At 62.0% G+C, this 223,874-nt stretch carries 208 protein-coding genes, 1 other RNA gene and 1 pseudogene (1 of these 210 only partly in view); 113 read left to right on the top strand and 97 right to left on the bottom strand.

Annotated features, from left to right (window positions below; translation table 11 throughout):
* Positions 1-16 precede the first annotated feature (16 nt).
* Together ubiA and AC3ISR_RS27950 are read right to left on the bottom strand one after the other, a co-directional pair.
* On the bottom strand, positions 17-907 hold the full coding sequence (gene ubiA / locus AC3ISR_RS27955) for a 4-hydroxybenzoate octaprenyltransferase (RefSeq protein ID WP_192298045.1): 891 nt from the start codon (positions 905-907) through the stop codon (positions 17-19).
* Positions 907-1,470 carry a chorismate--pyruvate lyase family protein gene (locus AC3ISR_RS27950; RefSeq protein WP_192298044.1) on the bottom strand — a complete coding sequence of 188 codons (564 nt, stop codon included), beginning with the start codon at positions 1,468-1,470 and terminating at the stop codon, positions 907-909. Before AC3ISR_RS27950 ends, ubiA begins: the two co-directional genes overlap by 1 nt.
* Before the next feature lie 196 nt (positions 1,471-1,666).
* On the opposite strand from AC3ISR_RS27950, the gene AC3ISR_RS27945 reads away from it, so the two are divergent.
* From AC3ISR_RS27945 to AC3ISR_RS27920, 6 genes are all read left to right on the top strand, one after another.
* Positions 1,667-1,834: a rubredoxin gene (locus tag AC3ISR_RS27945; RefSeq protein ID WP_003213373.1), complete on the top strand. Its 168-nt coding sequence runs from the start codon at positions 1,667-1,669 to the stop codon at positions 1,832-1,834.
* Positions 1,835-1,870: 36 nt separating this feature from the next.
* Complete coding sequence (locus tag AC3ISR_RS27940) at positions 1,871-3,019, top strand: NAD(P)/FAD-dependent oxidoreductase (RefSeq protein ID WP_463983699.1); 1,149 nt, start codon at positions 1,871-1,873, stop codon at positions 3,017-3,019.
* A gap of 191 nt (positions 3,020-3,210) precedes the next feature.
* A complete protein-coding gene (locus tag AC3ISR_RS27935; protein ID WP_003213368.1) occupies positions 3,211-3,486 on the top strand; it encodes an HU family DNA-binding protein in 276 nt (91 codons plus the stop codon).
* Positions 3,487-3,663: 177 nt separating this feature from the next.
* A complete protein-coding gene (locus AC3ISR_RS27930) occupies positions 3,664-4,098 on the top strand; it encodes a DUF1795 domain-containing protein (protein WP_192298042.1) in 435 nt (144 codons plus the stop codon).
* A gap of 43 nt (positions 4,099-4,141) precedes the next feature.
* A complete protein-coding gene (locus AC3ISR_RS27925) occupies positions 4,142-5,428 on the top strand; it encodes a PAAR domain-containing protein (protein WP_192298041.1) in 1,287 nt (428 codons plus the stop codon).
* A complete protein-coding gene (locus AC3ISR_RS27920; RefSeq protein ID WP_192298040.1) occupies positions 5,425-5,958 on the top strand; it encodes a hypothetical protein in 534 nt (177 codons plus the stop codon). The genes AC3ISR_RS27925 and AC3ISR_RS27920 overlap by 4 nt, the downstream gene beginning before the upstream one ends.
* Before the next feature lie 80 nt (positions 5,959-6,038).
* On the opposite strand, the gene AC3ISR_RS27915 is transcribed toward AC3ISR_RS27920, so the two are convergent.
* From AC3ISR_RS27915 to tssA, 12 genes are all read right to left on the bottom strand, one after another.
* A complete protein-coding gene (locus tag AC3ISR_RS27915; RefSeq protein ID WP_463983698.1) occupies positions 6,039-6,638 on the bottom strand; it encodes a hypothetical protein in 600 nt (199 codons plus the stop codon).
* A gap of 19 nt (positions 6,639-6,657) precedes the next feature.
* On the bottom strand, positions 6,658-11,106 hold the full coding sequence (locus AC3ISR_RS27910) for an RHS repeat-associated core domain-containing protein (protein ID WP_463983697.1): 4,449 nt from the start codon (positions 11,104-11,106) through the stop codon (positions 6,658-6,660).
* Between the two features lie 12 nt (positions 11,107-11,118).
* Complete coding sequence (locus AC3ISR_RS27905) at positions 11,119-11,550, bottom strand: DcrB-related protein (protein ID WP_192298038.1); 432 nt, start codon at positions 11,548-11,550, stop codon at positions 11,119-11,121.
* Between the two features lie 15 nt (positions 11,551-11,565).
* Positions 11,566-13,506: a type VI secretion system Vgr family protein gene (locus AC3ISR_RS27900; RefSeq protein ID WP_192298037.1), complete on the bottom strand. Its 1,941-nt coding sequence runs from the start codon at positions 13,504-13,506 to the stop codon at positions 11,566-11,568.
* A gap of 158 nt (positions 13,507-13,664) precedes the next feature.
* The gene (gene tssH, locus AC3ISR_RS27895; protein ID WP_192298036.1) at positions 13,665-16,319 is read right to left on the bottom strand and encodes a type VI secretion system ATPase TssH; all 2,655 of its coding nucleotides are present in this window, start codon (positions 16,317-16,319) and stop codon (positions 13,665-13,667) included.
* The gene (gene tssG / locus AC3ISR_RS27890) at positions 16,312-17,355 is read right to left on the bottom strand and encodes a type VI secretion system baseplate subunit TssG (RefSeq protein ID WP_192298246.1); all 1,044 of its coding nucleotides are present in this window, start codon (positions 17,353-17,355) and stop codon (positions 16,312-16,314) included. Before tssG ends, tssH begins: the two co-directional genes overlap by 8 nt.
* Complete coding sequence (gene tssF / locus AC3ISR_RS27885) at positions 17,319-19,178, bottom strand: type VI secretion system baseplate subunit TssF (protein WP_463983695.1); 1,860 nt, start codon at positions 19,176-19,178, stop codon at positions 17,319-17,321. The genes tssG and tssF overlap by 37 nt, the downstream gene beginning before the upstream one ends.
* Positions 19,175-19,690 (bottom strand): type VI secretion system baseplate subunit TssE, encoded by a 516-nt coding sequence (tssE, locus tag AC3ISR_RS27880; RefSeq protein ID WP_192298034.1) that lies wholly within the window; start codon positions 19,688-19,690, stop codon positions 19,175-19,177. The genes tssF and tssE overlap by 4 nt, the downstream gene beginning before the upstream one ends.
* A 78-nt stretch (positions 19,691-19,768) precedes the next feature.
* Entirely contained in the window at positions 19,769-20,257 is a 489-nt protein-coding gene (locus tag AC3ISR_RS27875; RefSeq protein ID WP_017735732.1) for an Hcp family type VI secretion system effector, read from the bottom strand.
* A 176-nt stretch (positions 20,258-20,433) separates the two neighbouring features.
* Positions 20,434-21,930 (bottom strand): type VI secretion system contractile sheath large subunit, encoded by a 1,497-nt coding sequence (gene tssC / locus AC3ISR_RS27870; RefSeq protein ID WP_122485224.1) that lies wholly within the window; start codon positions 21,928-21,930, stop codon positions 20,434-20,436.
* Between the two features lie 2 nt (positions 21,931-21,932).
* Positions 21,933-22,439: a type VI secretion system contractile sheath small subunit gene (tssB, locus tag AC3ISR_RS27865; RefSeq protein ID WP_010207547.1), complete on the bottom strand. Its 507-nt coding sequence runs from the start codon at positions 22,437-22,439 to the stop codon at positions 21,933-21,935.
* A gap of 54 nt (positions 22,440-22,493) precedes the next feature.
* Entirely contained in the window at positions 22,494-23,510 is a 1,017-nt protein-coding gene (tssA, locus tag AC3ISR_RS27860; protein WP_192298033.1) for a type VI secretion system protein TssA, read from the bottom strand.
* 394 nt (positions 23,511-23,904) lie between these two features.
* Between tssA and tagH the strand changes: the two genes are divergently transcribed.
* From tagH to tagQ, 12 genes are all read left to right on the top strand, one after another.
* Entirely contained in the window at positions 23,905-25,239 is a 1,335-nt protein-coding gene (tagH, locus tag AC3ISR_RS27855) for a type VI secretion system-associated FHA domain protein TagH (RefSeq protein WP_463983694.1), read from the top strand.
* Positions 25,240-25,292: 53 nt separating this feature from the next.
* Positions 25,293-25,802 (top strand): type VI secretion system lipoprotein TssJ, encoded by a 510-nt coding sequence (gene tssJ, locus AC3ISR_RS27850; RefSeq protein ID WP_192298031.1) that lies wholly within the window; start codon positions 25,293-25,295, stop codon positions 25,800-25,802.
* An 18-nt stretch (positions 25,803-25,820) separates the two neighbouring features.
* Positions 25,821-27,155, top strand: coding sequence for a type VI secretion system baseplate subunit TssK (gene tssK, locus AC3ISR_RS27845; protein ID WP_489324527.1), 1,335 nt, complete (start codon positions 25,821-25,823; stop codon positions 27,153-27,155).
* 6 nt (positions 27,156-27,161) lie between these two features.
* The gene (locus AC3ISR_RS27840) at positions 27,162-28,451 is read left to right on the top strand and encodes a DotU family type VI secretion system protein (protein ID WP_226454692.1); all 1,290 of its coding nucleotides are present in this window, start codon (positions 27,162-27,164) and stop codon (positions 28,449-28,451) included.
* Positions 28,448-31,948, top strand: a complete 3,501-nt coding sequence (gene tssM, locus AC3ISR_RS27835) for a type VI secretion system membrane subunit TssM (protein ID WP_463983693.1) — start codon at positions 28,448-28,450, stop codon at positions 31,946-31,948. Before AC3ISR_RS27840 ends, tssM begins: the two co-directional genes overlap by 4 nt.
* Positions 31,945-32,598, top strand: a complete 654-nt coding sequence (tagF, locus tag AC3ISR_RS27830) for a type VI secretion system-associated protein TagF (RefSeq protein ID WP_226454690.1) — start codon at positions 31,945-31,947, stop codon at positions 32,596-32,598. The genes tssM and tagF overlap by 4 nt, the downstream gene beginning before the upstream one ends.
* Complete coding sequence (locus AC3ISR_RS27825) at positions 32,599-33,318, top strand: PP2C family protein-serine/threonine phosphatase (RefSeq protein WP_226454689.1); 720 nt, start codon at positions 32,599-32,601, stop codon at positions 33,316-33,318.
* The gene (locus AC3ISR_RS27820; RefSeq protein ID WP_192298025.1) at positions 33,315-36,281 is read left to right on the top strand and encodes a serine/threonine-protein kinase; all 2,967 of its coding nucleotides are present in this window, start codon (positions 33,315-33,317) and stop codon (positions 36,279-36,281) included. The genes AC3ISR_RS27825 and AC3ISR_RS27820 overlap by 4 nt, the downstream gene beginning before the upstream one ends.
* Complete coding sequence (locus AC3ISR_RS27815) at positions 36,281-36,985, top strand: ABC transporter ATP-binding protein (protein WP_192298245.1); 705 nt, start codon at positions 36,281-36,283, stop codon at positions 36,983-36,985. The genes AC3ISR_RS27820 and AC3ISR_RS27815 overlap by 1 nt, the downstream gene beginning before the upstream one ends.
* Positions 36,985-38,169: an ABC transporter permease family protein gene (locus tag AC3ISR_RS27810; protein ID WP_192298024.1), complete on the top strand. Its 1,185-nt coding sequence runs from the start codon at positions 36,985-36,987 to the stop codon at positions 38,167-38,169. The genes AC3ISR_RS27815 and AC3ISR_RS27810 overlap by 1 nt, the downstream gene beginning before the upstream one ends.
* Positions 38,162-39,871, top strand: coding sequence for a formylglycine-generating enzyme family protein (locus tag AC3ISR_RS27805; protein WP_192298023.1), 1,710 nt, complete (start codon positions 38,162-38,164; stop codon positions 39,869-39,871). Before AC3ISR_RS27810 ends, AC3ISR_RS27805 begins: the two co-directional genes overlap by 8 nt.
* A gap of 83 nt (positions 39,872-39,954) precedes the next feature.
* On the top strand, positions 39,955-40,884 hold the full coding sequence (gene tagQ / locus AC3ISR_RS27800) for a type VI secretion system-associated lipoprotein TagQ (protein WP_192298022.1): 930 nt from the start codon (positions 39,955-39,957) through the stop codon (positions 40,882-40,884).
* A 71-nt stretch (positions 40,885-40,955) separates the two neighbouring features.
* On the opposite strand, the gene AC3ISR_RS27795 is transcribed toward tagQ, so the two are convergent.
* Complete coding sequence (locus AC3ISR_RS27795; protein ID WP_192298021.1) at positions 40,956-41,408, bottom strand: hypothetical protein; 453 nt, start codon at positions 41,406-41,408, stop codon at positions 40,956-40,958.
* Positions 41,409-41,724: 316 nt separating this feature from the next.
* Between AC3ISR_RS27795 and AC3ISR_RS27790 the strand changes: the two genes are divergently transcribed.
* On the top strand, positions 41,725-42,099 hold the full coding sequence (locus AC3ISR_RS27790) for a hypothetical protein (RefSeq protein WP_058424462.1): 375 nt from the start codon (positions 41,725-41,727) through the stop codon (positions 42,097-42,099).
* Positions 42,100-42,230: 131 nt separating this feature from the next.
* On the opposite strand, the gene AC3ISR_RS27785 is transcribed toward AC3ISR_RS27790, so the two are convergent.
* From AC3ISR_RS27785 to exbB, 6 genes are all read right to left on the bottom strand, one after another.
* Positions 42,231-43,631, bottom strand: coding sequence for an aminoacyl-tRNA deacylase and HDOD domain-containing protein (locus AC3ISR_RS27785; RefSeq protein WP_192298020.1), 1,401 nt, complete (start codon positions 43,629-43,631; stop codon positions 42,231-42,233).
* 77 nt (positions 43,632-43,708) lie between these two features.
* Complete coding sequence (gene recG / locus AC3ISR_RS27780; protein WP_463983692.1) at positions 43,709-45,784, bottom strand: ATP-dependent DNA helicase RecG; 2,076 nt, start codon at positions 45,782-45,784, stop codon at positions 43,709-43,711.
* Between the two features lie 8 nt (positions 45,785-45,792).
* Positions 45,793-46,713, bottom strand: a complete 921-nt coding sequence (locus AC3ISR_RS27775; RefSeq protein ID WP_226454684.1) for a hydrogen peroxide-inducible genes activator — start codon at positions 46,711-46,713, stop codon at positions 45,793-45,795.
* A gap of 250 nt (positions 46,714-46,963) precedes the next feature.
* Positions 46,964-47,710 carry a TonB family protein gene (locus tag AC3ISR_RS27770; RefSeq protein ID WP_192298017.1) on the bottom strand — a complete coding sequence of 249 codons (747 nt, stop codon included), beginning with the start codon at positions 47,708-47,710 and terminating at the stop codon, positions 46,964-46,966.
* Positions 47,707-48,132 (bottom strand): TonB system transport protein ExbD, encoded by a 426-nt coding sequence (gene exbD / locus AC3ISR_RS27765; protein WP_017735752.1) that lies wholly within the window; start codon positions 48,130-48,132, stop codon positions 47,707-47,709. Before exbD ends, AC3ISR_RS27770 begins: the two co-directional genes overlap by 4 nt.
* A 6-nt stretch (positions 48,133-48,138) precedes the next feature.
* Positions 48,139-49,104, bottom strand: a complete 966-nt coding sequence (gene exbB / locus AC3ISR_RS27760; RefSeq protein ID WP_192298016.1) for a tonB-system energizer ExbB — start codon at positions 49,102-49,104, stop codon at positions 48,139-48,141.
* Between the two features lie 189 nt (positions 49,105-49,293).
* Between exbB and AC3ISR_RS27755 the strand changes: the two genes are divergently transcribed.
* Positions 49,294-50,145, top strand: a complete 852-nt coding sequence (locus AC3ISR_RS27755; protein WP_192298015.1) for an SDR family oxidoreductase — start codon at positions 49,294-49,296, stop codon at positions 50,143-50,145.
* A gap of 124 nt (positions 50,146-50,269) precedes the next feature.
* Here the strand turns inward: AC3ISR_RS27755 and AC3ISR_RS27750 are convergent, their stop codons facing one another.
* The 6 genes from AC3ISR_RS27750 to AC3ISR_RS27725 all read right to left on the bottom strand — a co-directional run bounded on the left by AC3ISR_RS27750 (position 50,270) and on the right by AC3ISR_RS27725 (position 55,565).
* On the bottom strand, positions 50,270-51,013 hold the full coding sequence (locus tag AC3ISR_RS27750) for a hypothetical protein (protein WP_192298014.1): 744 nt from the start codon (positions 51,011-51,013) through the stop codon (positions 50,270-50,272).
* A 55-nt stretch (positions 51,014-51,068) separates the two neighbouring features.
* Positions 51,069-51,449, bottom strand: coding sequence for a RidA family protein (locus AC3ISR_RS27745; RefSeq protein WP_003176922.1), 381 nt, complete (start codon positions 51,447-51,449; stop codon positions 51,069-51,071).
* A gap of 24 nt (positions 51,450-51,473) precedes the next feature.
* A complete protein-coding gene (spoT, locus tag AC3ISR_RS27740) occupies positions 51,474-53,579 on the bottom strand; it encodes a bifunctional GTP diphosphokinase/guanosine-3',5'-bis pyrophosphate 3'-pyrophosphohydrolase (protein WP_056860838.1) in 2,106 nt (701 codons plus the stop codon).
* A gap of 60 nt (positions 53,580-53,639) precedes the next feature.
* The gene (gene rpoZ / locus AC3ISR_RS27735; protein WP_003176920.1) at positions 53,640-53,903 is read right to left on the bottom strand and encodes a DNA-directed RNA polymerase subunit omega; all 264 of its coding nucleotides are present in this window, start codon (positions 53,901-53,903) and stop codon (positions 53,640-53,642) included.
* Positions 53,904-54,070: 167 nt separating this feature from the next.
* On the bottom strand, positions 54,071-54,691 hold the full coding sequence (gmk, locus tag AC3ISR_RS27730; RefSeq protein ID WP_192298013.1) for a guanylate kinase: 621 nt from the start codon (positions 54,689-54,691) through the stop codon (positions 54,071-54,073).
* Positions 54,692-54,701: 10 nt separating this feature from the next.
* On the bottom strand, positions 54,702-55,565 hold the full coding sequence (locus AC3ISR_RS27725) for a YicC/YloC family endoribonuclease (protein ID WP_192298012.1): 864 nt from the start codon (positions 55,563-55,565) through the stop codon (positions 54,702-54,704).
* 197 nt (positions 55,566-55,762) lie between these two features.
* Here AC3ISR_RS27725 and rph point away from each other — a divergent pair, with 197 nt between their 5' ends.
* Both rph and AC3ISR_RS27715 read left to right on the top strand, forming a co-directional pair.
* Positions 55,763-56,485 (top strand): ribonuclease PH, encoded by a 723-nt coding sequence (gene rph, locus AC3ISR_RS27720; protein ID WP_017735760.1) that lies wholly within the window; start codon positions 55,763-55,765, stop codon positions 56,483-56,485.
* 22 nt (positions 56,486-56,507) lie between these two features.
* Positions 56,508-56,876 (top strand): DUF4870 domain-containing protein, encoded by a 369-nt coding sequence (locus tag AC3ISR_RS27715; protein WP_192298011.1) that lies wholly within the window; start codon positions 56,508-56,510, stop codon positions 56,874-56,876.
* 58 nt (positions 56,877-56,934) lie between these two features.
* On the opposite strand, the gene crc is transcribed toward AC3ISR_RS27715, so the two are convergent.
* Positions 56,935-57,714 carry a catabolite repression control protein Crc gene (crc, locus tag AC3ISR_RS27710; protein ID WP_003195493.1) on the bottom strand — a complete coding sequence of 260 codons (780 nt, stop codon included), beginning with the start codon at positions 57,712-57,714 and terminating at the stop codon, positions 56,935-56,937.
* 82 nt (positions 57,715-57,796) lie between these two features.
* Between crc and pyrE the strand changes: the two genes are divergently transcribed.
* Positions 57,797-58,441 carry an orotate phosphoribosyltransferase gene (gene pyrE, locus AC3ISR_RS27705; RefSeq protein WP_028618476.1) on the top strand — a complete coding sequence of 215 codons (645 nt, stop codon included), beginning with the start codon at positions 57,797-57,799 and terminating at the stop codon, positions 58,439-58,441.
* A 186-nt stretch (positions 58,442-58,627) separates the two neighbouring features.
* Here the strand turns inward: pyrE and argB are convergent, their stop codons facing one another.
* From argB to coaBC, 4 genes and pseudogenes are all read right to left on the bottom strand, one after another.
* Positions 58,628-59,533, bottom strand: coding sequence for an acetylglutamate kinase (gene argB, locus AC3ISR_RS27700; protein WP_017735763.1), 906 nt, complete (start codon positions 59,531-59,533; stop codon positions 58,628-58,630).
* 21 nt (positions 59,534-59,554) lie between these two features.
* Positions 59,555-60,970 (bottom strand): annotated as a pseudogene (locus tag AC3ISR_RS27695) (phosphomannomutase/phosphoglucomutase); the annotation flags it as partial.
* A gap of 246 nt (positions 60,971-61,216) precedes the next feature.
* The gene (dut, locus tag AC3ISR_RS27690) at positions 61,217-61,672 is read right to left on the bottom strand and encodes a dUTP diphosphatase (RefSeq protein WP_192298009.1); all 456 of its coding nucleotides are present in this window, start codon (positions 61,670-61,672) and stop codon (positions 61,217-61,219) included.
* A 5-nt stretch (positions 61,673-61,677) separates the two neighbouring features.
* Positions 61,678-62,886 carry a bifunctional phosphopantothenoylcysteine decarboxylase/phosphopantothenate--cysteine ligase CoaBC gene (coaBC, locus tag AC3ISR_RS27685; protein ID WP_192298008.1) on the bottom strand — a complete coding sequence of 403 codons (1,209 nt, stop codon included), beginning with the start codon at positions 62,884-62,886 and terminating at the stop codon, positions 61,678-61,680.
* 157 nt (positions 62,887-63,043) lie between these two features.
* Between coaBC and radC the strand changes: the two genes are divergently transcribed.
* The gene (gene radC, locus AC3ISR_RS27680) at positions 63,044-63,718 is read left to right on the top strand and encodes a RadC family protein (RefSeq protein WP_463983691.1); all 675 of its coding nucleotides are present in this window, start codon (positions 63,044-63,046) and stop codon (positions 63,716-63,718) included.
* A 29-nt stretch (positions 63,719-63,747) separates the two neighbouring features.
* Here radC and AC3ISR_RS27675 read toward each other — a convergent pair whose 3' ends face one another.
* Positions 63,748-65,340 (bottom strand): ABC transporter substrate-binding protein, encoded by a 1,593-nt coding sequence (locus AC3ISR_RS27675; RefSeq protein ID WP_463983690.1) that lies wholly within the window; start codon positions 65,338-65,340, stop codon positions 63,748-63,750.
* A gap of 458 nt (positions 65,341-65,798) precedes the next feature.
* Between AC3ISR_RS27675 and rpmB the strand changes: the two genes are divergently transcribed.
* On the top strand, positions 65,799-66,032 hold the full coding sequence (gene rpmB, locus AC3ISR_RS27670; RefSeq protein ID WP_003176907.1) for a 50S ribosomal protein L28: 234 nt from the start codon (positions 65,799-65,801) through the stop codon (positions 66,030-66,032).
* Positions 66,033-66,043: 11 nt separating this feature from the next.
* Positions 66,044-66,199: a 50S ribosomal protein L33 gene (gene rpmG, locus AC3ISR_RS27665; protein WP_003176906.1), complete on the top strand. Its 156-nt coding sequence runs from the start codon at positions 66,044-66,046 to the stop codon at positions 66,197-66,199.
* Between the two features lie 71 nt (positions 66,200-66,270).
* Here the strand turns inward: rpmG and AC3ISR_RS27660 are convergent, their stop codons facing one another.
* The gene (locus AC3ISR_RS27660) at positions 66,271-66,633 is read right to left on the bottom strand and encodes a cupin domain-containing protein (RefSeq protein ID WP_192298005.1); all 363 of its coding nucleotides are present in this window, start codon (positions 66,631-66,633) and stop codon (positions 66,271-66,273) included.
* Between the two features lie 230 nt (positions 66,634-66,863).
* Here AC3ISR_RS27660 and AC3ISR_RS27655 point away from each other — a divergent pair, with 230 nt between their 5' ends.
* Both AC3ISR_RS27655 and AC3ISR_RS27650 read left to right on the top strand, forming a co-directional pair.
* Positions 66,864-68,357: an aldehyde dehydrogenase gene (locus AC3ISR_RS27655; RefSeq protein WP_192298004.1), complete on the top strand. Its 1,494-nt coding sequence runs from the start codon at positions 66,864-66,866 to the stop codon at positions 68,355-68,357.
* 157 nt (positions 68,358-68,514) lie between these two features.
* Positions 68,515-69,657, top strand: a complete 1,143-nt coding sequence (locus AC3ISR_RS27650; RefSeq protein ID WP_192298003.1) for an MFS transporter — start codon at positions 68,515-68,517, stop codon at positions 69,655-69,657.
* A gap of 42 nt (positions 69,658-69,699) precedes the next feature.
* On the opposite strand, the gene AC3ISR_RS27645 is transcribed toward AC3ISR_RS27650, so the two are convergent.
* Entirely contained in the window at positions 69,700-71,265 is a 1,566-nt protein-coding gene (locus AC3ISR_RS27645; RefSeq protein ID WP_192298002.1) for a phospholipase D family protein, read from the bottom strand.
* 62 nt (positions 71,266-71,327) lie between these two features.
* Positions 71,328-72,752: an aminotransferase-like domain-containing protein gene (locus tag AC3ISR_RS27640; protein WP_463983689.1), complete on the bottom strand. Its 1,425-nt coding sequence runs from the start codon at positions 72,750-72,752 to the stop codon at positions 71,328-71,330.
* 166 nt (positions 72,753-72,918) lie between these two features.
* Between AC3ISR_RS27640 and AC3ISR_RS27635 the strand changes: the two genes are divergently transcribed.
* The gene (locus AC3ISR_RS27635; RefSeq protein WP_192298000.1) at positions 72,919-73,143 is read left to right on the top strand and encodes a DUF1127 domain-containing protein; all 225 of its coding nucleotides are present in this window, start codon (positions 72,919-72,921) and stop codon (positions 73,141-73,143) included.
* Here AC3ISR_RS27635 and AC3ISR_RS27630 read toward each other — a convergent pair whose 3' ends face one another.
* Positions 73,144-74,436 (bottom strand): NAD(P)/FAD-dependent oxidoreductase, encoded by a 1,293-nt coding sequence (locus tag AC3ISR_RS27630; protein WP_192297999.1) that lies wholly within the window; start codon positions 74,434-74,436, stop codon positions 73,144-73,146.
* A gap of 114 nt (positions 74,437-74,550) precedes the next feature.
* Here AC3ISR_RS27630 and AC3ISR_RS27625 point away from each other — a divergent pair, with 114 nt between their 5' ends.
* Positions 74,551-74,904, top strand: a complete 354-nt coding sequence (locus AC3ISR_RS27625; RefSeq protein WP_177005603.1) for a YkgJ family cysteine cluster protein — start codon at positions 74,551-74,553, stop codon at positions 74,902-74,904.
* A gap of 38 nt (positions 74,905-74,942) precedes the next feature.
* Here the strand turns inward: AC3ISR_RS27625 and AC3ISR_RS27620 are convergent, their stop codons facing one another.
* The gene (locus AC3ISR_RS27620) at positions 74,943-75,431 is read right to left on the bottom strand and encodes an Lrp/AsnC ligand binding domain-containing protein (RefSeq protein WP_003176896.1); all 489 of its coding nucleotides are present in this window, start codon (positions 75,429-75,431) and stop codon (positions 74,943-74,945) included.
* A gap of 156 nt (positions 75,432-75,587) precedes the next feature.
* Between AC3ISR_RS27620 and dadA the strand changes: the two genes are divergently transcribed.
* The 6 genes from dadA to AC3ISR_RS27590 all read left to right on the top strand — a co-directional run bounded on the left by dadA (position 75,588) and on the right by AC3ISR_RS27590 (position 81,682).
* Positions 75,588-76,889, top strand: a complete 1,302-nt coding sequence (gene dadA / locus AC3ISR_RS27615; protein ID WP_192297998.1) for a D-amino acid dehydrogenase — start codon at positions 75,588-75,590, stop codon at positions 76,887-76,889.
* The gene (locus AC3ISR_RS27610) at positions 76,861-77,214 is read left to right on the top strand and encodes a RidA family protein (RefSeq protein WP_034110260.1); all 354 of its coding nucleotides are present in this window, start codon (positions 76,861-76,863) and stop codon (positions 77,212-77,214) included. Before dadA ends, AC3ISR_RS27610 begins: the two co-directional genes overlap by 29 nt.
* Before the next feature lie 78 nt (positions 77,215-77,292).
* Positions 77,293-78,366 (top strand): alanine racemase, encoded by a 1,074-nt coding sequence (gene alr / locus AC3ISR_RS27605; protein WP_463983688.1) that lies wholly within the window; start codon positions 77,293-77,295, stop codon positions 78,364-78,366.
* Positions 78,367-78,482: 116 nt separating this feature from the next.
* Positions 78,483-79,031 carry a cupin domain-containing protein gene (locus AC3ISR_RS27600; RefSeq protein WP_003176893.1) on the top strand — a complete coding sequence of 183 codons (549 nt, stop codon included), beginning with the start codon at positions 78,483-78,485 and terminating at the stop codon, positions 79,029-79,031.
* Between the two features lie 181 nt (positions 79,032-79,212).
* Positions 79,213-79,623: a c-type cytochrome gene (locus AC3ISR_RS27595; protein ID WP_042945469.1), complete on the top strand. Its 411-nt coding sequence runs from the start codon at positions 79,213-79,215 to the stop codon at positions 79,621-79,623.
* Positions 79,624-79,759: 136 nt separating this feature from the next.
* A complete protein-coding gene (locus tag AC3ISR_RS27590; protein ID WP_463983687.1) occupies positions 79,760-81,682 on the top strand; it encodes an acetyl-CoA hydrolase/transferase C-terminal domain-containing protein in 1,923 nt (640 codons plus the stop codon).
* Between the two features lie 138 nt (positions 81,683-81,820).
* Here the strand turns inward: AC3ISR_RS27590 and AC3ISR_RS27585 are convergent, their stop codons facing one another.
* Both AC3ISR_RS27585 and rep read right to left on the bottom strand, forming a co-directional pair.
* Positions 81,821-82,393: a xanthine phosphoribosyltransferase gene (locus AC3ISR_RS27585; RefSeq protein ID WP_025856334.1), complete on the bottom strand. Its 573-nt coding sequence runs from the start codon at positions 82,391-82,393 to the stop codon at positions 81,821-81,823.
* Positions 82,394-82,450: 57 nt separating this feature from the next.
* Positions 82,451-84,460, bottom strand: coding sequence for a DNA helicase Rep (rep, locus tag AC3ISR_RS27580; RefSeq protein WP_192297995.1), 2,010 nt, complete (start codon positions 84,458-84,460; stop codon positions 82,451-82,453).
* 256 nt (positions 84,461-84,716) lie between these two features.
* Here rep and AC3ISR_RS27575 point away from each other — a divergent pair, with 256 nt between their 5' ends.
* Positions 84,717-86,381, top strand: coding sequence for a putative bifunctional diguanylate cyclase/phosphodiesterase (locus AC3ISR_RS27575; protein ID WP_192297994.1), 1,665 nt, complete (start codon positions 84,717-84,719; stop codon positions 86,379-86,381).
* A gap of 144 nt (positions 86,382-86,525) precedes the next feature.
* On the opposite strand, the gene AC3ISR_RS27570 is transcribed toward AC3ISR_RS27575, so the two are convergent.
* The gene (locus AC3ISR_RS27570) at positions 86,526-87,929 is read right to left on the bottom strand and encodes a NorM family multidrug efflux MATE transporter (RefSeq protein WP_192298244.1); all 1,404 of its coding nucleotides are present in this window, start codon (positions 87,927-87,929) and stop codon (positions 86,526-86,528) included.
* A 152-nt stretch (positions 87,930-88,081) separates the two neighbouring features.
* Here AC3ISR_RS27570 and AC3ISR_RS27565 point away from each other — a divergent pair, with 152 nt between their 5' ends.
* Both AC3ISR_RS27565 and AC3ISR_RS27560 read left to right on the top strand, forming a co-directional pair.
* Positions 88,082-89,002 carry a LysR substrate-binding domain-containing protein gene (locus tag AC3ISR_RS27565; RefSeq protein WP_192297993.1) on the top strand — a complete coding sequence of 307 codons (921 nt, stop codon included), beginning with the start codon at positions 88,082-88,084 and terminating at the stop codon, positions 89,000-89,002.
* A gap of 177 nt (positions 89,003-89,179) precedes the next feature.
* A complete protein-coding gene (locus AC3ISR_RS27560) occupies positions 89,180-91,156 on the top strand; it encodes a methyl-accepting chemotaxis protein (protein WP_305391737.1) in 1,977 nt (658 codons plus the stop codon).
* Between the two features lie 75 nt (positions 91,157-91,231).
* On the opposite strand, the gene AC3ISR_RS27555 is transcribed toward AC3ISR_RS27560, so the two are convergent.
* The 5 genes from AC3ISR_RS27555 to AC3ISR_RS27535 all read right to left on the bottom strand — a co-directional run bounded on the left by AC3ISR_RS27555 (position 91,232) and on the right by AC3ISR_RS27535 (position 95,760).
* On the bottom strand, positions 91,232-91,594 hold the full coding sequence (locus AC3ISR_RS27555) for an antibiotic biosynthesis monooxygenase family protein (RefSeq protein ID WP_192297991.1): 363 nt from the start codon (positions 91,592-91,594) through the stop codon (positions 91,232-91,234).
* 69 nt (positions 91,595-91,663) lie between these two features.
* The gene (locus AC3ISR_RS27550) at positions 91,664-92,374 is read right to left on the bottom strand and encodes a glutamine amidotransferase (RefSeq protein WP_463983686.1); all 711 of its coding nucleotides are present in this window, start codon (positions 92,372-92,374) and stop codon (positions 91,664-91,666) included.
* Positions 92,375-92,411: 37 nt separating this feature from the next.
* Positions 92,412-93,458 (bottom strand): 2Fe-2S iron-sulfur cluster-binding protein, encoded by a 1,047-nt coding sequence (locus AC3ISR_RS27545; RefSeq protein WP_192297989.1) that lies wholly within the window; start codon positions 93,456-93,458, stop codon positions 92,412-92,414.
* Positions 93,455-94,375: an AurF N-oxygenase family protein gene (locus AC3ISR_RS27540; protein WP_489324524.1), complete on the bottom strand. Its 921-nt coding sequence runs from the start codon at positions 94,373-94,375 to the stop codon at positions 93,455-93,457. Before AC3ISR_RS27540 ends, AC3ISR_RS27545 begins: the two co-directional genes overlap by 4 nt.
* Before the next feature lie 164 nt (positions 94,376-94,539).
* Entirely contained in the window at positions 94,540-95,760 is a 1,221-nt protein-coding gene (locus tag AC3ISR_RS27535; protein WP_192297987.1) for an MFS transporter, read from the bottom strand.
* A gap of 324 nt (positions 95,761-96,084) precedes the next feature.
* Between AC3ISR_RS27535 and AC3ISR_RS27530 the strand changes: the two genes are divergently transcribed.
* Positions 96,085-97,383, top strand: a complete 1,299-nt coding sequence (locus AC3ISR_RS27530; RefSeq protein ID WP_463983685.1) for a serine hydroxymethyltransferase — start codon at positions 96,085-96,087, stop codon at positions 97,381-97,383.
* Between the two features lie 34 nt (positions 97,384-97,417).
* Positions 97,418-97,564, top strand: coding sequence for a hypothetical protein (locus AC3ISR_RS27525; protein WP_192297985.1), 147 nt, complete (start codon positions 97,418-97,420; stop codon positions 97,562-97,564).
* Here AC3ISR_RS27525 and pdxR read toward each other — a convergent pair.
* Entirely contained in the window at positions 97,561-99,060 is a 1,500-nt protein-coding gene (gene pdxR, locus AC3ISR_RS27520; protein ID WP_192297984.1) for a MocR-like pyridoxine biosynthesis transcription factor PdxR, read from the bottom strand. The two genes, AC3ISR_RS27525 and pdxR, sit on opposite strands and share 4 nt — an antisense overlap.
* 133 nt (positions 99,061-99,193) lie before the next feature.
* Here pdxR and serC point away from each other — a divergent pair, with 133 nt between their 5' ends.
* The 5 genes from serC to glyA all read left to right on the top strand — a co-directional run bounded on the left by serC (position 99,194) and on the right by glyA (position 104,972).
* Positions 99,194-100,276, top strand: coding sequence for a 3-phosphoserine/phosphohydroxythreonine transaminase (serC, locus tag AC3ISR_RS27515; RefSeq protein ID WP_192297983.1), 1,083 nt, complete (start codon positions 99,194-99,196; stop codon positions 100,274-100,276).
* Between the two features lie 128 nt (positions 100,277-100,404).
* Complete coding sequence (locus AC3ISR_RS27510) at positions 100,405-101,646, top strand: benzoate/H(+) symporter BenE family transporter (protein ID WP_463983684.1); 1,242 nt, start codon at positions 100,405-100,407, stop codon at positions 101,644-101,646.
* Positions 101,643-102,446 carry a YggS family pyridoxal phosphate-dependent enzyme gene (locus tag AC3ISR_RS27505; protein WP_463983683.1) on the top strand — a complete coding sequence of 268 codons (804 nt, stop codon included), beginning with the start codon at positions 101,643-101,645 and terminating at the stop codon, positions 102,444-102,446. Before AC3ISR_RS27510 ends, AC3ISR_RS27505 begins: the two co-directional genes overlap by 4 nt.
* A 53-nt stretch (positions 102,447-102,499) precedes the next feature.
* Entirely contained in the window at positions 102,500-103,681 is a 1,182-nt protein-coding gene (locus tag AC3ISR_RS27500; RefSeq protein WP_489324523.1) for an aspartate aminotransferase family protein, read from the top strand.
* 25 nt (positions 103,682-103,706) lie between these two features.
* Positions 103,707-104,972, top strand: a complete 1,266-nt coding sequence (glyA, locus tag AC3ISR_RS27495) for a serine hydroxymethyltransferase (RefSeq protein ID WP_226454657.1) — start codon at positions 103,707-103,709, stop codon at positions 104,970-104,972.
* Here the strand turns inward: glyA and AC3ISR_RS27490 are convergent.
* Together AC3ISR_RS27490 and AC3ISR_RS27485 are read right to left on the bottom strand one after the other, a co-directional pair.
* A complete protein-coding gene (locus tag AC3ISR_RS27490) occupies positions 104,963-106,474 on the bottom strand; it encodes a YifB family Mg chelatase-like AAA ATPase (protein ID WP_192297979.1) in 1,512 nt (503 codons plus the stop codon). The two genes, glyA and AC3ISR_RS27490, sit on opposite strands and share 10 nt — an antisense overlap.
* Before the next feature lie 216 nt (positions 106,475-106,690).
* A complete protein-coding gene (locus AC3ISR_RS27485) occupies positions 106,691-106,954 on the bottom strand; it encodes an accessory factor UbiK family protein (RefSeq protein ID WP_071488052.1) in 264 nt (87 codons plus the stop codon).
* A 423-nt stretch (positions 106,955-107,377) separates the two neighbouring features.
* Between AC3ISR_RS27485 and glnK the strand changes: the two genes are divergently transcribed.
* The 3 genes from glnK (at position 107,378) to sutA (ending at position 109,811) form a co-directional block, all read left to right on the top strand.
* A complete protein-coding gene (glnK, locus tag AC3ISR_RS27480) occupies positions 107,378-107,716 on the top strand; it encodes a P-II family nitrogen regulator (protein ID WP_002555808.1) in 339 nt (112 codons plus the stop codon).
* A 34-nt stretch (positions 107,717-107,750) separates the two neighbouring features.
* Positions 107,751-109,088: an ammonium transporter gene (locus tag AC3ISR_RS27475; protein WP_489324522.1), complete on the top strand. Its 1,338-nt coding sequence runs from the start codon at positions 107,751-107,753 to the stop codon at positions 109,086-109,088.
* 387 nt (positions 109,089-109,475) lie between these two features.
* Positions 109,476-109,811: a transcriptional regulator SutA gene (gene sutA, locus AC3ISR_RS27470; protein ID WP_192297977.1), complete on the top strand. Its 336-nt coding sequence runs from the start codon at positions 109,476-109,478 to the stop codon at positions 109,809-109,811.
* A gap of 194 nt (positions 109,812-110,005) precedes the next feature.
* Here the strand turns inward: sutA and AC3ISR_RS27465 are convergent, their stop codons facing one another.
* From AC3ISR_RS27465 to lptM, 6 genes are read right to left on the bottom strand one after another with little or no spacing between them, the layout of a single operon-like run.
* Complete coding sequence (locus AC3ISR_RS27465) at positions 110,006-110,701, bottom strand: HAD family hydrolase (RefSeq protein WP_226454654.1); 696 nt, start codon at positions 110,699-110,701, stop codon at positions 110,006-110,008.
* Positions 110,698-111,597 (bottom strand): tyrosine recombinase XerC, encoded by a 900-nt coding sequence (gene xerC, locus AC3ISR_RS27460; RefSeq protein ID WP_489324521.1) that lies wholly within the window; start codon positions 111,595-111,597, stop codon positions 110,698-110,700. Before xerC ends, AC3ISR_RS27465 begins: the two co-directional genes overlap by 4 nt.
* 2 nt (positions 111,598-111,599) lie before the next feature.
* Positions 111,600-112,316 carry a DUF484 family protein gene (locus AC3ISR_RS27455; RefSeq protein ID WP_192297974.1) on the bottom strand — a complete coding sequence of 239 codons (717 nt, stop codon included), beginning with the start codon at positions 112,314-112,316 and terminating at the stop codon, positions 111,600-111,602.
* A gap of 13 nt (positions 112,317-112,329) precedes the next feature.
* Entirely contained in the window at positions 112,330-113,160 is an 831-nt protein-coding gene (gene dapF / locus AC3ISR_RS27450; RefSeq protein ID WP_192297973.1) for a diaminopimelate epimerase, read from the bottom strand.
* A gap of 3 nt (positions 113,161-113,163) precedes the next feature.
* Complete coding sequence (lysA, locus tag AC3ISR_RS27445; RefSeq protein ID WP_192297972.1) at positions 113,164-114,411, bottom strand: diaminopimelate decarboxylase; 1,248 nt, start codon at positions 114,409-114,411, stop codon at positions 113,164-113,166.
* A 9-nt stretch (positions 114,412-114,420) separates the two neighbouring features.
* Complete coding sequence (gene lptM, locus AC3ISR_RS27440) at positions 114,421-114,588, bottom strand: LPS translocon maturation chaperone LptM (RefSeq protein WP_192297971.1); 168 nt, start codon at positions 114,586-114,588, stop codon at positions 114,421-114,423.
* A 238-nt stretch (positions 114,589-114,826) separates the two neighbouring features.
* Here lptM and cyaY point away from each other — a divergent pair, with 238 nt between their 5' ends.
* The 3 genes from cyaY (at position 114,827) to rnk (ending at position 115,925) form a co-directional block, all read left to right on the top strand.
* Entirely contained in the window at positions 114,827-115,159 is a 333-nt protein-coding gene (gene cyaY, locus AC3ISR_RS27435) for an iron donor protein CyaY (protein ID WP_027608321.1), read from the top strand.
* A 2-nt stretch (positions 115,160-115,161) separates the two neighbouring features.
* Positions 115,162-115,380, top strand: a complete 219-nt coding sequence (locus tag AC3ISR_RS27430; RefSeq protein ID WP_192298242.1) for a DUF1289 domain-containing protein — start codon at positions 115,162-115,164, stop codon at positions 115,378-115,380.
* 131 nt (positions 115,381-115,511) lie between these two features.
* Positions 115,512-115,925 (top strand): nucleoside diphosphate kinase regulator, encoded by a 414-nt coding sequence (gene rnk, locus AC3ISR_RS27425; RefSeq protein ID WP_192297970.1) that lies wholly within the window; start codon positions 115,512-115,514, stop codon positions 115,923-115,925.
* Here rnk and AC3ISR_RS27420 read toward each other — a convergent pair.
* The 3 genes from AC3ISR_RS27420 to AC3ISR_RS27410 all read right to left on the bottom strand — a co-directional run bounded on the left by AC3ISR_RS27420 (position 115,922) and on the right by AC3ISR_RS27410 (position 119,568).
* Positions 115,922-118,762, bottom strand: coding sequence for a class I adenylate cyclase (locus AC3ISR_RS27420; RefSeq protein ID WP_192297969.1), 2,841 nt, complete (start codon positions 118,760-118,762; stop codon positions 115,922-115,924). The two genes, rnk and AC3ISR_RS27420, sit on opposite strands and share 4 nt — an antisense overlap.
* A 170-nt stretch (positions 118,763-118,932) precedes the next feature.
* Entirely contained in the window at positions 118,933-119,187 is a 255-nt protein-coding gene (locus AC3ISR_RS27415; RefSeq protein ID WP_003195403.1) for a TIGR02647 family protein, read from the bottom strand.
* 96 nt (positions 119,188-119,283) lie between these two features.
* Positions 119,284-119,568 (bottom strand): hypothetical protein, encoded by a 285-nt coding sequence (locus AC3ISR_RS27410; protein WP_192297968.1) that lies wholly within the window; start codon positions 119,566-119,568, stop codon positions 119,284-119,286.
* A gap of 127 nt (positions 119,569-119,695) precedes the next feature.
* Between AC3ISR_RS27410 and AC3ISR_RS27405 the strand changes: the two genes are divergently transcribed.
* Positions 119,696-120,355, top strand: coding sequence for a glutathione S-transferase family protein (locus tag AC3ISR_RS27405; protein WP_463983680.1), 660 nt, complete (start codon positions 119,696-119,698; stop codon positions 120,353-120,355).
* Positions 120,356-120,529: 174 nt separating this feature from the next.
* Here AC3ISR_RS27405 and argH read toward each other — a convergent pair whose 3' ends face one another.
* Complete coding sequence (argH, locus tag AC3ISR_RS27400; protein ID WP_192297966.1) at positions 120,530-121,924, bottom strand: argininosuccinate lyase; 1,395 nt, start codon at positions 121,922-121,924, stop codon at positions 120,530-120,532.
* Between the two features lie 503 nt (positions 121,925-122,427).
* Here argH and AC3ISR_RS27395 point away from each other — a divergent pair.
* The 7 genes from AC3ISR_RS27395 to rsd all read left to right on the top strand — a co-directional run bounded on the left by AC3ISR_RS27395 (position 122,428) and on the right by rsd (position 128,816).
* Positions 122,428-123,174, top strand: coding sequence for a LytR/AlgR family response regulator transcription factor (locus AC3ISR_RS27395; protein ID WP_192297965.1), 747 nt, complete (start codon positions 122,428-122,430; stop codon positions 123,172-123,174).
* A gap of 138 nt (positions 123,175-123,312) precedes the next feature.
* The gene (gene hemC / locus AC3ISR_RS27390) at positions 123,313-124,254 is read left to right on the top strand and encodes a hydroxymethylbilane synthase (RefSeq protein WP_192297964.1); all 942 of its coding nucleotides are present in this window, start codon (positions 123,313-123,315) and stop codon (positions 124,252-124,254) included.
* Positions 124,251-125,009, top strand: a complete 759-nt coding sequence (locus AC3ISR_RS27385; RefSeq protein ID WP_305391729.1) for a uroporphyrinogen-III synthase — start codon at positions 124,251-124,253, stop codon at positions 125,007-125,009. Before hemC ends, AC3ISR_RS27385 begins: the two co-directional genes overlap by 4 nt.
* Before the next feature lie 18 nt (positions 125,010-125,027).
* Positions 125,028-126,143 (top strand): uroporphyrinogen-III C-methyltransferase, encoded by a 1,116-nt coding sequence (locus AC3ISR_RS27380; RefSeq protein WP_226454650.1) that lies wholly within the window; start codon positions 125,028-125,030, stop codon positions 126,141-126,143.
* A gap of 5 nt (positions 126,144-126,148) precedes the next feature.
* Complete coding sequence (locus tag AC3ISR_RS27375; RefSeq protein ID WP_463983679.1) at positions 126,149-127,390, top strand: heme biosynthesis protein HemY; 1,242 nt, start codon at positions 126,149-126,151, stop codon at positions 127,388-127,390.
* A 236-nt stretch (positions 127,391-127,626) separates the two neighbouring features.
* Positions 127,627-128,142 (top strand): disulfide bond formation protein B, encoded by a 516-nt coding sequence (locus AC3ISR_RS27370; RefSeq protein ID WP_463983678.1) that lies wholly within the window; start codon positions 127,627-127,629, stop codon positions 128,140-128,142.
* A gap of 215 nt (positions 128,143-128,357) precedes the next feature.
* A complete protein-coding gene (rsd, locus tag AC3ISR_RS27365; RefSeq protein WP_192297961.1) occupies positions 128,358-128,816 on the top strand; it encodes a sigma D regulator in 459 nt (152 codons plus the stop codon).
* Between the two features lie 53 nt (positions 128,817-128,869).
* Here the strand turns inward: rsd and AC3ISR_RS27360 are convergent, their stop codons facing one another.
* Entirely contained in the window at positions 128,870-129,547 is a 678-nt protein-coding gene (locus AC3ISR_RS27360) for an FKBP-type peptidyl-prolyl cis-trans isomerase (RefSeq protein ID WP_192297960.1), read from the bottom strand.
* Between the two features lie 192 nt (positions 129,548-129,739).
* Here AC3ISR_RS27360 and AC3ISR_RS27355 point away from each other — a divergent pair, with 192 nt between their 5' ends.
* On the top strand, positions 129,740-130,846 hold the full coding sequence (locus AC3ISR_RS27355; RefSeq protein ID WP_192297959.1) for an AlgP family protein: 1,107 nt from the start codon (positions 129,740-129,742) through the stop codon (positions 130,844-130,846).
* Here the strand turns inward: AC3ISR_RS27355 and AC3ISR_RS27350 are convergent.
* A complete protein-coding gene (locus AC3ISR_RS27350; protein WP_463983676.1) occupies positions 130,843-131,307 on the bottom strand; it encodes a TIGR02444 family protein in 465 nt (154 codons plus the stop codon). The two genes, AC3ISR_RS27355 and AC3ISR_RS27350, sit on opposite strands and share 4 nt — an antisense overlap.
* A gap of 50 nt (positions 131,308-131,357) precedes the next feature.
* Here AC3ISR_RS27350 and AC3ISR_RS27345 point away from each other — a divergent pair, with 50 nt between their 5' ends.
* From AC3ISR_RS27345 to AC3ISR_RS27335, 3 genes are all read left to right on the top strand, one after another.
* Positions 131,358-133,268, top strand: a complete 1,911-nt coding sequence (locus AC3ISR_RS27345; protein WP_192297957.1) for an ATP-binding cassette domain-containing protein — start codon at positions 131,358-131,360, stop codon at positions 133,266-133,268.
* Positions 133,268-133,822, top strand: a complete 555-nt coding sequence (locus AC3ISR_RS27340; RefSeq protein WP_192297956.1) for a mechanosensitive ion channel family protein — start codon at positions 133,268-133,270, stop codon at positions 133,820-133,822. Before AC3ISR_RS27345 ends, AC3ISR_RS27340 begins: the two co-directional genes overlap by 1 nt.
* A gap of 72 nt (positions 133,823-133,894) precedes the next feature.
* Entirely contained in the window at positions 133,895-134,527 is a 633-nt protein-coding gene (locus AC3ISR_RS27335) for a LysE family transporter (protein WP_192297955.1), read from the top strand.
* A gap of 141 nt (positions 134,528-134,668) precedes the next feature.
* Here the strand turns inward: AC3ISR_RS27335 and AC3ISR_RS27330 are convergent, their stop codons facing one another.
* From AC3ISR_RS27330 to AC3ISR_RS27315, 4 genes are read right to left on the bottom strand one after another with little or no spacing between them, the layout of a single operon-like run.
* The gene (locus AC3ISR_RS27330; protein WP_192297954.1) at positions 134,669-135,409 is read right to left on the bottom strand and encodes a penicillin-binding protein activator LpoB; all 741 of its coding nucleotides are present in this window, start codon (positions 135,407-135,409) and stop codon (positions 134,669-134,671) included.
* Positions 135,410-135,412: 3 nt separating this feature from the next.
* Complete coding sequence (lpoB, locus tag AC3ISR_RS27325; RefSeq protein WP_049710984.1) at positions 135,413-136,000, bottom strand: penicillin-binding protein activator LpoB; 588 nt, start codon at positions 135,998-136,000, stop codon at positions 135,413-135,415.
* A 35-nt stretch (positions 136,001-136,035) separates the two neighbouring features.
* Entirely contained in the window at positions 136,036-136,407 is a 372-nt protein-coding gene (locus AC3ISR_RS27320; protein WP_192297953.1) for a YcfL family putative periplasmic lipoprotein, read from the bottom strand.
* Between the two features lie 10 nt (positions 136,408-136,417).
* On the bottom strand, positions 136,418-137,812 hold the full coding sequence (locus AC3ISR_RS27315; protein ID WP_192297952.1) for a COG3014 family protein: 1,395 nt from the start codon (positions 137,810-137,812) through the stop codon (positions 136,418-136,420).
* A gap of 257 nt (positions 137,813-138,069) precedes the next feature.
* On the opposite strand from AC3ISR_RS27315, the gene AC3ISR_RS27310 reads away from it, so the two are divergent.
* The gene (locus AC3ISR_RS27310) at positions 138,070-139,965 is read left to right on the top strand and encodes an FTR1 family protein (RefSeq protein ID WP_463983675.1); all 1,896 of its coding nucleotides are present in this window, start codon (positions 138,070-138,072) and stop codon (positions 139,963-139,965) included.
* Between the two features lie 152 nt (positions 139,966-140,117).
* Positions 140,118-140,573, top strand: coding sequence for a YaiI/YqxD family protein (locus AC3ISR_RS27305; protein WP_192297950.1), 456 nt, complete (start codon positions 140,118-140,120; stop codon positions 140,571-140,573).
* Positions 140,574-140,709: 136 nt separating this feature from the next.
* Here AC3ISR_RS27305 and elbB read toward each other — a convergent pair whose 3' ends face one another.
* Positions 140,710-141,375 (bottom strand): isoprenoid biosynthesis glyoxalase ElbB, encoded by a 666-nt coding sequence (elbB, locus tag AC3ISR_RS27300; RefSeq protein ID WP_463983674.1) that lies wholly within the window; start codon positions 141,373-141,375, stop codon positions 140,710-140,712.
* A gap of 116 nt (positions 141,376-141,491) precedes the next feature.
* Here elbB and AC3ISR_RS27295 point away from each other — a divergent pair, with 116 nt between their 5' ends.
* Positions 141,492-142,727: a sterol desaturase family protein gene (locus tag AC3ISR_RS27295; protein ID WP_463983673.1), complete on the top strand. Its 1,236-nt coding sequence runs from the start codon at positions 141,492-141,494 to the stop codon at positions 142,725-142,727.
* Here AC3ISR_RS27295 and AC3ISR_RS27290 read toward each other — a convergent pair.
* Entirely contained in the window at positions 142,708-143,343 is a 636-nt protein-coding gene (locus tag AC3ISR_RS27290) for a DedA family protein (protein ID WP_192298241.1), read from the bottom strand. The two genes, AC3ISR_RS27295 and AC3ISR_RS27290, sit on opposite strands and share 20 nt — an antisense overlap.
* A 208-nt stretch (positions 143,344-143,551) precedes the next feature.
* On the opposite strand from AC3ISR_RS27290, the gene hemB reads away from it, so the two are divergent.
* Together hemB and ppk1 are read left to right on the top strand one after the other, a co-directional pair.
* Positions 143,552-144,565 (top strand): porphobilinogen synthase, encoded by a 1,014-nt coding sequence (gene hemB, locus AC3ISR_RS27285; protein WP_192297947.1) that lies wholly within the window; start codon positions 143,552-143,554, stop codon positions 144,563-144,565.
* Positions 144,566-144,583: 18 nt separating this feature from the next.
* Positions 144,584-146,806 (top strand): polyphosphate kinase 1, encoded by a 2,223-nt coding sequence (gene ppk1, locus AC3ISR_RS27280; protein WP_192297946.1) that lies wholly within the window; start codon positions 144,584-144,586, stop codon positions 146,804-146,806.
* A 136-nt stretch (positions 146,807-146,942) separates the two neighbouring features.
* Here the strand turns inward: ppk1 and ppx are convergent, their stop codons facing one another.
* On the bottom strand, positions 146,943-148,445 hold the full coding sequence (gene ppx, locus AC3ISR_RS27275) for an exopolyphosphatase (protein WP_192297945.1): 1,503 nt from the start codon (positions 148,443-148,445) through the stop codon (positions 146,943-146,945).
* 449 nt (positions 148,446-148,894) lie between these two features.
* On the opposite strand from ppx, the gene AC3ISR_RS27270 reads away from it, so the two are divergent.
* The 4 genes from AC3ISR_RS27270 to AC3ISR_RS27255 all read left to right on the top strand — a co-directional run bounded on the left by AC3ISR_RS27270 (position 148,895) and on the right by AC3ISR_RS27255 (position 153,390).
* The gene (locus AC3ISR_RS27270; RefSeq protein ID WP_192297944.1) at positions 148,895-149,542 is read left to right on the top strand and encodes a DUF1120 domain-containing protein; all 648 of its coding nucleotides are present in this window, start codon (positions 148,895-148,897) and stop codon (positions 149,540-149,542) included.
* Positions 149,543-149,626: 84 nt separating this feature from the next.
* Complete coding sequence (locus AC3ISR_RS27265; RefSeq protein WP_192298240.1) at positions 149,627-150,364, top strand: fimbria/pilus chaperone family protein; 738 nt, start codon at positions 149,627-149,629, stop codon at positions 150,362-150,364.
* Positions 150,365-150,371: 7 nt separating this feature from the next.
* Positions 150,372-152,861, top strand: coding sequence for a fimbria/pilus outer membrane usher protein (locus AC3ISR_RS27260; RefSeq protein ID WP_463983672.1), 2,490 nt, complete (start codon positions 150,372-150,374; stop codon positions 152,859-152,861).
* Positions 152,851-153,390: a DUF1120 domain-containing protein gene (locus AC3ISR_RS27255; protein ID WP_192297942.1), complete on the top strand. Its 540-nt coding sequence runs from the start codon at positions 152,851-152,853 to the stop codon at positions 153,388-153,390. Before AC3ISR_RS27260 ends, AC3ISR_RS27255 begins: the two co-directional genes overlap by 11 nt.
* On the opposite strand, the gene AC3ISR_RS27250 is transcribed toward AC3ISR_RS27255, so the two are convergent.
* Genes AC3ISR_RS27250 through AC3ISR_RS27235 form a run of 4 tightly spaced genes read right to left on the bottom strand, consistent with a single transcriptional unit; the run spans position 153,362 to position 156,202 of the window.
* Positions 153,362-154,099, bottom strand: a complete 738-nt coding sequence (locus tag AC3ISR_RS27250) for an amino acid ABC transporter ATP-binding protein (RefSeq protein WP_192297941.1) — start codon at positions 154,097-154,099, stop codon at positions 153,362-153,364. The two genes, AC3ISR_RS27255 and AC3ISR_RS27250, sit on opposite strands and share 29 nt — an antisense overlap.
* Positions 154,086-154,736: an amino acid ABC transporter permease gene (locus AC3ISR_RS27245; RefSeq protein WP_192297940.1), complete on the bottom strand. Its 651-nt coding sequence runs from the start codon at positions 154,734-154,736 to the stop codon at positions 154,086-154,088. Before AC3ISR_RS27245 ends, AC3ISR_RS27250 begins: the two co-directional genes overlap by 14 nt.
* Positions 154,733-155,401 (bottom strand): amino acid ABC transporter permease, encoded by a 669-nt coding sequence (locus AC3ISR_RS27240; RefSeq protein ID WP_192297939.1) that lies wholly within the window; start codon positions 155,399-155,401, stop codon positions 154,733-154,735. The genes AC3ISR_RS27245 and AC3ISR_RS27240 overlap by 4 nt, the downstream gene beginning before the upstream one ends.
* Before the next feature lie 15 nt (positions 155,402-155,416).
* Complete coding sequence (locus AC3ISR_RS27235) at positions 155,417-156,202, bottom strand: transporter substrate-binding domain-containing protein (protein ID WP_192297938.1); 786 nt, start codon at positions 156,200-156,202, stop codon at positions 155,417-155,419.
* Positions 156,203-156,466: 264 nt separating this feature from the next.
* Here AC3ISR_RS27235 and AC3ISR_RS27230 point away from each other — a divergent pair, with 264 nt between their 5' ends.
* The 5 genes from AC3ISR_RS27230 (at position 156,467) to AC3ISR_RS27210 (ending at position 161,677) form a co-directional block, all read left to right on the top strand.
* Entirely contained in the window at positions 156,467-157,162 is a 696-nt protein-coding gene (locus tag AC3ISR_RS27230) for a FadR/GntR family transcriptional regulator (RefSeq protein ID WP_192297937.1), read from the top strand.
* Between the two features lie 121 nt (positions 157,163-157,283).
* Complete coding sequence (gene trxA, locus AC3ISR_RS27225) at positions 157,284-157,613, top strand: thioredoxin TrxA (protein WP_003213989.1); 330 nt, start codon at positions 157,284-157,286, stop codon at positions 157,611-157,613.
* Between the two features lie 234 nt (positions 157,614-157,847).
* Positions 157,848-159,107, top strand: a complete 1,260-nt coding sequence (gene rho / locus AC3ISR_RS27220) for a transcription termination factor Rho (RefSeq protein WP_016973082.1) — start codon at positions 157,848-157,850, stop codon at positions 159,105-159,107.
* A 135-nt stretch (positions 159,108-159,242) separates the two neighbouring features.
* Entirely contained in the window at positions 159,243-160,709 is a 1,467-nt protein-coding gene (gene ubiD, locus AC3ISR_RS27215) for a 4-hydroxy-3-polyprenylbenzoate decarboxylase (RefSeq protein WP_305391716.1), read from the top strand.
* Positions 160,709-161,677, top strand: a complete 969-nt coding sequence (locus AC3ISR_RS27210; protein ID WP_192297935.1) for a CDP-6-deoxy-delta-3,4-glucoseen reductase — start codon at positions 160,709-160,711, stop codon at positions 161,675-161,677. The genes ubiD and AC3ISR_RS27210 overlap by 1 nt, the downstream gene beginning before the upstream one ends.
* Before the next feature lie 150 nt (positions 161,678-161,827).
* On the opposite strand, the gene AC3ISR_RS27205 is transcribed toward AC3ISR_RS27210, so the two are convergent.
* Complete coding sequence (locus AC3ISR_RS27205) at positions 161,828-162,304, bottom strand: sn-glycerol-3-phosphate transporter (RefSeq protein ID WP_192297934.1); 477 nt, start codon at positions 162,302-162,304, stop codon at positions 161,828-161,830.
* A gap of 285 nt (positions 162,305-162,589) precedes the next feature.
* Between AC3ISR_RS27205 and AC3ISR_RS27200 the strand changes: the two genes are divergently transcribed.
* Together AC3ISR_RS27200 and AC3ISR_RS27195 are read left to right on the top strand one after the other, a co-directional pair.
* Positions 162,590-164,977, top strand: a complete 2,388-nt coding sequence (locus AC3ISR_RS27200; protein ID WP_192297933.1) for a TonB-dependent receptor plug domain-containing protein — start codon at positions 162,590-162,592, stop codon at positions 164,975-164,977.
* Positions 164,978-165,003: 26 nt separating this feature from the next.
* Entirely contained in the window at positions 165,004-165,657 is a 654-nt protein-coding gene (locus tag AC3ISR_RS27195) for a gamma-glutamylcyclotransferase (protein WP_226454623.1), read from the top strand.
* Here the strand turns inward: AC3ISR_RS27195 and glpT are convergent.
* The gene (glpT, locus tag AC3ISR_RS27190; RefSeq protein WP_463983671.1) at positions 165,654-166,991 is read right to left on the bottom strand and encodes a glycerol-3-phosphate transporter; all 1,338 of its coding nucleotides are present in this window, start codon (positions 166,989-166,991) and stop codon (positions 165,654-165,656) included. The two genes, AC3ISR_RS27195 and glpT, sit on opposite strands and share 4 nt — an antisense overlap.
* A gap of 311 nt (positions 166,992-167,302) precedes the next feature.
* Complete coding sequence (locus AC3ISR_RS27185; RefSeq protein WP_463983670.1) at positions 167,303-168,280, bottom strand: NADPH:quinone oxidoreductase family protein; 978 nt, start codon at positions 168,278-168,280, stop codon at positions 167,303-167,305.
* Positions 168,281-168,430: 150 nt separating this feature from the next.
* Between AC3ISR_RS27185 and AC3ISR_RS27180 the strand changes: the two genes are divergently transcribed.
* The gene (locus AC3ISR_RS27180) at positions 168,431-168,838 is read left to right on the top strand and encodes a flagellar basal body-associated protein FliL (RefSeq protein WP_463983669.1); all 408 of its coding nucleotides are present in this window, start codon (positions 168,431-168,433) and stop codon (positions 168,836-168,838) included.
* Positions 168,839-168,956: 118 nt separating this feature from the next.
* On the opposite strand, the gene AC3ISR_RS27175 is transcribed toward AC3ISR_RS27180, so the two are convergent.
* The 4 genes from AC3ISR_RS27175 to AC3ISR_RS27160 form a co-directional block, all read right to left on the bottom strand.
* Positions 168,957-170,075, bottom strand: a complete 1,119-nt coding sequence (locus AC3ISR_RS27175; RefSeq protein ID WP_463983668.1) for an ABC transporter permease — start codon at positions 170,073-170,075, stop codon at positions 168,957-168,959.
* On the bottom strand, positions 170,075-172,792 hold the full coding sequence (gene rbbA / locus AC3ISR_RS27170) for a ribosome-associated ATPase/putative transporter RbbA (RefSeq protein ID WP_463983667.1): 2,718 nt from the start codon (positions 172,790-172,792) through the stop codon (positions 170,075-170,077). The genes AC3ISR_RS27175 and rbbA overlap by 1 nt, the downstream gene beginning before the upstream one ends.
* Positions 172,789-173,754, bottom strand: coding sequence for an HlyD family secretion protein (locus tag AC3ISR_RS27165; RefSeq protein WP_192297926.1), 966 nt, complete (start codon positions 173,752-173,754; stop codon positions 172,789-172,791). The genes rbbA and AC3ISR_RS27165 overlap by 4 nt, the downstream gene beginning before the upstream one ends.
* Before the next feature lie 141 nt (positions 173,755-173,895).
* Entirely contained in the window at positions 173,896-174,345 is a 450-nt protein-coding gene (locus tag AC3ISR_RS27160) for an EVE domain-containing protein (RefSeq protein ID WP_192297925.1), read from the bottom strand.
* Positions 174,346-174,539: 194 nt separating this feature from the next.
* Between AC3ISR_RS27160 and AC3ISR_RS27155 the strand changes: the two genes are divergently transcribed.
* Positions 174,540-174,689, top strand: a complete 150-nt coding sequence (locus AC3ISR_RS27155; RefSeq protein ID WP_092355790.1) for a hypothetical protein — start codon at positions 174,540-174,542, stop codon at positions 174,687-174,689.
* A 24-nt stretch (positions 174,690-174,713) separates the two neighbouring features.
* Here the strand turns inward: AC3ISR_RS27155 and AC3ISR_RS27150 are convergent, their stop codons facing one another.
* From AC3ISR_RS27150 to AC3ISR_RS27135, 4 genes are all read right to left on the bottom strand, one after another.
* Entirely contained in the window at positions 174,714-175,328 is a 615-nt protein-coding gene (locus AC3ISR_RS27150) for a 5-formyltetrahydrofolate cyclo-ligase (RefSeq protein WP_463983666.1), read from the bottom strand.
* A gap of 57 nt (positions 175,329-175,385) precedes the next feature.
* A non-coding RNA gene (gene ssrS, locus AC3ISR_RS27145) (6S RNA) lies at positions 175,386-175,564 on the bottom strand.
* A 30-nt stretch (positions 175,565-175,594) separates the two neighbouring features.
* A complete protein-coding gene (locus AC3ISR_RS27140; RefSeq protein ID WP_159937738.1) occupies positions 175,595-175,912 on the bottom strand; it encodes a cell division protein ZapA in 318 nt (105 codons plus the stop codon).
* Positions 175,909-176,118 (bottom strand): TIGR02449 family protein, encoded by a 210-nt coding sequence (locus tag AC3ISR_RS27135; RefSeq protein WP_003177365.1) that lies wholly within the window; start codon positions 176,116-176,118, stop codon positions 175,909-175,911. The genes AC3ISR_RS27140 and AC3ISR_RS27135 overlap by 4 nt, the downstream gene beginning before the upstream one ends.
* Positions 176,119-176,256: 138 nt before the next feature.
* On the opposite strand from AC3ISR_RS27135, the gene AC3ISR_RS27130 reads away from it, so the two are divergent.
* From AC3ISR_RS27130 to gcvH, 9 genes are all read left to right on the top strand, one after another.
* On the top strand, positions 176,257-176,814 hold the full coding sequence (locus AC3ISR_RS27130; protein ID WP_058426458.1) for a YecA/YgfB family protein: 558 nt from the start codon (positions 176,257-176,259) through the stop codon (positions 176,812-176,814).
* Positions 176,815-176,834: 20 nt separating this feature from the next.
* Entirely contained in the window at positions 176,835-178,157 is a 1,323-nt protein-coding gene (gene pepP, locus AC3ISR_RS27125; RefSeq protein ID WP_192297923.1) for a Xaa-Pro aminopeptidase, read from the top strand.
* Positions 178,154-179,341, top strand: coding sequence for a 2-octaprenyl-6-methoxyphenyl hydroxylase (ubiH, locus tag AC3ISR_RS27120; protein ID WP_192297922.1), 1,188 nt, complete (start codon positions 178,154-178,156; stop codon positions 179,339-179,341). The genes pepP and ubiH overlap by 4 nt, the downstream gene beginning before the upstream one ends.
* The gene (locus tag AC3ISR_RS27115) at positions 179,334-179,819 is read left to right on the top strand and encodes a DUF4442 domain-containing protein (RefSeq protein WP_192297921.1); all 486 of its coding nucleotides are present in this window, start codon (positions 179,334-179,336) and stop codon (positions 179,817-179,819) included. The genes ubiH and AC3ISR_RS27115 overlap by 8 nt, the downstream gene beginning before the upstream one ends.
* 9 nt (positions 179,820-179,828) lie before the next feature.
* A complete protein-coding gene (locus AC3ISR_RS27110) occupies positions 179,829-181,046 on the top strand; it encodes a 2-octaprenyl-3-methyl-6-methoxy-1,4-benzoquinol hydroxylase (RefSeq protein ID WP_226454824.1) in 1,218 nt (405 codons plus the stop codon).
* 161 nt (positions 181,047-181,207) lie between these two features.
* Positions 181,208-182,212 (top strand): extracellular solute-binding protein, encoded by a 1,005-nt coding sequence (locus AC3ISR_RS27105; RefSeq protein WP_017739066.1) that lies wholly within the window; start codon positions 181,208-181,210, stop codon positions 182,210-182,212.
* Between the two features lie 164 nt (positions 182,213-182,376).
* Entirely contained in the window at positions 182,377-183,993 is a 1,617-nt protein-coding gene (locus AC3ISR_RS27100; protein WP_463983665.1) for an ABC transporter permease, read from the top strand.
* Positions 183,994-184,149: 156 nt separating this feature from the next.
* Complete coding sequence (gene gcvT / locus AC3ISR_RS27095) at positions 184,150-185,232, top strand: glycine cleavage system aminomethyltransferase GcvT (protein WP_192297918.1); 1,083 nt, start codon at positions 184,150-184,152, stop codon at positions 185,230-185,232.
* A gap of 53 nt (positions 185,233-185,285) precedes the next feature.
* Positions 185,286-185,669: a glycine cleavage system protein GcvH gene (gene gcvH, locus AC3ISR_RS27090; protein ID WP_463983664.1), complete on the top strand. Its 384-nt coding sequence runs from the start codon at positions 185,286-185,288 to the stop codon at positions 185,667-185,669.
* A gap of 51 nt (positions 185,670-185,720) precedes the next feature.
* On the opposite strand, the gene AC3ISR_RS27085 is transcribed toward gcvH, so the two are convergent.
* The 7 genes from AC3ISR_RS27085 to AC3ISR_RS27055 all read right to left on the bottom strand — a co-directional run bounded on the left by AC3ISR_RS27085 (position 185,721) and on the right by AC3ISR_RS27055 (position 191,802).
* On the bottom strand, positions 185,721-186,860 hold the full coding sequence (locus AC3ISR_RS27085) for a DegT/DnrJ/EryC1/StrS family aminotransferase (protein ID WP_192297916.1): 1,140 nt from the start codon (positions 186,858-186,860) through the stop codon (positions 185,721-185,723).
* A gap of 156 nt (positions 186,861-187,016) precedes the next feature.
* Complete coding sequence (locus tag AC3ISR_RS27080) at positions 187,017-187,682, bottom strand: outer membrane protein (RefSeq protein ID WP_192297915.1); 666 nt, start codon at positions 187,680-187,682, stop codon at positions 187,017-187,019.
* Between the two features lie 190 nt (positions 187,683-187,872).
* Positions 187,873-188,187 (bottom strand): DUF2388 domain-containing protein, encoded by a 315-nt coding sequence (locus AC3ISR_RS27075; protein ID WP_003176799.1) that lies wholly within the window; start codon positions 188,185-188,187, stop codon positions 187,873-187,875.
* Positions 188,188-188,256: 69 nt separating this feature from the next.
* Positions 188,257-188,703, bottom strand: coding sequence for an NfeD family protein (locus AC3ISR_RS27070; protein ID WP_463983663.1), 447 nt, complete (start codon positions 188,701-188,703; stop codon positions 188,257-188,259).
* Positions 188,704-188,713: 10 nt separating this feature from the next.
* Positions 188,714-189,634, bottom strand: coding sequence for an SPFH domain-containing protein (locus AC3ISR_RS27065; RefSeq protein ID WP_010207363.1), 921 nt, complete (start codon positions 189,632-189,634; stop codon positions 188,714-188,716).
* Between the two features lie 66 nt (positions 189,635-189,700).
* On the bottom strand, positions 189,701-191,380 hold the full coding sequence (locus AC3ISR_RS27060; RefSeq protein ID WP_463983662.1) for a GspE/PulE family protein: 1,680 nt from the start codon (positions 191,378-191,380) through the stop codon (positions 189,701-189,703).
* Positions 191,381-191,463: 83 nt separating this feature from the next.
* Positions 191,464-191,802: a hypothetical protein gene (locus AC3ISR_RS27055; protein ID WP_463983661.1), complete on the bottom strand. Its 339-nt coding sequence runs from the start codon at positions 191,800-191,802 to the stop codon at positions 191,464-191,466.
* Positions 191,803-191,928: 126 nt separating this feature from the next.
* Here AC3ISR_RS27055 and AC3ISR_RS27050 point away from each other — a divergent pair, with 126 nt between their 5' ends.
* Entirely contained in the window at positions 191,929-192,399 is a 471-nt protein-coding gene (locus AC3ISR_RS27050) for an Lrp/AsnC family transcriptional regulator (RefSeq protein ID WP_192297911.1), read from the top strand.
* Between the two features lie 114 nt (positions 192,400-192,513).
* Here AC3ISR_RS27050 and AC3ISR_RS27045 read toward each other — a convergent pair whose 3' ends face one another.
* On the bottom strand, positions 192,514-193,881 hold the full coding sequence (locus tag AC3ISR_RS27045) for a CYTH domain-containing protein (RefSeq protein WP_192297910.1): 1,368 nt from the start codon (positions 193,879-193,881) through the stop codon (positions 192,514-192,516).
* 158 nt (positions 193,882-194,039) lie between these two features.
* Here AC3ISR_RS27045 and argE point away from each other — a divergent pair, with 158 nt between their 5' ends.
* The 10 genes from argE to AC3ISR_RS26995 all read left to right on the top strand — a co-directional run bounded on the left by argE (position 194,040) and on the right by AC3ISR_RS26995 (position 204,675).
* Complete coding sequence (argE, locus tag AC3ISR_RS27040) at positions 194,040-195,188, top strand: acetylornithine deacetylase (RefSeq protein ID WP_226454608.1); 1,149 nt, start codon at positions 194,040-194,042, stop codon at positions 195,186-195,188.
* 135 nt (positions 195,189-195,323) lie between these two features.
* Positions 195,324-196,625 carry an amino-acid N-acetyltransferase gene (gene argA, locus AC3ISR_RS27035; protein WP_192297908.1) on the top strand — a complete coding sequence of 434 codons (1,302 nt, stop codon included), beginning with the start codon at positions 195,324-195,326 and terminating at the stop codon, positions 196,623-196,625.
* 720 nt (positions 196,626-197,345) lie between these two features.
* A complete protein-coding gene (locus tag AC3ISR_RS27030; protein WP_463983660.1) occupies positions 197,346-198,710 on the top strand; it encodes an OprD family porin in 1,365 nt (454 codons plus the stop codon).
* Positions 198,711-199,006: 296 nt separating this feature from the next.
* A complete protein-coding gene (locus tag AC3ISR_RS27025; protein ID WP_192297906.1) occupies positions 199,007-199,645 on the top strand; it encodes a peroxiredoxin in 639 nt (212 codons plus the stop codon).
* Positions 199,646-199,997: 352 nt separating this feature from the next.
* The gene (ssuE, locus tag AC3ISR_RS27020) at positions 199,998-200,591 is read left to right on the top strand and encodes an NADPH-dependent FMN reductase (protein ID WP_159960795.1); all 594 of its coding nucleotides are present in this window, start codon (positions 199,998-200,000) and stop codon (positions 200,589-200,591) included.
* Between the two features lie 97 nt (positions 200,592-200,688).
* On the top strand, positions 200,689-201,657 hold the full coding sequence (locus AC3ISR_RS27015; RefSeq protein WP_192297905.1) for a sulfonate ABC transporter substrate-binding protein: 969 nt from the start codon (positions 200,689-200,691) through the stop codon (positions 201,655-201,657).
* Between the two features lie 25 nt (positions 201,658-201,682).
* On the top strand, positions 201,683-202,831 hold the full coding sequence (gene ssuD / locus AC3ISR_RS27010; protein ID WP_489324519.1) for an FMNH2-dependent alkanesulfonate monooxygenase: 1,149 nt from the start codon (positions 201,683-201,685) through the stop codon (positions 202,829-202,831).
* Between the two features lie 8 nt (positions 202,832-202,839).
* The gene (gene ssuC, locus AC3ISR_RS27005; protein ID WP_192297903.1) at positions 202,840-203,628 is read left to right on the top strand and encodes an aliphatic sulfonate ABC transporter permease SsuC; all 789 of its coding nucleotides are present in this window, start codon (positions 202,840-202,842) and stop codon (positions 203,626-203,628) included.
* Positions 203,625-204,431: an aliphatic sulfonates ABC transporter ATP-binding protein gene (ssuB, locus tag AC3ISR_RS27000; protein ID WP_192297902.1), complete on the top strand. Its 807-nt coding sequence runs from the start codon at positions 203,625-203,627 to the stop codon at positions 204,429-204,431. The genes ssuC and ssuB overlap by 4 nt, the downstream gene beginning before the upstream one ends.
* Positions 204,432-204,459: 28 nt before the next feature.
* Complete coding sequence (locus AC3ISR_RS26995; protein WP_003176783.1) at positions 204,460-204,675, top strand: TOBE domain-containing protein; 216 nt, start codon at positions 204,460-204,462, stop codon at positions 204,673-204,675.
* 120 nt (positions 204,676-204,795) lie between these two features.
* On the opposite strand, the gene AC3ISR_RS26990 is transcribed toward AC3ISR_RS26995, so the two are convergent.
* Positions 204,796-205,425, bottom strand: a complete 630-nt coding sequence (locus AC3ISR_RS26990) for a TetR/AcrR family transcriptional regulator (protein ID WP_192297901.1) — start codon at positions 205,423-205,425, stop codon at positions 204,796-204,798.
* A gap of 231 nt (positions 205,426-205,656) precedes the next feature.
* Positions 205,657-207,033 carry a glutamine synthetase family protein gene (locus tag AC3ISR_RS26985; RefSeq protein WP_003213894.1) on the bottom strand — a complete coding sequence of 459 codons (1,377 nt, stop codon included), beginning with the start codon at positions 207,031-207,033 and terminating at the stop codon, positions 205,657-205,659.
* A 608-nt stretch (positions 207,034-207,641) separates the two neighbouring features.
* Here AC3ISR_RS26985 and AC3ISR_RS26980 point away from each other — a divergent pair.
* The 7 genes from AC3ISR_RS26980 to AC3ISR_RS26950 all read left to right on the top strand — a co-directional run bounded on the left by AC3ISR_RS26980 (position 207,642) and on the right by AC3ISR_RS26950 (position 215,970).
* Positions 207,642-209,000 (top strand): glutamine synthetase family protein, encoded by a 1,359-nt coding sequence (locus AC3ISR_RS26980; RefSeq protein ID WP_226454605.1) that lies wholly within the window; start codon positions 207,642-207,644, stop codon positions 208,998-209,000.
* Between the two features lie 58 nt (positions 209,001-209,058).
* A complete protein-coding gene (locus AC3ISR_RS26975) occupies positions 209,059-210,423 on the top strand; it encodes an aspartate aminotransferase family protein (RefSeq protein ID WP_192297899.1) in 1,365 nt (454 codons plus the stop codon).
* 193 nt (positions 210,424-210,616) lie between these two features.
* Complete coding sequence (locus AC3ISR_RS26970) at positions 210,617-211,711, top strand: polyamine ABC transporter substrate-binding protein (RefSeq protein ID WP_192298238.1); 1,095 nt, start codon at positions 210,617-210,619, stop codon at positions 211,709-211,711.
* Positions 211,712-211,867: 156 nt separating this feature from the next.
* Positions 211,868-212,962, top strand: coding sequence for a polyamine ABC transporter substrate-binding protein (locus AC3ISR_RS26965; protein ID WP_192297898.1), 1,095 nt, complete (start codon positions 211,868-211,870; stop codon positions 212,960-212,962).
* Between the two features lie 67 nt (positions 212,963-213,029).
* Positions 213,030-214,172 (top strand): ABC transporter ATP-binding protein, encoded by a 1,143-nt coding sequence (locus AC3ISR_RS26960; RefSeq protein ID WP_192297897.1) that lies wholly within the window; start codon positions 213,030-213,032, stop codon positions 214,170-214,172.
* A complete protein-coding gene (locus tag AC3ISR_RS26955) occupies positions 214,169-215,089 on the top strand; it encodes an ABC transporter permease subunit (protein ID WP_065902286.1) in 921 nt (306 codons plus the stop codon). The genes AC3ISR_RS26960 and AC3ISR_RS26955 overlap by 4 nt, the downstream gene beginning before the upstream one ends.
* Positions 215,086-215,970 carry an ABC transporter permease subunit gene (locus tag AC3ISR_RS26950; RefSeq protein ID WP_056860728.1) on the top strand — a complete coding sequence of 295 codons (885 nt, stop codon included), beginning with the start codon at positions 215,086-215,088 and terminating at the stop codon, positions 215,968-215,970. Before AC3ISR_RS26955 ends, AC3ISR_RS26950 begins: the two co-directional genes overlap by 4 nt.
* Before the next feature lie 134 nt (positions 215,971-216,104).
* Here AC3ISR_RS26950 and AC3ISR_RS26945 read toward each other — a convergent pair whose 3' ends face one another.
* On the bottom strand, positions 216,105-216,743 hold the full coding sequence (locus tag AC3ISR_RS26945) for an HD domain-containing protein (protein ID WP_192297896.1): 639 nt from the start codon (positions 216,741-216,743) through the stop codon (positions 216,105-216,107).
* Positions 216,744-216,991: 248 nt separating this feature from the next.
* Here AC3ISR_RS26945 and AC3ISR_RS26940 point away from each other — a divergent pair, with 248 nt between their 5' ends.
* On the top strand, positions 216,992-217,957 hold the full coding sequence (locus AC3ISR_RS26940; RefSeq protein WP_192297895.1) for a GlxA family transcriptional regulator: 966 nt from the start codon (positions 216,992-216,994) through the stop codon (positions 217,955-217,957).
* 144 nt (positions 217,958-218,101) lie between these two features.
* Here AC3ISR_RS26940 and AC3ISR_RS26935 read toward each other — a convergent pair whose 3' ends face one another.
* Both AC3ISR_RS26935 and AC3ISR_RS26930 read right to left on the bottom strand, forming a co-directional pair.
* The gene (locus tag AC3ISR_RS26935) at positions 218,102-220,456 is read right to left on the bottom strand and encodes a penicillin acylase family protein (protein ID WP_489324518.1); all 2,355 of its coding nucleotides are present in this window, start codon (positions 220,454-220,456) and stop codon (positions 218,102-218,104) included.
* A gap of 30 nt (positions 220,457-220,486) precedes the next feature.
* Complete coding sequence (locus tag AC3ISR_RS26930; protein WP_192297893.1) at positions 220,487-221,062, bottom strand: DUF6436 domain-containing protein; 576 nt, start codon at positions 221,060-221,062, stop codon at positions 220,487-220,489.
* 99 nt (positions 221,063-221,161) lie between these two features.
* On the opposite strand from AC3ISR_RS26930, the gene bipL reads away from it, so the two are divergent.
* Positions 221,162-222,085: a phospholipase BipL gene (bipL, locus tag AC3ISR_RS26925; RefSeq protein WP_463983657.1), complete on the top strand. Its 924-nt coding sequence runs from the start codon at positions 221,162-221,164 to the stop codon at positions 222,083-222,085.
* Between the two features lie 120 nt (positions 222,086-222,205).
* Here bipL and AC3ISR_RS26920 read toward each other — a convergent pair whose 3' ends face one another.
* On the bottom strand, positions 222,206-222,958 hold the full coding sequence (locus AC3ISR_RS26920) for a DUF2059 domain-containing protein (protein ID WP_192297892.1): 753 nt from the start codon (positions 222,956-222,958) through the stop codon (positions 222,206-222,208).
* A gap of 132 nt (positions 222,959-223,090) precedes the next feature.
* Here AC3ISR_RS26920 and AC3ISR_RS26915 point away from each other — a divergent pair, with 132 nt between their 5' ends.
* Together AC3ISR_RS26915 and AC3ISR_RS26910 are read left to right on the top strand one after the other, a co-directional pair.
* Positions 223,091-223,723: a 2OG-Fe(II) oxygenase gene (locus tag AC3ISR_RS26915; protein WP_463983710.1), complete on the top strand. Its 633-nt coding sequence runs from the start codon at positions 223,091-223,093 to the stop codon at positions 223,721-223,723.
* Positions 223,724-223,725: 2 nt separating this feature from the next.
* A protein-coding gene (locus tag AC3ISR_RS26910; protein ID WP_192297891.1) for a 2-thiouracil desulfurase family protein crosses the window boundary here: on the top strand, positions 223,726-223,874 show its start. It continues 346 nt past the right edge of the window; 149 of the gene's 495 nt are visible here — the first part of the coding sequence; the start codon lies at positions 223,726-223,728; its stop codon lies off the right edge, out of view.

The raw sequence follows: 223,874 nt of genomic DNA, 5'->3' as shown, positions 1-223,874 counted from the left end.
CTACAAAAAATGGCACTTAGCGAAACCCGTAATCCAACACAATCCCGACAAAAATCGCCAACCCCGCCCAGTGGTTGTGCAAAAACGCCTTGAAGCACTTCATCCGATCCCTGTCCCGCGTGTACCAGAACTCCCACGCAAAACAGCCCGCCGCGGCCAGCAGCCCCAGGTGGAACCAGCCCCCCAGCTCAAACCGCGCCCCGGCCAGCAACAGGCACGCCAGCGCCAGCCCTTGCAGGGTCAGGATAATCACGCGATCGGCATCGCCGAACAGAATGGCGGTGGATTTCACGCCGATCTTCAAGTCGTCATCGCGGTCGGTCATTGCGTAATACGTGTCGTAACCCACCGTCCACAGCAGGTTCGCGATGTAGAGCAGCCAGGCAGTGGCAGGCAGGCTGCCGGTCTCGGCGGTGAACGCCATCGGCATGCCCCAGGAAAACGCCGCGCCCAGCACCACCTGCGGGTAATAGGTATAGCGCTTCATGAACGGGTAGCTCGCCGCCAGGGCCAGGCCGCCCAGGGACAGCAGGATGGTGGTGGCGTTGGTCAGCAACACCAGCAGGAAACTGATGCCCATCAGCACCGCGAAAAACACCAGCGCCTCTTTCGAACTGATCTTGCCGCTCACCAGCGGGCGTTGCTCGGTGCGTTTCACATGGCCGTCGACCTTGCGGTCGGCCCAGTCATTGATCACGCAACCGCCGGCGCGGGTCAGCACCACGCCGAGTACGAAAATCACGATATTGATGAAGGACGGCGAACCCTTGCCGGCAATCCACAACGCCCACAGCGTCGGCCACAGCAGCAGGTAGATGCCGATGGGCTTGTCCATGCGGGTCAGTTGAATGAAATCCCAGGCCCTGGGGTTCAAGCGGTTCAGGGACTTGAGCAGGCGTTGATACATCAGCAGTTCTCCGGATGGGCGTGCAACGCGTGCCAGAAGTTCGGCAGGAAGATTTCCGCGACCAGAATGCTCAGCGCGCCGCGATCGAAGCGCGAGCGACGGCCCCACAGCCCGTCGGCCTGATCCGCGGTGGGCAGCCATTGGCGCGGGTAGTGGCACACCTCGATGGCTTGGCGGGTGAACGCCTGGTCGCAAAACAGCAATTCGCCCAGCGAGCGGCTGCCCAGTTCATCCATGTGCAAGCCATCGCCCTGCAATGCGCTGCGCGACGCCACGCTGCGGGCAAACACCCACGGCTGGCCGTGCCCGCGTAAATACACTTCGCGCACCCAACCGACGCTGGCAGGGGCCAGTTCAAGGGCGGCGCATTCGTCGTCACGCAGCGGCTGCCAGCCCTCGAACAGCGGTGTCACGCTGAAACCGTCGTTGGACAGCCACGTCAGCCGGCGCGTCAGCGAGTCTTCGTTGAACAGCCAGTTGACGGTCAGGGGCGCAGGCATGGGGGACAGAAGGCTCTGGGTCAGCCATTGGCAAGCATCGGGCAGGGCGATTGAGTGCGGCACGGTGAGTCAGTATTGGCAGCCAAAGAGGCGGCGAGCTTACCATGGCATCCCGGGATTTTGCCGGGCCGGCCCTGCCGTTTGCGTCGATCATGCTTGCATCTGCACGCCCCGATCAGTACAAAACGCCCTGAGCCGTGCGGCAATGCTGGATCTATCGACCGTCGGCCAAGATGCCTGGACCCTGAGGAAGCAAGTAATGAAGAAGTGGCAATGTGTAGTCTGCGGCCTGATCTACGACGAAAAGGACGGCTGGCCGGATGACGGCATCGCGCCGGGCACCCTGTGGCAAGACGTCCCGGAAGACTGGCTGTGCCCTGACTGCGGCGTGGGCAAGATGGATTTCGAAATGATCGAAATCGGTTAATTTTTAAGCAAAGAAACGTACTACAAGGAGAACGGAATGAACGCACCTGTCGTGATCATCGGCACAGGGTTGGCCGGTTACAACCTGGCCCGGGAGTTTCGCAAGCTCGACAGCGAGACCCCATTGCTGCTGATCACCGCCGATGACGGGCGTTCCTACTCCAAGCCCATGCTCTCCACCGGCTTTGGCAAGAACAAGGAAGCCGATGGCCTGAGCATGGCCGAACCCGGCGCCATGGCCGAGCAACTCAAGGCTGAAGTGCGCACCCACACCCGCGTCAGCGGTATAGACCCGGGCCACAAGCGCCTGTGGATCGGCGAGGAAGCGGTGGCCTATCGCGACCTGATCCTGGCCTGGGGCGCCGAGACCGTGCGTGTGCCGGTGGAAGGCGACGCCGCCGAGCTGATATTCCCGATCAACGACCTTGAAGACTACGCACGCTTTCGTGCCGCCGCTGCCGGCAAGCACCGGGTGTTGCTGCTTGGCGCAGGTCTGATTGGCTGTGAGTTTGCCAACGACCTGATCCTTGGCGGCTACGAAGTCGAACTGGTGGCCCCGTGCGAGCAAGTCATGCCGACCCTGCTGCACCCGGCTGCGGCCGCTGCGGTACAGGCCGGGCTGGAAGGGCTCGGTGCGCGTTTCCACCTGGGCCCGGTGCTCAACCGCCTGCAGCGCGGTGCTGAAGGGCTGGAGGCGCACCTGTCGGACGGTGAAGTGATCCACTGCGACCTGGTGGTCTCTGCCATCGGCCTGCGCCCACGGGTAGACCTGGCCGCTGCCGCCGGTTTGCAGACCAATCGTGGCGTCACGGTGGACCGCCACCTCAAGACCTCCCACGCCAATATCTATGCCCTGGGCGACTGCGCCGAGGTCGATGGCCTGAACCTGCTGTACGTGATGCCACTGATGAGCTGCGCCCGCGCCCTGGCCCAGACCCTGGTCGGCAATGCCACGGCGGTCAGCTACGGGCCGATGCCGATCACCGTGAAAACCCCGATCTGCCCGCTGGTGGTCTCGCCGCCGCCACGGGGCAGCGAAGGCGTATGGAGTGTCGAAGGCCAGGGCGCCGACATCAAGGCGCTGTGCCGCGACGCCAGCGGTCGCCTGCTGGGTTACGCGCTGACCGGTGGCGCCGTGATGGAAAAACTGGCGCTCAACAAAGAACTCCCGCCATTGTTGGCGTAAATACCAGTCGTTCTGTCGGAATCAGCACGTTCCTATCCCCAGAAAGGTCGCCGCGAGACTGGCGCGGCGTCCTAGGGCATGCCATCCTCACTCCCGTCTGCCGCAGAGTAGAGCCTGCGGCGCTTTGGGCGCTGCTCCGTTAGAGAGCAGCACGGACATAACAACAAAAAACCGTCAAAGAGGCTTCATTTATGCGTAAACCAGAACTCGCAGCCGCCATCGCTGAAAAAGCGGATCTCACCAAAGAACAGGCCAACCGCGTCCTCAACGCCGTTCTCGAAGAAATCACCGGCGCCCTGCACCGCAAGGACAGCGTCACCCTGGTTGGCTTCGGCACCTTCCTGCAACGCCACCGCGGCGCCCGCACCGGCAAGAACCCACAGACCGGCGAGCCAGTGAAGATCAAGGCGAGCAACACCGTTGCGTTCAAGCCGGGCAAGTCGCTCAAAGACAGCGTCAACCCGTAACAGCGGTAGCGCCTCGAAGGGAGGTGGGGTGGTAGAAAAGATGGGCACGCCGACTGGGTTGGGTGCCCATTTTTTGTGGGACCGGGTCAGGGTATCGCCCTCGGCTTGATTGTTGTGAAGCATTACTCGACTATTTGCGCCTTCTCGAGTCACTCATGTCCATGGAAAGCGATCACTGTGACCCTCTACAGAATTCAAGAAGCAGACCTCGAAATCCCTGATACCTGGCAGGACCAGAGTATCAATATCTTCAAGCTGCCAGCTGTTGGCAGCGCCAAGGAAGCCAGCTTTGTCATCAGTCGTGATGCCTCCCAAGGTGATGCGACCTTCGCGGATTACATCGACAAGCAAGTGCAAAGCGCCGAGCAGCAATTGCCGGAGTTCAAGTTGATCCAGCGCTGGGACACGGTGCTGCATGGACATGCCGCCACACTGGTGGATTACACCTGGAAGCGGGAAGGGCGCGAGCTGATGTTGCGCCAGATGTTTATTGAGCGAAAACCGGCCGTGCTGATTACCACACTGACGACCACGCCGGGTGACCTGGCGTCTCACGAGACGGCCTGGAAAATCGCCATGAGCAGCCTGAAGCCCCTTGTGTCTGGCGCCTGATTCGCACACGGCAGCGGTTTAACCCATACGGTAGATACACGCAATGGATGCGCAAGCAGCAGCCCGCTTGGGTGATGAAATAGCCCACGGATTCGGCGTCGCTGCAATGCTGGCGGGCGCAGTCGCAGGTGCATTGATCGGTGCCGCGGTGATCGCAGCGACAGTTGCCACGGGTGGACTGGCAGTGGCAATCATGGCCGGCTCCGTCGCGGCGGGTGGGCTGTCGATGTTCCAGGTCGTCAAGGGCTTGAGTACCATTTTCAACCTGCCCGAGCCCACGACAGGGGCACTGGTGGCGGGCAGTTTCAACGTCTATATCAACGGCCTCAATGCGATGCGCGCCGGTGAGGATATTGCCTCCTCCTGCACTGGGCTGCCGATGAATCACCCGGTTTGGCCCTTCCCGGTTTTGATCGCCGAAGGCAGTGCCACCGTGTTTATCAACGGCAAGCCGGCAGCACGCCTGCACAGCAAAATGGTGTGCGGTGCCCATATCAAGAGTGGCAGCCCCAATACCTTTATCGGTGGGCCAACCGTCTCGGTCGCCTTTGTGCTGGATATCGAGGGCTGGATGCATACCGGGTTTGAAGCCTTGGGCATCCTGGCCATGGGTGGCGCTGCGATCCTGGCGGCGATGGCCGGGCTGGCTGCCCTGGCCGGGTTCGTGGTAATCGGCGGCGCGGTGATGGGCGGTATGGCGTTGCTGGGCGACCTGGGGGATCGTTTGGGCCCAGGCTATCGGGACTTGCTGCAAGGGGTTGCCGGCATGGCGCTTCTGGGGCTTGGGCCGAAAATGGCAAAAATCGGCACGACCCCCAAGGTGCGGTTCAAGCCGGGTTATACCCAAGACGACATCATGGCGATTCCCCAGTACAGTCGACCGAATCCTGCCGACTATCTTGAGGGTTCTTATATCTCCAAGCACCTCAAGGTGTTTCAGGATGAAGGGGGGGCGTTCCTCTTCACGCCGGATGATATCGCCAACCCGATGTACACAACATTCAGTCCGTCCAAGTACGTCATGGCGAAGTCGGACCTGCACGGCGTTGTCGGCGAATTCAAAAAGACCGGCGACCTTGCGGTCCTGGAAAAGGCCCTGGGTTATGACCCTGGCACCTTTACCGGCAAAGAAATTTATATGATGGACCTGAACAATCCCAAGGTCGTCATGCCAACCGGTAATGAACGCGGAGCCAACTCACTCTGGCGCCCCGGTGGCGTGACCCATCCTGGCGGGATGCGTGAGGCGGTGCTGGACAATGTGGGCATTCCACACGGCAACGACATCAATTTCCTGCTCGCGAACCCCGATGTAGTGAGAATCCAATGAGTGCCAATTTAGATAATGTGCTGCTGCTTGCCCTGGCGAATAACGACCTGGATAAGTTCCTGGTGGGCGAACCGTTCTACTTTCAAGAAGCCAAGAGCGACAACGACGAGCCACAGAATGTGGTCGCAGCGTTCGATCTGTTGGTGGTGCGCTATTGGCAAGAGACCCGCGACCCGCAATTCCCAGGCGGTTTCGTCGCGGCCTTGCTTAAAATCCTCGCGACTTACCCTGATCGAAATCGGGCGATTTACGCGGCGGCAGTGTGGGTGTGGTACTACCGTTTTTGCCTGAGCAAAAAACGCACGAACCCCGATGGTCTGTATGCCGACCTGTTCGAGGTCGACATGGGTGCCGTGGCAGTGGCCCTGCAGAAGCAGCTGGAACGCAACAAGGCTGCCCTTGTCGGCGATACCCGCTGGGCGGGCGCTGGCTGGAATAGCCAGAACGGCCTGTGGGGGCCGTTGATGCGTACTGCGCTGGTGGTTCGGGACAAACTGGGTGGGCCCGACTTCGTCCCCGCCAACATCTGATGTCGCGAATGACCATGGACGGTCAGGACGCTTGTCCCACGCCGACTGGGCTGTGCCTTTTTTGTGGGGTCTGACCTGACTCAGCCGTAGAAGTAGTCAAAAAAGCGTTGGTAATTTTCCTCGCCCAGTAACGGGCCGACTTCCTTGTTGAGTAGCTTAACGAATTTGCTGGAGAGCTCATCGTCGTCGTCGTAGATATCAAAAATGTCGAATTTTCCATGGACGATCTCGACAGTCTTGGCGAAGGCCAGCAGAAAATCCGCAAGAGAGTCGGCAATCTTGAAAGGCGCTATGGCATCGTAGCTCGCCAATACGGGTGTGCCTGGAATATCGGTAACTGCGATAACCGGCTTGCCACCACCGATGTCATCCATGAAAACCAGATGTTGTGCCGGCCAATTTCCATTCAACTCAGTCTTGCTGGATTCGCCTGCCCACTTGTAACCGACCTGACCATCTTCCAATGCGTCCAAGCTGAAAAAGCGGATGGGGGTCAAACCTGTTTCGATTTCTACATCGACAGGCTCGCAAAAGTCGTAAAAGTAGTCCGTCTCAGAGGAGCGAGGCAGGGTTTGTGGCCATTTGGCGTTTGCCTGGCCGTTTTTTTCGAAGCTCCCTTCGATGTCAAATTTCTTGTGGATGCGGCGCAATTCTTTAAAGGCGTTATCGAGGGCGCTCATGTTCTTCTCCAATGGAAACCTATTTACCGCAGCCGGGTTTTGTAGCGGGTGTTCTGGCTCGGTCGATCAATCGGCCTTTGCCTGCGTTGGCGTAATTCTTCCTGTGCCCTTGCGGGCTGTTCAAGTGTTCGTCAATGCCACTTGGATGGTTCGCGTTCTGCAAGAACACAATGTTCCTTGGGTCACCTTTCCAGGCTTTGCCCAATGCACCGTTACCTTCGACGCTGTTGATGTGGTGGCCGGTGTAGCCTGCTTTGGACATCAAAGAATTCAAGCGTGCGTTGCTCTTGGTATTTTTGATCAACTCACGCTCATGGTCCGCCCAGTCTCTTGAGCCGCCACCGCGGGTCACAAGCTCCCGCTCTTCTCCCCAGGCCCGATTGATGGCTGTGCCACGACCACCAGCCTTGGGTGTCACGGAATCTTTGGGCTTGTACCGTACCAAATCCTTCGGGTTCAGGCCGTAGGGGTCGATCCACGTCAGCGGATTCGTTGAATACAGATAAAGATTCAGCCCCCCGGCGAGGCCAATGGGGTCAGGCGTAGTGAAGCGGCCGATATCCGGATCGTAGAAGCGGAAAATGTTGTGATGCAGGCCAGTTTCCCGATCCAGATACTGCCCCTGGAACCGCAGGTTCTGCTCTTCAATGTAGTAAGGCTCACGCGTTTCTCGAACGGTGTTTCCCCAGACCTGATAGCTGGCTTGCCAGACTGTCTGGCCTTCTGCTTCCGAAAGCAACTCGGGCAGCCCGTTCATGTCATTGTGGTAATAGCGCACTTTTTGCTGGGCGCCTGTCCCGTCAACCCTGGCCAGGGGTTCGTGACCTTCGTCACCGTAGATATAAAGACTGGTCTGCGCATGTTTGTGCTCTTGCACCAACCGCAGCCCATCCCATGTGAAGCGAGTTTCACTCAGTAAATGGCCATTTGCGTCGTGGGTTGTTTTGGATGTTCGTCGGCCAAGAGGGTCGTAGGACATGCGGACGACTGATCGCTGCGTGCCCTGTTCATTTCGTACCTCAATCAAGCGATGTTCAGCGTCATAGGCGAATCGCTGGACGCCGCGTTGGGCACTTCGCTTCTCGACCATGCGGCCGAAACCGTCGTAGCGATAGCGTTTGTCTTGGTATGTCAGGAGCTTGTTGTGTACAACCAGTCCGGCACCAGCCTGTGGGCCATCGAGCAGGTTGGCAGCGGCGTCATAGGAATAGGTTTCGTGTCGTGCTGCAAAATTGTCCTGGCTGGCGATTATTCGGTCGGTTGCATCGTAATGCAGCAACTGGCTGTGCTGACCGCCGGGCCGTTGCTCAAGCTTGCCCACCAAGTTATCGGCGGGGTCATACTCGAACTGTTTGAGTACTGCGCCAGGGAGTACCGATGCCCGGCTGATAGGGCCGCGTTCGCGCGAGCGCAATCGGCCGCAGCGATCATAACGCTGGCGTGTACTCAGGTGCCCCTGAGTACGCAGGACTTCGCGGTGTAAGCGGTCGCGCTCAAAGTCGCTGATAACCCGTCCATCGAGGTTTATCTGATGGAGGTGACCGCTGCCGTAGTACAACCGATTGAGCCAGCGCCCGTCGGGTAAGCGAGTCTGGTTGAGGTTTCCCAACTCGTCGTAGCAATGTTGTAAAACACCTGCCCTGGTTTTTTCTTCGACGGTCTGCCCAAGGGCGTCATAAGTGAAGCTGACGGTGTGTTGTTGGCCTGTCTTATGGGTAAACGTGACAGCTTTGAGCTGGTCCAGTAAGTCGTAACTGTATTCCGTACGCCCGTCATCGGTGACTTTGACCACCATTCGTCCCGCCGCGTCGCGCTCAAAGTCATGCACGATGGATGGTTCGGGCACCGCCGTTACTACTGCCAGGCCACTGCCGACTGGTGCTGCAACCGCCTCCATGCGTGAAATGTTGTTCAGCGCGTCGTAGTCATAGCGGCGGATACTGCCATCCAGATCCTGTTGCTCGGAGACACGATCATTGGCGTCCCATTCGAAACGGTATTGTTCACCGTTTTCGTTGGTCAACGTACGCAGGCGGCCATAGCTGTCATAGGCAAAACTGACCTGTCGGCCGTGCGCATCGACGCGCTCGCGGACCTGCCCCTTACGGTTGCGCTGATAGCGTGTGGAGTGGCCGGCAAAGTCGGTATGTGCAACCAGTTGGCCGCTGCCGTCGCGTTGGAAATATTCAGTACGCCCATCTGGAAGTTGAGTACTCAGCACTCGGCCTTGGGCGTCGTGTACAAACGAGGTGCGCTCACCCAGTGCATCAATGATGACCTGTAAATAACCTCTCTCGTCGTAGCTGAAGCGCGTCGGGTAACCGGAGCAGTCAATGTGTTCAATGAGCTGGCCGAACGGATTCCAGCGTAGCCGTTTGCTTTTGCCGGTGGCGTCGATGATCTCTACCGGTTGCCCGTGACTATCGTAGCGATACCTCGTGACATGCCCTAGCGGGTCGGTCTCGACGGTACAGTTACCCCGTGCGTCGTAACGTGAACGCCAGGTGTTGCCCTCGCAGTCAGTCACCGATACCGGCAAGGCCCAATGCTCCAGCCACACCGTCGAATCGCTGCGCCCCAACGGATCACTCTCGCCGATCAGATTACCGGCCTCGTCATAGCTGTACTCATAACGCCCGCCCTGCGGGTCGGTGGCGCTGAGCAATTGGCGTTCGTCGTTCCACTCGAACAGCCAGGTCTGGCCGAGGTTGTCGCTGTACTGGATGATCTGGTGCTGCGTGTTCCACAGGCGGGTGCTGACGCGCTGCAAACCGTCGGTGATGCGCGTGAGGCCGGCCTGCAAGTCATAGTCGAACTGGTAAGTGTCGCCTTCATCGGTCCAATGCCGGACCACACGCCATTCCAGGTTTTCAACCAACGCCCATTCGTAAAAACACCGTAACCCGGTCGGCAGTTGATGCTCGATCATCCGGCGGCCGTTGTCGTAGGCAAAACGCCGTTGCACCTGGCCGGTCGCGTCGCTTACTTGCGCCAGGCTCCCGGCCATGTCATAGCCGTAGCTGACCAGCACTTCACGACGCTGATCGGGATACAAGCGCTCGATGCGCGCCAATTGGCCCTGCTCGCGAACCAGCTCAACCTGCACCAGATCGAACGTATCGCGCAGTCGTACTAGATGTCCGGCTTCGTCGTAGTCGATGTAGATACGGTTGTCATTGCGGTCGCCGAGCTGGCTCAGGCGCAGCCGCGACGGGTTGGCCGTAGGCTCGAACAAGCGGTACAAACCATCGTCGCTTTCAATCAGCAACTGCCCATTGAGGTGGCGGCGCACCGCGAGCCCTTCACCGGCGCTGAATACCGCGCCGCCCAAAGCAATCGAGCCCATGTCGATTGCTCGGCCCTGCTCGTCGGTGTAGATCAGCGTTTCGCCACCCTCAGGATGGGGGCGAATGTCGACGCACACTTCGTAAGCCACGCTCCAGCCAGCACCCAACAAGCTGCCCGAGCGTTCATCGCGGCTGTTGTAGACCCGTTGCCAGGCAATCGGCAGGATGCCGGGCAGGACAAAATCCAGCTCCTCGACATCGCCCAACACTTTCGCGCCGGTCGCCGCATGCACCGGGTTCGACGAGCCCATCGCCGCATTCGCCATCGCCCCCATCGCACTGCTGACGGCCATCGACGTCGCGCCGCTGATCAGCATGCACGGCAGCTTGCTGAAGAACTTGCCCTTGCCACCTTTGAGCATCAACAACGCCGTCACCGCCAGCCCGACGCCCGGCGTCTTGCCGCTGCGAATCTCACGCACCACCACCGAACCGCCGCCGATGGTCACATTGGAGGAAATCAGCCCCGAACCCACCACCGTCGCATCGCACGTACTGCGATCACCGCTGCGCACCGCCGGCTGACCGTTGACCGTGACCTTGTCCGAGCCCTCGGCCAGAAACTGCGGCGGCATTGGCGGGTGCTTCATGCACACCACCAGGTCCAGCGGCTTGGGCACCGCGCCTGGCGCCGGCGTAGCGACCGTCGGGCGCCACATCTGTGAGAAGAAACTCTCGGCCATGTCCAGGTAACCGGGCTCTGGCGCGGGCTCTTCCAGCTCGGTGCCGGCCGGCGCGACGTGGGAGCTGATCGCCCCGGCAGCGCGGGCGGCGGGGATGTTATTGGTCAGGGTGTTGGTGGAACCGGTGAGAATGTTCGCCTGCACCGTGGGCGGAAACAGGGCGTTGCTAAAGCTCTCGCATAAATTCGACAGGCCTTTGTCCGCCCCCGTCTTGCTCATGGCCAGCCCGACAATCGTGCCCACCACCGCGCCCAGCAGGAAGCAGCCAAGCCCGCCAGTGGCCACGGTGATGCCGGTGGCGGCCACCACCGCTGCGGTCGCCACGGCGGTGATCGCAATATTGGCCGCCACCTCCAGCACACCGCCGAGGATGTCGGCCATCATCGACGTGTGGGCAAGCGCGTCGCCCATGCGGGCCGCCCATAGCGCGTCAGCCATGCAGGCGGCTCATCAATGGGCCTCGAACGACAGCGATTGCTTGATCAAGGCCCAATGCGCGGCCTCGGCATCGCCGAGCTTTTCGGCTTTCACATAGCTCAACGCGAGCATCTTGCGCGTGCCCGGCAACACCAGCGCCAATTGGTACTGGAACACCTTGTCATTGCCCTTGTTGAACTGGCTGCGCAACTCGATGCCTTCGATCTCTTGAGCCGCGCCCAAACGCACGACTGTGCTCGGCTGGCAGCGCAAATCCTGCACCTGTTGTTCCAGGCGCTTGAGCTGGTCGGCGAAGTTGCTGTGCAGGGTTTCGTCCTCGGCCAAGAGGCTGCGACTGATGATCAGGGAAGTGCCCAGTTCAGGGAACTTGAGGATATTGATCGTGGCGTCCTGCAACTCGGCGGCCGGTAGTTGGAACTGGAATTCGTTGATTCGGTACGTCATCGCAAACAGGCCTCGTCAGGAGCTTTTGGGCGTTGGGAACGCGGCTTTGATATTGGCGTCGATGCTGGCTTTCACGCCCTGGCCATCGGGTGTTGCGCCGGGGCCGCCGCCGTTGTTCAGGTGCAGCACGCCGCCGGTGTTGAACTCGGCATCGCCGCTGGCGTAGAAGCTGATCTGCACGCCCGTGAGGTTGATCTGCCCGCTGGCGTTCAACTCCAGGATGCTTTCACCGCACACCAGGCGCAGGTTTTCGCCCACTTCAATGACGTAGCTCTGGCTGATGCTGTCGGTCTTGCGCTGGCCCACCGAGAGGATGTCTTCCTGCTTGACGATACGCAGGCGGTTGTTGCCGATGGTCACCGTCTCGTTGTGGCCGATGCTCTTGTTGCGGTCATGCCCCACCGAGTGGCTCTCATCCACCTCCACCACGATGTCCTGATTGCGCTCGGCGTGGATGTACAACTGCTCCAGCCCCTTCTTGTCCTCCATGCGGATTTCATTGAAGTTGGCCGGCGTGCCACCCTTGCTGGAGCGGCTTTTCATGCCGCTTTGCGTGGCGTTCTGCGGCAAGTCGTAAGGCACCGTCTGCTCAGCGTTGTACACCCGCCCGGTGATGATCGGCCGGTCGGGATCACCTTCCAGAAAACTCACAATCACTTCCTGGCCGATCCGCGGGATCTGCATCGAACCCCAGTTCTTGCCGGCCCAGGATTGCGACACGCGAATCCAGCACGAGCTGTTCTCGTTGGATTGGTCGTGACGGTCCCAGTAGAAGTGCACCTTCACCCGGCCGTACTGGTCGGTCCAGATTTCTTCGCCCTTGGGCCCGACCACCAACGCGGTCTGCGGGCCTTTGACGATGGGCCGGTAGGTGCTCGCCAGTGGGCGGAAGCTTTGCTGGGCATCGATGCAGGTCAGGCTGCTGCTGAACTGCGCCTCGCCCGAGCCGCCGCCACTTTCCAGGCTCTCCTGGGTGATGTGGTAGCGGACGCCGACGATCAGGTATTCGCGGTTCTGGTCCTGGCGGCTGAAGCCGGTGAGGCTGAACAAATGCCCGGAGCCCAGGCCCCGCGCATTGCCGCTGAACTCGATCTGCTCGTGCAGGGTTTGCAGGGCTTCGATACGGGTGCGCGCATAGTGTTCGCCGTCCTGGCTTTGCACGTAGGTGCCGGGGTAGTCGTACAGCGGGTAATCGCCGGCAGTGTGCGGACGCGGCATCGCCGAGCGCACCTCGATGCTCGCGCTGGGGCGCTGGAAGTCGTAGTCGTTGAGCTCCAGCGAACCGGGCTGCACCTCCTGCGCCAGGTGCCAGTTGTACATATGGTCGCGTTCGCGCTGCTGCTCGTCCTTGGGGTAATACGGAATCGACGCGTAGCCCGGCACCGTGGTGTGCGCGCCATAGGCGTCGGCCAGCACGAGCACGTGACGGTCCTGCTCGTGGCGGAAGAAGTAGTAGATGCCTTCCTGTTCCATCAGGCGGCTGACGAAATCGAAGCTGGTCTCGCGGTACTGCACGCAGTATTCCCACTCGCGATACGGCCGGCTCAGGGCGTCTTCGAAATCGGAAAAACCCAGGTCGCGAAACACCTGCTTGATGATCTGCGGGATGCTCAGGTTCTGGAAAATCCGGCAGTCCGAGGTGCGGGTCAGCAGCCAGAACCATGGGCGCAACACCACTTGGTAACTGGCGAACTGGCCCTGGTCGATGTCCTGGCTGCACCGCGCAACGATGCCGTGGAAATGCCGCTCACCGCCGTCCGCCAATTGCACGCCCACGCTCATGGGCTTGCCGAGCAGTTGGTTGAGGTCGATGTTGGCGTCCAGGGACGTCAGTTGCAGCTCATAGTTGAACAGCCGGCCCAACTCCTCACCGCCGCCCATTCCGTTGAGCAGCAGCACATCCGGCCCGAGGGGGCTGGTGATTTTGGCCAGGCGTGAGGCTTGGTTAAAAAGCATCGGTTAACCCGTAAATGTCGTTATGTCTGACGAAACCGCATCAAAATGTGGGAGCGGGCTTGCTCGCGAAGGCAGTGAATCAGTCGCCGGTTGTGTCAACTGACACACCGCTTTCGCGAGCAAGCCCGCTCCCACAGTTTTTCCCGCATTTCTTCAGGTCAATCGTTGAACTGGTAGTGCAATTCGTTATCCCGGCTGCTGATCCGCACACCCGCCAACGCCTTGCCTTCGAGCATGCGCGTGAGGAATTCACGGCTCATGTCCGGCAGCAGGCTGTTGGTCAGGATCGTATCGATCATGCGCCCGCCGCTTTCGGTCTCGGTGCAACGCGAGACGATCAGATCGACCACCGCGTCGTCGTAATCGAACGCCACCTTGTGCGTACTCTCCACACGCTTCTTGATGCGGCCCAGTTGCAGGCGGGTGATCGCCTTGAGCATCTCGTCGCTGAGCGGGTAGTACGGAATCGTCACCAGGCGCCCCAGCAGCGCCGGCGGGAAAATCTCCAGCAGCGGCTGGCGCAGGGCCTTGGCGATCTCTTCCGGCTCCGGCAGGTTCGCCGGGTCTTTGCACACGTGGGAAATCAGCTCGGTGCCGGCGTTGGTGGTGAGCAGGATCAGGGTGTTCTTGAAGTCGATCACGCGGCCTTCGCCGTCTTCCATCACGCCCTTGTCGAACACCTGGAAGAAGATTTCATGCACGTCCGGGTGGGCTTTTTCCACCTCGTCCAGCAGCACCACGCTGTAGGGCTTGCGCCGCACGGCTTCGGTCAGCACGCCGCCTTCGCCATAGCCGATGTAACCCGGCGGTGCGCCCTTGAGGGTCGAGACCGTGTGGGCTTCCTGGAACTCGCTCATGTTGATGGTGATCACGTTCTGCTCGCCGCCGTACATGGCTTCGGCCAGGGCCAGGGCGGTTTCGGTCTTGCCCACGCCGGAGGTGCCGGCCAGCATGAACACGCCAATCGGCTTGCTCGGGTTGTCGAGGCCGGCGCGGGAGGTCTGGATGCGCTTGGCGATCATCTGCAAGGCATGGTCCTGACCGATGATGCGTTTTTTCAGGTGCTGGTCGAGGTTGAGCACCGTCTCCAGTTCGTTGCGTGCCATGCGGCCCACCGGGATGCCGGTCCAGTCGGCGACCACCGAGGCCACGGCCTGGTAATCCACGGTCGGCAGGATCAGCGGGGTTTCGCCTTGCAGGGCGCTGAGGCGCTGTTGCAGGTCGACCAGTTGAGCACGCAATGCATCGTTGCCGCTGTCCACCGCGCCGACGGTCTCGCGCAGGGTCGCGCGGGTGGCGAGCAGTTCGTCCACCAGGGCCTTTTCTTCGGCCCAGCGGCTTTCCAGGGTGGCGAGACGCTCACGCTCGGCGCTCAACAGGGCTTCGGTATTGCTCTGGCGCGCGCCAATCGCAATGCCGATGGCATGCTCGCGGGCGATGATCTGCAGCTCGGTTTCCAGCGCTTCGATACGCCGGCGGCTGTCGTCCACTTCCGCTGGCACCGCATGCAGGCTGATGGCGACGCGGGCGCAGGCGGTGTCCAGCAGGCTGACGGATTTGTCCGGCAGTTGGCGCGCGGGGATGTAGCGGTGGGACAGCTTCACCGAAGCTTCCAACGCCTCGTCGAGGATCTGCACCTGATGGTGCTTCTCCATGGTCGAGGCCACGCCGCGCATCATCAGCAGGGCCTTGTCTTCCGAAGGTTCGGCAACTTGCACCACCTGGAAGCGACGGGTCAGGGCCGGGTCTTTCTCGATGTGTTTTTTGTACTCGGCCCAGGTGGTCGCGGCCACGGTGCGCAAGGTGCCACGGGCCAGCGCTGGCTTGAGCAAGTTGGCCGCGTCACCCGTGCCGGCGGCGCCACCGGCACCCACCAGGGTGTGGGCTTCGTCGATAAACAGGATGATCGGCTTGGGCGACGCCTGCACATCTTCGATGACTTGGCGCAGGCGCTGTTCGAACTCACCTTTCATGCTCGCACCGGCTTGCAACAGGCCGACGTCGAGGCTGCGCAGTTCCACGTCTTTCAGCGCTGGCGGCACGTCACCGGCGACGATGCGCAGGGCGAAGCCTTCGACCACGGCGGTCTTGCCCACGCCCGCTTCGCCGGTGAGGATCGGGTTGTTCTGGCGGCGGCGCATGAGGATGTCCACCAGTTGGCGGATCTCTTCATCGCGACCCACGATCGGGTCGAGCTTGCCGCTGCGCGCCTGTTCGGTGAGGTCGACGGTGAAGCGCTTGAGGGCTTCCTGCTTGCCCATGGCGCTCGGCGCCATGGCGCCGCTGGCTTCGCCCGGAACCCCGGCGTTGAAACCGTCGCTGGCGCTCAAGGCATTTTCCGGCGAGTCGCCGACGTATTCGTCAAAACGTTCGCTCAGGGCTTCGGCCTTGATCTTGTCGAATTCCGACGACAGGCCCAGCAGCGCATGGCGCAGGCTCGGCGTCTTCAAGATGCCCAGCACCAGGTAGCCGGTGCGCACCTGGCTTTCGCCGAACATCAGGCTGCCGTAGACCCAGCCGCGCTCAACGGCTTCCTCCACATGGGACGACAGGTCGGTGATCGACGTCGAGCCACGGGGCAGGCGGTCCAGCGCTTCGGTGAGGTCACGGGCCAGGCGCGCCGGCTCGACGTTGAATTGGCGGATGATGCGGTGCAGGTCCGAGTCCTGCAGTTGCAGCAACTGGTGGAACCAGTGAGCCAGCTCCACATACGGGTTACCGCGTAATTTGCAGAACACCGTGGCGGCTTCGATGGCCTTGTAGGCCACGCTGTTGAGTTTGCCGAACAGTGCGGCGCGACTGATTTCACCCATGCTCTGGATTCCTTGAGGTGGTGGCGTGATCGGCGTAATGCCGGGCCAGGATTAGGTCGTTGGCGTCTTGCTCGGGTTTGCCGAGCCAGGTGTTGAAGCCCAGGCGGAACCGGCCATTGAGTTGCAGCGCCGGGACTTCGGGTTGTTGCAGGACCAGGTTCAAGTCCCAGTCCAATTCATGCCCCAGGTACTCGGCCACCCACGCCACCAGCTCGTTGAACGGCTGTTGGCCGGGCAGCATGCCCATGTAGTCGTCGAGGCTGAGCGGGCCGAGGCGGATGCGGAATTTATGCTGGCGGTCCCACACGTGGCTGCCCAGGCAAAAATCCACGCCCAGGCGGTTGGCGCTGACCCCGACGCGGCTGCGTTCGGGCAGTTCCAGCCATTGGCCGACGTACTCTTCGATCGTCACCGGCAGGCCGAAATACTCGCCGAGGATCGCCTTCAAACCGTCCGGGTAGCGGGTTTGCGCCGACAGGTGGCCGCTGTAGTGCAGCTTCGCCGTGTCGGGGATCAGGCCCTGATCGAGCAGGCTCGGCATGCCGCGACCGCTCAGGGCGGCGAGGCGGGCGGACCAGTAATCGTCGTGCGGGCGGTCGTGGCTGACCGTCGGCCGCGCCTCGGCCCAGGCCCGGTAAAACAGGCTGAGCAGGCGGTGGTGGAACACGTCCAGAAACTGTTTGCTGGTGCTGTCGGCGTTGTTGCGCTGGCGCTCGCGCACGTACTCGGTGATGTGCAGCGGCAGCGGGCCGTTGGGGCCGCCAAGGCCAAAGAAGAACTGCTCCAGGCGCGCCGGTTTGCCGTCGCCACCCGGATCGACCGAGGCCAGGGTGGCCGGGGCGAAGGTGCAATCGGCCCGTTGGCCAAGGCGCAGCGGGTCGTCCGCCAGGCGCAGGGAATGGCCCAGGCGCGGCAACTCTGGCGATTCGCACTCGATACGCCGCAGCGCCTGGAAAAAATCGTATTCCCAGGGTTCCTGATGCATCGCATCCAGGGTCTTCACAGGGTTGGCCGCCGCCCGGGCTTGGCTTTCCAGCGCATGATCTCGCCGCGCTCCGTGGTGCGGATCACCGTCTCGGTAAAGCTGTTGATCGACACGTAGCGCGCCAGGAAGCGTTCCAGCACCGCACCAAGCAGGAACACGCCGGTGCCGCGAAACGCGTTTTCGTCGAACTCCAGGGTGATCTCCAGGCCGCGGCCAAACACAATCGGGCCGGGCATCGGCAGGCGCCGGGTCACGGCTTTGCTGCTGACCTCGCGCAGGCCTTCGATCTGCAATTGCAGCGCGGCGTCGTTGCTGTCGCCGTACAGGCGCAGCAGTTCGCGCAAGGCGCCAGCCCCTTGGCCCTGTTCGCTCAGGGAAAGGTAATTGAGCGAGAGCTGGCTGATCAGGCGCCAGGCCTTGGCATCATGCGCATGGCTGGCCCGTGGGCGGCTCGGGCCGGCGACGCAGCGCACGGCCAGCACCGGGGCGCTGTCGGCCAGGGTGAAGTCGGTCTTGCCGTTGCCCACGCTCATGAACAACGGCAGGTCGCGGTTGGTGCACAGGGCGGTCACGCCGAGTTGGCGCAGGTCGTGGCCGTACGGCGCTTGGCGGCTGTCGACCAGGCTGACAAAGGTTTCGCTGCCCACATAGGTCGAGCGCGGCCCGTTGCGACGCTGGTCGCTGGACAGCACCCGTGGCTCGCGGCGCACGGTGTAATACGCCTGGTCGCGGCCGTAACGCGACGGATCGCGCACCGCGTAGAACGGCAAGAACGGCTGTTCCGGCCCGGTGCCATGGCCCGTCAGGCCGCTGAGCGAGTGAATCTCGAAATCCATCGGCCGCGTACGGTCGGCGATCACATGGTGTTCGTTGACGCGGTCGGACAAGTGGATACGGTCCACGCGCTTGGGAAACAGGTTAATTGCCGGCGTGCAGAACGGCAGGAACTGCGCCGCGCCGACGCTGCCTTCCAGGCTCGGCTCGTGGCGGTCGAACAGCACGATCAACTCCAGCTCCTGGCCGTCGCAGCGTTTGATCGCACGGCCCAGCTCGGCGAATTCGACGAACAGGAAACGGTGGGGCAGGGCGAAGTATTCCTGCAACAGGCGATAGCCCTGGAACGCGCGCGCCACCACCGGCATGGCGGCGTCGGCGTCGTCAAAGCCCCGGGAGCGCAACGCGTCCTGCGGCAGGCGTTCGACCCAATCGCCGCCGGGCTTGCGCGCAAATACCGCGCAGGCGTTGCCCAGCAGTTGCTCGTAAAGGCGGAACGGTTGCTCATCGGCGCCACTGAGGTACAGCGGCAAGGTGTCGAGGTCGAGGCTGTTGAACGGCAATTCGGCGCCGGTGCGCAAGGTCAGGCGCAGGCCGGCCTTGGCTTTCGGCTCGCTGGCCGCCAGGCGCCCGAGCACGGCGGCGGGGTTGCCGAAGTATTCGGCATTGGCCACCTGCAACGGCCACAACGTCACCGGGTGCGCGGTGCGGTACTCGCAGCAGGTCTGGGTTTCGCGGCCCAATGCGGCGCGCAGGACGGTGTCGCGCGGCAGCGGGAAGCCGCTGGCCAGCGAGCCTTCGTCCGGGTCGGTCTGCAATTGCACCACGGTCATCGACGGCGTCGGCGCCAGGTAGTGCGGGTAGGCGATTTCCAGCAGGTTGTGGGTGAAGGTCGGGTACTCGGCGTCGAGCTTGAGCTGCACGCGGGCAGTCAGGTAGGCAAAGCCTTCGAGCAAGCGTTCGACGTACGGGTCGGCGCAGTCCATGCCGGACAGGGTCAGCCGACTGGCGATCTTCGGGTATTCCTTGGCGAACTCGGCGGCGCTTTCGCGCACGTGGTGCAGTTCCTGGTTGTACAGCTCCAGCAGGCGCGGGTTCATGGGCGTCTCCGCTGGTCGGCATTCACCACGCGCACGTGGCCGGATTCCAGGTCGAGGTCGGTTTGCAGCAACAGGCGCAACGGCACCGGCTGCGCCCACAGGTCGCCTTCGATCTCGAAACTCAGGGCGTTGTGGTTCATCTCGCCGTGGCCGACACGGGCTTTGACGCGCAGGGTGTGACGCAGAATGCGTGGCTCGAAGGTGGCGATCGCCTGGTAGATCAAGGCTTCCAGGGCCTTGATGTCGACGCCGGAAACACTGTTGCCAGCCAATGCCGGCAGGCCGTAGTTGACCACCGACGTACCGGCCGGGGTGTGCAGCGTGGCATCGGCATCGAGCAACGACGTGGTGTTGAGCAGCCACGCCAGGTCACGCAAAACCGAGGCTTTCAATTGGGTCAGGGACAGCACGCGTTTGTCGGCGCTTTCCTTGGGGTTGGTTGGGTCGTCGTCGGTCAACCTGTCCAGCAGGGACGGTTGCAGACGGTCGCGGGAAGCGATTTCAGTTACCACCAAAGCAGCTCCACGGACGGGTTGCGAGAGGAACAAAAATGCTGGGGCCGTGGCGGCAAGCCACGGCCACCAGAACTATCAGCGCTTGGTGTTGGAACGGATGTTCCAGCCAAACTTGATCGCGCCGCCGTCTTTGGTGCCGTCGGCTTTCTGCGGCTGGTAGTCGACCATCACTTGGGCGAAGTTCAGGGTGACGTTCTCGGTCAGGCGATCATCGGAGCCCGAACCGCCAGTGCTCAGGGACGTGACCAGCACTTCTTCCAGATTGATCACCATGTACTCGACCTGGCTTTCACCACCGGCCTTGCGCACGGTCAGCTTGACCTTGTCGATGTGCTTGCCGCTGGCGCAGTGCATCATCAGGTTCGGCGAAGCCTTGTCGACGTACTTGGTCAGCGACAGGTCCTGGATATTCACCTTGCCCGCGCCGCCGCCACCGCCAACGTGCATGTTGCCGGACTGGGCCATGCCCCAGCTCCAGTTCAGCACGTCGATTTCGTCCTTGTGGGCCTTGTCCATGGACTCGCCCTTGATGTCGCCGATCTTGATGAAAATATCAACAGCCATGTTTTCTCCCTGTGTGGCCCAAGGCCACTCAATTTGTTTTGTTTGGAAGTGGCTTTGTGTGGGAGCGGGCTTGCTCGCGAAAGCGGTGTATCAGCCAAAGATATTTCGACTGACCCACCGTCTTCGCGAGCAAGCCCGCTCCCACATAAGCCCGCTCCCACAGACGAGCGAATTACTTAGGCGGATTTTGCCGACGGCAGCTTCGAAACCAGGCGCAACGACACGGTCAGCCCTTCCAGCTGATAGTGCGGGCGCAGGTAAAACTTCGAGTTGTAGTAACCCGGGTTGCCTTCGACTTCTTCCACGATCACTTCCGCAGCCGCCAACGGATGCTGGGCCTTGGTGGTTTCGGTGGAGTGCGCCGGGTCGCCGTCCACGTAGTTGAGGATCCAGTCCTGCAACCAACGCTGCATCTCGTCCTTCTCTTTGAAGGAGCCGATCTTGTCGCGCACGATGCACTTCAAGTAATGGGCGAAACGGCAGGTGGCGAACAGGTACGGCAGGCGCGCGGCCAGGTTGGCGTTGGCGGTGGCGTCCGGGTCGTCGTATTCGGCCGGTTTCTGCAACGATTGCGCGCCGATGAAGGCGGCAAAGTCGGTGTTTTTCTTGTGCAGCAGCGGCATGAAACCGTTCTTCGCCAGTTCCGCTTCGCGGCGGTCGCTGATGGCGATTTCGGTCGGGCATTTCATGTCCACGCCACCGTCATCGGTCGGGAACGTGTGGGCTGGCAGGTTTTCCACTTCACCGCCGGATTCCACGCCACGGATGCGCGAGCACCAGCCGTAGTGCTTGAACGAACGGTTGATGTTCACCGCCATCGCGTAGGCGGCGTTGGCCCAGGTGTACTTGGAGCTGTCGGCGCCGTCGGTGTTTTCTTCGAAGGCGAAGGCTTCCACCGGGTCGGTCTTGGCGCCGTATGGCAGGCGCGCCAGGAAGCGCGGCATGGTCAGGCCGATGTAGCGCGCATCTTCCGATTCACGCAGGGAGCGCCAGCCGGCGTATTCCGGGGTGGTGAAGATCTTGGTCAGGTCGCGCGGGTTCGACAGTTCCTGCCACGAGCCCATGCCCATCACGGTCGGCGAAGCCGCAGCGATGAACGGCGAGTGCATGGCGGCGCAGACTTTCGACAGCTCGCCCAGCAGCTCGACATCCGGCGGCGACTGGTCGAAGTAGTAGTCGCCCACCAGGCAGCCGTACGGTTCGCCGCCGAACTGGCCGTATTCTTCTTCGTACATCTTCTTGAAGATCGGGCTCTGGTCCCACGCGGTGCCCTTGAATTTCTTCAGGGTCTTGTGCAGGTCCGGCTTGGAGATGTTGAGCACGCGGATCTTGAGCTGCTCATCGCTCTCGGTGTTGTTGACCAGATAGTGCAGGCCACGCCAGGCGCTTTCCAACTGCTGGAAATCCTGGTGGTGGATGATCTGGTTGACCTGGGCGGTGAGCTTGGCGTCGATGGCGGCGATGATCGATTCAATCGACTTGATCGCGTCGTTGGACACCAGGTCAGTCTGCGCCAGGGCCTGTTCGGCCAGGGTACGCACGGCGGTTTCCACGGCTTCGCGGGCACGCTCGGTCTTGGGTTTGAACTCTTGCAGCAGCAGGTTCGCGAACTCGCTGGCTTCTTCGGTGGCGCCCAGGATCTGGGAGCCTTCGCGGGCGGTATTGTCAGTCATGATTACTGGTCCCCTGCAGGCTTGGGCGCACTGGCAAGTGCTTGCAGCAGTGCCGGGTCCTTGATCGCCTTCATGATGATTTCTTCAGCGCCGGTCTTGCCGTCCATGTAGGTCAGCAGGTTGGCCAGCTGGGTGCGGGCTTCGAGCAGTTGGTTCAGCGAGTCGACCTTGCGGGCCACGGCGGCCGGGCTGAAGTCGTCCATGCTTTCGAAGGTGATGTCCAGGCTCAGGTTGCCTTCGCCGGTCAGCTCGTTCGGCACGTGGAAGGCCACGCGCGGTTGCATGGCCTTGAGGCGCGAGTCGAAGTTGTCGACGTCCACTTCAAGGAACTTGCGGTCGGCCACGGGCGCCAGAGGCTCGGCGGGCTTGCCGGCGAGGTCGGCCATCACGCCCATCACGAAGGGCAGCTGGACCTTTTTCTCGGCGCCGTAGAGCTCGACGTCGTACTCGATCTGCACTCGAGGCGCGCGGTTGCGCGCGATGAATTTCTGAGAACTTTGCTTCGCCACGTTGCTGCTCCTGGTCGCTTGAGCGACGGTGTTGTTACTGCACAGCCGGGCGGTTTACTCGCCGTCCGGGCCACGCAGGTTTTCAAATTGGGACATGCCGTCGGGAATCAGATTGCGCACGATGGCCGCGAAGTCGGCGTGCACCAGATTCTTCGCCCGGTTCAACAGCACCGGCAGCGGGCTCGAAGGCTCGTGCCGGGTGTAGTACGCAAGGATCTTGTCGAGGCTGCGCAGCACATCATCGCGGCTGGCGATGTCGCCCACCGGGCGCGGTGCTGCGGGGGCGGCGTATTCGACCGAGGGGGCACTGTCGTCACTGACGGCCTCGGGCTCGCTGCTGCCTTCGGTGCCGGGCACCGCTTGATTGAGTATTTGCAGCGCCTGCTTGAGCGGCTGCTTCAAGGCGCTGAGGTCCACGCCCTGGGCGGAACCGACCTGCTCGTTGACCTGCTGCTCGATGGCTTCGCAGGCCGCCCGCGCTGCACTCAGGGCGTCGCGGGTGGCTTGCAGGTGCTCGGGGTCGCTGTCGAGGAAGGCGGCGTTGAGCTGCTGGGTGCCGAGGGTTTCATCGGCGAAGTTTTGCAGGCCGCTGGCGTTGAGCGCTGCGCGCAGGCTCACCGGGCCGAAGGTGCGCGAGCGCGTGAGGATGCTTTCGCGCAGCAGGCGAATGTTGGTGTCGCAGGTCAGGCCGGTGAGGGCGTTGATGCGCACGGTGGGGTCGTTGTCGTCGTCGGCATCCAGGCGCGGGTGCAGGTCGGCCCAGTAGTCACGCAGCAGTGCGTTGATCAGCGACAGGGCTTCGGCAAGCCCGGCCACACCCTGGAGGGCGAGGCTGCTTTGCACCAGGAAATGGGTGATGCGCAGGTCTTTGCTGCGCTGCAGCAAGTCCAGGCTTTGCTGCTGGATGCTGCGCCATTCCGGCGGTTCAGCGGGCAGGATGGAGTCGCCCATGCTGCGCTCGGGTTGGCCCTTGGCGGCACGCTCAAGTTGAAGAAAGTCTGCGTCATATTCCATGTCTTCACCACACGGCGAAGTCGCGGAAACGGCGGTGAGCAGCAACGGCACATCCACTGAATTCGATCTCCCTATCAGCCCGTTAGATGGCGGGCAATTCATGCATTAGTTGCGCGGGGAACTTTGCATGTTTTCTCGGTCATATAAGCAAGATGCCACTACTGTGCCATCACTGGTATTCGAGAAGTTGTGCATTTTTGGTGTAGTACTTATGCCTTGTCAAGGTAAGCTATTCGCCCTCTGTGACAGATGTGCGGTGTTTAACAACCTGCGCGACTGATGGGTCGAACGGCGCACCGGGATAGGATTTTTGTCATGGAGCCCAGTTAAGATCAGCGATCATGCTGGCATTGGCTGGTTTTGATGGTCGATTGCACGACCTGAAGGGGATTTCTCGGGAACCGCTGCCCCGGGAATCGACCGCGCGCGGAAGTATCAGCAAGGAGGCAAGATGGCGCTGTGTTTGACTATCACTAGTTATCACAAGATTACCCCTGGGCAATGCCCCGAAAAGTCCATGCATCAGGGCGTGATGGCTATTGGCCGCAGCGCGGATAATGACTGGGTATTGCCTGACCCCGAGCGCCTGGTGTCTTCCCAGCATTGCGTTATTCAATACAAAGATGGCCGTTATTATTTAACCGATAACAGTACAAATGGTGTGGAGTTGGTTAACGCCGGCATCCGTCTGCGCAGAGGTAATAGCGAGCCGCTGCAAGATGGTGAGTTGATCCGTATCGGCGATTACGAGATCCAGGCCCGCATCGACTTCAATGTGCAGGCCGTCGACAGTCAGCCGTTTGTCGGCGATTCCTCGAACAGTTTCGAAGCGCTGATGGGCGCGGTGGCGAGCAAGCCTGCGCCGATGCCCGCGCCTGTGATCGCGCCGCAGTTCCAGGGCGCCTCGTCGATGGACACCCTGCCGGACCTGTTCGATTTCCTCAGCCCCACCGCCGTGCCGCCGCCGACCGTCGCCGATCATGTGCCGTCCGAGCAGCATGATTTCCGTCCGCCGACGCCGGTTGTCGTGGAGAAGCCCGTGGTATCCGGTGCGGTGATTCCCGAAGACTGGGACCTGTTTGGCGACGCCCCCGCCCCGGTCGCGCCCGCGCCACCACCGCCGCCGCCGCCGTCACCAGCGCCTGCGCCAGTCGTGCAGCCGCCACCCGTGATCGAAGCGCCGGTCGCCAACCCGGCACAACCCGACCTGCTGCAAGCCTTCCTGCGCGGCGCCGGCCTTGAGCAGTTGAACCTCGACAAGGCCCAGGCTGAAGCGCAGATGGAAAACATCGGCCGCAGCTACCGCCTGATGGTCGACGGCCTGATCGACGTGTTGCGTGCCCGCGCCAGCCTCAAGGGCGAGTTCCGCATGCAGCAGACGATGATCCAGCCTGCCGAAAACAATCCGTTGAAATTCGCGCCGAACGCCGACGAAGCGTTACTGCTTCTGCTGCGCCACGGCAACCAGGCGTTTATGGCACCGGATGCCGCCGTGCGCGACAGTTTCAACGACCTGCGTGCCCACCAACTGGCGGTGATGGCTGGCGTAGAAGCAGCGATCAAACACCTGCTCACGCGCTTTGAGCCGGCGCAGCTGGAAGAGCGCATGGGCAAGCCCGGCGGGCTCTCGAGTATTTTCAACGGTTCACGCCAGGCCCAGTACTGGCAGCAGTTCACCGAGCTCTACAGCAATATTTCCCGCGAGGCCCAGGAAGATTTCCAGGACCTGTTCGGCCGCGAATTCAGCCGCGCCTACGAAGAGCACAGCGCACGACAGCGTCGCTAAACATCGCAGTACATGGATTAACGGAAAGCTAAGTACGTCATTGAGGACGCAGGATGATTCCCAGGTTTTTACTCGCAGTCGCCACGATGCTGCTGCTGACGGCGTGTGCCAAAGATGCCGCCGCACCCGCAGCGCCCGTCGAGGATGAGGCAAACACGGCGGCCATCGAGCTGCATTTCCACGCCATCGAAGGCCTCAACCCCGGCGCCAACGGCCAGGCCGCCCCGGTGCGGGTGCGCATCTTCGAACTGAAAAACGCCGCTACCTTCGCCCGTTCCGATTACTTCGCACTGGCTGACCGCGCCCAGTCCACCCTCGGCCTCGACCTGCTGGACCAGGACGAAGTGGTGGTGCAGCCCGGCCAGCAATTGAGCATCCAGCGCGACCTCGACCCGTCCACGCGCCAGATCGGCCTGCTGGTGGGTTACCGCGAGTTGGACCGCGCGCAATGGCGCACGGTGATCAACGTGCCGGCGCGCCAATACACCGAATACCAGATCAGCCTCGATGTGCGTGCCGTGCGCGCCGACATCGCGGTCACCCCATCCAGCCCTGCCCAATAAAAAGCAATCGGAGCCCCCATGTCCTGGAACAATCGCGTGGTCTGGTCGGAAGGCATGTTCATCGGAACGCAGCACTTCCAGCAGCATGACCGTTACCTGGAAAACCTGATCGACGCCCGCAGCCGCCCACTGTCCGCAGGGGCCTGGGGCTTTTCCGAACTGCTGATCGACCAGGGCCTGCTGGCCCAGGGCAAGCTGGCAATCATCTCGGCACGCGGCCTGTTGCCCGACGGCACGCCGTTCAACATCCCCCAGGATGACCTGGCGCCGAGCCCGCTGAACATCGACGACCACCTGCGCGACGGCCTGGTGTACCTGGCCTTGCCGCTCAAGCGTGCCGGTGCCCGCGACACCGTGGACGAAGGCGAAGCCCTGGAAGCCGCCCGCTACGTAAGCCAGGTGCGCGAAGTGCGTGACGACAACGCGCCGTTCGAAAACCGTGCGCCGGTGGCGGTGGGCTCCCGCGCCCTGCGCCTGCTGACCGCGCAGGACGGCATCAGCGATTACGCTGCCATCGGCCTGGTGCGCATCAAGGAAAAACTCGCCGACCGCGCCTTGGTCCTCGATGACACCTACATCCCGCCGGTTCTCGATGTAGCTGCGAGCAAACCGCTGGCGGCCTTTCGCAGCGAACTGCTGGGCCTGCTGCACCAGCGCGGTGAAGCCCTGGCCGGGCGCGTGGTTGCATCGGGCGCCGGTGGCGCGTCGGAGATTGCCGACTTCATGCTGCTGCAACTGGTCAACCGCGCCCAGCCGCTGATCCAGCATTTCAGCCAACTCAGCCCGCTGCACCCGGAGCGGTTTTTCAGCGAGCTGGTGAGCCTGGCCGGTGAGTTTTCGACCTTCTCCACCTCAGGCCGTCGTCCCCAGGAATACCCGCAATACCAGCACGACGACCTGGCCGTGAGCTTCGCCCCGGTCATGGCCGCACTGCGTGAAGCGCTGTCGATGCTGATCGACAGCAAGGCCACGCCGATCCCGATTGTCGAGAAAGCCTACGGCATCCACGTGGCGATGCTGGCCGACAAGACCCTGCTCGACAGTGCCAATTTCATCCTCGTGGTGCGTGCCGATGTGCCCGGCGAAACCCTGCGCGCGCGCTTCGGCCAGCAAAGCAAGGTCGGCTCGGTGGAACACATCCGCGACATGGTCAACCTGCAACTGCCGGGCATCGGCCTGCTGCCGCTGCCGGTGGCGCCGCGTCAACTGCCGTACCACGCGGGCAGTACCTATTACGAGCTGGACCGTGGCAGCGAGCACTGGCAGCAGCTGCAGAATTCCGGCGGTTTTGCCTTCCACATCGCCGGGCAGTTCCCGGGCTTGAACCTGGCCTTCTGGGCGATCCGAGGATAATCCGCGATGCACCCCAATGATGACGACCGCACCCAGTTCATGCCGCGCCCCGGTGGCCGTGCGCCGGAGCCTGCGCGTGCCGAACCCTCGCCCCTGGCGATGCCGGCCGCGCCGATGCTCACTGGCAAGAGCCAGGGCCTCAACCCGTTGGAAAGCGCCGCCGGCCCGCTGCTGGCGCTGTTGACGCGCCTGCGCAACACCATCGCTCACCCGGCACCGGCCAGCCTGCGTGCGCAGTTGCTGGCGTACCTGCGCCAGTTCGAAGAGCGCGCCGAGGCCGCCGGCATTGCCCGCAACGAGGTGCTGCTGGCGCGTTACGCGCTGTGCACCGCCCTCGATGAAGCCGTGTTGAGCACGCCGTGGGGCAGCGCCAGCGACTGGGGCAAGCAAAGCCTGCTGATCACCGTGCACAACGAAGCCTGGGGCGGCGAGAAAGTCTTCCAGTTGCTCGACCATTGCCTGCAAAGCCCACGGGAACGCCTGTACCTGCTGGAGCTGTTGTACCTGTGCATGTGCCTGGGTTTCGAAGGCCGCTACCGCGTGATGAACGACGGGCGCAGCCAGTTGGAAGCCTTGCGCGAACGCACCGCAGCGGCCATTCGCAGTGCCCGCGGCGAACACGAGCGCGAGCTGTCGCCGCACTGGCGTGGCGTGACCGTGGCGCGTGATCGCCTGGCGCAATTCATGCCGCCGTGGATCGCCGTGGCCATCGGCGTGGCGCTGCTGCTGGCGTTGCTGTTTGGTCTGCGGCTCAAGCTGGCGGCGGATGCCGAGCCGGTGTTCAAGAATATTCATGCCCTGGGCGAGATCCCGGTGCAGGCCATCGACCGCCCGGTGGCGCAGCCGAAAGTGATCGAGCGGCCGCGTCTGGCCGGCTTCCTGGTCGAGGACATCAAGGCCGGGCGCGTCGCCGTCGAGGATGCGGTGGACCGTTCGGTGGTGACCATTCGCGGCGATGAGTTGTTCGCGTCGGCCAGCTCCAGCATTGTCGATGACTACCAGCCACTGATGCTGCGCATCGCCGATGCGATCCGCAAAGTGAAGGGCCAGGTGCGTGTCACCGGGCACAGCGACAACCGTCCGATCGCCACGCTGCGTTTCCCGTCCAACTGGGCGTTGTCCGAGGCGCGGGCCAAGTCGGTGCTGGAGATCCTGGCGGCCAAGACCGGCCAGGCCGAACGCTTCAGCGCCGAAGGGCGCAGCGACACCGAGCCGGTGGCTACCAACAGCACAGCCGAAGGCCGTGCCCGCAATCGTCGGGTTGAAATCACCGTATTGGCGGAGGGCGTCGAGTGAAGGCGTTTTTCAGTTTCATGATTCGCTGGGTGATCCCAGTGCTCGGGCTGATTGCCCTGAGTTTGATCATCTGGTTTGTCGGGCCATTGCTCGATGTGTTGGTCCCGCAAGGCCGTCGTTGGGCGCTGATCATCCTGGTGTTCGGCGTGTGGCTGGCCTACCGCGTGTGGCGCATCATCCAGGCACGCCGTCAGGCCGCCGAAGTGATGCGCAGCCTCGCCGCTGAAACCCCGGTCGATCCAAACTCGGTCGCCACCGCCGAGGAACTCAGCACCCTGCGCCAGCGCATGGACGAAGCCCTGGCGCTGCTGAAGAAAGCCAAGCTCGGCGGCGATGAGCGACGCAATCTCTACGAACTGCCGTGGTACGTGATCATCGGCCCGCCGGGTTCGGGCAAGACCACCGCGCTGGTCAATTCCGGCCTGCATTTCCCGTTGGCCGCCCAACTGGGCGCCGGTGCGGTACGTGGCGTCGGCGGTACGCGCAACTGCGACTGGTGGTTCACCGACCAAGCGGTATTGCTCGACACCGCTGGCCGCTACACCACCCAGGACAGCAACTCCACAGTGGATAAAGCCGCGTGGCTGGGCTTCCTCGGCCTGCTGAAGAAGCAGCGCTCGCGCCGTCCCATCGATGGCGCCTTTATCGCCATCAGCCTGTCGGACCTGCTGCTCGGCACCGACGCCGAGCGCGCCGCCCACGCTGCGGCGATCCGCCTGCGCATCCAGGAGCTGTACACCCAGCTGGGCGTGCGTTTCCCGATCTACCTGATGCTCACCAAGCTCGACCTGGTGCCGGGCTTCATGGAGTACTTCGACAACCTGAGCAAGGAAGAACGCGCCCAGGTGTGGGGCATGACCTTTGCCCTGGACGACGGCAAGAACAGCGACAGCCCGCTGGCGCACCTGCAAAGCGAATTCGCCGGTCTCGAACAGCGCCTCAACGAACGCCTGGTGGAACGTCTGCAACAGGAACGCGACCCGGCGCGGCGCGACCTGATCTACGGCTTCCCGCAGCAGTTCGGTGCGTTGAAGGATTGCCTGCAAAGCTTCCTTGAAGGTGTGTTCAAACCCAACGCCTTTGAAGAGCGCGTATTGCTGCGCGGCGTGTACTTCACCAGCGGCACCCAGGAAGGCAGCCCGATTGACCGCCTGATCGGCGCGATGGCCCAGAGCATGAACCTGGACCGCCAGCACCTGGCGCGCCAGAGCGGCACCGGGCGCAGTTACTTCATCGAAAAACTCTTCACCGCTGTGGCGTTTGCCGAACGCGGCCTGGTGGGGGTGAATCCCAAGGTCGAGCGGCGGCGCAAGTGGGTTGCCCGTGGTGTACTGGCGGCCACCGTGGCGTTGGTGCTGGTGGTCAGCAGCCTGTGGTGGGTGAGCTATCGCGCCAACCAGGCGTATATCGCCCAGGTCGACCAGAAGGTCGCGCCGCTGGGCCAGACCGTGCAGAACCTGAGCCCGGCACAACGCGAAGTGCTCGCTGTACTGCCGTTGCTCAATGCGGTGAAGAACCTTGCCGGGGATTCGCCGAGCTGGTCAGAAGGGTTGGGCTTGTACCAGGGCGACATGCTTGAAGCCGAGTCCGCCAGCGTCTACCGCAAGCTGTTGATCGCCGTGCTCGCGCCGCGCCTGGTGACGCGCATCGAAGAACAACTGCACGCGGGCGGCAATTCCGACTTCCTCTACGAAGGCCTCAAGGCCTACCTGATGCTGGCTGACAGCGAGCATTACGATCCAGATTTCATCAAGGCCTGGATTGCCCTGGACTGGGACCGCAACCTGCCGCGTGATCTGCCGGCCGAGCAGCGCCAGGCGTTGAGCGGGCATTTGCAGGCACTGTTCGATCGTCATCCGCCGAGTGCGCGTCTTGATCCACGCTTGATCGACGACCTGCGTCGGCAACTGCAACAGCTGCCGGTGGCGCAGCGCGTCTACGACCGGGTCAAGCGCCAGAAACTGCCGGAAGGCATCGCGGATTTCCGCCTCAACGAAGCCGCCGGCCGCGATGCCGCGCTGGTGTTCAGCCGCAAGAGCGGCAAGCCGCTGGGCGAGCCGTTGAGTGGCTTCTTCACGGCCAAGGGGTATCGCCAGGCGTTCCTGCTGAGCAGCCTGAACCAGACCGGCACCCTCGCCGAAGAGCAATGGGTGTTGGGCCATGAACAGGCCGACCAGCAAAACGTGGTGAGCCTGGCTGCCGACGTGCGCCGCCTGTACTTCCAGGACTACCAGCGCCAGTGGGACGCACTGCTCGCCGACATCGACTTTGTGCCAATCACCAGCGTGGCCCAGGCCGCCGACGTACTGCGGGTGATTTCCGGCCCGACCTCGCCGCTGAAAAAACTGCTGGTGGCGGTGGCCAAGGAAACCGATCTGCAAGCCGAGGAGCGTCAACTGGCGGCCAAAGGCGTGCCGGTGGAAGGTGGCGTCGACAAGCTCAAGGAGCGCCTGGGCAGCCTGCTCGGCCAGGAACAACCGAGCGCCAACGCTGCGCAAGCCACGGATGATCCGGTGACGGCGCACTTTGCCGAACTCAACAGCATCGTCAGCAAAAACGAAGGCGAACCGGCGGCCATCGACGCTTTGCTCGCGGACATGAACGCGCTGTACGTGCAGGTCAGCGCCATGGTCGGCGCCAGCGGCGATGCGTTGCTCGGCGAGGCGAAGAACCAGGCGGCGGCTGCGGCCACGCGGGTCAGCCTGAATGCCGAACGCCAGCCGCCGTTGGTGCAGGGCATGGTCAAGTCAGTGGTCAACTCCACCACCAACAGCATGATGGGCGGGGTGCGCAACCAACTGAACGCGGCCTGGATGAGCGAAGTGGTCAACGTCTACCGCCAGTCCCTGGCCGGGCGTTATCCCCTGGCGCCGGGGAGTGCGCGGGATGCGACCCTGGACGACTTCGGCATGTTCTTCGGCGTGGGCGGGGTGATGGATAACTACTTCCGCAAATACCTGCAGCCTTACGTGGACACTTCCACCCAGACCTGGCGCTGGCAGCCGGGCGCGGCGCAGAAGCTCGGGATTGCGCCGGGCGTGCTGCAAACCTTCCAGCGCGCCGCGACGATCCGTGATGCGTTCTTCCGCGCAGGCGGTACGCAGCCGATTGTGCGTTTCGAACTCAAGCCGGTGTCGATGGACCCGACCATCACCCAGTTCCTGCTCGACCTCGACGGCCAGCAACTGAGCTACGACCACGGCCCGAGCCGTCCGGTGGCCATGCAGTGGCCGAACCCCGGCAGCATCGGCGTGGTGCGCATCTCGATCATGCCCCCTGCCGCCAGTGGCCGCTCCGGCGTGACCCTTGATGGGCCATGGGCCTGGTTCCGTCTGCTGGAGCAATCGGACCTGACCCCGGGCAACTCGCCAGACCGCTTCAACCTGCGTCTGCGTGTGGATGGCGCGAGCATCGCCTACGAATTGCGCGCCAACAGCGCCTTCAACCCGTTCAAGAGCCGCGTACTCAGTGGCTTCAGCCTGCCGGAGCGGCTATGACGACGCTGGGTTTCTACGGCAAGTTGGCCAGCCGTGGCGACTTTGTCAGCCGCGCCTTGCCCCAGAGCTTTGTCGGCCCGTGGGACAGCTGGCTGGCGGCCGGTTTGCTCGCCAGTCAGAACAGCCTCGGCGCCGATTGGCTCAACGTGTATCTGGTCAGCCCGCTGTGGCGCTTCGTCCTGGCGCCAGGTGTGTGCGGGCCGGATGCAGCGGCAGGGGTGGTGATGCCGAGCATTGATCGGGTCGGACGCTATTTCCCGTTGGCGGTGGTTGCGCTGCTGGATCACGACACCAATCCGGCGTCCCTGGTGGGCGGGCCGGACACTTGGTTCGAGCAGGCCGAAGAGCTGCTGCTGAGCACACTGGACAGCGGTGCAAGCTTTGAAAGCTTCAACGCTGGCCTCGACCAACTGGGCGTCCCGACCCTTGAGCTGCGTGCGGTAGACAGCCGCTTCGCCGGCCTGCAACGGGTGTCCGCCACTGAGCCCCATAGCCGCATGACCGCGCTCGCCGAACAGGCCTGCGAAGGTGCGAGCCTGTGGTGGGGCCGAGGTTCGCAACGTATTTCACCCGGTTTATTGCGGTGTCAGGGCCTGCCTGCCGCCGGCGATTTTGCGCAGTTTTTGCTCGGACAAGAAGGTGTGGTGTAGATGGGGGCGACGTACAAATCCGCGAGCAAAAGCCATGTGGGCATGGTGCGCCAAGTCAACGAAGACGCCTGCCTGGATCTGCCGGAAAACCGCCTGTGGGTGGTGGCCGACGGTATGGGCGGGCATGCGGCGGGGGACTATGTCAGCAGCCTGATCGTCGACAGCCTGCGCAGTGTGGCGCCGGGCCGTTCCCTTGAGGAGTATTCGGCGGCGCTGCGCAACGACCTGGTACGCATCAACGCCGCTGTGCGCGAAGAAACCGTCAACCGTGGCGTGACCTTGATGGGCAGCACCGTGGTGTTGCTCGCCGCACGCGGTTTGCGCGGCGTGTGCGTGTGGGCCGGCGACAGCCGCTTGTACCGCCTGCGTGACGGCGTGCTGGAGCGCATTTCCCGCGACCACAGCTACGTGCAAGACCTGCAAGACAGCGGCCTGCTCAGCGAAGCCGACGCCCGCGTGCACCCGCGCGCAAACATTGTCACCCGCGCCATCGGCGTCGAAGCGCAGCTGGAGCTGGCGGTGGTCGACCTGCTGATCGCCCCCGGCGACAGCTATCTGCTGTGCAGCGACGGCCTCAACAAGACCGTCGAAGACCACGAAATCCGCGAAGTCCTCAGCCACGACGCGCCGGACGAAATCGTCCGCAGCCTGGTGCACCTGGGTCTCAACCGGGGTGCGCCGGACAACATCACCACCATCGTCGTGAAGGTCTCGGCATGAATATCCTGATCCCCGGCTACGACATCGACGGCGAAATCGGCGAAGGCGCCATGGCCAGTGTGTACCTGGCGACCCAACGTTCGCTGGAGCGCAAGGTGGCGTTGAAGGTGATGGCGGCGGCGCTGGCGGCCGACCCGACCTTCTGCGAGCGATTCCTGCGCGAGGGCAAGACCCTGGCGCGCCTGTCGCATCCGCACACGGTGACCATCCATGACATCGGCAACGTCGGTGAGCTGTATTACATGGCCATGGAATACCTGCCCAACGGCACGCTCAAGGAGCGCATCGCCGCCGGCATGACGCCGGAGCAGGGGGTGACGCTGATCCGCCAGATCGCCTCGGCGCTGGGCTATGCCCACGCCCAGGGCCTGGTGCACCGCGACGTGAAGCCGGCGAACATTTTGTTTCGCGCCGACGGCACGGCGGTGTTGTCGGATTTTGGCATCGCCAAATCCCTGGACGACCGCACCCAGTTCACCCAGGCCGGTTTTGCCGTGGGCACACCGAGCTACATGAGCCCGGAACAGGCGCGGGGCCAGGAGATCGATGGCCGCGCCGACCTGTATGCGCTGGGCGTGGTGTTGTATGAAATCCTCGTCGGCAAGCTGCCCTACAGCGGCACCGACGCGCTGTCGACGGCGCTGGCGCACCTGACCGAACCGCTGCCAGAATTGCCGGTGCATCACGGCCGTTATCAGGACGTGCTGCGCAAACTGTTGGCCAAGGACCCGGCTGAGCGTTTCCCGGACGCGGCGGCGCTGTTGCGGGCCTTGGACAACCTGCCGGCGGACTCCCCGGAAGCCACGCTGGTGCGGCCGTTGCCGATCCCGATGAGTTTTGACCTGGGGGGCATTACCCCAGAGTCGATCGAGATCCCCACCGAGAAACCCCAGCCCGTGCGCCAACCCGTGGTGCCACCGACCCAGCACAGCGAGCAGCGCCGTGGGCCGGTGTTGGCGTTGGCGGCGGTGGCAGTGGCGGTTGCACTGGCGATGGGTGGCGCAAGTTACTGGTGGTTGAGCGGCAGCGACGAGCCGGTGGCCAAGCCACCTGCCGCCGAGGTGCCGAAAGTCACGCCACCGCCGCCAGCGGTCGCCGAAGTCGATGGTGGCCAACGCCCGCTGTTGATGGCGGGCAAGAAGACCCTGTTCCAGCGCGTGCTCAGCAAGCCGGGCGCGAAACTGTCAACGGATGCCGGCGGCGCGCCAGGCAAGGCCCTGCCGGCGTTCTCCGTGCTCTACGTTTACCAACGCAAAGACGTCGACGGCAGCCCGTGGGTACGTGTCGGCGCGGCCACCGATGGGCGCAGCGACGGCTGGTTGCCGGCGGCACAGGTCAGCGACTGGAAACAAAGCCTGGTGCTGAAATTCACCGAGCGCTCGGGCCGGGCACCGGTGATGTTCCTGCGCCAATCCGGCGAAGTGGAAAAACTGCTGGCTGATCCTTCCGCAGCCAAAGGCGTGCTGGCCAAGGCGCAGAAAAACAGCGAAGACAACAGTCAGATCCTGGCGTTGGAGCCCGCAGCCAGTGCCGTGCCGCAGAACCAGTTCTACCTGTTGCCGATCTTCGACTCCAAAGAGAGCTTCGACGAAAACGGCCAGCCGGTGCAGTTGCTGAATGTGGCGTCCATCGATCCCGGCAGCAGCGCGGTGGCAAAACCCGCAACGCCGGTGATCAGCGCCAACGCCGACGCCTTTCGCACCGCCGTGGTGTTGGTGGTCGACACCACGGTGTCGATGCAGCCCTATATCGACCAGATCCGCGACGTGGTGCACGAGCTGCAAACCCGCATCGCCGAACGTGGCGAGTTGGACAGCGTCAGCTTTGGCATGGTGGGTTTTCGCAGCAGCGTGAAGAAGACGCCGGGCCTGGAATACGTGGCCAAGACCCTGATCAGCCTGGATCAAGGCCGCGACCCGCAGCGCTTCCTCGACATGGCGCGGCAGGTCAAGGCGTCCACGGTGTCCAGCCATTCCTTCAACGAAGACGCGTTCGCCGGGGTGATGCAGGCGGTGGACGGCATGGACTGGTCCGGCTATGGCGGGCGCATCATCCTGCTGGTCACCGACGCCGGTGCGCTGCGCAAGAACGACCCGTTCGCCGCCACCCAGATGAACGAAGCCGAAGTGCGCCAGGCCGCGCTGGGCAAGCAGATCAAGATCTACGCCCTGCACCTGCGCACCGACGTTGGCAAAAAAACCCACGCCGGTGCCGAGAGCCAATACCGCATCCTTACCGCCGACGCCAACCCGCAGATCGGCGACCTGTACACGCCGGTGCCCGGTGGCGATGTGCGCAAGCTCGGCGAGCGGGTGGATGAGATCGGCACGGTGTTCGCCAACCTTGTGCATCAGGTGCGCAGCAACACGCCGCAGCCGGTGCCGTTGCTGAGCAGCGCGCCGAGCCTGGCGGACAAATCCGCCGCCGTCGGCTACGCCATGCACATGGATTTCCTTGGGCGCAAAACCGCGAGCCAGGCGCCGCAACTGGTCAGCGCCTGGACCGCCGACCGCGACCTGACCAACCCGGCGCTGCCGGCGTTCCAGGTGTGCGTGATGCTGACCAAGTTGCAGCTCAACGACTTGCAGCAGTCGCTGAAACTGATCGTCGATGCGGCGCGCAAGACCCAGACCTCGCCGAAGGATTTCTTCCAGGAAATCGCCAGCGCCTCGGCCTACATGAGCCGCGACCCGCAAGCCCTGCGCAAGGGCGGCAACCTGGCCGACGGCGGCATTCTCGGCGAATACCTGGAGGGCCTGCCGTACCGCAGCAAGTCGCTGAACATGACCCAGGATTTGTGGTTGTCGTTGAGCGTGGCCGAGCAGGAAGATTTTATCGACGAGCTGGATTCGAAAATCCGCCTCTACGAAACCTTCCACAACGACCTGGCCAACTGGGTCCGTTTCGGTGATGCCGAGCCGGGCGACGCGTTGTACCGCGTGCCGTTGTCGACGTTGCCGTGATGCTGAACCTGAGCGCGGTGCACAAGAGCCGGGGCGTCGGCAGCCAGCGCTACAGCCTGGTGATTCCGGCGCTGGCGCTGCGTGCCGGCGAGCAAGTGGCGATTGTCGGGCCCAGCGGTTGCGGCAAAAGCACTTTGCTGGACCTGCTGGCGCTGGTATTGGCGCCGGATCAGGTCGGGCAGTTTGAGTTTTATCAGCAGGACATTGCCGGGCTGTGGCGCGCTGATCGGCAATCCGCGTTGGCCGCGCTGCGTAGCCAGCACTTGGGCTATGTGCTGCAAACCGGCGGCCTGCTGGGCTTTCTCGATGTGCGTGGGAATATCGCCTTGTCCCGGCAACTGCTGGGCTTGAAGGACGATGGCAGCGTGACGCGCCTGGCCGAGCAATTGGAGATCGGCGACCAGTTGGCCAAGAAGCCGGCGGCGTTGTCGGTAGGCCAGCGCCAGCGCGTCAGCTGTGCCCGCGCCCTGGCCCATGCGCCGCAACTGGTGCTGGCGGACGAACCCACGGCGTCCCTCGACCCCCTGAACGCCGAGCGCGTGATGCAGGCGCTGCTCGCGCAGGCTCGCCAGCACCAGGCAGCCTGTGTGATCGCCACCCATGACGAGCCCCTGGCCCGCGCCAGCGGCTTGCAGGTGCGGCGCATCAGTTGTCGTCGCGACACCGACGGCGGCGTCACCGCGACCCTCGGGGAGGCGTGCTGATGCGCATCGGCTTGGTGGCGTCGCTGGCCTGGCAGGATTACCGCAACGATGCGTGGCTGTCGGCCTGTTCGGTGCTGGCGTTGGTCGCGGTTATCGCGCCGTTGTTGGTGTTATTCGGCCTGAAATTTGGACTGGTTAGCAGTTTGACCGAACGTTTGGAGACCGACCCCGCTACCCGTGAAATTATTCCGCTGGGCGGTGGTCGATTCAGCAGTGCGTTTATCGAGCAACTGGGCGAGCGCAGTGAGGTAGCCTTCGCCATCCCGCGTACGCGGCAGATTGCGGCGACGGTGCAGGTGGGCAGCCTGGCGTTGGAAATGCTGCCGAGCGCCTCGGGTGATCCGCTGCTGGCCGGCTTGCCGGTGCCCCGGGGCCTGGACCAGGTCGTGCTGAGCCACACCGCTGCCGAAAAGCTTGCGGCGCGGCCTGGCGATTGGCTGGAAACCAGCTTTGCGCGGCAGGTGGCCGGGCGTGTCGAAGCCCAGCGCACGCGCGTACAGGTGCTGGCGGTGTTGCCGCTGGAGGCCTTTGCCCGTGACGGTCTGTTTGCCGACCTGGGTTTGCTGGAAGCGGCGGAAGACTACCGTGATGGCCGCGCAGTGCCGGCGTTGGGTTGGGCCGGTGAAGCGGTGGGTGTGAGTGAGCAGCGTGTGTACCCGGCATTCCGCCTGTACGCCCGCAACCTCACCGATGTGGAACCGCTGCGCGTGTACTTCGCCGGGCAGAACCTGTTGGTGTCGACCCAGGCGCAGACCATCGCCCAGGTGCAGTCGTTGAGCCGCAACCTGTCTATCGTGTTCTGGGTGATCTGCGGGTTGGCGTTGGCAGGGGCGTTTGCGGCGATCTTCGCCGGGGCCTTGGCCGCCGTGGCGCGCAAGCGCCGGGAGTTGTCGGTGTTGCGCCTGCTGGGGTTTTCCACGGGTGGGCTGCTGGTGTTCGTGGTGGTGCAGGCGCTGTACAGCGCGGGTTTTGCCGCCGTACTCAGTGCCAGTCTGTATGGCCTGGCCGAGGCGGGTTTGAATGAATTATTCGTGCAGGTGCCGGGCGAGTACGCCAGCCACCTGCTGGCGCGCCATTACGGCCTGGCCCTGGTTGCAGTCCTCGGCGTCAGCGCCGTGGCGGCGGCTTGTGGTGGTTGGCGAGTGGCGCGTATCCAGGCTTCTGAAGGAATCAGAGATGTATAAGTTACTGGGCGCCTGTGTGGCGCTGACCCTGGCCTCGATGGCCTGGGCCGATGAGGCGAGTGACAAGCTCGACAACCCCAAGCCATTGGAAGGGGATGTCAGCCTGCCGCTGCCCTGCGAAGGCAACATGGTGTTCCGCTACGCCTACGTGTTGGCCCAGGGCACCCTGGATGACCGCGAGATCAGCCTCGGCTACCCCTTTGCCGAAGGCGAGGCGGGTTACCAGCAATCGTTTATTTCCGGTTACCGCCGCGACTTCATCAACGGCCAGTTCACCCTCAAGGACCTGCCCAAGGACTGGAACAAAGTCATCGCGCCCTTGATGCCCAAGACCGACGCCAAGACCCCGCTCAAGCCCATGCTGTACTTCATCGGCAAGTACGAAGTGACTGCGCGTCAGTACGCCCAGGTCATGTCCCAGGCGCAGTCCCTGGCCAGTGGCGAGCCTGCGCCGGCGTGCGATGCGCCGACCGGGATGGCCGGGCGTTTGCCCAAGGTGAAACTGTCGCGCTTTGAGGCCGAACGCTTTTCGGCGGTGTACAGCGCGTGGCTGATGAAGTACCACCGCGACCTGCTGCCGGTGAGCGGGCGTGGTTCGTCGGCGGAGGATGGCGGCGTCGGTTTTGTGCGTTTGCCTACCGAAGTCGAATGGGAATTCGCTGCACGCGGTGGCCAGGCGGTGAGCCGTCAGGACCTGGAAGGGCGCCTGTTCCCGCGCCGCGCCGAAGGCAGTGACAGCGACGGCCCGCTGGGCGACTACGCAGTGTTCAACCAGGTCGCCGGCGGCACCGGCCAGGCTGCACGCCTGATGCCCATCGGCACCAAGCTGCCCAATCCCATTGGGATGTTCGACGTGATCGGCAACGCCGCCGAGATGGTCCAGGAATCCTTCCAACTGGTGCACGCCGGACGTCGCCAGGGCACCTATGGCGGTTTTGTGGTCAAGGGCGGCAACTACCTGGAAGGTGAGGGCACGCTGTTCACCGGCATGCGCCGTGAATACCCGCTGTTTGGCGCCGATGGCACCGAGCAGAGCAACGAGACCACCGGTTTCCGCGTGGCGATCGGCGCGCTGTCGGCACCGCGTTCGCGCTACAAGGAGCTGTTCGCCCAGTGGCAGAAAGAGGGCCGCCTGGCCTCGCTGACCGACGCCATCGACGACGCCCAGGACCCGACCAAGCGCCTGGACAGCATCATCGCCGCCAGCGTCGACCCCAAGCTGCAAGCCGAGTTGGGGCTGGTCAACGAAGAGCTCAAGCGCAACGTCTCGCTGATCGCCCAGCAACGCGAGGAAGCGGCGGGCAACCTGATTCAGTCGGCCGCGCTGGTGGCCGAGACCATCGCCAACTACAACATCCGCCTGGCGAACCTGCAGAAGAGCCGCCAGCAGGCGCTCGACAAAAAGGACGAGGCCAGCGCGCAACTGTTCGACATGGCCATCGCCAATGGCCGCAGTGCCCTCGACGGCGCAGTGGCGATCTATATCGACAACCTGGCCACCGGCACGCGTTATACCGATGCGGTGATCCAGGCGCAGTTTCAACGGATCAAGGAAGAGTTGGATCGCAAGCCGGTGCTCGGCAAGAGCCTGGTGACGCGCGCGACACTGTTCGTTCGCCATGTCGGCAACTACCGCAAGCAACAGCGGGCCGACCCGGCAACGATCTTGAAGGAATTGCTCGCAGCGAGCGGTCAGCGATGAGCGCTGGCTGTAGAGCGAGCTTGGAAGGGACTCAGGCGGCCGTGGCCGTGCTGGGCAAGTCAAACTTAAAAGAGAACACACCTATGCTTTTTTCCCGTAAGGCGGTTTCCAAGCGTCACTTGCTGCTGATCGCAGCCGGCTTCAGCACCGTGCTGACCGGTTGCGCCACGTCGCCGGCCTCCAAGGTCGCGTCGAGCACCAAGGTCGAGTACTACCCCAACTGCTACGAGCCGGTGCAGCACTTGCGCGCCACCGACTCGAACATGACCAAGTCGGTTGTCACCGGCGCGGCCATCGGCGCTGCCGGCGGTGCCCTGCTCGGCGTCCTGACCGGCGACAAGGAAAAACGTGGCCGTAACGCCGCCATCGGTGCTGCGGGCGGTGCCCTGGCGGGCGGCGCAGCGGGTTACTACACCGAGCGCCAGAAGCAGATCGCCGATGACAACCAGCGTATTGCCTCATATGCGGCTGATGTGAACAAAAGCGCCTCCGACATCGACCGCAGCACCGCGTACGCCAAGGCGTCCCAGCAGTGCTACCAGAGCGCGTTCACCAAGCTGGTGGCTGATCGCAAAGCCAAGACCGTCAACGACACCGAAGGCCGCAAGCGCCTGGCGGAAATCGTCGCGGGCCTGAAGGAATCCAATGACCTGATCGTTGCGGTCAACGGTAAAGCGGCCGAAGACCTGAACAACTACACCCAGGCCTACGAGAAAGACCTGCAACAGGTTGGCGTACAGCGTACCGACGTGGTCACCGTGGCCAAGGCCGATACAACGACACCTGTGGTAGCCGCGGGCAAGAAGAAAGGCACAGGCTCCAAACCGCCGAAAAAGCCGCCGCTCCCAACCGTACCAACAGAAGCGGTGAGCACCGAGAAGACCTTCCAGACCGCCCAGACCAAGCAGGATGAAAGCAAGAAGGTCGCCAGCGCCGGTAAAGCTCAGCTCGAAGGCAGCTGCCGCGATCCGAACCTGGCCGACTGGGCGCCGGTTCCTTGCCCCAACGTTTAATCCAGTGACTGGTTAATACAAGGGACACCCGTCAATTGAAATGACGGGTGTCCCTTGTGCCTCAGAGATAGTTACTTCACCGGAGGGTTCAGGCCTTTGATATGGAGTTGGCCACAGGTAAACCGGTAAGGCGGGGCTAAAAACTCTAGCGTGGCGGTGAGGGTTTCCGATTTTTCATCAAAAGAGAACTCAAGTTGCCCTGTAGTTCCCGCGTATGTTTTATCGGCGAAGAATGCCGCATAAGCTGAACCGGGGTCGCCCGTTGGCTCTATCGGTAGTATTGATGGGGTGTACAGGTCATCAAAATGTATATAAACCCAAAAAATCAAATGCGGGTAATTGTCGACGCGTGCAATAACTTCAAGATGCTCGCCGTTGAATCTCATCATCACTTCTTTCGTGGCTCGGAATTCGTCAAAAGGAGGAAGCGGATCCATAGCAATCTTTATGGTTAGTTCGCCCTCGCTGTGTGCAGCCCGACGTGGCTTGCGTAACCACGAAGGTGTCGTTTGGTTTTTTAACATCGTTAAGCCCTCATTCATGGGTTATGGCGTAAACCAGAAATTGATTCAGCCAAGGTCCGTGTAATTAGTTTGAGGGGTGTGTACTGCGCTCATAACTGTCAAAGTTGACAGTTATCAATTCTTTTTTGGAATAAGCCTTGGGCAGGGTAGGCGTGCTGGGTGGTTATCCTTCGGGCAAACCATTATTTGAGCGTGACTCATTAGTCATTAAATCTGCAAGTAACGTTTGGTTCTTGCGTGTAGCAAACCTTGTTGGTGTTCTATATAGGAATGGCTAAACTGCGCCAGCTGTTTAATTCAACGAGGCTGCGTCGTTATGAAATTCCGTCTTCTCCTGTGGGTGCTGGGCCTGATGATGGGCAAAGCCAGCCGCACCAACCCTGCCTTCCAGCAACAACTGGGTGATAAAGACCTGGCCTTCCAGTTGCAGACCCTCGACGGCAAAGTCGCCCGTCACTTCATCGTCAAAGACCAACGCATCACCAGCCGTTCGGGCGTCCACCCGACGCCGGCGTTTGCCATCGCGTTCAAGGACGCTGCCTACGGCTTCGCCACGATGCAGGCGAAGAACAAGCAATTGGCGTTCATGACGGGGATTCAGGACAAGTCGATCCAGATCAAGGGCAACCCGGCGCTGGTGATCTGGTTCCAGGGGTTGACCAAGTATCTGAAGCCGAAGAAAAAGAAGTAGGGTTTTCAGGTAGACCGAGGTGGATTCTTCGCGAGCAAGCCCGCTCCCACATTCGACCGCATTCTCATGTTGGAACTCGGTCAACTGTGGGAGCGGGCTTGCTCGCGAAAGCGGTCTGACAGGCTACAGAGTCAGGGCTGGCTGAACTGTGAGGCCAGTTCGCGCAACAGCACCTCGGCATCCAACACCTTGCCCACCACTTCCTCCGCCTTGTCCCGGGTCAGTCCCAGGCGCTCAAGCAGTTCGTCGGGAATGGCCTCGTCCGGCCCGGAACCGATGCCTCGGCTGCGCAGCAAGCGCACGGCCAGGCACACCAGGTTCGGATACTCGGCGTACTGACCGTCATAGGTCGGGTCGTGCTGGAAGCGCAGGGCGGTGGACAGTTCGTCCGGCATGTCCCAGTAGCGCATCAGCCAGGCGCCGATCTGCTCGCGGCTGATGCCCAGCAGGTGCTGTTCCACGTAGCTGTGGCATAGGTGCGGGTTGACCTCCAGGTGCCGGCAGATCAACGAGAAGTGCGGCGGGAACACGTGGGCCAGCAGCAGGTAACCGAAGTTGTGCAGCAAGCCGGCCAGGTAGGTCAGGCCGGCTTCCGGGCGCTGGGCGCGCGGCATGGCGCGGGTCAGGCCTTCGATCACGGCGGCGGTGTAGATCGACTGGTGCCAGTACGGCGTGGCCTGGTGCGGGTGGTCCTTGGGCAGGCTCAGGGTCTTGCCCAGGGCCAGGCCCAGTGCCAGGTTGATCACCAGGTCGAAGCCCAGCACGCGCACGATGGCGTCTTCCACCGAGCGGATCTTGCCCGGCGAAGCGTAGTACGGCGACGCGGCCCAGCTCACCACCTGGGCGGCCAGGGCCGGGTCGGTTTCCACTACGCCCGTGATGTCATCGATGGTGGCGTTGGGGTCGACGCGCAGCTTGATGATCTTTTGCGCGGTGTCGGCCAGCGGCGGGATCTCAAGGGTCGCTTCCAGGCGCTGCTGGATACGGCGGGCGGTGAACGCCTGCATCGCCTGGGTGATTTCCTCACGGTCATCATTGGGGCGGTCGAGGTTCGGCCGGATGTTGCTCAGGGGTTCGCCGAACTGCGCGGCGCTGGCCTTGGTGAGCATGCTCTTGAAGTGTTCGCTGGCGATCTCCAGCAGCAACCCGGCTTCACCCGAATGCACCAGCAGGTTCGGCTCGTTGAGCAGGCTGCCTTCGTACAGGCACGGCGAGCTGGTCAGTGCCGGCAGGCCGGGCAACAGGCTCAGGTCGTGCTTGCCGAGCATGCGCGCGACGCGATCCGGCGCCACGGCCGTGAGGCGGCGGCCGGTGAGTTCGGCGAGGCGGTTGAGGTCGAGCAGTTGGTTCTGCGGGAACAGCACCATCAGAGCGCCCACGGCATCTTCCAACAACACCGCCTGGACCTTGCGCGCAGGGTTCAAGCCAAGGTGTTCGGTGACTTCCGTGTAGGGGATGGCGAGTTTGGCGAGCAGCGCCTGAATGACCGGCGGAGTGGTCAGTGGGGCTGTGGCGTGGGCAACTTCTGACATGGCCTGATCCAATTTCTTACAGTCGTTGGAGTATAACCAGCTTGATACACATGGGGGTCGTATAAGTGCGCGCAGCGTCACACTTGGCCGTATTGCTGCCCATGTCGGAGCCAGCGGTCCAGCAATGGGCTGACATGTTCCGGCCAACGCTCCAGCAAGGCTTGCGCCGCATCACGCACGGCGGGTAGCAGGTCGGCGTCGCGCATCAGGTCGGCGACCTTGAATTGCAGCAGGCCGGTCTGGCGCGTGCCGAGCATTTCCCCGGGGCCACGCAGTTCGAGGTCTTTTTCGGCGATGACAAAACCGTCGTTGGTCTCGCGCATGATGCCCAGGCGCTGGCGGCCGATCTGTGACAGCGGCGGGTGGTACAGCAATACGCAATGGCTGGCGGCGCTGCCCCGGCCGACGCGGCCGCGCAGTTGGTGCAGTTGGGCCAGGCCCAGGCGCTCGGGGTTTTCGATGATCATCAGGCTGGCGTTGGGCACGTCCACCCCGACTTCGATCACCGTGGTGGCGACCAGCAGTTGCAGGTTGCCGGCCTTGAACTCGGCCATCACCGCGGCTTTTTCCGCGGGTTTCATGCGGCCATGGATCAGTCCGACCTTGAGCTCGCCGAGGGCGCTGGTGAGGTCTTCATAGGTGGTTTCGGCGGCCTGGCAGGTCAGCTCTTCGGACTCTTCGATCAGCGTGCACACCCAGTACGCCTGGCGGCCTTCGGCGCAGGCGCCGCGCACGCGCTCGATCACTTCGACGCGGCGGGTGTCGGTGACCAGCACGGTGTTGACCGGGGTACGGCCGGGGGGCAGTTCGTCGAGGATCGAGGTGTCGAGGTCGGCGTAGGCGCTCATCGCCAGGGTGCGTGGAATCGGCGTGGCGGTCATGATCAACTGGTGCGGATTCATGCGCCCGCCCACGCCTTTCTGGCGCAGGGCCAGGCGTTGCTGCACGCCGAAGCGGTGCTGTTCGTCGATGATCACCAGGGCGAGGTTCTTGAACTGCACTTCGTCCTGGAACAGCGCGTGGGTGCCGACCACCATCGGTGCGCCGCCGGCGATCTGCTCCAGCGCCGCGGCGCGGTTCTTGCCCTTGAGCTTGCCGGCCAGCCATGCCACTTCCAGGCCCAGGGGTTCAAGCCAGCGCTTGAAGGTGATGAAGTGCTGCTCGGCGAGGATCTCGGTAGGGGCCATCAACGCGACCTGGTAGCCGGCTTCCAGCGCCTGCAAGGCCGCGAGGGCGGCGACCACGGTCTTGCCCGCGCCGACGTCGCCCTGGATCAGGCGCAGCATCGGTTCTTGCTGGCTGAGGTCGTAGGCGATTTCATTGCCGACGCGCTGCTGGGCTCCGGTCGGGGTGAAGCCGAGGTTGGCCAGGTATTGCGCAGGCAACCTGGTGGCCTTGGGCATCGCCGGTGCGCGCGCCGAGCGCATGCTTTCGCGCAGGCGTTGCTGGGACAGCTGGTGTGTCAGCAGTTCTTCGAAGGCCAGGCGGTGCTGGGCCCAGTGGTGACCAAGGGCCAGCTCATCGACATCGGCGTCGGCGGGCGGGTGATGCAGATAGCGGATCGCATCGTCCAGCGGCGCCAGTTGATAGTCGCGGGCCAGCTCCAGCGGCAGCCAGTCGGGCAGGCTTTTCGGGCCGAGCAGGGTCAGGGTCTGCGTGCACAACTGGCGCAGGCGCTGTTGGGTCAGGCCTTCGGTGAGCGGGTAGATCGGGGTGAGGGTGGTGTCCACCGGAGGCGGCTCGTCGCCGGTGATGGCCCGGTACTCCGGGTGGTAGATCTCCAGGCCGGATGCACCGGGCCGCGCTTCGCCGTAGCAGCGCACGCGGGTGCCGCGCTTGAGACCTTCCTTCTGCGCATTGCTGAAATGATAGAAGCGCAGGCTCAGGCCGCCGGTGCCATCCTGCAAGCGCACCACCAGGCTGCGGCGCTTGCCCATCACCACGTCGGCGCCGCTGACGGTGCCTTCGACCACCGCGTCCTGCCCTGGGCGTAAATGGCCGATGGGCACCACGCGGGTGCGGTCCTGGTAGCGCAGGGGCAGGTGGAAGAGCACGTCCTGGAGATTCTCCAGGCCGACCTTGGCCAGTTTTTCGGCCATGGCTTCACCGACACCCTTGAGTGCCGTCACCGATACCTGCGACAGCTCAGTCATACGGTTACTTAGCTCGCAACAGGCGGCTTGGCCACCGAACACAGGCGGATCGAGTCGGCGAGGATCTCAATGGCCTTTGGCCGTGGGAAGCTGGCGCGCCAGGCAATCGCTACGGTGCGAAATGGCACCGGCGGCGTCAGTGGGCGCACTTCGATCACGCCGGGGGCGTAGTGATGGCTGTCGACTGCCGACAGCGGCAGGATCGAGATGCCCAGGCCGGAGGCGACCATGTGGCGGATGGTTTCCAGGGAGCTGGATTCCACGGTGGTGTGTTTGGCGCCGTCGTTGCCTTTGGTCAGGGTCGGGCAGGCTTCCAATACTTGATCGCGGAAACAGTGGCCTTCACCAAGCAGCAGCAGGCTCTTGTCGTTGAGCAGGGCGGCGTCGATGGTGTCTTTTTTGGTCCAGGGGTGGTCGGCGGGCATCAACACCTGGAATGGCTCGTCGTAGAGCGGCAGGGTCAGCACGTCGGCCTCGTTGAATGGCAGGGCGATGATGATCGCGTCCAGCTCGCCGTTGCGCAGTTTGTCGCGCAGCACGTGGGTGAAATTTTCTTCGATATACAGCGGCATCTGCGGCGCGACGCGGTGCAGTTGCGGGATCAGGTGCGGGAACAGATACGGGCCGACGGTGTAGATGGCGCCGACTTTGAGCGGGGCGGTCAGCTGGTTTTTACCGGCTTGGGCCAGCTCGCGGATGCTTTGCGCCTGCTCCAGGACTTTTTGCGCCTGGGCCACGATGCCTTCGCCCACGGGCGTGAGGCGCACGGCGCTTTTGCTGCGCTCGAAAATCAGCACACCGAGTTCGTCTTCAAGCTTTTTCACGCCCACCGACAGCGTCGGCTGGCTGACATGGCAACGCTCGGCCGCATGGCCAAAGTGCTGCTCTTGGGCGAGGGTCACGATGTAGCGTAATTCTGTAAGAGTCATAGCGGGCGTCCATGAGGTTGCGGGCCAAGCATACCGGCTGCAATCGATAGACACACGTTATCAGAAGTTTGCTGGGGATTGAGCGGGGAATGCCGGGGATTTTGTGGGAAAGAGACTTTATGCAGCGATGAAATAAAATGTGGGAGCGGGCTTGCTCGCGAAAACGGTGTGTCAGTGATGAATGTATCAACTGACACACCGTTTTCGCGAGCAAGCCCGCTCCCACATAGGCCGCGCTTGCGCGCGGTATTTAGCGGCGCTTTTCGATGTTGTACACGAACGGTGCAACGATCTCGATGGTGCCACCTTTGAGCATGTCGCTTGGCGGCTTGGGCAACGGTTGGGCACGACGGATCATGTCCAGGGTCGCACGGTCCAGGTCGGCGTTGCCGGAGCGGCCTACCAACTCGTAGGACAGCACATTGCCGTCTGCATCCACCACGAACTTCAGGCGGTTCAGGCCTTCCTTGCCACGGGCCTGGGCGCCGGGCGGGTACTTCTTGTACTTCTGCAGGTGCGCCAGCAGGGTGCCTTCCCAGGATGCCTTGGCGGCAATCTGTTGTGGCGACGGGCCGGGCACGGGCTGGGCCGATTTTTCAGCCGGTGCCTGGGTCGGTGGAGCGTCGCTCGGCGGCTCTTCGGAAGGCTTCTCCTTGACCGGCTCGACCTTTTTCTCCACCGGCTTGGGCGGCTGCGGTTTTGGTTTGGGCTTGACCGGCTTGGGCACCTGGATTGTCGGCTTGGGTGCCTCGGCCAGTTTCGGCAATGGCAGCTCTTCCACCGGCGCTGGCGGTTGCGGCGGCGTGATCACCTTCGGCGGAGCCGGCGGTGGCGGCGCGGGCATCGGCGCCAGGTCGATGACCATGGCAGCCGGCGGCAACTGGACCGTATGCGGCGCGGACCATTGAAGCGCGATGATGATCGCGACGGCATGCACGCCCAGCACGACAGCGAGGCTTGTGCCATACCGCGTCAGTTTGTGGCGCGTCGTGATCATTTCTTGGCTGCCGTCTCAAGTCCGACCAGGCCTACCTTGAGGTAGCCGGCTGCCCGCAGGGCATCCATCACGCTCATCAGGTCGCCGTAGTCCACGCCCTTGTCGGCCTGGAAGAAGATCGTCGTGTCTTTCTTGCCCTGGGTCTTGGCGTCGAGCACCTGGCCGAGGGTTTCGGATTTGACTTCTTCTTCGCCCAGGAACAGACGCTGATCCGCCTTGACGCTGAGGAACACCGGTTTCTCTGGCCGTGGCGCTGGTTTGGCGCTGGAGGCGGGCAGGTCGACCTTGATGTCCACAGTTGCCAACGGTGCCGCCACCATGAAGATGATCAGCAGCACCAGCATCACGTCGATAAACGGCGTGACGTTGATTTCGTGGTTCTCGACGAGTTCGTCGTCGCCTTGATTCAAATGCAGGCCCATGGCCGATTACCCCACTTTCACCATGTGCGGTTGCGAGCTGCGCTCGGTAGGCAGGTGATCGAGGTCGCGGCTGACCAGCAGCAGGACTTCTGCCGACGCGTCGGATACCTGGGCCTTGTAGCCGGCAATCGAACGGGCGAAGACGTTGTAGATCACTACCGCAGGAATCGCTGCAACCAGGCCCAGGGCGGTGGCCAGCAGGGCTTCGGCGATGCCCGGGGCAACGACGGCGAGGTTGGTGGTCTGGGTTTTGGCGATGCCGATGAAGCTGTTCATGATGCCCCACACGGTGCCGAACAGGCCGACGAACGGTGCGGTGGAACCGATGGTTGCCAGCACGCCGGTGCCGCTGCTCATGTTACGGCCGCAGGCCGCAACCAGGCGCTCGAGGCGGAAAGCCACACGTTCCTTGATGCCTTCTTTTTCGCGGGTGTTGGCCGACAGGCGCATTTCTTCCAGCGCGTCGTGCACCAGAGTGTTGGCCAGGGTGCCCTTCTTGGTCGCGCTTTCGCTGGCTTCCTTTAGGGTGGTGGCTTTTTTCAGGTGGACGATTTCAGCGCGCAGACGACGCTTGGCGCCCAGCAGCTCGAAGCCTTTGGCGATCCAGATGGTCCAGGTGATGATCGAGGCGATGGCCAGGCCGATCATCACGGCTTTCACCACTACGTCAGCGTTCTGGTACATGCCCCATGGGGACAGGTCGTGGGCCATGCCCAGGGTGTTGTCTTCTTCCAGGACCACGCCGGTTTCGTCGGCGGGTGCAGGTGCAGGTGCTGCAGCCAGGGCCGGATCGGTGGCGGCCGGCGCGGCGGCAGGCGCCGCAGTGCTGTGCTCGGCAGCAGCTGGAGCGGCCGGCGCGGTGGCATCGGCGAATGCTACGGTCGGTGCCAGCAGGACGCTGAGCATCAGCGCGGCAATCGCGCGCCAGGCGCGGGACGTGGTTGGCGAAGCGGGGTTTGTATTACGTGTCATGCTGGCCGGACCTGAGAAGAAAAAGTGGGTGATCGTCCTTCCAGACCCGGGGGGGCCGAGGACAAATGGGCGGTTATTATTGCAAGTAATTCTTGTTAACAGAAGTAATACAGTAACTTTATTTGTGCTTTTTCTGGCCGCCGGTCTGCTGCGAGGGCTAATCTAGACCTTTCAGTACGGAGTTTTGTGATGTCTGCGCCTTCTGTTGTGATTGCCGGTTGCGGCGATGTGGGTAGTCGGCTGGCTAGCCAATTGCTGGCCTCGGGATGGGAGGTTCATGGCCTGCGTCGCGATATTTCGCGCCTGCCCGAGGGCGTCATTGGCATCGCCGGCGACCTGTTCAGCAAGGACTGTCCGGACACCTGGCCGATCGGCGGGGTGGATTACCTGGTGTATTGCGCAGCCGCGACCGACCACGACGAGGCCGGGTATCGCGCGGCTTACGTGCAGGGCTTGAAGCATGTGCTGGAGTGGCTGGACGACTACGGCCAGGCGCCGAAGCACCTGCTGTTTGTATCCAGCAGCAGTGTGTATGGGCAGCAGAACGGTGAGTGGGTCGACGAAACATCCGATACCCAGGCCAAGGGCTATTCCGGTCAGGTGATGCTGGAAGCCGAGCAAGTCGCGCTCAATAGCGGCATCCCGGCGAGCGTCGTGCGGCTGACCGGTATCTATGGCCCTGGGCGTGAATGGTTGCTGACCCAGGTGCGCCAAGGCTATCGCGTGGCAATCGACCCACCTTTATATGGCAACCGTATTCATGCGGACGACGCCGCAGGCTTGCTGGCGTTTTTGCTGCGGCATGTGGAGCAGGGCGGGCAGTTGGACAAGGTGTACATCGGCGTCGATGACGCGCCGGCGCCGTTGGCCGAGGTGGTGGATTGGTTGCGCGGGTATCTGGGTGTGACGGAGTGGGCGGACGATGCGAGCGTGCGGCGGGCGGGGAGCAAGCAGTGCAGCAATGCGCGGGTGAGGGCTCTGGGCTGGAAGCCAACTTATCCGAGCTATCGCGAAGGTTATGCGGCGATTCTCAAGGGCTGAAATGCGGTCAAAAATGTGGGAGCGGGCTTGCTCGCGAATGGGGTGTTTCAGAAGCACATTCAGTGACTGACACTCCGCATTCGCGAGCAAGCCCGCTCCCACATTTATATTAGCGTGAGGCTGGCTATTGCTTTTCAAGCAACCATTGGCGCGGGCCCGGGGTGAACTGAGGCACTTCATCGGCCTGCGCAGTATTCACCGCCTGGAAGATTTCCAGCTGCCCACCCTTGCGCACGAATATCCACGGGTTGCCCTGGCCGTTCAGTTGCAGCCAGATGCTGTCGTAGCCGCCGCTCATCGATGCGCAGTCACCCGCCAGGCACAGCGAGTACTGGTCCGCATTCGGCAGGCCGACCACCTTGCCGTTGGCCTGGAACTGCACGATGGCGCCATTGCCGAAGCCGTCGGTGATCTTCCAGTCGCCGCCCAGGTAAGCGGCATATAGCGCCCGTTCGAAGTTGGCGCCCAGTGGGGCACCGTCCGGGGCGGGGTCTTTGGCGCGGGCGAACAGTTGCTCGGGCTCATTGTCGTTGGCCGCTTGCAGCAGTTGCTTGCCTTTGCGCTTGAGTTCGGTGGCGGAGCTGCCGTAGAAATCCACGCGCCATATGCCGGATTGTTCACCCAGCAACTTGCCTTCCGCTACTTCAAAACCGTTGTAGTAGCGTGCCTGGCCAGCCTTGGTGTTGACCTCCCATTCGAGGTTCGGGCCAAAGCTTTGCAGGGCTTCACGCAAAGGGCCGCCCTTGGCCGCTGCATCGATGGCGACCTGGTTGATCCAGGTGCCGCTCACATCGAGGTCGGCGGGGTTGCTGGCGCAGCCGCCGAGCAGCAGGGTGAGCAATGAAGAGGCTACAAGCGCTTTGCGCATTACGAAATCCTTCTGAAACAAAGTCGGCGCAGCCCGTGAGGCTGCGCCGGGTGTTTTACTCGATGACCAGAATCGCGTCCATCTCAACCTGCGCACCCTTTGGCAGGGCGGCTACGCCGATGGCGGCGCGGGCTGGGTAGGGTTGTTCGAAGTATTTGCCCATGATCTCGTTGACCTTGGCGAAGTGGCTCAGGTCGGTGAGGAAGATGTTCAGCTTGACGATGTCCTTGAACGAACCGCCGGCCGCTTCAGCCACGGACTTGAGGTTTTCGAAGACCTGCACGGTCTGTGCTTCGAAGCCTTCCACCAGTTCCATGGTCTTTGGGTCCAGCGGGATCTGGCCGGACATGTAGACGGTGTTGCCCGCCTTGATGGCCTGGGAGTAAGTGCCGATGGCGGCTGGGGCCTTGTCGCTGGTGATAACAGTCTTGGTCATGAGTGACTCCTTGTAAGAGACAGGTTATGCACGCATGCGGGTGATGCGGATCACTCCGGTCAGGGCGCGCAGTTTCTTGATCACGCGGGCCAGGTGCACACGGTCGTGCACGCTGACTACCAGCTGGACCACGCTGATGCGACCATCGCGTTCGTCCATGCTGATTTTCTCGATATTGCCATCGGCCGCATTGACGCTGCTGGCCAGCAAGGCGATCAGGCCGCGCTGGTGTTCCAGTTCGACGCGCAGCTCGACGTTGAATTCGCCGGTAACATCCTTGGCCCACGACAGCTGGATGCATTTTTCCGGGTTGTGGCGGATCTCGGTGATGTTGCGGCAGTTGTCCAGGTGCACCACCATGCCTTTGCCCGCCGACAGGTGCCCGACAATCGGGTCGCCCGGGATCGGCGTGCAGCACTTGGCGTAGCTGAGCACCAGGCCTTCGGTGCCGCGAATCGCCAGCGGGCCTTCGGGGCTTGGCAGTTGTTCGCCTTCGCCAAGCAGGCGGCGGGCGACCACGTAGGCCATGCGGTTGCCCAGGCCGATGTCTTCCAGCAAGTCTTCGATGGTTTCCTGGCGGTACTCGTGGAGCATCGCCTGCACGCGTTCGGCCGGGATCTTGTCGAGGGCGCTGTCGAAACCGTTGAGCACCTTGTTCAGCAGGCGCTCGCCGAGGCTGATGGACTCGGAACGACGTTGCAGCTTGAGGGCGTGCCGGATGTGGGTGCGCGCCTTGCCGGTGACCACGAAGTTGAGCCAGGCCGGGTTCGGGCGGGCGCCCGGTGCGCTGACGATCTCGACCGTGGAGCCGCTTTGCAGTGGCTCGGACAGCGGTGCGAGACGACGATTGATCCGACAGGCAATGCAGCTGTTGCCCACGTCGGTGTGCACGGCATAGGCAAAGTCGACCGCCGTGGAGCCCTTGGGCAGCTCCATGATCCGGCCTTTGGGTGTGAACACGTAGACCTCGTCCGGGAACAGGTCGATCTTCACGCTTTCGATGAATTCGAGGGAGTTGCCGGCACGTTGCTGCATTTCCAGCACGCCTTTGACCCACTGGCGCGCGCGGGCATGGGTGCCCTTCGGCTGCTCGTCGCCGCTGGACTTGTACAGCCAGTGGGCGGCAATGCCGTTGTTGGCCATCTCTTCCATTTCGCGGGTGCGGATCTGGATCTCGATCGGCACGCCATGCATACCGAACAGCGTGGTATGCAGCGACTGATAGCCGTTGGCCTTGGGAATCGCGATGTAGTCCTTGAAGCGGCCCGGCAGGGGCTTGTACAAATTATGTACAGCGCCCAGCACGCGGTAGCAGGTGTCGACCTTGTCGACGATGATCCGGAACGCATACACGTCCATGATCTCGTTGAAGGCCCGGCGCTTGCCGCGCATCTTCTTGTAGATGCCGTAGATGTGTTTCTGCCGGCCGCTGACTTCGCCCTCGATCTCATCGATCGCCAGGCAATGGCTCAGGGACTCTTCGATCTTGTTGACGATTTCCTTGCGGTTGCCCCGGGCGCGCTTGACCGCCTGGTAGATGCGCGCCGAACGCATCGGGTGCATGGCCTTGAAGCCGAGGTCTTCGAATTCGATACGAATGGCGTGCATGCCCAGCCGGTTGGCGATGGGCGCGTAGATTTCCAGGGTTTCCTTGGCGATGCGCCGGCGTTTTTCGCCGGACAGCACTTCCAGCGTGCGCATGTTGTGCAGCCGGTCGGCCAGCTTGACCAGGATCACCCGGATGTCGCGGGCCATGGCCATGGCCATCTTCTGGAAGTTTTCCGCCTGGGCTTCGGCCTTGGTCTCGAAGTTCATCTGGGTCAGTTTGCTGACCCCGTCGACCAGTTCGGCCACGGTTTCGCCAAATTGCGCGCTGAGCGCTTCCTTGGCGATGCCGGTGTCTTCGATCACGTCATGCAGCATCGCGGCCATCAGGCTCTGATGGTCCATGTGCATGTCGGCAAGAATGTTTGCCACCGCAAGAGGATGGGTGACATACGCCTCGCCACTGCGGCGGCGTTGGCCGTCATGGGCTTGTTCGGCGTAGAAATACGCTCGGCGGACCAGGTTGACCTGGTCTGGGCCGAGGTAGGCCGATAAGCGATCGGCGAGGGCGTCTATGCTCGGCAAAGTGTTAACTCCTGCCGATGGCTGTGACCCCGCGCCGTGCTACGTCGACCAGGCATAGGCTTAGACGGCCTCGTTGGACTCGTCCTCGAACGCTGCAAACAGCGGTTCGTCTTCAACGATTTCAGCGTTGGCGATGAACTCGTAGCTCATCAGGCCTTCAGCGATTTCACGCAGGGCTACAACGGTAGGCTTGTCGTTTTCCCACTGGACCAGTGGCTCTTTGCCGCCAGTGGCCAGTTGACGGGCACGCTTGGTAGAGAGCATGACCAGCTCAAAGCGGTTATCCACGTGTTCTAGGCAGTCTTCAACGGTTACGCGGGCCATGGTATTCCTCGGAGCGAATGCAAGATGCGCGCTGCCCGGTTGGGCGAGCGGACTGAACAGTTTAAAAAATCACCAGCGTTTAGGGAAGCGCTGATTTTTCGCGAGCCTTCGTAAAACCGCCGCAAGTGCCAATGTAAAGCCCTTGCAGCGGTTTTGGGAAGAGCCAATCAGCCGAGCAGTTCAGCCAATAATTTGCCGAAACGCTGCTGTTGACGCTTTTGCTGGAGCTGATTGGTGCGGAAAATCGCCTTCAAATCATCCAGCGCGTGGGAAAAGTCGTCGTTGATGATCAGGTAGTCGTAGTCGACGTAGTGGCTCATTTCGCTGACGGCTTCACGCATGCGGCCTTCGATGATCTCGTCGCTGTCCTGGCCACGGTTGGTCAGGCGCTGGTGCAAGGCGTCGAGGGATGGCGGCAGGATGAAGATCGAGCGCGCCTGGGGCATCAGCTTGCGTACTTGCTCGGCGCCCTGCCAGTCGATTTCCAGGATCAGGTCGTGGCCTTCGTCCAGGGTCTGCTGCAGGTGGCTTTGCGAGGTGCCGTAGAGGTTGCCGAAGACTTCGGCGCGCTCGAGGAAGTCGCCGTGTTCGATCATCTTGACGAACTCGGTGCGCTCGACGAAGTGATAGTGGACGCCGTTCACCTCTCCCGGGCGCATGGCGCGGGTGGTGTGGGAGACCGAGATGCGGATCTGCGCGTCAGCGTCGGTCAGGGCCTTGACCAGGCTGCTCTTGCCCGCGCCCGAAGGAGCGGAAATGATGTAAAGGGTGCCAGTGCTGTGGGTCATGGAAGTTGCCTTACTCAATATTCTGTACTTGTTCGCGCATCTGCTCGATCAACACTTTAAGGTTGACCGCCGCTTGTGTGCTGCGCGGATCGAACGCCTTGGAGCCCAGTGTATTGGCTTCCCGGTTGAGTTCCTGCATCAGGAAGTCCAGGCGCCGACCGGCGGCGCCGGCGGACTTGAGCACGCGGCGCACTTCAAGGATGTGGGTGCTCAGGCGGTCGAGCTCTTCGGCGACGTCGCTCTTTTGCGCCAGCAGCACCATTTCCTGCTCCAGGCGCGTCGGGTCGAGGTCGGCTTTCATGTCGGTGAAGCGATCGAGGACCTTCTGGCGTTGGGTCGCCAGCATCTGCGGTACCAGCTCGCGCAGGGTGACCACGTCTTCTTCGATCGACGTCAGGCGTTCGTTGATCAAACGGGCCAGTTCGGCGCCTTCACGCTCGCGGCCGGCTTTCAGCTCCTTCAAGCCCTGGTTGAACAGGGCGAGGGCTTCGGCGTTGAGGGCTTGCGGGTCGCTGGCGTCGGCCACCAGCACGCCGGGCCAGGCCAGGACTTCCAGGGGGTTCAGCGCGGCGGGTTGCTTGATCAGGCCGGCGATGGTCTCGGCGGCGGCGACCAGTTGCGCGGCGCGGTCGCGGTCCACCTGCAGCGGCTTGCCGGTGGTTTCCTCGGTAAAACGCAGGGTGCATTCCAGCTTGCCGCGGGAGATGCCCTGGCGCAGTGCTTCACGGACGGCGCCTTCGAGGTCGCGGAACGATTCCGGCAGGCGCAGGTGCGGCTCCAGGTAGCGGCTGTTGACCGAGCGCAGTTCCCAGCTCAGGGTGCCTTGGACGCCGGCTTTTTCGACGCGGGCGAAGGCGGTCATGCTGTGCACCATGGAGGTACCTCGCGTTGCAGCCCGTGTACACGGGCTGATGGTTAAGAAGGCGCAGGATTGTAGCGCAGTGGGGCGAGCGCGCCCAAACAATGGGCGACGGCCCGAGCATTCGTAAGCGAATTTTTTAGGCGTGCCCCGAATCGGTTCGCGGCTCTATAATGTCCGGCAGTTTTTCGTCCTCTGTACAGGTATCCCCTATGAAACGTCCAAGTGGTCGCGTTGCCGATCAGCTCCGCTCGATCCGCATCACCCGCAACTACACCAAACACGCCGAGGGTTCTGTACTGGTCGAGTTTGGCGATACCAAGGTGATCTGCACCGTCAGCGTCGAAAACGGCGTGCCACGTTTCCTCAAGGGCCAGGGCCAGGGTTGGTTGACTGCCGAGTACGGCATGCTGCCGCGCGCCACCGGCGAGCGTAACCAGCGTGAAGCCAGCCGTGGCAAGCAAGGCGGGCGCACCCTGGAGATCCAGCGCCTGATCGGCCGTTCCCTGCGCGCGGCGCTGGACATGTCCAAGCTGGGCGATGTGACCCTGTACGTCGACTGCGACGTTATCCAGGCTGACGGCGGCACCCGCACGGCATCCATCACCGGCGCCATGGTGGCCCTGGTTGATGCACTCAAAGTGATCAAGAAGCGTGGCGGCCTGAAAGGTGGCGACCCGCTCAAGCAAATGATCGCCGCCGTATCGGTGGGCATGTACCAGGGCGAGCCTGTACTGGACCTGGACTACCTGGAAGACTCGGCTGCCGAGACCGACCTGAACGTGGTGATGACCAGCACCGGTGGTTTCATCGAAGTGCAGGGCACCGCCGAAGGCGCGCCATTCCAGCCGGCCGAGCTGAACGCCATGCTGGCCCTGGCCCAGAAGGGCATGACCGAGATCTTCGAACTGCAGAACGCCGCACTGGCTGACTGAACCCGTCTCAAGGAGAAGCGCCATGAATGACAACCAAGTGCCGGTACCTACGCCTTCCTACGAAGTGCGCCAAGGCGCGATGTTGTGCCATCTCGCGGCGTTTCTGGGGTTTATATTCCCCTTCGGCAGCGTCGTGGGGCCGCTGATCCTGTGGCAGATGAAGAAGGAGTTGGACCCGTTCATTGATGATCAGGGCAAGGAGGCGCTGAATTTCCAGATCACCGTGGCCATCGCCTGGATTGTTTGCATCGTGTTGGCTTTTGCGGTCATCGGGTTTTTCCTGATGACGGCGCTGGCCATCGCCGGTGTGGCGCTGACGATCATCGGTGCGATCAAGGCCAACAAGGGCATCGCCTACCGCTATCCCTTGACCTGGCGCCTGATCAAATAATGAACGCCCACAAAAAAACCGACAGCGATGTCGGTTTTTTTGTGCCTGGAAAAAGACCTTAGATGGTCAGTGTCCAGTCGTAGTCCACGATCAGCGGCGCGTGCTGCGAGAAGCGCGGCTGGCGCGGCAAGCGTGCGCTGCGAACAAACCGGCGCAGGCCAGGGGTCAGCAACTGGTAGTCGAAACGCCAGCCCAGGTTGAGCATCTCGGCCTGTTCGTTGTCTGGCCACCAGCTGTACTGGTCGCCTTCGCGGCTGACTTCGCGCAGGGCATCGACATAACCCATGTTGCCGACAATCTCGTCCATCCAGGCCCGCTCCGGCGCCAGGAAGCCCGGGGATTGCTGGCTGTCACGCCAGTTCTTGATATCCAGCTTCTGTTGCGCCACGTACAGCGAGCCACAATAAATGTACTCGCGACGTTTGCGTCGCTGTTTATCCAGGTAACGGGCGAAATCGTCCATTAGCTTGAACTTCTGGTTCAAGTCTTCATCGCCGTTCTGCCCCGAAGGAAGCAGCAAGGTCGCGATGCTGACCTTGTCGAAATCGGCTTGCAGGTAGCGCCCGTAGCGGTCGGCTGTCTCGAAGCCGAGGCCGCTGATGACCGCCTTGGGTTGCAACCGCGAGTACAAAGCCACGCCACCTTGGGTGGGCACTTCGGCATCGCAGGCATAAAGGAAGTAGCCATCCAGTTGGAAGGCTGGGTCGTCCAGTTCAAAGGCGGAGGCGCGGGTGTCCTGCAGGCAGATGACGTCGGCATTCTGGGCTTGCAGCCAACTGAGCAAACCACGCTCGACTGCAGCCTGAATACCATTAACGTTCACACTGATGATCCGCATAAATGGCCCCAAAAATCGCGTGCGTGTATGATACACGCCGTCTACCTAATTAGCTAAATCCGTGGTATCTGAGGCTTTTTTCATGCAGGCGTATCAACGCGATTTCATTCGTTTTGCCATCGATCGCGGCGTTTTGCGCTTCGGTGAGTTCACTTTGAAGTCCGGGCGCACCAGTCCGTACTTCTTCAATGCAGGCTTGTTCAACTCGGGCTCGGCCCTGGCGCAATTGGGTCGTTTCTACGCAGCGGCCATCGTTGAAAGCGGTATTTCCTTTGATGTGCTGTTTGGCCCAGCCTACAAGGGCATTCCCTTGGCGGCCGCTACGGCCGTGGCGTTGGCGGAGCATCATGGGCAGGATCTGCCTTGGTGCTTCAACCGTAAAGAGGCCAAGGCGCACGGCGAAGGCGGCAGCCTGGTCGGGGCGCCGCTCAAGGGTGACGTGCTGATCATCGACGACGTGATCACCGCTGGCACCGCCATCCGCGAAGTGATGCAGATCATCGCTTCCCAGGACGGCGCCAAGGCCGCTGGCGTGCTGATCGCGCTGAACCGCCAGGAGCGTGGCAACGGTGAATTGTCGGCGATCCAGGAAGTGGAGCGCGATTTCGGCATTCCGGTGGTGAGCATCGTGTCGCTGAACCAGGTGCTGCAGTTCCTGGAAGATGATCCGCAGCTCAAGCAGCATTTGCCGGCGGTGCGTGCATATCGCGAGCAGTTTGGCGTCTGACGCAGTAAGTCTGTGGGAGCGGGCTTGCTCGCGAATACGGTGTTTCAGAAACATATCTGCTGACTGACACTCCGCTTTCGCGAGCAAGCCCGCTCCCACAAGGGGATCTCCATTGGTCTGCAGGTTCAGCGCACATAAAAAAGGCCCCGCTCAATCAGATTGAGCGGGGCCTTTTGTTTGTAGCGTTTAAGGACGCTTGCGGTTACTGATCAGTGTGCCCACACCGGTATCGGTGAAGATTTCCAGGAGGATTGCATTCGGAACCCGGCCGTCGAGGATCAGCGAGCTGCCCACGCCACCTTGCACCGCTTCCAGTGCGCAACGGATCTTCGGCAGCATGCCGCCGTAGATGGTGCCATCGGCGATCAACTCGTCCACTTGTTGCGTGGTCAAGCCGGTCAACACCTTGCCTTCCTTGTCCATCAGGCCGGCGATGTTGGTCAGCAGCATCAGCTTTTCAGCCTTCAGCGCTTCCGCCACCTTGCCTGCTACCAGGTCGGCGTTGATGTTGTAGGACTCGCCGTTGGCGCCCACTCCGATAGGCGCGATCACCGGGATGAAGTCACCCTTGACCAGCAGGTTCAGCAGGTCGGTGTTGATACCGATCACTTCGCCCACCTGGCCGATGTCGATGATTTCCGGCTGGGTCATTTCCGGCGTCTGACGGGTGACTGTCAGTTTTTTCGCGCGGATCAGTTCCGCGTCCTTGCCGGTCAAGCCAATGGCGCTGCCGCCGTGGCGGTTGATCAGGTTTACGATGTCCTTGTTCACCTGGCCACCGAGGACCATTTCCACCACGTCCATGGTCTGTGCGTCAGTCACGCGCATGCCATCGATGAAATGACTCTCGATCGACAAGCGCTTGAGCAGGTCGCCGATCTGCGGGCCTCCACCGTGGACCACCACCGGGTTGATCCCCACGGCTTTCATCAACACGATGTCACGGGCAAAGCCGGTTTTCAGCTCTTCGCTTTCCATGGCATTGCCGCCGTATTTGATCACCAGCGTCTTGCCGACGTAGCGTCGAATGTAAGGCAACGCTTCGGAAAGGACCTTGGCGGTGTTGGCAGCGGCTTCGCGTTCGAGGGTCATTCAGGGCTCCGGTGCAAAAAATCAGAACGGTAATTGGAGATCAGGGGCAACACGTTTCAACTGGGCGTGGAACACGTCCTTGATGCGCTGCAACTCAGCCTCGGTATCCGCCTCGAAACGCAGGACCAGCACCGGTGTGGTGTTGGACGCGCGAACCAGGCCCCAGCCTTTGGCGTAATCGACTCGCACACCATCAATGGTGGTCAGGTTGGCGCCTTCGCCCCATTGCGCATCGTGCAGTGCGTCAATGATGCTGAATTTGCTCTCCTCGGTCACATGGATATTGATCTCTGGCGTAGAAATATCATTCGGGAAGGTCTCAAACAGCTCTTGGGCCGTGGATTTCTCCTTGCTGAGGATCTCCAGCAGACGAGCGGCGCTGTAAATGCCGTCGTCAAAACCGAACCAGCGTTCCTTGAAGAACACGTGACCGCTCATTTCGCCGGCCAACAGGGCGCCGGTTTCCTTCATTTTCTTTTTGATCAACGAGTGGCCGGTCTTCCACATTAGCGGGCGACCGCCATATTCCTTGATCAGCGGGGTGAGGCGGCGGGTGCACTTGACGTCGAAGATGATCTCGGCGTTGGGGTTGCGCGCCACCACGTCACGGGCGAACAGCATCAGCAGGCGGTCTGGGAACACGATCTCGCCGGTTTCGGTCACTACGCCGACGCGGTCACCGTCGCCGTCGAAGGCCAGGCCGACATCAGCCCCGGTTTCCTTGACCTTGACGATCAGGTCCACCAGGTTTTCGGGCTTGCCCGGGTCCGGGTGGTGGTTGGGGAAGTGGCCGTCGACTTCGCAGAACAGCGGGATCACTTCGCAGTTCAGCGCTTCGAGCAGTTGCGGTGCGATCACGCCGGCCGCGCCGTTGCCGCAGTCCACGACCACTTTGAGGCGGCGGGCGAGCTTGACGTCGCGGGTGATTTCATCGGCGTAGCGCGGCAGGATGTCGACCTTGGTGATGCTGCCTTTGCCGCTGCTCAGGTCGTTGGTCTTCAGGCGTGTGTGCAGGGCCTGGATCTGTTCGTTGGCCAGGGTGTCGCCAGCGATGACAATCTTGAAGCCGTTGTAGTCCGACGGGTTATGGCTGCCGGTGAGCATCACCCCGGACTTGCCGGCCAGGACGTTGGCGGCGTAGTAGAGCGCCGGTGTTGGCACCAGGCCGACGTCGCTGACGTGGCAACCACTGTCGGCCAGCCCCTGGATCAGTTGCTCCACCAACTCCGGGCCAGACAGGCGGCCGTCACGGCCAACCGAGACATTGGGCTCATCCTGCGCCAGGCTTTGGGCGCCAATGGCGCGGCCGATCCAGTAGGCGGTTTCGGCGGTCAGGGTCTTGGGCACTACGCCACGAATGTCGTAGGCGCGAAAGATGCTGTCGGGGAATGTCGGGGCTACTCGGGCTGCGGTACTCATCGCGGGGGGAAACTCCATCTGAAAGGGGCAAGGCTGGCCGTAAAGCGGCTGACCGGCAGGCTCAAACTGAAGGGTATGACGGCTTTTTCGGCAGAGAGTTCGTGGTGCAAAAGTGCCATCGGAGCAGTCGCTCCGTGCTTCCTTGTGCGTAATCTGTTGATTTAACTCGTGAAATCCCGCTGATTAGGTCCGCGCATTCTTCATCCCGAAAAGCCATGCGGTGGCATCGAACCGGGCTGGGCTGCCCGGTTTGATTCAGCGTAGTCAGTGGCTGCCAGAATGGCCAAAGCCGCCTGCGCCACGTTGTGTTTCAGCAAATTCCGTAACCAGTTCGAAGTGCGCCTGCACCACCGGCACCAGCACCAACTGCGCGATGCGCTCGCCGACGGCGATGTTGAACGCGGTCTGGCCACGGTTCCAGCACGACACCATCAACTCGCCCTGGTAGTCCGAGTCGATCAGGCCGACCAGGTTGCCCAGCACGATCCCGTGTTTATGGCCCAGGCCCGAGCGCGGCAGAACCAGCGCGGCCAGGCCCGGATCGCCGATGTAGATCGACAGGCCGGTGGGAATCAGGACGGTCTGGCCCGGTTCAAGGACGGTGTCTTCCTTGAGCATGGCGCGCAGGTCCAGGCCGGCGGAGCCTTCGGTGGCGTAGGCCGGCAGTGGGAAGTCGGTGCCGATGCGGGGGTCGAGGATCTTGGCTTGCAAAGCGTGCATGGAAATTAAACCTGGTTCAGCCGTTGGGCGATAAATGAGATCAGTTGGCGGGCAATCTTGCCTTTGCTGGTCTGGGCGAAAAGGGTGGCGTGCAGCTCGCGGTCGATCACGCTGCAGGCGTTTTCCTCACTGTTGAAGCCGATGCTCGGGTTGGCGACATCGTTGGCAACGATCAGGTCGAGGTTTTTGTCTTTCAATTTGCGCGAAGCATAGTCCAGCAGGTGCTCGGTCTCGGCGGCGAAACCGACGCTGAACGGACGGTCCGGACGGGTGGCGATGGTGGCCAGGATGTCTGGGTTGCGCACCATTTGCAGGAGCAGGCCGTCACCGCTCGTAGGGTCTTTCTTGAGCTTTTGCGGGGCGACGACTTCCGGGCGGTAATCCGCAACCGCTGCCGAGGCGATAAACAGGTCGCACGGAATCGCCGCTTCACAGGCCGCAAGCATGTCCCGTGCGCTGACGACGTCGATTCGCGTGACGCGATCGGGGGTCGGCAAATGCACCGGGCCGGTGATCAGGGTGACGCGTGCGCCTGCCTCGACCGCCGCTTCCGCCAAGGCAAAGCCCATTTTTCCTGAGCTATGGTTGGTGATGTAGCGCACCGGGTCGATGTTTTCCTGGGTCGGCCCGGCGGTGATCAGCACGTGCTTGCCGGTCAGGGCCAGGTGTTGGAAGCACTCCGCGGCGCACAACGCCAGGTCGGTGGCTTCAAGCATGCGACCCATGCCGACGTCACCGCAGGCCTGGCTGCCGGAGGCCGGGCCGAACACCTTGAGGCCACGGCTTTGCAGGAGTTGGGTGTTGGCCTGGGTGGCCGGGTCGCGCCACATGGCCTGGTTCATGGCCGGGGCAATGGCGACGGTGGCGTCGGTGGCCAGTACCAGGGTGGTCAGCAGGTCATCGGCGATGCCTTGGGCCAGGCGGGCGATCAGGTCGGCGGTGGCCGGGGCGATCAGTACCAGGTCCGCCCATTTGGCCAGCTCGATGTGGCCCATGGCGGCTTCGGCGGCCGGGTCCAGCAGGTCCAGGTGAACCGGGTGGCCGGACAGCGCCTGCATGGTCAGAGGGGTAATGAACTCACTGCCACCGCGGGTCATGACCACGCGCACTTCGGCGCCCTGGTCCAGGAGCCTGCGAACCAGTTCTGCGCTCTTGTAGGCGGCAATGCCGCCGCCGACGCCGAGAACGATGCGTTTCCGATACAGACGCTGCATTGGTTTGCCTTTCCAGTTCAGTGATGCCAGTTCAGTGACGCCTGCGATACCCCCTCCCCAGGGGAAATCACATGCAAAAAAGAGGGCTTACGATAACACAGCGTCCGCCAGGCAACAGCGGCGTGCATGCCATGGCGCTTACGAAGAGGGAGGTGGGATGAGTATTCGCGATTGGCCTGCGGCGGAGCGGCCACGGGAGAAACTGTTGGAATGGGGGGCGAAGAGCCTTTCGGATGCCGAGTTGCTGGCGATCTTCCTGCGCACGGGGGTTTCCGGCAGAAGTGCGGTGGACCTGGCGCGCCATTTGCTGACGCAATTTGGCGGTCTGCGCCCACTGTTGGAGGCCAGTCAGAGCTTGTTCAGCCAGCATCTGGGCTTGGGGCCGGCCAAGTTTGCGCAGTTGCAGGCGGTGCTCGAAATGTCCCGGCGGCACCTGGCAGAGCGTTTGCGCAGTGACTCGGTGCTGGAAAGCCCGGTAGCGGTACGTGATTACCTCAAGGCGCTATTGCGGCATGAGCCCCATGAGGTTTTCGGCTGCCTGTTCCTCGACTCGAAGCATCGGGTGCTGGGGTTCGAGGCGTTGTCCCAGGGCACTATCGACACCGCCGTGGTTTATCCGCGGCAAGTGGTCAAGCGTGCCCTGGCATACAACGCCGCGGCCTTGATCCTGTGTCACAACCACCCTTCCGGCAGCCTTGAGCCCAGTGCAGCTGATCGAAAATTGACCAAGTTGCTGCAAAAGGCCCTGGAAGTGGTGGACGTGCGGGTACTCGATCACATCATCGTGGGGGACGGGGACCCCTTGTCGATGGCGGAATACGGCTGGATGTAGACCCGCCCCATGGGGGGCGGGGCGAGTGTTCAGGGCTTGACGCGGACTTTCGAAAAGTCCTGGCGGCCGAACGGGCTCACTTGGTAGCCCTCGACATTCTTGCGTGCCAGGGCAAACGCGGTCGGGTGCGCCAGTGGCAGCCACAGCGCCTGTTGCTGGATCTGCGCCTGGGCCTGCTGGTACAGCTTGCTGCGCACCCCTTGCTCGTTGGTGGTCTTGCCAGCGCTGATCAGCTTGTCGAGGGCAGGGTCGCAGTAACGGGCGAAGTTGGTGCCGGATTTCACTGCGGCGCATGAGAACTGCGGGGTCAGGAAGTTATCCGGGTCGCCATTGTCGCCGGCCCAGCCCATGAACAGCAGGTCGTGCTCACCGGCTTTGGCGCGGCGAATCAGTTCGCCCCATTCGATCACGCGGATCTCGGCCTGGATGCCGACCTTGGCCAGGTCGGCTTGCAGCAATTGCGCACCAAGGTTCGGGTTGGGGTTCAGCAGGCTGCCGGTGGGACGTGTCCAGATGGTGGTCTTGAAGCCGTCCTTGAGCCCGGCGCGGTCCAGCAGGGTCTTGGCTTTGGCGAGGTCCTGTGGATAACCCGGCAGATCCTTGGCGTAGCCCCAGGTATTGGGCGGGTAAGGGCCGTTGGCGGCTTCGGCGGTGCCTTCAAACACGGCCTTGAGGTAGCTGGCCTTGTCGAAGGCGAGGTTGATGGCCTGGCGTACTTCGGGCTTGTCCAGCGGCGGGTGCTGGCTGTTGATGGCAACGAAGGCGGTCATGAAGGCCGGGGTTTTCTCGACCTTCAGCGCAGGGTCCTTTTCGGCCTCACCCACGTCCAGGGGCTTGGGCGACAGGGCGATCTGGCATTCATCGCGGTGCAGTTTCTGCAGGCGTACGTTGGCATCCGGCGTGATGGCGAAGATCAAGTTATCCACAGCGGGTTTGCCGGCGAAATAATCCGGGTTGGCCTTGTAGCGCACCACGGCGTCTTTCTGGAAACGGCTGAAGATGAACGGACCGGTGCCGATGGGCTGGCTGTTGAGCTTCTCCGGCGTACCGGCCTTGAGCAGTTTGTCGGCGTACTCGGCCGGGTAGATCGAGGCAAAACCCATGCTCAGGGCGGCGAGGAAGGTGGAGTCGGCGTGGTCGAGGGTGAAGCGCACGGTGAGTGGGTCGAGGGCGTCGATCTTCTTCACCAGCGCCGGCAGTTGCAGCGATTGCGCGTGGGGGAAGCCGCTCTGGGCAATCTTGTGCCAGGGGTTGGCCGGGTCGAGCATGCGTTCGAAGCTGAAGCGCACATCTTCGGCAGTCAGGGTGCGGCTCGGGGTGAAGTATTCGGTGCGGTGGAATTTCACGTCCGGGTGCAGTTTGAAGGTGTACGTCAGGCCATCTGGCGAGACCTCCCAGCTGTCCGCCAGGCTTGGCACCAGCTTGCCGGCGGCTGCGTCATAGTCCACCAGGCGGTTCATCAGCACGTCGGCCGAGGCATTGGTGGTGGTCAATGAGTTGTACTGCACCACATCGAACCCTTCGGGGCTGGCCTCGGTGCAGACGCTCAAGTTGTTGGCGGCAGTGGCCAGCGGGGCGATAAATAGAGGGGCTAGCAATAGCGGTAGGGCAGCGAGGCGCATGTTCGGTTTCCTTTGCAGATCGAAGGCCCATCTGCGAGTGCAGTCTGGAAAAGGCCTACCGTAGAGGTCTGATTGAAAAATGACTAGTCCATTTTTGCCTGTGCTTTTGCTTCAAATGCTGTTTTCATGGCGCCTCAGCGCGTTTCGCCGAGCACTTCATCGTGCCTGCGGGCGCTGTAAATCATTCTGTGCGACGAGCGGTCGGCTGTGACAGCGGCCCCTCCTGGCAACGGTTCAGGTGTGTTTTGCCTAGATTTACACCGGTAAAAACACACGGGCTGTTGTTGCACCAGGGTCTTTCTGGTATAAAGCAGCGCTCTTTTCTAGGGGCCCGGTTCCTTCGCTTGTAGGTGTAGCCGGTAAGACCCTAAAGAAACGCGGCGCCTGGCGCCAAATGACTGAGAGATTAAGCGGCCAACCCATGCCGGGTTGGGCATGTGGTTTTAGAGGGCTGAGGCATGTCGAGAGTCTGTCAAGTTACCGGTAAGGGTCCGGTGACTGGGAATAACATTTCCCACGCAAATAACAAAACCCGTCGTCGTTTCCTGCCGAACCTGCAGCATCACCGCTTCTGGGTTGAAGAAGAGAAACGTTTTGTTCGCCTGCGTGTATCTGCCAAAGGCATGCGTATCATCGACAAGCGCGGCATCACTGTCGTGCTGGCCGAAATCCGCGCCGCTGGCAAGATCTAAGGAGCTCTATCATGCGTGAATTGATTCGAATGATCTCTAGCGCCGGTACTGGTCACTTCTACACTACCGACAAGAACAAGCGTACTACCCCGGACAAGCTCGAAAAGAAAATGTTCGACCCGCGCGTTCGCAAGCACGTGATCTACAAAGAAGGCAAAATCAAGTAATTGATTTTCCTCCTTGTGAAAAAAAGCCCGTATCTCACGATACGGGCTTTTTTTTGCGCCGGATTTGTTGATCAGGCTTTTTGTTCGAACACCACGTAGATCTTGCGGCACGGCTCCAGTACTTCCCAGGTGCCGCTGAAACCCGCAGGGATCACGAAGCGATCGCCAGCACGCAAGGTCTTGGCGTTGCCGTCGGCATCACGCAGCACCGAAACACCCTGCACAATCTCGCAGTACTCATGCTCGGTGTAATTGACCTTCCACTGTCCGACTTCACCTTCCCAGACGCCGGCACTCATCTGCCCGCATGGGCTGTTGTAGTGGTTGTAGATCGTTTGCTCGGGGTCGCCCTTGAGGACTTTCTCGGCGGCGGGGCGGTAACGGTCGGCGGGGGTCTTGGCTTGGCTGAAGTCGACGATGTCCTGGATGCTCATGTGCGTGTCCCGTCTGGCCTGCGGTGGGGGAGTCCAAAGTCTATGTTTATTAAAATGAACATCGCAAGGGCGTTTGCCGCGCTTATGTCAAATATATTGAAACATCCCCAGCCGCTGGTTTAGGGTGGCAGCTGCCTTGAGCCGAACAGCAGGCTGGCCGGGCAAGAATTCTTTGAGGCTGCCGGGGGACATCACCTGGCCCTTGTATTCAATAAGAGGAGGACACTCGCATGACCACCCTGACCCGTGCCGATTGGGAACAACGCGCCAAGGACCTGAAGATCGAAGGCCGCGCCTACATCAACGGCGAATACACCGCCGCAGCTTCCAGCGACACGTTCGAATGCATCAGCCCGGTCGATGGCCGCCTGCTGGCCAGCGTGGCCAGCTGTGACGCCACCGACGCCCAGCGCGCCGTGGAAAACGCCCGCGCCACCTTCAATTCCGGTGTCTGGTCGCGCCTGGCGCCGGCCAAGCGCAAAGCCACCATGATCCGTTTCGCCGCGTTGCTCAAGGCCAATGCCGAAGAGTTGGCGCTGCTCGAAACCCTGGACATGGGCAAGCCGATCAGCGACTCCCTGAATATTGACGTGCCCGGTGCAGCCAACGCGCTGAGCTGGAGCGGCGAGGCGATCGACAAGATCTACGACGAAGTCGCGGCCACCCCTCACGACCAATTGGGCCTGGTGACGCGCGAGCCGGTGGGCGTCGTCGCTGCCATTGTGCCGTGGAACTTCCCGCTGATGATGGCCTGCTGGAAACTCGGCCCGGCGTTGTCCACAGGTAACTCGGTGATCCTCAAACCGTCCGAAAAGTCTCCGTTGACTGCCATCCGCATCGCTGCCCTGGCCGTCGAGGCCGGTATTCCAAAAGGCGTGTTCAACGTGTTGCCAGGTTACGGCCACACCGTAGGCAACGCGCTGGCGCTGCACATGGACGTCGACACCCTGGTGTTCACAGGTTCGACCAAGATCGCCAAGCAGCTGTTGATCCGCTCCGGCGAGTCGAACATGAAGCGTGTATGGCTGGAAGCTGGCGGCAAGAGCCCGAACATCGTGTTCGCCGACGCCCCGGACCTGCAAGCCGCTGCCGAATCCGCCGCCGGCGCCATCGCCTTCAACCAGGGCGAAGTCTGCACCGCCGGTTCGCGCCTGCTCGTGGAGCGCTCCATCAAGGACAAATTCCTGCCCATGGTGATCGAGGCCCTCAAGGGCTGGAAGCCCGGCAACCCGTTGGACCCGGCCACCAACGTCGGTGCACTGGTGGACACCCAGCAGATGAACACGGTGCTGTCGTATATCGAAGCCGGTCACGCCGATGGCGCCAAGCTGGTGGCGGGCGGCAAGCGCACCCTGGAAGAAACCGGTGGCACCTATGTTGAACCGACGATTTTCGACGGTGTGACCAACGCCATGAAAATCGCCAAGGAAGAGATCTTTGGTCCAGTCCTGTCGGTGATCACCTTCGACAGCGCCGAAGAAGCGGTCAAGATCGCCAACGACACCATCTACGGCCTGGCCGCAGCGGTGTGGACGTCGGACATCTCCAAGGCGCACCTGACCGCCAAGGCGCTGCGTGCCGGTAGCGTGTGGGTCAACCAATACGACGGTGGCGACATGACCGCACCGTTTGGTGGCTTCAAGCAATCGGGTAATGGTCGCGACAAGTCGCTGCACGCGTTCGACAAATACACCGAGCTGAAGTCGACCTGGATCAAGCTGTAACTTTCAGGGCTCACCGCAGGTAAAAGTGTGGGAGCGGGCTTGCTCGCGAATACGGTGTATCAGTACCAGATGAGCTGGCTGGCCCACCGCATTCGCGAGCAAGCCCGCTCCCACAGTGTTTTGTGTGATCTCAGGAATTATCCACAGGAGCGTGGACATGCGTTGGGCGACTTATTTCGCCGTTCTGGCCTCGGTCCTCAGCGTTGGCCTGGCCCTGGGGGTCAGCATGCCGCTGGTGTCCCTGCGACTCGAAGGCTGGGGCTACGGCAGTTTTGCCATCGGGGTGATGGCGGCGATGCCAGCTTTTGGCGTGTTGCTGGGGGCGAAGCTTTCCAGTCGTTTGGCCTCGTGGCTGGGCACTGCCAATTTGATGCGCCTGTGCCTGTGGGGCGGGGCGCTGTCCATCGGTTTGCTGGCGATTTTGCCGAGCTATCCGGTGTGGCTGGTGCTGCGGCTGATGATCGGGGTGATCCTGACCATCGTGTTTATCCTCGGCGAAAGCTGGATCAACCAGTTGGTGGTGGAGCAATGGCGTGGCCGGTTGGTCGCGTTGTATGGCTGTAGCTATGCCTTGAGCCAACTGTCCGGGCCCTTGCTGCTGGGCCTGATCGGCACCGACCATGACTACGGCTTCTGGGTGGGTGTCGGCTTATTGGTGGTGGCGCCCGTGTTGTTGCTGGGACGCTCCGGTGCACCCACTGCCGAGTCGTTCAGCGTGACCTTCGCCGACCTGTGGCGCTTCTGCCTGAGCCTGCCGGCGATTGCCTGGGCGGTGGCCTTATTCGCCGCGTTCGAGGCGATGATTCTGACGCTGCTGCCGGTGTATTGCCTGCAACAGGGCTTCACTGCCGAGATCGCCTTGGCGATGGTCAGCACCGTGGTGGTGGGTGATGCGCTGCTGCAATTGCCCATCGGTGCGCTGGCTGACTACCTGCCGCGACGCACGCTGTTCCTCAGTTGTGCGGTGTTGCTGCTGGCGTCGAGCCTGGCGATTCCGCTGACCTTGCACACGTTGTTGATCTGGCCGGTGTGGGTGGTGTTCGGCGCCAGTGCCGGAGGGTTGTTCACCCTGTCGTTGATTCTGATCGGCGAGCGTTATCGCGACGATGCGCTGGTGCGCGCCAATGCCCACGTAGCGCAGTTGTGGGGGATTGGCTGCCTGATCGGGCCGTTGGTGGCGGGGGCAGGGAGCCAGTGGATCAGCGGGCATGCGTTGCCGTTCCTGATGGCGGCCGGCGCGTTGGGCCTGGTGGTGTTGCTGCTGCGCCAGGGGGCGTTCGGCGCAGCGCAACCGGCCTGACCTTACCGTGCAGTCAGCTCCCACAGTTGATCGGTGTTGTTCTTAAAGCATGCGTTCCAGGCCCACAGACGTGGCAAACCATGCATTGAAGCGACGCCACCAACTGCCCGGCTCGCGGGTCAGGGTGTGCAATTGGCCGTTGTCCTCGGTCACCCACACCAACTGCCCATCCTGCAATTTCGGTTCATAACTCAACGCTGGCGCCATGCCTTGCAGCGCCAGGTTGCGCACATGTTCCGCCAGTTCGGGACTGTCGACCAATACGCCGACTTCGGTGTTCCAAAGCACCGAACGCGGGTCGAAATTGAACGAGCCGATGAAGGACTTTTCCCGATCAAAGATCATCGCCTTGCTGTGCAGGCTGGAGTCCGAACCGCGAAAGGTGCCACGCCGAAACAGGTGGGGGCCGCTGCCGCTGCCATCGCCCGGTTGGCGGCGCAGTTCGTAGAGTTTCACCCCGTGTTCCAGCAGGGCCTTGCGATACGGCGCGTAGCCGCCGTGCACGGCCGGAACGTCGGTGGCCTCCAGGGCGTTGGTCAGCAGGCTCACGGACACGCCCGCGTCGGCGCGCCCGGTCAGGTAAACCAGCCCCGGCTGGCCGGGCACGAAGTACGCCGAGATCATGATCAGCTCGTGATTGACCCCTGCCAGCTCTGGCGCGAGTTGGGTGGTGAGCAGCAAGTGCGGGTCCGGTTCGGCCGTGGCCAGCACCTTGCTCGGCGCATCCCACAGCGCCTGGTTCCAGGCCCAGATCAACTCGCGGCGCCAAGTGTCCATGCGCGGTTGGGTCTGATAGGTGCGCAGCCGGTTGTACAGGGCGTAACGCTGCTGGCGTGATTCGGCCAGCGACTCTTGCAGGCGCGCGCGCGCGGTCGCCAAGTCGCCTTTGGATGGCGTGTTGGAGACAAAGTCGTCAATCGGCTTGCTCAGGGCGCTGTTCCAGTACTGGTCGAAGCTGTGGCCGAGCTGCTCGGCCACCGGGCCCAGGCTGAGCATGTCGATGTCGGTGAAATTCAGGTTGGGCTCGGCGTCGAAATACTCATCGCCCAGATTGCGCCCGCCGACGATGGCTGCGCTGTTGTCGGCCAGCCACAACTTGTTGTGCATGCGCCGGTGCTGCAAAGACAGATTGAACAGGCGACCCATGGCCCGCGTCACGCCGGTGCTGCGGCCCAGATGCAACGGGTTGAACAGGCGGATTTCGATCTTGGGGTGGGCGGCGAGGGTGGCGATGATCTGGTCGAGGCCGTCGCTGGTGGTGTCGTCCAGCAGGATGCGCACACGCACACCGCGGTCGGCGGCCTTGAGCAGTTCGTCCACGAGCATGCGCGTGCTGATACCGTCGTGGACGATGTAGTACTGCAAGTCGAGGCTGGTCTGGGCGTTGCGGATCAGTTCGGCGCGGGCCATGAACGCCTCGCTGCTGTTGGGCAGCAGGCGAAACCCGGAGCGGCCCTGGTAAGGCGCGGCCTGGGCCTGGATCGAGCGGCCGAACGACGACTGGGCGGCGGGCAGCGCATCGCTGGGGACGCGCGGTGCGTTCACGGTGGCACAGCCGCCGAGGGCCAGGGCTCCCAACAGGAAAAACGGGAATAGCCGTTGCATCATCAAGGGAGTCGCTTCCAGATCAGGGCGGTTGTCGACATCTGACGGCTATTTCTCGGGAAAGGTCAGTGCATTTCCTCGTTCAGTAGCTTGGTCGCGGCAGCGCCGACCTTGCGCACGGCCTCTTCGATCTGCGGGCTCGGCTTGGCGCCGTAGTTCATGCGCAGGCAGTTCCGGTATTTGCCCGAGGCCGAGAAGATGCTGCCTACCGCCACCTGTACGCCTTGTTCCAGCAAGATCCGGTTGAGCTTCAAGGTATCAAAGCCATCCGGCAACTCGACCCACAGCATAAAGCTGCCCTGAGGGCGGCTGGCCCGTGTGCCCGCGGGAAAGTAGCGGCTGACCCAATCGAGCATCAGGTCGCGATTGCGCTGGTATTGAGTGCGCATCCGCCGCAAATGCGGTTCGAAATGGCCGTTTTTCAGAAATTCCGCGATTGCAATCTGCGGTTGGGTCGCCGTGGAGCCGGTGCTGATGTATTTCATGTGCAGTACCCGTTCCAGGTAACGCCCCGGCGCTACCCAACCGATGCGCAGGCCGGGCGCCAGGGTTTTGGAGAACGAACTGCAGAGCAGTACGCGGCCGTCTTCGTCGAAGGATTTGATCGTGCGCGGGCGCGGGTAGCTGTAGGCCAATTCGCCATACACATCGTCTTCGATGATCGCCACGTCAAAGCGCTGGGCCAGGGTCAGCAGGGCGCGTTTGCGCGCTTCCGGCATGATGTAGCCCAGCGGGTTGTTGCAGTTGGGGGTCAGTTGGATGACCTTGATCGGCCATTGTTCCAAGGCCAGTTCCAGGGCTTCCAGGCTGATGCCGGTGATGGGGTCGGTGGGGATTTCCAGGGCCTTCATGCCCAGGCCCTTGAGGGTCTGCATGGCACCGTGAAAGCTGGGTGAATCCACCGCGACAATATCCCCAGGTTCACAAATGGCGCGGATGCTCGCAGACAGCGCCTCATGGCAGCCGGTGGTGACCACAATGTCTTCGGCGTTCAGTTGGCAGCCGGAATCCAATGACAGCCGGGCGATCTGCTCGCGCAATTCCATACAGCCCATGATGTTGTCGTAATACAGCCCTGGCAGATCCTGGCGGCGGCTCACGCGGGCGAGGCTGCGCAGCAGGGGTTTGAGGGTCGGTGACAGCACATCCGGCATGCCGCGGCCCATCTGTATGACGTCTTTGCGCGGGACGGCGCGAATCAGCTCCAGCACCTGGTCCCACTGGGAAATGTCCACCGGGCGCTGGGCCGGGCGGCCGACTTCGGGCAGGGCCGGCAACTCGCGGCCGACCGGCACAAAGTAGCCGGATTTGGGCTTGGGCATCGCCAGGCCATTATCTTCCAGCAAGCGATAGGCCTGTTGCACGGTGCTCAGGCTGACCCCGTGTTCCACGCTCAAGGCGCGGACGGAAGGCAAGCGATCGCCGGGACGGTAGAAGCCTTGTTCGATGCGGGTGCCCAGCAAATCGGCGAGGTTGACGTAAAGGGTCATGGTGGTCGCTCCCAGGAGACCAGTACAGATGCAGCGAAAATACAGGATTCAGCGGCCTATAGGCAGTGTCTGTATGGATTTAATAAAAATTGATTGGATCTGTAATGGTTTTGCTCGCGCGCCCATCCTAGTCACTCATGGCAACAGGTAAATGAGGGGCGACACAATGAGCGGCATGAGCGATGTGCGGTTGGCGTTACGCAGTCAGGAACTGGAAGCGGAGCAGGGACGCACGCTGTCGGCGCCGGCCAACAGCCGCTGGAGTCTGTTCTGGCACCGCAGCCATACGCGTAAGGCCTTGCTGGACATGACCGCCGAACAGCTCAGGGACATCGGCCTCAGCGCAGAACAGGCGCGCCAGGAAGGGGTGAAACCGTTCTGGCGCAAGTGATCACATCAGCTCTTTGAGGCGGTGCCAGAGCATCCCTAGCGCTAACAGTGGCGAGCGCAAATGCTTGCCGCCGGGGAAGGTGATGTGCGGCACCTGGGCGAACAGATCGAAGCGGCCCTGCTGCTGGCCGCTGATGGCCTCGGCCAGTAGCTTGCCCGCCAGGTGCGTGGCGTTGAGGCCATGGCCGGCGTAGGCCTGGGCGTAATACACATTGGGTTGGTCGGGCAGCCGGCCGATCTGCGGCAGGCGGTTGGCGCCAATGCCAATCATGCCGCCCCACTGGTAATCGATCTTCACGTCGGCCAGTTGCGGGAACACCTTGAGCATTTTCGGCCGCATATAGGCGCCGATGTCCTGCGGATCGCGGCCGGAGTAGTGGCAGGCGCCGCCGAACAACAGGCGTCGGTCGGCGGACAAGCGGAAGTAGTCCACCGTCACCCGCTGGTCGCATACGGCCATGTTCTGTGGCAGCAGGCTGGCGGCCTGGGCTTCGCTCAATGGTTCGGTGGCGATGATGTAGCTGCCGGCGGGCAGCACTTTGCCGCTCAACTGCGGGTTCAAGCCGTTCAGGTAGGCGTTGCAGGCCAGCACCAGGGTGTTGGCGCGCACGTTGCCCTGGGCGGTGTGCACGTTGATCTCGGGGCCGTAGTCGATGCGCGTGACGGCGGATTGCTCAAACAACTGCACGCCCAGTTGCTGCGCGGCGGCGGCTTCGCCCAGCGCGAGGTTGAGTGGGTGCAGGTGGCCGGAGCCCATGTCGATCATGCCGCCTACGTAGCGGTCCGAGCCGATCACGCTGCTCATCTGGCTGGCTTGCAGTAGGCGTACTTCGTGGCGATAGCCCAGGCTGCGCAACTCTTCGGCGTCTTCGGCCAGGCCTTGCAGGTCGCGGGGTTTGTTGGCGAGGTCGCAGTAGCCCCAGGTCAGGTCGCAGGGGATCTGGAAGCGTTCGACGCGCTCGCGCACGATCTCCACAGCCTCCAGGCCCATCAGCTTCATCTGTCGCACGCCGTCGCTGCCGATCACTGGGGTGAACTGCTCGAGGCCATGGCCGACGCCGCGAATCAATTGGCCGCCATTGCGCCCGCTGGCGCCCCAGGCGATTTTGCGGGCTTCCAGCAGCACCACGCTGAAGCCGCGCTCGGCCAGCTCCAGGGCGGTGTTCAGCCCGGAAAAGCCACCGCCGACCACGCACACGTCGGCCGTCATTTCGCCGGTCAGTACCGGGTAATCGGGTTGCGGCACGCTGCTGGCGGCATAGTAGGAAGCGGTGTGCCGGGCGCTGGCGGTCATGGGAGCATCCCTGTTTGGAAAATTTGACGCAGGATACAGCGGTCGGACGACGCTGTCTCACCGCGGGCTTTTGCGGCAGAATCCACGCCTATTCGCCGTTCGGTACGTGTTTCGATGAGTTGCAACAGCCAAAAGATCAGCGCACTGCGCCGACAGATTCCTTCGTTCGAGTGCGTCCCCGGCTGCCACGACTGCTGTGGGCCGGTGACCACTTCGCCTGAAGAAATGTCCCGCCTGCCACGCAAGACTGCGGCCGAGCAGGACGCTGCCATGGACGAGTTGAACTGTGTGCACCTGGGCCCAAACGGTTGCACGGTGTACGACGAGCGGCCGCTGATCTGTCGGCTGTTCGGCACCACCAAGACCTTGCCGTGCCCGAATGGGCGACGGCCGGTGGAGCTGATCCACCCGCGGGTGGAAAAGCAGATCCACGACTATATGGCGAGCACCCGGCAGGTATTGGTCTGACAGGTGTACTCGGTCAAAGTGTGGGAGCAGGGTGCCAGTTAATCGGGAATCGGCAGGTTCAGGCTCTCTTTCACTTCTTCCATCACGATATAGCTCTTGGACTCCCGCACATGGGGCAGCTTGAGCAGGATGTCGCCAAGCAATTTGCGGTACGAGGCCATCTCGGAAATCCGCGCCTTCACCAGGTAGTCGAAGTCACCCGACACCAGGTGGCACTCCAGCACATGGGGCAGTTTCAGTACGGCGCGGCGGAATTCCTCAAAGGTGTCGCCTGATTTGTAATCGAGGCTGATCTCGACAAATACCAGCAAACTCCCCTTCAAATGCTGAGGGTTGAGCCGTGCGTTGTAGCCCATGATGATCCCTTCGCGCTCCAACCGGCGCACGCGCTCGGTGCACGGCGTGGTCGACAGCCCGACTTTTTCTCCCAGCTCCGTGAACGAAATCCGCCCGTCGGTTTGCAGGATTCGCAGGATGTTGCGGTCGATCTTGTCCAGCTCCCGCTTGGTCTGGGTATTGGTACGCATAGGGGATCTGCCTCTGTGAAAAGGGTTTTTGCCGAGAATTGTCGCCAAATATAGGCATTTATATAGTGAAATGCACTGGTCATTGTTTTTTAAACTGCGCTCATCATTGCTCGAACAACACACGTCAGCGGCCACGCCCGCGATGAGGATATAAAAATGCGCGTTCTGGTCTTGGGTAGCGGCGTCATTGGTGTGACCAGTGCCTACTATTTGGCGCGGGCCGGCTTTGAAGTGGTCGTGGTCGACCGTCAGCCCGCCGCTGCCATGGAAACCAGTTTCGCCAACGCCGGCCAGGTGTCCCCAGGCTACGCCTCGCCCTGGGCGGCACCGGGCGTACCGCTCAAAGCCATCAAGTGGCTGCTGCAACGCCACGCACCGCTGGCGATCAAGGCCACTGCCGATGTCGATCAATACCTGTGGATGGCGCAGATGCTGCGCAACTGCACCGCCAGCCGCTATGCGGTAAACAAAGAACGCATGGTGCGCTTGTCCGAATACAGCCGTGACTGCCTCGACGAACTGCGCGCCGAGACCGGCATTGCCTACGAAGGTCGTAGCCTGGGGACTACCCAGTTGTTCCGCACCCAGGCCCAACTCGATGGCGCCGCCAAGGACATCGCCGTACTGAAAGAGTCCGGCGTGCCGTTCGAACTGCTTGACCGTGCCGGTATCGCCCGTGTGGAGCCGGCCCTGGCCAGCGTCACCGACATCCTCGCCGGTGCCCTGCGCCTGCCGAATGACCAGACCGGCGACTGCCAGATGTTCACGACGCGCCTGGCCGAGATGTGCACGCAGTTGGGCGTGGAATTTCGCTTCGAGCAGGACATCCAGCGCCTCGACTACGCCGGCGAACGCATCAACGGCGTGTGGATCGACGGCAAGCTGGAAACCGCCGACCGCTACGTACTGGCCCTCGGCAGTTACTCGCCCAAATTGCTCAAGCCGCTGGGGATCAAGGCGCCGGTGTACCCGCTCAAGGGGTATTCGCTGACCGTGCCGATCACCAACCCGGCGATGGCCCCGACTTCGACCATTCTCGACGAAACCTACAAGGTCGCGATCACCCGCTTCGACAACCGCATCCGCGTTGGCGGCATGGCGGAAATCGCCGGTTTTGACCTGTCGCTCAACCCGCGTCGGCGCGAAACCCTGGAGATGATCGTCAACGACCTTTATCCTCAGGGCGGCGATCTGGCCGAAGCGACTTTCTGGACCGGCCTGCGCCCGACCACACCCGATGGCACGCCGATCGTCGGTGCCACGCCGTTCAAGAACCTGTTCCTGAACACCGGCCACGGCACCCTCGGCTGGACCATGGCGTGTGGCTCGGGCCGCTTGCTGGCCGATCTGATGGCCAGGAAAACCCCGCAGATCAGCGCCGCAGGCCTCGATATTTCCCGTTACGGCAACCACCAGGAGTCCGCAAAACATGTCAATCCAGCGCCAGCTCACCAATGAGCGCATGAGCCAGATCGTAGTCCACAGCGGCACCGTCTATCTGGCCGGGCAAGTCGGCGACGACATGAACGCCGGGATTGAACAGCAGACCCGTGAAACCCTGGCCAATATCGAGCGTTTGCTGGACCTGGCCGGTACGGACAAGACCAAGTTGCTGTCGGTGACGATCTACCTGAAAGACATCGACGCCGATTTCGCCGGCATGAATGCGGTGTGGGACAAGTGGCTGCCCAAGGGCGTCGCCCCGGCCCGCGCCACGGTCGAAGCCAAGTTGTGCGAACCGCAAATCCTGGTAGAGCTGTCGGTCGTGGCTGCGCTGCCGTAAACCCAGATCCTCCCCCGGTGCCGACGTTATTGGGCGGCATCGGTTTTTCTTCACTCTGTCGCCTAGAAGCCTGCCGCCATGCGTCCTGCCCGTGCCCTGATCGATCTCCAAGCCCTGCGCCACAACTACCAATTGGCCCGTGAAGTCACGGGGGCCAAGGCCCTTGCCGTGATCAAGGCGGATGCCTATGGCCACGGTGCCGTGCGGGTGGCCCAGGCGTTGGAGGCCGACGCCGATGGGTTTGCCGTGGCGTGTATCGAAGAGGCGCTGGAGCTGCGCGCCGCCGGTATCCGCGCGCCGGTGTTGCTGTTGGAAGGTTTTTTCGAGGCTGACGAGCTGCCACTGATCATCGAGCATGATTTGTGGTGCGTGGTGCATTCGTTGTGGCAGCTGGAGGCGATCGAGCAGGCCAGGCTGAGCAAGCCGCTGACCATCTGGCTCAAGCTTGACTCCGGCATGCACCGCGTCGGCCTGCATCCCAAGGATTATCACGAGGCGTACCAGCGCCTGCTGGCCAGCGGCAAAGTGGCCAAGATCGTATTGATGAGCCACTTCGCCCGCGCCGATGAGCTTGATTGTGCGCGCAGCGATGAGCAAGTGGCGGTCTTCGACGCGGCGCGCCAAGGCCTGGCGGCCGAGGTCAGCCTGCGCAACTCGCCGGCGGTGATGGGCTGGCCCAACGTGTCCAGCGACTGGGTGCGCCCCGGCATCATGCTGTACGGCGCGACGCCGTTTGGCGAAGACCAGGCCGTGGCCGCGCGCTTGCAGCCGGTGATGACCCTGGAATCCAAAGTCATTTGCGTCCGTGAACTGCCGGCCGGCGAGCCGGTGGGCTACGGCGCCAAGTTCATCACGCCAAAACCGATGCGCATCGGCGTGGTTGCGATGGGCTATGCCGACGGTTACCCGCGCCACGCGCCGACCGGTACGCCGGTACTGGTCGCCGGGCAGCGCAGCCAATTGCTCGGCCGTGTGTCCATGGACATGCTGTGCATCGACCTGACGGACGTGCCTGAGGCGGGTCTCGGTTCGACCGTGGAGCTGTGGGGCAAAAACATCCTCGCCAGCGACCTCGCCACTGCCGCCGAAACCATTCCCTACCAGATCTTCTGCAACCTGCGCCGAGTGCCAAGGCTCTATTGCGGCGATTGACCGCCCGCTACGAACGCCGCTGCCCGGGATTTAGGCCCAAGTGTTGTAAATACTGAACGCTGTCGCCATGATAACGCTCAATTACAACAAAGCCTGAATCCTAGGAGGCTCCTGCATTGGACGTCGGCGAACGACTGCAATCCATCCGTAAACTGAAGGGTCTTTCCCAGCGCGAGCTCGCCAAGCGTGCGGGTGTCACCAACAGCACCATTTCGATGATCGAAAAAAACAGCGTCAGCCCCTCGATCAGCTCCTTGCGCAAGGTGCTGGGCGGTATCCCCATGTCCATGGTCGAGTTCTTTTCCGAGGAGATCCTCCAGGAAATACCGACGCAGATCGTCTATAAAGCCAATGAGCTGATCGACATCTCTGACGGCGCCGTCACCATGAAACTGGTAGGCCGGGCGCACCCCAGCCGGGCGATTGCGTTTCTCAACGAGATCTACCCGCCGGGCGCCGACACTGGCGAAGAAATGCTCACCCATGAAGGCGAAGAAACCGGGATTCTGGTGGAAGGTCGTCTGGAATTGGTGGTCGGTCTTGAAACTTTTGTGCTCGAAGCCGGCGATAGCTACTACTTTGAAAGCACCAAGCCCCATCGTTTTCGCAATCCGTTCGATGTGCCGGCGCGACTAATCAGCGCAGCCACACCCGCGAACTTTTAACAAAAGAGGCGCCCTGCCAGCGTTGCAGAGGTTCCCGCAGCCGTATCCGCAGGGCCGAATCCCCCTTTATTTAATAGGGTTGTTTCGGCCCGGCGGGCTAACCGTTATACTTTCGCCGCCTGCGAAACCGTGGCCGCAGGCGTGAATAGCCACCATTGAGGGTGAACGCGTGAACCTAATTATGAAAATGCTGGCTGCACCAGCAACCGTACTGGCCCTATGGGCTGTCAGCGCTCAAGCTGCGACCAATGATGACATTGCCAAACGCCTGGAGCCGGTCGGCCAAGTCTGCGTCCAGGGCCAGGAATGCAAGGGGATGGAAGTCGCTGTCGCCGCTGGTGGAGGCGGGGCGAAAACCCCGGATGACATCATTGCCAAGCACTGCAACGCCTGCCACGGTACCGGCCTGTTGGGCGCGCCGAAAATCGGTGACACCGCCGCCTGGAAAGAGCGCGCCGACCACCAGGGCGGCCTCGACGGCATCCTGGCCAAGGCGATCACCGGTATCAACGCCATGCCGCCAAAAGGCACCTGCGCTGATTGCTCGGATGACGACCTCAAGGGCGCCATCAAGAAGATGTCCGGGCTTTAATCCGCCGATCTTCGCCAAAAAAGCCGCTTACGAGCGGCTTTTTTGTGCCCGTTATGTGTGCTGAGGGCTGTTCATTGCAGCAAACACCCGCCACTCTCTGTCCAACCCCTAATCACGGAATGTTCAGGAGGGTCGGATGGTGCAGTTGTGTTCAATCGAGCAAGCAGTTGACGACGTACTCGCGCGTTTGCCGGCGCATATTCATTTGGGCATGCCGTTGGGTCTGGGCAAGCCCAACCTGTTCGTCAATGCGTTGTACCGGCGCGTTGCCAAGCTGCCGGAGCGGGCGCTGACGATCTACACCGCGCTGAGCCTGGGCCGTCCAACCCTGGGCGACGGCTTGCAGAAACGCTTTCTCGAACCTTTTATTGAACGGGTGTTTGGCGATTATCCCGAGTTGGATTTTCTCGCCGACCTACGCAAAGACAGCCTTCCACACAACATCCGCGTGCAGCAGTTCTTCATGCAGCCCGGCAGCCTGCTGCACAGCACTTCGGCCCAGCAGGATTACGTCAGCAGTAACTACAGCCACGCCGCCCGGGACATCAACGCCGCCGGCCTGAACCTGGTGGCGCAACTGGTGGCCAGCAGCGCCGAGCATCCTGATCGCCTGAGCCTGAGCTGCAACCCTGACATCACCCTCGACCTGCTACCGATGATCGCCAAGCGCCGCGCCGCCGGGGAAACCGTCCTGATCGTCGGCCAGGTCCACACCGAGTTGCCCTACATGCCCGGTGATTCCGAACTGGGCATGGACGCCTTTGATTACCTGATCGACGAAAAGGACAGCACCACGCTGTTCTCCACGCCAAACATGCCGGTGGGGTTTCAGGACCACTTTATCGGCCTGCACGCCAGCACCCTGGTGCGCGATGGCGGCACCTTGCAGATCGGCATCGGCTCCATGGGCGATGCGCTGACCGCCGCGCTGCTGGCGCGCCAGGCCGACAACGAAGCCTACCGCTCGTTGCTGACCGACCTCGACGTGTACCAGTGGGCGCCGCTGATCAGCCATGAAGGCGGCGTCGAACCCTTCGCCCGCGGCCTTTACGGTTGCAGCGAAATGTTCGTCAACGGTCTGCTGGTGCTGGCCGATGCCGGGATTGTGCGGCGCAAGGTCTACCCGGATGTGCCGACCCAGGAACAGGCCAACGCCGGCACCCTGGACGATGCCGCGCAACCGGATGGGGTTTCGATCCACGGCGGTTTCTTTGTCGGGCCGCGGAGTTTTTACCAGCGCCTACAGGAGATGACCCACGGCAAACGCCTTGAATTCAACATGACCCGCATCAGCTACATCAACGAGCTGTACGGCCAGGAAGAACTCAAGCGCCTGCAACGCCTGGATGCGCGGTTTATCAACAGCGCAATCATGGTCACCTTGCTTGGTGCGGGGGTGGCCGACCAGTTGGAAGATGGCCGGGTACTCAGCGGTGTGGGCGGGCAGTACAACTTCGTGGCCCAGGGCCATGCGCTGGAGGGCGCGCGCTCGATCCTGATCCTGCGCAGCTGGCGCGAGGCGGCGGGGGAGGTCAGCTCCAATATCGTCTGGGACTACGGCCACTGCACCATTCCCCGACACTTGCGGGACATTGTCATCACCGAGTACGGAATCGCCGACCTGCGCGGTCAGACGGATGCCAAGGTGATTGAGGCGTTGCTCAATATCACCGACTCACGCTTCCAGCACGACTTGATCGAACAGGCACAGAAGGCCGGCAAGTTGCCCAAGGATTTTCAGCTCGATCCGCGCTTTGCCGACAACACGCCGCAGCGGCTCACAGGTATCCAGGCCCGGCATCGACGGTTATTTACGGAGTACCCGCTGGGCAGCGACTTTACCGATGAGGAGCGGGATCTGTTGCGCGCGTTGAACTGGCTCAAGAGCAAATTCAAGCTGACGGAGATTTTGGAGTTGGGCAAGGCGGCGTTGGATGCGCCGGAGCCGGAGGTGTTTCCAGAGCACTTGAAACGGATGGGGTTGGATCAGCCGGAAGGGCTGAAAGAGGACTTGTACCAGCGCCTGCTGCTCGCCGGCCTACAGGCCACCGCGCACTAACAACCCACACAAAACCAACTGTGGGAGCTGGCTTGCCTGCGATAGCGGAGTGTCAGGCGACATCAATGTCGCTGTACCACCGCGATCGCAGGCAAGCCAGCTCCCACATTTTTAACCGTGTGCGTTCAGGAGTAGTGCTTACTCGATGAAGGTCACCACACCACCCTCCAGCGACTTCACCCGTGCCAGCGACTCAACCCGATAACCCTGCGCATCCAGCTCTGCACGGCCACCCTGGAACGATTTCTCGATCACGATCCCCAGGCCGGCAACGGTGGCACCGGCTTGCTTGATGATCGAAATCAGCGCCTGGGACGCCTTGCCGTTGGCCAGGAAGTCATCAATCACCAGTACACGGTCGCTGCTGGTCAGGTGGCGCGGCGAGATCGCCACGGTGCTTTCGACCTTCTTGGTGAAGGAGTACACCGTCGCCGACAGCAGGTTTTCGGTGAGGGTCAACGATTGCTGCTTGCGTGCAAAAATCACCGGGACCCCCAGGTTCAGGCCCGTCATGATCGCCGGCGCGATGCCCGAGGCTTCGATGGTGACGATCTTGGTGATGCCCGAATCCTTGAACAGCGCAGCGAATTCGTCGCCGATCAGTTTCATCAGCGCCGGATCGATCTGGTGGTTCAGAAAGGCGTCGACCTTGAGTACCTGATCGGAAAGCACGATGCCTTCTTCGCGAATTTTCTTGTGCAGTGCTTCCACGAAAGCTTCCTCTGTTGACGCAATTCGCGTCGAAAGTAGATTGAAAAGTAGTCGATTCTAGCGCTTTAGCATCGCGCGTATGTCCGCCAGGGCGGTGTTGCCGCGAACGGCTTTCACCTCGGTCGGGGTGTCGTCATTGCCTTCCCAGGCCAGGTCGTCCGGCGGCAGTTCATCCAGGAACCGGCTGGGGGCACAATCGATGATTTCGCCGTATTGCTTGCGCTTGGCGGCAAAGGTGAAGGCCAGGGTCTGACGGGCGCGGGTAATGCCCACGTAGGCCAGTCGGCGTTCTTCCTCGATGGTGTCGGCTTCGATGCTGGAGCGGTGTGGGAGGATTTCCTCTTCCATGCCCATGATGAACACGTAGGGGAATTCCAGGCCCTTGGATGCATGCAAGGTCATCATCTGCACACCTTCGGCGCCGTCTTCCTCTTCCTGCTGGCGTTCGAGCATGTCGCGCAGCACCAGCTTGCCGATGGCGTCTTCGACGGTCATCTCGCCGTCTTCGTCTTTTTCCAGGGTGTTCTTCAGCGCTTCGATCAGGAACCAGACGTTGCCCATGCGGTAATCCGCGGCCTTGTCGCTGGAGCTGTTGGTGCGCAGCCAGTTTTCATAGTCGATGTCCATGACCATGCTGCGCAGGGCGCTGATCGGGTCTTCGCCGGCGCACTGCTCGCGGACCTTGTCCATGAAGCGCTTGAAGCGCGACAGGCGGTCGGTGAAACGGGTGTCCAGGTGTTCGCCCAGGCCGATCTCGTCGGTGGCGGCGTACATCGAGATCTTGCGTTCGGTCGCGTAGTTGCCGAGCTTTTCCAGGGTGGTGGAACCGATCTCGCGGCGCGGCACGTTGATCACGCGCAGGAAGGCGTTGTCGTCATCCGGGTTCACGATCAGCCGGAAGTAGGCCATCAGGTCTTTTACTTCCTGACGTCCGAAAAAGCTGTTGCCGCCCGACAGGCGATACGGCACCTGGTGGTGCTGCAATTTCAGCTCGATCAGCTTGGCCTGGTAGTTGCCGCGATACAGGATCGCGAAATCGCTGTAGGGCCGGTCGGTGCGCAAGTGCAGGCTGAGGATTTCCACGGCCACGCGCTCGGCTTCGGCGTCTTCGTTGCGGCAGCGGATCACGCGGATCTCGTCGCCGTGGCCCATCTCACTCCACAGTTGTTTTTCAAACTCGTGGGGGTTGTTCGAGATCAGCACGTTGGCGCAACGCAGGATGCGGCTGGTGGAGCGATAGTTCTGCTCCAGCATCACCACTTTCAGGGACGGGTAGTCGTCCTTGAGCAGCATCAGGTTTTCCGGGCGGGCGCCGCGCCAGGCGTAGATCGACTGGTCATCGTCGCCTACCACGGTGAACTGGTTGCGTTTGCCGATGAGCATTTTCACCAGCAGGTACTGACTGGCGTTGGTGTCCTGGTATTCGTCCACCAGCAGGTAGCGCACCTTGTTCTGCCATTTTTCGAGGATGTCGGCGTGTTCCTCGAACAACTTCACGGGCAGCAGGATCAGGTCGTCGAAGTCCACCGCGTTGAACGCCTTGAGCGTGCGCTGGTAGTGGGTGTAGACGATGGCGGCGGTCTGTTCCTTGGGGTTGCGTGCGTTTTCCAGGGCCTGGGGCGGCAGGATCAGGTCGTTCTTCCAGGCGCCGATCATGTTCTTGATCTCGTCCACGCCGTCGTCGCCTGCGTATTCCTTCTGCATGATGTCGGTCATCAGCGACTTCACATCGGTCTCGTCGAAGATCGAGAAGCCGGGTTTGTAGCCCAGGCGTGCATGCTCCTTGCGGATGATGTTCAGGCCCAGGTTGTGGAAGGTACACACGGTGAGGCCACGGCCTTCGCCACCCTTGAGCAGGGTGCCGACGCGCTCTTTCATTTCCCGCGCCGCCTTGTTGGTAAAGGTCATGGCGACGATGTACTGGGCGCGGATGCCGCAGTTCTGGATCAGGTGCGCGATCTTGCGGGTGATCACGCTGGTCTTGCCGGAGCCTGCGCCGGCGAGCACCAATAGAGGGCCGCCGACGTAGTTCACGGCTTCTTGCTGCCGGGGATTGAGTCGGGACATACAGAATTTCAGGAGTCGTTGTTCAAAAGGGCGGGCATTTTAACAGGCTGGCAGGATTCTGCTCTCTCAGAACGACGGTGTGACGTACCACTCGATCTAAATTTGCCGGTTTTGCTACTTTGCCGCAGGATGTCAGGGCATTTGCGACTAACTGCGTGCAGTCTGTGTATTTGATAACCCCTATCATTGGTGATTGTCAGGCCGCACGTCATACTGCCTGTCGCCAACGAAATCTTGCAGAGTCTAGGGAGCTAGCTTGTCTACGCCTGTCGAACCCTTGCGTTTGCTGCTGCTGGCCGATGAGCCGGCATGGGCAGCGTTGTTGCGCGAGTGCCTGGCGCCGATGGGCGATGGGGCTGTGCTGATCAGTGCACCAAATTGGGATTCCGTAAGTCGTCTGTTTGATGACGACCACGGTGCCGTGCTATTGACCACGCCAGGCCTGCAACCCGCTCCCGGTCGTTGCAGCTTGCCGTGTGTGTTGCTGTTGGAGCAGGAGCCGCTGGTGCCGCCGTTGGGTGCCAGCGATTGGCTGGTTCGCACGGTGTTGGACGCCGATACATTGCGCCGCTGCCTGCGCCATGTGCGCGAACGCGGTGTGCTGGAAAACACCCTGCAACGCCTCGCCGAGCAAGACCCGCTGACCGGTATCGCCAACCGCCAGGGTTTCCAGACCTTGCTGGCGGCGCGGCTGGCCGAGAATGAAGGTCGCGGCCTGGCCCTCGGTCACCTGGACCTCGACAATTTCCGTCACGCCAACGACGCCCTCGGGCACCAGGCCGGCGACCGGTTGATCCTGCAAGTGGTCTCGCGGCTCAAGAGCCAGCTGGAAGCCGGCGACCAACTGGCGCGCCTGGGCAGCGACGAATTCGCCCTGCTGATCGACACCCGCCGTGCGCCCCAGCGCGCCGAGTGGATGGCCGAACGCATTACCGAGGTCATGGCCGAACCCTACTGGGTGGACGGTGAAAGCCTGTTGATCGGTTGCAGCCTGGGCATGGCCCATGCGCGTGCGCGTGCTGGCGCCGACCCGCTGATGTGGCACGCCCACATCGCCATGCAGCAAGCCAAGAGCACACAGGGCTGCACCTTTCATATTTTCAACGAACGCATCAATCGTAACGCGCGCAGCCTGGCCGACCTGGAAAGCGAACTGCGCCGCGCCTTGCGTCGGGATGAGCTGGAGTTGCACTACCAGCCGCGCCTGGACCTGGACGACGGGCACATCGTCGGCCTCGAAGCCCTGGTGCGCTGGCGTCACGGCGAGCGCGGCCTGTTGCCGCCCAGCGAATTCGTGCCCCTGGCCGAGCAAAGCGGGCTGATCGTGCCGTTGGGTTACTGGGTGATTTCCCGGGCCCTGCGCGACATGCAAGACCTGCGCGAACGTGGCCTGCCGCCGTTGCACATGGCGGTCAACCTGTCGTTCCGCCAGTTCCAGGACAGCCAATTGCTCTCCACCCTCAGCCGGCTGATCGCCGAACGCGGCGTGGAAGCGCAATGGCTGGAATTCGAACTCACCGAAACCGCCGTGATGCGCCGCAGCGATCTGGTCAAGCAGACCATGGACGCCCTCGGTCGCCTCGGCGTGCGCTTTTCCCTGGATGACTTCGGCACCGGTTTTTCATCGTTCGTGCACCTCAACAGCCTGCCGATTGCCTTGCTCAAGATCGACAAGAGCTTTGTCGGCGGCATGGAAGAGCGCGAAGAGAACCGCAAGCTGGTGCACGCGATGATCAACCTGGCCCACAACCTCAACCTGGAAGTGGTGGCCGAGGGTGTGGAAACCCCTGAGCAACTGGCGTTGTTGCGGTTGTTTGGATGCGACCAGGCCCAGGGGTATCTGATCAGCAAGCCGTTGCCGTTGCCGGAGCTGATCGAGTACCTGACCTTCGGCAAAGGCCGTGAGGCTTTACTGGGTTGAATTGCAACGCCGGTCGACTGTGCGAGCGGGCTTGTGTGGGAGCGGGCTTGCTCGCGAATGCGGTGTATCAGTCACTGACTATTTGGCTGACCCAGCGCATTCGCGAGCAAGCCCGCTCCCACAGTTGTAGACCTGGTTAGGTCGTTACTCCGCGTGTGCCGCCTGAAATGTGGCTTGGGCCTGCGGCTCGTGGCGGATCATCCGCTTCATCTTCGCCTCAAACGCCCACGTCAGGCTCACCGCCGCACACGCCAGCCCCAGCGCCAAACCCCACCACACGCCTGTCGGCCCCCAACCGAGGGTGAACGCCATCAGCCACGCCGACGGTGCACCGATTAGCCAATAGCAACCCAGGCCCACCAGGAAAGTGGTCTTGGCGTCCTTCAGCCCACGAATGCAGCCCATGGCAATGGTCTGCACCCCGTCGAACAACTCGAACCACGCCGCCACGGCCAGCAAGCTGACGGCCAGGACGATCACGTCGTGGAATGCCGGGTCGTTATGGTCGAGGAACAGTCCTATCAATGGGTCGGAAAACAGCCACAGCACCGCCGCAAATCCCAACATCACCGCGGCGCCAAAGCCGATGCCGACCCGGCCGGCCAAACGTGCCTGCAGCAGTTGCCCGGCACCGTAATGCTGGCCGATACGCATGGTCACCGCGTAGGACATTCCCGCCGGCACCATGAAGGCCACCGAGACGATTTGCAGGGCGATCTGATGCGCCGCCAGCTGCGTGCTGCCCATGGTGCCCATGCACAGCGCGGCGAAGGCAAACAGTCCGACCTCGACCGCATAGGTGCCGCCAATCGGCAGGCCCAGGCGCCACAGTTCGCGCAGATAGTGCGTGTTCAGGCGTAGGAGGCCGGTGCCCAGCGGGTAGGCAGCATAGGCGCGGTTGCTGCGGATGTACCACATCAACGCCAACGCCATGCCGTTGGCCACAATCGCGGTCACCAGGCCGATGCCCATCAAACCCAGTTTCGGCAAGCCGAACATGCCTTCGATCAAGGCGTGGTTGAGCAGGTAGTTGAGCACCGTGCCACACAGGCTGATCACCATCACCGGGGTGGCCTTGCCGATGGCGCTGGTGAAACCGCGCAAGGCCATGAAGCTCAGGTAGCCGGGCAGGGCGAAGGGCAGGATCGTGAGGAATTGCCCGGCGGCGTGCACGTTGGTTTCGGTCTGGCCGAACATCAGCAGCACCGGCTTGAGGTTCCACAGCAGCAGGGCGGCGGCCAGCGCCATCAGCCAGGCCAGCCACAGCCCGGCCTGGGTCAGGCGTGTTGCACCGTCGATGTCGCCCGCGCCATGCCGGATCGCTACCAGGGTGCCCACCGCCGCAATCACGCCGATGCAGAAAATCGACACGAACGAATAGCTGGCCGCGCCCAGGCCTCCGCCGGCCAAGGCTTCGGGGCTCAGGCGGGCCATCATCAGCGTGTCGGTCAGCACCATCAACATGTGCGCCAACTGTGAGGCAATCAACGGCCCTGACAGCCGCAGAATGGCCCAGAGTTCGGTACGTGCCGGATGCTGCATGATCATCACGCTCAAAAAGTCATAGGGTTGTGGAAGGGTTGATTCTCGGCGCTCTGGGCCTATTGCACAAAGGGATAAAAGCGATCACTTGCATGATTAAAACTCATGCCTGAATGATTCTGGTAGGGTTTCGGCATCCTGCTGTCGGAGCCTTCCCTATGTCTCGTCGTCTTCCTCCGCTTTACGCGTTGCGCGCATTTGAAGCCGCGTCCCGACACCACTCTTTCACCCGCGCGGCAGAGGAGCTGTCCATCACCCAAAGCGCGGTGAGCCGGCACATCCGCACCCTGGAGGAACATTTCGCCTGCCGCCTGTTCCAGCGCAGCGGCCGTACGTTGCAGCTCACCGAAGCGGCCCGCCTGCTGCTACCGGGCGTGCGTGAAGGCTTCGCCGCCCTTGAGCGGGCCTGCCATACCTTGAACGCCGAAGATGACATCCTGCGCATGAAGGCGCCGTCCACCTTAACCATGCGCTGGCTGCTGGCGCGGCTCAGCCGGTTCCGCGCGTTGCAGCCGGGCAACGAGGTGCAATTGACCAGCGCGTGGATGAGCGTGGACGAGGTGGACTTCAACCAGGAGCCGTTCGACTGCGCGGTGCTGTTGAGCGACGGGCATTTTCCGGCGGACTGGGAAGCCTGCTACCTGTTCCCTGAGTTGTTGATCCCGGTGGGCGCGCCGAACCTGCTGGACGACGGCCCATGGGACGCTGCGCGCCTGGCCACTGCCGAGTTGCTGCATCCCACGCCCGACCGCCGTGACTGGCGCAACTGGCTGCAACGCATGGGCTTGTCGTCGCAGGTCTCGCTCAAGGGCGGGCAGGTGTTCGATACCCTTGAGCTGGGCATGATCGCCGCTGCGCGGGGTTACGGCGTGTCCATGGGGGACTTGCTGATGGTGGCCGAAGACGTCGCCCAGGGGCGATTGAGCCTGCCGTGGCCAACTGCCGTGGCCAGTGGGGAAAATTACTATCTGGTGTGGCCGAAAACCCGTCCCGGCGGTGAGCGCCTGCGCCGCTTGGCGGACTTTCTCCAGAGCGAGGTGCAGGCCATGGCACTGCCGGCGGTAGAGCGCCTCGATTGAAGGGGGATGGCTCGGTATAGCAATCGTTTGCGTGATCCCCCTGCACAGTGCTCAAGTATTGCTCGGCGCCGCCGAAGTAGGTGTGTTGGAACCATCGTACTCCAACACTACCCACCCGATAATTTGCCGAGCAGCGCTATGAGATCAGGATGATCCTGGCCTCGGCCAGGAGCTGTCATGTCTCAACCTCGTGCTCGGATTGCTTCCCAGCTAGGCCTCGCGCTCGCCGTGATTCTGGCTGTCGTCATCAGCGGCAGTACGGTGTTTGCCTTGCGTTCCCTCGACTCCGCCAACCTCGACACCCGCGAGGAACACCTGGCCAGCGAAGCGCGCCTGCTCGCCGATCAACTCAACACCTTCCACAGCACCTTGCGCGAAAGTACCCAGCGCTTGAGCGGGTTGTTCGAGAAGCGCTTCGGCGCCGGTTTGAGTGTGCGTGCCGACCAGCCGGTGAGCGTGGCCGGCGTGCAGACCCCGGGCCTGTACCTGGGCAACGCGGTGCTGAACAACGATTTCGCCGAAGTCGATGAGTTCAAGGACACCTCGGGCGGCGTGGCCACCGTGTTTGTGCGCACGGGCGAGGACTTTGTGCGCGTCAGCACGTCCCTGACCAAACAGGACGGCAGCCGTGCCATCGGCACCGCGCTGGATCACCAGCATCCGGCCTATCAACGCCTGCTGGCCGGGCAAAGCTACGTCGGCCGTGCAGTGTTGTTCGAACGTTCCTACATGACCCAGTACACGCCGGTGCGCGATAGCGCGGGCAAAGTCATCGCGGTGCTGTTTGTCGGTTTCGACTACACCGACGCGCAAAACGCCCAGTTCGATAACCTCAAGCGTTTCCGCATCGGCCAGACCGGCTCCCTGGCGCTGCTCGATGAGCAGAAACACTGGCTGGTGCCGCCCGCGGGCGTGCAGGCGCTGGACCAGGCGGCCCCAGTGATCGTCGACCTGGCGAAAAAGCCGGGTGAAGGGCGCTTCTGGAGCGACAAGAACGAAGACTTCTACAGCGTCGCGGTGCCGTTCGACGGTGGGCCGTGGTCGGTGGTGGCGAGCATGCCCAAGGCAGAGATTCGCTCCGTGACGTGGTCGGTCGGGATTCGCCTGATCATCGGCAGCGTACTGGCGATGTTGCTGGCGGTGGGCGCAACGGTGTGGTTGCTACGCAGCAAGCTGGCGCCGTTGAGCGACCTGGTACGCCAGGCCGAAGCCCTCGGCGCGGGCGATTTGAGTGCCCGTCTGAACGTCTCCAGCCATGACGAAATCGGCCAACTGGCACGCAGCTTCAACCAGATGGGTGAAGCGCTGTCGACCATGGTTTCGCATATCCGCAAGGCCGCCGAAGAGGTCAACAGCCGCGCCCAGGCGTTGTCCGGTTTGTCTGGCGGTGCCTATGAAGGCATGGAGCAGCAATCCGGCGAGATCACCAGCATGGCCGGCGCGGTGGAAGAGTTCAGCGCCACCTCGTTGAACATTGCCGACAATATGGGCAGCACCGAACGCCTGGCCCAGGAAAACGCCCAGCAGACGCGCATCGGCCGCAATTCGATGCAAGAGGCGTCGTCGTCCCTGGAGCACATCGCCACCGCCTTGAACAGCACGGCCACGGTGATCAACACCCTCGGCCAGCGTTCCCAGGAAATCGGTGGGATCGTCGGCGTGATTACCTCCATCGCCGACCAGACCAACCTGCTCGCGCTCAACGCCGCCATCGAAGCCGCGCGCGCCGGTGAGCAGGGCCGTGGGTTTGCCGTGGTGGCCGATGAAGTGCGCAACCTGGCCTCGCGTACCCGCCAGGCCACCGACGAGATTTCCGGGATGATCCAGAGCATCCAGCAGGAGACCGGCAACGCCATCAGCACCATGGAGCATGGCAACGTATTGATGCAGGAAGGCCTGTCGCGCAACGCCGATGTCGCGTCGGCCCTGGCGCGCATCGATGAGCAAAGCCGTTCGGCGGGGCAGCAGTTTGCCGCGATCACCACCGCGACCCAGGAGCAGAGCAGCACCGCGACCTTGCTCAGCAGCAACCTGCAAAGCATTGCCCTGGCCAACAGCGAGCAGCGTGAAGTGGTGTCGAACCTGGCGATTACCGCCAAGGAGCTGGAGACATTGGCGGCGGGCCTGCGCCATGAGGTTGACCGCTTTCGTTGACCCAGACACGGCAACGCCGGTGTACGGGATAGCGATTCCCATACACCGGCGTTGCTCAAGCGCGTAAGCCGAGGGTTACACGGTGGCGCCCGCTGGCTGGGCGTCGATCACCTCGTTGTACGGCGCCTGGACCCGATCACGCAGGCCGTAGTCACGGATCACCGAGGTCACGCGCACGCGGTAGTCGTCGAAGATCTTGTCGCGGCCGGCTTTTTGCGCCGACAGGTGCGCGGTTACGTTGCGCCATTGGACCACGGCTTCTTCATCGCGCCAGGTGGTCACCGACATGACTTTCTTGGGGTTCAGGGTGCTTTGAAAGCACTCCACGGAGATGAAGCCTTCCATGGGCTCAAGCATCGGCGTCAGCTTGTTGACCAGATCGACATAGGTCTCGCCCTGGCCCGGCAGCGCTTGCAGCTCAAACAAAACTACGATCATGTTAATTCCTCATCCTTGTGTTTTTAGTGGGTGTCGCTCAGGTGGCTGTCACGGTCGACGGCCTGCTGTTCAGTGCTGTGCTGGCGATTCCAGTGCGTCCAGCCAGTCGTTGATCACGGCGCGGGCGGCCACGGTCAGGCGGTCGCCCAGCTCGATGGCGGCGGCGCGCAAGGCGTGGGGGTTGATGCCGGTTTGCGACAGTTCGCAGGCATGGCCGACCAGCCAGTGTTCGAGCTTGTTTACATCGGCTTCGAGGTGAAATTGCAGGGCCAGCACGTTGCGACCCAGGGCGAATGCCTGGTGGGCACCGACCGCCGTGCTGGCCAGGTGCACGGCATCCTTGGGAATATCGAATTGGTCGCCGTGCCAGTGCAGTACGGGGGTGCCTTGCAGCGCCGCGAGCACCGAATCCTGCCCGGCCGTGGTCAGGGTCAGGGCTGAAAAACCGATTTCCTTGACGCCCAGCGGGTACACCTTGGCACCCAGGGCGCGGGCAATCAGTTGTGCCCCCAGGCAGATCCCCAGCATCGGTTTGCCCGACTGCAAACGCTGGTTGATCAGCGCCAGCTCGTCATGCAGGAACGGATAAAGCTGCTCGTCGTAGGCCCCGATCGGGCCACCCAGCACGATCAGCAGGTCGGCCTTTTGCACGTGCGCGCTGTCGAGTGTGTCGAGCATGGGGTCAAGGTAGTGCAGTGCGTAACCCTGTGCGGCCAGGACGGCTTCCAGGGTGCCGGCGTCCTCGAAATGTATGTGGCGCAGCGCAATTGCAGTCTTCATGGAAAAAACTCGTGTGTGAAAGCGATTAAGTGCCGGTTCATGCCGGCGGGTTCAGGTCTACGTTGAGCGTCCCGGAACGCGGGAAGGTGCAGCAGGCCAGGGCATAGCCTTGCTGCTTGTCCTGATCGCTGAGGCAGAAGTCCGGTTGCAGGGTGTAGTCGCCGTCGGACACCTTGACCCGGCAGACCCCACAGATCCCTGCCCGGCACAGACTGCGCACGGCAATATCACCGGCTTCGAGCATGGCCAGCAGGCTTTGGCCGGCGGGACCTTCAACCACCTGGTCGGTGTCCTTGAGCTGCAAGCGCACGCTAGACGGCGATTCGGCCGCCGCTGCGGGGGCCGCTACCGGCGTGAACGATTCGATCAACAGCGTGCTGTCAGGAAACAGCGCCGTGGTGTGTTCGCGCATGCCTTGGGCAAATGCCTGGCTGCCGCAAATCACCACGGCCTCGGGTGCGCCCAGCAGGCTCAGGTCGGCGGCGCCGGGGCGCCCGGCCTTGAAGTGGCCGTTGCTCTTGACCGTCTCGCGGGTGACAAACACCTGCAAGGCGAACCACGCCGTGGTCAGTTCCAGCTCCAGCAGCTCCTGCAAGAACGGGATCTGGGCAATGCTCGGTACGCACAACACCAGCGCCACGTCGGGCACCGCCAAGCCGCGCTGTGCACGTTCGCGCAGGCCGCGCAGCAAGGCGATCGGCAGCGTGATACCAATGCCGCCGGCGAGCATGCCGACCCGCTGGCAATCCACAATCGAGGCCAGGCAAATGTCGCCGGCGACAAAGTGCATCGGTGCCGTTTCGCCTGCGCACAAGGTCGCGTGCAATTGGTCGGAGACGCCGCCGTGGCCTTCGCGTTTGACCGCAATTTCAAACAGGTCCGCCGCCGGTGTGCGGGTGATCGAATACAGGCGCTGCTGCGGCGTGCCGGTGGTGTCCGGGTAACTCACCGCCACGTGCCGGCCGGGGCGCAGGCCGTCGAGAAACTCGGCGCTGGCGCCGTGGGCGCGCAGGGCGAAGACCTTGATGTCGGCGGTTTCATGGGTAACGCTTTCGCAGCGTGCCTGAAGTGTCATGCCGTTCATGCGCGGGCCTTTTCGCGAAGGGCGTCCATTGCGCTGTCAACGTTGCCCAGGCCGTTGCCGGTCAGGCCGATGCGGTCGATCAGGGCTTCGACCGAGTCGGTGTAGACGCTGATCTCATTGTTGTCGCCGACGTCATGCAGGATGTCCTGGGCATGGGGGAAGTCGAGCATCGCGAACACGCTCGACCAGGCGCCCATTTCGTTGTTGGCGAACATCTGCACGGTCTTGAGAATCACCGCGCGCAGGTACTCGCGCTCCTTGCGGCTCAGGCCGTGCACGATGTCGGACGCGACGAAACTGAACACGCTGGAATGGCTCCATTCGTCCATGGCGTGGGTGCGGGTGACCTCATGGCAGATCGCCTGGATGCTGGTGTCTTCCGCCATGGTCTTGAGGTAGTCGGTGATCAGCGTCTCACTGGCGCACGCGACCCCAAAGCGGGTCAGGCGCCGTTCCCATTCGGCGGTGCAGTTGGCCAACAGGCCTTCGCGCCAGGTCACCAGGTTGAACGCGCTGAAGTCCAGCGGCTTGAGTTTGCGCATGTCGTAGATGTAGTTGCAGGCCATGATCGACATACGCGTATGCAGCGCCTCGTCCAGCAGCGCCTGGGACATCACGTCTTGCAGCAAGGCGCGGTTCTGGCTGGGTGGTGGGGTCTTGATGATGTCTTCGCAGGCAGGCACCACCACATCGCATTCGATGTAGATGGTCTTGAGGTTGTAGATCCCCCAGGCGTAGGACAGGCACTGCGATTGCAGGGCCTGCGGGGCTTCGCGCCACGCCTGGTGATCGCGGAACGGCAGCAGGCAAGCACTGAAATCCTGCTTGGCCGGGTTGAAGGCCAGGTTCCAGTAGTCGGGTTGTGGGTTGTTGACGGCGGCGCGGGTTTTCCACAGGCCGGATAATTTCGTCAGCATGTTCTGAACCACGTCATCGGTTCCACAGTTCAAACGGTCCATGTTTTCTTTCCCATTGGTCAGGCTATTTTTTTGTCTGTGTCTGGTTTGCGCATGTGTTTTTTTTCTACAGGCATGCGCTTTTCAAGTCTGCGGCAATTCGGTTGGCACGGTGTTGTCCTGGGTCATTTAAGGGCCACAAGCGGTGCGGTTGATGGGTTTGATCGCTCCAGGTACCAGGACTGCATCAAGGTCAACGCCACGGTCAATCCCATGAAAGCGGCGCTGGCCCAGAAGATGGCGTCGGGGTGGCCCCTGTCGAGCAGCCAGCCGAAACCGACCGGCCCCAGCGTGCCGCCGATGTTGAAGCCGGTGCTGACGATGCCAAAGGTTTTGCCCTCGGCGCCCTTGGGTGAGGCGGCGCGGACGAGCATGTCGCGGGACGGGGCGATCAGGCCGGTCAAGAAGCCGGCGCTGCCCAGGGTGATCAGCAAGGCCATGTCGCCCAATTCGGCGTTGGCCACAATCAGGATCAGTACGCCGGCCAGTGCAAAGGCGAGGGCGGCGACGAGGCCGTGGCGTCGGGTCCGATCCGCCAGCGCACCGCCGGCCAGCACGCCAAAGGCGCTGGCGAACAGGAATGCGGTGAGTGCCGCATTGGCCCAGGTCAGTGCCACGCCCTGGCCTTGCATCAATGCCGCGACAGAGAATTTTTCAATCGCGCTGGTGCTCAGGTTCAACACCACAAACAGCAAGGTCAGGCTCAGGATCATCGGCGAGAGCAGCACGGCCCGTCGGCCGCCGTTGCTGTCGGACGGCGTGGCGACGCGGCGTACATGGCTCACTTCTGCCAGCCCCGAGCCGGGCAGCAGCAATACCCCCAGCGCCACCACGCCCACCAGCGCGGCCGCCACGAAGGCCAGGCCCGGATGACTGGCGGTGGCAATCGTGAGCAGCAATACCGGGGCCACGGCTGCGCCGAGAAAACCGGCAAAGGTGTGCACCGAAAACGCCTTGCCGATATGGGCGGGGTTGATCGCCTGGGAGAGCAGTGCGTAGTCCGCCGGGTGATAGACCGCATTCGCCAGCCCCGCCAGGACCATGGCGATCAGCAGGCAGGTGTAGTTGGGGAACAGCGCAATCAGCAGGAAGCTCAGGCTGCCCAAGGCCACGGCGGCGATGAGCAGGCGCCGGGCGCCATAGTGGTCGACGGCGTAACCCATGGGGGCCTGCACCAGCGCCGTGACGATATTGAACAGGCTCAGCGCCACGCCCAGTTCCACATAACTGACGCCCAGAAACGCCGGCAACACCGGAAACAATGCCGCCAGCACCATGATGTGCAAATGGCTGACAAAGTGCGCCGTGGCGACCTGTGAGAGCAGTCCGATACGAACGATCGACATGGCTGAACCTGTTCAATGAGCGAAGAGTCGTTTGTTGAGCCGGGGCATTGGAAAAGCCATTGCGGCTCGAATCGGCGCAGATATTAAGCAGGCTATGGTCTTGCGCAGTAGTCCATTGCGGGCGGAGTAACCAGACCACTTGTAGGGTTATGCCAGCCGCTTGCGATGTGCCCTGGGATACAAGGTGTGTGGTTGCGAAGTGGTCTGTAGAACCGGCACGCAATGGTCTATCTGGCGCGTCGGGAGGCCGTTAGGGTAGTCGGCCATGGATAAGCCCGCTGGCGGGTGTGGCTTGCTATTCGATGTGCGCCGACAGGAGTCAATATGCCGAATTTCGCTCGAAGGGACGGATGTGCGCTGCCATTCGTCAGTGCCGATCACTTGTCCCAGGTGGACCGCGAAGTCTGGGGCGCGATCGAAGCCGAGCGTCTGCGCCAGATCCATTCCATTGAGCTGACGGCCACGGAAAACGTGGTCAGCCGCGCCGTGCTCGAAGCCCAGGGATCGATCCTCACCAACAAGCACGCCGAGGGTTACCCCGGTCGGCGTTATTACGCCGGTTGCCACAACGTCGACGTGGTGGAAAACCTCGGCATCGAACGCGCCAAGCGGCTGTTCAATTGCGCCTACGCCAACCTGCAACCCTATTCGGGCAGCCAGGCGAACCAGGCGGTGTTGCTGGCTTTGCTGGTGCCGGGGGACAAGATCCTCGGGCTGGACCTCAAGGCTGGCGGGCACCTGTCCCATGGCGCGCGGTTCAACCTCTCAGGTCGATGGTTCCAGGCCTTGAGCTATGGCGTGCACCCGCAGACGCATCGCGTAGACATGGAGGAAGTCGAGCGCATCGCCCGACAAGAGCGACCGCAACTGCTGATCGCCGGCGCTTCGGCGTACTCGCGCACGCTGGACTACGCGCGGTTTCGCGCAATTGCCGACGAGGTGGGCGCTTACCTGATGGTCGACATCGCCGAGGTGGCCGGGCTGGTCGCGGGCGGCGCGTTTCCGTCGCCGATCGAGTTTGCCCATGTCACCACGGCGACCACGCACACCACACTGCGCGGGCCACGTGGGGGAATCATCCTGTGCAATGACCCGGTGATTGCGCAAAAAATCAACGCGGCGGTGTTCCCAGGCCTGCAATGCGCGCCGCTGATGCACATCATCGCGGCCAAGGCGGTGGCCTTGGGCGAGGCCCTGCAACCGGGCTTCAGCACCTATACCCATGCCGTCATCGCCAACGCCCGGGCCTTGTGCGGACGGCTGGCGGAGGGCGGGTTGTCGGTGGTGTCCCAGGGCACCGACTCGCACCTGGCGGTGATTGACCTGCGGCCCTGGGGCCTGGCGGGCAATGTCGCCGAACACGCCCTGGAACAGATCGGCATCACCTTGAATCGCAATGCGGTACTGGGCGACCAGGCCAAGCCCAACGTCACCTCCGGTATCCGCCTGGGCAGCGCGGCGTGCACCTCGCGGGGGATGGGCATCGAAGAGTTCCAGGAAATCGGCGACATGATCCTGGCCTTGCTCGGCGGGGTCCGCAGCGGCACCTTCGACCGCCGCACCGCGACGTCCATCCGCGAAGGCGTCGCCAGCCTGACCAAGCGCTTCAGGCTGCCCTACTGACGCCTCCCGCCACTTGCCAGAAGAAGGACCTGCCATGCCGGACATCGCTCATCGCTCCCGTCACAAAACCCTGCGCACGCCAGCGCAGACCGCCGCGACAGCGTGCGCCAACAAGCTGCGGCGCGCGCGGATGTATGCCCAGGCGCAGCGCCTGTTGATGAACTACGCCCTGGGTCACTAGCGGGTTTTCAGCGCATTCGCCAGGCGCAGCATGGCGGCTTCGATCTCGTAGGCGGTCAAGGACGAATAGCCGAGCAGCCAGCCCTGCTTCTTTTCCTCGCCGGCATACAGTCGGCTGAGGCCGGACAACTGCACACCGGCACTGGCGGCCTGGCGGATGGTTTTCTCTTCCGACCAGCCTTCATGCAGCAGACACGGGATCTGCAAGCCACCCTGCGGGCGCCAGGCCGTCACCACCCCGGCCAAGTGCTTGCCGATCGCGTCCAGCATGATCGACTGGCGCCCCGCGTAGAGCTTGCGCATGGCGCGCACGTGGGCGTTGTAGTGACCGTCTTCCATAAAGCGCGCCAGGGTCAGTTGCAGGATCTGCGGCGTGTGGCCGTCCATCATGCTGCGGGCGTAGGTGAAGGCCTTGACCAGCTCGCGGGGCAGCACCATGTAGCCCATGCGCAGGCCGGGGTAGAGGGTCTTGCTGAAGGTGCCGATGTAAAGCGTGCGCTGGTACTTGTCCAGGCCCTGCACGCAGGCGGTGGGTTTGCCGTCGTAGTGAAACTCGCTGTCGTAGTCATCTTCGATCAGCCATTTGCCTTTTTCCGCGGCCCAGTTGATCAGTTCGAGGCGGCGCTCCAGGGTCAGCGTGGCGCCGGTCGGGTATTGGTGCGAAGGCGTGACGTACACGCAGTGGGCGCCGCTGCGGTCGGCGTACAGCAGGTCGGTGCGAATGCCGTGCTCGTCGACATCGATGGGCAGCACCTTGGTCTCGGCGGTTTCAAAGGCTTTCTTGGCGCCGTAGTAGCCCGGATTTTCCAGCAGGATCGGTTTGCCCACGTCTGCCAGCAACTGGGCGCACAGGAACAGCGCCTGGCGGGTACTGCTCAGCACCAGCACCTGGTCCGGCGAGCATTTGGCGCCACGTTCGAGGTTAAGGTAGGTGGCGATGGCCTTGCGCAGCGGCTCGGCGCCTTGGGGGTCGCCGTGCAACAGCACATGGCTGCGATAGTCCTTCATCACCTGGCGTTGCAGGCGCTCCCACACGTCGGTGGGGAAGGTGCGGGTTTCCGGCAGGCCGGTGGCGAACGCCTTGATCACCTGTTGATCGGTGACGCCGCCGCTGTCGAGGATCATTCGCCCGCGCTGGCTCAAGCCGGCGCCGGGTATGGCCTGGTTGCTTTTGACTTCCTGGGCCTTGATGCGTCGGCGCGAGGCGCCGCGCAAGTCGGTGCCGATGGCGTCGCACACGTAGCTGCCGGAACCTTCGCGGCGCACGATGAAACCGTCGCGGTGCAACTGCACGTAGGCGTTTTCCACGGTGTCGCGGGCGATCCCCAATGACTTGGCCAACACCCGCGTCGCCGGCAGCTTGAGGCCGGGGGCGAGTGCGCCTTCCAGGATCAGGGCGCGCAAGGCGCGTTGAATGCGCTGGTGCAGGTCCAGCAGTTGGAATTCAGCATCCTTGAGCCGCATCTGCAGCGTCTCCAACTCGAACGTTTTTGCCATGTGGTCTGCCTAACTTCCGTGAATTGGCCTGTAGCGGCAGGCCAGTCTATCCGTAGACTTCAAACCCTGCCACCGCCTTCATCGGCGGCCATTCCAGATGCTGCGTGCATGCTTCGACAGGGAGTCGTCAATTATGGCCAGGTCACACAATTTCAGCGCGGGCCCTGCGGCATTGCCCATGGAAGTGCTGCGCCAAGCCCATGAGGAGTTTTTCGACTTTGCGGGCACGGGCATGTCGGTGATGGAAATCAGCCACCGCAGCGGGATCTTCATGGAAGTCGCCCACCAGGCCGAACAGGACCTGCGGGAGCTGTTGCAGGTGCCCGCCGCGTACAAGGTGCTGTTCCTGCAAGGCGGTGCTTCGCTGCAATTTGCCCAGGTGCCGATGAACCTGTTGGGCGACAAACGCAGCGCGGACTACCTGCATACCGGTCTCTGGTCGGGCAAGGCCATCGAGGCTGCCCAGCGTTACTGCGACGTGCGTATCGCCGCCAGCGCCAAGGCCGACGGATTTGATCGCGTCCCCGCCGTGGCGGGCTGGAACCTCAACCCGGACGCCGCCTACCTGCACTACACCGAGAACGAAACCGTGCACGGCGTGCAATTTGCCGATGTGCCCGACAGCACTGTGCCGCTGGTATGCGACGCCTGCTCAAGCCTGCTTTCCAAGCCGATCGACGTGGCCCGGCACGGCTTGATCTATGCCGCCGCGCAAAAAAACATGGGCATTGCCGGGCTGACGGTGGTGATTGTCGACCCGGCGCTGCTGGATGCCGCCCAGGCGTTCACCCCCGACATCCTCAGCTATGCGCGCATCGCCGACGCGCAGTCGATGCTCAACACGCCGGCGACCTTCCCCTGGTATCTCACCCACCTGACGCTCCAATGGATCAAGCGCAGCGGCGGCGTCGAGGCCCTGCACCGGCTCAACCAGGCCAAGGCCGAGTTGCTCTATGGCGTGCTCGATAACAGCGACGGGTTCTATCGCAACAGCGTGCAAGTGCCGTTTCGTTCGATCAACAACGTGCCGTTCCGGCTGGCCGATACCGCGCTGGAAAAGACCTTTGTGCAGCGCGCCGAACAGGCCGGCTTCTACGGGCTCAAGGGGCACGCCTCGGTCGGCGGATTGCGCGCCAGCCTCTACAACGCGGTCACGCTCGATTCCGTCGCGGCGCTGGGCGACTTCATGCAGGGTTTTGCCCGCGTGCATGGCTGAACCCGGGCGGTCTGCCAAGTGGTCTGGTCAAGCTGGCGCAAGTGTCGGGGCAAAACCAGCCATTTCAGGGTTAAAAATTATCCACCTCGCGGGGCCTGAAACCTCGTTCTGTCAGGAGCAAATCCGTCATGTCTTCTCTGAGATCACCGTCGTCGCTGCGCTTGCGCGACCTGTTTCATCCCGTGATCGCCGGGCTAATCTCGGTGATCGTCAACTATGGCGGGACCTTTATCCTGGTGTTCCAGGCGGCCAGGGTCGCCGGGCTCAGTCCGGAGCTGACGGCATCGTGGGTGTGGTCGGTGTCGATTGGCGTCGGCGTGACCGGGCTGTTTCTCAGTTGGGTCAGCCGCGAGCCAATCATCACCGCCTGGTCGACGCCCGCCGCGGCGTTCCTGGTGGTGGCGTTGTCCACCACGCCCTACGCGGAGGCGGTCGGCGCGTACATTATTTCCGCGGTCGCCTTCGTATTGCTGGGGATGTCGGGCTGCTTTGAAAAAGTCATCCGGCTGATTCCGCCAGGTGTTGCGGCGGCGTTGCTCGCCGGGATCCTGCTGCAATTCGGTATCGGTGCGTTTGGTGGCATGAGCCTGGACCCGGTGCTGGTGGGGTTGCTGATCGTCGCCTACATCGTGCTCAAACGCTTTACCGCCCGTTACGCCGTAGTCGGCATCCTGGTGCTGGGGTTGGTGTTTCTGTTGACGCAGAACCGCGTGGACCTGTCCGGGCTGTCGCTGCAATTGGCCGCGCCGGTGTTCACCGCGCCTGAGTTTTCGCTGAATGCGCTGCTCAGCGTGGCGCTGCCGCTGTTTCTGATCACGCTGACGGGCCAGTACATGCCGGGCATGCTGGTGCTGCGCAACGATGGCTTCAAGACCAGCGCCAACCCGATCCTGACCGTGACCGGGCTGGGCTCGCTGCTCATGGCTCCGTTTGGCTCCCATGCGTTCAACGTGGCGGCGATCACTGCAGCGATCTGCACCGGCAAGGAAGCGTCGGAAGACCCGTCCAAGCGTTGGGTCGCCGGGGTAGCGGCGGGCGTGTTCTACATCCTCATCGGTGTGTTCGGGGTGACGCTGGCCGCTGTGTTCATGGCGTTCCCGGCCACGTTCATCACGACGCTGGCCGGCTTGGCGCTGCTCGGCACCATCGGCGGGAGCCTGGCCAGCGCCATGGCGGACGTCAAATCCCGCGAGGCCTCGCTGATTACCTTCCTGGCGTGCGCCGCCAACATCACCCTGCTGGGCATCGGTGGCGCGTTCTGGGGGCTATTGATCGGGCTGACCGCGTACGCCGTGCTCAACGGCCGCCTGCCACGGCGCAAGGCACAAGTGGCCGAGACCGACGTGACCGTCAAGGAGGCGACCCAGTGACTATCGCCCAACCGCAACACCTCGGCACCCTGCACTCAGGTCACGGCCGCTATCCGCAGGCCACCAGCGTGGAGGATTTCCGCCGCAACCTGGCGGCGGTGCAGCAACGGATCAGCGACGCCTGTGCGCGGGTCGGACGCGATCCGGCGAGCGTGCGCCTGCTGCCGGTGAGCAAGACCTTTGATGAAGCGCATCTGCGCCTGGCCTACGCCGCCGGTTGTCGGTTGCTGGGGGAAAACAAGGTGCAGGAAGCGCAGCGCAAATGGGAGGCAATGGCCGACCTGACCGACCTGCAATGGTCGGTGATTGGCCATCTGCAAACCAACAAGGCCAAGCAGGTCGCGCGCTTTGCCAGTGAGTTCCAGGCGCTGGACAGCCTGCGGGTAGCCGAGGCGCTGGACCGTCGCTTGCAGATCGAGGGGCGCCAGCTGGATGTGTTTGTCCAGGTCAACACCTCCGGCGAGGCCAGCAAGTACGGGCTGGCGCCGGATGCCGTGGCGGATTTTCTACAGGCCCTGCCGGCGTTTTCCGCGCTGCGGGTTCGCGGCTTGATGACCCTGGCGCTGTTTTCCGCCGATGTGGTCCGCGTGCGCCCGTGCTTTGTACGTCTGCGTGAGTTGCGCGAACGCCTGCGTGACAGCGCCCCGGCGGGTGTCGGCCTGGGCGAGTTGTCGATGGGCATGTCCGGCGACTTTGAAATTGCGATTGAAGAAGGCGCCACCGTCGTGCGCGTCGGCCAGGCCATTTTCGGCGCCCGCGCCATGCCGGACGCCTACTACTGGCCGACGGCGGACGCCTGATCGACCGGCCTTGAACTACCTACGTATCGAGTGACTTGCAAGGAAACCCCGTGATGTCTTCTGCACCCGCGTACCTCATGCACACCTATGCCCGCCAACCGGTCGCGTTCACCCGTGGCGAGGGGCCCTATCTTTGGGATACGCAGGGCGTCCAATACCTGGATGCCATTGCGGGCGTCGCGGTGACCAGCCTGGGTCACGCCAACCCGGAAATCGCCGCGGCCATTGCCGAGCAGGCCGGCCAGTTGCTGCACACCACCAACATGTTCCAGATCGAATGGCAGGCGCGGTTGGGCGAGCGCTTGTGCGGTTTGTCCGGCATGCAGCGCGCGTTTTTCTGCAACTCCGGTGCGGAAGCCAACGAAGCCGCGCTGAAGCTGGCGCGCTTGCACGGCAACGCCCGGCAGGTCGCGCAGCCACAGATCGTGGTGATGGAAAACAGCTTTCACGGGCGCACCCTCGCCACGTTGGCCGCGACCGGCAACCCTGCGGTGCAGCGCGGCTTCGAACCGTTGATGCCAGGTTTTATCCGCGTGCCCTACAACGACATCGACGCCATTCGCGCAGTGGCCGAGCAGTATCCCGACATCGTCGCGGTGCTGGTCGAGCCGGTGCAGGGCGAGGGCGGTGTACACCCGGCGTCCCGCGAGTACCTGCATGCCCTGCGAGAACTATGCGATGCCCATGACTGGCTGATGATGGTCGATGAAGTGCAGACCGGCATGGGCCGCACAGGTGCCTGGTTCGGTTTCCAGCACGCGCAGGTCGTACCGGATGTGATCACCCTGGCCAAGGCGCTGGGCAATGGCTTTCCCATTGGCGCCTGCCTGGCGCGGGGCAAGGCCGCCGAATTGTTTTCGCCCGGCCACCATGCCTCCACGTTTGGCGGCAACCCGCTGGCCTGCCGGGTCGGGTGCACGGTGGTCGACATCATGGCGCGGGACCAGATCCCACTGCGTGCGGCTGTCTCGGGGCGGCGCCTGTTGGCCACGTTGCAGGAGGCGTTGGGCAATCACCCGGACGTGGTGTCGATTCGCGGCCTGGGCTTGATGGTCGGCATCGAACTGAATCGCCCGTGCGCCGAACTGGTGGGACGCGCGCGTGACGAACAACACCTGCTGATCACCGTGACGCGGGGCACCACTATCCGCCTGCTGCCGCCGCTGATCTGCGACGACGCGCAGATCGACGACATCGCCGAGCGTGTCACTCGACTCCTGGCCCACAGCGCCTGACTTTTCACTCAAGGACCTCTTCACCATGTACGACTCAACGTTGACCCTTAAAGCTTTCGACCCTCAGCTGTGCGAGGCGATTCATAACGAAGAACATCGCCAGGAAGACCATGTCGAGCTGATCGCTTCCGAGAACTATGCAAGCCCCCTGGTGATGCAAATCCAGAGCACGGTGCTGACCAACAAGTACGCCGAGGGGTACCCGGGCAAGCGTTATTACAGCGGCTGCGAATACGTCGACGTGGCCGAGCGGCTGGCCATCGAGCGGGTCAAGACGCTGTTCGATTGCGACTACGCCAACGTGCAGCCCCATGCCGGTGCCCAGGCGAACGCCGCTGTATTCTTGGCGCTTATCAACCCCGGCGACACGGTGATGGGCATGAACCTGGCCCAGGGGGGTCACCTGACCCACGGTAACCCGTCGAACTTTTCCGGCCGTCATTACAAGATCGTGCCGTATGGCCTCGATCCAAAGACAGGCCTGCTCGACTACGACGAGATGGAGCGCATTGCCTTGGAAACACGGCCGAAGATGTTGATCGGTGGTTTCTCGGCCTACTCGCGATACAAGGACTGGGCGCGCATGCGCGAAATTGCCGACAAGGTCGGGGCGATCTTCTGGGTCGACATGGCGCACGTCGCCGGGCTGGTCGCCGCCGGTGAATACCCGGACCCATTGCCCCATGCCCATGTGGTCACCAGCACCACGCACAAGACGCTGCGCGGTCCTCGGGGCGGCCTGATCCTGTCCAAGGGGCAAGACGAAGCGTTTTACAAGAAGCTCGACTCGGCGGTGTTCCCGGGGGTTCAGGGGGGGCCGTTGATGCACCAGATCGCGGCCAAGGCGGTCGCGTTCAAGGAAGCGCTGACGCCTGAGTTCAAGACCTACCAGGCCCAGGTGGTGACCAATGCCCGGGCCATGGCTGCGGTGTTGCAGCAGCGCGGGTACAAGATCGTCTCGGGCGGCACCGATAACCACATGATGCTGATCGACTTGTCCGACCGGCCTTACACCGGCAAGGAAGCCGACGCGGCCTTGAGCAACGCCTACATCACCGCCAACAAGAACTCGGTGCCCAATGATCCACGTTCGCCGTTTGTGACCTCGGGCCTGCGCATTGGCACGCCGGCCGTCACCACCCGTGGTTTCGGCGTATTCGAATGCGAACAGTTGGCCGGCTGGCTGTGCGACGTGCTTGACGCAATGGAGCGCGATGACAGCGATAAAGTCGCCCATCATGTGCGCGAACAGGTGATTGCGCTGTGCCGGCGTCACCCGGTCTACCGTTGATCGGCCTGGCCGCAGGCGACTGGCCGGTATTGCAGCGCTTCGGCCAGGTGCGGGCGGGTGATGGTGTCCACACACTCCAGGTCTGCCAGGGTGCGGGCGACTTTCAACAGCCGGTGGGCGGCCCTGAGGGATAGGGTCAAACGCTCGCACGCGCTTTCCAGCCACGCTTCATCCGGCCTGGACAGCGCGCAGTGCCGGCGCAGCCCGGGCAAATCCAGGAAGGCGTTGGCGCAGCGCTGGCGGTTGTGTTGGCGCTCCCGCGCCTGGGCAACCTGCGCCGAGGCGGTGGCCGTGTTGTCGCCGCTTTGTGGCGTGGGGTTCAATGCGGTGGCTTCCCGGGCAACGGTCAGGTGCAGGTCGATGCGGTCCAGCAGCGGGCCGGAGAGTTTGTTGCGATAGCGCTGGATCTGTTCCGGCGTGCAGCGACAGCGTCCGCTGGCATCGCCCAGGTAGCCGCAGGGGCAGGGGTTCATCGCGGCCACCAGTTGAAAGCGCGCCGGGAAACTCACCCGGTCGCGGGCGCGGGAGATGACGATATGCCCTGACTCCAGGGGCTCGCGCAGTACCTCCAGGACCTTACGGTCGAACTCCGGCAATTCATCCAGGAACAACACGCCGTGGTGCGCCAGGGTGATTTCCCCTGGCTGCGGTTTCGACCCGCCGCCGACCAGCGCCGGCCCCGATGCCGAATGGTGCGGCTGGCGGAACGGCCGGTGGGGCCAATGGCTCAACGGCTCCAGGCTGACCACCGATTGAATCGCGGCGACCTCCAGGGCTTCCTGCTCACTCAGCGGCGGCAGCAGGCCCGGCAAGCGACTGGCAAGCAGGGTCTTGCCGGTGCCCGGCGGGCCGCTGAACAACAGGTTGTGCGCGCCGGCGGCGGCGATCAGCAAGGCGCGCTTGGCGGCGAGTTGGCCCTGTACCTCGCTCAGGTCCGGGTAAGGTCGGTTCAGGTACAACAAACCATCGGACTTGTAGGGCTCAATGGGCTGGTGCCCGTTCAGATGGGCCACCACTTGCAGCAAATGATCCACTGCAATCACCTTCAGCCCCGACGCCAGGCAGGCTTCCTCGGCATTGGCCCGCGGCACTATCACGGTGCGTCCAGCCTTGCGCGCGGCCAATGCCGCCGGCAACACGCCCTTGACCGCCCGCACGGCGCCCGACAAGGCCAGTTCACCCAGGCATTCGACCTCATCGAGCATCAACGCCGGCACCTGCACGCTGGCCGCGAGGATTCCCAGGGCAATCGCCAGGTCAAACCGCCCGCCGTCCTTGGGCAGGTCGGCGGGCGCGAGGTTGAGGGTGATGCGCCGGGCCGGGTATTGCAGCGCGCTGTTGAGGATGGCACTGCGTACGCGGTCCTTGCTTTCCTTGACCGCGGTTTCGGGCAAGCCCACCAGGGTGAGGGACGGCAGACCATTGGCCATGTGCACTTCAACGGTGACGGAAGGGGCTTCGACGCCGACCTGGGCGCGACTGTGGACGATGGCGAGGGACATGCTCGTTCCTTGAAATGGGGGCCGCATCCTGCGGGTTTTTCAAGGGTAGACGAGGAGTGAAACTATCGATGGCGGGAGGTTTTACAGAACGTATCCAGAGAGCGACGGGGCCAAATGTGGGAGCGGGCTTGTTCGCGAAGGCGGTGGGTCAGTCAATAAACTCGGAGACTGACACCCCGCCTTCGCGAGCAAGCCCGCTCCCACAATGGGCCGCGTTTATTCAGCAGATGGCGGCGTCAATCGTGCTTCCAGTTCGGCGACCTTCGCTTCCAGGCTCTCCAGCCGCGCACGTGTGCGGGCCAGCACGACCATCTGGCTGTCAAACTCTTCCCGGCTCACCAGGTCGAGCTTGCTGAAGCCGCTTTGCAGCAGCGCCTTGAACTGGCTTTCGATTTCGTTGCGGGGCAGCGGGGTGTCGCCGCTGAACAGGCGAGAGGCATGGCCGCTCAGGGCGTCGAGGAGATCTTTGGGCGCGAGCATGGGAAATATTCCGGAATAACTGTTGGCCGGCAGTGTATCACGCAGCGTCTATAGTCTTTTTCACTGCGTGGGGCGCACGCTTTTCGCGCAACGTGCCGTCCGGCGGCGCACTGTTTTTGTGCGCAATACAGCCGCCAAAAAGCCCCGACGGTGGGCAAAAGTGGGCAAAGGACTGATTTCAGTGATTTTTACGGAGCTGGCAAGGTTTCTGCTTAGACGATCATGACCCATGCACTGATGCAGTCGCTGTGACGAATGCAGTGCGCCGACGGATCAGGGGTACAGGTTTCGTCACCAGTGGTTCGCTGGTGTCGCAATGGCAACTGCCGTTGAGACGATGCGTTACAAAGCCAGGCACTGCGCTTAGACTTGAGACGGGTTTGTTTTCCTGGGGCAAGTCCACCAATTCGGGAGAGAGTTTTCATGAAGCTAGTCACTGCCATCATCAAGCCGTTCAAGTTGGACGATGTACGCGAGTCGTTGTCCGAGATCGGCGTGCAGGGCATTACCGTTACTGAGGTCAAAGGCTTCGGTCGGCAGAAGGGTCACACCGAGCTGTATCGCGGCGCGGAATACGTAGTCGATTTCCTGCCGAAGGTGAAGATTGATGTCGCCATTGACGACAAGGATCTTGACCGGGTTATCGAGGCGATAACCAAGGCGGCCAACACCGGCAAGATCGGTGACGGCAAGATCTTCGTGGTCAATCTGGAACAGGCTATTCGCATCCGTACCGGCGAAACCGATACCGACGCAATCTAAGCCGCCAAACCCCAACGCCCCAGGAGAAAACAATATGACTCTGCGTAAATTCGCAGGGCTAGGAGCCCTGTTGTCCATCGTAATGCCAAGCCTGGCCATGGCGGCAGACGAAGTGGCTGCTCCAGTCCTCAATTCCGGCGACACGGCGTGGATGCTCACATCCACCGCGCTGGTGCTGTTCATGACCATTCCAGGCCTGGCGCTGTTCTACGGCGGCATGGTGCGCTCCAAAAACATTCTTTCCGTGATGATGCAGTGCTTCGCCATCACCGGCCTGATCAGCATCCTGTGGGTCGTCTACGGCTACAGCATCGCCTTTGATACGACCGGGATGGAGCAGGGCGTCGTCAACTTCAACTCCTTCTTCGGCGGCATGGGCAAGGCGTTCCTGGCGGGCGTGACCCCGGCCAGCATCACCGGGCCTGCGGCACTGTTCCCCGAGGCGGTGTTCATCACCTTCCAGATGACCTTCGCGATCATCACTCCGGCGCTGATCGTCGGTGCCTTCGCCGAGCGCATGAAGTTCTCCGCGATGCTGATCTTCATGGCGATCTGGTTCACCCTGGTCTATGCGCCGATCGCGCACATGGTCTGGAGCGGTAACGGTGGCCTGCTGTGGGACTGGGGCGTGCTGGACTTCGCCGGCGGTACCGTGGTGCACATCAATGCCGGTGTGGCTGGCCTGGTGGCGTGCATCGTGCTCGGCAAGCGCAAAGGCTACCCGACCACCCCGATGGCCCCGCACAACCTGGGTTACACCCTGATCGGCGCGGCCATGCTGTGGGTGGGCTGGTTCGGCTTCAACGCCGGTTCCGCCGCTGCGGCCAACGGCACCGCCGGTATGGCGATGCTGGTCACCCAGATCGCGACCGCTGCTGCGGCGCTGGGCTGGATGTTCGCCGAGTGGATCACCCATGGTAAGCCAAGCGCACTGGGCATTGCCTCGGGTGTCGTGGCCGGCCTGGTTGCTGTAACGCCAGCCGCAGGCACCGTGGGCCCGATGGGCGCCCTGGTGATCGGCCTGGTGGCCGGTGTGATCTGCTTCTTCTGCGCTACCAGCCTCAAGCGCAAGCTGGGCTACGACGACTCCCTGGACGCCTTCGGTGTGCACGGTATCGGCGGTATCGTCGGTGCAATCCTGACCGGTGTGTTCGCAGCGCCAGCCCTGGGCGGCTTCGGCACCGTGACTGACGTTGCTGCGCAGGTCTGGATCCAGTGCAAAGGTGTCGGCTTCACCGTGATCTACACGGCGATCGTGACCTACATCATCCTCAAGGTGCTGGACATGGTCATGGGCCTGCGGGTTACCGAAGAGGAAGAGGCTGTCGGCCTCGACCTGGCACAACACAACGAACGCGGCTACAACTTGTAAGTACGCGGAAAAAAGATGCCCGGCTTGCCGGGCATTTTTTTGCCTGGCGTTTTTCAGTGTCTCAACGCTGTAACGGTTTTTGCGTTGTGTTTGTGATGGGGCACACAAGCCACTTTCAAGCATGCGAATGTCTTACAGGCATGTAGGCGTATTCGGCACTTTGTTTTTTCCCTGAGCGCGCTAGAATGCGCGCCGATGGGCGCAGAACTGTATTTATCCGGCGAGCAGCGTGAACACGGCGGTGCTCGTAAAGTCCTCGCCATCTTGCACGGTGATGGGGCATAAGCCACTGGTTATCCGGTGGATGTTGATTTTTTTCCAGCGGCCTCGACAGGGGATGAAGCTGGGCTATAACTAATCTGCTTTTCGCAAGTCATGAGGTAGAACATGAGCGACGATGATCTGGAAAACGACGACCTCGAAGTAGGTGATGACGACGAGACCGATGAAGGTCTTGAAGTTGCAGCGGATGATGGCAGTGCCGACGAGGTCGATGACAGTGGCGACGACGCTGCTGCTCCCAAGGCCAAAGGCAAAGCCAAGGCCGCCGTTTCGGTAGATGAACTGCCGAGCGTTGAAGCCAAGAACAAAGAGCGCGATGCGCTGGCCCGCGCGATGGAAGAATTCCTCGCCAAAGGCGGCAAAGTGCAGGAAGTCGAGGCCAACGTGGTGGCGGATCCACCGAAGAAGCCGGATAACAAGTACGGCAGCCGACCTATCTGAGGTCAGCCACTTGCTTGTAAGAAAAGCCCGCCGTCGCTGCGGGCTTTTTCATGTCTGGAATAATTTCCTAAGGCCCACCGCATACCCAATGTGGGAGCGGGCTTGCTCGCGAATGCAGTCTGTCAGTTACGGATGTGCTGACTGACACACCGCATTCGCGAGCAAGCCCGCTCCCACAGGTTTGATCTGCGTTTTTACTGCCAGCCGCGAAGCAACTCTGGCAATTGCGCCAGGTTACGAATCTCGGCATCCGGGCGCTTATCTGCATCCCACACCTTGCCCGTCGGGTTGAACCACACCGCCCGCAAACCCGCCTGCTGCGCCCCGGCAATGTCATCCCCTGGATGATCGCCGATATGCACCGCCGCACTGGCCTCCACGCCGCCGCGCTTCATAGCCTCCTGAAACAATCGCGCATCTGGCTTGGCAATCCCGATGTCTTCGGCGCGCAGGGCAAAGTGGAAGTAGTCGGCCAGGCCAACGCGCTGCACATCGGCATTGCCGTTGGTGATTACCCCCAGCAGGAAGTGCTGACGCAGCGCTTGCAGCATCGGTTCGGTTTCAGGGAACGGGGTGAGCTGATGACGCGCATGAATGAACGCCTCAAAACACACATCGGCCATTTGTGTGGCCTCGGGCTGTGGATAACCGGCCTCTTCAAAGGCATGCATCAACACCCGGTGGCGCAGCACGCTGATGCGGTGCTTCAGCTCCGGATGGCGCTCCAGCACCTGCTGGCGCAGGCTGGCGAAATGCTCCAGGGGCAAGTCGCCGACCTTCGAGGCGTGGGTCGCCAGCCATTCACGCATCGACGCTTCGGCGCTGATGATGACGGGTACGTTGTCCCAGAGCGTGTCGTCCAGGTCGAAGGTGATCAGCTTGATACTCATGAGTCGCCGCCCTTGATGCGTTTGGCCCGTGGATGGGCGCTGTCGTACACCGTTGCCAGGTGTTGGAAATCCAGGTGGGTGTAGATCTGCGTGGTCTTGATGTCGGCGTGGCCGAGCAGTTCCTGCACCGCGCGTAGGTCCTGGGATGATTCGAGCAAATGGCTGGCGAAGGAGTGGCGCAGCATGTGCGGGTGCAGGTTCTGGCCCAATTCACGCTCGCCCGCCGCCTTGACGCGCAATTGGATGGCACGTGGCCCCAGGCGTCGGCCTTGTTGGCTGACAAACACCGCGTCGTCCGCCGGGTTGGTCAACAACCGCAGCGGCAGCCACAGTTGCAGGGCTTCGCGGGCTTTGCGGCCCACCGGCAGCACGCGGATCTTGCTGCCTTTGCCGAGCACTTGCACCAGGCCGTCCGCCAGGTCCAGTTGATCCAGGTTCAGGCCGGTCAGTTCCGACAGGCGCAGACCTGAGGAATAGAACAGTTCGAGGATCGCCTGGTCGCGATGGGCCAGGAAGTCGTCCTCGACCGCACCGTCGAGCAATTGCAGGGCGCGGTCGGTGTCGAGGGTCTTGGGCAGGCGTCGCTCGCCTTTGGGCGGTGACAGGCCATTGGCCGGGTCGTGCTCGCACAGGCCTTCGCGATTGAGATAGTGATACAGGCCGCGCACCGCCGACAGCAGGCGCGACAGGCTGCGCGAGGATTGGCCGGCCTGGTGCAGGCGGGCAATCAGGCTGCGCAGGCTTTGGATGTCCAGGGCCTTCCAGCTGGCGATCTGCTGTTTTTCGCAGTACGCCAGGACCTTGTTCAAGTCGCGCCGATAGGCTTCCAGGGTGTGGGGCGACACCTGGCGCTCGCTGCGCAGGTGAGCGCAGTAAGCGTCCAGTTGCCGTTCCATGCCTAGCGCACCGCGCGCAGGGCGGTGGTGAAACGCGGCAGGACGCGGCCCAGCACTTCGGCGATGTAGGTCAAGAACAACGTACCCACCGAGCTTTTGTAGTGCGCCGGGTCGCGGCTGGCGATGGCGAGAACGCCATGCAGGCCTTGATGGCTGAGGGCGACGACGGCAGTGGAGCCGATCTGCTTGCGCTGTTCGGCGCCAAACAGGAAGTCCAGCTCATGCTCGCGCAGGGTGCCGCTGATGGTCTTGCCTTCGGACAGCAGGCCGCCGATGGCGGTCTGTGCTTCGGCACCGCTGACCCAGCGCCCCACCGGCATCGGGTTGTCGCTGAACAGGATCAGGCTGACAAAGGGCACCTGGAAATCCTGGCGCAGGCTGTCTTCCACGGCGATCACCGTTTCTTCCAGGCTGGTGGCGTCCATCAGTGTGAGGATCAGGCGGCGGGTTTTCTCGAACAGGCGGTCGTTGTCGCGGGCCACGTCCATCAGGTGCGAGAGCTTGTGGCGCATTTCGATGTTGCGCTCGCGCAGGATCTTCATCTGCCGCTCCACCAGCGACACGGTGTCGCCGCGCTGGTGGGGGATGCGCAAGGCCGGCAGCAGCTCCTCGTGTTCGACGAAGAAGTCCGGATTAGCCTCAAGGTACGCCGCGACGGCAGCGGCCTCCAGACTGTCGCTCGGGGATGCTTGTGCGGGTACTTGAGGCTTATCGGTCATTGGCTGGGCTCACTCATAGACGGACCTGTCCTTCGTATACACGCGAGGCCGGCCCGGTCATCAGTACCGGGTGGCCAGGGCCTGCCCATTCGATGGACAGACGTCCGCCGGGCAGGTCGATCAACAGCGGCGAATCCATCCACCCCTGGCTGATCGCGGCCACGGCAGCGGCGCAAGCACCGGTGCCGCAAGCCTGGGTTTCGCCGGCACCGCGTTCCCAGACGCGCAATTGCGCGCGGGAACGGTCGATCACCTGCAGGAAACCTACGTTGACCCGGGCCGGAAAGCGCGGGTGGTGTTCGAGCTTGGGCCCCAATTCGTGTACGGGCGCGTTATTGATGTCGTGGACCCGCAGTACCGCATGGGGGTTGCCCATGGACACGGCGGCCAGCTCGACACTCTGCCCGTCGACGTCGACCGTGTAGCTGGCGGCTTGCTCGGTGGCCTGGAACGGAATGTCCGCCGGCACCAGGCGTGGCGCGCCCATGTTGACGCTGATCTGGCCGTCGTTGCGGACGTCCAGTTCGATCACGCCGCTCTTGGTCTCGACGCGGATCTGGCGCTTGGCGGTCAGGCGCTTGTCCAGCACAAAGCGCGCAAAGCAGCGCGCGCCGTTGCCGCACTGTTCCACTTCGGAGCCGTCGGCGTTGAAGATCCGGTAACGGAAATCCACCTCCGGGTTGCTCGGCGCCTCGACGATCAGCAATTGGTCGAAACCGATGCCGGTGTGGCGGTCGCCCCACTGTTTAGCGTGTTTGGGCAGGATATGCGCGTGCTGGCTGACCAGGTCGAGGACCATGAAATCATTGCCCAGCCCGTGCATCTTGGTAAAACGCAGCAGCATGGCTTACTCCGGCAGCAGGCTTTCGCCAGCATACAACTCGGCTACCGTCTCGCGGCGACGCACTTCAAACGCTTGATCACCGTCCACCAGCACCTCGGCGGTACGCCCGCGGGTGTTGTAGTTGGAACTCATGACAAACCCGTAGGCACCGGCCGAATGCACGGCCAGCAGGTCGCCTTCTTCCAGGGCCAGCTGACGATCCTTGGCCAGGAAGTCGCCGGTCTCGCAGATCGGGCCGACGATGTCGTAGGCGCGCGCTTCGCTGTCGCGAGGGGTCACGGCGGTGACGTTCATCCAGGCCTGGTACAGCGCTGGGCGGATCAGGTCGTTCATCGCCGCGTCGACGATGGCGAAATCCTTGTGTTCGGTGTGCTTGAGGTACTCGACCTGGGTCAGCAGCACGCCGGCGTTGGCGACGATGTAGCGGCCCGGCTCGAACAGCAGCGCCAGGCCACGGCCTTCGATGCGCTCGCGCACAGCCTTGATGTAGTCGGCGATCTGCGGCGGCTCTTCATCGCGGTAACGCACACCTACGCCACCACCGAGGTCGATGTGGTGCAGGTAGATGCCGCACTCACCGAGGCGGTCGACCAGTGCCAGCAGGCGGTCGAGGGCGTCGAGGAACGGTGGCAGGGTGGTCAGTTGCGAGCCGATATGGCAGTCGACACCCAGTACTTCCAGGTTTGGCAGTTGGGCGGCGCGGATGTACACGTCCTCGGCGTCGGCAATGGCAATGCCGAACTTGTTCTCTTTGAGACCGGTGGAAATGTACGGGTGGGTGCCGGCGTCGACGTCCGGGTTGACGCGCAGGGAGATCGGCGCGCGAACGCCCATCTCGGCGGCCACCACTTGCAGGCGTTCCAGCTCGTCGGTGGATTCGACGTTGAAGCAGTGCACGCCGACTTCGAGGGCGCGGCGCATGTCATCGCGGCTCTTGCCCACGCCGGAGAATACGATCTTGTCAGCCTGGCCGCCGGCGGCCAGTACACGTTCGAGCTCGCCACGGGAGACGATGTCGAAACCAGCGCCCAAGCGCGCCAGGACATTCAGTACACCCAGGTTGGAGTTGGCCTTGACCGCGTAGCACACCAGGCTCGGCGTGCCTTCCAGCGCGTCGGCAAAGCTGCGGTATTGGGCTTCGATGTGCGCACGGGAGTACACGTAGGTCGGGGTGCCAAAACGTTCGGCAATCGCGGACAGCGCCACGCCTTCCGCGAACAGCTCGCCGTTCCGGTAGTTAAAAGCGTCCATGAATGTCCCTTAGTAGGTGTCGTGCTTATGCGCTTTTGCAGATTTTTGCGACGATTGCGCCTGTTCATTCGGGTCTTTGCTGTCGTCGGGCAGGTACAGCGGGCCTTTTTGACCACAGGCACTAACGAGGCAAGCGACCGCGACGAGCGCAGCAAGGGAAGAGATCAGGCGCTTCATGGCGAAATCCTTGAATATGCATTAATTGCGCCCGAGTATACCGACCACCCGCCAGCTTGCCTATGCGCTGAAATACCCGTCCGGCGGGGGTTTGCCGAGATGGCTGCGAAGCGGACTACGCTGACTGGGGATATTTCATACCGCCAATCGCGATGGAATCGGTATCCTTTGCAATCGGCCGGGCTCGCCCGTATCGTGCGGCGCTTGAGCAAAACCAGACACTTTTGAGGTTGCCACAATGAGTTTGACCGAAGCCCGTTTTCACGACTTGGTGGATGCGACCCAGCAGGCGCTGGAAGATATTTTCGACGACAGCGGCCTGGATGTAGACCTGGAGAATTCGGCTGGCGTGCTGACCGTCAAGTTCGAGAGTGGCCAACAACTGATCTTCAGCCGCCAGGAGCCGCTGCGTCAGCTGTGGCTGGCGGCGCGTTCCGGTGGCGTGCACTTCGACTACGACGAAGAAAGCGGCAAATGGCAGTGCGACAAGAGTGAAGAGTTGTTGGGCGAAATGCTTGCGCGCCTGGTCCACGAATACACCGGCGCCGAGCTGGACTTCGACGAGATCTGATGGTGACGCAGCCCGCTCCCGTACGTCCGCCCAAGCCGCTGTTCAGCAATGTCAGCCCGGCGGTGCCGTCACCTTGTATCAGTTTGTGTCGCCTGGACGAGGAAAAAGTCTGCCGCGGCTGCTTCCGTCACGTCGAAGACATCCGTGAATGGCGCTCCGCCGACGATGCGCGGCGCCGGGTGATTTGCGCCGAGGCCGAGCAGCGCAGGGCTGGCGCCTGAGGTCGTCTTGTTTATTTGTGACGCTGTGGTAGTGTCCGGCTACGCCTCAACTCATCGAGGCCAGTGAGAACCCCGCCTTTTTCTGGCGGGGTTTTGCTTTTTTGTGCAGAAAAAAGGAGTCTGCCTGAATCATGACCACCGCACCGTCCATCATCCTCACCCGTCTTGACGTGCAGCGTCTGGAGCAACTGATCGACCGCCTGGGCGACGAGTCTCCTGGCGTCGAAGCATTGCAAGCCGAACTCGACCGCGCCGAAGAGGTGGTTGGCCACGATGAAGTGCCTGCGGGTGTCGTGACCATGAACTCCAGCGTGCATTGCCGTGAACAAGGCAGTGGCAAGGACTACCACCTGACCCTGGTCTACCCGAAACACGCGAATGCCGATGAAGGCAAGATCTCGATCCTGGCACCTGTGGGCAGCGCGTTGCTGGGCCTGCAAGTGGGCCAGCATATCGACTGGCCGGCGCCCGGCGGCAAGACCCTCAAGCTGGAACTGCTCAGTGTTGACGGCCAGCCCAAGGACGGCGGCGCCTTCCCGCTCTAAATCTGCTTCAGCGCCGCGTTGAGCGACAGCTCCAGCTCGGCCTTGTAACGCAGGTACAGGTTGCTCGGGCTTTGCACGTCGCCGAGCAGGCCCGACAGGTCCAGATCGGTGATGTAGCAGCGGTAGCGCTCGGTTTCCCGGCGCTGCCCGACGATCTCCTGGGCGACCACGCTAAAGAGCTGGTCGCCAAATTCCAGTTCGCAGAACTCCCGCTGATTGCAATACAAGGTAACGCCCACCTGGCCCGGTGCGGCCTTGCCGATAATCGCCTGCACGTCATAAAACGGTTTGTTGGCCGAGTTCTGCGGCGCCGGACGCGGCTCGACGCTGCGCGCGCGATTGCTGCCCGACGGCAACAGTTGGTAATACAGGATTTGCACTTCACCCAAGGGTTGCCTGTTGTCCAGCGGTGCCAGTGCTTCGCGTCGATAGATGATCGATTGCAGGAAGCGCTGCAGCGGCGCCAACAGGCTCTGCTCATCATGAAACGGCAATTGCTGGCGCCAGAGCGCGTTGAACTCATCCAGCACGTACAGTTCGGCAACACCGTCGTTGACCCGGTAAAACACCTGCACGCAATCGGCCAGGCCCATGGGCAGCAGCAGCGCCAGGTCGTCGCCTTCCAGTGCCATGGCGTCCAGGTGCAGCGGGCTGTAGCCTGCCAGCTCTTCGCTGAGGTAGCTGATCAATGCGTCCTGGGTTGGCAGCGGTACGTGGGTGGCCTGGCCCGGCACCAGCTCCATCACGTGATAGTGCTGCTGCACCTGCAACAGGTAGCGGTGATTGCCTTGAGCCAGCAGCAGGTGCTGCGCGGTGTCGAAGATGTCCTCGACGCGCTGGGCAATGAACTGCGCACGGTTGTGACAGAAACAGCGCACCCGCAGGCGTGGCAGGTGATCCGACGGCAGTTGGTTCAGGTAGTCGCGCAGGCAATCGAGCAGGGCGTGCGGGCCGTCGTAGCGGCTGACCAGCACCTCGTTCCAACTATTGAGCGTGACCTGATCCAGGGTCAGAACCAGGTTGTCACGCACCCCGGCGTAGCTCAGGGAGTCGGTACGCTCGGTGGTCATCAGGATGTTCAGGTCGCGGTGGTGCTTGAGCGGGTCGACGCCGACGTTGATCAACAGCAGCACTTCCTCTGGCACGGCCGAGCGCAGCAGGCGTTCTTCATCGACACTGGCCAGGGGCAGGGCGACCGTCTGTTGCAGGCTGCCGAGCAGGTTGAACAGCTCGAATTCGGTCATGTCGCTGATGCCAGGGTGCAGCGCCAGGCGCGTGCTGCTGTCGATGACGCCGTTGCGATGGCACCAGGTGAGCATCTCCAGCAGGTCGCGGCTGCGTTTGATCGGCGCGAAGTGTTCAGATTCCTGGGCTGTGAGGTTGCCGTTGTACAGGCCCCAGTAATGTTGACCGGGCTCCTTGCGGTTGGGCGATTGCACCAGGGTCAGGGTGTCTTCGGCCAGGTCCGGGGCGATGCCGGGGTTGATGAACTCGACTTTGCCGGCCTTGCGCTCGAACGCGGCGTACAGGCGGCGGCCGAGTACATTCAGGTCGCGCTTGTTGATCAGGCTGACGGTCTGCTCGGTGCGGGCGAACTGGGTAAGGAAGCGGTAGCTGTAGTTCAGCTCGTTGACCAGGGCGCGGCGCTCGGAGGCAACCTGGCGCACTTTCCATTGGCTGCGGCTGTCGAGCAGGGCCAGCTGGCGTTGGTCCCAGCCCCATTCGTGGGCCAGCCGCTCCAGCAGCAAGCGTTGCCAGCTGGTGGTGCGCTGGCCAGCGCTGAGCTTGCGGTTGACCTTCAGGTACAGGGCGCGTCGCACCAGTTCCAGGCGCTCGGGCTCGTTGCGTGCCTTGAGGTATTCCTCGATGCGGCGGTAGACCACGATGTAAGGGTCCAACTCGTCGAGGTCGATCTGATTGGCGAACACCGCCCGCTTGAACCGCAGGCTCAAGCAATGCACGTGGGGGTGTTCGCTGGCGTAGACCTCGGTCAGCAGCAGCTTGAGCACCGATTTGTAGGGTGACTCGATGCCCTTGAACAGCTGCCACAGCCCGGCGCCGATGAACTCCCCCGGGGGGATGCGCGCCAGATGGCCGAGGTCGAGGGTTTCGTCGGCGCGGATAAAGCGCTTGGAGATCAGCGTGTGGGTGAATTCGGCGTAGCGGGTTTCTTCATACACCGGCACCAGCCACCAGATCGGCGTGCGTCCGGCCAGCCAGATGGCGGTACGGTAGAACTCGTCCAGCAGCAGGTAGTGCTGGGTGGTGCCGCAGTCGTCGGAACTGAGCTGGGTGTCGCGCTCGCCCAGTACAAAGCGTGTCGGCTCGATCAGGAAAAAATGCGCTTCGGCGCCCATGCCCAGGGCCCAGGTTTCCAGCAACTGACACTTCTTGCGCAACTCGGCCAGTTCGTTTTCGCCGAGGTCCGGGGCATGGCAGACCCACACGTCCATATCGCTCTGGTCGGCCTGGGCCAGGGTGCCGAGGCTGCCCATCAGGAACAGGCCGTGGATCGGCTGCGGCGGGTTGCCGTGGCGTGGCTTATAGGAAAACGAACGGGTCAGGCGCTGGGCTTCGGCCAGGGCTTGGGTGTCGGGTTCGAAATTCGACAGCCCGGCCGGCGTGCTTCCGGAGACATAGCCGGGCAACAGCGGATGATTGACGTGAAAGAACAGCGGCAACAGGGTCAACACGCTTTGTTGGCGTGGTGTCAGCCCCTCGACAGCCCGGGCCATGCGGCCATCGTTGAGCGCCATGAAGCGCGCACGCAGTTGGGCCAGCACCTTGCGGTCGATGCCTTCGTCCAGGTCGGGGCGGATTTCATGGGTGCGGGTCATGTCGAGCTCGGTGGCGCGCAGGGCCCGACGTGGGCGGCCGTATTGGAGTTTACCGCCAGGAGCATAGGAGGTTTAGAGGGTAATCGGTCTTTGACGTCAGAACTTTAACCCTTTCACAGCAGCGCCCCCGGAATCCGCATTGGGCGGACTCCATGGGCGGGTATCGAGCGTCAGGCGGCTTCTTTGGTACTGGCGGTGGTCAGGATGGTCAGCAGGGTTTGGGCCTGCTCTGCAGCGTCACGGCCAAGGCTGGTCAGGTAGCCTCCGTCCGGCTGGTCGATAAGTCCTTTGGCGTGGAGGCGCTTGGCAGCGGCGATAGCAGTGGGAGCGGCGGTCTGGTGGACTTTCAGACCTTCCTTGGTGCTGTCCAATGGGAAGAGTACAAGGATTTCCAGTTCGGCAACCAACTCAGGGGTATACGACATAAGGACTCCAGACTTTCTAAGAATTTATTAGAGGCTAGCAGGCCATAAGGTGAACGCACTTTGCCGAACTGTCCAGCGTGTTACTGCGCCCTTGGATTATTGCTTTTCCGGCGGCAGATCCGGCAGGGCGCGCAGTGCAGTTTCATACCATTCGGTATTGAACGCACGGTCCTCTTCCAGCAGCGCATCAATCTCGACAGCCAGCACGTGGGCCATCAGTTGCAGGATTTCTTCACGCTCGTAACCCACCAGGGTCAATTTGTTGAACGTGGCCTTGGCCGCTGGTGGGTTTTCGCTTTCGATCTGGTTCTCGATCGCTTCGATCAGGGTGTTTTCGGCGAATTCTTCTTCGTCGTTGTCGATATCGGTCGGCTCGCTCATGGCAGGCTCCTCACAGGAAAGGGCGCCAGTCTACCCCCATTCAGGCGGGTGATGCTGTTGGCAACGTCGGGTTCTGGGAGCTATAACCCTTGCAGCCAACCCCATTCCCGGCCTGGAGGCGCCTGCAATGCTCAAGCTCTACGGATTCTCGGTCAGCAACTACTACAACATGGTCAAGCTCGCGCTGCTGGAGAAGGGACTGCCGTTCGAAGAGGTGCTCTTTTTTTCCGGGCAGACCTCCGATGTCTTTGCGGTCAGCCCACGTGGCAAGGTGCCAGCCCTCGGCGTCAAGCAGGGGTTTATCAACGAAACCAGCGTGATCCTCGAATACATCGAACAGAGCCGGGAAGGGCCTTCGCTGCTGCCCACCGAGCCGTTCCAACGAGCCCAGGTGCTGGCGCTGTGCAGGGAGATCGAGTTGTACATCGAGCTGCCGGCCCGTGCGTGTTACCCCGAAGCGTTTATGGGCATGCCGGTGCCGGAGGCGATCAAGGAGAAGTCCAGGTCCGAGTTGCTGCTGGGGTTCGGTGCGCTGGGCAGGCACGGCAAGTTCGCGCCGTATGTGGCGGGGGAGAGCTTCACGATTGCCGATCTGTATTTCATGTACAGCGTGAACCTCGCCTGCGCGGTGGGCGAGAAGCTGTTTGGGCTGGATTTGCTGGCTGAGATGCCGTCGGCCAAGGCGTTGCTGGAAAAACTGCATGCACTGCCCAATGCCCAGAAGGTCGCGGCGGACAGGGAAGCGGCGATGCCGGCGTTCAGGGCGATGATTGCTGCCAAGAAATAAGCAAGCCCGAGTGGATCAAGTGTGGGAGCGGGCTTGCTCGCGAAAGCGGTGTGTCAGTCAGCCCATAGCTAACTGAGAGACCTTATTCGCGGGCAAGCCCGCTCCCGCGTTTGTCCGAGGTGTCTGGTAGTACTCGGTCTCTTGTGGGAGCTGGCTTGCCTGCGATGCTTTTAGCTAGCGGCTGGCGAGCAATGCCTGGCCACGTGCAACGGCGGCCTTCACCTGCGCCGGTGCGGTCCCGCCAATATGGTCACGCGCATTCACCGAACCTTCCAGGGTCAGCACGGCAAACACATCCTGCTCGATCTGGTCACTGAACTGGCGCAGTTCTTCCAGGCTCATTTCCGCCAGGTCCTTGCCGGTGTCCACGCCGTATTTCACGGCGTGACCAACGATTTCGTGGCAGTCACGGAACGGCAGGCCACGGCGTACCAGGTAGTCCGCCAGGTCGGTCGCGGTGGAGAACCCGCGCAGCGCCGCTTCACGCATGATCGCGTGCTTGGGCTTGATCGCCGGGATCATGTCGGCAAACGCGCGCAGCGAGTCGCGCAGGGTGTCGGCGGCGTCGAACAGCGGTTCCTTGTCTTCCTGGTTGTCCTTGTTGTAGGCCAAAGGCTGGCCTTTCATCAGGGTCAGCAGGCCCATCAGTGCGCCGAATACGCGGCCGCTCTTGCCACGCACCAGCTCTGGCACGTCGGGGTTTTTCTTTTGCGGCATGATCGAACTGCCGGTGCAGAAGCGGTCCGGCAGGTCGATGAACTGGAATTGCGCGCTGGTCCACAGCACCAACTCTTCGGAGAAGCGCGACAGGTGCATCATCGCGATGCTGGCCGCGGCGCAGAATTCGATGGCGAAGTCACGGTCGGACACGCCATCCAGGGAGTTGCCGCCCACAGCGTCGAAGCCCAGCAGTTGCGCGGTGTACGCGCGGTCGATCGGGTAGGTGGTGCCGGCCAGTGCGGCACTGCCCAGCGGCATGCGGTTGGCGCGCTTGCGGCAATCCACCAGACGCTCGTAGTCGCGGCTGAGCATTTCGAACCAGGCCAGCAGGTGGTGGCCGAAAGTCACGGGCTGTGCGGTTTGCAGGTGGGTGAAGCCGGGCATGATGGTGGCGGATTCACGCTCGGCCTGCTCCAGCAGGCCTTTTTGCAGGCGGGTGATCTCGCCCAGGATCAGGTCGATCTCGTCACGAATCCACAGGCGGATGTCGGTGGCGACCTGGTCGTTGCGGCTACGGCCGGTGTGCAGTTTCTTGCCGGTCACACCGATGCGGTCGGTGAGGCGGGCCTCGATATTCATGTGCACGTCTTCCAGGTCGACGCGCCAGTCGAACGTGCCGGCTTCGATCTCACCCTGGATGGTGTTCAGGCCATCGATGATGCTGTCGCGCTCGGCGTCGGTCAGCACGCCGACCTTGGCCAGCATCGTGGCGTGGGCGATCGAGCCCATGATGTCGTGGCGGTACAGGCGCTGGTCGAAGGTGACGGAGGCGGTGAAGCGGGCGACGAAGGCGTCGACGGGTTCACTGAAGCGGCCGCCCCAGGACTGGTTGGTCTTGTCGGTGCTCATGGATTCGCTCGTGATCTGCTTTAAAGAGGCTTGGAGGTGTGCCGGCGATAATAACAGGGTTGCCCGTGGAGGCGGTGCTACGGGTGATCGGCATTTTTATTTGCACGAAGGATGGCAAAGTGCCTTGCCGCCGGACGCGTCCGGGAAGAGACTGGACTCGGGTGTTTATTGAAACGATATTTGACGATAGAGCAATACCGTCGCAGTGAGCGTCTACAGTTGCACTGAACAGAGCGTGAATGCACCAATGTCGGGTGCTGCGGTCAGAGCCCTGACTATCCATCAAACACGGGGGGATTCGGATTGTGTATCAGCAAACCCTACGACGATGCCCGAAGTCAGAAGGTCCTGGGCGCAATTGAACAGGTCCGGGTAAATATGGGTGCCGCTGTCAGGGCACTTTTTGCCGCTCGCGCTAGTCTTAGCGTGGATCGCTGTGACGCAAGTCACCGCACCTGTCTACGCTATCCTTGTGCGAGACTCACGCAGGAATCCAGCGCAATATGAATGTCCTGATCGTTGAAGACGAACCCCAAGCCCGCGAGCGACTGAGCCGTTTGGTCAGTGAACTCGAGGGTTATACAGTCCTTGAACCGAGCGCCACCACGGGCGAAGAAGCGTTGACGCTGATCGACAGCCTCAAGCCGGATGTGGTGTTGCTCGATATTCGCCTGCCGGGCCTTGATGGCCTGCAAGTCGCCGCCCGCCTGAGCGAGCGTGAATCGCCACCGGCGTTGGTGTTGTGCGCGGCCGAAGCGGAATTTTCGGCGCAGACCCTTGAGGTCAGTGGCGTCAGTTTCCTGTCCAAGCCGGTCGAGGCAGGTGCGTTGCTCAAGGCCCTGAAAAAGGCCGAGCGCCCCAACCGCAGCCAGCTCACCGCCTTGACCCAGCCTGCCGCCCAAAGTGGCAACGGGCCGCGCAGCCATATCAGCGCGCGGACCCGCAAGGGCATCGAGCTGATTCCCCTGAGCCAGGTGGTCTACTTTATTGCCGATCACAAATACGTGACCCTGCGCCACGAGGGCGGTGAAGTGCTGCTCGATGAGCCGCTCAAGGCCCTTGAGGATGAGTTCGGCGACCGCTTCGTGCGAATCCACCGCAATGCCCTGGTGGCCCGCGATCGCATTGAACGCCTGCAACGCACGCCACTGGGGCACTTTCAGTTGTTCCTGAAAGGGCTTAATGGCGATGCGTTGATCGTCAGCCGACGCCATGTCGCCGGCGTGCGCAAGATGATGCAGCAGCTTTAACCCAAGGGTTTTGGCGCGACCTGCAGTCCTTATCCCGGTGCGATGCGGCCAGGGAGGCCCCGCACTTGCTGATTCAAATCAAAGCGTATTTGCCTGAGCTGTTATTATCTGCCGTATCTATTCAGTACGGATTGATCCATGTCCTCTCGCGAAATCCGCATCGCCACCCGTAAAAGTGCCCTTGCCCTGTGGCAGGCCGAATACGTCAAAGCACGCCTCGAGCAGGCCCATCCCGGCCTCACGGTGTCCCTGGTGCCCATGGTCAGTCGCGGCGACAAGCTGCTCGACTCGCCGCTGTCGAAGATCGGCGGCAAGGGCCTGTTCGTCAAGGAACTGGAAACCGCATTGCTGGACAACGAAGCCGACATCGCCGTGCATTCGATGAAAGATGTGCCCATGGACTTCCCTGAAGGCCTGGGCCTTTTTTGTATCTGCGAGCGCGAAGATCCGCGCGATGCCTTCGTCTCCAATACCTACGCGTCCCTGGATGAGTTGCCCCAGGGCAGCATCGTCGGCACCTCCAGCCTGCGGCGTCAGGCGCAGCTGTTGACCCGTCGCCCGGACCTGCAGATCCGCTTCCTGCGCGGCAACGTCAACACGCGCCTGGCCAAGCTGGATGCCGGTGAATATGACGCGATTATCCTGGCAGCAGCCGGTCTGATCCGCTTGGGCTTCGAAGACCGCATCACGTCGGCCATCAGCGTCGAAGACAGCTTGCCGGCCGGTGGCCAGGGCGCCGTGGGTATCGAATGCCGCACCGCCGACACTGAAATCCACGCACTGCTCAAGCCTCTTGATCACCACGACACTGAGGTGCGCGTTACCGCCGAACGTGCCCTGAACAAACACCTTAATGGGGGCTGCCAGGTGCCCATCGCCTGTTACGCGGTGCTCGAAGGTGAAAACCTGTGGCTGCGCGGCCTGGTCGGCGACCCGGACGGCGGCACCCTGTTGACCGCCGAGGTCCGTGGCCCGCAGGGCGACGCGGCAGCTTTGGGTATTCAGGTGGCCAACGCGCTACTGGACCAGGGCGCCGGTGCCATCCTGCAAAAAGTCTACGGCGAGGCCGGCCCGCAGTGACCGATTGGCGTGTGCTGCTGACGCGGCCTGCCGAGGAGTGTCTGGCCTTGGCGGCGTCGTTGTCGGCAGCCGGGATCTTCAGCAGCAGCCTGCCGTTGCTGGACATCGAGCCGCTTCCCGTCACCCCCGAACAACAGGCCGTGTTTCGTGACCTGGGCCGCTATTGCGCGGTGATTGTGGTCAGCAAGCCGGCCGCCCGCCTGGCGTTGCAGCAGTTGGATCGCGCCTGGCCGCAGTTGCCGTGGTTCAGCGTCGGCGCTGCCACGGCCCAGGTATTGGCCGATCATGGCCTCAACGTTCACTATCCCCCAACCGGCGACGACAGCGAGGCCTTGCTAGCACTACCCGCCTTGCGCGAGGCTATCGCACGGCCTGGCGCCCGGGTGTTGATCCTGCGCGGCGAAGGCGGCCGGGAGCTGCTGGCTGAGCGTTTGCGCGAGAGAGGTGCTAGTGTCGACTATCTGGAGTTGTACCGTCGTTTCCTGCCGACCTACGCCGCTGGGGCACTGGTGCAACGCATCCAGTTGGAACGCTTGAACGGCGTGGTGGTCAGCAGTGGGCAGGGTTTTTTACACCTGCAAGCCCTGGCCGGTGTCGATTGGCCCCAGGTGGCACAGTTGCCGTTGTTCGTGCCGAGCCCGCGAGTCTGTGAGATGGCGCGGGCTGCCGGCGCAGAAAAAGTTGTGGATTGTCGCGGCGCGAGTGCCGCGGCGTTGTTAGTGGCGTTGCGCGCCCATCGTGCGGCCACTCTCTGATACGCAAAGGACGGATACGTGAGCGAAACAGCCTTGCCCAAAGATGAAACCCAACCCGCAGCTGCTGCGTCGGTTGAGTCAGCTGTCACCGCGCCACGCCGTGGCAATGGCCTGGCGATCGTTGCCCTGTTGCTCGGTGCGGCCGGTGTTGCCGCCGGCGGCTGGGGGCTCTGGCAGGTCCGTGCCTTGCAAGCCGGCAGCCAGCAACAGCTGGGCCAGGTGCAGACGCTTGCCGAACAGACTCAAGGCCTCAAGCAGGGTCAGCAACAGTTGGCGGCACGCCTGGCCCAGTTGCCGGCTGCGGACGAGCTCGAAGAGCGTCGCCGCCTGGTAGCCCAGTTGCAGGGCGATCAACAGCGCCTCAGCCAGCGCCTGGAAACCGTGCTGGGTGCCAGCCGCCAGGATTGGCGCCTGGCGGAAGCCGAGCACCTGATCCGTCTGGCCAGCCTGCGTTTGTCGGCCTTGCAGGACATCAACAGCGCCCAGTCGCTGGTGCAGGGCGCCGACGAAATCCTGCGTGAGCAAAGCGATCCGGGCGCCTACGCCGCCCGTGAACAATTGGCCAAGAGCCTGGCCGCGCTGCGCAGTACCGAGCAGCCGGACCGCACCGGGCTGTACCTGCAACTGGCGGCGCTGCGCGATCAGGTGGTGCAACTGGCCGCGATCGCACCGGAATATCAGCTCACCGAACCTGCGTCCCAAGGGCGCCCGACCACCGATACCGAAAGCCGCTGGAGCCAATGGTGGGAGCAGATCTCGCGCTACTTCCGCATCGACTTCAACCCTGACGACAACATCCGCCCACTCCTGGCCGGCCAGGGTTTGAACCAGGTGCGCCTGGCCCTGAGCCTGGCGCTGGAGCAGGCGCAATGGGCTGCGCTCAACGGCGAGACGGCGGTCTACAGCCGCTCGTTGGGCGAGGCGCGTAGCGTGCTGCAAGACAACTTCAACCAGGACAACCCGCAGAGCAAGGCGATGCTGGCGCGTATCGCCGAGCTTGAGCCCAAGGCCGTGTCGGTGGTGACGCCGGATCTGGCGGCGAGCCTGGCAGCTGTGCAGGCATACCTTGAGCGCCGCCATTTGTCTGCCGACGAAGCCAAGGCGTCGGCGGGTAAGCCGGCCACCCAGGAGTGAAGCCGATGAAGCGTTTCTATGTGGTCCTCGTGCTGGCGATTGCAATCGCCCTGGCACTGGCTGTGGGCATCTCGAAACATACCGGCTACGTGCTGATTACCTATCCCCATGTGCTGAATTACGAGTCGAGCCTGTGGGCGACGCTGGTGGCGGTGTTTGCCATCGGCCTGGCGATCTACCTGGTCCGCCTGTTGTTGAGCCTGGTGACCACCTCCGGCGGCGTGGTCAACCCGTGGTCGCGGCGCAACCGCAGCCGCCGTGTGCAGATCGCGATTGAGCAGGGCCAGATGGACCTTGCCGAAGGCCGCTGGGCCAGCGCCGAGCGTCACCTGCATCGCGCCGCCGAAGCGGAGCGCCAGCCATTGCTCTACTACCTCGGTGCCGCGCGTGCGGCGAACGAGCAGGGTCGTTATGAAGAGGCGGATGGTTTGCTGGAGCGCGCTCTGGAGCGTCAGCCCCAAGCCGAGTTGGCGGTAGCCTTGAGCCATGCGCAATTGCAGATGGATCGCGGCGACACCGAGGGTGCCCTCGTCACATTGCAGGCCATGCACGCCCGTCATCCCCATAACGCCCAGGTCCTGCGCCAATTGCAGCGCCTGCATCAGCAGCGTGGCGATTGGTCGTCGGTGATTCGCCTGCTGCCCGAGTTGCGCAAGGACAAAGTGTTGCCCGCCACCGAACTGGCCGAACTGGAGCGTCGCGCCTGGGGTGAAAACCTCAGCCTGGCGGCCCAGCGCGAGGAGCAGGGCGAAGCGGGCTTGCAGTCCCTTGAGCGGGCCTGGCAGCAACTGACCTCTGCCCAGCGTCAGGAGCCGCAGTTGGTGCTGGCGTATGCCGAACAGCTGCGCCAACTGGGCGCCGATGCGAAGGCCGAAGAGGTGCTGCGCGGGGCGCTCAAGCGCAGTTATGACAGTCATCTGATCCGACTGTATGGCTTGCTGCGTGGCAGTGATCCGGCGCGGCAACTGAAGTTTGCCGAGAGATGGCTCAAGGACCATCCGGGCGATGCCAGCCTGCTGCTGACCCTGGGCCGCCTGTGTCTGCAAAACAGCCTGTGGGGCAAGGCACGCGACTATCTGGAAAGCAGCCTGCAGGTGCAGCGCAACCCCGAAGCCTGTGCCGAACTGGCACGCCTGCTGGCGCAACTGGGCGATACCGAACGCAGTAATCAGCTGTTCCAGGAAGGCCTCGGCCTGCTGGATAACCGCCTGCTTGCTTCACCTTTGCCGGTGCCTGCGCGAGTCTGAAGTAGGAAGGATGCAAGGGGTGGCTCGGATACGTCTGACGGCCAACCCCTCAAGTCTACGCATTTACTCGGCCGAATCGCATTCGTCATAAACTCCTACGTAGCGTTGTGTTATGTCCTCCAAACTCTGGTGGGATGTCCTTACGTTTTCGCGGAATTGTCTGCTCTAGCGCGTATTGAAAGGGGTCAGGCCTTTCCTCTACCGTAACGGCCTATCTTTTGCGGTACGGATAAACAATGTCTCTGGCCCCCTCACGTTCCCTGTTTCTCCTGGCGTTCATGGCAGGTGTTCTGACGTTGGGCGCGTCTTTCTACCTGGAATATGGCGCGCTTCTGCGGCCCTGCTTCCTGTGCCAGGTGCAGCGGGTATTTCTCGCCACGTTCACGCTGATCAACTTGATCGCGGTCGCTCATAACCCCAGACGTTTCGCCGCGGGTCTGTACGGGTTGGCGGGCATGGGGTGTGCGTTGTTTGGCGCAATTGCCGCAGCACGCCAGGTATTGCTGCAGAGCAGCACGTCGGGTGTAGCCCCTGAATGTTGGCCAAGCCTGCAGGACATGCTGGAAAAGCTGTCGTTCTGGCAGGCGGTGCACGCGATTTTCAACGGTACCGTCGATTGCGTGGAAATCAACTGGACGCTATTCGACTTGAGCCTCCCCGAGTGGAGCCTGTTGTTCTTTGTCGCGATGCTGATCCTGGGGGTCATGCAGTTTGCGGGGCTGTTGTCCGGCCAGCGATTGAGTCTGGGTTAGCACGCAAATCAACATTAGGGTTGTAGGACGGGATTAAACACTTGTATGAACTTTCTGTCCTGCGTACCTTGAAGCCATAGTCATGCGGGCATAATCTGGCCCGCATGCAGTATCGGAACCGTTTATCCGATGCGGCCTTGTCCGGCCGCGGCGTTATCCTTTAAGTGTTGCGCGGGCACCAGGCGGCAGCGCCCCTATAGGGAAGAGAGATCATCATGCTGGAAAGTTGTCAGAATGCTCAGGAACGCTGGGGTGGGGTGCACAAGCTGATCGACAGCTGGTTGAAGGCACGTCACGAACTGGTTCGGGCCTTTGATGCGCTTGGCGCCAAGCCCGAGGAACTGGCTGAGAATCGCAAACCGTTGTTGGGTTTTTGCGGTGTACTGATGGACTACGTGTCTGAGGGACACTTCGGTGTCTACGAGCAATTGACCAAGGAAGCGAAAGCCTTTGGTGATGATCGCGGCCTCAAGCTGGCGGATACTATTTACCCGCGCCTTGATGCAATCACTGAGAAGCTTGTCGCCTTCAATGACCTGTGTGATGCCGGTCAATGCGTGGCCGAGAAATTCAAAGAGTTGGGTGGCCTGCTTCACGAACGATTCGAGCTGGAAGACTGCCTGATCGAAGTGCTGCACAACGCTCACAAGGAAGAGCCCGCCACCCAGGCTTGACCCCTGAACTGCAGATAAAGAAACGGCGCGTTTACGCGCCGTTTTTTATTGGGTCAGTGGCGGATGCCGAGTAATTCGATCTCAAAGACCAAGGGTGTGTAGGGCGGGATCAACTCGCCTGCACCGTCGGCGCCGTAGGCCTGGGCAGAGGGGATGACCAGGCGCCATTTTGCGCCCGTCGGCATCTGTTGCAGCGCGCTGGTCCAGCCGCTGATCACACTGTCCAGGCGGAACCATTGGGGCTGCGTGCTCTGATCGAATACCGTCCCATCGGGCAGTCGTCCCACGTATTTGACCTGCACTTCATCCGTCGCCAATGGCTTCGGACCACTGCCTGGTGCCAGCTCCGTCAGCAGGATTGCGTCGGCCAGTTCGCGCACGCCGGCAACGGCTTTTTCCTTGGTCAAGAACTGCTGTTCTGCGGCGAGTGCTTTTTCGCTTTGAGGTGCCTGTGCGTCGGCTGCGCTCTGTGCTTCGTGCTGGGCCAGCAGCTGTTCGATGCGCGCATTATCGAGTGCCAGCGGCTTGCCTTGATAGGCTTGCTTGAGGCCGTCGAGCAAGGCTTGGATCTGCAAGTCGGGGACTTCCTGGCGCAAGCGTTCGCCGAGGCTGGCGCCGAGGCTGTAAGCGAGGTCGTGCCGGTTCTGGTCAGTGGTTTTGGACGACGATTGCTCGCTCCCGTTGGCCACCGAAATCGCCAGACCCAACACAAGAAAAAGGTAACGCGACATGGGCATCCTCCCGCCGAAAGTGCGACGGATTATGCCAGTGCGAGGCGGTAAAAAGTGCCGTGTATTTTCGTTATGACGATAAGAATTTTCGCACGGTGCAACGCCAGGCAAACGATACTGTCAACATGCCCTAGCGGCGGTAAGAGCAGAGGGCTAGTATGAGCCGCACCCACGTCAGCCAGGAGGTAAACCATGTCGGCCAAACAGAAGCCTGTAAATACCCCGTTGCATTTACTCCAACAACTTTCGGGCAGCCTGCTCGAACATCTGGAAAGCGCTTGTTCCCAAGCCTTGGCCGATGCAGAAAAGCTGCTCGCCAAGCTGGAAAAACAACGCGGTAAAGCGCAAGAGAAGCTGCACAAATCCCGCACCAAACTGCAAGACGCCGCCACTGCCGGCAAGGCCAAGGCACAAGCCAAAGCCAAAGACGCAGTCAAAGAACTTGAGGACCTGCTGGATGCCCTCAAGGATCGCCAAGCCGAAACCCGCGGCTACATTTCCCAACTCAAAAAAGACGCTCAAGAAAGCCTGAAACTGGCCCAGGGCGTTGGTCGTGTGAAGGACGCCGTAGCCAAAGTGCTGGGCGCTCGCACCCCGGCAAAAGCCGCTGCGCCAAAAGCCCCAGCCAAAGCTGCTGTCGCCAAGCCAGCTGTTAAAACTGCTGCTGCAAAACCAGCCGCCAAGCCAGCTGCCAAAACTGCTGCTGCAAAACCAGCCGCCAAGCCAGCTGCCAAAACCGCTGCTGCAAAACCAGCCGCCAAGCCAGCTGCCAAAGCCGCTGCTGCGAAACCAGCCGCCAAGCCAGCTGCCAAAACCGCTGCTGCAAAACCAGCCGCCAAGCCAGCTGCCAAAGCCGCTGCTGCGAAACCAGCCGCCAAGCCAGCTGCTAAAACCGCTGCTGCGAAACCAGCCGCCAAGCCAGCTGCCAAAACTGCTGCTGCGAAACCAGCCGCCAAGCCAGCTGCCAAAACTGCTGCTGCGAAACCAGCCGCCAAGCCAGCTGCGAAAACTGCTGCTGCAAAACCAGCCGCCAAGCCAGTTGCCAAAGCCGCTGCGGCAAAACCAGCCGCCAAGCCAGCTGTTAAAACTGCTGTTGCGAAACCAGCCGCCAAGCCAGCGGCCAAACCTGCTGCCGCGAAACCAGCCGCAAAACCTGCTGCTGCAAAGCCGGTCGCTGCTAAAGCCGCACCGGCCAAGCCTGCAACACCAGCGGCTACCCCGGCAGCGTCCACCACGCCAGCTGCTGCTCCAGCTGCTGCGCCGGTAGCACCAAGCACCACTCCAACCAGCGCTTCCTAAGTGCCGGAGATCATGACGCGCAGCTGTTGCAGCGCGTCATGGTCAAGGTTGGCGGCATCCTCGGCCGCCAATCCTTCCAGCCACGGCTGGTGACCTTTCACACCGGTTGGCCATTCCAGCGCCAGCGTTTCCAGGCGTGCCAGCAATTGCCGTTCGGCATCCAGCTCCAGACTTTTGACCCGCTCTCGCAACTGCGCCAGTGATTCGTCCTGCTGCGCCAAGGCGCGCCACTGCGTGCGCAGCTGTCGCAAGGGTTCAATCACCTGTGCGCGCCACGGGCGGGCGAGCTGTTGCAGTGCATGAACGCGTCCAGGCTCAAGCGCAACACCGCGTTGCTCCAACCATGCAGCGCAGAGCAGCAGGCACACATCCGTCCCGTGTTCCTGCAAGCGCAGGCACGTGCTTTCGACGCCCGGACGGGCGTAAGTCGAGAGGGCAAAGCTCCACAGGTCAGCGCACATATTCACACCCAAGCCAGCGGCCAACGAAGCTGGTAGACTCCGCCGCCATTATGATCCGACTTCAAAGCCTAACATTACAGCGTGGCCCGCAACGTCTTCTCGAAGACGCCGAGCTGACCCTGCACGCCGGTCACAAAGCCGGCCTGATCGGTGCCAACGGCGCCGGCAAATCCACGTTGTTCGCCCTGTTGCTGGGTGAGCTGACCCCGGATTCCGGGGACTGCTTGCTGCCGGCCGACTGGCGTATCGCCCATATGCGCCAGGAGATCGACACCCTGGACCGCATCGCGATCGACTACGTGCTCGATGGCGACTTGCGCCTGCGCCAGGTGCAGCACGACCTGGCCGAGGCCGAGAAAGCCCAGGACGGCGCCGCCCAGGCGCGTCTGCATTCGGAGCTCGACAGTGCCGACGGCTACACCGCCGACGCCCGTGCGCGCAAGATGCTGGCGGGCCTGGGGTTCACCAACGAACAGATGGATCGCCCGGTCGCCGACTTCTCCGGTGGCTGGCGCATGCGCCTGAACCTGGCTCAGGCGCTGATGTGCCCATCCGACCTGTTGCTTCTCGACGAACCGACCAACCACTTGGACCTCGATGCGATCCTGTGGCTGGAAGATTTCCTCAAGAGCTACCAGGGCACCTTGTTGCTGATTTCCCACGACCGGGATTTCCTCGACGCCGTGGTCGACAACATCGCCCACGTCGAACAGAAGAAAATCACCCTCTATCGTGGTGGCTACACTGCGTTCGAACGCGCCCGCGCCGAGCGCCTGGCCCAGCAGCAACAGGCCTTTGAGAAGCAGCAGGCGCAGCGTGCGCACATGGAAAGCTACATCGCCCGGTTCAAGGCCCAGGCCACCAAGGCCCGTCAGGCCCAGAGCCGGATCAAGGCGCTGGAGCGCATGGAAGAGCTGTCGGCGGCCCATGTCGATTCGCCGTTCGACTTTGTCTTTCGCGAGTCGGTGAAAATTTCCAGCCCGCTGCTGGACCTCTCGGATGCACGCCTGGGTTATGGCGACAAAACCATCCTGGAGAAGGTCAAGCTGCAGCTTACGCCGGGCGCGCGTATCGGTTTGCTCGGTCCCAACGGCGCGGGCAAGTCGACGCTGATCAAGAACCTGTCGGGCGAGCTTGAGCCGCTGGCCGGGCGCCTGACCCGTGGCGAGAACACCGTGGTGGGCTACTTCGCCCAGCATCAGTTGGACTCCCTCGATTCCAAGGCCAGCCCGCTGCTGCACCTGCAACGCCTGGCGCCGACCGAGCGCGAGCAGACCTTGCGCGACTTCCTCGGTGGTTTCGACTTCCGTGGCGCTCGCATCGACGAGCCGGTGCTGAATTTCTCCGGCGGCGAAAAGGCCCGCCTGGCCCTGGCGCTGATCGCCTGGGACCGGCCGAACCTGCTGCTGCTCGACGAACCGACCAACCACCTGGACCTGGAAATGCGCCTGGCGCTGACCATGGCCTTGCAGGAGTTCAGCGGTGCGGTACTGGTGGTGTCTCACGATCGCCACTTGCTCAAGAGCACCACCGACAACTTCCTGCTGGTGGCCGACGGCAAAGTCGAAGAGTTCGACGGCGACCTCGACGACTACGCACGCTGGCTGACCGACTACCGCCTGCGCAACGCGCCGGTCAGCAACACCCCGGTCAACCCGGACAAGACCGACAAGAAAGCCCAGCGCCAGGCCGCTGCCGCATTGCGTCAACAGTTGGCGCCGCACAAGCGCGAGGCCGACAAGCTGGAAGCCGAGCTGGGCAAGGTGCACGAGCGCCTGGCCAAGATCGAAGCCAGCCTGGGCGACAGCGCCGTGTACGAAGCCGCGCGCAAGGACGAATTGCGCGACCTGCTGGCCGAACAGGCCAAGCTCAAGGTGCGTGAAGGGCAATTGGAGGAAACCTGGATGGAGGCCCTCGAGTTGCTTGAAACCCTGCAAGCGGAGCTGGAGGCGCTGTCCTGATGGAAGCGCTGCAACTGCCGCTGCCGGCGCAATGGATCGCGCCTGTATGGATTGGCGTGCAAATCCTGCTGATCCTGCTGGCCGGCTACCTGGCCCAGCGTTTTGTCGCCAAGGGCCTGACGCGCCTGGGCCAGCGTTATCCGTTCCCGCCGCAGCTGCTGATGCCGCTTCGCGGCGGTCTGCGCTGGCTGATCATGGGCAGTGCATTGATCTTTGTGCTGGAGCGCGTGGGCGTGTCGGCCACGGTGTTGTGGACGGCGCTGTCGGGGTTTGTCGCCGTGGCCGCCGTGGCGTTCTTCGCCATGTGGTCGGTGCTGTCCAACCTGCTGTGCGCAATCCTGATCTTCACCGTCGGGCCATTTCGCATCGGTGACATCGTCGAGTTGGTCGACACGGTCGACAAACCCGGGGTGAAAGGTCGGGTGGTGGCGATCAACCTGCTGTACACCACGCTGATCGAAGTCGCGGAGGCCGGGACTGACAGTGCGATGGTGCAGGTGCCGAACAGCCTGTTCTTCCAACGTTCGGTGCGTCGCTGGATCACACCCGCTTAAAAAAACCTATAGCCAGGCCTCGTTGCTCGGAGTTAGCTTAACGCTCACGACGAATTTGAAATGAGGTGTGTAATGGCACTCGATACATGGCTGGCCTTTTTCGTGGCCAGTTGGGTCATCTCTCTTTCCCCTGGTGCCGGCGCCATCGCCTCGATGTCCAGCGGCCTGCAATACGGTTTTGCGCGCGGCTACTGGAACGCCATCGGCCTGCAAATCGGCCTGGCGATGCAGATTGCCGTGGTCGCCGGCGGCCTGGGTGCCATTCTGGCGACGTCTTCCACAGCGTTCTATGCGATCAAATGGTTTGGCGTGGCGTACCTGGTGTACCTGGCCATCAAGCAATGGCGCGCCTTGCCCGTGGACATGACCGACGACGCGGCCGTGCGCCCGATCGGCAAGCCGCTGGCGATGATGTTCCGTGGCTTCCTGGTCAACGCGAGCAATCCCAAGGCGTTGGTGTTCATGCTGGCGGTGCTTCCGCAGTTCGTAAATCCGCAGGCGCCGCTGGTGATCCAGTACCTGATCCTGGGCGCCACGATGATCTGCGTGGATATGATCGTGATGGCGGGGTATACGGGGCTGGCGTCGAAGGTGTTGCGGTTGTTGCGTACGCCTAAGCAGCAGAAGCGTATGAACCGGACGTTTGCCGGGTTGTTTGTTGGCGCGGCGGGCTTCCTCGCCAGCCTGCACCGCGCCACGGCATAACTGTCGAAACCGGATTAAAAAATGTGGGAGCGGGCTTGCTCGCGAATACGGTCTGTCAGTCACTGATGTGCTGACTGATACACCGTATTCGCGAGCAAGCCCGCTCCCACATTGGTTTTATGTTGCCTGTGAGATAGCTGATCAGCGCAGGATCTTCGGCGCTTCATCCCTCGGCAGGTTGTTGCGCAACACCGGCTGGTCCGGTGCTTGATAGCCGCCCCCCAACTGCTCCGCCAACTGCCGCGCTACATCCTCGCCCAGGGTTTTCGACACTTCCTTCACCACCCGCGGCCGGTTCAGGCTCACACGCACATCACGGCTGCTTACCAATTTGGTGTCCTGGCCTTCGCCCATGGCGGTAAACGCCGAGGTGATCTCGAAGGTGCGTGTATTGATCAGGCTGAAATCCGCCACCAGGGTCAGGCCCAGCACTGCCGAGTAGCTGTTGGTGCGGTCGATGGCGTTGAGGTCCTGGGTGAAGTCGATGTCGGACAGGGTGCCGAACAGCACGTAGTCCGCGCCTTTGAAATTGCCGGCCTTGATGCGCTTGATCACGTCATAAACGTCAGCTGTGGCATCGGCGGTGTAAGGCGTGCCCTGCACCAGTTGGAACTGGCGCGACTTGAGGATCTCGCCCTTGATGTCACCGCTGAATTTACGCAGCTCGTTCTGCTCGATGTAGCTGGAGCGGCTTTCGTACTCGCTGTAGCTCGACGCGCCACTGGCGTTGTACGCGCTTGCCCGGAAGTTGTTGCTGGCCGAGACCTGGTGGATGTATTCCTCGACACGCGCCTGATAGGCCAGGTCGGTCACCGCAATCTTCGGGGCGGCCGTGGCGCCAAAGGCACACAACAGGCCGATCATGCCGATCCATGCACGCATTGCTTAGCGCTCCGTGGTCTTGCGGATTTCTTTTTCGTCCATCCATTCAGCCAGACCGCTCTCGACGTCGATCAACTGCAGGCTGAATTTGTAGAACACGTCCTTGTAGTCCGAGCTGCGCTTGACGATGGAGCTGATGGAGCCTTCCAGGCGGTACTTGGCAGCGACCATGTTGCCGGTCTTGCTCACCGTGGACTTCTTGTACAGACCGCTCTGGTTTTGCAGCTTGAGCTGGTCGACCTGGCTTTGCATGTCGGTGTTGTCGCTGGCGAAGCGCGCGGTGCCAGTCTTCATCAGCTGGGTCTTGATCGACGTGGTGATCTCACGGGTGTCGATGTACTCGCTGGTCTTGTTTTTCACGTCGTACACCTGCACCACCGGGCGGCCTTGCAGGATGCCGGACTGGGCGAGGGAGCGGGTCATGCTTTCGGCGATCATCTGCAGGTCGGTGGAACCGAACTCGTTGGTGACCAGTTCCACGGCCTTGGTGTCGCCGTAGCTGATGTTTTTACCACCCAGCACTGGCGAAGTGTTGGAGCAACCGCTGGCCAGGACGGCAACCACGGCGAGAATCGAGAAGCGTGCAAACATGGGGAAATCTCTCAGCAGCAAAAAGGATGAACGGCTCAAGGGGTTTTCACTTCAAGACGGAAGTCCGCCGCCTGCGGCAGGTTGGCAATGGCCGGCAGGAAGGTCGCCTGGTTGGCGTACAGGCTCAGCACCTTCCAGGCTTCTTCATCACCCACCGGGAAACCGTCGGCGCCCAGCCAGGCAAAGCGGTAATACATCATCTGGTTGCTGCTGGTGATGTTGCTCAGCTGCACCTTGGCGGTGAGGAAACCGTTCTCGCGGGCCACACGAATGGCGCCGACGGCGATGCCCTTGAACTTGCCCATCACCACGATTTTGCTCGCGGCGCTGCCAGGGGCCGGTGGTGGCGGGGTGGCGCAGCCGGCGAGCAGGACCAGCGCCAGGGCGCCGAGGATGAAATGACGCATAGCGTGCTCCTTAAGGTTGTTTGAGGGCGATGGCTTGGGTGGCCGCGCTCGGGACCACGTGGGCGGCGAGACCGCCGGCGAACACCTGATTGCCGACCACGCGCAGGGTGATCACCTGGTAACGCTGGTCGGCCTTGACCGTGACCAGCGTGCCGCCCAAAGCGTTGGGCAGGCTGACCTGGTGCTCGCCGCGCTTGAGGCGCAGGCGGGTGACCTGGGTCAGGTCCGGCAGGGTGCGCCAGGTGCGCGTGTCGGCGCCTTCGGCGACGGCCGAGGCGATACCCAGTACCAGGCCGGCCATGGGGTTGGTCTTGTTCAGGTTGTTTTGCGCCACGCCACGGCTGACGGCGCGCACGGTGGTGCGCAGGATGATCCCCGGCATGTCGTCACGCAGGGCGCGACGGGACATGGCGGTGGTGCTGTTGAGCGCAGTGAGGTTCTGTTGCTGGCCGTCGACGCCGATCTGGGCGAAGGCTTGGGTGGACGTGTCGGGCTTGATAATCGGGAACGACAGCGGGGTGATCACCAGGTTGCCGTTGATCGGGATCGGCAGCGGCAGGCGAATCGAATCGCGGGCCGGGGCCAGGCCGCTCTGGATCACGATCAGCACGTCGGTTTCATCGGCGCCGACCTTGGATTTGTCCAGGTCGAGCAGGGCCTTCTCCAGCAGCGGGGTGTTCGGGCGCAGTTCGGCGGCCTTGCGGTAGCCGGGGGCAGCCAGGTCTTTTTCGCCGAGGGCTTCGTAGACGAAACCGGCCAGGTAATGGCTGAACGCGCTTTGGTAGCTGTTCTTCAGGCCGACCACTTCCGGTGCGTCGAGGGCTTGCACCGGGTAGCCGTGCAGGTCTTTGAGCTGGGTGGTCACGCCCTGGCGCTCGGCGTCGTCTTCGCGCTTGAGGTATTCCTTGTCACGCAGGTCGGCGATCACGGCTTCGCGCTCGTGGGTCTTCTTGATTTCGGTGCGGGCGCCGTCGAAGTCATTCAGGGCCAGCAGATTCAAGGCCATCTGGGTGGTCAGCATGACTTTTTCGTAGTCGTAGCCTTCGTAGCGGCGCACCTTGTCGTTGGCCAGGAAGCTGCCGAACTGGGCGAGGTACTTGTCGCTGTCGAACTTGACCGACTCTTCCCACTTGTAGACTTGCAGGTCGGCGCTGCGCCAGGCGGTCTGGCTGCCGCTCAGGTCGCCCTTGGCCCGTAGCAACTCACCCTTTTCGAAGAAATACAGCAGGTCTTTGTCTTCGCTGCTGTTGTTCTTTTCCAACAGGGTCAGGGCCGCGTCGACATTGCCGGTGGCCAGTTGCTGGTTGGTGGCCTGCAGCTCGGTGTCGTAGCTGCGAAACATCGAGCAACCGGACAGCAAAGTGACTGCCACGAGCGCAAGCGGGGTAACGGCGCGAAATGCCATGCAAACTTCTTCCCTGAAAGTAACCAGCTGATGTGCAGATTCCTCATAAAAATGAGGCAATAAAGACCCTTTCGCGATAACAGGGCGCGGCATTATAGGCGCCATCAGTGGCAAAACAATGGCTTTTTGCTCGGTTTATGGTGGTAAGTGCCATCATCGGTTCAAGGGTTTTGCAAACGCCCATTCACTAACGCCTTGAGTCAAAGCCGTTAAACCTCAACAATGTGTTACTTCGTATTTCCCTTTGAGATTCATTCATGACTGCCCCCTTCCGTTTTCTCGCCTGGCTGATGCTACCGGCGCTGATGTCGTGCAGCTTCAATCTACTGGCCGCGACTGCCGAAGGCGCCCCACAGGCCCTGCATTTGCTGGACTACATTGGCGCCGACTACCCTCCCACCGTGGAAGCGGGCAAGGTCATCGATGAATCCGAATACCGTGAGCAGGTGGAATTCCTCGGGGTGTTGCAGGGGTTGGTGGCGCAGTTGCCGGCGAAGCCCGAGCGGGCCGACTTGATAAAGGGCGTCGATGAGTTGCTGGCGGCCGTGACCGCTCACGCCGAGGGCGCAACCGTGGCTCGCCAGGCCCGGCAATTGGGCGCCCAACTGGCGGTGGCGTATGAAGTCAGCCAGGCTCCGGCGATCACCCCTGACCCGACGCGTGGCGCGCCGCTCTACGCCCAGCATTGCTCGGTGTGCCACGGTGCTGCCGGGGCCGGTGATGGCCCGGCGGGCATGGGCATGATGCCGCCGCCTGCCAATCTGACGGACACCACGCGCCTGGATCGCCTGAGCCTCTACGCGATCTACAACACCCTCGGCCTGGGCGTCGAAGGCACGGACATGCCGTCTTTCGCCGATCAATTGGACGACCGTCAGCGCTGGGACCTGGCCACCTACATCGCCGGTTTCACCGCCGACCCGGCTGCCGCGAAGAGCGAACAACCGTTCAACCTCGCCGACCTGGCCCGCCAGACCCCAAATGAAGTGCTGGCTGCCAGCGGCCCAAGCGCCGCCGCGACCTTCCGCGCCCAGCGTGCTCAACCGCCGCAGGTCAAGCGTGGCCCGGCGCAGTTGCTGGATTACACCGCCAGCACTCTGGACAAGAGTCTCGCCGCGTTCCGCAATGGCGACCACGAGCAGGCTTACGACCTGTCCGTCGCCGCCTACCTGGAAGGCTTCGAGCTGGTGGAAAGCTCGCTGGACAACGTCGACGCCAACGTGCGCAAGGACACTGAGAAAGCCCTGATGGCCTATCGGCAGTCGTTGCAGGACGGGTTGCCGATCGAGCAGGTGCAACAGCGCCTGGACGTGGCCAAGGGCAAGCTCACGCAATCCGCCGGCTTGCTCGGCAGCGATGGCCTGAGTTGGTCGTTGAGCTACATCTCCGGCTTGCTGATCCTGCTGCGCGAAGGCCTGGAAGCGATCCTGGTGCTGGCGGCAATCCTCGCGTTCCTGCGCAACACCGGCCAGCAGTCGGCGGTGCGCAGCGTCAACGTCGGCTGGGGCCTGGCGCTGTTGGCCGGGCTGGCGACCTGGGCGCTGGCGGCGTATGTGATTGACGTCAGCGGCGCCCAGCGCGAACTGCTTGAAGGCTGCACGGCGCTGTTCGCCAGTGTGATGGTGCTGTGGCTCGGCGTGTGGATGCACGACCGTCGTCACGCCGCCGCCTGGCAGGACTACATCAAGAGCAGCCTGGTTGGCGGCGGCGGGCGCTTTGGTTTTGCGATGCTGGCGTTCTTCTCGGTGTACCGCGAGCTGTTCGAAGTGATCCTGTTCTACGAAACCCTGTGGCTGCAAGCCGGTCCGGCGGGGCACAACGCGGTGCTGGCCGGCGGCGCCACGGCGCTGGTGCTGTTGGTGGGCCTGGCGTGGGTGATCCTGCGCGGTTCGGCGAAGCTGCCATTGGCACTGTTCTTCGGCATCAACGCAGCGCTGCTGTGTGCGTTGTCGGTGGTGTTTGCCGGGCATGGCGTGAAGGCGCTGCAAGAAGCCGGCATCTTCGGTACGCGGCCGGTGGCATTTTTTGACTTTGACTGGCTAGGGATTCATGCCGATGCGTACTCGTTGAGTGCGCAGGCGGTGGCGATCCTGGCGATTGTGGTGTTGTATGGCCGCAGTCGGTTGGCTGAGAAGCGCCACGCCACTGCTTAAGCGGGCACAGTCAGTGTGGGAGCGGGCTTGCTCGCGAATGCGGTGTATCAGCTTGCCTATATATTGCTGACCCACCGCTTTCGCGAGCAAGCCCGCTCCCACACAAGCCCGCTCCCACATGTTGAACTGTGTTGTGGATATGAGGAGTGTTTATGCGCGTATGGATCGATGCCGACGCCTGCCCTCGGGCAGCCAAGGATCAGGTGGTCAAGTTCGCCCTCAAGCGTCAGTTCGAGGTGGTACTGGTGGCCGGACAAAGCCAGATCAAGCCGAGCTTTGCCTGCGTGAAGCTGATCGTGGTACCTAGCGGCCCTGACGCGGCGGATGATTATCTGGTGGAGCACGCGGTGCCCGGCGACTTGGTGATCTGCAGCGACGTGCCCCTGGCGGATCGTTTGGTGAAGAAGGGCGTTACGGCCCTCGACCCGCGGGGCAAGGAGTTCAGCCCGGCGAACATGAGTGAACGCCTGGCGGTGCGCAACCTGTTCACCGATCTGCGCGAACAAGGCCACATGGGCGGTGGCCCGCCGCCCCATGGCGAGAAGGACAAGCAGGCGTTTGCCAATGCCCTGGACCGAATCCTCACGCGCCTGATGCGCCAACCCTGATGTAGTGAGCGGGCTTGCCCCGCGCTGGGGGGCGAAGCCGCCCCAATAGAGCGCTGCGGTGTTTCAGGGAGACCGAGGTGCCTGGTTTTAGGGCGGCTTCGCCCCCCGGCGCGGGGCAAGCCCGCTCACTACAGGGTCAGGCGTTTTCGTGGGTCAGTTCGAGCACGCGGTCCACCAGCTTGTTGATGCCTGACGCCACCTCGCTGATGCTTTTGCCCACCATATAGGCCGGTGTGCTCACCAGTCTGCGCGCCGTGTCCTCGACGATGTCGTCCACCGCGCATTCCTGGTGGGTGGCGCCCATCTTGTCCAGGGCCGCTGCCGTGTCAACGCAATTGCCGATGGTGCAGGTCACGCCGGGGCCGTAGATCTTCGCGGCCAGGGCCGGGGAGATGCAGATCAGCCCTACCGGCTTGCCCGCTTCGGCAAAGGCTTCGGCCAACGCCAGTACCTGCGGGTTGACGCTGCAACCGGCGCCTTCCACGGCAAAGTTCGACAGGTTCTTCGCCGCCCCAAACCCTCCGGGCACGATCAGCGCGTCGAAGTCGGCGGCGTTGGCCTCGCCAATGTCCTTCACTTCACCGCGAGCGATACGTGCCGACTCCACCAGTACATTGCGCGACTCGGGCATTTCTTCGCCGGTGAGGTGGTTGATCACGTGCAGTTGCGCAATGTCCGGGGCAAAGCATTGGACCTGAGCGCCGCGCTGGTCCAGACGCAGCAGGGTGATCACGCTTTCGTGGATCTCGGCGCCGTCGTACACGCCGCAGCCGGAAAGGATCACTGCAATCTTTTTGCTCATGGGCATTTCTCCTGGGGTCTTGGCGTTAAATGTCTACTAATTTGTCACCTGTTGCCAATGGGCTCTCGCGGCGCTACACCTACTCTAGATGTAACAAAAATAGACCGGACTAGCCCATGGACTTCGTGCCTTACGCGGTACCGTTTTTCATCGCCTTGATCGTGGTAGAGCTGCTTGCCGACCGCTGGCGCGGCGCGCGCAATTACCGGGTGGCAGACGCCATCAACAGCCTCAGCACCGGCGTGCTTTCCACCACCACGGGCTTGCTGACCAAAGGCGTGGGGCTGCTCACCTACGCGTTTGCCCTCAAACACTTGGCGCTGCTTGAATTGCCTGCCCAGAACCCCTGGACCTGGGTATTCGCTTTCGTGTTCTACGACTTCTGCTACTACTGGCTGCACCGCATGGGTCACGAGCGCAATATTTTGTGGGCCGCGCATTCGGTGCACCATCAGAGTGAGGACTACAACCTCAGCACCGCCCTGCGCCAGACCAGCACCGGTTTCCTGCTGAGCTGGATCTTCTACCTGCCGCTGGCGGTGGTCGGCGTGCCGCTGGTGGTGTTTATCAGCGTGGCGTCGCTCAACCTGCTGTACCAATTCTGGGTGCATACCCGCCACGTGCCCAAACTTGGCTGGTTCGAATGGTTCTTCGTCACACCGTCCAATCATCGGGCGCACCATGCACAAAACGCTCTCTACATGGATCGCAACTACGGCGGTGTGTTCATTATTTGGGACCGGCTGTTCGGCACCTTCCAGGAAGAAGACGACAACGAACCGGTGATTTTCGGCGTGACCACGCCCCTGGCCAGCTGGAACCCGCTGTGGGCCAACCTGCAGTTTTATGCCCAACTGTGGAGTGATGCGCGGCGCACCGAGAAGTGGTGGGACAAATTGCGCATCTGGTTCATGCGCACCGGCTGGCGCCCGGCGGACGTGAAAGCCAGGTACCCGTTGGCCAAGCACGACTTGAGTCAGTTCCGCAAATTCGAGGTGCCGCTGGATGTGCGCCAACAGGTGTACATCGCCCTGCAATTTGCCGCGTATGTGGGGTTTGGCAGCTATCTGATGAATTTCGGTGAAGGCCTGCCGACCGCCGCGTTGATTCTGGGCTGGAGTGCCATGGCACTGGGATTGTTTACCCTGGGCGTGGCCCTGGAGGACCGGCCGTGGGCGCTGAAGGCCGAGCTGACGCGGCTGGCGCTGAATGTGCCGCTGGTGTGGCTGGCGCCGCAGGTCGGGCTGTGGCCGGCCAGCAACCTGGGCTGGCTGGGCCTGGCGAGTTACAGCCTGCTTAGCGTGATCGGCCTCTACTGTTGCAGAAGCCGGCTTACTCGACTGGTGTCTTAGGCGCCTCGACCGCCGCCGGCTCGGCCGCGAGCCGGGCCTTGGCGTCGGCGCAGGCTTGACGGGCGATGCGCGCGTTCTTGATCCGGCGGCGCAGCCACAGGCCAAAGCCCAGCACCAGCAGCGCGCCCAGCACCCACAGCTCGTACTTCTTGACGCTGCCGAGCATGCCTTCGAGCACCGCGCCGAAGTGATACGCCGCTGCGCCCAGCGCTGCCGCCCAGATCGCCGCGCCAATGCCGTTGAGGATCAGGTAGCGCACCGGCGGATAACCGGAAAGGCCGATCGCCACGGGCATCACCGTGCGCAAGCCGTAGACGAAGCGGAAGCTCAGTACCCAGATGTCCGGGTGCTTGCGGATATGCTCCAGGGCTTTGTCGCCCATCAATTGCCAGCGCGGCTTGCGCGCCAACAGCTTGCGGCCGTGCTTGCGCCCCAGGAAGTACCACAACTGGTCGCCGGCATAGCTGCCGAAGAAGGCAACGACCACCACCAGATTGATGTCCATGTACCCACGGAACGCCAGGAAGCCTGCGAGCACAAGGATGGTCTCACCTTCAAAGAAGGTGCCCAGGAAGAGCGCAAAGTAGCCGAAGTCATGCAGGAATTGTTGAAGCATGGTCTGGGGTGCTGGCGAAATGAACGCGCAGCCTACGCCTTCGTGAACATTCATGAAAGTATCGAGATGTGTCTTGAAGTGAACAATTCCTACATAAATGACGAATGCGGCTACAGGTCGCACCGTTAAGCACAACTGTCATTCATTCGTCATAATGCCCGCTTATAACTGCAACGCTCGCCCGTAAACGCGGGCTCAGGAGTCTGTCGTGAGCTTTACCCCTGCCAATCGCCTGTTCCCCGCCACCCGCCTGCGTCGCAATCGTCGTGATGATTTTTCTCGCCGTCTGGTCCGTGAAAACGTGCTGACGACGAATGATCTGATCCTGCCGGTGTTTGTGCTCGACGGCGAGAATCGGCGCGAAGCAGTGGCGTCGATGCCGGGTGTGGAGCGCTTGACCATTGATCAGTTGCTGATCGAGGCGGCGGGTTGGGTCGAGCTGGGGATTCCGGCGGTGGCGTTGTTCCCGGTCACACCGGCGGGGCTCAAATCCCTCGACGCGGCCGAAGCCTGGAACCCGCAGGGCATCGCCCAGCGCGCCACCCGCGCCCTGCGCGAGCGTTTCCCGGAGCTGGGCGTGATCACCGATGTTGCCCTGGACCCGTTCACCACCCACGGCCAGGATGGCATTCTGGACGAAGACGGCTATGTTCAGAATGACATCACCGTCGATGCGCTGGTCAAGCAAGCCTTGTCCCATGCCGCAGCCGGTGCCCAGGTGGTTGCACCGTCGGACATGATGGACGGCCGCATCCAGGCGATCCGCGAAGCCCTGGAGCTGGCCGGTCACGTCAATGTGCGGATCATGGCCTACTCGGCCAAGTACGCCAGCGCCTATTACGGCCCGTTCCGCGATGCGGTGGGTTCGGCACTGAACCTGGGCAAGGCCAATAAGGCCTCGTACCAGATGGACCCGGCCAACAGCCACGAAGCCCTGCACGAAGTGGCGGCCGACCTGGCCGAAGGCGCCGACATGGTGATGGTCAAACCCGGGATGCCGTACCTGGACATCCTTTACCGGGTCAAAGAGGAATTCAAAGTGCCGACCTTTGTCTATCAGGTCAGCGGTGAATACGCCATGCACATGGCCGCGATCCAGAATGGTTGGTTGAGTGAAGGGGTGATCCTTGAATCCCTGACTGCCTTTAAACGTGCCGGCGCTGATGGCATCCTGACTTACTTCGCCGCCCGCGCTGCCCAATTGCTTAGAGAGCAACAATAGCCCTCACAGGAACACTTGATGAATACCGAAGGACTCACAGAAGTTGCCGTAAAAGACGCTCACCCGGTGGTTGAACCCGTCACCGAGACCCCGCCGGAGCTGGAGCCGGCCCCACCTGTCGTGGTGGTCGAAACACCGGCCCCGGCGCCTGTGGCGGTGGTGACCAACCTGGATGACAGCAGCCTGTACATCCATCGCGAGCTGTCACAACTGCAATTCAACATCCGCGTGCTGGAACAGGCGCTGGATGAGTCCTACCCGTTGCTGGAACGCCTGAAGTTCCTGCTGATCTTCTCCAGCAACCTGGACGAGTTCTTCGAAATCCGCGTCGCCGGCCTCAAGAAGCAGATCACCTTCGCCCGTGAACAAGCCGGCGCCGACGGCTTGCAACCGCATCAAGCGCTGGCGCGCATCAGCGAGCTGGTGCATGGCCACGTGGACCGCCAGTACGCGATCCTCAACGACATCCTGCTGCCGGAACTGGAGAAACATCAGGTCCGCTTCATCCGTCGCCGCCACTGGACCACCAAGATCAAGACCTGGGTGCGCCGTTACTTCCGTGACGAAATCGCGCCGATCATCACCCCGATCGGTCTCGACCCGACGCACCCGTTCCCGTTGCTGGTGAACAAGAGCCTCAACTTCATCGTCGAGCTGGAAGGCATCGACGCCTTCGGTCGCGATTCGGGCCTGGCGATCATCCCGGCGCCGCGCTTGCTGCCACGGATCATCAAAGTACCGGAAGAGGTGGGGGGCGCTGGCGATAACTATGTATTCCTGTCGTCGATGATCCATGCCCATGCCGATGACTTGTTCCAGGGCATGAAGGTCAAAGGCTGCTACCAGTTCCGCCTGACCCGCAACGCCGACCTGGCGCTGGACTCCGAAGACGTCGAAGACTTGGCCCGTGCCCTGCGCGGCGAGCTGTTCTCGCGGCGCTATGGTGATGCGGTACGCCTGGAAGTGGCCGACACCTGCCCGAAACATCTGTCGGATTACCTGCTCAAGCAGTTCAATCTGGGCGAGACCGAGCTGTATCAGGTCAACGGTCCGGTGAACCTGACGCGCCTGTTCAGCATTACCGGCCTGGACAGTCATCCGGAACTGCAATACACCCCGTTCACCCCGCAGATCCCGAAACTGCTGCAAAACAGCGAGAACATTTTCAGCGTGGTGAGCAAGCAGGACATCCTGTTGCTGCACCCGTTCGAGTCGTTCACCCCGGTGGTCGACCTGCTGCGCCAGGCCGCCAAGGACCCGCACGTTCTGGCCGTACGCCAGACCCTGTACCGCTCCGGTGCCAACTCGGAAATCGTTGACGCCCTGGTCGACGCTGCGCGCAACGGCAAGGAAGTCACCGCGGTGATCGAGTTGCGGGCGCGCTTCGACGAAGAGTCCAACCTGCAACTGGCCAGCCGCCTGCAAGCGGCCGGTGCGGTGGTGATCTACGGCGTGGTCGGCTTCAAGACCCACGCCAAGATGATGCTGATCCTGCGCCGCGAAGCGGGTGAGATTGTGCGCTACGCCCACTTGGGCACCGGCAACTACCACGCCGGCAACGCCAAGCTCTACACCGACTACAGCCTGCTGACTTCCGACGACGCTCTGTGCGAAGACGTCGGCAAGTTGTTCAGCCAGTTGATCGGTATGGGTAAGACGCTGCGCATGAAAAAGCTGCTGCATGCGCCGTTCACCCTCAAGAAGGGCATGCTCGACATGATTGCCCGCGAAACCCAGTTCGCCCTCGACGGCAAGCCGGCGCACATCATTGCCAAGTTCAACTCGCTGACCGATCCGAAGATCATCCGCGCGCTGTACAAGGCCAGCCAGTCCGGCGTACGCATCGACCTAGTGGTGCGCGGCATGTGCTGCCTGCGTCCGGGGATTGTCGGCGTATCGCACAACATCCACGTGCGCTCGATCATCGGCCGCTTCCTGGAACACACGCGGGTGTTCTATTTCCTCAATGGCGGCGAAGAGCAGATGTTCCTCTCCAGCGCCGACTGGATGGAGCGCAACCTCGACAAGCGTGTGGAGACTTGCTTCCCGGTGGAAGGCAAGAAGCTGATCATGCGCGTCAAGAAGGAGCTGGAAAGCTACCTGACCGACAACACCCACAGCTGGAGCCTGCAATCGGACGGGCGCTACGTGCGCAACACGCCAACCGGCAACCAGAACCCGCGCAGTGCGCAGGCGACGTTGTTGGAGCGGTTGGGTAGCCCGATCCTGGCGGTGAGCTGAAACCTGCGACAAACCTAATGTGGGAGCGGGCTTGCCCGCGATAGCGGTAGGTCAGTCAAAGATGCATTGACTGACACTCCGTCATCGCGGGCAAGCCCGCTCCCACATTTGTTTTTGCAGTGTTCTTTAGAGCGCCTCAGCGCACGTTCAGCGTGAACCCCACTCGCGTCAACCATTCCGCTTCTTGCGCAAAATCCGCCTGGGTCAGTTGGTTTTCATCCAGCCAGCCTTTCGGGAACACCACGTCCAGGCTCTCGCCGTCGGCGCGCAAGGTCACCTGGGGCATTTCCTGGGTACCACGGATGTGATGGAACAGGATCGCAAAACGCAGCAGCACGCACAGGCGGATCAGCTTGATGCCGTCGTCGCCGAACTCGGCGAACTTGTCCTTGGGGATGTTGCGGCGGTGGCCGCGCACCAGCAGGGCGAGCATCTGTTGGTCTTCGCGGGAGAACCCGGCGAGGTCGGAGTGCTCGATCAGGTAGGCGCCGTGCTTGTGGTAATGATAGTGGGCGATGTCCAGGCCCACTTCATGCACCTTGGCCGCCCAACCCAGCAGCTCACGCCAGACGCCGTCTTCCAGGTCCCAGTCGGCCGCGACCTGGTCGAAGGCGTGCAGGGCTTTGCGCTCCACGCGCACCGCTTGTTCCATGTCGACGTGATAGCGCTCCATCAGCGAGCCGAGGGTGCGCTCACGCACGTCTTCGTGGTGATGGCGGCCCAGCAGGTCGTAGAGCACGCCTTCACGCAGGGCTCCGTCGCAGTGGTCCATGCGTTGTAGTTCGAGGGCGTCGAAGATCGCCTCGAGAATCGCCAGGCCCGCCGGAAAGATGGTGCGACGGTCGGGCTTGATGCCGTCAAAGTCGATTTTTTCCGCGTCACCCAGCTTGAACAGCTTGCGCTTGAGCCACGCCAGGCCTTCGGCATTCACCTCGCCGGTGCCATGGCCGCCGGCTTTCAGGGCCAGGCCGATGGCGCGGATGGTGCCGGAGGAGCCGATGGCTTCGTCCCAGGTCAGGCGGTGCAGGGCGTGCTCGATGCTCATGATCTCCAGCCGCGCCGCCGTGTAGGCCTGGGCGTAGCGTGCCGGGGTGATCTTGCCGTCCTTGAAATAGCGCTGGGTGTAGCTGACGCAGCCCATCTGCAGGCTTTCGCGCAACAATGGCTCGAATCGTTGGCCGATGATGAATTCGGTACTGCCCCCGCCGATGTCGGCGACCAGGCGTTTGCCGGGGGTGTCGGCCAGGGTGTGGGATACACCGAGGTAGATCAGGCGTGCTTCCTCACGGCCGGAGATGACTTCCACCGGGTGCCCGAGGATCTCTTCGGCGCGGCGGATGAATTCGCCACGGTTGCGCGCTTCACGCAGAGCATTGGTGCCGACGATACGCACGGCGCCCAACGGCATACCGTTGATCAACTGGGCGAAACGCTTGAGGCAATCGAGGCCGCGTTGCATGGATTCTTCGTTGAGCTGACGCTCATCATCGATCCCGGCTGCCAGTTGTACTTTCTCGCCGAGCCGCTCAAGGATGCGGATCTCACCGTTCTGGGCCTTGGCCACGACCATGTGAAAGCTGTTGGAGCCCAGGTCGATGGCGGCGATCAGGGACAGATTCTTGGCTTGGGATTGCGGCATGGTTTGGGGGTCTCGGTCGATAACCTAGCCATCGTGCCACGATCGACCGCTGGAGCCAACGCGTAGTGCTTCGGGAATTTCGCTGAGGCCGCTTGTGGAGCTTTTTTGCAGAAAATATAGGTTGTCTTTACGGGCTTATGTCGAGGTGGATGACGGATATGTAGGAGTTGTTAACCGGGGACTGTTGTAGAACTTCTTATGACTTCTCCTACAGTGGTTGGTCGATGTTCTTTTTGTTTTATTGTTCTACGCCTACCGCTGAGGCGGGCTCTTTGCACAACTTGTCTTTTACGGGTCCTACGCTAACTGATGTGTTGTCTTATTCTTTAATGGAGTACCAAAGCGACAGACTGTCACCCGGCAATTTCGCCGTGGTGTTATTTATTTATGGATTTATATTTCCAGGATAAAAATAAATACGCCTGATAACTCTAAGTGACGGGTCGACTATGAAGAAAATTATTGGATTGACGCTTGGTATCGCTTGCCTGGCAGCAACGCTTAGCGCCCAGGCAACCACCAGCGCTCAGTTGGTGGTCAGGGGCTCAATTACACCTGCCGCCTGCAACCTCAGCCTGGCGGGCAGTGGCGTTGTCGATTACGGCGTGATCCGTTCCGGTGAACTGTCCCAGACAGCATTCAACCCGCGCGAGGAGAGGACCACTTCCCTGGTCGTCAACTGCGGTTCTACGCCAGCGAAGTTCGGCATCACCTTCACCGACCTGCAAGCGGGCAGCAAGGTGACGGGTATCCTGGGTGCCGGCTTTACCGAGGCGCAGAACTATGGCTTGGGCCTGGCAGGAAACCGCAGAACCGGCGGCTATTCGATCACGCTCAAGGATCTGCGGTCTTCCGGCGTAACGCTGTATCCGATCATGCGCTCCGGTGGCGGAGCTTGGCAGAGCAGTGATGGCAAGGTTGCGCAGTCACCCAGCCAGTACTCCTGGCGCAACGGTTCGACGATTACACCTGCCTCCATCACCCAACTGACAGGGACCATTGCAGTGAAGGCCGTCATCAATAAAGCCCAGGACCTGGACCTGAGCCGCGACGTCTCCATTGATGGGCGAGCCACGCTGGTATTGAGTTACATCTAAACGACGACAATACAGCCGTTCAAGAAGTGTAACTACTTCTTGTCGGCTGTTTTACGTGGGCGCTTGGCTATCAACCGTTACTTCATGGATTGCGGGGAATACTGCGTGCGTGGTTCTTCAGTAATAAACAGTGTGCTGTTACAGGTGGCAAGTTTATTTATTCTTTTAACCAATGTTGCGGCAGCGGACGGCATGCAGCCGGAAACTACTGTGGTCGTGCTGTATGAAGAAGCGGGTGAAGCCACACTCAATGTCAAGAACACGGACGCGGGCCCGGCGCTGCTGCATTCCGTCGTGGAAAATGTGCCCGAGGACCAGGCCCCGCTACTGATTGTCACGCCGCCGATCACACGGGTGGAGGCGGGCGATACGCAACTGGTGCGTTTTATCGGCACATCGACGGAACCGCTGAAGACCCAGCGGCTCAAGCGTGTGTCCTTCGAGGGGATTCCCCAGGCACGTGCCGCCGGCGCTGCGACCATCGGTATCACCCTGCGCCAGAATTTACCGCTGATCCTTCACCCGCGGGGCCTGCCTTGGCATCACACACCCTGGGAACTGCTGGTGTGGCGGCGGGCCGGTGAGCAGCTCACGGTGCATAACGACAGCGCGTATGTCGTACGCCTGGCGCCAGACGTGCGTTTGTTGCCGCAGGGCGTCCCGGCCACGTTGCCGCGTGCCTACCTCTTGCCGGGTGAAACGCTGACCGCGAAGGCCGACGGGCCCATGGCGGGCTCAGTCACGGTCGAGATCCAGCCGGCCACGGTCTACGGTTTCTCGGTAGACAGTTACCAGGCGCCGATCACCCAGGGCGAGGGTTGATCAGCCCATGACAAACCTGTCGAGTGTCCCCATTACGGCTTCTTCCAGGTCGCGCCGGCCGTCACTGTTCGTGGGGGTTGCCACGCTCTGGAGCTTGCCGGCCCTGGTATCGGCCCTCGAGTTGGGCGAGGGTTTCGACCTGGCGGCGCTTACCACCTTTGGCATTGACCCGAAGGTCTCCGATTATTTTCGCAGCGCCGCGCGTTTTCGCGAGGGCGTCCATGTGGTCGGTTTGCGGGTCAATGGAAACCCGCTCGGGCTGGTGGATGCCCGTTTCGACGCACAAGGCCGATTGTGTTTTACCCCTGGCTTGCTGGAAAAGGCCGGGTTGGTCAAACCCGATACGGTCATTGGCGAGGGCGCGGCACCGGGCGAGGCCTGTCATGACTTCCTCGGTGAGTTCCCGACGACGATGGTGAGGCTGCGCCCCGGCATCGACGAAGTCGCGTTGGTGGTGCCCACCCAGTCATTGCGCGAGCCCCAATGGGAAGCCGGACAATTTTCCCAAGGCGGAGGGGCGGCATTGTTCAATTATGACCTGCTGGGTTTTGACAGCCGCTCGCGCAGTGGGCCCAGCCGGTTCGTGTCGGCCTATACGGAGGCGGGCTTCAACTGGGAGGACTGGATCGTTCGCAGCCGCCAGTTCTACGTGTCGGATAACGGCAAGGTCCGCACCGAGCATCTGTACGCCTATGCCCAGCGGGACATCGCGGCGTTGCAGTCGACCTTTCAACTGGGCCAGATCTCCAGCAACAACCCGCTGTTTGGCGGTGTGCAGTTGTCGGGTTTGCAGTTTTCCCCCGATGGCCAGTCGCGGGTGCCGGCAGGCAGTCATAACGCGGTGGTCGAGGGGCTTGCCCATAGCCAGTCGCGGATCGAGGTGCGTCAATCCGGTGTGCTGATCCACAACACGCTGGTGCCCGAGGGGCCGTTTCGTCTGACGGGGTTGCCCCTGCTCAATGGCACCAGTGACCTTGAAGTCAGCGTGATCGATGTGCGGGGCGCCAAGCGCAGCTTTGTTGTACCGGCCGCGTCGTTCGGCGGCGCTGCGGCTGCCCCCGGCTACTACTTCTCGGTGGGGAAGGCGCGTGAAAGCACTGGCGAAGGGGCGGCGTCACCGATGGTTGCCATGGGCAGCGGCACCTGGGGGCTTGGGCGCGATGCGTCCATGGGGCTTGGCGTGTTGGGCGCCGAAGACTACTGGTCGGCGGGAGGCAGTTTGAGCAACGTGTTTTTCCAGCGGGTTGCAGTGGGCGCGCGCCACAACCTTTCCCGGGACAGCCGCAACGCAGTGTCCGGTTCGCGCAGTACCGTGTCGGTGAGCAGCCCCGTTTCCGCCAATGTGCAAGCCAACCTCAGCGCCACCCGCCAGACCCGTGGTTATCGGGAGGTGCTCGAAGCGGGCCGGTCATGGACGGCCGATGAGCTGGGTACGCGGTTCAAGAACCAATATACGGCGGGCATGAGCTGGGTCGATCCCTCGCTGGGCGTGTTCTCCCTGGGATATACCCGCAGTGCGCAATTCGACGGGCGGACCGCCGAGCAGGTGTTCGCTTCGTGGAACAAGTCGTTCAATCACGTGGATGTCGCGTTGATTGCCGATTCGCAGGTAGGCGGCACGCGTGATTCCACGCCCGACGGCAACCGCCGCAACGCGCCCCAGGACAATGACCTGGCGGTACGCCTGCAAGTCAGCGTGCCCCTGGGCGCTGATCGTCGCCTGAACAGCTATGCCAGCCGCCGTGGGGATCAGTTCGGCGCCGGCACTGCGCTGAACGAGCGGGTCAACGAGTACGTGAACTACGAGGTGGGCGTCGAGCGAGACCTCAAGGCTGGGGAGCAATCGACTCGCGCTCATGTCGACCTGCTGCCGCGCTATACGCGGGTCGGCCTGGGGGTCAGTCGCGACCCGCTGGGCACCAGCTACTCGGGACAGTTGCAGGGCGGGATCGTGGCACACGAGCGCGGCGTGACCTTTTCGCCCTACGCCGTACAGGACACGTTTGGCATCGTTTCCGTGGGCGACATCGGCTCGGCCCGGATCGAAACCCCGCAAGGCCCGGTGTGGACCGACTACCGTGGGCACGCGGTGATCGCCGGCTTGCCGGCGTATACCAACAGCCGCGTCGAAGTGCAGACCCGCTCGCTGCCCAAGCGCGTCGACTTGAAGAACGGCACCCAGGTGCTTGCCGCTGGCCGTGGTTCCGTCAATACCGTGGATTTCGATGTGGTGAAAGTCCGTCGCGTGTTGCTCAACGCCAGTGATGCGCAAGGCCGACCACTGCCCCAGGGGGCTGCGGTACTCGGCAAGGGCAACCGCTTCCTTACCAGCGTGGCGGGTGAAGGCATGGTTTTTCTGAATGATGTCAATGAGTCGCAAGACCTGCGGGTATCACTGCCGGACTCCTCCACCTGCTCACTGCGTTTCGACGCCGAGGCCAAGCCGGATAATGACAAGTTCTACGAAACTGCATCGGCGGTGTGCCATGCTCTTTAAGTGGGCAATGCTGCTTTGCGCGTTACTGATCGCTCCGGGAGCGTGGGCCGAAAACTGCCGCTTGTCGTTGAGCCAGGCTCATATCGACTACGGTGCCATTCGCCGGGCCGGGCCGGTGACAGGCGCCTCCATGGCACTGCCGACTCGCTCGCTGCATCTGACTGTGCTGTGTGCCGAGCCCTCGGCAATGGCGTTGCGCTTTACCGGCGCGGCTGCCGATGGCCAGGGGTTTCAGTTTGGTCGCCCAGGGCGCTTTCGCCTGAGCCTCAAGCACGCGCGGGTGGACGGCCGCGCGGTCGAGTGGGCGGCGATGCAACGGCCCGACGAGTCGGCGGATGGGCAATTGCTGCCTGGCCAGACCCTGGAGGTGCGAGTGGCGGGGATGCGGGTGGCAGGGCGAAGGCTGACCGCTCAAGTCGACATCGACACCGACCTGCCAGCCGATGCCCTGGAGGTGCGCAACGAGGCGCGCCTGGAAGGACGCGGCAGCCTTGAGCTGATCAGCCTGCCTGCTCCACCGAGCCAATGAAGTTGGCGAGTTCAGTGGTCTGCGGGTTGGCGAACAGCACCTTGGGGTCGCCCACTTCATGCACCTTGCCCTGGTGCATGAACACCAGCTTGTCGCCGACTTCGCGGGCGAAGCGCATTTCGTGGGTCACCATGATCAGGGTCATGCCGTCCTTGGCCAGCTGGCGCACCACGCTGAGCACTTCGTTGACCAACTCCGGGTCCAGGGCCGAGGTGATTTCGTCGCACAGCAAGACTTTCGGCGACATGGCCAGCGCACGGGCAATCGCCACGCGTTGTTGCTGGCCGCCGGACAAGCGATCAGGGAAGGCATCGAATTTTTCGCCGAGCCCGACGCGTTCCAGCATCTGCCTGGCCAGTTGCGCGGCCTTGGCCTTGGGCACTTTCTGCACCACCTGTGGTGCGAGCATCACGTTTTCGCCCACCGTCAGGTGTGGGAACAGGTTGAATTGCTGGAACACCATGCCGACTTTCTGTCGCAGGCTGCGCAGGTCGGCGCGAGCGGCGTCGAGGTACTCGCCGTCGACTTCGATCACGCCGTCGTTGATCGATTCCAGGCCGTTGAGAGTGCGCAGCAAGGTGGACTTGCCCGAGCCGCTGCGGCCGATGATCGCCACCACCTGGCCTTCTTCAACGGTCAGGTCGATGCCCTTTAGGACGTGGTGATCGCCGTAATACTTATGCAGGGCGGAAATTCTAAGCAGAGGCATGCAGTCTCCTTTCCAGGTAGCGCGCGCTGAGGGACAGGGGGTAGCAGAGCAAAAAGTAACCAAGGGCCACCAGGCCGTAGACCATGAAGGGCTCGAAGGTGGCGTTGGCGAGCATGCCGCCGGTCTTGGTCAGTTCGGTGAAGCCGATGATCGAGGTCACGGCGGTGCCTTTGACCACCTGCACCGAGAAGCCCACGGTGGGCGCCACGGCAATTCGCAGGGCCTGGGGCAGGATCACGTAGCGCAGTTGCTCCAGTGGGTTGAGCGCCAGGCTGGCCGAGGCCTCCCATTGCCCGTGGGCGATGGAGTCGACGCAGCCGCGCCAGATTTCGGCGAGGTAGGCACTGGTGAACAGGGTCAGGGCAATCGCGGCGGCAAGCCAGGGCGAAATATCCACGCCGAGCAGGGCGATACCGAAAAACACCAGGAACAGTTGCATCAGCAACGGTGTGCCCTGGAACAATTCGATATAGGTGCGCGCCACGTTCCGCGGGAACGCCTTGCTGCTGATGCGCAGGGTCATCACCAGCAAGCCGATCAAGCCGCCGCCGATGAACGCCACCAGCGACAGCAGCAGGGTCCATTGCAGGCCGGTGAGCAGGTTGCGCACGATGTCCCAGAACGAAAAATCACTCATCGGCTATTCCTCATCACAAACCGGCGGCCGATCCAGTTGAGCAACTGGCGAATCATCAAGGCCATGCACAGGTACACCAGGGTGGTCAGGGCATAGGTTTCAAAGGCGCGGAAATTGCGCGATTGGATAAAGTTGGCGGCAAAGCTCAACTCTTCGGTGGCGATCTGCGAGCACACTGCCGAACCGAGCATCACGATGATGATCTGGCTGCTCAGGGCCGGCCACACCTTGCCCAGTGCCGGTAGCAGCACCACGTGGCGAAACGCTTCGAAACGCGTCATCGCCAGCGCCGCTGCGGCTTCCAGTTGCCCACGGGGGACGGCCTGGATGCCGGCGCGGATGATTTCGGTGGAGTAGGCGCCCAGGTTGATCACCATCGCCAGCACGGCGGCTTGCCATTCGGTGATCTTCAGCCCCAGGGACGGCAGGCCGAAGAAGATGAAGAACAGCTGCACCAGGAACGGCGTGTTGCGGATCAACTCGACGTACACGCCGAAGAACCAGGCGAACGGCTGGATCTTCCACGCCCGCACCACGGCGCCGGCAGTACCCAGGGCCACCCCGAGAATCGCGCCAATGGCGGTCAACTCCAAGGTGAACAGCGCGCCACGCAGCAGCAGGTCGGTGTTGGCCAGCACGGGCACAAAGTCGAACTGATAGGCCATGGGTCAACTCCGCCTTCAAAGATCGGCCGGCAAAGGCTCTTTCAGCCATTGCAGGGCGTTCTTTTCCAGGCTGCCATCGGCCTTGGCGGACACCAGGATCTGGTTGACCTTTTCCAGCAGCGCCGGCTCGTTCTTGTTCACGCCCACGTACACCGGCGAATCCTTGAGCTTCACCTTCAGCGCCGGCACGCGTTTGGGGCTGCGCTCGCTGATCGCGACCATCACCACGTTGCCGCTGGCGATCAGGTCGACCTGGCCGGCCAGGTAGGCGGCGATGGTCGAATTGTTGTCTTCGAAGCGCTTGATCGTGGCTTCCTTGGGCGCAACGGCGGTCAGTTCGATGTCTTCGATGGCGCCACGGGTCACGCTGATGGTCTTGCCCTTGAGGTCGTCGAGGCCAGTGATCGCCGCGTCAGGCGGGCCGAATACGGCCAGGTAGAACGGCGCGTAGGCCTTGGAGAAGTCGATGACCTTTTCCCGCTCGGGGTTCTTGCCCAGGCTGGAGATCACCAGGTCGACCTTGCCGGTGGTCAGGAACGGAATGCGGTTGGTGCTGTTGACCGGGGTCAGCTCCAGCTTGACCTTGAGCTGGTCGGCCAGCAGCTTGGCGGTGTCGATGTCCAGGCCCCGCGGTTTCATATCCGGGCCGACCGAGCCGAAGGGCGGGAAGTCCTGGGGCACGGCGACCTTGAGGGTGCCACGGGCGACGATGTCGTCCAGACCGTTGGCCTGGGCGGGTGCCTGGCTCAGCATCAGGCTGGCAAACAGGGCAGTGAGCAGGGCGCTGTAGCGCTTGGTCATGGCAACTCTCCGAGAAGGGCGAAGGGGTTTTCTGGATTGGGCTGATGGAGTAATTGCACAGCCCATGCCAGCCTGCGCAGGATCGTCTGCAAGGCAGGGTTTTGCTGCGCTGCGCTGGTCTTACTGGTCTGAACAGTGGTGGGGCTTTTCGCACCCTTTTCGAGCGCCGTTAAAACCGCGCGAGCCCCTTTGGGGCGTGGCTTGCCGCCGGCCGCGAATAGCTTTACAACTAGCCGCTCAGTTGACTGGAACCTTGAGTTTTTTATGAATTCCATCGCCCAAGCCGTACCGGAAGCGGCCCTGCAGGCCATCCGCAAACTGATCAAGGAGCAAGGCTTCGGGCCGGGCGATGCATTGCCGTCCCAGCGCGATCTGGCGCTGCAGTTGGGGGTGAGCCGGGCGTCTTTGCGCGAGGCGCTGTCGTCTTTGAGCGCCTTGGGCGTGGTCAGCGTGCAGCCGGGCAAAGGTGTGTTTGTGCAAGCAGTCGACGAGGCGCCGGGATTTGCCTGGCCGTTTGCGGCGCAGGCCACGCCGTTGGATATTTTCCAGTTGCGCTATGCCCTTGAAGGCTTTGCGGCGGGTTTGGCGGCGGTGACGTTGACCATCGACGAGCTGGACAGCCTGGACGATAACGTCGAGGCGATGCGCAAGGTGCTCAAAGCCGGTGACTTTGAAGCGGCGGCGCGGCTGGACTTCGAATTCCACCAGCGCATCCTGCTGGCCAGTGGCAATCAGGCGATGGTGAGCATCCTGAGCGCCAGCGCCGAGGTGTTCCTGGAAAGTCAGAAACTACCGTTCATCCGGCCGGAGCGGGCCATGGAAACCTGGCAGGAACACCGCAAGATCCTGCGCGCCCTGGCCCGGCGCGCCAGTGCGGCGGCGCAGAAAACCATGCAGGAACACGTGCGCAATGCGGCGCTGCGCACCGGCATTGCCTTTGTGACTCCCGTAGCGCCTTGAGTTGGGCTATACCCAAACTCATGCACCACCATAGCAAGACTCAATCAGAGGCGGCTTCCTGAACGGGGGAAGGGCAGCTATGATGGGCCACGTTTTTTTTGCTTACAATCCGGAGACATCCATGAGCAACGATCTTATCAAGCACGTCACCGACGCGACCTTTGAGGCCGAAGTACTCAAGGCTCAAGGCCCGGTGCTGGTTGACTACTGGGCTGAATGGTGCGGCCCTTGCAAAATGATCGCTCCTGTTCTGGACGACATTGCAACCACCTACGAAGGCAAATTGACCATTGCCAAGCTGAACATCGACGACAACCAGGAAACCCCGGCCAAGCACGGCGTGCGTGGTATCCCGACGCTGATGCTGTTCAAGAACGGTAACGTCGAAGCCACTAAAGTGGGCGCGCTGTCGAAGTCCCAGTTGCAAGCTTTCCTCGACGCGAACATCTAAACGTCGTCAGAAAGGCCCCGCAAATTGCGGGGCTTTTTCGTGAAACAGGGCTAGACGCTCCGAAACTCAGGTGGTACATTCGGCCCCGCACTGGTTTCTCCACTGCCCCCTGCATGCCGTCGCCGACGCACTCCTTTTCGATTAGTACGCGATCCTGTCGCCTTCTCTGCGGCGCGGCCTCATTAAGCCAAAAGCTTAATTTCCCCCCTCCATAAATGATTACGTCATTCCTATATGAATCTGACTGAACTCAAGCAAAAGCCGATTACCGACCTGCTCCAGCTGGCCGAAGAAATGGGCATAGAAAATATGGCCCGTTCGCGCAAGCAGGACGTGATTTTCTCCCTGCTGAAAAAGCACGCGAAAAGCGGCGAGGAAATCTCCGGTGATGGCGTGCTGGAGATTCTCCAGGACGGCTTCGGCTTCCTCCGCTCTGCAGACGCCTCCTATCTTGCCGGCCCAGACGACATTTACGTCTCGCCGAGCCAGATCCGTCGCTTCAACTTGCGCACCGGTGACACCATCGTTGGCAAGATCCGCCCTCCAAAGGAAGGCGAGCGTTATTTCGCCCTGCTCAAGGTCGACACGATCAACTTCGATCGTCCTGAGAACGCGAAAAACAAGATTCTCTTCGAGAACCTGACTCCGCTGTTCCCGACTGTGCGCATGAAGATGGAAGCCGGCAACGGTTCCACCGAAGACTTGACCGGTCGTGTGATCGACCTGTGCGCCCCGATCGGCAAAGGCCAGCGTGGTCTGATCGTCGCACCGCCGAAAGCCGGTAAGACCATCATGCTGCAGAACATTGCAGCGAACATCGCGCGTAACAACCCTGAAGTTCACCTGATCGTGCTGCTGATCGATGAGCGTCCGGAAGAAGTGACCGAAATGCAGCGCACCGTGCGCGGCGAAGTGGTTGCCTCGACGTTCGATGAGCCGCCAACCCGCCATGTGCAGGTTGCCGAAATGGTGATCGAGAAGGCCAAGCGCCTGGTCGAACACAAGAAGGACGTGGTGATCCTGCTTGACTCCATCACCCGTCTGGCCCGTGCCTACAACACCGTGATCCCGAGCTCCGGCAAGGTATTGACCGGTGGTGTCGACGCCCACGCCCTGGAGAAACCGAAGCGTTTCTTCGGCGCCGCGCGCAACATCGAAGAAGGCGGCTCGCTGACCATTATCGCCACCGCACTGGTTGAAACCGGTTCGAAGATGGACGAAGTGATCTACGAAGAGTTCAAGGGTACCGGCAACATGGAACTGCCCCTGGACCGTCGCATCGCGGAAAAACGCGTATTCCCGGCCATCAACATCAACCGTTCCGGCACCCGCCGTGAAGAGTTGCTGACTGCCGACGACGAACTGCAGCGCATGTGGATCCTGCGCAAGCTGCTGCACCCGATGGATGAAGTTGCTGCCATCGAGTTCCTGGTCGACAAGCTGAAGACCACCAAGACCAACGACGAGTTCTTCTTGTCGATGAAGCGTAAGTAATACGACGCTTGCGGTCCGAAAGAATGGCGCCCCCAGGGGCGCCATTTTTTTTGCGCCCGCTTTTTAAGTGCTCCGGCAGCCAAATGCCCCTCGGAGCAGGTAGGATGTACGCCTATTTTACGGGTGGCATGGTTAATGAAATTCAAGGATCTTCGGGATTTCGTGCAGCAGCTTGAGCAGCGCGGAGAGTTGAAACGTATCCAGATGCCGGTTTCCCCGGTGCTGGAAATGACTGAGATTTGCGACCGTACCCTGCGCAACAAGGGCCCGGCGCTGCTCTTCGAAAACCCGACCGGCTTTGATATTCCGGTGCTCGGCAACCTGTTTGGCACCCCCGAGCGCGTGGCGTTTGGCATGGGCGCCGAGTCGGTCAGCGAGCTGCGCGAAATCGGCAAGCTGCTGGCTTTCCTCAAGGAGCCCGAGCCGCCCAAGGGGTTGAAGGACGCCTGGTCGAAGCTGCCGATCTTCCGCAAGATCATTGCCATGGCCCCCAAGGTGGTCAAGGACGCGGTGTGCCAGGAAGTGGTCATCGAAGGTGATGACGTCGACCTCGCCATGCTGCCGGTGCAGACCTGCTGGCCCGGCGACGTCGGCCCGCTGATCACCTGGGGCCTGACCGTCACCAAAGGCCCGAACAAGGACCGCCAGAACCTCGGCATCTACCGCCAGCAAGTAATCGGCCGCAACAAGGTGATCATGCGTTGGCTGAGCCACCGTGGCGGCGCGCTGGATTACCGTGAATGGTGCGAAAAACACCCAGGCCAGCCATTCCCGGTCTCCGTGGCCCTGGGCGCCGACCCGGCCACCATCCTTGGCGCCGTGACGCCGGTGCCTGACAGCCTGTCCGAATACGCCTTCGCCGGCCTGCTGCGCGGTAACCGCACCGAGCTGGTGAAGTGCCGTGGCAACGACCTGCAAGTGCCGGCCACCGCCGAAATCATCCTCGAAGGCGTGATCCACCCGGGGGAAATGGCCGACGAAGGCCCGTACGGCGATCACACCGGCTACTACAACGAAGTCGACAGCTTCCCGGTGTTCACCGTCGAGCGCATTACCCACCGGATCAAGCCGATCTACCACAGCACCTACACTGGCCGGCCGCCGGATGAGCCGGCCATTCTGGGCGTGGCGCTCAACGAAGTGTTCGTGCCGATCCTGCAAAAGCAATTCCCGGAAATCACCGACTTCTACCTGCCGCCGGAAGGCTGTTCGTACCGCATGGCCATCGTGACCATGAAGAAGTCGTACCCAGGCCACGCCAAGCGGGTAATGCTCGGTGTGTGGTCGTTTTTGCGACAGTTCATGTACACCAAGTTCGTTATCGTCACCGACGACGACATCAACGCCCGCGACTGGAACGACGTGATCTGGGCCATCACCACGCGCATGGACCCCAAGCGCGACACGGTGATGATCGACAACACGCCGATCGACTACCTCGACTTCGCTTCGCCGGTGTCGGGCCTGGGCTCGAAGATGGGCCTGGACGCCACCCACAAATGGCCGGGTGAAACCACGCGCGAGTGGGGCCGGGTGATCGTCAAGGACGAAGCTGTCACAGCCCGTGTCGATGCAATGTGGAAAGAATTGGGAATAGATTGATGCGTGTAACCCTGCAACCGTCCGGCGCCGTGCTGGAGTTGGTCCCTGGCGAGCGAATCCTCGAAGGCGCCCGTCGCCTGGGCTACGAGTGCCCCCAGGCCTGTCGCAACGGCGTGTGCCACATATGCGCGGCGTTGCTGGTGGAAGGCCGGGTGCAGCAAGCCGGTGAGGTGCGCGACCACGGTGAGTTCTACACTTGTATCGCCGAGCCGCTGGAAGATTGCATTGTGTTGTGGGATGGCGTGCTGGCGCCGGGAGAGTTGCCGTTGCGCAAGTTGTCGTGCCAGTTGAGTGAGTGCGTGGACGTCGGCGGCGACGTGTGGCGCGTGCGCCTGCGTGCACCGGCCGGCAAGGCGGTGCGTTACCACGCCGGGCAATACCTGATGATCGAGCGGGACAATGGCGACAAGTCGGCGTTCTCCCTGGCCTCGGCGCCCCACGCCGGGCGTGACTTGGAGCTGCACGTGCTGGCCCGTGAAGACAGCGCCCGCAGCTTGCTGGCGCAGTTGCAGCGCAACCAGATGGCGCGCGTCGAGCTGCCATTTGGCGACACCCACTTGGCCGAACTGCCGGACGGGCCGCTGGTGCTGATCGCCGCCGGCACCGGCATGGCACAGATGCACAGCTTGATCGAACACTGCCGCGCCTCGGGCTTCAAGCACCCGGTGCATCTGTATTGGGGCGTACGTCGCCCGGAAGATTTCTACGCCATCGAGCACTGGGACCAGTGGCTGCAACTGCCCAACCTGTTCCTGCACAAAGTTGTCAGCGACCTGTGCGGCTGGGACGGGCGTTGCGGGTTGTTGCATGAAGCAGTGTGTGAGGACATCGCCGACCTCAAGGCCGTGCACGTGTATGCCAGTGGTTCGCCGGCGATGATATACGGCACATTGGATGCCCTGGTCGAAGCCGGGATGGACGCGCACCAGATGCGCGCCGACGTGTTTGCCTACGCTCCCCGTCCATAAATAACTGGCCTACACCGATCAAAATGTGGGAGCGGGCTTGTGTGGGAGCGGGCTTGCTCGCGAAAGCGGTGTGTCAGCCAAAGATGTTTTGACTGATCCACCGCTTTCGCGAGCAAGCCCGCTCCCACATTGGGTTGTGTCGTGTCAGGGTCAGAAGCGTACGCCGGTTGTCACCATCGCCGCATTGAACCCCAGCAACACCAGTTCCGCCGCCACCGGCCCGTAATGGGTGCCCACTGACGGAATGATCACCGGCGCCACGCCGAAACGGTTCAACGGAATCTTGTCGCGGTATTCGCCGCGATAGCCCTGGATCACCCCGCCGGTCAGCTTGAGGTACACCGGGTAGTCGCTCATGTCATAGCGCTTGCCCGCATAGGCGTAGTACGAGCGCTGGCTGAACGAGTTGCGAAATGTCGCCCCGCCATATACCCAACCAGATGCGTCATTGCGCTCCAGGCCGATCAGGTCCTGGTTGTTGTTGTGCTTGGGGTCCGGTGAGAAATGCCGGGTGTAGATGCTGGTCTGCGCGTACCAGAAGCCCTTGTCGTCTGGCGCAGCGGTTTCGTTGGCCAGGGCGGCGGTGGCTTGTGCCAGAAGCAGCAAGCCGAGGAAAAGCTGTTTCATGATCCGACCTCGGTAGTCGTTTGGATGGGCGGCTAGTGGGGTCGCTTAATCCCTGTAGTTTGACGGCTAGCGCCCGACCTGGCCTGAACGTGGGCTGAAAGTATGACCGCCTATGCTTATGCATTTAAGGTCTTTTAAATGTAGGAAAAGTCTTATTAAGATATAAGACAACGGACTACCGACGTTCTGCCAAACACCAACAACTGACCGCCACCGCCCGCCAGCCGGATCGATCGTACGCATTCAGAGCATGACGTTCTGATAGATGATTCCAAGGGGAGCGGTATGGGGAGCTACAAGAAACACGCGCTGTACTCGGCGATTTTGTCAGCCAATTTGCTGACCGCCGCAGGCTTCAATCCTGTCTTTGCGGCCGAAACGTCCGCCACCGATGTGCCTAAGCTCGACACCGTGATCGTCACCGGCACCCGCGCCCAGGAGCGCACTGCCAGTGCCTCGCTGTCGCCGGTGGATGTGATTTCCGGCGACACCCTGCGCAGCACCGGTTCCGATGAGCTGGGCGCAGTGTTGGCGCGGCTGATTCCGTCGATCAACTTTCCACGCCCAAGCCTGGTGGATGGCGCCGAACTGGTACGCCCTGCGCAACTGCGCGGGTTGTCGCCGGACCAAGTGTTGGTGCTGGTCAACGGCAAGCGCCGCCACACCAGTGCCTTCGTCAACCTCGGCGGGGCGGTGGGGCGTGGCTCGGCCCCAGCGGACCTGAACGCGATCCCGCTGTCGGCGGTGGACCATATCGAAGTGCTGCGCGACGGCGCGTCCGCGCGCTACGGTTCGGACGCGATTGCCGGGGTGATCAACGTAATCCTCAAGCATGCCGACCATGGCGGCTCGATCTCCAGCAAGTTCGGCCAGTACAAGAAGGGCGACGGCATCCAGCGCAATATCAGCGGCAACACCGGCCTGGCCTTGGGCGACAACGGCTTTATCAGCCTCTCCGGCGAAGGCGCCGACAACGATTACACCAACCGTGCCGGCAAGGATTACCGCACTGCCAGCATTGGCTCCACCACCTACGGCCAGCGCGTGTTCCGCCAGGGCGAACCGGCGACCAATGAAGGCAAGCTGGCGTTCAACTCCGAATATTCCTTCAACGATGCGGCCGAGTTCTACAGCTTTGGCGGTTACAGCAAGCGGCGTGGCGAGACGGCGGCGTTCTACCGTGCAAGCAATGCGTCCAACAACATCGCGGCGCTCAACCCCAATGGCTACCTGCCGCTGATCAAGGGCAGCCTGGAAGACACCTCGCTGGTGGTGGGCCTGCGCGGCTTGCTGGCCTACGACTGGCATTACGACCTGTCGGCCAACTACGGCAAGAACCAATACGAGCTCAGCACCGAAACCATCAACACCTCCCTGGGTCTGGCCACGCCGCGCAAGTTCGACAACGGCACCCTGAGCAACGACCAGAAGCAAGTCAGCCTGGACCTGTCCCGTGAGTTCGACGTGGGGTTGCTGCCGTATCCGGTGTCCGTCGCGTTTGGCGGTGAATACCTGCGCCAGGGCTATGAAATCGAAGCGGGCGAGCCGGCATCCTACTACCAGAGCGGCAGTTCGGGCCTCGGCGGCTTCCGTGAGGCTGACGCCGGCAGCAGCTCACGCCACAACTGGGCCCAGTACCTGGACCTGGAAACCAACTTCACCGAAAAACTCAGCGCCTCGGCCGCCGTGCGGCATGAGGATTACAGCGACTTCGGCTCCAATGTCAGCGGCTCGCTGTCGGCGCGCTACGATTTCACCCCGCAGGTGGCCTTGCGCGGCAGTATTTCCAACGGTTTCCGCGCACCGTCCCTGGCCCAGCAGAACTTTGCGTTTACCTCGTCCCAACTGATCGGCAGTGAAATCCGCGAGGCCGGCACGTTCCCGGCCTCCAGCCAGGTCGCGCGCCTGCTTGGCGCAGAGGACCTGAAGGCCGAGAAATCGCGCAACTACAGCCTCGGCCTGGTACTGGAGCCCGCCGATGACCTGACCGTGACGCTGGATGTGTACCGCATCGATATTCGCGACCGCATCAGCCTATCGTCCAACCTCAACCTGAGCCCCGCGACCCAGGCCTACCTGCAAGCCAACGGCGTCGGCAACATCAACTACACCACGGCGCGCTACTTCACCAATGCCACCGACACCAGCACCGACGGCGTCGATCTGGTGGCCAACTATCGCTACCAGTTCGACAACGGCATCCGCTGGAACAGCACCGTCGGCTACAACTACAACCACACCAAGGTCACGGACGTGAAGGCCAACCCGGCGATCCTCGACAGCCTGGGGGCCAACCTGGTGCGGGTCGATCGCCGCGAGAAAAGCGGCCTGCTCGGCGATACCACGCCAGAGCACAAGCTGAGCCTGGGCAACGACTTCACCTTCGGCAATTGGGCGTTGCACAGCAACCTGGTGCGCTATGGTGAGTTCACCAGCTATCAGGCGGACAAGGTCAACGACCAGACCTTCAAGGCGGCGTGGGTGCTGGACCTGTCGGCGGACTACAAGTTGCAGAACTGGACCTTCACCCTGGGCGGCGACAACGTCACTGATAAATACCCGGAAAAGGTCAATGCATTCGCCAGCAGCGGCGGCAACCTGGCCTACAGCACATTTTCGCCGTACGGTTACAGCGGCGCGTTTTATTACGGTAAAGTTGCTTACAACTGGTAACACACAGGAGACCTAAGCGATCTGCCATGACCGTTATTGAATCCGATCTTATGCAATTGGCTTACCCTCCGCGGCTCGATCTGGGGCCGCAACTCACTCACGAGCAGTTGATGAGTTCGATGCAGGCGACCATGGGCCGGCACAAGGGTGGGCCGGTCTGGCTGTTCGCTTACGGCTCGTTGATCTGGCGTCCTGAATGCTCATCCACCCAACGCGTGCGGGCGCGGGTCCATGGTTATCACCGTGGCCTGTACCTGTGGTCCCACGAACACCGGGGGACACCGGAATTGCCGGGGTTGGTCTTTGGCCTGGATCGCGGCGGCTCATGCAGCGGGTTTGCCTACCGCTTGCCGGAAGACCAGCTGGAAGCCTCGCTCTACGCGCTGTGGTGCCGCGAAATGCCTTACCCCTCGTATCGGCCACACTGGCTCAGTTGCCGTCTTGAAGATGGCAGTCAGGTGCAGGCTTTGGGGTTTGTGTTGGAGCGGCACTTGCCCAGCTACGCGGGCAATCTTCCCGACGCCATCCTGAACCACGTGTTGGAAAGCGCTTGCGGGCGTTACGGCACTACGCGCGATTATGTCGAGCAGACCGTCCACGCCCTGCGTAGCCACGCCATGCCAGATAAAAACCTGGAGGCGCGGCTCAAGCGTTGTGCGAAGGGGTGTTCAGGCGGTTAACGCGCCGAACTGACGCTGTTGGTGTGCCACAGCGTGGGGATCAGGAACGCAATCGCCAACACGCACGCGCCGATCAGCAGCACGAAACCACCGTCCCAGCCGAAGTGGTCCACGGTGTAGCCCATGGCCGCACTCGCCGCCACCGAACCGCCCAGGTAACCGAACAGGCCGGTGAAACCCGCCGCTGTACCGGCAGCTTTCTTCGGTGCCAGTTCCAGCGCCTGCAGGCCGATCAGCATCACCGGGCCGTAGATCAGGAAACCGATGGAGAACAGCGCGATCATGTCGATCATCGGGTTGCCCGGCGGGTTGAGCCAGTAAACCAGGGTCGCCACCGTCACCAGCGCCATGAACACGATGCCGGTCAGGCCACGGTTGCCACGGAAGATCTTGTCCGACATCCAGCCGCACAGCAGCGTGCCCGGAATACCGGCCCACTCGTAGAAGAAGTACGCCCACGACGACTTGTTGACGGTGAAGTGCTTGGCTTCCTTGAGGTACGTCGGCGCCCAGTCCAGCACGCCGTAGCGCAGCAGGTAGACGAACACGTTGGCGAAGGCGATGTACCAGAGCATTTTGTTGCGCAGCACGTACTTGACGAAGATTTCCTTGGCGCTGAATTCGTCTTCGTGGCTGGCGTCGTAGCCTTCCGGGTAGTCGTTCTTGTACTTCTCGATTGGCGGCAGGCCGACCGATTGCGGGGTATCGCGCATGGTGATGAAGGCAAACGCCGCCACCAGCAGGGCCACGGTGGCCGGTACGTAGAACGCCGCGTGCCAGTCGTTGAACCAGGCCATGCCAAGCAGGAACAGCGGGCCGATCAGGCCGCCGCCGACGTTATGCGCCACGTTCCACACGGAAACCACGCCGCCGCGCTCCTTCTGCGACCACCAGTGCACCATGGTCCGGCCACTTGGCGGCCAGCCCATGCCCTGGGCCCAGCCGTTGATGAACAGCAAAATGAACATCATGGTCACGCTGGACGTCGCCCAAGGTGCGAAACCGAAAATGAACATCACACCCGCTGAAACCAGCAGGCCGAAGGGCAGGAAGTAACGCGGGTTGGAGCGGTCGGACACCAGGCCCATGAGGAACTTGGACAGGCCGTAGGCAATCGCGATGGCAGACATCGCCAGGCCCAGTTCGCCGCGGGTGTAACCCTCGTCGATCAAGTACGGCATGGCCAGGGAGAAGTTTTTACGCAGCAGGTAGTAGCCGGCGTAACCAAAGAAAATACCGGCGAAGATCTGCCAGCGCAGGCGTCGGTAGGTGCTGTCTATTTTTTCTTCAGGCAGGGGCGCCTGGTGTGCGGCAGGACGAAAGAAAGCAAACATTCAAGAGCTCCAAATTTCTTGTTTTGACTGCGGATGCGAATGTTACAGTTTCGTTACCGAAAATAGCATCGCCTCTTATCTGCAAACACAGGAAATGAGCGTCAGTGGATGTTCTCTTACGAACATGTCGCGAATGGATAAGTGTGGGTCGGGATGGGGTCTCGCAGGACACTGGAGATCCAAATGTGGGAGCAAGCTTGTGTGGGAGCGGGCTTGCTCGCGAATGCGGTGGATCAGTCACCGAATATATTGACTGGCACACCGCTTTCGCGAGCAAGCCCGCTCCCACATTCAACTGCATTTCAAGTGGGTTAGCGGGTTTGGACGACGACTTTCCCGACAGCCCGACGCTGCCCCAGGTCATTGATCGCCTGTGCCGCCTGTTCCAGCGGATACACCTGCGACACCAACGGCTTCAACTTGCCCTCGCCATACCAAGTGAACAGCTGCTGGAAATTCGCGGCATTGTCTTGCGGCTGGCGCTGGGCGAACGAGCCCCAGAACACCCCGACCACCGCCGCGCCCTTGAGCAGCGCCAGGTTCACCGGCAGCTCCGGGATGCGCCCGCTGGCAAACCCCACCACCAGCAAGCGGCCGTTCCAGGCAATGCTGCGGATGGCCTGGTCAAACAGGTCGCCACCCACCGGGTCGTAGATCACATCCGCGCCGTTGCCGTCGGTGAGGCGCTTGATCTCATCCTTCAGGCTGGTTTCGCTGTAGTTGATCAACTCATCGGCACCGGCGGCTTTTGCCACCGCGAGTTTGTCGGCGCTGCTGGCCGCCGCGATCACACGGGCGCCCATGGCCTTGCCGATTTCCACCGCCGCCAGGCCCACGCCACCGGAGGCGCCGAGTACCAGCAGGGTTTCCCCGGGTTGCAGGTGACCGCGCTGTTTGAGCGCGTGCATCGAGGTGCCGTAGGTCATGCTGAAGGCGGCGGCGGTGTTGAAGTCCATGCTCGGCGGGATCGGCAGCACGTTGTAGCCCGGCACCGCGACCTGCTCGGCAAAGCTGCCCCAGCCGGTCAGGGCCATGACCCGGTCGCCGACCTTCAGGTGGCTGACCTTCTCGCCGACTTCACTGACCACACCCGCCGCTTCGCCACCCGGCGAGAACGGAAAGGGCGGCTTGAACTGGTACTTGCCCTCGATGATCAAGGTGTCCGGGAAGTTGACCCCGGCAGCATGCACGTCCAGCAGGATCTCGTTGTTCTTGATCGCTGGGCTTGCGACATCTTCCAGCACCAGGGTTTCGGCAGGGCCGAAGGCTTTGCACAGCACAGCTTTCATCGGACTATTCCTTTGGGCGTCGTGGCCGATAAGTGTAGAAGGGTGCGTCTGGGGGTCAACGAGCATGCTCGTGCCTGATACGTCGCCATAAGCTTGTGCTGAGCGTTGCTAGCGTTATGCTAGCGCGCAACCGAATGTGAGGAATGAACTGTGAAAGCGTGGATCCTGTTGATGCTGGCCCTGACCTTGCCGATGGCAGCCCAGGCCCAGGAAGCGAAAGAAGGCGAGGCGCCGAAAGTCAGCTATATCAGCCTGACGCCACCGTTCGTCGGCAACTATGGTCTGGACGGCACCGCCAAGCTGAAGGTGTACAAGGCCGACATCGCCCTGCGCGTGACCGGCACCGAGGCGGCCGCGGCGGTCAAAGCCAACGATGCGTTGATCCGTAACCAACTGGTGGCGCTGTTCACCCAGCAGACCAACGAGACCATGAGCACCGTCGAAGGCAAAGAGAAACTGCGCCAGGAAGCGTTGAAGCAGACTCAGCAAGTGATGACCGATGAGACGGGCAAGCCAGTGGTGGAAGATCTGTTGTTCAACAACCTGATCATTCAGTAACCCGGGCGCTTCGCGCCATTCGCGAGCAAGCCCGCTCCCACAGTTGACCGCGTTTCAACATGAGAATGCGGTCGGATGTGGGAGCGGGCTTGCTCGCGAAGAGGCCCTGACAGTCACCTCAGGACGCCAAACTCTTCCTGAACCGCCCCAACGCCACCGCAAAAAACACCAACCCAATCCCCGCCAGCGCCAGCAAATCCGGCCACACCACCCCGATCCCCGCATCCCGAAACAGAATCGCCGCGCTCAGGCTCACAAAATGCGTCGAGGGCGACGCCTGCATCACCCACTGCAACCACTCGGGCATGCTGTCCAACGGCGTACTGCCGCCGGACAACAACAGCATCGGGATAATCACCGGAATCGCCAGCAAGCCAAATTGCGGCGTCGAACGGGCCAGTGTGGCGAGAAAGATCCCTAGTGCGGTGCTGGCAAACAGATACAGCGCCGTGACAAACAGGAACAACCCCAGCGACCCCGCCAGCGGTACGCCGAGCAAACCCTTGACCACCACCTCCAGCGACACCCAGGTGCACAACACCACCACCAGCATATTGCTCCAGATTTTTGCCAGCATGATTTCCAGCGCGGTCAGTGGCAGCACCAGCAAATGGTCGAGGGTGCCGTGCTCGCGTTCCCGCAGCAGCGCAGTGCCGGTGAGCACGACGGCGAGGATGGTGATGTTGTTGACGATCTGGATCACCGCCAGAAACCAGCCGCCTTCCAGGTTGGTGTTGAACAGCGCGCGGGTGGTCAGCAGGGCCGGCGTGTTGCTCGCGGCGGCGGTCTGCCCGCTATAGGCCAGCAGCTCACGCTGGAAAATCCGCCCGATGTAGCCTGCGCCCATAAACGCCTGGCTCATTGCCGTGGCGTCCACATTCACCTGCACGTCGGGTTGGCGACCGGCCAGCAGGTCGGCCTGGAAATTCGCCGGCACATTGATGACGAAGGTATACGCGCCGCTGTCCATGACCTTGTCCAACTGGTCATAGGCTAATGGCACAGGCGCTTGAAACTCGGGTGGCTGCAGCGCTTCGGCCATCTGCCGCGAGAGCGTGCTGTGGTCTTCGTCGACAAACGCCACACTGGCGTTGTGTACGCCAATCACCGAACCGGCGGCGGGCATATAGATGGCTACGGTGAAGGCGTAGAACAGGAACAGCAGCAAGACGCTGTCGTGGCGCAGGCTGGTGAGTTCCTTCAGACCCAGGCGCAGGATGTGCGCGAACTTGTGCATCAGGCCTCCTGCTTCTTGAGCATGATCAGGCTCAACCCGGTGAACCCGACAAAAAAACCGAACAGCGCCAGGCACTGCGGCCACAGCTGGCGCAGGTCCAGGGCCTTGGTAAAGGTGCCTACCGCAATGTCGAGGAAGTGCCCCGCCGGAAACAGCATGCCCATCAGCGCGGCGGCGCCTTCCAGGGACGAACGCGGCACGATCAGCCCGGAAAACTGGATGGTCGGCAGGCTGGTGATGATCATGGTGCCGAGGATCGCGGCGATCTGGGTGCGGGTGAACGCGGAAATCAGCAGGCCCATGCCGGTGGTGGCCAGCACATACAGCAGGCCGCCGAACGCCAACGTCAGGCCGCTGCCCTTGAATGGCACGCCGAACAGCCAGCGGTTCATCGCCACCAGCAGCGCCAGGTTGATCAGGCTGACGGCCAGGTACGGCGCCTGTTTGCCCAGCAGGAACTCCAGGCGTGTGAGCGGCGTGGCGTAGAAGTTGGTGATCGAGCCCAGCTCCTTTTCACGCACGATGCCGAGGGCGGTGAGCATCGCCGGAATAAACGCCAGGATCAGCGCCATTACGCCGGGGCCGATGGCGTTTACGCTGACCACGTCCTGGTTATAGCGAAAGCGCGTTTCCAGTTTGGCCGCTGCCGGGGTGTTTTGTGGCCGGCTGCTCAGTTCGCCCAGTTGCTGGAGGTTGGCCTGGTGCACGGCTTCTACATAGTTGCGGCTGGTTTCCGCACGAAACGGCATGCCGCCGTCGAGCCAGGCGGCCACGGTGGGTTGGCGACCGGCGTAGAGGTCGCGGCCAAAACCGGGGGGGATCTCCAGGGCCAGTTTGATTTCCGAGCGTTGCAGGCGTCGGTGCAGTTCACCCGAATCCTGAATCGCCGGCTGCTCCTCGAAGTACCGCGAGCTGCGGAACGCCTCCAGGTAGGCGCGACTCTGCGGGGTCTGGTCTTGGTCATAGACGGCGAATGCGAGGTTTTCCACATCCAGGGAAATGCCGTAGCCGAAGATCACCATCATGAACATCGCGCCGAGCAGGGCGAAGGCCATGCGCACCTTGTCGCGCAGCAGTTCCTTGCCTTCGCGGCTGGCCACGGCCAACAGGCGCGCCAGGCTGAAACCGCGCTTGCTCACCGGCGGCGCCGCGGTTTCGCTGACCGTGGCGGTGGGCGCAGTCGGTTCGGGTTCGCCCTGGGCCTGTTCCAGGCAGGTGACGAAGGCGGCTTCGAGGGTGTCGCCGTGGAACTGCTGTTGCAGCGCGTGCGGCGTGTCGCAGGCCAGCACCTTGCCCGCGTGCATCAAGGAAATGCGGTCGCAGCGCTGGGCTTCGTTCATAAAGTGGGTGGACAGAAAGATGGTCACGCCCTGTTCGCGGGACAACTCGATCAGCAGCCGCCAGAAGTCATCCCGTGCCGCCGGATCGACGCCCGAGGTCGGCTCGTCGAGGATCAGCACTTCCGGGCGATGCAGCACCGCCACCGCCAATGACAGGCGCTGGCGCAGGCCCAGGGGCAGTTCGCCGGAGGGTTGCTCGGCGACATCACCGAGGTCGAAACGCTGGATCAACTCGTCGATCCGCGGCCCGCTCTCGGCCGGGTTCAGGTCGAACAACTGCGCGTGCAGTACCAGGTTCTGGCGCACGCTGAGTTCGCCATACAGCGAGAAACTCTGCGACATGAACCCCACGCGCTTGCGGGTGGCCAGGTCCTTGGCATTCACCGGGTTGCCCAGCAATTTCGCGCTGCCTTCGGTGGCCGGCATCAGCCCGGTCAGCACCTTCATGGTGGTGGTCTTGCCGCAACCGTTGGAACCGAGGAAGCCGAAAATCTCGCCACGGCCGATGGCGAAGCTGACCTTGTTCACTGCGGTGAAATCACCGAAACGCAGGGTCAAGTCGTGGGCTTCGATGGCGATGTCGGTGTTGGCGCTTTCCCGGGGTGGGATCAGCAGCGGTTGGTTGTCGTGGGCGCTGTCGCCCTGGAAGTGGGTGAAGGCCTCATCCAGTTTGCCACTGGGTGTGGCGGCGGCCAGTTCGCTGCTCAGGCCGTCGGCGATCAGTTTGCCGCGATCGAGCATCAGGCAATGTTCGAATTGTTCGGCTTCTTCCATGTAGGCCGTCGCCACCAGCAACGTCAGCTGCGGGCGCTCGCTGCGTACGGTTTCTACCAGCTCCCAGAAGCGTCGGCGCGACAGCGGATCGACGCCGGTGGTGGGTTCGTCGAGGATCAGCAGGTCCGGGTCGTGGATCAGCGCGCAGCACAGGCCGAGCTTCTGCTTCATCCCGCCGGACAGCTTGCCCGCCGGGCGTTCGGCGAAGCGTGCGAGGTCGGTGGCCAGCAGCAGGTTGTGCATGCGCTGGTCGCAGTCGGCTCTGGACAGGCCGAACAGCGTGGCGAAGAAACGGATGTTTTCGCTGATCGACAGCTCGGGGTACAGGTTGCCGCCCAGCCCTTGGGGCATGAAGGCGATGCGCGGGTAGAGGCTGTTGCGGTGGCGCCGGTCCTGGATCGAGCCGCCAAGCACCTCCAGTTGGCCTGCCTGGAGCTTTTTGACCCCGGCGATCAACCCCAGCAGGCTCGACTTGCCTGCGCCGTCCGGGCCGATCAAGCCGCAGCGCGTTCCGGCGGGCAGGCTGAAGGCGATGTCGAGCAAAGCCTGTTGTTTGCCGTAGCGATGGCTGATCCCGCTGGCGTGCAGCGCCAGGCCGGTCATTGCAGGTTGGCCGGCCAGGCGATGTCTGCCGTGCGCACGTAACCGGCGCCGGGCATGCCCGGTTTGGCTTGGGGCACGGCGTCGGGTTGGGTCAGGCGCAGTTTGACGCGGAACACCAGTTTCTGGCGCTCGTCGCGGGTTTCCACTTCCTTGGGCGTGAACTGGGATTTGGCGGCGACAAAGCTGATCTTGGCCGGCAGCGGTTGCTGGGGCAGGGCATCGAGCAGGATGCGCGCGTCGCTGCCGACGGTCAGGCGACCGGTGACGGAGGCGGGCAGGTAGAGGTTCATGTACTGGTCATTCGGATCGATCAACAGCAGCACACGTCCGCCCGCGCCAAGCACTTCGCCGGGCTCGGCCAGGCGCAGTTGGATGATCCCGTCGATGGGCGCGCGCAGGCTGCTGTCGTCGATCTCGCTGTTGAGCTGGGCGACTTGGGCCTGGGCCGCACCGATGGCGGCCTTCACCGAGTTGACCTGGGCTTGCGCGGCGATCACCGCCGCGTTGCCGGTGTTCTGCCGGGCTTGCTGCTGGTCGATCAGTTGGCTGCTGGCGAAGCCGCGCTTGTACAGCTCCTGGGTACGCTTGAGTTCCTGGTTGGCCAGCAACTGTTCGCTTTGGCGCAGTTGCACATTGGCCTCGGCGGCGGCGAAGTTTTCCTTGGCGCGCAGCACTTCGGCCTCGGCCTGGGCGCGTTGGGCCTCGAGGGTGCGGGTGTCCATGCGTGCGAGCAGTTGGCCTTTGAGCACCTTGTCGCCTTCGTCCACGCGCACCTCGGCCAGGCGCCCGGGGATCTTGGCGGCGATCTGCACTTCGGTGGATTCCAGGCGCCCGTTGCCCATGCTCAAGCCTTCGGGAAGGCGGTCCTGGAGGGAGCGCCAATAGCCGAAGCCGCCGGCACCCAGCAACAGGGCGATGAGTGCGATGGCGAAAAGACGGGAGGTGTGGTGATTCGTCGACATGGCGGCTTCCTGCGGCATTAGCATCCTAGTTTGACCGGATGGCGCCCAGGGGCGGTTGATTCCGGTCAAATGAAGCACAAGCCTAACCCGCCCGGCGTGCAGATGCATGCGTCTGGCGCGTGACTGCCGGGTTCTGGGTGTTTAACCCAGGGCGAGCACCGCCGCCCATTGTTCGGCGGTCACCGGCATCACCGACAGTCGGCTGCCTTTTTGCACCAGCGGCAACTCGGCGAGGGCGGTTTGCTGCTTCAGGTAGCCCAGGCCCAGCACTTTGGGGAATGTCTTGACGTGGGCGACGTCGATCGCGCTCCACGGATTTTTGTCCGGGGTGGCCTTGGCGTCGAAGTAGTGGCTTTGCGGCTCCAGGGCTGTGGGGTCCGGGTAGGCTGCCTTGATGATTTTTCCGATGCCGGCAATCCCTGGCTCCGGGCAGCTGGAATGGTAGAAGAAAAACTCGTCGCCCTCGGCCATGGCGCGCAGAAAATTGCGCGCCTGGTAGTTGCGGACCCCATCCCAGCGAGCTTCGCCGAGCTTTTCCAGGCCCTTGATGGAGAGTTCATCAGGCTCGGATTTCATCAGCCAGTAGGCCATTTTTGCGCTCCTCAAAATGGGATTGGGCAAGTTGTCGGGCAATTGCATGACAAACCGACAGTCGGTTGGCGTCAAGGTTTGCGTGTTGGTTCACGTTACCGCAGAATGCCCGCTTTTAAGCTTGACAGCGCCGCAACGGACTCCTGAGGAACGTTGTTGTCATCGTGTACGAGGTGCCTGAAGGGGGGCAATCGATGCAACGTAAGCCGGATTTACTATGGATTTTGGTTATTTTGTTTGGTCTGGGCGTCGTGACCACCGGGTATGCCCAAAGCTTGTGGTCGAACAAGACCGATGCTCCCGTTGAATTGACTCAGCAACAGCCGCAACCGTTCAAGCGTTGACCCTTCTTCCAGACGCCGCTTTTTTTACTGCGGCGTCTGCGCGATATACCACTGCCTATCCGTGACGGTGCCAGCCAATGGCACATCCCAGCTCGCCTGCGTCAACTTCTCGACCTTCTGGCATTCATGGGCCAGGCCCAGCAACGTCGGCTTGCGCCAGCTCTGGCGGCGCGCGAGGTAAGCGAGGCTGCGGTCGTAGAAGCCGCCGCCCATGCCCAGGCGGCCACCCGCCTCATCGAAACCGACCAACGGCAACAACACCAGGTCCAGCGCCCAGACCTTGCGCTGTTGGCCGATGTTGACCCGTGGCTCAAGGATGCGGAAGCGATTGGGCCTTAACTTTTCCCCAGGCCGCACGCGCTGGAACACCATCTTGGTGCGTGGCCACGCGCTGAGCACCGGCAGGTAAGTGGCCTTGCCCCGGCGCTGGGCGGCACGCAGCAACAGGCGCGGGTCGATTTCGCCGTCCGTCGGTAGATACAGGGAAATGTGTTTGGCCCGGCGAAACAGCTGCTGCTGTGCCAGTTGCCGATAGAGGCCGTGGGCGGCCTTGCGCTGCTGGCTCGGGCTGAGCTCGCGGCGGGCCTTGCGCAACATGCGTCGAAGTTGCGGACGGGAAAGCGGCGCAGGTTCGGTCATGGTTTTCGGCTCATAAAACAATGCCAGTCCGAAGACTGGCATTGAGTTTGGGAATTCAGGCTCCCCGACAGAGCCGCTGTCGACTTAGCCCTTGAACCCGAAAGTTCAAGGTGGAAGAAGCAGTAGGCTTTAAGGCTTTCCGTCTAGCGGACATGCACACCAGCCCAACGTGCAACTTCCAGGGTAGTGCGAATCGGCTCAGGGACATCGCCGACTGGCAAACACGCCAGGGAGTGGGGCGAGTATACCTTAAACAGTCGCGGCAATCAGCCCTTGGGTGTGTCTGAATCGCTGGACAGCACCAGATCCACACGTTCCAGCAGGTCGCGCACCTGCTCGCGCGTCGAGCCGCTGGCCTGCACGTCAGGGCGCTCCTGCTTGTGCAGCAGATCGTGAGTGATGTTCAGCGCGGCCATCACGGCGATACGGTCGGCGCCGATGACTTTGCCGCTGCTGCGGATTTCACGCATCTTGCCATCCAGGTAGCGGGCGGCGCTCACCAGGTTGTTGCGCTCTTCCTGGGGACAGATGATCGAATATTCTTTATCCAGGATCTGCACGGTGACGCTATTGCTTGAACTCATGAGTCTTGCTCCAGGGCCTTCAGGCGCGAAATCATCGATTCGACCTTACGCCGGGCGATTTCGTTTTTTTCAATGAGGTGAGCGCGTTCCTCGCGCCAGGTTTTTTCCTGAGCTAGTAGGAGTCCGTTTTGACTCTTTAGTTGCTCGACCCGATCAATTAGCAACTCGAGTCTGGCCATCAGCGCTTGCAGGTCGGTGTCTTCCATTGGGTTCCACTGGATTTGTCTGATGAATGGCAACTGCAGGATAAACGATCTGACGCCCTTGATAGTCTTGGTACGTCTGCCGGTGCTAGGATACAGCGCTTCATTCTAGACATTGCGCCGTCTGGCGCCTAGCTCACCATGCCCATTCAGAACTCCCCGTACGATGCTTTTTCCAAACTGCTGAGCGCCAGCGGTCACCCATGCTCGCCTGCCGAATTGCACGGCGTGTTGCTGGGCCGCAGCTGCACCGGCGTAGGCTTTGATGCCGACAACTGGCTGGCCGATGTGGCCGAACTGCTGGAGACCGAGCCGACCGACAACGTGCGCAACGCGCTGATCGGCCTGCAGGAAATGGTCAAGGGCGAGCTGACCGGTGACGACGTCACCGTGGTCCTGCTGCTGCCGACCGACGACGCACCGCTCACCGAACGCGCCGCCGCACTGGGCCAATGGTGCCAGGGCTTCCTCCACGGTTTCGGCGTGAACGCCGGCGGCCTGGAACTGAGCACCGACGCCAAGGAAGTGTTGCAGGACCTTGCGGCCATCTCCCAGGTACAAGACGCCCTGGAAGAGTCCGAAGACGGCGAAGGCGACTACATGGAAGTCATGGAGTACCTGCGCGTCGCGCCGCTGCTGCTGTTCACCGAGACCAAGAAGTCCGCAGAACCTGCCGCACCCAAGCCGTCGCTGCACTAAGCAAGGAAGCCCATCTGCCCATGATTCATATCCCCAGAGCGGAATACACCCGGCGTCGCAAGGCGCTCATGGCGCAGATGGAACCCAACAGCATCGCGATCCTGCCGGCCGCCGCCGTGGCGATCCGCAACCGTGATGTCGAGCATGTCTACCGCCAGGACAGCGACTTCCAGTACCTGAGCGGTTTCCCCGAACCCCAGGCGGTGATCGTGCTGATGCCCGGTCGCCTGCATGGCGAGTACGTGCTGTTCTGCCGCGAACGCAACGCCGAACGCGAATTGTGGGACGGCCTGCGCGCCGGCACCGAAGGCGCGATCCGCGACTTTGGCGCCGACGACGCGTTCCCCATCACCGACATCGACGACATCCTGCCCGGCCTGATCGAAGGCCGCGACCGGGTGTATTCGGCCATGGGCAGCAATGCCGAATTCGACCGCCACCTGATGGAGTGGATCAACGTGATCCGCTCTAAAGCGCACCTCGGCGCCCAGCCGCCGAACGAATTTGTTGCGCTGGATCATCTGCTCCACGACATGCGCCTGTATAAATCGGCGGCGGAAGTGAAGGTGATGCGCGAGGCGGCACGGATTTCCTGCGCGGCCCACGTACGGGCGATGCAGGCCAGCCGCGCCGGTTTGCACGAGTTCAGCCTGGAAGCCGAACTGGACTACGAATTCCGCAAGGGCGGCGCAAAGATGCCGGCCTATGGCTCCATCGTCGCCGCCGGGCGCAACAGCTGCATCCTGCATTACCAGCAGAATGACGCCGTGCTCAAGGACGGCGATCTGGTGCTGATCGACGCCGGTTGCGAGATCGACTGCTACGCCAGCGACATCACCCGCACCTGGCCGGTCAACGGCAGGTTTTCGCCTGAGCAAAAGGCGGTCTACGAGATTGTGCTGGCCTCCCAGGAAGCCGCCTTTGCCCAGATCGCCCCCAACAAACATTGGAACCAGGCCCACGAGGCGACGGTGCAAGTCATCACCGCCGGGCTGGTCAAGCTGGGCTTGTTGCAGGGCGACGTCGACGAGTTGATCGCCAGCGAAGCCTACAAAGCCTTCTACATGCACCGCGCCGGCCACTGGCTGGGCATGGATGTGCATGATGTGGGCGAGTACAAGGTGGGCGGTGAATGGCGCGTGCTGGAGGTGGGCATGGCATTGACCGTGGAGCCGGGGATCTACATCTCGCCGGACAACCAGAATGTGGCAAAGAAATGGCGTGGCATTGGCGTGCGCATCGAGGACGACGTGGTAGTGACCAAGCAAGGCTGTGAAATCCTGACCGGCGGCGTGCCCAAGACCGTCGCCGAGATCGAAGCGCTGATGGCGGCTGCCCGATGAGCCGGGTCAACCTCGCGATCATCGGCGGTGGCCTGGTGGGCGCCAGTCTGGCCCTGGCGTTGCAGGCCGGGGCCAAGGCGCGTGGCTGGAAGATCGTGATGATCGAGCCGTTCGCACCGGGCGACAGCTACCAGCCGAGCTACGATGCGCGCTCGTCGGCGTTGTCCTACGGCGCCCGGCAGATTTATCAGCGCCTGGGCCTGTGGCAGGACATTTCCCGTCGCGCCGAGCCGATCAAGCAGATTCACGTGTCGGACCGGGGGCGTTTTTCCACGGCGCGCCTGTCTGCCATGGAAGAGGGCGTGCCAGCCCTGGGTTACGTCGTCGAAAACGCCTGGCTCGGCCAATGCCTGTGGCAAGGTTTGGATAAAGACGTGGTCAGCTGGCGCTGCCCGGCTGAAGTCACGCGCATGGAACCACTGCCCGACGGCTATCGCCTGACCCTCAACGATGAAACCGTGCTGGAATGCGACCTCGCCGTGCTGGCCGACGGCGGCCGTTCCGGCCTGCGCGAGCAACTGGGCATCGGCGTGAAAACCCGGCCGTACAACCAGAGCGCGCTGATCGCCAACATCACCCCGAGCGAAGCCCACAACGGCGAAGCCTTCGAGCGTTTCACCGATGAAGGCCCGATGGCCTTGCTGCCGCTGCCGGACAACCGTTGCGCGCTGGTGTGGACGCGCATCGGCATGGACGCCCAGCGCCTGGCGAACCTCGATGAGCGCAGCTTCCTCAGTGAATTGCAGGGCGTGTTCGGCTACCGCCTGGGCACCCTCAAGCAAGTTGGCGCACGTCACCTGTATCCGTTGACCCTGGTGGAAGCCGAGGAACAAGTGCGCTCCCACCTGGCGATCCTCGGCAACGCCGCCCACAGCCTGCACCCGATTGCCGGCCAGGGCTTCAACCTGTCCCTGCGGGATGCCCATGCCTTGGCCGAAGCCTTGCTGGCCGGGCCTGAGGTGCCGGGCGACCTGGCGACGTTGCAAGGCTACCGCGAGCGCCAGCGCCTGGACCAGAAACTTACTGTGGGCTTCTCCGACCAGGTCACGCGCCTGTTTGGCAGCGCCCAGCCGCTGGTCGCCCTGGGCCGCAACATGGGCCTGCTCGGTCTCGACCTGCTACCGCCGGCCAAACGCTGGTTCGCCCGTCAGGCCATGGGCCTGGGCACGCGTCCCGATGCGTAAGTGGTTGATTGAGCTCCTGGGCAAGGCGCGCTTGTTGCGCTGGATCATGACCCTGTACCCGCCGTACCTGGGGGCGGGCGTCAGCGTGCAGCAGATGAGCGCCGACTTTCGCCACGTCAAAGTGCGCATGGGCCTGGGCTGGTACAACCGCAACTATGTCGGCACGCAGTTCGGCGGCAGCCTGTATTCGATGGTCGATCCCTTCTACATGTTGATGCTCATGGAGAACCTGGGCCGCGACTACATCGTCTGGGACAAGGCCGCGAGTATCGATTTCATCTCGCCGGGCAAAGGCCCGGTGTTTGCCGAGTTTTCCATCGACGATACGTTGCTCGATGAAATCCGCCGGCAGACCGAGGGTGGCGAGAAGTACTTGCCTCACCTCAAGGTACAGATTCATGACGGCGCCGGCACCCTGGTGGCGCGCGTCGACAAAACCCTTTACGTGCGGCGCAAGCCGCCAGCGAGACAGGCTTAAACCATGGACATGCGCGCAGATGTGCTGATTGTCGGGGCCGGAATGGTCGGAAGCGCCCTGGCGCTGGCGTTGCAGGGCAGTGGCTTGCAGGTGTTGCTGCTCGACGGCAGCCCGCTGAGCGTCAAGCCGTTCGCTCACGACGCGGCGTTCGAACCCCGCGTGAGCGCCTTGTCGGCCGCCAGCCAACGCATCCTCGAGCGCCTGGGCGTGTGGGACGGCATCGTCGAGCGCCGCGCCAGCCCTTACGGCGAGATGCAGGTGTGGGACGGCAGCGGCACCGGGCAGATCCACTTCTCGGCGGCCAGCGTGCATGCCGAGGTGCTTGGGCATATCGTCGAAAACCGTGTGGTCCAGGATGCCTTGCTTGAGCGCCTGCACGACTGCGACCTGGGCCTGCTGGCCAATGCGCGCCTGGAACAGATGCGCCGCTCCGGCGATGACTGGCTGCTGACCCTGGCCGATGGTCGCAAGTTGCGCGCGCCGCTGGTGGTGGCGGCCGACGGCGCCAACTCCGCCGTGCGCCGCCTGACCGGCACCGCGACCCGCGAATGGGATTACCTGCATAACGCCATCGTCACCAGCGTGCGCAGCAGCCAACCGCACCAGCGCACGGCGTGGCAACGTTTCACCGACACCGGGCCGCTGGCGTTTTTGCCCCTGGTTCGCGATGGACAGGAGGACTGGTGTTCGATCGTCTGGTCGACCACGCCGGCGGAGTCCGAGCGCCTGATGGCACTGGACGATGAAGGCTTCTGCCGTGAATTGGAGCGCGCCTTTGAAGGCCGCCTGGGCACGGTGATCAGCGCCGACCCGCGTGTCTGCGTGCCGCTGCGCCAGCGCCACGCCAAACGCTACGTGGCCGAAGGCCTGGCGTTGATCGGCGACGCAGCCCACGTGATTCACCCGTTGGCGGGGCAGGGCGTGAACCTGGGCTTTCTCGATGCGGCGACGCTGGCCGAAGTGCTGTTGTCCGCCACCGAGCGCGGCGAACGCCTGGCGGATGTAAAAGTGCTGAGCCGCTACGAGCGCCGACGCATGCCGCACAACCTGGCGTTGATGGCCGCGATGGAGGGCTTCGAGCGGTTGTTCCAGGCCGACCAACTGCCGCTGCGCTGGTTGCGCAATGCCGGGCTGAAGATGGTCGACCAGATGCCCGAAGCCAAGGCGGTGTTCGTGCGCCAAGCCTTGGGCCTGACTGGCGATCTGCCTGATTTGGCAAAGCCCTGAGCTTGAAACGCGGTCCCCTGTGGGAGCTGGCTTGCCTGCGAAGAGGCCATCAGCTCCACTATAAATCCTACTCATGCAACATCTGGTAACGCCTCCAGCAAGCGCCGGCAAATGTGAGTCCTTATCATTTGCGCTCTTTTTGCAAATGAGAGACCGCACCCATGTTGGCACCCAAGCGCCTCCTGACTGCCCTGGCACTCACCCTGATCGGCAGCACCACCGTGCAGGCAGCCGACGAAGTGGTGGTCTACTCCTCGCGCATCGACGAACTGATCAAGCCGGTGTTCGACGCCTACACCCAGAAGACCGGTGTGCAGGTGAAGTTCATCACCGACAAGGAAGCCCCGCTGATGCAGCGCATCAAGGCCGAGGGCGAAAACGCCACCGCCGACCTGCTGCTGACCGTCGATGCCGGCAACCTCTGGCAGGCCGAGCAAATGGGCATCCTGCAACCGTTCACCTCGCCGGTGATCGACAAGAACATCCCCCTGCAGTATCGCTCCTCCAACCACGCCTGGACTGGCCTGAGCCTGCGTGCCCGTACCATCGCCTATTCCACTGACCGGGTGAAACCGGGTGACCTGACTACCTACGAAGCCCTGGCCGACAAGCAGTGGGAAGGCCGCCTGTGCCTGCGCACCGCGAAGAAGGTCTACAACCAGTCGCTGACCGCCACCCTGATCGAAACCCATGGCGCGGCCAAGACCGAAGAAATCGTCAAGGGTTGGGTCAACAACCTGTCCACCGACGTGTTCTCCGATGACATCGCCGTACTCGAAGCGATCAACGCCGGGCAATGCGACGTGGGCATCGTCAACACCTATTACTACGGGCGCCTGCACAAGCAGAACCCGAAGCTGGCGGTGAAGCTGTTCTGGCCGAACCAGGGCGACCGTGGCGTGCATGTGAACCTGTCGGGCATCGGCCTGACCAAGCACGCGCCGCACCCGGAAGCCGCCAAGGCCTTGGTCGAGTGGATGACCACGCCTGAGGCGCAGAAGATCTTCGCCGACGTGAACCAGGAATTCCCGGCCAACCCGGCAGTGCCGCCGTCGGCGGAAGTGGCGACCTGGGGCAAGTTCGTGGCGGACACCTTGCCGGTGGAAGTGGCGGGCAAGCGTCAGGCCGAGGCGATCCGCCTGATGGATCGCGCTGGCTGGAACTAAGTACAATCTGCCAGGCACCGCAGTCCTGAATGTGGGAGCTGGCTTGCCTGCGATAGCATCACCTCGGTGTATCAGTGATACCGAGGTGATGCTATCGCAGGCAAGCCAGCTCCCACATTGGTTAGCGGCGACTTCAAATTCTTCATTATTCCGAGAGCTTTTCCTTGGCCCACCCCGCCCAACGCCGCTGGTACCTGCCGGTTTTCACCGTCGCCGCCCTGGTGCTGCTGCCGCTGAGCGTGCTGTTGCTGTCGTGGCAGAGTATCGATGTGCAGATCTGGTCCCACCTCTGGGAAACCCAGATGGCGCGCCTGCTGGGCAACACCCTGACTCTGGTGCTGGGCGTCGGCGTCGGTGTGACCCTGCTTGGGGTCAGCCTGGCCTGGCTGACCAGCCTGTGCGAATTCCCCGGGCGGCGCTGGCTGGATTGGGCGCTGATGCTGCCCTTCGCCATTCCGGCCTATGTACTGGCGTTTGTGTTTGTCGGCCTGCTGGATTTTTCCGGGCCGGTGCAAACCCTGCTGCGCGAGTGGTTCGGCACCGGCCTGCGCCTGCCACGCGTGCGTTCCACCAGCGGCGTGATCACCGTATTGGTGCTGGTGTTCTATCCCTATGTCTATCTACTGGCGCGCACCGCGTTCCTCGCCCAGGGCAAGGGCCTGATGGAAGCGGCGCGGGTGTTGGGGCAGTCACCGTGGCAAGCGTTCTGGCGCGTGGCGTTGCCCATGGCGCGGCCGGCGATTGGTGCCGGCGTGGCGTTGGCGCTGATGGAAACGCTGGCGGATTTCGGCGCGGTCTCGGTGTTCAACTTCGATACCTTTACCACCGCCATCTACAAGACCTGGTACGGTTTTTTCAGCCTTTCGAGTGCGGCGCAACTGGCCAGCCTGTTGCTGTTGGTGGTGATGTTGGTGCTGTACGGCGAGCGCCGTGCCCGGGGCGCCAGCCGGCCGAGCAACGAGCGGCCACGGGGCAAGGCGCTGTATCACCTGCGTGGGCTCAAGGCGGCGGCAGCCAGCAGTTGGTGTGGGTTGGTGTTTGCCTGCGCGTTTGTCATCCCGATGCTGCAACTGGTCGCCTGGTTCTGGCAGCGCGGTCGCTTCGACTGGGATGAGCGTTATTCGGGCCTGATCGTGCATACGCTCTACCTGGGCGGTATCGCTGCGTTGATAACCGTCAGTGTGGCGCTGGTGCTGGCGTTCGCCAACCGGCTGGCGCCTACCCGGGCGATTCGCTCCGGCATCAGCCTGGCCAACGTCGGCTACGCCTTGCCGGGCTCGGTGCTGGCGGTGTCGATCATGTTGGCGTTCAGCTACCTGGACCGTGAGCTGGTGGTGCCGCTGTCGGGCTGGCTGGGCGGTGCGGGCAAGCCGTTGCTGCTGGGCAGCCTGTCGGCGCTGGTGCTGGCGTATCTGGTGCGCTTTTTGGCGGTCGCCTACGGGCCGCTGGAAAACAGCCTGGCGCGAATCCGACCCTCGTTGCCGGAAGCGGCGCGCAGTCTTGGCGTGAGCGGGCCACGACTGTTTTGCAAAGTGTATCTGCCGTTGCTGCTACCGGGGACGTTGAGTGCAGCGTTGCTGGTGTTCGTCGATGTGCTCAAGGAAATGCCCGCGACCCTGCTGATGCGTCCGTTCGGCTGGGACACTCTGGCCGTTCGGATCTTTGAAATGACCAGCGAAGGCGAGTGGGCGCGGGCGTCATTGCCGGCCCTGACGCTGGTGTTGGTCGGCCTGTTGCCGGTGATCGGGCTGATCCGGCGCTCTGCTCGGCAAATCGGCTAGGTGCCAGTCCTACGGCTTGCAGCTACAATGCGCGGCATTCGGTGCGCTCCGCCTTTCTGGCCGGGTTGCTGTAGGTGGTTGCCGGCCTTGTAAATCAAGGCGTTCAGCACGTACGGCAACGCTGCGCACCTTCGCCAAGCCCGGAAGGAGAAACCCATGGGACAGCGTACGCCTCTGTATGACCTGCATCTCGCCCTCGGCGCGAAAATGGTCGATTTTGGCGGTTGGGATATGCCTCTGCACTATGGTTCGCAAGTCGAAGAACACCATCAGGTGCGACGCGACTGCGGGGTGTTCGATGTATCTCATATGACCGTGATCGATGTCACCGGCCCCCAGGCCAAGGAATGGCTGCAGCACCTGCTGGCCAATGATGTCGAGCGCTTGCATGGCTGCGGCCGTGCGTTGTACAGCGCCATGCTCAACGAAAAGGGCGGCGTGGTGGACGACATGATCGTCTACCGCACCGAGAGCGGCTACCGGCTGGTGGTCAACGCCGCAACCCGCGACCAGGACATCGCCTGGATGCAGGCGCAACGGGGTGACTATGGGGTGCAACTGCACGAGCGGTCCGAGTTGGCCATGCTCGCCATTCAGGGCCCCCATGCCCGGCAGAAGATCGCCGAGTTGGTCACCCAGTCCCGCGGCGCCCTGATTCATCAGCTCAAGCCGTTTGAAGGCCTGGCCGATGGCGACTGGTTTATCGCACGCACCGGTTATACCGGCGAGGACGGTTTGGAAATCGTGCTGCCCGCCGAACAGGCCCCGGGCTTTTTCAACGACCTGGTGGGCGCGGGCATTTCTCCCATTGGCCTCGGCGCCCGCGATACCTTGCGCCTTGAAGCGGGCATGAACCTGTATGGCCAGGATATTCACCAGGATGTTTCGCCGCTTGCGGCCAACATGGCCTGGAGCATTGCCTGGGAACCGGCCGAGCGCAATTTCATCGGCCGTACCGCGCTGGAGGCCGAGTTGGCGGCCGGTGTGCAATTCAAATTGGTCGGGTTGGTGCTGGAAGAACGAGGTGTTTTACGCGCTCACCAAGTAGTTCGTATCGCCAATGTTGGCGAAGGGGAGATCACCAGTGGTAGTTTCTCTCCTACGCTGAGCAAATCCATTGCCCTGGCACGTGTACCGACGGCGACAGCTGATCGTGCCGAAGTGGAAATCCGCGGCAAGTGGTATCCGGTTCGAGTGGTCAAGCCGACCTTCGTGCGCCATGGTAAAACCTTGATCTAACCTATTTCCGGCAGGCCAAAGGCCGCTGACACTACTTCTTGAGGACACAGACTATGAGCAATATCCCGGCCGACCTGCGTTTTGCCGAGAGTCATGAATGGGCCCGTCTGGAAGCTGACGGCACTGTGACCGTCGGTATCTCCGACCATGCCCAGGAAGCGTTGGGTGATGTGGTGTTTGTTGAGCTGGCGGAAGTCGGCGCGCAGTTCGAGGCTGAAGGCCAGGCCGGTGTGGTTGAGTCGGTGAAGGCGGCTTCGGATATTTATGCGCCCGTTGCTGGCGAAGTGATTGCCATCAACGAGGAACTGAGCGGGAGCCCCGAGCTGTTGAACTCCGACCCGTACGGCGCCTGGATTTTCAAGCTCAAGCCAAGCAACCCGGCTGACCTGGAAAAACTGCTGGATGCTGCCGGCTACAAAGCCGCCATCGGCGAGTAAGCACGGGTAAAAAGCTGGGAGGGGGCAAGCCCCTCCCAGATTGGCGTTTACTCAGGGTTTGAGTACGGCTTTTACCGCCTCCACCGACCGCTCCACATCCGCTTGCGTCATCGCCGTGAACATCGGCAACGACACGATCAAACGCCCCACCTTTTCCGCGACCGGGAACATGCCTTCCTTGAACCCCTGTGCCCGATAAAGGCTCAACAGGTGGATAGGCGGGTAGTGATAGCCGATGCCGACGCCGCGGGCCTGCATCTGCTCCATGAAGGTGGCGCGAGCGGGCAGGCCGTCCTGGCGTTCCGGCAGCACCAGTTGGAACAGGTGCCAGTTGCTGTTCTCAAAATCCGCCGGCGGCAGCTGTGCACCGTATTTCTCTTCGAAGTCGCTGCCGAAGCATTTGAAGTAGTGCCGCGCCAGGTTCTGGCGGTGGGCAGTGATCTCTTCGATGTGGGCAAACTGGCCCAGGCCGATGGTAGCGGCGATGTCGGTCATGTTGAACTTGCCGCCGAGTACGTCCACGTCCAGGCCGTCGAAACCGGTGCGTGTTACGCCTTGCAGGCGATACTTCTCTGCCAGGCGGGCTTCGTCGGCATTGTTCAATACCAGGCAGCCACCTTCGGAACAGGTGACATTCTTATTCGCCTGGAAGCTGAACGATACGAAGTCACCAGTGGCGCCGATGCGCTCGCCATCCCAGCTGGAGCCCAGGGCCTGGGCGGCATCTTCGATGACGCGCAGGTTGTACTTGTTGGCCAGTGCGTAAAGCATCGGCATGTCCAGGGGCAGGCCGGCCAGGTACACCGGGATGATTGCCTTGGTACGTGGCGTGATCGCGGCTTCTACCTGGGCCAGGTCGAGGTTGCGGGTAACCGGGTCGATGTCGGCAAATACCGGCGTGGCGCCCACTTCCAGAATTACGTTGGCGGTGGCGACCCATGAGATTGGCGTGGTGATGACTTCATCGCCCGCGCCGATCCCGGCGATGCGCAGCGCGATCTCCATGGTGCAGGTGCCCGAGTTGAATGTGCGCACCGGCCGGCCGCCAAAATATTCCGACAGCTGTGCTTCGAACGCCTGCACTTTCGGCCCGCTGGTGATCCAGCCCGAGCGCAGTACATCGCCAACCGCCGAGATGGTGGCTTCATCGATGATGGGTTTGGAGAACGGCAGAAAGGGCTGTTGGCTCATGACGACGAAGGCATCCGTTTCAAAGGGGTGATGAGTAAAGAATCGGTCAGTGCCGGCATAGTTGCACGGTCCGACTGAATATAGCCTGTCCTGCGTGAATGAATCGTCACCGTCGGGTTAAAAATGCCGCTTCAAAAGCGGCATTCTGTGCAGGCTTCAAAAAGAGTAGCGGGCTTCCAGAAACACATTCTGCTCCTTGAGCTTGCCTTTGAGTTGTTCATCCCGGGCGTTCACACGGTTCGCAAAGGTGTTGTAGCCGGTTTCAACATCGCCCATTGCGATGTAACGGTAACCAGTGCCCAGTGTGATCTGGTCAGTGACCTTGGCTTCCAGCCCCATGCCTAGGCTGTAGGCGAAGTTATGCTGGCGGTTATTGGCGAAACGACGGGTCACATTGGTTTGATAGCCTTCGGCTTCAACGCGTGCGACGCCCACCCCGGCCATCCCGTAGAACGACAACCATGGGTTGATCGAGATGTCTTTGTAGCCATTGAGCATCAAGCGTTGGCTCTGGACATGCAGGCTGTTGACGTTGGCATTAAAGGGGGCCCAGTAGGACTTGAATGTCGAGTTGTTCGGCATCGTGTATTCCCCTTCCAGACGCCAGCCACTGTCGAAGGCATAGCCCGCGGCGAACGAGGCCACGACAGACTTGCTGCTGTCCGGGGCGTCCACCCGTTCTGTCACGCGAGGGCTGGTGAGCAGCGAACTGGCGAGGTTCTGGCGAGCGCTGTTGAATTTGACTGATCCGTACCAGCTTTCTGCCTGGGCGTAGCTGGTGGAAAATGCAGACAGTAGCAGTGCATAGGCAATCTTGTGCATGGGCAGTGATTCGCTTTATCTAAAAAGGAATCCTTAGCTTGTTCCCCACCCGGATGAGGCTCGACAGGACTTTGCTGTATTGGGCTGTGAAAGCAGGAGTGCTTGTGTAGTGCCCCGGCGAGATTGACTGTAGGAATGGAAGACAAAAAAATGCCGCTGGTTAACAGCGGCATTTTTTATCGAGCACGAATCACTCGGTAACTGCGTTTTTCGCAAGGATGGCGTTGGCCAACTCCATGTCCGTGGCCTGTAGGCCAGGGTTGTCGGCGCGGACTTTCTGCATCGCGGCTTCCAGGTATGGGCCACGGATGCCACCGTCGCTGGCGACAAAGCTGCCTGCATCGTCTTGAGCAGCGACCACCAGTTTGTGGTCTTTGAATGTCAGGTACGTCGAGCCGGTAGTGGCGCCCGACGAGATGACATTGCGCCAGAAACTGTCGGCCATGGCTGAACCGACAGGGAGGGAAAGCACAGCAAGGGTTGCGACAGCATATTTGAGACGCATGATGGGTGACTCCGGGTGGGTTATCTGTTCTTTATGATTGTAGTTAGTCCAACCGAGTTCCCTCACTGACTAAACAGTTTCAACCCTCAACACCACGCCGTCCTGACCAACCACCCGGACTTGAGCGCCCACAGGGCTGTCCGGGCCGGTCACCATCCACACGCCATCGCCGACTTTTATCTTGCCTCGTCCATCCACAATCGCCTGGTGCACCATGAAGGTGTGACCGATCAGCTCCGAGCCGCGCTCGTTGAGCCCGGGTTGGTCGCTCACCTTGGCACTGCTGCGCTGGCGCTTCCACCAAAACACCGCTGTCAGTATGGACAGCAGCGCAAACAACAGGAGCTGCCACTCCAGCCCCAGGGGCGGCACCAGGAACTTGATCACGCCCACGGCAGCCGCGGCGATACCCATCCACAACAGGTAACCGCCAGCGCCGAAAACCTCGAGAATCAGCAGCACCGTACCCAGTGCCAGCCAATCCCAGAACGACAGATGCTGCAGGAAATCCCACATGGCGCTGGCCTCAGCCTTTCTTGTTGTCGAATGTAGCCTTGACGATCTCGCCGATACCGCCGACCGCTCCGATCACCTGGCTGGCTTCCAGCGGCATCAGGATGACCTTGCTGTTGTTGGCGGAGGCCAGCTTGCCCAGTGCGTCGATGTATTTTTGCGCGACGAAGTAGTTGACCGCCTGCACGTTGCCCGACGCGATCGCTTCCGACACCACCTGGGTAGCGCGGGCTTCGGCTTCGGCCTGACGTTCACGGGCCTCGGACTCCAGGAACGCGGCCTGGCGGCTACCTTCGGCCTCCAGGATCTGCGCCTGCTTCTTGCCTTCGGCGGTCAGGATCGCCGACGCCCGCAGGCCTTCGGCTTCGAGGATTTGTGCGCGCTTGATCCGCTCGGCTTTCATCTGGCCCGACATGGCAGCCATCAGGTCGGCGGGCGGGCTGATGTCCTTGATCTCGATCCGGGTGATCTTGATGCCCCACGGCGCGGTGGCTTCGTCCACGGTTTTCAGCAGTTTTTCGTTGATGCCGTCACGCTGGCTGAGCATGGCATCCAGCTCCATGGAGCCGAGCACGGTACGGATGTTGGTCTGCAGCAGGTTGCGGATGGCGTGTTCGAGGTTGTTCACCTCATAGGCCGCCTGCGCGGTGTTGACCACCTGGAAGAAGCACACGGCGTCGATCTGCACGGTGGCGTTGTCGGCGGTGATGACTTCCTGGGGCGGGATGTCCAGCACGCTTTCCATCACGTTGATCTTGCGACCGATGCGGTCCATGACCGGGATGATGATGTTCAGGCCGGGCTTGAGGGTGTTGGTGTAACGGCCGAAACGCTCGACCGTCCATTGGTAGCCCTGGGGGACGACCTTGAAGCCCATGAACAGGATGGCGATGGCCAATCCCACGAAAAGAAGCAGTACGGTTCCGATCTGCATAGCGATTCCCTATCCGATGTTTTCAGTGAGCGGATTGTAACGGTGTTGTCACCGTTAAGAACGGTTTCACACGGCAACAATCAACGGATTTGTTTCTGAATCCCCAGGCGTCACCCGCAACGCTTCGGCCATCGTCGTCAGGCCGGCGGCGACCTTGTCCGTGGCGGCCTTGCGCAAGCTACTCATGCCTTGGGCAATTGCACGTTGACGCAAGGCCTGTACGTCGGCACCGGGCGTGATCAGCGCCCTGAGGTCATCATTGAGCACCATGATTTCGTAGACCCCGGCACGCCCCCGGTAACCACTGTTTCGGCATTGCGCGCAGCCAATGGCCTCGTAGGCATCACCCATCGCACGCTTGCAGTGCGGGCATAACAGTCGCACCAAGCGCTGGGCCATCACTCCTATAAGGGTAGCCTTGATCAAATAATGAGCAATGCCCAACTCCTGCAAACGACTGACCGCGCTGGGCGCGTCGTTGGTATGCAGGGTCGACAGCACGAGGTGCCCGGTCAATGCGGCCTGGATCGCCATTTCGGCGGTTTCCTGGTCGCGGATCTCGCCGATCATGATGATGTCCGGGTCCTGGCGCAGCAGCGCGCGGATGCCGCTGGCGAAGCTCAGGTCGATGTTGTGTTGTACCTGCATCTGGTTGAAGGCCGGTTCGACAATCTCGATGGGGTCTTCCACCGTGCACAGGTTGATCTCCCGTGTCGCCAGTTGCCTGAGCGTGGTGTACAGCGTGCTGGTCTTGCCTGATCCGGTCGGGCCGGTGACGAGGATGATGCCGTTGGTCTGGCGTGTCATGGCGTGCCAGCGCTGCTGGTCGTCACCTGACAAGCCCAGTTGATCAAAGCCCTTGAGCAGCACCTGCGGGTCGAAAATCCGCAGTACCAGTTTCTCGCCAAACGCCGTCGGCAAGGTCGAGAGGCGCAGCTCGACCTCGGCCCCCGCCGGGCTTTTGGTCTTGACCCGGCCGTCCTGGGGTTTGCGTTTTTCCGCCACGTTCATTCGCCCCAGGCTTTTGAGGCGGCTGACCACCGCCATCGTGACCTGGGGTGGAAACTGATACACGTCGTGCAGCAGGCCGTCGATGCGAAAGCGCACGCGGCCTTGCTCACGGCAGGGTTCGATATGGATGTCACTGGCGCGCTGGCCGAAGGCGTACTGCAACAGCCAATCGACGATATTGACGATATGCGCGTCATTGGCGTCCGGCTCCTGGTCGCTGGCGCCGAGGTTGAGCAGATCGGCGTTGCCTGGCGCAGCGAGCTTTTGGTCGGCACCGCTGATGGACGTGGCCAGGCGATAAAACTCACCGATACAGCGGCGGATGTCCTCGGGGTTGGCGACCACGCGCTTGATCGTGCGTTTGAGCACCTGCGCCAGGCCGGCCTCCCAGCGGGTCACGTAGGGCTGGGCGCTGGCGATGGTAACGGTCTGCGCGTCCACGGCCACCGCGAGAATGGTGTGGCGCTGGGCGAAGGCGTGGGACATCAAGGGCACTACCTTCGCCACGTCGATGCTCAGCGGATCGATGCGCCAATACGCTTGCCCGGCCTGTTCGGCTAGCCACTGAGTGAGGGTTTCCAGAGGGACGCCCTGGGCGGCGATGCATTCGAGGGGGTGTTGGGTAGGGCAGACCGGCAGTGCCAGCAGGCGTTTCGCCACTTCGGCGGTCACCAACCCGGCGGTGATCAAGGCCGGCAATAACTGCTGCAATTCCAATCGCTGATCAACGGACATCAAGGTGTTCCTGGGTGGCTTGGGGTGTCATCCCAGGCTAGTCAGCCCTTGAACCGCTCAGTGGCGAGGTGTATTGCAGGTTTTTACTGAGCACTCGCCATTACCGCGCCAGGCCGCGCGGAATCGGCCGGCCACAGTTCCAGTGAACACACGCTGATCAGGTTTCGAATCTTTTCACCGATCACCTGGGCGCGGTGCCAGCTCAGGCCATCCATCACGATGTCGAGGGTCAGCAGGTCCTGCTCGCGGCTCATCGTCACCTGTTGCGGCGTCAAAAATTGCAGCGCGAAATAGTTGAGTACCCGGCACAGCACGTCCGGCTCCGCTTCGGCGACGATCTGGTAATGCGCCTGGCAATGGCTGCTGTTGACGGCCCACGCATCGACGCGGGTGACAGGTTGGGTGGTTTCGACGGCGTGCATGGACATCTCCACAAGTGATGGGAGAAATTTTTACATTCGCCAGCGGAGATTTCTTATCTAAAATGGGCATGATTTGCGAATAATCGAATCATACAATTCAAGATAAGCGCCATAGAAGGTATTTATATGCACAGCGAGCTGGACGCCTACGACCGCCGCATCCTGGCCCTGCTTCAAGAGGACGCCTCGCTTTCCAGCGCGCAGATTGCCGAGCAGGTCGGCCTGTCCCAATCGCCGTGTTGGCGGCGTATCCAGCGACTCAAGGAAGAGGGCGTGATCCGCGCCCAGGTGACCTTGCTGGACCGCAAGAAAATCGGCCTCAACACGCAGATTTTCGCCGAGGTCAAACTCAACGCCCACGGTCGCTCCAACTTCACCGAATTTACCGACGCGATTCGCGGGTTTCCGGAAGTGCTGGAGTGTTATGTGCTGATGGGGGCGGTGGATTTTCTGTTGCGCATCGTGACGGCGGATATTGAGGCGTACGAGCGGTTTTTCTTTGAGAAGCTGTCGATGGTGCCGGGGATTCAGGAGGTCAATTCGATCGTGGCGCTTTCGCAGATCAAGTCCACTACCAGCCTGCCAGTGTTGCGCTGACCCTGTGGGAGCGGGCTTGCTCGCGAATGCGGTGTGCCAGTCAGAAATCAGCTAACTGACCCACCGCTTTCGCGAGCAAGCCCGCTCCCACACAAGCCTGCTCTCACATTTGGATTACAGACGCAGCAGAGTCTTCCACGCCCGGTTCTGATACACCGCAATCGCCTGATGCATCCGCGCATCCAGCGACTCATCGGTGATCGGCTGGTTGGCCAGTTGCGCCAACTTGTTCAGCTCCCCGTACAGGCGGTCCAGTTCCGGGATGTCCACCACCTGACGCGCATGGTGCAGCCAGGCCTGGATGCGTTCGATGCGCGGCAGTTGCTCGGCCAGGTCTTCCGGCTGTTGCTGGTAGCGCGGCAGTTGCAGGGCGACGGCGTCGTCGGCCAGCAGGCGCGGCAGCCAGTTGGTGATTTGCGCCGCGCCCTGGCGGTTGCCGCGCACGTTGCGGTCGGCGGTCCAGGTGCGGGCCAGCAGCCAGCGGGAGGCGTTGAGTGAGAACAGGCCCCAGCGCACGTCCTCCAGTTCCTCGGCGAATTGCTCCGGCGCGGCCTTGCGGATGTCTTCGTCGTCATCACCGGCTTGCACCAGTGGGCGCCAGTCTTCCAGCAGGGCGTCCAGTGCACTGCGCAGTTCGCTGGTGGATTGACGCGGTGCGGCCTGGCCGAGGCTGCCGACCAGGGCGCGCATTTCGCCGAGGTTGTCGACCCAGTCTTGCAGCAGGCGCCAGTGGCCATTGAAACGGTATTGCTCGGCCAGGCGCTGGCTGCTGCCGAGCAGGTGCCACATGATCGCGGCGAAGGCATCGTCCAGAGGCATTTCGGCGTGGATCTGCGGCGCGGGCAGGCTCAGGGAGTAGCTGCTGGCGTCATACAGACGGTAGCCGCGTTCGGCCTTGCTGATGTCACACGGCATCAACGCCAGGGTCGCGGCCAGTTCGGCGGCCAGTTCCAGCAGGGCGGCCGGTTCACCTTCGCGCAGTTCCAGTTCCAGCTCGCAGATTTCTTCTTTCTGCTTGCCGACCACCACGTGGCCCAGGTCGAGTGCGGCTTCGATGACTACTTTGGCCTTGCCACGGCCCCAGGCGATTTCGGCGCGTTCACGCACGAAGTCGGTGGTGAAGATCGGCTTGAGGGTCTTTTTGTCCAGTTCGGCCAGTTGCTCGGGCCAGCATTCACCGTCGAGCTTTTTCACGTCGAGCTTGGCTTTGGGCAGGTCCCAGTTGTACTCGTTGCGTTCCGACAAGCCGGCGATGCTCTGACCGCGGGTCTTGAGGGTCTGGATGATCTCGTCACCGTCCTTGCGCAGGCGCAGGGCGACTTTGGCCTGGGCCAGGTCGCGCTCGGGGGTGTCGAAATACTGGTTCATCAACTCACGGCGTTCCCAGCCACTTTTGTTGCGTTTTTTCAGTAGCGGGTGCTCACGCAGCGCGGCGAGTGTTTCGCGGCTGACGCGGAGCTTGATTTCGGTTTCTTTCTGCATGGCCGGAAAATCCAGGATCGGGAGCGCAGCCGGGGAAAAGAGTGGCTGCCAAGGTCGTGCAGTGTACAGGACTGAGCCCGGCAACGCGCCGCAACGGTTTATTGTGTCGTACAGATGGCTCTATAGTGGGACTCATCCGGGAAGTTGAGAGGCCGCGCATGCCGTTACCGTCCATGAAAGAACAGTTCGCTGCGCTGATTGCCGCGCCGTCGGTCAGTTGCACCCAAGCGTCTCTGGACCAGAGCAACCGCCCGGTGATCGATTTGCTCGCCAGCTGGCTGGGGGATTTGGGTTTTGCCATCGACATCCAGCAAGTCAGCCCCGGCAAGTTCAACCTGCTCGCCAGCTTCGGCAGCGGCCCCGGTGGCCTGGTGCTGGCGGGGCATAGCGATACCGTGCCGTACGACGCGGCGTTGTGGAAGACCGATCCGCTGAAGCTGACGGAAGTCGACGGCCGCTGGGTAGGATTGGGCAGTTGCGACATGAAGGGCTTTTTCGCCCTGGCCATTGAAGCGGTGCTGCCGCTGCTGGAGCAACCGTTCAAGCAACCGCTGCTGATCCTCGCCACCTGCGATGAAGAAAGCTCCATGTCCGGCGCCCGCGCGCTGGCCGCAGCCGGGCGCCCGTTGGGCCGTGCGGCGGTGATCGGCGAGCCGACGGGCCTCAAGCCGATCCGTCTGCACAAAGGCGTGATGATGGAACGCATCGACATCCTGGGCCGCAGCGGCCATTCGTCGGACCCGAGCCTGGGCCACAGCGCCCTTGAGGCCATGCACGACGCCATCGGCGAACTGCGCGGCCTGCGCCAGACCTGGCAGCGCGAGTACCGCAACGCGCAATTCAGTGTGCCGCAGCCGACGATGAACTTCGGCTGCATCCACGGTGGCGACAACCCCAACCGCATCTGCGGCCAATGTTCCCTGGAGTTCGACCTGCGCCCGCTGCCGGGCATGGACCCGCAGGTGCTGCGCGATGCCATCCGCCAGAAGCTCGAACCCCTGGCCGAGCGCCATCAGGTGAAGATCGACTACGCGCCGCTGTTCCCCGAAGTGCCGCCGTTCGAGCAGCCCGAAGACGCCGAGCTGGTGCGCGTGGCGGAACGATTGACCGGTCATCGTGCCGAAGCAGTAGCGTTCGGCACCGAAGCACCTTATCTTCAGCGCCTTGGCTGTGAAACCCTGGTGCTCGGCCCTGGCGACATCGCCTGCGCCCATCAGCCGGGCGAGTACCTCGAAATGTCACGCTTGACGCCTACAGTGCGTCTATTGCGGGAACTGATCGAACATTACTGCCTGAAACCTGCATAAATTAACCCCTGTCTGTTCGTACATAGAAGGAGAGCGAGCGTGTCGCCAAGCCTGTTCCGACGATAACCATCAGCCTGCTGTGCGCTTTCACGATTGATCCTTTTTCGGCTGCTTTTTATTACAGGCCCAGGTGTTATGCCCGACTACGTTAATTGGCTTCGTCACGCGTCCCCTTACATCAACGCCCACCGCGACTGCACCTTTGTGGTCATGCTGCCCGGCGACGGTGTGGAACACCCCAACTTCGGCAATATCGTCCACGACCTGGTGCTGCTCCACAGCCTGGGCGTGCGGCTGGTGCTGGTGCACGGTTCGCGCCCGCAGATTGAAACCCGCCTTGAAGCCCGCGGCCTCACTCCGGCTTACCACGAAGGCTTGCGCATCACCGATGCCGCCACGCTGGAGTGTGTGATCGACGCGGTCGGCCACCTGCGTATCGCCATCGAAGCGCGCCTGTCGATGGACATGGCCTCTTCGCCAATGCAGGGCTCGCGCCTGCGGGTGGCCAGCGGCAACCTGGTAACCGCACGGCCGATCGGCGTGCTCGAAGGCGTGGACTACCACCACACCGGCGAAGTGCGCCGGGTCGACCGCAAGGGCATCAACCGCCTGCTCGACGAGCGCTCCATCGTGTTGCTGTCGCCGCTGGGTTATTCGCCCACCGGCGAGATCTTCAACCTGGCCTGCGAAGACGTCGCCACCCGCGCCGCCATCGACCTGGGCGCCGATAAGCTGCTGCTGTTTGGCGCCGACATGGGCCTGCTCGATGAAAACGGTCGCCTGGTGCGTGAACTGCGCCCGCAGCAAGTACCGGCGCACCTGCAACGCCTGGGCAGCAGCAACTATCAAGCCGAATTACTCGATGCCGCCGCCGAAGCCTGCCGTGGCGGGGTAGGGCGCAGCCATATCGTCAGCTACGCCGAAGATGGCGCGTTGCTCACCGAACTTTTCACCCGCGACGGCGGCGGCACGCTGGTGGCCCAGGAGCAATTCGAGCTGGTGCGCGAAGCGGCGATTGAAGACGTGGGCGGCTTGCTGGATTTGATCAGCCCGCTGGAAGAGCAGGGCATTCTGGTACGCCGCTCGCGGGAGGTGCTGGAGCGTGAGATCGAGCAGTTCAGCGTGGTCGAGCGCGAGGGCATGATCATTGCGTGTGCGGCGCTGTATCAGATCGCCGATTCGGACGCGGGCGAGCTGGCCTGCCTGGCGGTGAACCCGGAGTACCGCCACGGCGCGCGCGGCGATGTATTGCTGGAGCGCATCCAGACCCGTGCGCGGGCGCAGGGTTTGAAGACCTTGTTCGTGCTGACGACCCGCACCGCCCACTGGTTCCGCGAGCGTGGGTTCGTGCCGAGCAGCGTGGATCGCCTGCCATCGGCGCGGGCGTCGCTGTACAACTATCAGCGCAATTCGAAGATCTTCGAAAAGGCGCTGTAAACCCGGCTTTCAAGCCAATGCAGAGGGGGCTTGCCCCCGATAGCGGAGTGTCAGTCAGTCCATCTGATATTGATACTCCGCCATCGGGGGCAAGCCCCCTTTTGCATTTGCCTGGCTGGGTGCCCTGGCCCCTGCGACAACGTGACTGCCGTTGCGGGCTATCCATGCTTCAGAAAGCTTGATTCGCGCCTATACGATGAGCGCGACGATGGATAGATTGCGCGAAGGGGCGACCGAGAAGATTTGAACCGAGGTTGCCGATGGGCAAATCGGCTGGCTTGGACAGCAGAAGAAATTATTAGTGACACTAAAACTGTAACAAATTGACGGGAGGATATGCGTTTGGCCATGATGGCGTCGCCTTTTTGATCGTGGGTGACGTAAGAAACGGTACGGCCACACTAATCGGTCTAAAAAAGCGTCGAAAAATACCCTTTAGGAATTAGCTTATGGAGCGGGTCGTCTATGCTGACCGGTCCATGTCGCACAAATGCTTATTCCCGAATCGTATGAAAAAGAATGAAACAATTCTTTTTGGGTGTATGAAAAACTCATTACCCTGCAGGGACCAAATCAACTGCTGTTAGACGAAGGTAGTAGACACACAAGGTTACGATTGACTTGCCAGTCACTATCCGGTGCTAATCGCGCATCTGTGGATCAAGGGCGTCAGACCCGAGACCAAAGAAATACAAAAATTAGAAATGAGAGGAGCGGTACATGAAGAAGTCCACCTTGGCTTTGGCTGTAGCTTTGGGCGCAATCGCCCAGCAAGCAGGCGCTGCCGGTTTCATCGAAGACAGCCACGCCACCCTGAGTGCGCGTAACTTTTACATCAACACCGACAACCGCGATGGCCAGCCATCGTCCAGCTCCAACACCCGTAGCAAGAACGCTGAATGGGGCCAAGGCTTCGACCTGCGTTTCATCTCGGGTTACACCCAAGGTACTGTTCAGTTTGGCGTTGACGCCATCGGCCTGTACGGCGTGCGTCTGGATTCGAGCCGCGCTAACCACGGTAACTACAACGGCACCGCTTCAGGCGGCACCGTGTTCCCGAGCGATGGCAACGAAGCGGTCAACGATTTCGCCAGCCTGGGCGTGACCGGCAAGGTCAAGATCTCCCAGACCGAACTGAAGCTGGGCACCCTGCAGCCTAAGCTGCCGGTTATTGTGACCAACGATGGTCGTCTGCTGCCACAGACCTTCCAAGGCGGCCAGATCACTACCAACGACATCAAGGATCTGACCTTGGTTGCTGGCCAGGTCGAGAAGGCCAAGGGTCGTAACTCCAGCAACAACGAAAACCTGTCGATTGGTGGTGCCAACGGTAGCTCGAACTACAACACCGGTACTTTCGTTAACAAGTTCTACTATGCAGGCGGTGACTACAAAATCACCAAAGACCTGACTGCCCAGTACTACTACGGCAACCTGGAAGACTTCTACAAGCAGCACTTCCTGGGCCTGACTCACAACTGGGCAATCGGCCCGGGCGTTTTGAAGTCTGACCTGCGTTATTTCAACAGCTCTGACGACGGTAAGAACAGCAACACCCCTGCCTACTACAGCAGCGGTAACTACAACGGTTTTGCGTCGGGCAAAGGCAAAGTCGACAACAATCTGTACAGCGGTCTGTTCCTGTACTCCGTTGCCGGTCACACCTTCGGTGGCGGTTATCAGGTCAGCAATGGCAGCAGCGACTTCCCATGGCTGAACCAAGGCGACGGTTCGTCGGCTTACCTGACCACTGACATGCAGATCCAGAAGTTCGCCCGTGCTGGCGAGCGTACCTGGCAAGCTCGCTACGCTTACGACTTCGCTAAAGTCGGCGTACCTGGCCTGACTGCCGGTGTTGTCTACCTCAAAGGTACCGACATCGATACCGTCACCGCCACCCGTGCAGAGCTGACTGGTCAATCCGAGTGGGAACGTGACATCACCGTTGCCTACGTGATCCCAGAAGGCCCGCTGAAAAACCTCGGCGTTGCCTGGAAAAACGCGATGTGGCGTACCGACCTGGCGAACACCCGTTCCCAGGACGAGAACCGCCTGATCGTCAGCTACTCGCTGCCACTGTTCTAGTAGCGTGAAGCTGTTGTAAGACTGTTTGTAAAACCTTGCCCGGCGCAACGCCGGGCAAGGTGTCTTGCCTTTCAAGTCGGGCCAAACCCCCGCAAGCCCTTCCTGAACCCCTCTTTGTACAGCGTCTCAAGGCCTTCTCGAACCTTGGAAACGATGGTGCGCCTCGCGCATTGCCGCGTCCAATGAACACATTTTTAATATTCCTTTATCGTCTAGATAAATCGATATTTATTCTTTTTAAATAATCTGCAACCCATGCACAGTAGGCTCCATAAGCACTCACCAGGAGCCATACCATGAGCCTAAGACTGGGCGACATCGCCCCCGACTTCGAACAGGATTCCAGCGCCGGCAAGATTCGTTTCCACGAATGGCTGGGCGACAGCTGGGGGGTGTTGTTTTCCCATCCGGCGGACTTCACTCCGGTGTGCACCACCGAGCTGGGCTTCACCGCCAAGCTCAAGGATGAATTCGCCAAGCGCGGCGTCAAGGCCATCGCCCTGTCGGTCGACCCGGTGGATTCGCACCACAAGTGGATCGAAGACATCAACGAAACCCAGAACACCATCGTCAACTTTCCGATCCTGGCGGACGCCGACCGCAAGGTCTCGGACCTGTACGACCTGATCCACCCGAATGCCAGTGACACCCTCACCGTGCGTTCGCTGTTCGTGATCGACCCGAACAAGAAGATTCGCCTGACCATCACCTATCCGGCCAGCACCGGGCGTAACTTCCACGAGATCTTGCGGGTGATCGACTCGTTGCAGCTGACCGACAACTACAAAGTCGCCACGCCGGCCAACTGGCAGGACGGTGATGAAGTGGTGATCGTGCCGTCGCTCAAGGATGAGGACGAGATCAAGAAGCGCTTTCCCAAGGGATACCGTGCCGTGAAGCCGTACCTGCGCCTGACCCCTCAGCCTAATCGTTAACACAGCAACCCTGTGGGAGCGGGCTTGTGTGGGAGCGGGCTTGCTCGCGAACGCGGAGTGTCAGCCAATACATTCGGTGGCTGATACACCGCGTTCGCGAGCAAGCCCGCTCCCACACAGCGCGCCTTCCACATGTTCCAGATCTCATTTCAAGGCTCACAATGCAGGGGTTTTCAGGCCGTTTTCACGGCCTTTTTTTTCGCCCGGCGTTTCATCATCCGCATATGCATTTAAAGAATAAACAAATGAAAAAATAAGATTTATAGATATATAAATCTGCTGATAAGGTCTGTTCCATCTTGGCGCCATCGCCACACAGCGAACCGCCGGCACTTGCTCAAGGAATTACCGCATGTTGGTCGTAACACTTGGAGGCAGTCCCAGCCAGCGTTCCCGCTCCGGGGTGTTGCTGGAAAAAACCCGTCAGTGGTTGCAAGACAAAGGTGTGGAGGTGGTGAGTTACCAGATTCGGGACTTCCCGGCTGAAGACTTGTTGCACGCCCGTTTCGATAGCCCCAAGGTCATCGACCTGCTGCAACAGGTCGCCAACGCAGACGGTCTGGTGATCGCCACGCCGGTGTACAAGGCCTCGTTCTCCGGTGCGCTGAAAACCGTGCTGGACCTGCTGCCCGAACGCGCCCTGGCCCACAAGATCGTCTTGCCAATGGCCACCGGCGGCAGCATCGCCCACATGCTGGCGGTGGACTACGCCTTGAAGCCGGTGCTGTCGGCGCTCAAGGCCCAAGAATTGCTCCACGGCATCTTTGCCGAAGACAGCCAGATTGCATACGCCGAAGGCAGTGCCCAGGCGCAGTTGGTGCCGGTACTCGAACAGCGTTTGCACGAAGCGCTGGAAACGCTCTACGGCGCCATGGCCCGTCGCCCGAAACCGCTGGACCCCCATGTGTTGAATGAACGTTTGTTGAGTGCTCGCTGGAGCATTTGAGCCTCACCGCACTAAAAAGATTTACTCACCTTACTCAGCCGCCAACGGCCAAGCAGGTGCAGCCAACCCCCTAAACGCATTATTTGGAGAGAGCGCCATGCGCACTGCCATCTTGCGTCGTGGCCTGGTCGCACTGTTTGCTGCGGCTGTGTCCTTCGGCGCCATTGTTCAAGCCCAAGCCGCCGAGACCCTGCGGATCGGTTATCAGAAATACGGCACGCTGGTGCTGCTCAAGGCCAAGGGCACGTTGGAAAAACGCCTCGCCGCCCAAGGCGTCAACGTGCAGTGGACCGAGTTCCCAGGCGGCCCGCAATTGCTCGAAGGCCTCAACGTCGGCTCCATCGACTTTGGCGTCACCGGCGAAACCCCTCCGGTGTTCGCCCAGGCCGCCGGTGCCGACCTGCTTTATGTCGCCTACGAGCCGCCAGCGCCGACCAGCGAGGCGATCCTGGTGCCGAAAGACTCGCCGATCAAATCCGTGGCCGAGCTCAAGGGCAAGAAAATCGTGCTCAACAAAGGCTCCAACGTGCATTACCTGCTGGTACGTGCGCTGGAAGACGCCGGCCTCAAATACACCGACGTGCAGACCGTATTCCTGCCGCCCGCCGATGCCCGCGCCGCGTTCGAGCGCGGCAGCGTGGACGCCTGGGTGATCTGGGACCCGTACCAGGCCGCCGCCGAGAAACAACTGCAAGCGCGCACCCTGCGTGACGGCACCGGCATCGCCGACAACCATCAGTTCTACCTGGCCACCAAGCCTTACGCCGAAAAACACCCGGAAGTGGTCAAGGCGCTGATCGAAGAAGTGCGCGCCGTGGGCGAGTGGTCCAAGGCCAACCCGCAGGAAGTCACTGAACAAGTCGCACCGTTGCTCGGCCTGCCGGCCGACATCACCCTGACCTCGGTGAAACGCCAGGGCTACGGCGCGCTGTTCCTGACGCCGGAAGTGGTCGCCGCCCAGCAAAAAATCGCCGACAGCTTCTACCAACTCAAATTGATCCCCAAACCCTTGAGCATCAAGGACGTGATCTGGACGCCACCCGCCGCCGTTGCCAAAGCGCCGTAATCCGACTACTTCAGGAGACAACTCCATGAGCCTCAATATTTTCTGGTTCCTGCCCACCCACGGCGACGGCCATTACCTTGGCACCGCCGAAGGCGCTCGCGCCGTTGACCACGGTTATTTGCAGCAAGTGGCCCAGGCCGCTGATCGCCTGGGCTTCGGCGGGGTGCTGATCCCCACCGGGCGTTCGTGCGAAGACTCGTGGCTGGTGGCCGCGTCGCTGATCCCGGTGACCCAGCGGTTGAAATTCCTTGTCGCCCTGCGCCCCGGGATCATCTCCCCGACGGTGGCGGCGCGTCAGGCCGCGACTCTGGACCGTCTGTCCGGCGGCCGCGCGTTGTTCAACCTGGTGACGGGCGGGGACCCGGAAGAGTTGGCCGGTGATGGTTTGTTCCTGAGCCATGAGGAGCGTTACCAGGCCTCGGTGGAGTTCACCCGCATCTGGCGGCGCGTGCTGGAAGGCGAAACCGTGGACTATGACGGCGAGCACATCAGCGTCAAAGGCGCCAAATTGCTCTACCCGCCGATCCAGCAGCCGCGTCCGCCGCTGTACTTCGGCGGTTCCTCCGACGCGGCCCAGGACTTGGCGGCCGAACAGGTGGACATGGTGCTGACCTGGGGTGAGCCGCCTGCCGCCGTCGCGGAAAAAATCGCCCAGGTGCGGGCCAAGGCCGAGAACCTTGGGCGCACCCTGCGCTTCGGCATCCGCTTGCATGTGATCGTGCGCGAAACCAACGAAGAGGCATGGAAAGCCGCCGACAAGCTGATCTCTCACGTCGACGACGACACCATCGCCCGCGCCCAGGCCTCGCTGTCGCGGTTTGACTCGGTGGGCCAGCAACGCATGGCCGCATTGCACGGCGGCAGCCGCGATAACCTCGAAGTCAGCCCCAACCTGTGGGCCGGCGTCGGCCTGGTGCGCGGCGGTGCGGGCACGGCGCTGGTGGGCGACGGCCCGACCGTCGCGGCGCGGGTCAAGGAATACGCGGACCTGGGTATCGACACCTTTATCTTCTCCGGTTACCCACACCTGGAAGAGTCGTACCGCGTCGCCGAACTGCTGTTCCCACATCTGGATGTCGAACGTCCCGAGCTGCCCAAAGGCACCGGGTACGTCAGCCCGTTCGGCGAGATGGTCGCCAACGACATCCTTCCCAAAGCTGCGTCGGCGAGCTGAGGCGGCCCATGAACTATGAAAAATTGAGCCATCGCGTGGCGCCCTGGGTGCTGCCGATCCTGTTGCTGGCGATATGGCAGCTGTCGGTGTCGGCCGGTTGGTTGTCGACGCGCATTCTGCCGGCGCCGAGCGCAGTGATCGCAGCTGGCGTCCACTTGGTGGCCAGCGGCGAAATCTGGACGCACCTGGCCATCAGTGGCTGGCGTGCGGGCCTGGGGTTTGTGATCGGTGGCGGCATCGGTCTGGCCCTCGGCTTTATCACCGGCCTGTCGCAATGGGGCGAGCGCCTGCTGGACAGCTCGGTGCAAATGATCCGCAACGTGCCGCACCTGGCGTTGATCCCACTGGTGATCCTGTGGTTCGGCATCGACGAGACCGCGAAGATTTTCCTGGTTGCCCTCGGCACGCTGTTCCCGATCTACCTGAACACCTACCACGGCATCCGCAACGTCGACCCGGCGCTGGTGGAAATGTCGCGCAGCTATGGCTTGTCCGGGTTCAGCCTGTTCCGTCAGGTGATCCTGCCGGGTGCGCTGCCTTCGATCCTGGTGGGGGTGCGCTTTGCCCTGGGCTTTATGTGGCTGACGCTGATCGTGGCGGAAACTATCTCCGCCAGCTCGGGCATCGGCTATCTGGCGATGAACGCCCGGGAGTTCCTGCAAACCGACGTGGTGGTGCTGGCCATCGTGATGTACGCGATCCTCGGCAAGCTCGCCGACCTCGCGGCGCGCGGCCTGGAGCGTGTGTGGCTGCGCTGGCATCCGGCGTATCAAGTAAATAAAGGAGGTGCGGCATGACTGCTCAACAACCTCCGCGCCTGCTCAAGGGGATCCCGCTGGCTGTGCGCAAGCTGCGCAAGGCCTTTGGTGCGCGGGAAGTGCTCAAGGACATCGACCTGCATATTCCGGCCGGTCAATTCGTAGCGGTGGTCGGTCGCAGCGGTTGCGGCAAAAGTACCCTGCTGCGCCTGCTCGCCGGCCTGGACAAGGCCAGCAGCGGTGAGCTGTTGGCTGGTTCCGCGCCGTTGAGCGAGGCGATTGAAGACACGCGGCTGATGTTCCAGGAAGCACGCCTGCTGCCGTGGAAAAAGATCATCGACAACGTGGGCCTGGGCCTCAAGGGCAACTGGCGCCCTAAAGCGTTGGAAGCCCTGGAAGCGGTCGGCCTGGCCGAGCGTGCGAATGAATGGCCGGCGGCCCTGTCCGGCGGCCAGAAACAACGGGTGGCCCTGGCGCGCGCCTTGATCCACCAGCCGCGCCTGTTGCTGCTCGACGAACCGCTGGGCGCACTGGATGCACTGACCCGTATCGAGATGCAGCAACTGATCGAAAACCTCTGGCGCAAGCACGGCTTTACCGTGTTGCTGGTGACCCACGACGTGAGCGAAGCCGTGGCGATTGCCGACCGGGTGATTTTGATCGAAGACGGCGAAATCGGCCTGGACCTGATCGTCGACCTGCCACGCCCGCGCGCCCGGGGTTCCCATCGCCTGGCGGCGCTGGAAGCCGAAGTGCTCAACCGTGTGCTGTCGCTGCCCGGCACGCCGCCGGAACCCGAACCTGTTTCACCGCTGCCTACGCAATTGCGTTGGGCTCAATAACTCACGCGTCCCACGAAGAGAGAACTCCATGACTATTAAAGCCATCAACGTGCGCAACCAGTTCAAAGGCACCATCAAGGAAATCGTCGTAGGCGACGTGCTGTCGGAAATCGACGTGCAGACCGCGTCCGGCATTGTCACTTCCGTGATCACCACCCGCTCGGTCAAGGAGCTGGAACTGGTGATTGGCAGTGAGGTGATTGCCTTTGTTAAGTCGACTGAGGTGTCGATTGCCAAGTTGTGATTGGCAGCGTTCCTGAGGTCGCCATCGCAGGCAAGCCAGCTCCCCCATTTTGATTTGTGAACACCGTCAAATGTGGGAGCTGGCTTGCCTGCGAAGGGGCCCACCCCGCCACCACAAGGTTCAACGCTTGGGCAGGTAGGCCGGCAAATACAGCCCCACATACGCATCAAACACCCGCATCCCTTCCTCCGCCATGCGCGGCGTGATCAGCCCATGCTGATGCATCGAGCGTGCATACACGCGGTCGCTCAGTTCCAGTGCCAGCGCAAACACATCCACGTCTTTGGGCAAGGTCGGCACTTCGAAGTGGCGGTTGAACACCGTGAGCATCAAGTCGCCCAATTCCAAGTCATGCTGACGGTCGGCCTGGGTCACTTCGGTCAGCCCGTGCTGCGCCAGGATCAACTGGCGTGCGGCGGCGTCGTGCTCATAGATGGTCAGCATGCGCTGTTCAACGATGTAGGACAGGTCCCGCCAGTGCTTGAGTGATTCATGCTCGATGGGCGCCTGGATTGCTGCACGAAAGGCCGCGTGCACATCCGCTGTCAACGCTTCCAGCAGCGCCGGTACGCTGGCGAAAAAGTGGTACACCGACGATGGCGGGATCTGCGCGCGCTCGGCCACGCTGTAGATCGACAAACCGGCCACCCCTTCGGCGGCCAGCAAGGTGCGGGCGGCGTCGAGGATCGCGTCGATCCGGGCCTGGCTGCGGGCGCGGGGTTTGCGAGGGGCGGCGGGGCGGGGGGGCATGGAAGTCTCCTACAAGGCAGCGGGCATTGTATGAGCAGGAAACGGTGTTGTCTTCAAGGCCGCCATCGCAGGCAAGCCGGCTCCCACAGTTGACCGAGTTCCAGCTTTGGAATGCAGTCAACTGTGGTAGCTGGCTTGCCTGCGATGAGGCCACCTCGGTCTCCCGAATTAAACCCATAAAAAAACGCCACAGACCAAAAGCCTGTGGCGTTCTTTTTATGCCGCCGCCGGTTAGACGGTATGCAGGTACCAGTTGTACTCAAGGTCGGAGATGGAGTGCTCAAACTCCTCCAGCTCACTTTCCTTACAGGCGACGAAGATATCGATGTATTTAGGATCGATGTACTTGGCCATCACCTCGCTGTCGTCCAGCTCGCGCAGGGCATCACGCAGGTTGTTCGGCAGGCTCTGCTCGTTTTGCTCGTAGCTGTTGCCTTCCACTGGTGCGCCCGGTTCGATCTTGTTGGTCAGACCGTGGTGCACGCCTGCCAGGACCGAGGCCATCAGCAGGTACGGGTTGGCGTCGGCGCCGGCCACGCGGTGTTCGATACGTACGGCGTCGGACGAGCCGGTCGGTACGCGAATCGCCACGGTGCGGTTGTCCAGGCCCCAGCACGGCGAGTTCGGCACATAGAACTGTGCGCCGAAACGACGGTAGGAGTTGACGTTGGGGCACAGGAACGCCATTTGGGCGGGCAGGGTCTCCAGCACACCGCCGATTGCGTGACGCAATGCGGCGTTCTGCTCGGGATCCTCGCTGGCAAAGATGTTCTTGCCGTCCTTGTCCAGAATGGAGATGTGCACGTGCAGCCCGTTGCCTGCCTGGCCTGGGTAAGGCTTGGCCATGAAGGTGGTGTCCATTTCATGGTCGTAGGCGATGTTCTTGATCAGGCGCTTGAGCAGTACCGCGTAGTCGCATGCCTTGATCGGGTCGGCGACGTGGTGCAGGTTCACTTCGAACTGCGCCGGGGCACTTTCCTTGACGATGGCGTCGGCCGGGATGCCTTGCTCCTTGGCACCTTCCAGGATGTCCTGGAGGCAGTCGACGTATTCGTCGAGGTCGTCGATCAGGTAGACCTGTGTCGAGTGCGGGCGTTTGCCGGAGATCGGCGAGCGGGGCGGTTGTGGGCGGCCGTTCACGTTCTCCTGGTCGATCAGGTAGAACTCAAGCTCGAAGGCGGCGCAGATGGTCAGACCGAGGTCGTCGAATTTGCTTACAACTTGGCGGAGCACTTCGCGCGGGTCGGCGAAGAAAGGTTCACCTTCGAGTTCGTGCATGGTCATCAGCAGTTGCGCGGTTGGACGCTTTTGCCAGGGCTCATTGCACAGGGTGTCGGGGATCGGATAACAGATTCGGTCAGCATCACCGATGTCCAGGCCCAGGCCGGTGCTTTCCACCGTCGAGCCGTTGATATCCAGGGCAAATAAAGAGGCAGGCAGGTTAATGCCCTTCTCGTAAACCTTGTGGAGGCTGGTGCGTTCGATGCGCTTGCCGCGCACCACACCATTCATATCCGCAATTAGAAGGTCTACGTACAGAACCTCAGGATGATCCTTAAGGAACGCGTTCGCTTCGTTAAGCTGAACGGCACGCGGGGGTACCGACATGATGCAACACCTTTGTTGTTAAAAATATCAATCATTGATCTTTTCTGGTTTCAGTCAACCCGAACGGCATGCCGAAGTCAAGCGAGGCCTTTTTTGCCCTAAAAAAGCGCTGCAATGGCTTTTTTGGGGCTTTTTGGGGCGATTTTTCCGCTTTGAATGGTGTAGGACTCGCGGGCTTGAGCGGGCCGTGTTGTATTTTTTACGGGGGAGTTGTGTAAAAAAATGAACAAGGCTAAGCTCGATTCAAACCCATAACAGCAATAATACCGGGGTGTTTCATGCGTCGCCTGTCTCCATCCGGCGTCTATGCCTGCTTCAGGCAGGCCAGTTCCATCGCTCATTCTTCCTTTGCCCGTGTGGGTGTTCCGGTCAATATTCTTGACGGTTCAACCGCCTGCGTCTTTACCGCTTCGCGACTCCAATGCCTGTCTCAAGAAGCGCGCCTGCCAAGGTGCCGCTCATGATTCTGCACGGCTTTTGCTTTAGGAATGCAACACCACCACAAATGGCAGGTAAGCTCCTATCCGGAACGAAAAGACGACGCGGATGCTGCGTCAACCAACGCCTGGCCTTTAATGGATGCCAGGAAACCCAGCCCAGAGGCATTTATGAGTAACAACCTCGACCAGCTCACCGATTGGTTGAAAGACCACAAGATCACAGAAGTCGAATGCATGATTGGCGACCTGACCGGCATCACCCGGGGCAAGATCTCGCCGACCAACAAGTTCATCGCCGAAAAAGGCATGCGCCTGCCCGAGAGTGTTTTGTTGCAGACCGTGACCGGCGACTATGTCGAAGACGACATCTATTACGAATTGCTCGACCCGGCCGACATCGACATGATCTGCCGCCCCGACCAGAACGCCGTCTACCTGGTGCCCTGGGCCATCGAGCCGACCGCGCAGGTGATTCACGACACCTACGACAAGCAAGGCAACCCGATCGAGCTGTCGCCGCGCAACGTGCTCAAGAAAGTCCTCCAGCTCTACGCCGACAAAGGCTGGCAGCCCATCGTGGCACCGGAAATGGAGTTCTACCTGACCAAACGCTGCGAAGACCCCGACTTCCCGCTGCAACCGCCGATCGGCCGTTCCGGTCGCCCGGAGACCGGTCGCCAGTCCTTCTCTATAGAAGCGGCCAACGAATTCGACCCGTTGTTCGAAGACGTCTACGACTGGTGCGAACTGCAGGAGCTGGACCTCGACACCCTGATCCACGAAGACGGCACCGCGCAGATGGAAATCAACTTCCGTCACGGCGACGCGCTGTCCCTGGCCGACCAGATCCTGGTGTTCAAGCGCACCATGCGTGAAGCCGCGCTCAAGCACGACGTGGCCGCCACCTTCATGGCCAAGCCCATGACCGGCGAGCCCGGCAGCGCGATGCACCTGCACCAGAGCATCATCGACATCGCCACCGGCAAGAACGTCTTCTCCAATGAAGACGGGACCATGAGCCAGCTGTTCCTCAACCACATTGGCGGCCTGCAGAAATTCATCCCTGAATTGCTGCCGCTGTTCGCCCCCAACGTGAACTCGTTCCGCCGCTTCCTGCCCGACACGTCGGCGCCGGTCAACGTGGAATGGGGTGAAGAAAACCGCACCGTCGGCCTGCGCGTACCGGATGCCGGCCCGCAGAACCGTCGTGTGGAAAACCGCCTGCCGGGCGCCGACGCCAACCCGTACCTGGCGATTGCCGCCAGCCTGCTGTGCGGCTACATCGGCATGGTCGAAGGCCATAACCCGAGCGCACCTGTGGTCGGCCGTGGTTACGAGCGACGCAACCTGCGCCTGCCGTTGACCATCGAAGATGCCCTGGAGCGCATGGAAAACAGCAAGACCATCGAGAAATACCTGGGTCAGAAATTCATCACAGGCTACGTCGCGGTCAAGCGGGCCGAGCATGAAAACTTCAAGCGCGTGATCAGTTCGTGGGAGCGGGAATTCCTGCTCTTCGCCGTCTGATGCGCCGGGCGCACGGGGTAACCCGCGCGCCCTTCACTGAAAAGTCTAGGAGATTGGTATGTCCAGCAACAACCCGCAAACCCGTGAATGGCAAGCCTTGAGCAGTGAGCATCACTTGGCGCCGTTCAGTGACTTCAAGCAATTGAAAGAGAAAGGCCCACGGATCATCACCAAAGCCCACGGCGTTTACCTGTGGGACAGCGAAGGCAACAAGATCCTCGACGGCATGGCCGGCCTGTGGTGCGTGGCGATCGGATACGGTCGCGATGAACTGGCTGACGCCGCCGCCAAGCAGATGAAAGAACTGCCGTACTACAACCTGTTCTTCCAGACCGCTCACCCGCCGGTGCTGGAACTGGCGAAGGCCATTTCCGACATCGCGCCCGCCGGCATGAACCACGTGTTCTTCACGGGTTCCGGCTCCGAAGGCAACGACACCATGTTGCGCATGGTCCGCCACTACTGGGCGATCAAGGGCCAGCCGAACAAAAAAACCATCATCAGCCGCAAGAATGGCTACCACGGTTCCACCGTAGCCGGCGCCAGCCTGGGCGGCATGACCTATATGCATGAACAGGGCGACTTGCCGATCCCGGGTATCGTCCATATCGCCCAGCCGTACTGGTTTGGCGAAGGCGGCGACATGAGCCCGGAAGAATTCGGTGTGTGGGCCGCCAACCAGTTGGAAGAGAAGATCCTGGAACTGGGCGTGGACAACGTGGGCGCCTTTATTGCCGAGCCGATCCAGGGCGCCGGCGGCGTGATCGTGCCGCCTGAGACCTACTGGCCGCGCATCAAGGAAATCCTCGCCAAGTACGACATCCTGTTTGTGGCCGACGAAGTGATCTGCGGTTTCGGCCGTACCGGTGAGTGGTTCGGTAGCGATTTCTACGGCCTGAAACCACACATGATGACCATCGCCAAGGGCCTGACCTCGGGTTACATCCCCATGGGCGGCTTGATCGTGCGCGATGAAGTGGTGGACGTGCTCAACGAAGGCGGCGATTTCAACCACGGTTTCACCTACTCCGGCCACCCGGTGGCAGCGGCGGTGGCCCTGGAAAACATCCGCATCATGCGCGATGAAAAAATCGTCAGCCGCGTACACGAGGAAACGGCACCGTATTTGCAGAAACGTCTGAGGGAACTGGCTGATCACCCGTTGGTGGGTGAAGTTCGCGGTGTGGGCATGCTCGGTGCGATTGAGCTGGTGCAAGACAAGGCCACGCGCAAACGCTATGAAGGCAAGGGTGTGGGCATGATCTGCCGCACGTTCTGCTTCGAGAATGGCCTGATCATGCGCGCCGTGGGCGACACCATGATCATTTCGCCGCCGCTGGTGATCAGCAAGGCAGAGATCGACGAGCTGGTGACCAAGGCTCGCCATTGCCTGGACCTGACTTTGGCGGCATTGCAGGGCTAAGTGCTAGGCTCAGCACGCAGGCTTTCGAGCGCTGCGTGCTGAGCAGTTATAGATGAGGCTTTGGTTGAAAGCCGGCCTCTGAACTTGCCAGACTGTCGCCCTGTTTTGTCGCCCTTTGGAAGGGTCGCAAAACCTTGTAAGAACGTGGCCCAAAAAAGAAAAATTGGAGCATCACCAAATGAAGGCATTAGGTTTGAAGAACGCTGGCAAGACCCTCCTCGCCTTGTCCCTGATGGGCGCAATGGCGGGCGCGGCCCAGGCGGACGATAAAGTCCTGCACGTCTACAACTGGTCCGACTACATTGCACCGGACACCATCGCCAACTTTGAGAAAGAGTCGGGCATCAAAGTGGTGTATGACGTTTTCGACAGTAACGAAACCCTGGAAGCCAAGTTGCTGGCAGGCAAGTCCGGTTATGACATCGTCGTACCGTCGAACAACTTCCTCGCCAAGCAGATCAAGGCCGGTGTCTACCAGGAACTGGACAAGTCCAAACTGGTGAACTACGACAACCTGAACAAATCCCTGCTTAAAGCCGTGTCGGTCAGCGACCCGGACAACAAGCATGCCTTCCCGTACATGTGGGGCTCCATCGGCATCGGCTACAACCCGGAGAAGGTCAAGGCTGCGCTGGGCGTGGACAAGATCGATTCGTGGGACGTGCTGCTCAAGCCTGAAAACATCGCCAAGCTCAAGAGCTGCGGCGTGAGCTTCCTCGATTCGCCAACCGAAATGTTGCCAATCGCCCTGCATTACCTCGGTCTGCCGACCGACAGCCAGAAGAAGCCAGACCTCAAGCAAGCCGAAGACCTGTTCCTCAAGATCCGTCCTTCGATCGGCTACTTCCACTCGTCCAAGTACATTTCCGACCTGGCCAACGGCAACATCTGCGTGGCCGTGGGCTACTCGGGTGACATCCAACAGGCCAAGTCCCGCGCGGCTGAAGCCGGTGGCAAGGTCAAGGTGGCCTACGACATTCCGAAAGAAGGCGCTGGCAGCTTCTTCGACATGGTCGCCATCCCTAAAGATGCCGAAAACGTCGACGCCGCCTACAAGTTCATGAACTACCTGCTCAAGCCGGAAGTCATGGCGGCGATCACCAACAGCGTGCGTTTCCCGAACGGCAACGAGAAAGCCACCGCCCTGGTGGATAAAGACATCACCAGCGACCCGGGCATCTACCCGCCGGCGGACGTGCAAGCCAAGCTCTACGCCATTGCCGACCTGCCAGCCGCTACTCAGCGTGAAATGACACGCAGCTGGACCAAGATCAAGTCCGGCAAGTAAGCCTTGAAACCTGTGGGAGGAGGCCAAGCAGTGAGCCCCCTCCCACAAACTAAATGACAGAAAGTTTTGCCGGATCGGTTTATCGAGGGTAAGTTGCGCGCCGGTTTTGTTGCCGGGCAACAACTTCAAGGCCCAACTATTTAAGAGGACCTCCACTTGCCAATTTCTTTATTTCGCAAAGCCATGCTGGTGGGTGCAGGTATCACGCTGACGTTGAGCGTGCAGGCCGCATCGACGGTGCATATTTATAACTGGTCGGACTACATCGGCACCGACACCCTGGCCAACTTCGAAAAAGCCAGCGGTATCAAGCCCGTGTATGACGTGTTTGATTCCAACGAAACCCTGGAAGGCAAGTTGCTGGCCGGGCGTACCGGCTACGACGTGGTCGTGCCGTCCAACCACTTCCTGGGCAAGCAGATCAAGGCGGGCGCGTTCCAGAAGATCGACAAGTCGCAGTTGAGCAACTACGCCAACCTCGATCCGATGCTGCTCAAGCGCCTGGAAAAGAACGACCCGGGCAACCAATACGCGGTGCCGTACCTGTGGGGCACCAACGGCATTGGTTACAACGTCGATAAGGTCAAGCAAGTGCTGGGCATCGACAAGATCGACTCCTGGGCGGTGCTGTTCGAACCGCAGAACATGAAGAAGCTCGCCACATGCGGCGTATCGTTCATGGATTCGGCGGATGAAATGCTGCCGGCGGTGCTCAACTACATGGGCCTGGACCCGAACAGCACCAACCCGGACGACTACAAGAAGGCCGAGGAAAAGCTGCTTAAAGTGCGGCCTTACGTGACCTACTTCCACTCTTCCAAATACATCTCCGACCTGGCCAACGGCAACATCTGTGTGGCCGCGGGTTTCTCTGGTGATGTGTTCCAGGCCAGGGCCCGCGCGACCGAGGCGGGCAAAGGCGTGAACATCGCCTACGCGATTCCGAAAGAAGGCGGCAACCTGTGGTTTGACGTACTGGCGATCCCCAAGGATGCCACCAACGTCAAAGAGGCCCACGCCTTCATCAACTATTTGCTGCAACCTGAGGTGATCGCTCAGGTCAGTGATTACGTCGGTTATGCCAACCCTAATCAGGGGGCGGACAAACTGATGAAGCAATCGATACGCACCGACGAAGCGGTTTACCCACCGCAGGCGGTTCTCGACAGGACGTTCGTCAACTTCGAGCTACCCCCGAAAGTGCAGCGTGTAATGACCCGTATCTGGACCAAGGTCAAGACGGGCAAGTAAGGCTCAAACTATCCAGGGTTCGCTTGCACAGAGCGAACAGCACCGTTTTTTTTTGGGAGTTTCGTAAATGGCAGTTGCCTCCGGCGCCTATAAGAAAGCCCTCGAAGGGGACCAGACACCGAAGAAGGTGCTGGTCAAAATCGACCGGGTCACGAAGAAGTTCGACGAGACGATTGCCGTGGACGATGTGTCCCTGGAAATCAAGAAAGGCGAGATCTTCGCCCTGCTCGGCGGTTCGGGTTCGGGCAAGTCCACCTTGCTGCGCATGCTCGCAGGTTTCGAGCGCCCGACTGAAGGTCGCATCTACCTCGACGGTGTGGACATCACCGACATGCCGCCCTACGAGCGGCCGATCAACATGATGTTCCAGTCCTACGCCTTGTTCCCGCACATGACCGTGGCGCAGAACATCGCGTTCGGCCTGCAACAGGACAAGATCCCCAAGGCCGAGATCGACGCCCGCGTGGCCGAGATGCTCAAGCTGGTGCAGATGAGCCAGTACGCCAAGCGCAAGCCGCACCAGCTGTCCGGTGGCCAGCGCCAGCGTGTGGCCCTGGCCCGTTCCCTGGCCAAGCGCCCGAAACTGCTGCTGCTCGACGAGCCCATGGGCGCCCTCGACAAGAAGCTGCGCTCGCAGATGCAGCTCGAACTGGTTGAAATCATCGAACGCGTCGGCGTGACCTGCGTGATGGTGACCCACGACCAGGAAGAAGCCATGACCATGGCCGAGCGCATCGCGATCATGCACCTGGGCTGGATCGCCCAGATCGGCAGCCCGATCGACATTTACGAGACGCCAACCAGCCGCCTGGTGTGCGAGTTCATCGGCAACGTCAACATCTTCGAAACCCAGGTGGTCGATGACGCCGAAGGCCACGCGGTGCTCAAGTGCCCGGACCTGGACCGCGACATCTACGTGGGCTACGGCATCGCCACGGCGGTGGAAGACAAGTCGGTGACCTACGCCATCCGCCCGGAAAAGCTGCTGGTCACCTCCGAAATGCCGACCTGCGAGCACAACTGGTCCAGCGGCAAGGTGCACGACATCGCCTACCTCGGCGGCCACTCGGTGTTCTACGTGGAACTGCCGAGCGGCAAGCTGGTGCAGTCGTTCGTCGCCAACGCCGAACGCCGTGGGCAGCGTCCGACCTGGGGTGACCAGGTCTACGTGTGGTGGGAAGACGACAGCGGCGTGGTACTGCGCTCATGAACATGAAGAAGCTCAAGCGCCGCCTGCAACGAATAACCCCCAGTGGCCGGCATGCGGTCATTGGTATTCCCTTCCTGTGGCTGTTCCTGTTCTTCATGCTGCCGTTCTTCATCGTCCTGAAGATCAGCTTTGCCGAAGCCGACGTGGCGATCCCGCCTTACACCGAGATCTACACCTTTGTTGAGCAGAAACTGCAGTTGGTGCTGAACCTGGCCAACTACGCGATGCTCGGCGACGACGAGCTCTACATCGCCGCGTACCTGGGTTCGCTGAAAATGGCGTTCTTCAGCACGCTGCTGTGTCTGCTGATCGGCTACCCGATGGCCTACGCCATTGCCAGTGCGCGCAAAGAGATGCAGACCGTGCTGGTGCTGCTGATCATGATGCCGACCTGGACCGCGATCCTGATCCGCGTGTATGCGTGGATGGGCATCCTCAGCAACAACGGCTTGCTCAATGGTTTTTTGATGTCCATCGGGCTGATCAACGAACCGCTGCAGATCCTCAACACCAACATCGCGGTGTATATCGGCGTGGTCTATTCGTACCTGCCGTTCATGATCCTGCCGCTGTACGCCAACCTGGTGAAACACGACCAGAGCCTGCTGGAAGCCGCATCCGACCTGGGTTCGAGTACCTTCAACAGTTTCTGGAAGATCACCGTGCCGCTGTCCAAGAACGGCATCATCGCCGGCTGCATGCTGGTGTTTATCCCGGTAGTGGGCGAGTTCGTGATCCCGGAACTGCTCGGTGGCCCGGAAACCCTGATGATCGGTAAAGTGCTGTGGCAAGAATTCTTCAACAACCGTGACTGGCCGGTGGCCTCTGCTCTGGCGGTGGTGATGCTGGCGATCCTGATCGTACCGATCATCCTGTTCAACCGCAGCCAAGCCAAAGAGATGGAGGGCAAGATATGAAGCGCTTCAGTTTCTCCAGCTTTATGCTGGTGGCGGGGTTGTTGTTCATCTACCTGCCGATGCTGATCCTGGTGATCTACTCGTTCAACGAATCCAAACTGGTGACGGTGTGGGGCGGTTGGTCGATCAAGTGGTACGTGGGCCTTTTGGACAACACCCAGTTGATGGGCTCGGTGGCGCGTTCCCTGGAAATCGCCTGCTACACGGCGGTGGCCGCCGTGGCGCTGGGCACGTTGGCGGCATTCGTGCTGACCCGTATCAGCCACTTCAAGGGCCGCACGCTGTTCGGCGGCCTGGTGACCGCGCCGCTGGTGATGCCGGAAGTGATCACCGGTCTGTCGCTGTTGCTGCTGTTCGTGGCGATGGCGCAGATGATCGGCTGGCCCCAGGAGCGTGGCATCGTCACCATCTGGATCGCCCACACGACGTTCTGTGCGGCGTATGTGGCGGTGGTGGTGTCGGCACGCTTGCGTGAGCTGGACCTGTCGATCGAAGAAGCGGCGATGGACCTGGGCGCGCGGCCGTGGAAGGTGTTCTTCCTGATCACCATCCCGATGATCGCGCCGTCGTTGGCGGCGGGCGGCATGATGTCGTTCGCGCTGTCCCTCGACGACCTGGTACTTGCCAGCTTCGTGTCGGGGCCGGGTTCGACCACCTTGCCGATGGAAGTGTTCTCGGCGGTGCGCCTTGGGGTCAAACCCGAGATCAACGCCGTGGCCAGCCTGATTCTGTTGGCGGTGTCGCTGGTGACCTTCCTGGTGTGGTTCTTCAGCCGTCGTGCCGAAGAGATGCGCAAGAAGGCCATCCAGCAAGCGATCGAAGAAGCGGCGGCGGATGGCTGGCAGCAGCCGGACAAGCGTAGAGCACCCGCACCGGTCTAAAGGTCGGAACGGGGTCAAAATGTGGGAGCGGGCTTGCTCGCGAATGCGGTGGATCAGTCGGTAAATCTGGTGACTGACACTCCGCCTTCGCGAGCAAGCCCGCTCTCACATTTGATTGCATATCAAGGCAGCGATTATGCGGCCCAAGGGGATTTGCGAATCACCTCGACAAAATTCATCGGCCTGAACCCCGGCTCCTGATCCACCAGCACATCGGTCTTCACGTTGCCAAACGTGGTCTGCGGACGATGGCGCAAGCCGTCGGCGAACGCGCAGAGGATGCACTCCTTGAACCCTTCACCGCGTGGATGCGCATGCACCACCGCTTCGCGCTGGGTGTCGCTGAAGGCGGCGTAGTCCATGCCCAGCACGTCCATCTCGACGCCGGCAGTCACCAGCGCGACGGTCGGGCGCAGATGTTGCGGTACGCCCGGGGTGGTGTGCAGGGCGATGGACAGCCACACCTGTTCGATGTCGTCCTCGCTCAGGCCATAGGGCTTGAGGAAAGCTGCCGCCGCGTTGGCGCCGTCCACTTCAAAACGTTCGTTGTCACTGCGATGGCCGGCCACCAGGCCCAGGTCGTGGAACATCGCGCCCACGTACAACAACTCCGGGTTGTAGGCCAGTCTCTTGCGCTCACCGCTCAAGGCGCCGAACAAAAACACCCGGCGCGAGTGGTGGTAGAGCAGGTCGGATTCGACGTCGCGGATGTATTCGGTGGTGGCCTTGGCGAGGGCGCTGTCGGGGATCGGGATGCCGGCGATGGTGGTCATGGTGGTTCTCCTGTGGGAAGAATTCCAGTCTGATCGCGCACCCCTGGCGGAGCCATCGCCGCGAGGGCGCGATCCCGGCCAATGTGCCGCCACTTCATGCCAAGGGTGTACACAGTCCAATGTGGGAGCTGGCTTGCCTGCGATAGCATCACCTCGGTATACCTGCTGCACCGAGGTGTCTGCATCGCAGGCAAGTCAGCTCCCACAGGGGGGCTGTGTTTATCCAGTTAGAGAAGGTGTGCCTGTTCATGAGCAAAACCGTCGCCATCCTGATCTTCCCCGGCGTCCAGTCACTGGACGTGAGCGGTCCGATGGACGTGTTCTGCGAGGCCAACCGCTTCCTGCCAACCCAGGACCACTACCAGTTGGACGTCATCGGCCTCGGCCACGGCAACATGACCGCCTCCAATGGCTTGTCATTGCAGGCCCATCGGCATTACAGCGAAGCCCTTGAGCCCTATGACCTCTTGCTGGTCGCCGGCGGCCCACGGTTGCCTTTCGAAGATTTCGGCGCCGGGTTCGACGCCTGGCTGCGCGCCGCCGCCGCCCGTGCCCAGCGCTTCGGTTCGATCTGCAACGGCGCGTTCATGCTGGCTCGCGCCGGGCTGCTGGAGGGCAAAACCGTCACCACCCACTGGAATGACGCCGCCGACCTGGCGCGCCTGTGCCCGTCGGCCAGGGTCGAAGCCGACCGTCTCTACGTGCAGGACGGCAATCTCTACACCTCGGCCGGGGTTACGGCGGGCATCGACTTGTCGCTGTATTTGCTGGCCCAGGACCACGGCCCGGAAGTCGCGCTGAGCGTGGCCAAGCGATTGGTGGTGTTCACCCAGCGAGCGGGCGGGCAGTCGCAGTTCAGTCCGTTCCTGACGCCCCACGCCGAAACCACCTCGGCGGTGGCGTTGGTGCAGCTCTACGTGCTGGCCAACCTGACTGGTGACCTGGGCATCGTCGACCTGGCCAAGGCGGCCAATATGAGTGCGCGCAACTTCTCCCGGGTGTTTGCCCGTGAAGCGCGGATCACCCCGGCGGAGTTTGTCGAGCGGGCAAGGGTGGATGCGGCGCGGGTGATGCTCGAAAGCACGCACACGCCGCTCAAGACGGTGGCCTATCAGTGCGGGTTTCGTGATGCCCAGCATATGCGCAGTGTGTTCAATCGCAGGCTTGGGGTGACGCCGCAACAGTTCCGGCTCAACTTTGCCGCGCCGGTCTAAAGCAGTACTCGGACCAACTGTGGGAGCGGGCTTTTGTGGGAGCGGGCTTGCTCGCGAATGCGGTGGATCAGTAGAAACATCTGTAACTGACACACCGTATTCGCGAGCAAGCCCGCTCCCACATTTTGACCGGATTCCAAGCCGTTATCGGGCTGGCAGCAGTTTCAACGTGCCACGGGTATTGGCCGTGACTTCCTCATCGCTGAAGTGCGCCTGCTCGTAGCCTCCCTCGATATACGTTTCCGCCTGATCCCCATAATGCCGATCAAACGGCACCCCGCTTTGTCCCACCGGGTTGATGGTCAGGGCGTGAGCCACGTCGGCGAAGTCGATCAGGCGCCGGGTCGACGGGCCATAGGTCACCGGCCATGGCGCCGGGCCGATAGCGGCGGACTGGTTGTTCGGCACTTCATGGGTGCCCGGCGCCGGGAATGGGCCGACGTTGAACACGCTGTCCAACGGCTTCTGCAGACCCAGCGGATGGCCGTGGGTCAGGGTGTGGGCCTTGCCCCATTGCCACTGGCTCGGGTCATCGCCCAAGGTGGCCTTGAGGTGCGCGAGGCTGTTGTCCCAGGCGCGCTTGACGGTCTCGGCACGCTGGCCATTCCACCAGGGTGAATCCGCCGATGCGGCCAGACGCGGCAGCGCGGCGTCGATCACACGGGTGCCGAGCAGGGTCTTGAACATGCCGTCGCCGAGCTTGGGGTGGAACGCCGCGTCGGCGAGGTTGAACAGGAACTGGTTGAACAGCGTGGCGCTGGTGGAGTCCAGCGGGTAGTCGCCTTTCCAGCTGGCCAGTTGCTCCAGCAGTGGCAACTGCGCCGGGTCCTTGACCACCTCGCGCAGCACCGGCAATAGCGGCGCCAGCAGGCGCGGGCCGAAGGCGGTGGCGGTGCCCAGTTGCAGGGCCTGGCTGTTGTTCACGTCCCATTTCACGCTCTTGTCGCTCAATTGCGCATTCAACTGCTGGCCGCGATCAGCGAGGTTGTAATAGCCCGGGATCTCCATGCCGGTGGGCGAGACCGGCTGGGCATTGGCCGACACCACGTAACCGCGTGCCGGGTTTTCTTCCTGGGGGTTGGCGCTGAAGGGGTAGAAGCCCAGCTTGTCAGCCTGGGCTGTGCTGCCGTCGAGGATAAACCCGGCGTTGACCCCGGCCGGGCGGATCGGCAGTTGGGCCGAGGCCCACCAGCCAATATCGCCCTTGGCATTGGCCCAGACGATGTTCAAACCCGGCGCCGACACCTTGGCCGCCGCCGCGCGGGCCTTGGCCAGGGTGTCGGCACGGTTGAGCTGGTAGAAACCTTCGAGGATCGGGTTCTGCGTGTCGAGGAATGCCCACCACATGGCAATCGGCGTCTTGCCGGCATTTTCCCCGAGCACGTCATTGATGATCGGCCCGTGGGGCGATTGGCGCAGGATGAGGCTGACCGGCGCCTGGCCCTTGACCTTGATTTGTTGCTCGGTCTGGGTCATGTCGACCCATTGGTCGTGGTACCAGACCTGGTTGGGGTTGTCCGGGTTGACCTTCTCGGCGATCAGGTCGAGGTCATCATTCTGGAACATGGTCAGGCTCCAGCCGAAGTCCAGGTTGTGCCCCAGGAACGCCACCGGCACCAGCGCGTTGTGATAGCCATACAGCTCAAAGCCCGGCGCCGACAGCTGCGCCTCGTACCACACCGACGGCACCGAGAAGCGGATATGCGGGTCGCCCGCCAGCAACGGCTTGCCGCTCTTGGTACGGTTGCCGCTGATGGCCCAGGCGTTGCTGCCTTCGAATTGCGGCAAGCCGTTGTCGGCCAGTGCCTGCTCGCTCAGGGACGCAAGGGCGCCGAGGGTTTGCCAATCGCTGGCGGCGAGGTTGAGGGCACCCTTGGGTTGCCAGTCGAGGTCGAAGACTTTCAGGTAGTCGCTGCCCAGCTGGTCGCGTACGTAAGTCAGCAAAGGTTCGGTACGAAACGCGGCGGCAAAGCTGTAGGCCATGTACCCGGCGACGCTGATGGTGTCCTCGGCGGTAAACGCGCGCTTGGGGATGCCCAGCACGTCGAACTCCACCGGGCTGGCGTGGCTGTCCTGATACTGATTGATGCCGTCCAGATAGGCTTGCAGGGCTTTCCAGTGCGCGGACTCATGGTCCAACTGCGCCACATAGGTGGTGGCACGCTCGCGAATGCGCAGGCTGCGGAACAGCTTGTCGGTCTCCAGCACCTTGGGTCCGAGCACTTCGGCCAGCTCGCCGCGGGCCAGGCGGCGCATGATTTCCATCTGGAACAGCCGGTCCTGGGCATGGACATAGCCCAGGGCGCGGTACAGATCGGTCTCGTTTTCGGCGCGGATATGCGGCACGCCACGGTCGTCGTAGCGCACCGTGACCGAGCCTTGCAGGTTGCTCAGCATCACCGTGCCTTGGCGGGTCGGTTGCTTGCTGTAGATGTACAGGCCTGCGCCGAGGGCGACCAACACCAGCAGAACCGCGAGAACCTGCAAGACGCGCTTCATGAACTTTCCTTGGCAAGAATGGGGGACGGACTACTGATCCTTAGGCCACGAACAATAGCAGCCCACCGCCAGGGTGTGCGTGGCATTCACTTCGCGTCCGCTCTGCAGTGCCATGAGGATCGGCTCGATAAAACTGTTGCTGGAGTTGCACGTCAGCCCTTCGCTGTAGGGCCCGAAATACGCGAGCTTGCCGCTGCGATCCCAGATGCCCACGGCGGGGCTGGCGGGCACCTGGTCGGCGCCGGGCAGGGCGTTGAGGATTTTCATCTGGCGCAGGTTTTCCGGTAGTTGGCCGTGGCTGCCGGGTTTTTGCAGGGCGTAGAACTCGACGCCCTGGGGCGCGTAGCGCTCGATCAGCTCGCCCAGGTGTTGCTGGTTGCCGACGTTGCACGGGCATGCCGGGTCCCAGAAATGCACCAGGCGGATCGGGCCGGGGCCGGCGAGGTCGGCAGGCAGTGTCAACGGATCGCCGGAAAACACCGCCGTGTGTTCGCTGAAAGCGCGCAGATAGCGGCCCTGGAACCAGTCATACGCCGCCCACAGCACACCGGCGCAGATGACCAGGAGCAGGCTGGCGAACAGGGCGGAACGGTAGGACGGTCGCATTCAGATGTATCCTCGAAGGTCGCGTAGCTTGCCATGCTTGTCCTGACAGATGAATATCGCAGCTCGATATTCATCTGCGCCGCCAGTCTGGAAGCCTTTATGCCCGTCACCTTTGACCCCGATCATCTGCGCGAAAGCTTGCGGCCCCTGGTGGACGCGCAACCGCTCAGCGCCGAGGCGCGGGTCTACCAGCGTTTCTACGGGCTTGATCAGGCCGTCAGTCGCCTGGGGCGTTTCGAGGTGGCCGGGTTCGAGGTTGTTGCGCAAGTGTGGTGGCCAGCCCAGCCTGTGGCGACGATGTTCATGTATCACGGCTTCTACGACCACATGGGGCTGTATCGCCACGTGGTGAAGTGGGCATTGGAGCAGGGCTTTGTGGTGATTGCCTGCGATTTGCCGGGCCACGGCCTGTCCAGCGGCGAGCGGGCGAGCATTGATGATTTTGCGGTGTACCAGCAGGTGCTGCAGGCGCTATTTGCCGAGGCCCTGACGCTGCAATTGCCGCAGCCGTGGCACCTGTTCGGGCAAAGCACCGGCGGTGCGGTGGTGGTGGATCACTTGCTCAACCATGGCGCCGACAGCCCGGCCCAGGGTAAGACGTTCCTGTTGTCGCCATTGGTGCGACCGCGTTCGTGGGGCTGGTCGCAGGTCAGTTATTACCTGCTGCGGCCGTTCGTCAAAGGCATTGCGCGGCGGTTCAGCGATAACACCAACGACCCGGCATTCAGGCCGTTCCTCGAAGCCGACCCGCTGCAACCACGGCAACTGCCGACAGCGTGGGTGGGTGCGTTGGCCCGCTGGATCAAGCGCATCGAAGCCGCCCCGCGTAGCTCGCGACGGCCGGTGATTGTGCAGGGCGAGGAAGATATGACGGTGGACTGGCGGCACAATTTGCAGGTGCTGCGGGGCAAGTTCGATCAGCCGGAGATATTGATGCTGGCGCGGGGCAGGCATCACTTGGCGAATGAGATTGCGGAGATTCGCCAGGAGTACTTCAGTTTCCTCACGGACCAACTGAAGTAACACCGTTCAAAATGTGGGAGCGGGCTTGCTCGCGAATACGGTGTGTCAGTCACAGATGTTTTGACTGAGCCGCCGCATTCGCGAGCAAGCCCGCTCCCACATAAGCCCATTCCACACTGATTACTGCGTCAGGCTTGAAGTGCTTTGGCCCACAGCAAGCCCTGCGCGAATCGCCGCCAGCGCCGCCTGGTAATACGCCTTACCCTCTGGTGATTCGGCAAACGTGGCGAATTCTTCCAGCTCCGGGTCGGACAAATCCCGATAGACGTACAGCAACGTATTGTTCAGATCATTGCCAATCTGCTGCATCAGCCGTTCGCGCTGCCCATTCAACATGCCCTGGGCCTGGCCACCGCCAAGCAGCCCGGGAATCATCTGGCTCAAGCTGTCGGCAGCCACCCCGGCAATCGCCAGGCTGACTTCCGCGCCCGCTTCACGGGCGGGCAGTGCTTGCGCCAGGTGACCGATGATCAGGCTGCGAGTGGCGTCGGCTTCGATTTTCGGCAAGCCCTGGGCATTTTTCGCCAACTGGTCGCGGCGCGTGGCCAGCAACTCGGCGGCCACGATTTTGCGGCCCAAGGGCGACTGGAAGAACGCCAGCGCGGGTGCCGGGTCCGCCAAATTCTTGCGCAACTGCGCCTCGGCACGCTGGTCCATGGCCTGGGCGGCGAAGCGTTTATTGCTGTTGTCTACCAGCGCTTGGTAAACCGCCGGCGGCAGGCTGTTGCGGTAGCGTTGCTGGGCGGCACTGAGGGCGTCATTGAAATGCGCACGTTGTTCGGCCCAGCCGGCGACCTTGTACAACTGGTCATGGCCGTCTGCCCAGGCGGGCATTACGCAGAACATCAGCAAGGATAAAAACAAACGACGCATTAGGGACTCCTGTCAGTCGGCCACTATTGTCCGTGTCGGGCGTAGGATTTGTCGAGAAGTCCTATCAGTCGCCTGACTAAAGTGTATTCAGATGCTCGGCGGCTCTGTCGGATTCACAGGCGTATGGATACTATGCGCGCCATGCAAATACCCCTCGATCACCCGCTGTTGCAACGTATTGTCGACGACCTGGCTGAAAAGGGCTGGTCGCGGCAGGACGGCTTCGTGCCCCAGGCTCTGACCCTGGAACTGGCGGCTGAGTGCCGTAAACGTGCGGCTGAAGGTGAATTGGCACCGGCGGCCGTAGGACGTGGTCCGACCCAGGAGGTCCGTGAGGGTATCCGTGGTGACCATATCCAGTGGCTGGAGGAGGGTGACTCGCCCGTCTGCGATACCTACATGGCGTTGATGGACAGCCTGCGTCTGGCGATGAACCGCAGCCTGTTCCTTGGCCTGGAAGACTTCGAAAGCCACTTCGCGATGTACCCGCCGGGGGCGTTTTACCTCAAGCACCTCGACCGCTTTCGCGACGATGACCGGCGCACGGTCTCGGCGGTGATCTACTTGAACGAGGCCTGGCTGTCCGAGCAGGGCGGCCAGTTGCGCATGTACCTCAAGGACGGTGTCGAATACGACGTGGACCCTGCGGGGGGGAGCCTGGTGGTGTTCCTGTCTGTCGAAGTGCCCCATGAAGTGCTACCCGCCACGCGCGAGCGCCTGTCCTTGACCGGCTGGTTTCGCCGGCGCGGCAACGAGCCGTTTTAAGCATGGAAAAAATTCTGATCAGCCGCTGTTTGCTCGGGCACAAGGTGCGCTACGACGGTGGCGCCAGTGGGCCGTTCGATCAATTGGCGGCGTGGCAGGCTGAAGGGCGGGTGGTGGCGATCTGCCCGGAAGTCTCCGGTGGCTTGCCGAC

This window comes from Pseudomonas sp. GL_117 (assembly GCF_057835125.1).
Note: the sequence above shows the minus strand (reverse complement) of the source record. Positions and strands in the feature narration are given on the sequence as shown.

Bases quoted from the DNA above. Each gene is read 5' to 3' on its own strand.
- pyrE (WP_028618476.1), top strand. From the start codon at position 57,797: ATGCAGGCGTATCAACGCGATTTCATTCGTTTTGCCATCGATCGCGGC.
- AC3ISR_RS27725 (WP_192298012.1), bottom strand. From the start codon at position 55,565: ATGGTGCACAGCATGACCGCCTTCGCCCGCGTCGAAAAAGCCGGCGTC.
- rsd (WP_192297961.1), top strand. From the start codon at position 128,358: ATGCTGGAAAGTTGTCAGAATGCTCAGGAACGCTGGGGTGGGGTGCAC.
- AC3ISR_RS27790 (WP_058424462.1), top strand. From the start codon at position 41,725: ATGAAATTCCGTCTTCTCCTGTGGGTGCTGGGCCTGATGATGGGCAAA.
- tssH (WP_192298036.1), bottom strand. From the start codon at position 16,319: ATGGGTGAAATCAGTCGCGCCGCACTGTTCGGCAAACTCAACAGCGTG.
- AC3ISR_RS27510 (WP_463983684.1), top strand. From the start codon at position 100,405: ATGTCTTCTCTGAGATCACCGTCGTCGCTGCGCTTGCGCGACCTGTTT.
- AC3ISR_RS27535 (WP_192297987.1), bottom strand. From the start codon at position 95,760: ATGTCGATCGTTCGTATCGGACTGCTCTCACAGGTCGCCACGGCGCAC.
- AC3ISR_RS27395 (WP_192297965.1), top strand. From the start codon at position 122,428: ATGAATGTCCTGATCGTTGAAGACGAACCCCAAGCCCGCGAGCGACTG.
- exbB (WP_192298016.1), bottom strand. From the start codon at position 49,104: ATGACACGTAATACAAACCCCGCTTCGCCAACCACGTCCCGCGCCTGG.
- AC3ISR_RS27500 (WP_489324523.1), top strand. From the start codon at position 102,500: ATGTCTTCTGCACCCGCGTACCTCATGCACACCTATGCCCGCCAACCG.
- glyA (WP_226454657.1), top strand. From the start codon at position 103,707: ATGTACGACTCAACGTTGACCCTTAAAGCTTTCGACCCTCAGCTGTGC.
- AC3ISR_RS27530 (WP_463983685.1), top strand. From the start codon at position 96,085: ATGCCGAATTTCGCTCGAAGGGACGGATGTGCGCTGCCATTCGTCAGT.
- ubiH (WP_192297922.1), top strand. From the start codon at position 178,154: ATGAGCCGGGTCAACCTCGCGATCATCGGCGGTGGCCTGGTGGGCGCC.
- AC3ISR_RS27795 (WP_192298021.1), bottom strand. From the start codon at position 41,408: ATGTTAAAAAACCAAACGACACCTTCGTGGTTACGCAAGCCACGTCGG.
- lpoB (WP_049710984.1), bottom strand. From the start codon at position 136,000: ATGTTTGCACGCTTCTCGATTCTCGCCGTGGTTGCCGTCCTGGCCAGC.
- AC3ISR_RS27315 (WP_192297952.1), bottom strand. From the start codon at position 137,812: ATGGCATTTCGCGCCGTTACCCCGCTTGCGCTCGTGGCAGTCACTTTG.
- AC3ISR_RS26945 (WP_192297896.1), bottom strand. From the start codon at position 216,743: ATGACCACCATCGCCGGCATCCCGATCCCCGACAGCGCCCTCGCCAAG.
- exbD (WP_017735752.1), bottom strand. From the start codon at position 48,132: ATGGGCCTGCATTTGAATCAAGGCGACGACGAACTCGTCGAGAACCAC.
- gcvT (WP_192297918.1), top strand. From the start codon at position 184,150: ATGGGACAGCGTACGCCTCTGTATGACCTGCATCTCGCCCTCGGCGCG.
- trxA (WP_003213989.1), top strand. From the start codon at position 157,284: ATGAGCAACGATCTTATCAAGCACGTCACCGACGCGACCTTTGAGGCC.
- AC3ISR_RS26975 (WP_192297899.1), top strand. From the start codon at position 209,059: ATGTCCAGCAACAACCCGCAAACCCGTGAATGGCAAGCCTTGAGCAGT.
- gmk (WP_192298013.1), bottom strand. From the start codon at position 54,691: ATGACCCACAGCACTGGCACCCTTTACATCATTTCCGCTCCTTCGGGC.
- AC3ISR_RS27750 (WP_192298014.1), bottom strand. From the start codon at position 51,013: ATGCGCAAAGCGCTTGTAGCCTCTTCATTGCTCACCCTGCTGCTCGGC.
- rpmB (WP_003176907.1), top strand. From the start codon at position 65,799: ATGTCGAGAGTCTGTCAAGTTACCGGTAAGGGTCCGGTGACTGGGAAT.
- AC3ISR_RS27165 (WP_192297926.1), bottom strand. From the start codon at position 173,754: ATGTCGACGAATCACCACACCTCCCGTCTTTTCGCCATCGCACTCATC.
- AC3ISR_RS27210 (WP_192297935.1), top strand. From the start codon at position 160,709: ATGCGTGTAACCCTGCAACCGTCCGGCGCCGTGCTGGAGTTGGTCCCT.
- rph (WP_017735760.1), top strand. From the start codon at position 55,763: ATGAAACGTCCAAGTGGTCGCGTTGCCGATCAGCTCCGCTCGATCCGC.
- bipL (WP_463983657.1), top strand. From the start codon at position 221,162: ATGCCCGTCACCTTTGACCCCGATCATCTGCGCGAAAGCTTGCGGCCC.
- AC3ISR_RS26960 (WP_192297897.1), top strand. From the start codon at position 213,030: ATGGCAGTTGCCTCCGGCGCCTATAAGAAAGCCCTCGAAGGGGACCAG.
- AC3ISR_RS27715 (WP_192298011.1), top strand. From the start codon at position 56,508: ATGAATGACAACCAAGTGCCGGTACCTACGCCTTCCTACGAAGTGCGC.
- AC3ISR_RS27055 (WP_463983661.1), bottom strand. From the start codon at position 191,802: ATGCACGCCGTCGAAACCACCCAACCTGTCACCCGCGTCGATGCGTGG.
- rho (WP_016973082.1), top strand. From the start codon at position 157,848: ATGAATCTGACTGAACTCAAGCAAAAGCCGATTACCGACCTGCTCCAG.
- AC3ISR_RS27560 (WP_305391737.1), top strand. From the start codon at position 89,180: ATGTCTCAACCTCGTGCTCGGATTGCTTCCCAGCTAGGCCTCGCGCTC.
- AC3ISR_RS26995 (WP_003176783.1), top strand. From the start codon at position 204,460: ATGACTATTAAAGCCATCAACGTGCGCAACCAGTTCAAAGGCACCATC.
- AC3ISR_RS27595 (WP_042945469.1), top strand. From the start codon at position 79,213: ATGAAAATGCTGGCTGCACCAGCAACCGTACTGGCCCTATGGGCTGTC.
- rnk (WP_192297970.1), top strand. From the start codon at position 115,512: ATGACCACCGCACCGTCCATCATCCTCACCCGTCTTGACGTGCAGCGT.
- AC3ISR_RS27235 (WP_192297938.1), bottom strand. From the start codon at position 156,202: ATGACCAAGCGCTACAGCGCCCTGCTCACTGCCCTGTTTGCCAGCCTG.
- ppx (WP_192297945.1), bottom strand. From the start codon at position 148,445: ATGCCGCAATCCCAAGCCAAGAATCTGTCCCTGATCGCCGCCATCGAC.
- AC3ISR_RS27305 (WP_192297950.1), top strand. From the start codon at position 140,118: ATGCGCGTATGGATCGATGCCGACGCCTGCCCTCGGGCAGCCAAGGAT.
- ppk1 (WP_192297946.1), top strand. From the start codon at position 144,584: ATGAATACCGAAGGACTCACAGAAGTTGCCGTAAAAGACGCTCACCCG.
- ssuC (WP_192297903.1), top strand. From the start codon at position 202,840: ATGAACTATGAAAAATTGAGCCATCGCGTGGCGCCCTGGGTGCTGCCG.
- tagQ (WP_192298022.1), top strand. From the start codon at position 39,955: ATGCTTTTTTCCCGTAAGGCGGTTTCCAAGCGTCACTTGCTGCTGATC.
- AC3ISR_RS26930 (WP_192297893.1), bottom strand. From the start codon at position 221,062: ATGCGACCGTCCTACCGTTCCGCCCTGTTCGCCAGCCTGCTCCTGGTC.
- tssJ (WP_192298031.1), top strand. From the start codon at position 25,293: ATGATTCCCAGGTTTTTACTCGCAGTCGCCACGATGCTGCTGCTGACG.
- AC3ISR_RS26980 (WP_226454605.1), top strand. From the start codon at position 207,642: ATGAGTAACAACCTCGACCAGCTCACCGATTGGTTGAAAGACCACAAG.
- AC3ISR_RS27755 (WP_192298015.1), top strand. From the start codon at position 49,294: ATGTCTGCGCCTTCTGTTGTGATTGCCGGTTGCGGCGATGTGGGTAGT.
- AC3ISR_RS27475 (WP_489324522.1), top strand. From the start codon at position 107,751: ATGACTCTGCGTAAATTCGCAGGGCTAGGAGCCCTGTTGTCCATCGTA.
- tagH (WP_463983694.1), top strand. From the start codon at position 23,905: ATGGCGCTGTGTTTGACTATCACTAGTTATCACAAGATTACCCCTGGG.
- AC3ISR_RS27805 (WP_192298023.1), top strand. From the start codon at position 38,162: ATGTATAAGTTACTGGGCGCCTGTGTGGCGCTGACCCTGGCCTCGATG.
- AC3ISR_RS27260 (WP_463983672.1), top strand. From the start codon at position 150,372: ATGACAAACCTGTCGAGTGTCCCCATTACGGCTTCTTCCAGGTCGCGC.
- AC3ISR_RS27770 (WP_192298017.1), bottom strand. From the start codon at position 47,710: ATGATCACGACGCGCCACAAACTGACGCGGTATGGCACAAGCCTCGCT.
- AC3ISR_RS27350 (WP_463983676.1), bottom strand. From the start codon at position 131,307: ATGTGCGCTGACCTGTGGAGCTTTGCCCTCTCGACTTACGCCCGTCCG.
- AC3ISR_RS27415 (WP_003195403.1), bottom strand. From the start codon at position 119,187: ATGTCGTATACCCCTGAGTTGGTTGCCGAACTGGAAATCCTTGTACTC.
- AC3ISR_RS27815 (WP_192298245.1), top strand. From the start codon at position 36,281: ATGCTGAACCTGAGCGCGGTGCACAAGAGCCGGGGCGTCGGCAGCCAG.
- AC3ISR_RS27195 (WP_226454623.1), top strand. From the start codon at position 165,004: ATGACCGTTATTGAATCCGATCTTATGCAATTGGCTTACCCTCCGCGG.
- AC3ISR_RS27030 (WP_463983660.1), top strand. From the start codon at position 197,346: ATGAAGAAGTCCACCTTGGCTTTGGCTGTAGCTTTGGGCGCAATCGCC.
- tagF (WP_226454690.1), top strand. From the start codon at position 31,945: ATGACGACGCTGGGTTTCTACGGCAAGTTGGCCAGCCGTGGCGACTTT.
- AC3ISR_RS27465 (WP_226454654.1), bottom strand. From the start codon at position 110,701: ATGAGTATCAAGCTGATCACCTTCGACCTGGACGACACGCTCTGGGAC.
- AC3ISR_RS26950 (WP_056860728.1), top strand. From the start codon at position 215,086: ATGAAGCGCTTCAGTTTCTCCAGCTTTATGCTGGTGGCGGGGTTGTTG.
- ssuD (WP_489324519.1), top strand. From the start codon at position 201,683: ATGAGCCTCAATATTTTCTGGTTCCTGCCCACCCACGGCGACGGCCAT.
- AC3ISR_RS27785 (WP_192298020.1), bottom strand. From the start codon at position 43,631: ATGTCAGAAGTTGCCCACGCCACAGCCCCACTGACCACTCCGCCGGTC.
- AC3ISR_RS27545 (WP_192297989.1), bottom strand. From the start codon at position 93,458: ATGAACGGCATGACACTTCAGGCACGCTGCGAAAGCGTTACCCATGAA.
- AC3ISR_RS27555 (WP_192297991.1), bottom strand. From the start codon at position 91,594: ATGATCGTAGTTTTGTTTGAGCTGCAAGCGCTGCCGGGCCAGGGCGAG.
- alr (WP_463983688.1), top strand. From the start codon at position 77,293: ATGCGTCCTGCCCGTGCCCTGATCGATCTCCAAGCCCTGCGCCACAAC.
- AC3ISR_RS27025 (WP_192297906.1), top strand. From the start codon at position 199,007: ATGAGCCTAAGACTGGGCGACATCGCCCCCGACTTCGAACAGGATTCC.
- cyaY (WP_027608321.1), top strand. From the start codon at position 114,827: ATGAGTTTGACCGAAGCCCGTTTTCACGACTTGGTGGATGCGACCCAG.
- AC3ISR_RS27775 (WP_226454684.1), bottom strand. From the start codon at position 46,713: ATGACTCTTACAGAATTACGCTACATCGTGACCCTCGCCCAAGAGCAG.
- pepP (WP_192297923.1), top strand. From the start codon at position 176,835: ATGATTCATATCCCCAGAGCGGAATACACCCGGCGTCGCAAGGCGCTC.
- AC3ISR_RS27320 (WP_192297953.1), bottom strand. From the start codon at position 136,407: ATGCGTCATTTCATCCTCGGCGCCCTGGCGCTGGTCCTGCTCGCCGGC.
- AC3ISR_RS27175 (WP_463983668.1), bottom strand. From the start codon at position 170,075: ATGCACAAGTTCGCGCACATCCTGCGCCTGGGTCTGAAGGAACTCACC.
- AC3ISR_RS27045 (WP_192297910.1), bottom strand. From the start codon at position 193,881: ATGCAGAAAGAAACCGAAATCAAGCTCCGCGTCAGCCGCGAAACACTC.
- AC3ISR_RS27660 (WP_192298005.1), bottom strand. From the start codon at position 66,633: ATGAGCATCCAGGACATCGTCGACTTCAGCCAAGCCAAGACCCCCGCC.
- AC3ISR_RS27875 (WP_017735732.1), bottom strand. From the start codon at position 20,257: ATGGCTGTTGATATTTTCATCAAGATCGGCGACATCAAGGGCGAGTCC.
- AC3ISR_RS27060 (WP_463983662.1), bottom strand. From the start codon at position 191,380: ATGTCCGTTGATCAGCGATTGGAATTGCAGCAGTTATTGCCGGCCTTG.
- AC3ISR_RS27625 (WP_177005603.1), top strand. From the start codon at position 74,551: ATGAGTTGCAACAGCCAAAAGATCAGCGCACTGCGCCGACAGATTCCT.
- AC3ISR_RS27360 (WP_192297960.1), bottom strand. From the start codon at position 129,547: ATGTCGCGTTACCTTTTTCTTGTGTTGGGTCTGGCGATTTCGGTGGCC.
- tssK (WP_489324527.1), top strand. From the start codon at position 25,821: ATGTCCTGGAACAATCGCGTGGTCTGGTCGGAAGGCATGTTCATCGGA.
- AC3ISR_RS27640 (WP_463983689.1), bottom strand. From the start codon at position 72,752: ATGACCCTTTACGTCAACCTCGCCGATTTGCTGGGCACCCGCATCGAA.
- ssuE (WP_159960795.1), top strand. From the start codon at position 199,998: ATGTTGGTCGTAACACTTGGAGGCAGTCCCAGCCAGCGTTCCCGCTCC.
- AC3ISR_RS27230 (WP_192297937.1), top strand. From the start codon at position 156,467: ATGAATTCCATCGCCCAAGCCGTACCGGAAGCGGCCCTGCAGGCCATC.
- AC3ISR_RS27015 (WP_192297905.1), top strand. From the start codon at position 200,689: ATGCGCACTGCCATCTTGCGTCGTGGCCTGGTCGCACTGTTTGCTGCG.
- AC3ISR_RS27295 (WP_463983673.1), top strand. From the start codon at position 141,492: ATGGACTTCGTGCCTTACGCGGTACCGTTTTTCATCGCCTTGATCGTG.
- AC3ISR_RS27675 (WP_463983690.1), bottom strand. From the start codon at position 65,340: ATGCGCCTCGCTGCCCTACCGCTATTGCTAGCCCCTCTATTTATCGCC.
- AC3ISR_RS27925 (WP_192298041.1), top strand. From the start codon at position 4,142: ATGGATGCGCAAGCAGCAGCCCGCTTGGGTGATGAAATAGCCCACGGA.
- tssF (WP_463983695.1), bottom strand. From the start codon at position 19,178: ATGAACCCGCGCCTGCTGGAGCTGTACAACCAGGAACTGCACCACGTG.
- AC3ISR_RS27820 (WP_192298025.1), top strand. From the start codon at position 33,315: ATGAATATCCTGATCCCCGGCTACGACATCGACGGCGAAATCGGCGAA.
- AC3ISR_RS27310 (WP_463983675.1), top strand. From the start codon at position 138,070: ATGACTGCCCCCTTCCGTTTTCTCGCCTGGCTGATGCTACCGGCGCTG.
- ubiA (WP_192298045.1), bottom strand. From the start codon at position 907: ATGTATCAACGCCTGCTCAAGTCCCTGAACCGCTTGAACCCCAGGGCC.
- dapF (WP_192297973.1), bottom strand. From the start codon at position 113,160: ATGCTGCTGCGTTTTACCAAGATGCACGGGCTGGGCAATGATTTCATG.
- AC3ISR_RS27290 (WP_192298241.1), bottom strand. From the start codon at position 143,343: ATGCTTCAACAATTCCTGCATGACTTCGGCTACTTTGCGCTCTTCCTG.
- AC3ISR_RS27630 (WP_192297999.1), bottom strand. From the start codon at position 74,436: ATGACCGCCAGCGCCCGGCACACCGCTTCCTACTATGCCGCCAGCAGC.
- sutA (WP_192297977.1), top strand. From the start codon at position 109,476: ATGAGCGACGATGATCTGGAAAACGACGACCTCGAAGTAGGTGATGAC.
- crc (WP_003195493.1), bottom strand. From the start codon at position 57,714: ATGCGGATCATCAGTGTGAACGTTAATGGTATTCAGGCTGCAGTCGAG.
- AC3ISR_RS27825 (WP_226454689.1), top strand. From the start codon at position 32,599: ATGGGGGCGACGTACAAATCCGCGAGCAAAAGCCATGTGGGCATGGTG.
- AC3ISR_RS27160 (WP_192297925.1), bottom strand. From the start codon at position 174,345: ATGGCCTACTGGCTGATGAAATCCGAGCCTGATGAACTCTCCATCAAG.
- AC3ISR_RS27205 (WP_192297934.1), bottom strand. From the start codon at position 162,304: ATGAAACAGCTTTTCCTCGGCTTGCTGCTTCTGGCACAAGCCACCGCC.
- AC3ISR_RS27375 (WP_463983679.1), top strand. From the start codon at position 126,149: ATGAAGCGTTTCTATGTGGTCCTCGTGCTGGCGATTGCAATCGCCCTG.
- pdxR (WP_192297984.1), bottom strand. From the start codon at position 99,060: ATGGCAAAAACGTTCGAGTTGGAGACGCTGCAGATGCGGCTCAAGGAT.
- argH (WP_192297966.1), bottom strand. From the start codon at position 121,924: ATGAGCACCGACAAGACCAACCAGTCCTGGGGCGGCCGCTTCAGTGAA.
- AC3ISR_RS27540 (WP_489324524.1), bottom strand. From the start codon at position 94,375: ATGCTGACGAAATTATCCGGCCTGTGGAAAACCCGCGCCGCCGTCAAC.
- AC3ISR_RS27355 (WP_192297959.1), top strand. From the start codon at position 129,740: ATGTCGGCCAAACAGAAGCCTGTAAATACCCCGTTGCATTTACTCCAA.
- coaBC (WP_192298008.1), bottom strand. From the start codon at position 62,886: ATGCAGCGTCTGTATCGGAAACGCATCGTTCTCGGCGTCGGCGGCGGC.
- AC3ISR_RS27745 (WP_003176922.1), bottom strand. From the start codon at position 51,449: ATGACCAAGACTGTTATCACCAGCGACAAGGCCCCAGCCGCCATCGGC.
- AC3ISR_RS27655 (WP_192298004.1), top strand. From the start codon at position 66,864: ATGACCACCCTGACCCGTGCCGATTGGGAACAACGCGCCAAGGACCTG.
- AC3ISR_RS27410 (WP_192297968.1), bottom strand. From the start codon at position 119,568: ATGAGCGAGCCGACCGATATCGACAACGACGAAGAAGAATTCGCCGAA.
- AC3ISR_RS27330 (WP_192297954.1), bottom strand. From the start codon at position 135,409: ATGCGTGCATGGATCGGCATGATCGGCCTGTTGTGTGCCTTTGGCGCC.
- AC3ISR_RS27920 (WP_192298040.1), top strand. From the start codon at position 5,425: ATGAGTGCCAATTTAGATAATGTGCTGCTGCTTGCCCTGGCGAATAAC.
- AC3ISR_RS27070 (WP_463983663.1), bottom strand. From the start codon at position 188,703: ATGTGGGATTTCCTGCAGCATCTGTCGTTCTGGGATTGGCTGGCACTG.
- AC3ISR_RS26935 (WP_489324518.1), bottom strand. From the start codon at position 220,456: ATGAAGCGCGTCTTGCAGGTTCTCGCGGTTCTGCTGGTGTTGGTCGCC.
- dadA (WP_192297998.1), top strand. From the start codon at position 75,588: ATGCGCGTTCTGGTCTTGGGTAGCGGCGTCATTGGTGTGACCAGTGCC.
- AC3ISR_RS27940 (WP_463983699.1), top strand. From the start codon at position 1,871: ATGAACGCACCTGTCGTGATCATCGGCACAGGGTTGGCCGGTTACAAC.
- AC3ISR_RS27635 (WP_192298000.1), top strand. From the start codon at position 72,919: ATGAGCGGCATGAGCGATGTGCGGTTGGCGTTACGCAGTCAGGAACTG.
- AC3ISR_RS27610 (WP_034110260.1), top strand. From the start codon at position 76,861: ATGTCAATCCAGCGCCAGCTCACCAATGAGCGCATGAGCCAGATCGTA.
- AC3ISR_RS27255 (WP_192297942.1), top strand. From the start codon at position 152,851: ATGCTCTTTAAGTGGGCAATGCTGCTTTGCGCGTTACTGATCGCTCCG.
- serC (WP_192297983.1), top strand. From the start codon at position 99,194: ATGGCCAGGTCACACAATTTCAGCGCGGGCCCTGCGGCATTGCCCATG.
- AC3ISR_RS27620 (WP_003176896.1), bottom strand. From the start codon at position 75,431: ATGCGTACCAATACCCAGACCAAGCGGGAGCTGGACAAGATCGACCGC.
- AC3ISR_RS27550 (WP_463983686.1), bottom strand. From the start codon at position 92,374: ATGAAGACTGCAATTGCGCTGCGCCACATACATTTCGAGGACGCCGGC.
- argB (WP_017735763.1), bottom strand. From the start codon at position 59,533: ATGACCCTCGAACGCGAAGCCGCTGCCAACACCGCCAAGGTCCTTTCC.
- AC3ISR_RS27945 (WP_003213373.1), top strand. From the start codon at position 1,667: ATGAAGAAGTGGCAATGTGTAGTCTGCGGCCTGATCTACGACGAAAAG.
- AC3ISR_RS26955 (WP_065902286.1), top strand. From the start codon at position 214,169: ATGAACATGAAGAAGCTCAAGCGCCGCCTGCAACGAATAACCCCCAGT.
- AC3ISR_RS27455 (WP_192297974.1), bottom strand. From the start codon at position 112,316: ATGACCGATAAGCCTCAAGTACCCGCACAAGCATCCCCGAGCGACAGT.
- dut (WP_192298009.1), bottom strand. From the start codon at position 61,672: ATGCACGCTTTGCAAGCCAAGATCCTCGACCCCCGCATCGGCACCGAC.
- AC3ISR_RS27185 (WP_463983670.1), bottom strand. From the start codon at position 168,280: ATGAAAGCTGTGCTGTGCAAAGCCTTCGGCCCTGCCGAAACCCTGGTG.
- AC3ISR_RS27135 (WP_003177365.1), bottom strand. From the start codon at position 176,118: ATGGAAGACACCGACCTGCAAGCGCTGATGGCCAGACTCGAGTTGCTA.
- AC3ISR_RS27910 (WP_463983697.1), bottom strand. From the start codon at position 11,106: ATGGCTGACGCGCTATGGGCGGCCCGCATGGGCGACGCGCTTGCCCAC.
- hemC (WP_192297964.1), top strand. From the start codon at position 123,313: ATGTCCTCTCGCGAAATCCGCATCGCCACCCGTAAAAGTGCCCTTGCC.
- xerC (WP_489324521.1), bottom strand. From the start codon at position 111,597: ATGGAACGGCAACTGGACGCTTACTGCGCTCACCTGCGCAGCGAGCGC.
- recG (WP_463983692.1), bottom strand. From the start codon at position 45,784: ATGACTGAGCTGTCGCAGGTATCGGTGACGGCACTCAAGGGTGTCGGT.
- AC3ISR_RS27335 (WP_192297955.1), top strand. From the start codon at position 133,895: ATGGCACTCGATACATGGCTGGCCTTTTTCGTGGCCAGTTGGGTCATC.
- tssC (WP_122485224.1), bottom strand. From the start codon at position 21,930: ATGACTGACAATACCGCCCGCGAAGGCTCCCAGATCCTGGGCGCCACC.
- AC3ISR_RS27590 (WP_463983687.1), top strand. From the start codon at position 79,760: ATGGTGCAGTTGTGTTCAATCGAGCAAGCAGTTGACGACGTACTCGCG.
- ssuB (WP_192297902.1), top strand. From the start codon at position 203,625: ATGACTGCTCAACAACCTCCGCGCCTGCTCAAGGGGATCCCGCTGGCT.
- AC3ISR_RS27650 (WP_192298003.1), top strand. From the start codon at position 68,515: ATGCGTTGGGCGACTTATTTCGCCGTTCTGGCCTCGGTCCTCAGCGTT.
- gcvH (WP_463983664.1), top strand. From the start codon at position 185,286: ATGAGCAATATCCCGGCCGACCTGCGTTTTGCCGAGAGTCATGAATGG.
- AC3ISR_RS27265 (WP_192298240.1), top strand. From the start codon at position 149,627: ATGGATTGCGGGGAATACTGCGTGCGTGGTTCTTCAGTAATAAACAGT.
- AC3ISR_RS27155 (WP_092355790.1), top strand. From the start codon at position 174,540: ATGCAACGTAAGCCGGATTTACTATGGATTTTGGTTATTTTGTTTGGT.
- AC3ISR_RS27840 (WP_226454692.1), top strand. From the start codon at position 27,162: ATGCACCCCAATGATGACGACCGCACCCAGTTCATGCCGCGCCCCGGT.
- AC3ISR_RS27150 (WP_463983666.1), bottom strand. From the start codon at position 175,328: ATGACCGAACCTGCGCCGCTTTCCCGTCCGCAACTTCGACGCATGTTG.
- lysA (WP_192297972.1), bottom strand. From the start codon at position 114,411: ATGGACGCTTTTAACTACCGGAACGGCGAGCTGTTCGCGGAAGGCGTG.
- AC3ISR_RS27905 (WP_192298038.1), bottom strand. From the start codon at position 11,550: ATGACGTACCGAATCAACGAATTCCAGTTCCAACTACCGGCCGCCGAG.
- AC3ISR_RS27490 (WP_192297979.1), bottom strand. From the start codon at position 106,474: ATGTCCCTCGCCATCGTCCACAGTCGCGCCCAGGTCGGCGTCGAAGCC.
- AC3ISR_RS27900 (WP_192298037.1), bottom strand. From the start codon at position 13,506: ATGCTTTTTAACCAAGCCTCACGCCTGGCCAAAATCACCAGCCCCCTC.
- rbbA (WP_463983667.1), bottom strand. From the start codon at position 172,792: ATGACCGGCCTGGCGCTGCACGCCAGCGGGATCAGCCATCGCTACGGC.
- AC3ISR_RS27140 (WP_159937738.1), bottom strand. From the start codon at position 175,912: ATGAGTTCAAGCAATAGCGTCACCGTGCAGATCCTGGATAAAGAATAT.
- AC3ISR_RS26920 (WP_192297892.1), bottom strand. From the start codon at position 222,958: ATGCGTCGTTTGTTTTTATCCTTGCTGATGTTCTGCGTAATGCCCGCC.
- AC3ISR_RS27915 (WP_463983698.1), bottom strand. From the start codon at position 6,638: ATGAGCGCCCTCGATAACGCCTTTAAAGAATTGCGCCGCATCCACAAG.
- AC3ISR_RS27645 (WP_192298002.1), bottom strand. From the start codon at position 71,265: ATGATGCAACGGCTATTCCCGTTTTTCCTGTTGGGAGCCCTGGCCCTC.
- AC3ISR_RS27245 (WP_192297940.1), bottom strand. From the start codon at position 154,736: ATGAGTGATTTTTCGTTCTGGGACATCGTGCGCAACCTGCTCACCGGC.
- AC3ISR_RS27485 (WP_071488052.1), bottom strand. From the start codon at position 106,954: ATGCTCGCGCCCAAAGATCTCCTCGACGCCCTGAGCGGCCATGCCTCT.
- AC3ISR_RS26940 (WP_192297895.1), top strand. From the start codon at position 216,992: ATGAGCAAAACCGTCGCCATCCTGATCTTCCCCGGCGTCCAGTCACTG.
- AC3ISR_RS27200 (WP_192297933.1), top strand. From the start codon at position 162,590: ATGGGGAGCTACAAGAAACACGCGCTGTACTCGGCGATTTTGTCAGCC.
- AC3ISR_RS26915 (WP_463983710.1), top strand. From the start codon at position 223,091: ATGCGCGCCATGCAAATACCCCTCGATCACCCGCTGTTGCAACGTATT.
- glpT (WP_463983671.1), bottom strand. From the start codon at position 166,991: ATGTTTGCTTTCTTTCGTCCTGCCGCACACCAGGCGCCCCTGCCTGAA.
- AC3ISR_RS27130 (WP_058426458.1), top strand. From the start codon at position 176,257: ATGCCCATTCAGAACTCCCCGTACGATGCTTTTTCCAAACTGCTGAGC.
- AC3ISR_RS27080 (WP_192297915.1), bottom strand. From the start codon at position 187,682: ATGCACAAGATTGCCTATGCACTGCTACTGTCTGCATTTTCCACCAGC.
- glnK (WP_002555808.1), top strand. From the start codon at position 107,378: ATGAAGCTAGTCACTGCCATCATCAAGCCGTTCAAGTTGGACGATGTA.
- AC3ISR_RS27110 (WP_226454824.1), top strand. From the start codon at position 179,829: ATGCGCGCAGATGTGCTGATTGTCGGGGCCGGAATGGTCGGAAGCGCC.
- AC3ISR_RS27270 (WP_192297944.1), top strand. From the start codon at position 148,895: ATGAAGAAAATTATTGGATTGACGCTTGGTATCGCTTGCCTGGCAGCA.
- AC3ISR_RS27085 (WP_192297916.1), bottom strand. From the start codon at position 186,860: ATGAGCCAACAGCCCTTTCTGCCGTTCTCCAAACCCATCATCGATGAA.
- ubiD (WP_305391716.1), top strand. From the start codon at position 159,243: ATGAAATTCAAGGATCTTCGGGATTTCGTGCAGCAGCTTGAGCAGCGC.
- AC3ISR_RS27050 (WP_192297911.1), top strand. From the start codon at position 191,929: ATGCACAGCGAGCTGGACGCCTACGACCGCCGCATCCTGGCCCTGCTT.
- AC3ISR_RS27935 (WP_003213368.1), top strand. From the start codon at position 3,211: ATGCGTAAACCAGAACTCGCAGCCGCCATCGCTGAAAAAGCGGATCTC.
- rep (WP_192297995.1), bottom strand. From the start codon at position 84,460: ATGTCCCGACTCAATCCCCGGCAGCAAGAAGCCGTGAACTACGTCGGC.
- AC3ISR_RS27420 (WP_192297969.1), bottom strand. From the start codon at position 118,762: ATGACCCGCACCCATGAAATCCGCCCCGACCTGGACGAAGGCATCGAC.
- AC3ISR_RS27240 (WP_192297939.1), bottom strand. From the start codon at position 155,401: ATGGCCTATCAGTTCGACTTTGTGCCCGTGCTGGCCAACACCGACCTG.
- AC3ISR_RS27105 (WP_017739066.1), top strand. From the start codon at position 181,208: ATGTTGGCACCCAAGCGCCTCCTGACTGCCCTGGCACTCACCCTGATC.
- AC3ISR_RS27565 (WP_192297993.1), top strand. From the start codon at position 88,082: ATGTCTCGTCGTCTTCCTCCGCTTTACGCGTTGCGCGCATTTGAAGCC.
- lptM (WP_192297971.1), bottom strand. From the start codon at position 114,588: ATGAAGCGCCTGATCTCTTCCCTTGCTGCGCTCGTCGCGGTCGCTTGC.
- argE (WP_226454608.1), top strand. From the start codon at position 194,040: ATGCCGTTACCGTCCATGAAAGAACAGTTCGCTGCGCTGATTGCCGCG.
- rpoZ (WP_003176920.1), bottom strand. From the start codon at position 53,903: ATGGCCCGCGTAACCGTTGAAGACTGCCTAGAACACGTGGATAACCGC.
- AC3ISR_RS27250 (WP_192297941.1), bottom strand. From the start codon at position 154,099: ATGCCTCTGCTTAGAATTTCCGCCCTGCATAAGTATTACGGCGATCAC.
- radC (WP_463983691.1), top strand. From the start codon at position 63,044: ATGAGTATTCGCGATTGGCCTGCGGCGGAGCGGCCACGGGAGAAACTG.
- AC3ISR_RS27405 (WP_463983680.1), top strand. From the start codon at position 119,696: ATGCTCAAGCTCTACGGATTCTCGGTCAGCAACTACTACAACATGGTC.
- AC3ISR_RS27570 (WP_192298244.1), bottom strand. From the start codon at position 87,929: ATGATCATGCAGCATCCGGCACGTACCGAACTCTGGGCCATTCTGCGG.
- AC3ISR_RS27345 (WP_192297957.1), top strand. From the start codon at position 131,358: ATGATCCGACTTCAAAGCCTAACATTACAGCGTGGCCCGCAACGTCTT.
- AC3ISR_RS27370 (WP_463983678.1), top strand. From the start codon at position 127,627: ATGTCTCTGGCCCCCTCACGTTCCCTGTTTCTCCTGGCGTTCATGGCA.
- AC3ISR_RS27525 (WP_192297985.1), top strand. From the start codon at position 97,418: ATGCCGGACATCGCTCATCGCTCCCGTCACAAAACCCTGCGCACGCCA.
- AC3ISR_RS27065 (WP_010207363.1), bottom strand. From the start codon at position 189,634: ATGCAGATCGGAACCGTACTGCTTCTTTTCGTGGGATTGGCCATCGCC.
- argA (WP_192297908.1), top strand. From the start codon at position 195,324: ATGCCCGACTACGTTAATTGGCTTCGTCACGCGTCCCCTTACATCAAC.
- AC3ISR_RS27115 (WP_192297921.1), top strand. From the start codon at position 179,334: ATGCGTAAGTGGTTGATTGAGCTCCTGGGCAAGGCGCGCTTGTTGCGC.
- AC3ISR_RS27340 (WP_192297956.1), top strand. From the start codon at position 133,268: ATGGAAGCGCTGCAACTGCCGCTGCCGGCGCAATGGATCGCGCCTGTA.
- AC3ISR_RS27075 (WP_003176799.1), bottom strand. From the start codon at position 188,187: ATGCGTCTCAAATATGCTGTCGCAACCCTTGCTGTGCTTTCCCTCCCT.
- rpmG (WP_003176906.1), top strand. From the start codon at position 66,044: ATGCGTGAATTGATTCGAATGATCTCTAGCGCCGGTACTGGTCACTTC.
- AC3ISR_RS27810 (WP_192298024.1), top strand. From the start codon at position 36,985: ATGCGCATCGGCTTGGTGGCGTCGCTGGCCTGGCAGGATTACCGCAAC.
- AC3ISR_RS26985 (WP_003213894.1), bottom strand. From the start codon at position 207,033: ATGTCGGTACCCCCGCGTGCCGTTCAGCTTAACGAAGCGAACGCGTTC.
- elbB (WP_463983674.1), bottom strand. From the start codon at position 141,375: ATGAGCAAAAAGATTGCAGTGATCCTTTCCGGCTGCGGCGTGTACGAC.
- AC3ISR_RS26990 (WP_192297901.1), bottom strand. From the start codon at position 205,425: ATGCCCCCCCGCCCCGCCGCCCCTCGCAAACCCCGCGCCCGCAGCCAG.